212 protein-coding genes, 1 pseudogene and 3 riboswitches (1 of these 216 only partly in view) are annotated in these 229,053 nt (G+C 72.1%); of the genes and pseudogenes, 154 read left to right on the top strand and 59 right to left on the bottom strand.

The annotated features are described in order from the left end of the window. From trmD to whiG, 10 genes are all read left to right on the top strand, one after another. Positions 1–294: the final stretch of a tRNA (guanosine(37)-N1)-methyltransferase TrmD gene (gene trmD, locus ACFQRI_RS05215; RefSeq protein WP_380665011.1), read on the top strand. The gene continues 507 nt to the left of window position 1, outside the view; only the last 294 of its 801 coding nucleotides appear in the window; its start codon lies beyond the left edge, outside the window; its stop codon occupies positions 292–294. A 193-nt stretch (positions 295–487) separates the two neighbouring features. Then, the gene (gene rplS / locus ACFQRI_RS05210; protein ID WP_380665009.1) at positions 488–844 is read left to right on the top strand and encodes a 50S ribosomal protein L19; all 357 of its coding nucleotides are present in this window, start codon (positions 488–490) and stop codon (positions 842–844) included. 246 nt (positions 845–1,090) lie between these two features. Then, positions 1,091–2,005, top strand: coding sequence for a signal peptidase I (gene lepB / locus ACFQRI_RS05205; RefSeq protein ID WP_380665007.1), 915 nt, complete (start codon positions 1,091–1,093; stop codon positions 2,003–2,005). Positions 2,006–2,012: 7 nt separating this feature from the next. After that, on the top strand, positions 2,013–2,765 hold the full coding sequence (locus ACFQRI_RS05200; RefSeq protein ID WP_380665005.1) for a ribonuclease HII: 753 nt from the start codon (positions 2,013–2,015) through the stop codon (positions 2,763–2,765). Between the two features lie 33 nt (positions 2,766–2,798). Next, positions 2,799–3,122 carry a DUF2469 domain-containing protein gene (locus ACFQRI_RS05195; protein WP_380665003.1) on the top strand — a complete coding sequence of 108 codons (324 nt, stop codon included), beginning with the start codon at positions 2,799–2,801 and terminating at the stop codon, positions 3,120–3,122. Between the two features lie 265 nt (positions 3,123–3,387). Next, positions 3,388–3,774, top strand: a complete 387-nt coding sequence (locus tag ACFQRI_RS05190; RefSeq protein ID WP_380665548.1) for a YraN family protein — start codon at positions 3,388–3,390, stop codon at positions 3,772–3,774. A gap of 1 nt (position 3,775) precedes the next feature. Further along, on the top strand, positions 3,776–5,293 hold the full coding sequence (locus tag ACFQRI_RS05185; protein ID WP_380665001.1) for a YifB family Mg chelatase-like AAA ATPase: 1,518 nt from the start codon (positions 3,776–3,778) through the stop codon (positions 5,291–5,293). After that, a complete protein-coding gene (gene dprA, locus ACFQRI_RS05180; RefSeq protein WP_380664999.1) occupies positions 5,290–6,447 on the top strand; it encodes a DNA-processing protein DprA in 1,158 nt (385 codons plus the stop codon). The genes ACFQRI_RS05185 and dprA overlap by 4 nt, the downstream gene beginning before the upstream one ends. 181 nt (positions 6,448–6,628) lie before the next feature. Next, a complete protein-coding gene (locus tag ACFQRI_RS05175; RefSeq protein ID WP_380664997.1) occupies positions 6,629–7,603 on the top strand; it encodes a tyrosine recombinase XerC in 975 nt (324 codons plus the stop codon). Next, positions 7,578–8,519, top strand: a complete 942-nt coding sequence (gene whiG, locus ACFQRI_RS05170) for an RNA polymerase sigma factor WhiG (RefSeq protein WP_380664995.1) — start codon at positions 7,578–7,580, stop codon at positions 8,517–8,519. The genes ACFQRI_RS05175 and whiG overlap by 26 nt, the downstream gene beginning before the upstream one ends. Positions 8,520–8,524: 5 nt before the next feature. Here the strand turns inward: whiG and ACFQRI_RS05165 are convergent, their stop codons facing one another. Continuing rightward, positions 8,525–9,043 carry a M23 family metallopeptidase gene (locus ACFQRI_RS05165; protein WP_380664993.1) on the bottom strand — a complete coding sequence of 173 codons (519 nt, stop codon included), beginning with the start codon at positions 9,041–9,043 and terminating at the stop codon, positions 8,525–8,527. A gap of 404 nt (positions 9,044–9,447) precedes the next feature. On the opposite strand from ACFQRI_RS05165, the gene rpsB reads away from it, so the two are divergent. From rpsB to ACFQRI_RS05130, 7 genes are all read left to right on the top strand, one after another. Beyond that, a complete protein-coding gene (rpsB, locus tag ACFQRI_RS05160; RefSeq protein WP_380664991.1) occupies positions 9,448–10,269 on the top strand; it encodes a 30S ribosomal protein S2 in 822 nt (273 codons plus the stop codon). A 183-nt stretch (positions 10,270–10,452) separates the two neighbouring features. Next, positions 10,453–11,268: a translation elongation factor Ts gene (gene tsf / locus ACFQRI_RS05155; RefSeq protein ID WP_380664989.1), complete on the top strand. Its 816-nt coding sequence runs from the start codon at positions 10,453–10,455 to the stop codon at positions 11,266–11,268. 237 nt (positions 11,269–11,505) lie between these two features. Continuing rightward, positions 11,506–12,255, top strand: a complete 750-nt coding sequence (gene pyrH, locus ACFQRI_RS05150) for a UMP kinase (protein WP_380664987.1) — start codon at positions 11,506–11,508, stop codon at positions 12,253–12,255. A 101-nt stretch (positions 12,256–12,356) separates the two neighbouring features. After that, positions 12,357–12,914: a ribosome recycling factor gene (frr, locus tag ACFQRI_RS05145; RefSeq protein WP_380664985.1), complete on the top strand. Its 558-nt coding sequence runs from the start codon at positions 12,357–12,359 to the stop codon at positions 12,912–12,914. A 36-nt stretch (positions 12,915–12,950) separates the two neighbouring features. After that, entirely contained in the window at positions 12,951–13,796 is an 846-nt protein-coding gene (locus ACFQRI_RS05140) for a phosphatidate cytidylyltransferase (protein ID WP_380665546.1), read from the top strand. Next, positions 13,796–14,527 carry a class I SAM-dependent methyltransferase gene (locus ACFQRI_RS05135; protein ID WP_380664983.1) on the top strand — a complete coding sequence of 244 codons (732 nt, stop codon included), beginning with the start codon at positions 13,796–13,798 and terminating at the stop codon, positions 14,525–14,527. Before ACFQRI_RS05140 ends, ACFQRI_RS05135 begins: the two co-directional genes overlap by 1 nt. 278 nt (positions 14,528–14,805) lie before the next feature. After that, positions 14,806–15,693 (top strand): sigma-70 family RNA polymerase sigma factor, encoded by an 888-nt coding sequence (locus tag ACFQRI_RS05130; protein ID WP_380664981.1) that lies wholly within the window; start codon positions 14,806–14,808, stop codon positions 15,691–15,693. Here ACFQRI_RS05130 and ACFQRI_RS05125 read toward each other — a convergent pair whose 3' ends face one another. After that, the gene (locus ACFQRI_RS05125) at positions 15,694–16,461 is read right to left on the bottom strand and encodes a VOC family protein (protein ID WP_380664979.1); all 768 of its coding nucleotides are present in this window, start codon (positions 16,459–16,461) and stop codon (positions 15,694–15,696) included. Positions 16,462–16,701: 240 nt separating this feature from the next. Between ACFQRI_RS05125 and ACFQRI_RS05120 the strand changes: the two genes are divergently transcribed. Then, positions 16,702–17,166, top strand: coding sequence for a hypothetical protein (locus ACFQRI_RS05120; RefSeq protein WP_380664977.1), 465 nt, complete (start codon positions 16,702–16,704; stop codon positions 17,164–17,166). On the opposite strand, the gene ACFQRI_RS05115 is transcribed toward ACFQRI_RS05120, so the two are convergent. From ACFQRI_RS05115 to ACFQRI_RS05100, 4 genes are read right to left on the bottom strand one after another with little or no spacing between them, the layout of a single operon-like run. Next, positions 17,150–17,836: a metal-dependent transcriptional regulator gene (locus ACFQRI_RS05115; RefSeq protein WP_380664975.1), complete on the bottom strand. Its 687-nt coding sequence runs from the start codon at positions 17,834–17,836 to the stop codon at positions 17,150–17,152. The genes ACFQRI_RS05120 and ACFQRI_RS05115 overlap by 17 nt on opposite strands. 4 nt (positions 17,837–17,840) lie before the next feature. Continuing rightward, a complete protein-coding gene (locus ACFQRI_RS05110) occupies positions 17,841–18,689 on the bottom strand; it encodes a metal ABC transporter permease (RefSeq protein ID WP_380665544.1) in 849 nt (282 codons plus the stop codon). A 38-nt stretch (positions 18,690–18,727) separates the two neighbouring features. Beyond that, a complete protein-coding gene (locus tag ACFQRI_RS05105; RefSeq protein WP_380664973.1) occupies positions 18,728–19,450 on the bottom strand; it encodes a metal ABC transporter ATP-binding protein in 723 nt (240 codons plus the stop codon). Beyond that, positions 19,447–20,334 (bottom strand): metal ABC transporter substrate-binding protein, encoded by an 888-nt coding sequence (locus ACFQRI_RS05100; RefSeq protein WP_380664971.1) that lies wholly within the window; start codon positions 20,332–20,334, stop codon positions 19,447–19,449. Before ACFQRI_RS05100 ends, ACFQRI_RS05105 begins: the two co-directional genes overlap by 4 nt. Before the next feature lie 128 nt (positions 20,335–20,462). Between ACFQRI_RS05100 and rlmN the strand changes: the two genes are divergently transcribed. Next, positions 20,463–21,578 carry a dual-specificity RNA methyltransferase RlmN gene (gene rlmN, locus ACFQRI_RS05095; protein WP_380664969.1) on the top strand — a complete coding sequence of 372 codons (1,116 nt, stop codon included), beginning with the start codon at positions 20,463–20,465 and terminating at the stop codon, positions 21,576–21,578. Between the two features lie 74 nt (positions 21,579–21,652). Here the strand turns inward: rlmN and ACFQRI_RS05090 are convergent, their stop codons facing one another. Next, positions 21,653–22,027 (bottom strand): MmcQ/YjbR family DNA-binding protein, encoded by a 375-nt coding sequence (locus tag ACFQRI_RS05090; protein WP_380664967.1) that lies wholly within the window; start codon positions 22,025–22,027, stop codon positions 21,653–21,655. A 175-nt stretch (positions 22,028–22,202) separates the two neighbouring features. On the opposite strand from ACFQRI_RS05090, the gene ACFQRI_RS05085 reads away from it, so the two are divergent. Both ACFQRI_RS05085 and ACFQRI_RS05080 read left to right on the top strand, forming a co-directional pair. Further along, the gene (locus tag ACFQRI_RS05085; protein ID WP_380664965.1) at positions 22,203–23,630 is read left to right on the top strand and encodes a PucR family transcriptional regulator; all 1,428 of its coding nucleotides are present in this window, start codon (positions 22,203–22,205) and stop codon (positions 23,628–23,630) included. A gap of 102 nt (positions 23,631–23,732) precedes the next feature. Then, positions 23,733–25,160 carry an aldehyde dehydrogenase family protein gene (locus tag ACFQRI_RS05080; RefSeq protein ID WP_380664963.1) on the top strand — a complete coding sequence of 476 codons (1,428 nt, stop codon included), beginning with the start codon at positions 23,733–23,735 and terminating at the stop codon, positions 25,158–25,160. 136 nt (positions 25,161–25,296) lie between these two features. Here the strand turns inward: ACFQRI_RS05080 and ACFQRI_RS05075 are convergent, their stop codons facing one another. Then, entirely contained in the window at positions 25,297–25,575 is a 279-nt protein-coding gene (locus ACFQRI_RS05075) for a DUF2631 domain-containing protein (RefSeq protein WP_380664961.1), read from the bottom strand. Positions 25,576–25,776: 201 nt separating this feature from the next. Further along, positions 25,777–26,049 carry a GlsB/YeaQ/YmgE family stress response membrane protein gene (locus ACFQRI_RS05070; RefSeq protein WP_380664959.1) on the bottom strand — a complete coding sequence of 91 codons (273 nt, stop codon included), beginning with the start codon at positions 26,047–26,049 and terminating at the stop codon, positions 25,777–25,779. Positions 26,050–26,153: 104 nt separating this feature from the next. Here ACFQRI_RS05070 and dxr point away from each other — a divergent pair, with 104 nt between their 5' ends. The 7 genes from dxr to map all read left to right on the top strand — a co-directional run bounded on the left by dxr (position 26,154) and on the right by map (position 34,678). Beyond that, positions 26,154–27,401, top strand: a complete 1,248-nt coding sequence (gene dxr, locus ACFQRI_RS05065) for a 1-deoxy-D-xylulose-5-phosphate reductoisomerase (RefSeq protein ID WP_380664957.1) — start codon at positions 26,154–26,156, stop codon at positions 27,399–27,401. A 4-nt stretch (positions 27,402–27,405) separates the two neighbouring features. Continuing rightward, complete coding sequence (locus ACFQRI_RS05060) at positions 27,406–28,686, top strand: M50 family metallopeptidase (protein ID WP_380664954.1); 1,281 nt, start codon at positions 27,406–27,408, stop codon at positions 28,684–28,686. A gap of 306 nt (positions 28,687–28,992) precedes the next feature. After that, positions 28,993–30,144 (top strand): flavodoxin-dependent (E)-4-hydroxy-3-methylbut-2-enyl-diphosphate synthase, encoded by a 1,152-nt coding sequence (gene ispG / locus ACFQRI_RS05055; RefSeq protein ID WP_380664951.1) that lies wholly within the window; start codon positions 28,993–28,995, stop codon positions 30,142–30,144. Between the two features lie 145 nt (positions 30,145–30,289). Then, positions 30,290–31,126 (top strand): GNAT family N-acetyltransferase, encoded by an 837-nt coding sequence (locus ACFQRI_RS05050; RefSeq protein ID WP_380664949.1) that lies wholly within the window; start codon positions 30,290–30,292, stop codon positions 31,124–31,126. Positions 31,127–31,230: 104 nt separating this feature from the next. Beyond that, positions 31,231–33,012, top strand: coding sequence for a penicillin-binding transpeptidase domain-containing protein (locus ACFQRI_RS05045; RefSeq protein WP_380664947.1), 1,782 nt, complete (start codon positions 31,231–31,233; stop codon positions 33,010–33,012). 318 nt (positions 33,013–33,330) lie between these two features. Next, on the top strand, positions 33,331–33,720 hold the full coding sequence (locus ACFQRI_RS05040; protein WP_380664945.1) for a type II toxin-antitoxin system VapC family toxin: 390 nt from the start codon (positions 33,331–33,333) through the stop codon (positions 33,718–33,720). A 100-nt stretch (positions 33,721–33,820) separates the two neighbouring features. Beyond that, positions 33,821–34,678, top strand: coding sequence for a type I methionyl aminopeptidase (gene map / locus ACFQRI_RS05035; protein ID WP_380664943.1), 858 nt, complete (start codon positions 33,821–33,823; stop codon positions 34,676–34,678). 77 nt (positions 34,679–34,755) lie between these two features. Here the strand turns inward: map and ACFQRI_RS05030 are convergent, their stop codons facing one another. Then, positions 34,756–35,022, bottom strand: a complete 267-nt coding sequence (locus ACFQRI_RS05030; protein ID WP_380664941.1) for a hypothetical protein — start codon at positions 35,020–35,022, stop codon at positions 34,756–34,758. Here ACFQRI_RS05030 and ACFQRI_RS05025 point away from each other — a divergent pair. From ACFQRI_RS05025 to ACFQRI_RS05010, 4 genes are all read left to right on the top strand, one after another. Further along, positions 35,015–35,674: a TetR/AcrR family transcriptional regulator gene (locus tag ACFQRI_RS05025; RefSeq protein ID WP_380664939.1), complete on the top strand. Its 660-nt coding sequence runs from the start codon at positions 35,015–35,017 to the stop codon at positions 35,672–35,674. The genes ACFQRI_RS05030 and ACFQRI_RS05025 overlap by 8 nt on opposite strands. Positions 35,675–35,688: 14 nt before the next feature. Further along, on the top strand, positions 35,689–37,206 hold the full coding sequence (locus ACFQRI_RS05020) for a cobyric acid synthase (protein WP_380664937.1): 1,518 nt from the start codon (positions 35,689–35,691) through the stop codon (positions 37,204–37,206). A 92-nt stretch (positions 37,207–37,298) separates the two neighbouring features. Further along, on the top strand, positions 37,299–37,517 hold the full coding sequence (locus ACFQRI_RS05015) for a type II toxin-antitoxin system Phd/YefM family antitoxin (protein ID WP_380664935.1): 219 nt from the start codon (positions 37,299–37,301) through the stop codon (positions 37,515–37,517). Between the two features lie 74 nt (positions 37,518–37,591). Continuing rightward, complete coding sequence (locus ACFQRI_RS05010; protein WP_380664933.1) at positions 37,592–38,320, top strand: Type 1 glutamine amidotransferase-like domain-containing protein; 729 nt, start codon at positions 37,592–37,594, stop codon at positions 38,318–38,320. Here ACFQRI_RS05010 and ACFQRI_RS05005 read toward each other — a convergent pair. The 3 genes from ACFQRI_RS05005 to ACFQRI_RS04995 form a co-directional block, all read right to left on the bottom strand. Then, positions 38,317–39,714, bottom strand: a complete 1,398-nt coding sequence (locus ACFQRI_RS05005) for a mycothione reductase (protein ID WP_380664931.1) — start codon at positions 39,712–39,714, stop codon at positions 38,317–38,319. The two genes, ACFQRI_RS05010 and ACFQRI_RS05005, sit on opposite strands and share 4 nt — an antisense overlap. Beyond that, entirely contained in the window at positions 39,696–40,652 is a 957-nt protein-coding gene (locus ACFQRI_RS05000) for a VanZ family protein (RefSeq protein ID WP_380664929.1), read from the bottom strand. Before ACFQRI_RS05000 ends, ACFQRI_RS05005 begins: the two co-directional genes overlap by 19 nt. Before the next feature lie 115 nt (positions 40,653–40,767). Beyond that, the gene (locus ACFQRI_RS04995) at positions 40,768–41,313 is read right to left on the bottom strand and encodes a YbhB/YbcL family Raf kinase inhibitor-like protein (protein ID WP_380664927.1); all 546 of its coding nucleotides are present in this window, start codon (positions 41,311–41,313) and stop codon (positions 40,768–40,770) included. Positions 41,314–41,495: 182 nt separating this feature from the next. Between ACFQRI_RS04995 and ACFQRI_RS04990 the strand changes: the two genes are divergently transcribed. From ACFQRI_RS04990 to ACFQRI_RS04975, 4 genes are all read left to right on the top strand, one after another. Next, complete coding sequence (locus tag ACFQRI_RS04990; protein WP_380664925.1) at positions 41,496–42,455, top strand: sugar kinase; 960 nt, start codon at positions 41,496–41,498, stop codon at positions 42,453–42,455. Positions 42,456–42,496: 41 nt separating this feature from the next. Further along, positions 42,497–43,420: a D-isomer specific 2-hydroxyacid dehydrogenase family protein gene (locus ACFQRI_RS04985; protein WP_380664923.1), complete on the top strand. Its 924-nt coding sequence runs from the start codon at positions 42,497–42,499 to the stop codon at positions 43,418–43,420. A 135-nt stretch (positions 43,421–43,555) separates the two neighbouring features. Continuing rightward, positions 43,556–43,759, top strand: a riboswitch (cobalamin riboswitch). Between the two features lie 30 nt (positions 43,760–43,789). Continuing rightward, positions 43,790–47,464 carry a cobaltochelatase subunit CobN gene (gene cobN, locus ACFQRI_RS04980; RefSeq protein ID WP_380664921.1) on the top strand — a complete coding sequence of 1,225 codons (3,675 nt, stop codon included), beginning with the start codon at positions 43,790–43,792 and terminating at the stop codon, positions 47,462–47,464. 221 nt (positions 47,465–47,685) lie between these two features. Continuing rightward, positions 47,686–48,498 carry a S1 family peptidase gene (locus tag ACFQRI_RS04975; RefSeq protein ID WP_380664919.1) on the top strand — a complete coding sequence of 271 codons (813 nt, stop codon included), beginning with the start codon at positions 47,686–47,688 and terminating at the stop codon, positions 48,496–48,498. Here ACFQRI_RS04975 and ACFQRI_RS04970 read toward each other — a convergent pair whose 3' ends face one another. Then, positions 48,499–49,410 (bottom strand): LysR family transcriptional regulator, encoded by a 912-nt coding sequence (locus ACFQRI_RS04970; RefSeq protein ID WP_380664917.1) that lies wholly within the window; start codon positions 49,408–49,410, stop codon positions 48,499–48,501. It abuts the gene before it with no gap. 153 nt (positions 49,411–49,563) lie between these two features. Between ACFQRI_RS04970 and ACFQRI_RS04965 the strand changes: the two genes are divergently transcribed. After that, complete coding sequence (locus ACFQRI_RS04965) at positions 49,564–50,781, top strand: MFS transporter (protein ID WP_380664915.1); 1,218 nt, start codon at positions 49,564–49,566, stop codon at positions 50,779–50,781. Here the strand turns inward: ACFQRI_RS04965 and ACFQRI_RS04960 are convergent. Next, complete coding sequence (locus ACFQRI_RS04960) at positions 50,695–51,321, bottom strand: LysE family translocator (RefSeq protein WP_380664913.1); 627 nt, start codon at positions 51,319–51,321, stop codon at positions 50,695–50,697. The genes ACFQRI_RS04965 and ACFQRI_RS04960 overlap by 87 nt on opposite strands. 333 nt (positions 51,322–51,654) lie before the next feature. Between ACFQRI_RS04960 and ACFQRI_RS04955 the strand changes: the two genes are divergently transcribed. The 3 genes from ACFQRI_RS04955 to ACFQRI_RS04945 all read left to right on the top strand — a co-directional run bounded on the left by ACFQRI_RS04955 (position 51,655) and on the right by ACFQRI_RS04945 (position 55,302). Then, the gene (locus tag ACFQRI_RS04955; RefSeq protein ID WP_380664911.1) at positions 51,655–52,428 is read left to right on the top strand and encodes a S1 family peptidase; all 774 of its coding nucleotides are present in this window, start codon (positions 51,655–51,657) and stop codon (positions 52,426–52,428) included. A gap of 84 nt (positions 52,429–52,512) precedes the next feature. After that, complete coding sequence (locus ACFQRI_RS04950; protein ID WP_380664909.1) at positions 52,513–52,992, top strand: GNAT family N-acetyltransferase; 480 nt, start codon at positions 52,513–52,515, stop codon at positions 52,990–52,992. An 86-nt stretch (positions 52,993–53,078) separates the two neighbouring features. After that, positions 53,079–53,206, top strand: a riboswitch (cobalamin riboswitch). Between the two features lie 50 nt (positions 53,207–53,256). Next, positions 53,257–55,302, top strand: coding sequence for a putative cobaltochelatase (locus tag ACFQRI_RS04945; protein WP_380664907.1), 2,046 nt, complete (start codon positions 53,257–53,259; stop codon positions 55,300–55,302). A 385-nt stretch (positions 55,303–55,687) separates the two neighbouring features. On the opposite strand, the gene ACFQRI_RS04940 is transcribed toward ACFQRI_RS04945, so the two are convergent. After that, positions 55,688–56,842: an MFS transporter gene (locus ACFQRI_RS04940; protein ID WP_380664905.1), complete on the bottom strand. Its 1,155-nt coding sequence runs from the start codon at positions 56,840–56,842 to the stop codon at positions 55,688–55,690. A 187-nt stretch (positions 56,843–57,029) separates the two neighbouring features. On the opposite strand from ACFQRI_RS04940, the gene cobO reads away from it, so the two are divergent. The 9 genes from cobO to ACFQRI_RS04895 all read left to right on the top strand — a co-directional run bounded on the left by cobO (position 57,030) and on the right by ACFQRI_RS04895 (position 66,930). Next, complete coding sequence (cobO, locus tag ACFQRI_RS04935; protein WP_380664903.1) at positions 57,030–57,644, top strand: cob(I)yrinic acid a,c-diamide adenosyltransferase; 615 nt, start codon at positions 57,030–57,032, stop codon at positions 57,642–57,644. Then, the gene (locus tag ACFQRI_RS04930; protein ID WP_380664901.1) at positions 57,638–58,999 is read left to right on the top strand and encodes a cobyrinate a,c-diamide synthase; all 1,362 of its coding nucleotides are present in this window, start codon (positions 57,638–57,640) and stop codon (positions 58,997–58,999) included. The genes cobO and ACFQRI_RS04930 overlap by 7 nt, the downstream gene beginning before the upstream one ends. Further along, positions 58,996–59,733: a precorrin-2 C(20)-methyltransferase gene (gene cobI, locus ACFQRI_RS04925; RefSeq protein ID WP_380664899.1), complete on the top strand. Its 738-nt coding sequence runs from the start codon at positions 58,996–58,998 to the stop codon at positions 59,731–59,733. The genes ACFQRI_RS04930 and cobI overlap by 4 nt, the downstream gene beginning before the upstream one ends. Continuing rightward, positions 59,730–60,995: a precorrin-4 C(11)-methyltransferase gene (gene cobM, locus ACFQRI_RS04920; protein ID WP_380664897.1), complete on the top strand. Its 1,266-nt coding sequence runs from the start codon at positions 59,730–59,732 to the stop codon at positions 60,993–60,995. Before cobI ends, cobM begins: the two co-directional genes overlap by 4 nt. Next, complete coding sequence (locus tag ACFQRI_RS04915; protein WP_380664894.1) at positions 60,979–62,136, top strand: cobalt-precorrin-5B (C(1))-methyltransferase; 1,158 nt, start codon at positions 60,979–60,981, stop codon at positions 62,134–62,136. The genes cobM and ACFQRI_RS04915 overlap by 17 nt, the downstream gene beginning before the upstream one ends. Further along, positions 62,121–63,320, top strand: coding sequence for a precorrin-6y C5,15-methyltransferase (decarboxylating) subunit CbiE (gene cbiE / locus ACFQRI_RS04910; RefSeq protein ID WP_380664892.1), 1,200 nt, complete (start codon positions 62,121–62,123; stop codon positions 63,318–63,320). The genes ACFQRI_RS04915 and cbiE overlap by 16 nt, the downstream gene beginning before the upstream one ends. Before the next feature lie 144 nt (positions 63,321–63,464). After that, positions 63,465–65,222, top strand: a complete 1,758-nt coding sequence (gene cobJ, locus ACFQRI_RS04905) for a precorrin-3B C(17)-methyltransferase (RefSeq protein ID WP_380664890.1) — start codon at positions 63,465–63,467, stop codon at positions 65,220–65,222. Next, on the top strand, positions 65,212–65,394 hold the full coding sequence (locus ACFQRI_RS04900; RefSeq protein ID WP_380664888.1) for a DUF362 domain-containing protein: 183 nt from the start codon (positions 65,212–65,214) through the stop codon (positions 65,392–65,394). The genes cobJ and ACFQRI_RS04900 overlap by 11 nt, the downstream gene beginning before the upstream one ends. Positions 65,395–65,493: 99 nt before the next feature. Beyond that, the gene (locus ACFQRI_RS04895) at positions 65,494–66,930 is read left to right on the top strand and encodes a pyridoxal-dependent decarboxylase (protein ID WP_380665541.1); all 1,437 of its coding nucleotides are present in this window, start codon (positions 65,494–65,496) and stop codon (positions 66,928–66,930) included. Between the two features lie 47 nt (positions 66,931–66,977). Here the strand turns inward: ACFQRI_RS04895 and ACFQRI_RS04890 are convergent, their stop codons facing one another. Continuing rightward, entirely contained in the window at positions 66,978–67,247 is a 270-nt protein-coding gene (locus ACFQRI_RS04890) for a DUF1876 domain-containing protein (RefSeq protein ID WP_380664887.1), read from the bottom strand. Between the two features lie 181 nt (positions 67,248–67,428). Continuing rightward, positions 67,429–67,554: riboswitch (cobalamin riboswitch) on the top strand. An 81-nt stretch (positions 67,555–67,635) separates the two neighbouring features. On the opposite strand from ACFQRI_RS04890, the gene ACFQRI_RS04885 reads away from it, so the two are divergent. The 4 genes from ACFQRI_RS04885 to cobA are packed head-to-tail and all read left to right on the top strand — an operon-like array spanning position 67,636 to position 71,434. Further along, the gene (locus ACFQRI_RS04885) at positions 67,636–68,682 is read left to right on the top strand and encodes a HoxN/HupN/NixA family nickel/cobalt transporter (RefSeq protein ID WP_380664885.1); all 1,047 of its coding nucleotides are present in this window, start codon (positions 67,636–67,638) and stop codon (positions 68,680–68,682) included. 55 nt (positions 68,683–68,737) lie between these two features. Beyond that, on the top strand, positions 68,738–69,340 hold the full coding sequence (locus ACFQRI_RS04880) for a precorrin-8X methylmutase (protein ID WP_380664883.1): 603 nt from the start codon (positions 68,738–68,740) through the stop codon (positions 69,338–69,340). After that, entirely contained in the window at positions 69,337–70,242 is a 906-nt protein-coding gene (locus tag ACFQRI_RS04875; protein WP_380664881.1) for a sirohydrochlorin chelatase, read from the top strand. Before ACFQRI_RS04880 ends, ACFQRI_RS04875 begins: the two co-directional genes overlap by 4 nt. Further along, a complete protein-coding gene (cobA, locus tag ACFQRI_RS04870; RefSeq protein ID WP_380664879.1) occupies positions 70,223–71,434 on the top strand; it encodes a uroporphyrinogen-III C-methyltransferase in 1,212 nt (403 codons plus the stop codon). Before ACFQRI_RS04875 ends, cobA begins: the two co-directional genes overlap by 20 nt. Before the next feature lie 106 nt (positions 71,435–71,540). Here the strand turns inward: cobA and ACFQRI_RS04865 are convergent, their stop codons facing one another. The 4 genes from ACFQRI_RS04865 to ACFQRI_RS04850 form a co-directional block, all read right to left on the bottom strand. Then, positions 71,541–72,998, bottom strand: a complete 1,458-nt coding sequence (locus ACFQRI_RS04865; protein WP_380664877.1) for a DEAD/DEAH box helicase — start codon at positions 72,996–72,998, stop codon at positions 71,541–71,543. A 191-nt stretch (positions 72,999–73,189) separates the two neighbouring features. Then, positions 73,190–73,933: a peroxide stress protein YaaA gene (gene yaaA, locus ACFQRI_RS04860; RefSeq protein ID WP_380664875.1), complete on the bottom strand. Its 744-nt coding sequence runs from the start codon at positions 73,931–73,933 to the stop codon at positions 73,190–73,192. A gap of 14 nt (positions 73,934–73,947) precedes the next feature. After that, complete coding sequence (locus tag ACFQRI_RS04855; RefSeq protein ID WP_380664873.1) at positions 73,948–74,775, bottom strand: endonuclease domain-containing protein; 828 nt, start codon at positions 74,773–74,775, stop codon at positions 73,948–73,950. Between the two features lie 237 nt (positions 74,776–75,012). Continuing rightward, positions 75,013–76,296 carry a cytochrome P450 gene (locus tag ACFQRI_RS04850; RefSeq protein ID WP_380664871.1) on the bottom strand — a complete coding sequence of 428 codons (1,284 nt, stop codon included), beginning with the start codon at positions 76,294–76,296 and terminating at the stop codon, positions 75,013–75,015. 162 nt (positions 76,297–76,458) lie between these two features. Here ACFQRI_RS04850 and ACFQRI_RS04845 point away from each other — a divergent pair, with 162 nt between their 5' ends. Continuing rightward, positions 76,459–78,204, top strand: a complete 1,746-nt coding sequence (locus ACFQRI_RS04845) for a proline--tRNA ligase (RefSeq protein WP_380664869.1) — start codon at positions 76,459–76,461, stop codon at positions 78,202–78,204. 92 nt (positions 78,205–78,296) lie between these two features. Continuing rightward, a complete protein-coding gene (locus ACFQRI_RS04840; protein ID WP_380664867.1) occupies positions 78,297–79,103 on the top strand; it encodes a phosphatidylinositol-specific phospholipase C/glycerophosphodiester phosphodiesterase family protein in 807 nt (268 codons plus the stop codon). A 194-nt stretch (positions 79,104–79,297) separates the two neighbouring features. On the opposite strand, the gene ACFQRI_RS04835 is transcribed toward ACFQRI_RS04840, so the two are convergent. After that, positions 79,298–79,708, bottom strand: a complete 411-nt coding sequence (locus tag ACFQRI_RS04835; protein ID WP_380664865.1) for a YjbQ family protein — start codon at positions 79,706–79,708, stop codon at positions 79,298–79,300. Between the two features lie 56 nt (positions 79,709–79,764). On the opposite strand from ACFQRI_RS04835, the gene ACFQRI_RS04830 reads away from it, so the two are divergent. Further along, a complete protein-coding gene (locus ACFQRI_RS04830; protein WP_380664863.1) occupies positions 79,765–80,784 on the top strand; it encodes an aminotransferase class V-fold PLP-dependent enzyme in 1,020 nt (339 codons plus the stop codon). Positions 80,785–80,875: 91 nt separating this feature from the next. After that, positions 80,876–81,643 carry a hypothetical protein gene (locus ACFQRI_RS04825; RefSeq protein WP_380664861.1) on the top strand — a complete coding sequence of 256 codons (768 nt, stop codon included), beginning with the start codon at positions 80,876–80,878 and terminating at the stop codon, positions 81,641–81,643. Positions 81,644–81,665: 22 nt separating this feature from the next. Here the strand turns inward: ACFQRI_RS04825 and ACFQRI_RS04820 are convergent, their stop codons facing one another. Then, the gene (locus ACFQRI_RS04820; RefSeq protein ID WP_380664859.1) at positions 81,666–82,112 is read right to left on the bottom strand and encodes a DUF4439 domain-containing protein; all 447 of its coding nucleotides are present in this window, start codon (positions 82,110–82,112) and stop codon (positions 81,666–81,668) included. Next, positions 82,109–82,585 (bottom strand): hypothetical protein, encoded by a 477-nt coding sequence (locus ACFQRI_RS04815; protein WP_380664857.1) that lies wholly within the window; start codon positions 82,583–82,585, stop codon positions 82,109–82,111. Before ACFQRI_RS04815 ends, ACFQRI_RS04820 begins: the two co-directional genes overlap by 4 nt. Positions 82,586–82,977: 392 nt before the next feature. Here ACFQRI_RS04815 and rimP point away from each other — a divergent pair, with 392 nt between their 5' ends. From rimP to ACFQRI_RS04720, 19 genes and pseudogenes are all read left to right on the top strand, one after another. Then, positions 82,978–83,535 (top strand): ribosome maturation factor RimP, encoded by a 558-nt coding sequence (gene rimP / locus ACFQRI_RS04810; RefSeq protein WP_380664855.1) that lies wholly within the window; start codon positions 82,978–82,980, stop codon positions 83,533–83,535. Then, positions 83,532–84,602 carry a transcription termination factor NusA gene (gene nusA / locus ACFQRI_RS04805; RefSeq protein ID WP_380664853.1) on the top strand — a complete coding sequence of 357 codons (1,071 nt, stop codon included), beginning with the start codon at positions 83,532–83,534 and terminating at the stop codon, positions 84,600–84,602. Before rimP ends, nusA begins: the two co-directional genes overlap by 4 nt. 104 nt (positions 84,603–84,706) lie before the next feature. After that, positions 84,707–84,889: pseudogene (locus ACFQRI_RS04800) on the top strand (YlxR family protein); the annotation flags it as partial. A gap of 3 nt (positions 84,890–84,892) precedes the next feature. After that, entirely contained in the window at positions 84,893–85,024 is a 132-nt protein-coding gene (locus ACFQRI_RS04795; protein ID WP_380665576.1) for a hypothetical protein, read from the top strand. Positions 85,025–85,116: 92 nt separating this feature from the next. Next, positions 85,117–88,062 carry a translation initiation factor IF-2 gene (infB, locus tag ACFQRI_RS04790; RefSeq protein ID WP_380664851.1) on the top strand — a complete coding sequence of 982 codons (2,946 nt, stop codon included), beginning with the start codon at positions 85,117–85,119 and terminating at the stop codon, positions 88,060–88,062. Positions 88,063–88,123: 61 nt separating this feature from the next. Continuing rightward, a complete protein-coding gene (locus ACFQRI_RS04785; protein ID WP_380664849.1) occupies positions 88,124–88,417 on the top strand; it encodes a DUF503 domain-containing protein in 294 nt (97 codons plus the stop codon). Positions 88,418–88,638: 221 nt separating this feature from the next. Continuing rightward, positions 88,639–89,136: a 30S ribosome-binding factor RbfA gene (gene rbfA / locus ACFQRI_RS04780; RefSeq protein WP_380664847.1), complete on the top strand. Its 498-nt coding sequence runs from the start codon at positions 88,639–88,641 to the stop codon at positions 89,134–89,136. A gap of 67 nt (positions 89,137–89,203) precedes the next feature. Beyond that, a complete protein-coding gene (locus ACFQRI_RS04775; protein WP_380664845.1) occupies positions 89,204–90,226 on the top strand; it encodes a DHH family phosphoesterase in 1,023 nt (340 codons plus the stop codon). 74 nt (positions 90,227–90,300) lie between these two features. Further along, a complete protein-coding gene (locus ACFQRI_RS04770; protein WP_380664843.1) occupies positions 90,301–91,629 on the top strand; it encodes an MATE family efflux transporter in 1,329 nt (442 codons plus the stop codon). Between the two features lie 109 nt (positions 91,630–91,738). Continuing rightward, positions 91,739–92,647, top strand: a complete 909-nt coding sequence (gene truB / locus ACFQRI_RS04765; RefSeq protein ID WP_380664841.1) for a tRNA pseudouridine(55) synthase TruB — start codon at positions 91,739–91,741, stop codon at positions 92,645–92,647. Between the two features lie 66 nt (positions 92,648–92,713). Next, the gene (locus tag ACFQRI_RS04760) at positions 92,714–93,703 is read left to right on the top strand and encodes a bifunctional riboflavin kinase/FAD synthetase (RefSeq protein WP_380664839.1); all 990 of its coding nucleotides are present in this window, start codon (positions 92,714–92,716) and stop codon (positions 93,701–93,703) included. Positions 93,704–93,867: 164 nt separating this feature from the next. Then, a complete protein-coding gene (locus tag ACFQRI_RS04755) occupies positions 93,868–94,347 on the top strand; it encodes a helix-turn-helix domain-containing protein (protein WP_380664837.1) in 480 nt (159 codons plus the stop codon). A gap of 15 nt (positions 94,348–94,362) precedes the next feature. Then, on the top strand, positions 94,363–94,914 hold the full coding sequence (gene thpR / locus ACFQRI_RS04750; RefSeq protein ID WP_380664835.1) for an RNA 2',3'-cyclic phosphodiesterase: 552 nt from the start codon (positions 94,363–94,365) through the stop codon (positions 94,912–94,914). Positions 94,915–95,093: 179 nt separating this feature from the next. Then, the gene (gene rpsO, locus ACFQRI_RS04745; protein ID WP_380664834.1) at positions 95,094–95,363 is read left to right on the top strand and encodes a 30S ribosomal protein S15; all 270 of its coding nucleotides are present in this window, start codon (positions 95,094–95,096) and stop codon (positions 95,361–95,363) included. A 245-nt stretch (positions 95,364–95,608) separates the two neighbouring features. Next, a complete protein-coding gene (locus tag ACFQRI_RS04740) occupies positions 95,609–97,864 on the top strand; it encodes a polyribonucleotide nucleotidyltransferase (RefSeq protein ID WP_380664833.1) in 2,256 nt (751 codons plus the stop codon). 86 nt (positions 97,865–97,950) lie between these two features. Next, positions 97,951–99,303, top strand: a complete 1,353-nt coding sequence (locus ACFQRI_RS04735; RefSeq protein ID WP_380664831.1) for a M16 family metallopeptidase — start codon at positions 97,951–97,953, stop codon at positions 99,301–99,303. Positions 99,304–99,417: 114 nt separating this feature from the next. Then, positions 99,418–100,170, top strand: a complete 753-nt coding sequence (dapB, locus tag ACFQRI_RS04730) for a 4-hydroxy-tetrahydrodipicolinate reductase (RefSeq protein ID WP_380664829.1) — start codon at positions 99,418–99,420, stop codon at positions 100,168–100,170. A 22-nt stretch (positions 100,171–100,192) separates the two neighbouring features. Further along, positions 100,193–100,642, top strand: coding sequence for a hypothetical protein (locus tag ACFQRI_RS04725; RefSeq protein ID WP_380664826.1), 450 nt, complete (start codon positions 100,193–100,195; stop codon positions 100,640–100,642). Between the two features lie 794 nt (positions 100,643–101,436). After that, on the top strand, positions 101,437–102,672 hold the full coding sequence (locus ACFQRI_RS04720) for a YeeE/YedE family protein (protein ID WP_380664824.1): 1,236 nt from the start codon (positions 101,437–101,439) through the stop codon (positions 102,670–102,672). A gap of 61 nt (positions 102,673–102,733) precedes the next feature. Here ACFQRI_RS04720 and ACFQRI_RS04715 read toward each other — a convergent pair whose 3' ends face one another. Together ACFQRI_RS04715 and ACFQRI_RS04710 are read right to left on the bottom strand one after the other, a co-directional pair. Then, complete coding sequence (locus ACFQRI_RS04715) at positions 102,734–103,222, bottom strand: VTT domain-containing protein (RefSeq protein ID WP_380664822.1); 489 nt, start codon at positions 103,220–103,222, stop codon at positions 102,734–102,736. Between the two features lie 31 nt (positions 103,223–103,253). Further along, on the bottom strand, positions 103,254–103,817 hold the full coding sequence (locus ACFQRI_RS04710) for a GNAT family N-acetyltransferase (RefSeq protein WP_380664820.1): 564 nt from the start codon (positions 103,815–103,817) through the stop codon (positions 103,254–103,256). 229 nt (positions 103,818–104,046) lie between these two features. Here ACFQRI_RS04710 and ACFQRI_RS04705 point away from each other — a divergent pair, with 229 nt between their 5' ends. Beyond that, positions 104,047–105,270, top strand: a complete 1,224-nt coding sequence (locus ACFQRI_RS04705) for a winged helix-turn-helix domain-containing protein (RefSeq protein ID WP_380664818.1) — start codon at positions 104,047–104,049, stop codon at positions 105,268–105,270. Between the two features lie 69 nt (positions 105,271–105,339). Here the strand turns inward: ACFQRI_RS04705 and ACFQRI_RS04700 are convergent, their stop codons facing one another. Both ACFQRI_RS04700 and ACFQRI_RS04695 read right to left on the bottom strand, forming a co-directional pair. After that, positions 105,340–106,323, bottom strand: a complete 984-nt coding sequence (locus tag ACFQRI_RS04700; protein ID WP_380664816.1) for a DUF4097 family beta strand repeat-containing protein — start codon at positions 106,321–106,323, stop codon at positions 105,340–105,342. Between the two features lie 12 nt (positions 106,324–106,335). After that, entirely contained in the window at positions 106,336–106,896 is a 561-nt protein-coding gene (locus ACFQRI_RS04695) for a toxin-antitoxin system HicB family antitoxin (RefSeq protein WP_380664814.1), read from the bottom strand. A 172-nt stretch (positions 106,897–107,068) separates the two neighbouring features. On the opposite strand from ACFQRI_RS04695, the gene thyX reads away from it, so the two are divergent. From thyX to ACFQRI_RS04670, 5 genes are all read left to right on the top strand, one after another. Beyond that, positions 107,069–107,821 carry an FAD-dependent thymidylate synthase gene (gene thyX, locus ACFQRI_RS04690; RefSeq protein WP_380664812.1) on the top strand — a complete coding sequence of 251 codons (753 nt, stop codon included), beginning with the start codon at positions 107,069–107,071 and terminating at the stop codon, positions 107,819–107,821. Between the two features lie 105 nt (positions 107,822–107,926). Further along, positions 107,927–108,553, top strand: a complete 627-nt coding sequence (locus ACFQRI_RS04685; RefSeq protein WP_380664810.1) for a TIGR03085 family metal-binding protein — start codon at positions 107,927–107,929, stop codon at positions 108,551–108,553. A gap of 149 nt (positions 108,554–108,702) precedes the next feature. Then, positions 108,703–109,635 (top strand): 4-hydroxy-tetrahydrodipicolinate synthase, encoded by a 933-nt coding sequence (gene dapA, locus ACFQRI_RS04680; protein ID WP_380664808.1) that lies wholly within the window; start codon positions 108,703–108,705, stop codon positions 109,633–109,635. Between the two features lie 7 nt (positions 109,636–109,642). Then, a complete protein-coding gene (locus ACFQRI_RS04675; RefSeq protein ID WP_380664806.1) occupies positions 109,643–111,367 on the top strand; it encodes a ribonuclease J in 1,725 nt (574 codons plus the stop codon). Between the two features lie 309 nt (positions 111,368–111,676). Continuing rightward, positions 111,677–112,003: a hypothetical protein gene (locus tag ACFQRI_RS04670; RefSeq protein WP_380664804.1), complete on the top strand. Its 327-nt coding sequence runs from the start codon at positions 111,677–111,679 to the stop codon at positions 112,001–112,003. Positions 112,004–112,077: 74 nt separating this feature from the next. On the opposite strand, the gene ACFQRI_RS04665 is transcribed toward ACFQRI_RS04670, so the two are convergent. The 5 genes from ACFQRI_RS04665 to ACFQRI_RS04645 form a co-directional block, all read right to left on the bottom strand. Continuing rightward, positions 112,078–112,905, bottom strand: a complete 828-nt coding sequence (locus ACFQRI_RS04665; protein ID WP_380664802.1) for an ESX secretion-associated protein EspG — start codon at positions 112,903–112,905, stop codon at positions 112,078–112,080. Between the two features lie 2 nt (positions 112,906–112,907). Next, complete coding sequence (locus ACFQRI_RS04660) at positions 112,908–114,176, bottom strand: hypothetical protein (protein ID WP_380664800.1); 1,269 nt, start codon at positions 114,174–114,176, stop codon at positions 112,908–112,910. Positions 114,177–114,207: 31 nt separating this feature from the next. Then, positions 114,208–114,777, bottom strand: coding sequence for a DUF3558 family protein (locus ACFQRI_RS04655; protein WP_380664798.1), 570 nt, complete (start codon positions 114,775–114,777; stop codon positions 114,208–114,210). Positions 114,778–114,796: 19 nt separating this feature from the next. Then, positions 114,797–115,117, bottom strand: coding sequence for a hypothetical protein (locus ACFQRI_RS04650; protein WP_380664795.1), 321 nt, complete (start codon positions 115,115–115,117; stop codon positions 114,797–114,799). A gap of 421 nt (positions 115,118–115,538) precedes the next feature. Continuing rightward, the gene (locus ACFQRI_RS04645; protein WP_380664793.1) at positions 115,539–116,372 is read right to left on the bottom strand and encodes a lysophospholipid acyltransferase family protein; all 834 of its coding nucleotides are present in this window, start codon (positions 116,370–116,372) and stop codon (positions 115,539–115,541) included. A gap of 102 nt (positions 116,373–116,474) precedes the next feature. Here ACFQRI_RS04645 and ACFQRI_RS04640 point away from each other — a divergent pair, with 102 nt between their 5' ends. Both ACFQRI_RS04640 and ACFQRI_RS04635 read left to right on the top strand, forming a co-directional pair. Further along, entirely contained in the window at positions 116,475–119,000 is a 2,526-nt protein-coding gene (locus ACFQRI_RS04640; RefSeq protein WP_380664791.1) for an FtsK/SpoIIIE family DNA translocase, read from the top strand. Positions 119,001–119,305: 305 nt separating this feature from the next. Next, a complete protein-coding gene (locus tag ACFQRI_RS04635) occupies positions 119,306–120,496 on the top strand; it encodes a sialidase family protein (RefSeq protein ID WP_380664789.1) in 1,191 nt (396 codons plus the stop codon). Positions 120,497–120,768: 272 nt separating this feature from the next. Here ACFQRI_RS04635 and ACFQRI_RS04630 read toward each other — a convergent pair whose 3' ends face one another. From ACFQRI_RS04630 to ACFQRI_RS04620, 3 genes are all read right to left on the bottom strand, one after another. Next, positions 120,769–121,332, bottom strand: a complete 564-nt coding sequence (locus tag ACFQRI_RS04630; RefSeq protein WP_380664787.1) for a phospholipase — start codon at positions 121,330–121,332, stop codon at positions 120,769–120,771. 168 nt (positions 121,333–121,500) lie between these two features. Then, complete coding sequence (locus ACFQRI_RS04625; protein WP_380664785.1) at positions 121,501–122,019, bottom strand: amino-acid N-acetyltransferase; 519 nt, start codon at positions 122,017–122,019, stop codon at positions 121,501–121,503. Positions 122,020–122,074: 55 nt separating this feature from the next. Continuing rightward, positions 122,075–122,587 (bottom strand): amino-acid N-acetyltransferase, encoded by a 513-nt coding sequence (locus tag ACFQRI_RS04620; RefSeq protein ID WP_380664783.1) that lies wholly within the window; start codon positions 122,585–122,587, stop codon positions 122,075–122,077. A 123-nt stretch (positions 122,588–122,710) separates the two neighbouring features. On the opposite strand from ACFQRI_RS04620, the gene rimO reads away from it, so the two are divergent. The 7 genes from rimO to ACFQRI_RS04585 all read left to right on the top strand — a co-directional run bounded on the left by rimO (position 122,711) and on the right by ACFQRI_RS04585 (position 129,288). Then, positions 122,711–124,147, top strand: a complete 1,437-nt coding sequence (rimO, locus tag ACFQRI_RS04615; RefSeq protein WP_380664781.1) for a 30S ribosomal protein S12 methylthiotransferase RimO — start codon at positions 122,711–122,713, stop codon at positions 124,145–124,147. Continuing rightward, complete coding sequence (gene pgsA, locus ACFQRI_RS04610; RefSeq protein ID WP_380664779.1) at positions 124,144–124,737, top strand: CDP-diacylglycerol--glycerol-3-phosphate 3-phosphatidyltransferase; 594 nt, start codon at positions 124,144–124,146, stop codon at positions 124,735–124,737. The genes rimO and pgsA overlap by 4 nt, the downstream gene beginning before the upstream one ends. Then, positions 124,734–125,225: a CinA family protein gene (locus ACFQRI_RS04605; protein ID WP_380664777.1), complete on the top strand. Its 492-nt coding sequence runs from the start codon at positions 124,734–124,736 to the stop codon at positions 125,223–125,225. The genes pgsA and ACFQRI_RS04605 overlap by 4 nt, the downstream gene beginning before the upstream one ends. Before the next feature lie 204 nt (positions 125,226–125,429). Beyond that, complete coding sequence (locus ACFQRI_RS04600; protein ID WP_380664775.1) at positions 125,430–125,891, top strand: helix-turn-helix domain-containing protein; 462 nt, start codon at positions 125,430–125,432, stop codon at positions 125,889–125,891. Between the two features lie 284 nt (positions 125,892–126,175). Continuing rightward, positions 126,176–127,009, top strand: coding sequence for a PspA/IM30 family protein (locus ACFQRI_RS04595; RefSeq protein WP_380664773.1), 834 nt, complete (start codon positions 126,176–126,178; stop codon positions 127,007–127,009). 17 nt (positions 127,010–127,026) lie between these two features. Continuing rightward, positions 127,027–127,851: a phage shock envelope stress response protein PspM gene (gene pspM, locus ACFQRI_RS04590; RefSeq protein ID WP_380664771.1), complete on the top strand. Its 825-nt coding sequence runs from the start codon at positions 127,027–127,029 to the stop codon at positions 127,849–127,851. A gap of 165 nt (positions 127,852–128,016) precedes the next feature. After that, positions 128,017–129,288, top strand: coding sequence for a uracil-xanthine permease family protein (locus ACFQRI_RS04585; protein WP_380664769.1), 1,272 nt, complete (start codon positions 128,017–128,019; stop codon positions 129,286–129,288). A gap of 36 nt (positions 129,289–129,324) precedes the next feature. Here the strand turns inward: ACFQRI_RS04585 and ACFQRI_RS04580 are convergent, their stop codons facing one another. Continuing rightward, positions 129,325–130,161: a ParA family protein gene (locus ACFQRI_RS04580; protein WP_380664767.1), complete on the bottom strand. Its 837-nt coding sequence runs from the start codon at positions 130,159–130,161 to the stop codon at positions 129,325–129,327. 106 nt (positions 130,162–130,267) lie between these two features. Here ACFQRI_RS04580 and ACFQRI_RS04575 point away from each other — a divergent pair, with 106 nt between their 5' ends. Beyond that, positions 130,268–130,990 (top strand): class I SAM-dependent methyltransferase, encoded by a 723-nt coding sequence (locus ACFQRI_RS04575; protein ID WP_380664765.1) that lies wholly within the window; start codon positions 130,268–130,270, stop codon positions 130,988–130,990. Between the two features lie 367 nt (positions 130,991–131,357). Continuing rightward, positions 131,358–131,780 carry a DUF3040 domain-containing protein gene (locus ACFQRI_RS04570; protein ID WP_380664763.1) on the top strand — a complete coding sequence of 141 codons (423 nt, stop codon included), beginning with the start codon at positions 131,358–131,360 and terminating at the stop codon, positions 131,778–131,780. A 64-nt stretch (positions 131,781–131,844) separates the two neighbouring features. Here the strand turns inward: ACFQRI_RS04570 and ACFQRI_RS04565 are convergent, their stop codons facing one another. The 3 genes from ACFQRI_RS04565 to ACFQRI_RS04555 are packed head-to-tail and all read right to left on the bottom strand — an operon-like array spanning position 131,845 to position 136,291. Beyond that, positions 131,845–134,094 carry a transglutaminase TgpA family protein gene (locus ACFQRI_RS04565; protein ID WP_380664761.1) on the bottom strand — a complete coding sequence of 750 codons (2,250 nt, stop codon included), beginning with the start codon at positions 134,092–134,094 and terminating at the stop codon, positions 131,845–131,847. Continuing rightward, the gene (locus ACFQRI_RS04560; RefSeq protein WP_380664758.1) at positions 134,091–135,320 is read right to left on the bottom strand and encodes a DUF58 domain-containing protein; all 1,230 of its coding nucleotides are present in this window, start codon (positions 135,318–135,320) and stop codon (positions 134,091–134,093) included. Before ACFQRI_RS04560 ends, ACFQRI_RS04565 begins: the two co-directional genes overlap by 4 nt. A 2-nt stretch (positions 135,321–135,322) precedes the next feature. Then, the gene (locus ACFQRI_RS04555; protein ID WP_380665539.1) at positions 135,323–136,291 is read right to left on the bottom strand and encodes an AAA family ATPase; all 969 of its coding nucleotides are present in this window, start codon (positions 136,289–136,291) and stop codon (positions 135,323–135,325) included. A gap of 785 nt (positions 136,292–137,076) precedes the next feature. On the opposite strand from ACFQRI_RS04555, the gene mraZ reads away from it, so the two are divergent. The 5 genes from mraZ to ACFQRI_RS04530 all read left to right on the top strand — a co-directional run bounded on the left by mraZ (position 137,077) and on the right by ACFQRI_RS04530 (position 143,307). Continuing rightward, on the top strand, positions 137,077–137,508 hold the full coding sequence (mraZ, locus tag ACFQRI_RS04550; protein WP_380664756.1) for a division/cell wall cluster transcriptional repressor MraZ: 432 nt from the start codon (positions 137,077–137,079) through the stop codon (positions 137,506–137,508). Positions 137,509–137,708: 200 nt separating this feature from the next. Continuing rightward, positions 137,709–138,698 carry a 16S rRNA (cytosine(1402)-N(4))-methyltransferase RsmH gene (gene rsmH / locus ACFQRI_RS04545; protein ID WP_380664754.1) on the top strand — a complete coding sequence of 330 codons (990 nt, stop codon included), beginning with the start codon at positions 137,709–137,711 and terminating at the stop codon, positions 138,696–138,698. Between the two features lie 8 nt (positions 138,699–138,706). After that, complete coding sequence (ftsL, locus tag ACFQRI_RS04540; RefSeq protein ID WP_380664752.1) at positions 138,707–139,504, top strand: cell division protein FtsL; 798 nt, start codon at positions 138,707–138,709, stop codon at positions 139,502–139,504. Further along, positions 139,504–141,345, top strand: a complete 1,842-nt coding sequence (locus ACFQRI_RS04535) for a peptidoglycan D,D-transpeptidase FtsI family protein (RefSeq protein WP_380664750.1) — start codon at positions 139,504–139,506, stop codon at positions 141,343–141,345. The genes ftsL and ACFQRI_RS04535 overlap by 1 nt, the downstream gene beginning before the upstream one ends. A 240-nt stretch (positions 141,346–141,585) precedes the next feature. Continuing rightward, positions 141,586–143,307 (top strand): IlvD/Edd family dehydratase, encoded by a 1,722-nt coding sequence (locus ACFQRI_RS04530; protein WP_380664748.1) that lies wholly within the window; start codon positions 141,586–141,588, stop codon positions 143,305–143,307. A 72-nt stretch (positions 143,308–143,379) separates the two neighbouring features. On the opposite strand, the gene ACFQRI_RS04525 is transcribed toward ACFQRI_RS04530, so the two are convergent. Next, a complete protein-coding gene (locus ACFQRI_RS04525; protein ID WP_380664746.1) occupies positions 143,380–143,886 on the bottom strand; it encodes a CHAP domain-containing protein in 507 nt (168 codons plus the stop codon). 404 nt (positions 143,887–144,290) lie between these two features. On the opposite strand from ACFQRI_RS04525, the gene ACFQRI_RS04520 reads away from it, so the two are divergent. The 10 genes from ACFQRI_RS04520 to ACFQRI_RS04475 all read left to right on the top strand — a co-directional run bounded on the left by ACFQRI_RS04520 (position 144,291) and on the right by ACFQRI_RS04475 (position 157,395). Continuing rightward, positions 144,291–145,898: a UDP-N-acetylmuramoyl-L-alanyl-D-glutamate--2,6-diaminopimelate ligase gene (locus ACFQRI_RS04520; protein WP_380665537.1), complete on the top strand. Its 1,608-nt coding sequence runs from the start codon at positions 144,291–144,293 to the stop codon at positions 145,896–145,898. Positions 145,899–146,012: 114 nt separating this feature from the next. Beyond that, complete coding sequence (locus ACFQRI_RS04515; RefSeq protein WP_380664744.1) at positions 146,013–147,467, top strand: UDP-N-acetylmuramoyl-tripeptide--D-alanyl-D-alanine ligase; 1,455 nt, start codon at positions 146,013–146,015, stop codon at positions 147,465–147,467. 1 nt (position 147,468) lies between these two features. After that, positions 147,469–148,539 (top strand): phospho-N-acetylmuramoyl-pentapeptide-transferase, encoded by a 1,071-nt coding sequence (gene mraY, locus ACFQRI_RS04510; protein WP_380664742.1) that lies wholly within the window; start codon positions 147,469–147,471, stop codon positions 148,537–148,539. 366 nt (positions 148,540–148,905) lie between these two features. Beyond that, positions 148,906–150,306, top strand: a complete 1,401-nt coding sequence (gene murD, locus ACFQRI_RS04505; RefSeq protein ID WP_380664740.1) for a UDP-N-acetylmuramoyl-L-alanine--D-glutamate ligase — start codon at positions 148,906–148,908, stop codon at positions 150,304–150,306. 7 nt (positions 150,307–150,313) lie between these two features. Then, complete coding sequence (ftsW, locus tag ACFQRI_RS04500; protein ID WP_380664738.1) at positions 150,314–151,744, top strand: putative lipid II flippase FtsW; 1,431 nt, start codon at positions 150,314–150,316, stop codon at positions 151,742–151,744. Between the two features lie 20 nt (positions 151,745–151,764). Next, positions 151,765–152,889: an undecaprenyldiphospho-muramoylpentapeptide beta-N-acetylglucosaminyltransferase gene (gene murG / locus ACFQRI_RS04495; protein WP_380665535.1), complete on the top strand. Its 1,125-nt coding sequence runs from the start codon at positions 151,765–151,767 to the stop codon at positions 152,887–152,889. Beyond that, positions 152,886–154,328 carry a UDP-N-acetylmuramate--L-alanine ligase gene (murC, locus tag ACFQRI_RS04490; protein ID WP_380664736.1) on the top strand — a complete coding sequence of 481 codons (1,443 nt, stop codon included), beginning with the start codon at positions 152,886–152,888 and terminating at the stop codon, positions 154,326–154,328. Before murG ends, murC begins: the two co-directional genes overlap by 4 nt. 2 nt (positions 154,329–154,330) lie before the next feature. Beyond that, entirely contained in the window at positions 154,331–155,059 is a 729-nt protein-coding gene (locus ACFQRI_RS04485) for a cell division protein FtsQ/DivIB (RefSeq protein ID WP_380664734.1), read from the top strand. Between the two features lie 60 nt (positions 155,060–155,119). Beyond that, the gene (locus tag ACFQRI_RS04480) at positions 155,120–156,358 is read left to right on the top strand and encodes a nitric oxide synthase oxygenase (protein WP_380664732.1); all 1,239 of its coding nucleotides are present in this window, start codon (positions 155,120–155,122) and stop codon (positions 156,356–156,358) included. A gap of 74 nt (positions 156,359–156,432) precedes the next feature. Next, the gene (locus ACFQRI_RS04475) at positions 156,433–157,395 is read left to right on the top strand and encodes a helix-turn-helix transcriptional regulator (protein ID WP_380664730.1); all 963 of its coding nucleotides are present in this window, start codon (positions 156,433–156,435) and stop codon (positions 157,393–157,395) included. Here ACFQRI_RS04475 and ACFQRI_RS04470 read toward each other — a convergent pair. Then, on the bottom strand, positions 157,386–158,303 hold the full coding sequence (locus tag ACFQRI_RS04470) for an SDR family oxidoreductase (protein ID WP_380664728.1): 918 nt from the start codon (positions 158,301–158,303) through the stop codon (positions 157,386–157,388). The two genes, ACFQRI_RS04475 and ACFQRI_RS04470, sit on opposite strands and share 10 nt — an antisense overlap. A gap of 453 nt (positions 158,304–158,756) precedes the next feature. Between ACFQRI_RS04470 and ftsZ the strand changes: the two genes are divergently transcribed. The 11 genes from ftsZ (at position 158,757) to ACFQRI_RS04415 (ending at position 169,757) form a co-directional block, all read left to right on the top strand. Further along, positions 158,757–160,259, top strand: a complete 1,503-nt coding sequence (gene ftsZ / locus ACFQRI_RS04465) for a cell division protein FtsZ (RefSeq protein ID WP_380664726.1) — start codon at positions 158,757–158,759, stop codon at positions 160,257–160,259. A 103-nt stretch (positions 160,260–160,362) separates the two neighbouring features. After that, positions 160,363–161,079 (top strand): peptidoglycan editing factor PgeF, encoded by a 717-nt coding sequence (pgeF, locus tag ACFQRI_RS04460; protein ID WP_380664724.1) that lies wholly within the window; start codon positions 160,363–160,365, stop codon positions 161,077–161,079. A 46-nt stretch (positions 161,080–161,125) separates the two neighbouring features. Next, entirely contained in the window at positions 161,126–161,860 is a 735-nt protein-coding gene (locus ACFQRI_RS04455; protein WP_380664722.1) for a YggS family pyridoxal phosphate-dependent enzyme, read from the top strand. Between the two features lie 70 nt (positions 161,861–161,930). Then, positions 161,931–162,542: a cell division protein SepF gene (locus ACFQRI_RS04450; RefSeq protein WP_380664720.1), complete on the top strand. Its 612-nt coding sequence runs from the start codon at positions 161,931–161,933 to the stop codon at positions 162,540–162,542. A 20-nt stretch (positions 162,543–162,562) separates the two neighbouring features. After that, positions 162,563–162,850, top strand: a complete 288-nt coding sequence (locus tag ACFQRI_RS04445; protein WP_093413156.1) for a YggT family protein — start codon at positions 162,563–162,565, stop codon at positions 162,848–162,850. 51 nt (positions 162,851–162,901) lie between these two features. Further along, entirely contained in the window at positions 162,902–163,759 is an 858-nt protein-coding gene (gene wag31 / locus ACFQRI_RS04440; RefSeq protein WP_380664717.1) for a DivIVA-like cell division protein Wag31, read from the top strand. Positions 163,760–163,862: 103 nt separating this feature from the next. Then, positions 163,863–164,276 (top strand): hypothetical protein, encoded by a 414-nt coding sequence (locus ACFQRI_RS04435; RefSeq protein WP_380664715.1) that lies wholly within the window; start codon positions 163,863–163,865, stop codon positions 164,274–164,276. Positions 164,277–164,561: 285 nt separating this feature from the next. After that, the gene (ileS, locus tag ACFQRI_RS04430) at positions 164,562–167,714 is read left to right on the top strand and encodes an isoleucine--tRNA ligase (protein ID WP_380664713.1); all 3,153 of its coding nucleotides are present in this window, start codon (positions 164,562–164,564) and stop codon (positions 167,712–167,714) included. Positions 167,715–167,841: 127 nt separating this feature from the next. Continuing rightward, positions 167,842–168,468 (top strand): signal peptidase II, encoded by a 627-nt coding sequence (lspA, locus tag ACFQRI_RS04425; RefSeq protein ID WP_380664711.1) that lies wholly within the window; start codon positions 167,842–167,844, stop codon positions 168,466–168,468. Positions 168,469–168,509: 41 nt separating this feature from the next. Beyond that, complete coding sequence (locus ACFQRI_RS04420; protein ID WP_380665533.1) at positions 168,510–169,394, top strand: RluA family pseudouridine synthase; 885 nt, start codon at positions 168,510–168,512, stop codon at positions 169,392–169,394. Between the two features lie 87 nt (positions 169,395–169,481). Then, positions 169,482–169,757 carry a hypothetical protein gene (locus tag ACFQRI_RS04415; RefSeq protein ID WP_380664709.1) on the top strand — a complete coding sequence of 92 codons (276 nt, stop codon included), beginning with the start codon at positions 169,482–169,484 and terminating at the stop codon, positions 169,755–169,757. Positions 169,758–169,818: 61 nt separating this feature from the next. Here the strand turns inward: ACFQRI_RS04415 and ACFQRI_RS04410 are convergent, their stop codons facing one another. Both ACFQRI_RS04410 and dnaE read right to left on the bottom strand, forming a co-directional pair. Continuing rightward, positions 169,819–170,673 carry an AsnC family protein gene (locus tag ACFQRI_RS04410; RefSeq protein ID WP_380664707.1) on the bottom strand — a complete coding sequence of 285 codons (855 nt, stop codon included), beginning with the start codon at positions 170,671–170,673 and terminating at the stop codon, positions 169,819–169,821. A gap of 187 nt (positions 170,674–170,860) precedes the next feature. Further along, the gene (gene dnaE, locus ACFQRI_RS04405; protein WP_380664705.1) at positions 170,861–174,445 is read right to left on the bottom strand and encodes a DNA polymerase III subunit alpha; all 3,585 of its coding nucleotides are present in this window, start codon (positions 174,443–174,445) and stop codon (positions 170,861–170,863) included. Positions 174,446–174,738: 293 nt separating this feature from the next. Here dnaE and ACFQRI_RS04400 point away from each other — a divergent pair, with 293 nt between their 5' ends. Next, positions 174,739–175,950 carry a cytochrome P450 family protein gene (locus tag ACFQRI_RS04400; protein WP_380664703.1) on the top strand — a complete coding sequence of 404 codons (1,212 nt, stop codon included), beginning with the start codon at positions 174,739–174,741 and terminating at the stop codon, positions 175,948–175,950. Positions 175,951–176,029: 79 nt separating this feature from the next. Here the strand turns inward: ACFQRI_RS04400 and ACFQRI_RS04395 are convergent, their stop codons facing one another. Next, entirely contained in the window at positions 176,030–178,036 is a 2,007-nt protein-coding gene (locus ACFQRI_RS04395; protein WP_380664702.1) for an arabinofuranosyltransferase, read from the bottom strand. Between the two features lie 152 nt (positions 178,037–178,188). Here ACFQRI_RS04395 and ACFQRI_RS04390 point away from each other — a divergent pair, with 152 nt between their 5' ends. Further along, complete coding sequence (locus ACFQRI_RS04390) at positions 178,189–178,791, top strand: DUF2567 domain-containing protein (RefSeq protein ID WP_380664700.1); 603 nt, start codon at positions 178,189–178,191, stop codon at positions 178,789–178,791. A gap of 28 nt (positions 178,792–178,819) precedes the next feature. Here the strand turns inward: ACFQRI_RS04390 and ACFQRI_RS04385 are convergent, their stop codons facing one another. From ACFQRI_RS04385 to ACFQRI_RS04375, 3 genes are all read right to left on the bottom strand, one after another. After that, positions 178,820–179,650, bottom strand: coding sequence for a DUF8017 domain-containing protein (locus ACFQRI_RS04385; protein ID WP_380664698.1), 831 nt, complete (start codon positions 179,648–179,650; stop codon positions 178,820–178,822). A 36-nt stretch (positions 179,651–179,686) separates the two neighbouring features. After that, positions 179,687–180,364, bottom strand: coding sequence for an LON peptidase substrate-binding domain-containing protein (locus ACFQRI_RS04380; protein WP_380665531.1), 678 nt, complete (start codon positions 180,362–180,364; stop codon positions 179,687–179,689). 183 nt (positions 180,365–180,547) lie between these two features. Beyond that, positions 180,548–181,198 (bottom strand): NUDIX hydrolase, encoded by a 651-nt coding sequence (locus tag ACFQRI_RS04375; RefSeq protein WP_380665529.1) that lies wholly within the window; start codon positions 181,196–181,198, stop codon positions 180,548–180,550. A gap of 120 nt (positions 181,199–181,318) precedes the next feature. Between ACFQRI_RS04375 and nadA the strand changes: the two genes are divergently transcribed. The 4 genes from nadA (at position 181,319) to ACFQRI_RS04355 (ending at position 185,871) form a co-directional block, all read left to right on the top strand. Next, positions 181,319–182,335, top strand: a complete 1,017-nt coding sequence (nadA, locus tag ACFQRI_RS04370) for a quinolinate synthase NadA (protein ID WP_380664696.1) — start codon at positions 181,319–181,321, stop codon at positions 182,333–182,335. After that, a complete protein-coding gene (locus ACFQRI_RS04365) occupies positions 182,332–183,933 on the top strand; it encodes an L-aspartate oxidase (RefSeq protein ID WP_380664694.1) in 1,602 nt (533 codons plus the stop codon). Before nadA ends, ACFQRI_RS04365 begins: the two co-directional genes overlap by 4 nt. Before the next feature lie 2 nt (positions 183,934–183,935). After that, entirely contained in the window at positions 183,936–184,772 is an 837-nt protein-coding gene (gene nadC / locus ACFQRI_RS04360) for a carboxylating nicotinate-nucleotide diphosphorylase (RefSeq protein WP_380665527.1), read from the top strand. A 202-nt stretch (positions 184,773–184,974) separates the two neighbouring features. Further along, positions 184,975–185,871, top strand: a complete 897-nt coding sequence (locus ACFQRI_RS04355) for a CPBP family intramembrane glutamic endopeptidase (protein WP_380664692.1) — start codon at positions 184,975–184,977, stop codon at positions 185,869–185,871. On the opposite strand, the gene ACFQRI_RS04350 is transcribed toward ACFQRI_RS04355, so the two are convergent. After that, the gene (locus ACFQRI_RS04350) at positions 185,865–186,656 is read right to left on the bottom strand and encodes a carbon-nitrogen hydrolase family protein (protein WP_380664690.1); all 792 of its coding nucleotides are present in this window, start codon (positions 186,654–186,656) and stop codon (positions 185,865–185,867) included. The genes ACFQRI_RS04355 and ACFQRI_RS04350 overlap by 7 nt on opposite strands. Before the next feature lie 68 nt (positions 186,657–186,724). Here ACFQRI_RS04350 and ACFQRI_RS04345 point away from each other — a divergent pair, with 68 nt between their 5' ends. After that, positions 186,725–187,348 (top strand): GntR family transcriptional regulator, encoded by a 624-nt coding sequence (locus ACFQRI_RS04345; RefSeq protein WP_380664689.1) that lies wholly within the window; start codon positions 186,725–186,727, stop codon positions 187,346–187,348. On the opposite strand, the gene ACFQRI_RS04340 is transcribed toward ACFQRI_RS04345, so the two are convergent. Beyond that, complete coding sequence (locus tag ACFQRI_RS04340; RefSeq protein ID WP_380664687.1) at positions 187,314–188,612, bottom strand: MFS transporter; 1,299 nt, start codon at positions 188,610–188,612, stop codon at positions 187,314–187,316. The two genes, ACFQRI_RS04345 and ACFQRI_RS04340, sit on opposite strands and share 35 nt — an antisense overlap. Before the next feature lie 83 nt (positions 188,613–188,695). On the opposite strand from ACFQRI_RS04340, the gene ACFQRI_RS04335 reads away from it, so the two are divergent. The 7 genes from ACFQRI_RS04335 to ACFQRI_RS04305 all read left to right on the top strand — a co-directional run bounded on the left by ACFQRI_RS04335 (position 188,696) and on the right by ACFQRI_RS04305 (position 194,673). Continuing rightward, positions 188,696–189,373, top strand: coding sequence for a DUF2848 domain-containing protein (locus tag ACFQRI_RS04335; RefSeq protein WP_380664685.1), 678 nt, complete (start codon positions 188,696–188,698; stop codon positions 189,371–189,373). A 132-nt stretch (positions 189,374–189,505) separates the two neighbouring features. Then, positions 189,506–191,086 (top strand): ABC transporter substrate-binding protein, encoded by a 1,581-nt coding sequence (locus ACFQRI_RS04330; protein WP_380664683.1) that lies wholly within the window; start codon positions 189,506–189,508, stop codon positions 191,084–191,086. After that, positions 191,053–192,048: an ABC transporter permease gene (locus tag ACFQRI_RS04325; RefSeq protein WP_380664681.1), complete on the top strand. Its 996-nt coding sequence runs from the start codon at positions 191,053–191,055 to the stop codon at positions 192,046–192,048. The genes ACFQRI_RS04330 and ACFQRI_RS04325 overlap by 34 nt, the downstream gene beginning before the upstream one ends. Next, positions 192,041–192,895 (top strand): ABC transporter permease, encoded by an 855-nt coding sequence (locus tag ACFQRI_RS04320; protein WP_380664679.1) that lies wholly within the window; start codon positions 192,041–192,043, stop codon positions 192,893–192,895. The genes ACFQRI_RS04325 and ACFQRI_RS04320 overlap by 8 nt, the downstream gene beginning before the upstream one ends. Continuing rightward, complete coding sequence (locus ACFQRI_RS04315) at positions 192,892–193,830, top strand: ABC transporter ATP-binding protein (protein WP_380664677.1); 939 nt, start codon at positions 192,892–192,894, stop codon at positions 193,828–193,830. Before ACFQRI_RS04320 ends, ACFQRI_RS04315 begins: the two co-directional genes overlap by 4 nt. Next, the gene (locus tag ACFQRI_RS04310) at positions 193,824–194,450 is read left to right on the top strand and encodes an ABC transporter ATP-binding protein (RefSeq protein ID WP_380664675.1); all 627 of its coding nucleotides are present in this window, start codon (positions 193,824–193,826) and stop codon (positions 194,448–194,450) included. Before ACFQRI_RS04315 ends, ACFQRI_RS04310 begins: the two co-directional genes overlap by 7 nt. A 64-nt stretch (positions 194,451–194,514) precedes the next feature. Continuing rightward, positions 194,515–194,673, top strand: coding sequence for a hypothetical protein (locus tag ACFQRI_RS04305; RefSeq protein ID WP_380664673.1), 159 nt, complete (start codon positions 194,515–194,517; stop codon positions 194,671–194,673). A gap of 139 nt (positions 194,674–194,812) precedes the next feature. Here ACFQRI_RS04305 and ACFQRI_RS04300 read toward each other — a convergent pair whose 3' ends face one another. The 3 genes from ACFQRI_RS04300 to ACFQRI_RS04290 all read right to left on the bottom strand — a co-directional run bounded on the left by ACFQRI_RS04300 (position 194,813) and on the right by ACFQRI_RS04290 (position 198,292). Beyond that, entirely contained in the window at positions 194,813–196,102 is a 1,290-nt protein-coding gene (locus ACFQRI_RS04300) for a hemolysin family protein (protein WP_380664671.1), read from the bottom strand. Positions 196,103–196,266: 164 nt separating this feature from the next. Then, on the bottom strand, positions 196,267–196,938 hold the full coding sequence (locus ACFQRI_RS04295) for a YqeB family protein (protein WP_380664669.1): 672 nt from the start codon (positions 196,936–196,938) through the stop codon (positions 196,267–196,269). An 85-nt stretch (positions 196,939–197,023) separates the two neighbouring features. Beyond that, positions 197,024–198,292, bottom strand: a complete 1,269-nt coding sequence (locus ACFQRI_RS04290; protein ID WP_380664667.1) for a M14 family metallopeptidase — start codon at positions 198,290–198,292, stop codon at positions 197,024–197,026. 199 nt (positions 198,293–198,491) lie between these two features. On the opposite strand from ACFQRI_RS04290, the gene hisD reads away from it, so the two are divergent. From hisD to ACFQRI_RS04270, 4 genes are all read left to right on the top strand, one after another. Next, positions 198,492–199,808: a histidinol dehydrogenase gene (gene hisD, locus ACFQRI_RS04285; protein WP_380664665.1), complete on the top strand. Its 1,317-nt coding sequence runs from the start codon at positions 198,492–198,494 to the stop codon at positions 199,806–199,808. Between the two features lie 25 nt (positions 199,809–199,833). Next, complete coding sequence (locus ACFQRI_RS04280; protein WP_380664663.1) at positions 199,834–200,952, top strand: histidinol-phosphate transaminase; 1,119 nt, start codon at positions 199,834–199,836, stop codon at positions 200,950–200,952. Continuing rightward, positions 200,949–201,566 (top strand): imidazoleglycerol-phosphate dehydratase HisB, encoded by a 618-nt coding sequence (hisB, locus tag ACFQRI_RS04275; protein ID WP_380664661.1) that lies wholly within the window; start codon positions 200,949–200,951, stop codon positions 201,564–201,566. The genes ACFQRI_RS04280 and hisB overlap by 4 nt, the downstream gene beginning before the upstream one ends. Before the next feature lie 188 nt (positions 201,567–201,754). Continuing rightward, positions 201,755–202,345, top strand: coding sequence for a phospholipase domain-containing protein (locus ACFQRI_RS04270; RefSeq protein WP_380664659.1), 591 nt, complete (start codon positions 201,755–201,757; stop codon positions 202,343–202,345). A 238-nt stretch (positions 202,346–202,583) separates the two neighbouring features. Here the strand turns inward: ACFQRI_RS04270 and ACFQRI_RS04265 are convergent, their stop codons facing one another. After that, positions 202,584–203,951: a cation:dicarboxylate symporter family transporter gene (locus ACFQRI_RS04265; protein ID WP_380664657.1), complete on the bottom strand. Its 1,368-nt coding sequence runs from the start codon at positions 203,949–203,951 to the stop codon at positions 202,584–202,586. A 145-nt stretch (positions 203,952–204,096) separates the two neighbouring features. Here ACFQRI_RS04265 and ACFQRI_RS04260 point away from each other — a divergent pair, with 145 nt between their 5' ends. Both ACFQRI_RS04260 and ACFQRI_RS04255 read left to right on the top strand, forming a co-directional pair. Further along, the gene (locus ACFQRI_RS04260; RefSeq protein WP_380664655.1) at positions 204,097–205,710 is read left to right on the top strand and encodes a sensor histidine kinase; all 1,614 of its coding nucleotides are present in this window, start codon (positions 204,097–204,099) and stop codon (positions 205,708–205,710) included. After that, positions 205,707–206,387, top strand: a complete 681-nt coding sequence (locus tag ACFQRI_RS04255; protein WP_380664652.1) for a response regulator — start codon at positions 205,707–205,709, stop codon at positions 206,385–206,387. The genes ACFQRI_RS04260 and ACFQRI_RS04255 overlap by 4 nt, the downstream gene beginning before the upstream one ends. Positions 206,388–206,473: 86 nt before the next feature. Here the strand turns inward: ACFQRI_RS04255 and soxR are convergent, their stop codons facing one another. Continuing rightward, positions 206,474–206,929 (bottom strand): redox-sensitive transcriptional activator SoxR, encoded by a 456-nt coding sequence (gene soxR, locus ACFQRI_RS04250; protein ID WP_380664649.1) that lies wholly within the window; start codon positions 206,927–206,929, stop codon positions 206,474–206,476. 84 nt (positions 206,930–207,013) lie between these two features. On the opposite strand from soxR, the gene ACFQRI_RS04245 reads away from it, so the two are divergent. From ACFQRI_RS04245 to hisI, 7 genes are all read left to right on the top strand, one after another. Continuing rightward, positions 207,014–207,706: a thiamine pyrophosphate-dependent enzyme gene (locus ACFQRI_RS04245; protein ID WP_380664647.1), complete on the top strand. Its 693-nt coding sequence runs from the start codon at positions 207,014–207,016 to the stop codon at positions 207,704–207,706. A gap of 1 nt (position 207,707) precedes the next feature. Beyond that, positions 207,708–208,619 carry a transketolase family protein gene (locus ACFQRI_RS04240; protein WP_380664645.1) on the top strand — a complete coding sequence of 304 codons (912 nt, stop codon included), beginning with the start codon at positions 207,708–207,710 and terminating at the stop codon, positions 208,617–208,619. A 105-nt stretch (positions 208,620–208,724) separates the two neighbouring features. After that, positions 208,725–209,354 (top strand): imidazole glycerol phosphate synthase subunit HisH, encoded by a 630-nt coding sequence (gene hisH, locus ACFQRI_RS04235; RefSeq protein WP_380664643.1) that lies wholly within the window; start codon positions 208,725–208,727, stop codon positions 209,352–209,354. Further along, positions 209,351–209,548, top strand: a complete 198-nt coding sequence (locus ACFQRI_RS04230) for a hypothetical protein (protein ID WP_380664641.1) — start codon at positions 209,351–209,353, stop codon at positions 209,546–209,548. The genes hisH and ACFQRI_RS04230 overlap by 4 nt, the downstream gene beginning before the upstream one ends. Positions 209,549–209,671: 123 nt before the next feature. After that, a complete protein-coding gene (gene priA, locus ACFQRI_RS04225) occupies positions 209,672–210,403 on the top strand; it encodes a bifunctional 1-(5-phosphoribosyl)-5-((5-phosphoribosylamino)methylideneamino)imidazole-4-carboxamide isomerase/phosphoribosylanthranilate isomerase PriA (RefSeq protein ID WP_380664639.1) in 732 nt (243 codons plus the stop codon). 46 nt (positions 210,404–210,449) lie between these two features. After that, a complete protein-coding gene (hisF, locus tag ACFQRI_RS04220) occupies positions 210,450–211,223 on the top strand; it encodes an imidazole glycerol phosphate synthase subunit HisF (protein WP_380664637.1) in 774 nt (257 codons plus the stop codon). Then, positions 211,220–211,561, top strand: coding sequence for a phosphoribosyl-AMP cyclohydrolase (gene hisI, locus ACFQRI_RS04215; RefSeq protein ID WP_380664635.1), 342 nt, complete (start codon positions 211,220–211,222; stop codon positions 211,559–211,561). Before hisF ends, hisI begins: the two co-directional genes overlap by 4 nt. 30 nt (positions 211,562–211,591) lie before the next feature. On the opposite strand, the gene ACFQRI_RS04210 is transcribed toward hisI, so the two are convergent. Continuing rightward, on the bottom strand, positions 211,592–212,221 hold the full coding sequence (locus tag ACFQRI_RS04210; protein WP_380664633.1) for a TetR/AcrR family transcriptional regulator: 630 nt from the start codon (positions 212,219–212,221) through the stop codon (positions 211,592–211,594). Positions 212,222–212,314: 93 nt separating this feature from the next. Between ACFQRI_RS04210 and ACFQRI_RS04205 the strand changes: the two genes are divergently transcribed. The 6 genes from ACFQRI_RS04205 to lgt all read left to right on the top strand — a co-directional run bounded on the left by ACFQRI_RS04205 (position 212,315) and on the right by lgt (position 218,918). Continuing rightward, positions 212,315–213,889 carry an anthranilate synthase component I gene (locus tag ACFQRI_RS04205; protein ID WP_380664631.1) on the top strand — a complete coding sequence of 525 codons (1,575 nt, stop codon included), beginning with the start codon at positions 212,315–212,317 and terminating at the stop codon, positions 213,887–213,889. Further along, positions 213,867–214,478, top strand: coding sequence for a Trp biosynthesis-associated membrane protein (locus tag ACFQRI_RS04200; RefSeq protein WP_380664629.1), 612 nt, complete (start codon positions 213,867–213,869; stop codon positions 214,476–214,478). Before ACFQRI_RS04205 ends, ACFQRI_RS04200 begins: the two co-directional genes overlap by 23 nt. A 272-nt stretch (positions 214,479–214,750) precedes the next feature. Further along, positions 214,751–215,563 carry an indole-3-glycerol phosphate synthase TrpC gene (trpC, locus tag ACFQRI_RS04195; RefSeq protein WP_380664627.1) on the top strand — a complete coding sequence of 271 codons (813 nt, stop codon included), beginning with the start codon at positions 214,751–214,753 and terminating at the stop codon, positions 215,561–215,563. A gap of 42 nt (positions 215,564–215,605) precedes the next feature. Continuing rightward, a complete protein-coding gene (gene trpB / locus ACFQRI_RS04190) occupies positions 215,606–216,868 on the top strand; it encodes a tryptophan synthase subunit beta (RefSeq protein ID WP_380664625.1) in 1,263 nt (420 codons plus the stop codon). Beyond that, on the top strand, positions 216,865–217,656 hold the full coding sequence (trpA, locus tag ACFQRI_RS04185; protein ID WP_380664623.1) for a tryptophan synthase subunit alpha: 792 nt from the start codon (positions 216,865–216,867) through the stop codon (positions 217,654–217,656). Before trpB ends, trpA begins: the two co-directional genes overlap by 4 nt. Positions 217,657–217,700: 44 nt before the next feature. Then, positions 217,701–218,918 (top strand): prolipoprotein diacylglyceryl transferase, encoded by a 1,218-nt coding sequence (gene lgt / locus ACFQRI_RS04180; RefSeq protein WP_380664621.1) that lies wholly within the window; start codon positions 217,701–217,703, stop codon positions 218,916–218,918. Between the two features lie 202 nt (positions 218,919–219,120). On the opposite strand, the gene ACFQRI_RS04175 is transcribed toward lgt, so the two are convergent. Genes ACFQRI_RS04175 through ACFQRI_RS04165 form a run of 3 tightly spaced genes read right to left on the bottom strand, consistent with a single transcriptional unit; the run spans position 219,121 to position 221,857 of the window. Then, on the bottom strand, positions 219,121–219,891 hold the full coding sequence (locus ACFQRI_RS04175) for an ABC transporter ATP-binding protein (RefSeq protein ID WP_380664619.1): 771 nt from the start codon (positions 219,889–219,891) through the stop codon (positions 219,121–219,123). Then, entirely contained in the window at positions 219,888–220,919 is a 1,032-nt protein-coding gene (locus ACFQRI_RS04170) for a FecCD family ABC transporter permease (RefSeq protein WP_380664617.1), read from the bottom strand. Before ACFQRI_RS04170 ends, ACFQRI_RS04175 begins: the two co-directional genes overlap by 4 nt. Continuing rightward, positions 220,916–221,857, bottom strand: a complete 942-nt coding sequence (locus ACFQRI_RS04165) for an ABC transporter substrate-binding protein (RefSeq protein WP_380664615.1) — start codon at positions 221,855–221,857, stop codon at positions 220,916–220,918. Before ACFQRI_RS04165 ends, ACFQRI_RS04170 begins: the two co-directional genes overlap by 4 nt. 667 nt (positions 221,858–222,524) lie before the next feature. On the opposite strand from ACFQRI_RS04165, the gene gltB reads away from it, so the two are divergent. Further along, a complete protein-coding gene (gltB, locus tag ACFQRI_RS04160; RefSeq protein ID WP_380664613.1) occupies positions 222,525–227,075 on the top strand; it encodes a glutamate synthase large subunit in 4,551 nt (1,516 codons plus the stop codon). Beyond that, positions 227,068–228,570: a glutamate synthase subunit beta gene (locus tag ACFQRI_RS04155; protein ID WP_380664611.1), complete on the top strand. Its 1,503-nt coding sequence runs from the start codon at positions 227,068–227,070 to the stop codon at positions 228,568–228,570. The genes gltB and ACFQRI_RS04155 overlap by 8 nt, the downstream gene beginning before the upstream one ends. The last annotated feature ends 483 nt before the right edge of the window (positions 228,571–229,053 follow it).

Here is a 229,053-nt window from a genome sequence, read left to right as displayed (position 1 = left end):
AATCCGTTGTCGGCCGAGCAGGACTCGTTCTCCGACGGGCTGCTGGAGGGCCCCTGCTACACGAGGCCCGAGGTGTGGCGGGACCGCCCGGTGCCGGACGTGCTGCGCTCGGGCAACCACGCCGCGATCGACCGCTGGCGGCGGGATCGAGCGCTGGAGCGCACCTACCACCGGCGGCCCGACCTGCTGGCCGCGCTTCCGGGGGAGGACCTGGATAAGGCCGACCGCGAGGTGCTGGATAGACTGCGGGAGTCGGATCCCGAGTCCCCGGCTGCCGGAGATTCGCCGCGTTGACCCCGCTGAGCAGGGGCCGGTGCAATCACCGATACGCGGATCTGGCACACTGGAGAGGTTGATGCACTCGGGCTTCCCGGCTTGATGTGCGCAAGAGCAAGTTCACCCCGTGTCAAGCGGTGCCCGGCAGCAGGTCGGGTGATCGATATGCGAGAACACGGGTGCCTTCGACACGGATGAGGACGGACCACCGATGAACACCCTGGACGCGTTGGACGCCCAGTCGCTGCGTTCCGACATCCCGGCCTTCCGGCCCGGTGACACGCTGAAGGTCCACGTCCGCGTTATCGAGGGTTCGCGCGAGCGGACTCAGGTCTTCCAGGGCGCTGTCATCCGCCGCCAGGGCGACGGCATCCGGGAGACCTTCACCGTCCGCAAGGTTTCCTTCGGCGTCGGTGTGGAGCGGACCTTCCCGGTGCACACCCCGAACATCGCGAAGATCGAGGTTGTCACCCGCGGCGATGTTCGGCGGGCGAAGCTTTACTACCTGCGCGACCGGCGCGGCAAGGCCGCGAAGATCAAGGAGAAGCGGGAGACCGCTTCCGCCTGATCTGCGCGACGTGGATTCGAGGAGCCCGGGTGCTTGGCACCCGGGCTCCTCTGCGTTCGCGGGGTGGTCGCGGCTGAATGCCCACCTTCGGGTGATCAAGTGCGGTGCGCGTCGGCGGAGGGGCGGTGCACCGAATCGGGTGTACCGGAAAACGGCACGTCATCAAGGCGTTTCCGGGTTGGAATCGTGATGAGAACGCGCGGGGCGGCGCGACGCGCCTTCGGCGTGTTGAAGTAGCCTGGCCCGGTGGCCGACGTCATGCGCAGCGGATCAGCCGACGACCCCCAAGACCCGGAGCGCTTCAACGGCGCCTCGGAGGAGCAGGCGGTTCCCAAGTCCAAGGGAAAGAAGAACAAGGGCAAGAAGGGCTCCTTCTGGAAGGAACTGCCCATCCTGATCGTGACCGCTCTGGTGCTCACGGTGCTCATCCAGGCCTTCCTGGCACGGGTGTACGTGATCCCGTCGCAGTCGATGGAGCAGACCCTGCACGGTTGCACCGGCTGCAACAACGACCGGGTGCTGGTCGACAAGGTCAGCTACCGGTTCTCGGACCCGCAGCCGGGCGATGTCGTGGTCTTCCGCGGCCCGCAGCCGTGGGTGCAGAACGAGTTCAAGACCGAGGAGCCGAGCAACCCGGTCGCCGGGTTCTTCCAGAGCGCGGCCTCGCTGATCGGCTTCGGCGCACCGGACGAGAAGGACTTCGTCAAGCGCGTGATCGCCGTGGGCGGGCAGACCGTGTCCTGCTGCGACGCGCAGAACCGGGTGATGGTCGACGGCAAGCCGCTCGACGAGCCCTACCTCTTCTGGGAGCCGGGCCGCGGCGTCGGGCAGGACCCGTTCGAGCCGGTCACCGTGCCCGAGGGCAGCCTGTGGGTGATGGGTGACAACCGCAACGACTCGGCCGACTCGCGGGTGCAGGGCGGCGGCGGGCTCAACGGCGTCGTCCCGATCGAGAACGTCATCGGCAAGGCGCAGGTCATCGTGCTGCCGCCGACCCGCTGGCAGTCGATCTACGAGGACAACCCGCAGGTCGCCGCGCTCGGCGCGCCAGGCTGGCAGCAGGGGCTGCCGCTGGGGGCCGGCTTCGCGGCCGCGTTCCCGGTGGTGTGGATGGGTCGTAAGCTCAGGGGTGCAGTGAGCAAGCGACAGCCCTCGGAGTGACCTGAACGTGACGGTGACGGAGTTCCGGCCACCCCGGTCGGTGGTCCGGCGCAGCAGTGGCAACTGGGCGCTTCAAGGCGCTCTGGACCGCCGCGGCCTCGGCCCGGTGGCCGGAGTGGACGAGGCGGGGCGCGGCGCCTGCGCGGGTCCGCTCGTGGTGGGCGCCTGCGTGCTCAAGCCCGGTGACGGGCGCCGGTTCGACGGGCTGACCGACTCCAAGGCGCTGTCCGAGGCCGACCGGGAGCGGTTGCACGAGCGCATCACCGAGCGGGCGCTGAGCTGGTCCACCGTGGTGATCCCGCCCGAGGACGTGGACGCGATGGGCATCCACGTGGCCAACCTGGAGGGCATGCGCCGCGCGGTCGCGCAGCTGTCCGAGCACCCGGGTTACGTGCTCACCGACGGCTTCCGGGTGCAGGGCCTGGGCACGCCGAGCGTGGCGGTGGTCAAGGGCGATCTGGTGGCCGCGTGCGTGGCGGCCGCGTCGGTGCTGGCCAAGGTGACCCGGGACCGGATGATGGCCGGTGAACTGCACGAGCGGTTCCCCGCGTACGCCTTCGACGTGCACAAGGGGTACAGCACCCCGCTGCACTCGAATCGGCTGGACGAGCACGGGCCGACGGTCCAGCACCGCTGGTCCTACGCCAACGTGGCGGCCGCCGCCCGGCGGCACGGGATGCGGTCACCGCGCGTCGTGACCAGTAAGCCCGGATTGTTCGATGCTTCGGACGCCGAAGTGGGGGACAATGCGGAGTTGTAGTCCGAACGGCAACGCAGAAGGGCTCGCACAGCGATGAGCGCCGAGGATCTCGAGAAGTACGAGACCGAGATGGAGCTGCAGCTCTACAAGGAGTACCGCGACATCGTCGGTCAGTTCACCTACGTCGTGGAGACCGAACGGCGCTTCTACCTGGCCAACGCGGTGGACGTCCAGGTCCGCAACTCGGACTCGGAGGTCTACTTCGAGGTGGCGATGTCGGACGCCTGGGTGTGGGACATGTACCGCCCGGCCCGCTTCGTCAAGAACGTTCGCGTCATCACGTTCAAGGACGTCAACGTCGAGGAGCTGGACAAGCCGGATCTCCGGCTGCCGGAGGGCGGTCCCTTCGACTCCTGACCCGAATTGAGCGCTCGGGCGGTCGGTTCTCGGCCGCCCGAGCTTTTTTGTGCGCGAGAGCTGTTCTCAATTCACCCTGATTCACGAATTCTTGCGCACTTCGGTGGATCGGCTTGTCCACAGGGAACCTTCTTGTCCACAGATTTCGGGATGTGCTTGGGTTTTTGGTCGCGCGCCGGGCAACGTGGGGAAATCTCCCGCCCGTCGAGCGCGGCGCGGGCATTCCGGAAATCCGTGCGAGGAGAATCCCGTGTTGCCGAAGAAGATGCCGGGTCCGCTGACCGAACACGACGAGGGCGGCCGGGGCCGCGCGCTGGGCAGGCTCGGCGAGCGGATGGCCGCTGATCTGCTGGAGAGCCAGGGCCTGGTCGTGCTCGACCGCAATTGGCGGTGCGCGCACGGTGAGCTGGACATCGTGGCCACCGACGGCGAGACCGTGGTGTGCTGCGAGGTCAAGGCGCGCTCCGGCACCGACTACGGCGGTCCGCGGCACGCGATGACCGCCGAGAAGATCAAGCGCGTGCGCATGCTGGCGCGCTCCTGGCTGGCCGAGCGGCAGCTGGCCGGCTGCCCGGTGCGCTTCGACGTGGTCTCGGTGCTGTGGCCACCGGGTGAACAGGCACGCGTCGAACACCTCCAGGGGGTGTTCTGAGATGGCGCTGCGACGGACGTGGGCGGTCGCGCTGCTGGGGGTCGATGGCGCGCTGGTGGAGATCGAGGCCGACGTGCGCAAGGGCGGTCTGCCTTCGGTGTCGCTGCTGGGGCTGCCGGACAGCGCGCTGCAGGAGGCCAAGAACCGGGTCCGCTCGGCGATCCAGAACTGCCCCGAGGAGTGGCCCGAGTGCTGCGTGACCCTGGCGCTGTCCCCGGCCGCCATGCCGAAGGCGGGCACCACCTACGACCTGGCGCTGGCGTGCGCGGTGCTCTCGGCCGCCGAGCTCGTGCCGGGGCACCGGCTGGTGGACGCGGTGTTCCTGGGCGAGCTGGCCTTGGACGGCCGGATCCGGCCGGTGCGGGGGCTGCTGCCGGCGCTGCTGGCGGCTCGGCGGGCCGGGATGCGGCGGGCGGTCGTGCCGGCCGCGGGGCTGGCCGAGGCGCGCCTGGTCGACGGCATCGAGATCTTCGGCGCCGAGCACCTCCGCGACGTGGTGGCCTGGTTGCGGGAGTTGGGCGACCTGCTCCGCTACCCGCCCGACCCGGGCGAACCGCCCGCGGAGCAGTCGCCGCCGGATCTGGCCGACGTGCTCGGCCAACCCGAGGCCCGCTGGGCGCTGGAGGTGGCGGCAGCGGGCGGCCACCACCTGGTGATGGTCGGTCCACCGGGCACCGGCAAGACGATGCTGGCCAAGCGGCTGTCCGGCTTGCTGCCCGAGCTGCCGCCCGCGGAGTCGCTGGAGGTCACCGCGATCGGCTCGGTGGCGGGCGAGCTCGGTGACTTCCCCCGGCTGGTGCGCACCGCCCCGTTCGTGGCCCCGCACCCGTCGCTGTCGATCGCAGCGCTCATCGGCGGCGGCTCGGGGCTGGCCCGTCCCGGCGCCGTCACCCGGGCGCACCGGGGCGTGCTGTTCCTCGACGAGGCCTGCGAACTGGGCGTCAAGCGCCTCGAGGCGCTGCGCACAGCTCTGGAGGAGGGCGAGGTGCGGCTGGCGCGGCGGGACGGCACGTTGTGCTACCCGGCCCGCTTCCAGCTCGTGATGGCGACCAACCCGTGCCCGTGCGCGCCGGTGCGCGAGATCGACTGCCAGTGCGCGCCGCAAGCGCGCAGGAGATACCTGGGCAAGCTCTCCGGACCGCTGCTCGACCGGGTCGACCTGCGGGTTCGCATGCGGCCGATCACCGCGATGGTCGAGCGCGGTGATCGGCCGGAGGGCACCGCGGCGGTGCGGGCGCGCGTGGCGCGGGCGCGCGAGCGGGCCCGCCTGCGGTGGGAGGAGCACGGCTGGCAGACCAACAGCGAGGTGCCCGGCACGGCGCTGCGCCGGGAGTTCGCCCTCCCGACGACCGCGACCGCGCTGCTCGACCGCGGTTTGGAGGCCGGTGCCATCACGGCCCGGGGAGCCGACCGCTGCCTGCGGGTGGCCTGGACGTTGGCCGACCTCGACGGTCTGGAACGGCCCGAGGCCGACCACGTGGCCGCGGCGCTGGAGTTCCGCGATCGGAGGGCGGCATGACGGCCTGGGAGCGGCTGGGCGAAACGACCCGGCGAGAGGTCCTGCAGGCCCGCGCCTACCTGTCGGTGGTGGCCGAACCACCCGCGCCGGCGTTGGCGCGCCTGGTGGCCGAACGAGGCCCGTTGCGGGCGGTCGAGGCCGTCCGGGCCCACCGGGTGCCGCGCGAGGTGCGCGCCGAGGTGGAGGCTCGGTCGGCGGACGCCTGCGGCGAAGCGGCCCTGCGCGCCGCGGACACCGCGGGTGCCCGGCTGCTGGTCCCGGAGCAGCCCGAGTGGCCTGCCGAGGCGTTCGCCGAGCTGTCCGGGGCGAGGTCGGTCGGCCTGCCCGGGATGGCCGAGCCGCTGGCGCTGTGGGTGCGCGGGTCGGGCGAGCTCGCCGCCATGGCCGGGAGGGCCGTCTCGGTGGTAGGTGCCCGCGCGGCCTCCGGTTACGGCGAGCACGTCGCAGCCGAGCTCGGCAACGGCCTGGCCGCCGCCGGCCACACCGTGGTCTCCGGGGCTGCCTACGGCATCGACGGCGCCGGTCACCGCGGCGCGCTGGCCGCGGGCGGCTGCACCGCGGCCTTCCTGGCCTGCGGGATCGACCGGGACTACCCGGCCGGGCACTCGCGGTTGCTGCGCGCCATCGCCGACCAGGGAGCGGTGGTCAGCGAGTACCCACCGGGGACCGAACCGCGCAAGCACCGGTTCCTGGTCCGCAACCGGCTGATCGCGGCTATGGGGCGGGCCACCGTGGTGGTCGAGGCGGGGGCGCGCAGCGGTGCGACCAACACCGCCAACACCGCCGATGCGCTGGGGCACCCGGTGCTGGCCGTGCCGGGGCCGGTAACGGCGCAGAACTCGGTGGGTTGCCACGCCATGATCCGCTCCGGGCAGGCTCTGCTGGTCACGCGCGTCGAGCAGGTTCTCGAGGTGGTCAACCCGTTGGGCACCGCGCCCGTCGAGGAGAGCACCGCGCAGCACCGGCCCACCGATCAGCTGTCGTCCGATGCCCAGCGCCTGCACGATTCCCTGCGCGGTCTCGACGGTGCCAGCGACGTCGAACTGGCGGGGGACTGCGGTCTGCCGGTCGGCCGGGTCCGAGCGCTGCTGCCCGAGCTGGAACTCGGCGGTTTCGCTTCGCGCGGCGAAGCGGGGTGGTCGGCGATCCGCTGAGCACGCGTCGAAGCCGCGGTGGCCAGGTGCGACCGGATCGTCAGCTGCGGCCGAGCCGGGACCCGATCGTGGACGGGTGTACTGGAACGGTAATCGGGCGCTCGCGCAAGGTGAGGTCCGAAACATGGAGTTTAGCGTGGCGATACTTGACCGGTGAGAGCTCAACGACCAGCGTCGAGGTATGACCAGTGGACGTCCCGCGCGAGGGCGCCGGCTCGATCTGAAACAGGTGCGGGCCGAGCTTCCCCGCGAATTCGGAACCGCCCTCGACGACTTCGAACGACACTTGTCCGCCGAGCGCGGGTTAGCCGCGCACACCGTCCGCGGCTACCTCGCCGACGTGGTGTCGCTGCTGGCGCACCTGGCAGCTCTGGCCGGGGACGCGGGGCTGGGCGCGCTGGACGTTTCGGTGCTGCGCGAATGGCTCTCGGGCCAGCACGCGGCGGGCGCGAGTCGCTCCACGCTGGCCCGGCGGACCGCATCGGCTCGCGCCTTCACCGGATGGGCGTTTCGCACCGGGTTGTTGCCGGTCGATCCGGGGCCGCGGTTGTCGGTGCCCTCGCAACGCCGATCGCTGCCCGCGGTGCTGCGCGCCGACCAGGCAGAAGGGGCGATGAGCGCCTCGGCGTCCGGTGCCGAGCAAGGCGATCCGGTTGCGCTGCGTGATCACGCGGTCGTGGAAGTGCTGTACGCCACTGGTGTTCGGGTTGCCGAGCTGTGCGGACTCGACATGTGTGACGTGGACCGCGAAACCCGCGTTCTGCGCGTGATCGGTAAAGGCGACAAGGAACGTGTGGTGCCGTTCGGCGCACCGGCCGATGCGGCATTGGGCAGATGGTTGTCCGACGGTCGGCCGAAGCTCGTTCGCGACCCGTCGAACACCGCGTTGTTCCTGGGAGTCCGGGGTGGACGGCTCAATCCCAGGGCAGTGCGACGAACTGTGCACGACGCGGTGGGAGCGGTCGGCGGGGCGCCGGACATGGGTCCGCACGGGTTGCGGCACTCGGCTGCGACCCAGTTGTTGGAAGGTGGTGCGGACCTCCGTAGCGTTCAGGAGTTGCTTGGTCACGCTACGCTCGCAACGACCCAGCTTTATACACACGTGACCGTTGAACGGCTGAAGGCGATCCATGACCGAACCCACCCCCGTTCCTGAACATGCCGGGGGCGGCGCAGACACGGTGACCGCGAACGCGGTACCGGTGAACGCCCGCGACCACGGCTCGGCCAACGGCTACCACCAAGGCGCGCGTGCGGGGCTGAGCCTGGCCGCTGCCCCGGAGTCGGTCGACGACGGCGGGCAGCGCAACGGTGACGAGGTCGAGGCGGGCATCGTCGCGCTCTGGCAGGCCTTCGGGCAGCGGCGCGACCAGGAGTTGCGCGACCGCCTGGTGCTGCACTACGCGCCGCTGGTCAAGTACGTCGCCGGCCGGGTGGGCACCGGTCTTCCGTCGCACGTGGAGATCTCGGACCTGATCCAGTCCGGGGTATTCGGGCTGGTCGACGCCATCGAGAAGTTCGAGCCCGAGCGCGGGCTGAAGTTCGAGACCTACGCGATGCAGCGCATCCGCGGCGCCATCCTCGACGACCTGCGCGCCCAGGACTGGGTGCCGCGCTCGGTGCGCAGCCGGGCCCGCGACGTCGAGCGGGCCATCGAGCGCCTCGAGGCCAAGCTGCAGCGCACGGCCACCGACTCGGAGCTGGCCGACGAGCTCGAACTGTCCATTGAGGAGCTCCGCGAGCTGTTCGCCCAGATGCAGATGACCAGCGTCGTCGCGCTCGACGACCTGTTCGGTGCGGGCAGCGCGCAGGCCTCGCTGGCCGAGACGATCCCCGACGACCGAGCCGAGGACCCGGTGGCCGCGCTGGTGGACCGGGACAGCCGCCGCCAGCTGGCCGAAGCGGTCGAGCGCCTCAGCGAGCGCGACCGGATAGTGGTCACCCTCTACTACTTCGAGAACCTCACGCTCGCCGAGATCGGCAAGGTGCTGGGCGTCACCGAGTCCCGGGTCTGCCAGCTGCACACCCGCGCCGTGCTGCGGCTGCGCACCAAGCTCACCGAGCAGAGCTAGCGCGGTCACCAGGGCAGCAGCCGCACCCGCCCGCCGCCGAGGAGGCCGAGCGGGTCCACGTAGGCGTCGTCGACCCGCGCGCCCCAGTGCAGGCAGGGCTCCGGGCAGTGCCCCGGCTGCAACCGCCCGATCGGTTGGCCTCTGCTGACCCGCTGGCCGGTCTCGACCAGCGGGTGCACCGGCTCGTAGCTGGTTCGCAGGCCGCCGGTGTGTTCGAGCGACACCAGCTCGCGGTCGGCCAACCTGCCCGCGAAGACCACCACGCCGTCGGCGGCGGCCAGCACCGGCTGCCCGCTCGCCCCTGCCAGGTCCACGCCGCGGTGGCCGGGGCCGTAGGCGTGCTCGGGCGGCTCGAAGGGGCGCACCGGGGCCGGTGGCGGGTCCAGGGGCCAGCTGAGCGCGGGCACCCCGGCGGCCGCACCGCCGCGGTCGGCGGCGTCGCCCCCGCGGTGCCCGGCGGCGACGGCCGGGGCGAACGCGCCGATCAGGGCGCAGCACAGCAGGACGGGGATCAACGCGCGCATGGTCATCAAGATGGGGCGATCCCGGGCCGCTGAACAGGGCGAAGCAGGAATCTGTGGACAATTCGGGTTGCTGTGGACGGCTCCGGATGCACGATCCGTCGGCCACTTGCGCGTCCAGTACACTGTTCACGCGGTTTCGTGTCCGCACGGACCGACTTCGCGTGCCCGCACGCACCCCGCGCGGCTGATCGGCTCCCGAGTCGATCGCCAGATGGCACGGCCTCCGAGATCGTTTCCTCGGGAGCTGCTGTCCGGCGGGGTTCGGCGCCCTCGCGGTCCCGCCGGCAACGGCGGGTGGGGGACGACCGAGGCGGTCACCAGGGCGGCGGGTCACCCGGCCCGTCGCGGCAACCGAATCGCGCACCCCTCGGGGTGCGCCCGACTCAAGAGGTGAACGCGAGGCTATGGCCGTCGTCACCATGAAGCAGCTGCTCGACAGCGGCGTGCACTTCGGGCACCAGACCCGGCGCTGGAACCCGAAGATGAAGCGCTACATCTTCACCGAGCGCAACGGCATCTACATCATCGACCTGCAGCAGACGCTGTCCTACATCGACGGGGCGTTCGACTTCGTCAAGCAGACCGTCGCGCACGGCGGGACGATCCTGTTCGTCGGCACCAAGAAGCAGGCGCAGGAAGCGATCGCCGAGCAGGCGCTGCGGGTCGGCATGCCCTACGTCAACCAGCGCTGGCTGGGTGGCATGCTCACCAACTTCCAGACCGTGCACCGTCGTCTGCAGCGCCTCAAGGAGCTCGAGACGATGGAGCAGACCGGGGGCTTCGAGGGTCGCACCAAGAAGGAGATCTTGATGCTGACCCGCGAGAAGGACAAGCTCGAGAAGACCCTCGGCGGTATCCGCGACATGTCCAAGGTGCCCAGCGCCGTGTGGATCGTGGACACCAAGAAGGAGCACATCGCGGTCGGCGAGGCTCGCAAGCTGGGCATCCCGGTGGTGGCCATCCTGGACACCAACTGCGACCCGGACGAGGTCGACTACCCGATCCCGGGCAACGACGACGCGATCCGCTCCGCCGCCCTGCTGACCCGCGTGGTCGCCGACGGTGTCGCCGAGGGCCTGATGGCCCGCAGCGGCCGCACCAACGGTGCCCAGGCCGAGGGCGAGGAGAAGCCGGACGGCGGCGAGCCGCTGGCCGAGTGGGAGAAGGAGCTGCTGGCCGGTTCCGGCCAGGCCGCCGAGGGCGGCGAGCAGCCCGCGCAGTCCTGATCCGCCGCGCCGCGCACCCGCCGCTGCCCGGCGGGTGCGCGGCGCGCCCGGGCTGCTGGCCAGGCACACTGGCCACGTCACCCGCACCTGCGTGCGGGCGACCGCATCACCGCCGCGCGCCGCGGGCGCGCGAGGAACCAAGAGATCTTCCAACTCCGTATCAACAGGGACGGACTACGCACGATGGCTAACTTCAGTGCGGCCGACGTCAAGCGTCTTCGCGAGCTGACCGGCGCCGGCATGATGGACTGCAAGAAGGCTCTGGAGCAGAACGACGGCGACTTCGACAAGGCCGTCGAGAGCCTGCGCATCAAGGGTGCCAAGGACGTGGGCAAGCGCGCCGAGCGCTCCACCGCCGAGGGCCTGGTCGCCGCCGACGGCGGTGTGCTGATCGAGCTCAACAGCGAGACCGACTTCGTCGCCAAGAACGACGAGTTCGTCGGCCTGGCCAACAAGGTCGTCGGCGCGGTCAAGGCCGCCGGCGCCACCGACCTGGACTCGGCGCTGGCCGCCGAGCTGGACGGCAAGACCGTCGCCGACGCCATCCAGGAGCTCTCCGCCAAGATCGGCGAGAAGCTGGAGCTGCGCCGGGTCCAGAACTACGACGGCCAGGTCGCCACCTACCTGCACCGCCGCGCCGCCGGCCTGCCGCCGGCCGTGGGCGTGCTGGTCCAGTACACCGGGGACGACGCCGAGGCCGCTCGCGGCGCCGCGATGCAGATCGCCGCGCTCAAGCCGAAGTACCTCTCCCGGGACGACGTCCCGGAGGACGTGCAGGCCAACGAGCGCCGCATCGCCGAGGAGACCGCGAAGGCGGAGGGCAAGCCGGAGCAGGCGCTGCCCAAGATCGTCGAGGGTCGGCTCAACGGCTTCTTCAAGGAGAACTGCCTCCTGGACCAGCCGTCGGTGACCGACAACAAGAAGACCGTCAAGGCCCTGCTCGACGAGGCCGGCGTGACCATCACCGGTTTCGTCCGCTTCGAGGTCGGCCAGGCCTGATCGGGCCCGGTTCGCACGGCTCGCCGGGCCGCGCCCGGTCCTGAACGACCGGGTCGGCCCGGCTGCCGTGCAGCCGACGCGGCGCCCCGCCTTCGTTGGAAGGGCGGGGCGCTTTTGCAAGGGCGGTGCCCGCACCGGGCACCGCGCGCCGGGAGCGCTCACGAGGCGCGCTCCGGAGGCAACACCCGCACACTCAGCAACGACAACAACCCACCTCGACCTCGCGGGAGGATTCAAGTGACCGACGACGTGCCGGCGAAGCGTGGTTACGGTCGCGTTCTGCTCAAGCTCGGCGGTGAGATGTTCGGTGGGGGCAGCGTCGGAATCGATCCGGACGTGGTCGGTGCGGTGGCCCGGCAGATCGCCGAGATCGTCGCCGACGGGGTCGAGGTCGCCATCGTCATCGGTGGCGGGAACTTTTTCCGCGGCGCCGAGCTGCAGCAGCGCGGCATGGACCGCGCGCGCGGCGACTACATGGCGATGCTGGGCACGGTGATGAACTGCCTGGCCCTGCAGGACTTCCTCGAACGCGAGCACGACATCGACACCCGGGTGATGACCGCCATCACCATGAGCAAGGTCGCCGAGGCCTACATCCCGCGCCGCGCGGCGCGGCACATGGAGAAGGGCCGCGTGGTCATCTTCGGCGCGGGCACCGGGATGCCGTTCTTCTCCACCGACACCACCGCCGCGCAGCGGGCCCTGGAGATCGGCTGCGAGGTCGTGCTGATGGCCAAGGCGGTCGACGGGGTCTACACCGACGACCCGAAGATCAACCCCGATGCGAAGTTCTTCGAGCACATCACGCACCGCGAGGTGCTGGAGCGCGGGCTGAAGGTCGCCGACGCGACCGCGTTCAGCCTGTGCATGGACAACCTGATGCCGATCCTGGTGTTCAACCTGCTCGAGGAAGGCAACATCGCCCGCGCGGTCGGCGGTGAGAAGATCGGCACGCTGGTCAGCACCCCAGTGGACGACTTGCGCTGAGCGTGCTGGATCCTGATTTCGTCGCGGGGCCGCCCTGGGGGCGCGCATCGCGACACGCCACACTTGCAACATCCACCGGTCGGCAGACTTAAGGAGCAGCCGTGATCGACGAAGCTCTTCTCGAAGGCGAGGAGAAGATGCAAAAGGCTGTGGAAGTGGCCAAGGACGATCTGGCCACGGTCCGCACCGGTCGCGCGAACCCCGCGATGTTCTCCGGCATCGTCGTCGACTACTACGGTTCGCCGACACCGCTGAACCAGCTCGCCAGCGTCTCGGTTCCGGAGGCCCGGCTGGTCGTCATCAAGCCCTACGACGCCAGCCAGCTGGGCGCGATGGAGAAGGCCATCCGCGACTCGGACCTGGGGGTGAACCCGTCCAACGACGGCAAGCTGATCCGCGTGTCGATCCCGCAGATGACCGAGGAGCGCCGCAAGGAGATGGTCAAGCTCGCCAAGGCCAAGGGCGAGGAGGGCCGGGTCACCATCCGCGGCATCCGGCGCAAGGTCAAGGAGGAGATCGACCGCGTCGTCAAGGAGGGCGAGGCCGGCGAGGACGAGGGCACCCGCGGGGAGAAGGAGCTGGAGAACCTGACCCACCGCTACGTCGCCCAGGTCGACGAGCTGGTCAAGCACAAGGAAGCCGAACTTCTCGAGGTCTGAGTGGTGACGCCCGGCCAGTGCGAGGACGAGTCCGGAATGCCGTCGGGCACTCCGGACCCGCCTTCGCGTCCATCCCGGGCCGGACGCGATCTCCGTGCCGCCATCGGCGTCGGGGTGGTGCTCGGCGCGGCGATCATTCTCTCGCTGCTGATGGTGCGGCACCTGTTCATCGGCATCGCGGCGGCCGCTGCTGCGGTCTCCACGATCGAGCTGGCCAGCGCGGTCAAGCGCGGCTCGGACACCAGGGTGTCGTTGCTGCCCACCTTGCTCGGCGGGCAGGCGATGATCTGGTTGTCCTGGCCGTTCGGGCTGCGCGGGATATTGATCGCGTTCGCGATCACGGTGCTGGCCTGCCTGGCCTGGCGGTTCCGCTACGGCGTCGAGGGCTACCTGCAGGACGTGACGGCGTCGGTGTTCACCGCGTCCTACGTGCCGCTGTTCACCGCGTTCGCCGCGATGCTCGTGCGCCCGGAGGACGGCGCGTTCCGCGTGCTGGCCTTCCTGATCTGCGTGGTCGCCTCGGACACCGGCGGCTACGCCGCGGGGGTGTTCCTGGGCAAGCACCCGATGGCTCCGGTGATCAGCCCGAAGAAGTCCTGGGAGGGCTTCGCCGGGTCGATGTTCTCCGGGGTTGTCGCCGGTTCGCTGGCCGTCTGGCTGATGCTCGACGGGCAGTGGTGGCACGGTGCCCTGTTCGGCGCTGCGCTGGTGTGCAGCGCGACGGTCGGCGACCTGATGGAGTCGGTGATCAAGCGCGATCTCGGCATCAAGGACATGGGCAACCTGCTGCCGGGGCACGGCGGCCTGATGGACCGGATGGACTCGTTGCTCCCGTCCGCCCCGCTGTCCTGGATGATGCTGTTCTGGCTCGTCCCCGCGTGATGCGCGCCTGGCGGAAGGAACCGGCACCGGAGGTCACGCCGAGCCCGAACATCTGGAACTGGCCGGAGGTCTACGAGGCGGAGAACCGCGCGCAGGACGCCGGCGGAGCCATCTGGCGGGCGCTGCGCGAGCACCGCGACTGGGCCGGTCTCGACGTCGTCGACGTCGGTTGCGGCGACGGCTTCCACCTCCCCGTGTTCGCCTCCCGCGCCGCTTCGGTGATCGGCGTCGAACCGCACGCGCCGCTGGCCGAGCGCGCCCGGCGCCGGGTGGCGGGCGCTGCTGGGGTGGACGTGCGGGTCGCTTCGGCGCAGCGGTTGCCGCTGGCCGACGCGAGCGTCGACCTGGTGCACGCGCGCACCGCCTACTTCTTCGGGCCGGGGTGCGAGCCGGGCCTGGCCGAGGCCGAGCGGGTGCTTCGCCCCGGCGGCACGCTGGCCATCGTCGACCTGGACACCGCCTGCCCGCCCTACGGCGAGTGGATGCGCGCGGACGCGCCGCAGATCGATCCGGCGAGGATCGAGTCCTTCTTCACCCGGCACCACTTCCGCAGCTCCCGCATCTCGGCCCTCTGGCGCTTCGACGACCGCAAGACCCTCCAGGACGTGCTGCGCATCGAGTTCTCCGCCAAGGTCGCCGAACGCGCGTTCCGGGAGACTCCGGGGCGCACGCTCCCGGTCGGCTACGTGCTGCGCACCCGCGAGAAGCCGACCGGTCTGCTGACTTCGTGAGCGGAAGGTTCCCGTGCTTCGGTCGCGAGCACGGGAACCTTCCGCCCAGCCATGCGCTCAGGTCCCGCCCGGCGGACTCGCGCAGCGCGGTGCAGTTCCGGGCGAGCACGTTCACCAGGCCGAGCAACGACCGGATCCCGTCCACCGCACCCGGCAAATCATCGCCGGGTTCTCCATCCTGGTCCGCACGTCCGCCCTGCTGCGCGTCGGCTCGTGTCACACCGGCCGGGTCGCGTTCGTCAGAGGGGAAGACGGTTCCCGACGAGCGGATGTGACCGATGGACGACAGCGATGTGCTGGCCCGGCGCTTCGAGGAGCACCGCGGCAGGCTGCGGGCGGTGGCCTTCCGGATGCTCGGTTCGAGCGGGGAGGCCGAGGACGCGGTTCAGGAGGCCTGGCTGCGGGTGGCGCGCGCCGACGACGAGGTGCTCAACCTGGCGGGCTGGCTGACCACCATCGTCGGCCGGGTGTGCTTGGACATGCTGCGGGCGCGGCGCGCTCGCCCCGAGCAGCCCACCGACGAGCTGCCCGAATCGGGGGAGGGGACGCCCTCGCCGGAGACCGAGGCGGTGATGGCCGACTCGGTCGGCCTGGCGCTGTTCGTCGTGCTGGACGCCCTGGAGCCCGCCGAGCGGCTGGCCTTCGTGCTGCACGACATGTTCGCCGTTCCGTTCGACGAGATCGCCCCGATCGTGCAGCGCAGCCCGGCCGCGTCGCGACAGCTGGCCAGCCGGGCCCGCCGCCGCGTCCGCGCGGCCGACGCCGCTGCCGAGCCGGATCCGAGCAGGCAGCGCGAGGTGGTCGCGGCGTTCCTGGGGGCGGCTCGGGACGGCGACTTCGAGGCGCTGCTGTCCGTGCTCGACCCGGACATCGTGCTGCGCGCCGACGCGGCGGCGGTCTCGCTGTCCGAGCGCACCAGGGGCGAGCACGCCATGCGGCTGAGCCCGGAGGCCCGCGGTGCGGACACCGTCGCCGAGACCTTCGCCGGACGCGCTCGCGGTGCTCAGCCGGCGCTGCTGGCCGGTGCCGTCGGCCTGGCCTGGGCGCCGCGCGGCAAGCCCCGCGCGGTCTTCGCGGTGACGGTCCGGCGCGGCCGCATCTCGGCGATCGAGATCATCGCCGACCCCGAGCACATCGCCGAGCTGGACCCGGTCCTGCTGGACTGATCACTCGCCGGTGCGCGCCGAGGTGTCGATGATCGCGAAATCGGCGCCCACCACGTCCTGGACCATCGCCACCCGGCCGTGCGGCGAGTCGGAGGGCTCCCGGACGAGCTTCCCGCCGAGCTCCTGGACGCGCTCGACCGCCGCGTCGGTGCTCTGGTCCGGGTTGACCTGGAAGTACACCAGCCAGTGGGCGGGGACGTTCTCCGGCATCGACAGGCTGGTCTCGAAGCGGCCGAGGGTGGGTTGCTCGTCGACGTACCAGACGGTGTAGTCGAACTCGGCGCCCGGCGGGCCGATCTGCTCCTGCCGGTAGCCGAAGAGCTCGGCGTAGAACGGGTCGGCCGCCGAGCCGTCGCGGGTGTGCAGCTCGGCCCAGCACAGCATGCCCGCGTGATCGCGGCCGAACTTGCCGTGCGCGGGGGTCTCCCACAGCCCGACGACCGCGCCGGTGGGGTCCTCGGCGACCAGGAACATCTCGTCGGCGGGGGTCTCGGTGGGCGGCACGATCACCTTGCCGCCCAGCGCCCGGACCTTCTCGCAGGATCCGCGCACCGCGCCGCATTCGAGGTAGACGGTCCAGGCGGTCGGGATGAAGTCGCTCTCCGGCGGCAGCAGGCCGGCCACCGGGGTCTTGTCGATCATCGCGATGTTGTAGTCCGGGCGCTGCAGCCAGCGCCAGCCGAACAGTCCGGTGTAGAACTCGCGCACCTCTTCCAGCTCGGAACTCGCCAGGTCCACCCAGCCGGGCGCGCCCACTGCGTTGGCCATCGCAACCGCTCCTTAGCGACGTGGTCGGCTACTGGTGACGGTAGGCCCAGCGGCTCGAACTCGCTCGGCCGATCCGAGGCCGCGAAGGATCACGACCGTGCTCCATTCGTCGCCCGAACGCCCCCGAATGACGCCTTGATCCGGCCCTTGACGCGTGATCAGCTGGTATTCGCCGTGCGGCGTGTGCCTGGCACACCCGGACGGCTGAATGCACGTCCTCTGGTGTTCTCGGGAGCGGACATGGCCAAGCGAGCGGCGCAGCCGGTCACCGCGGGCCTGTCTCGGCTTGCCCAGCTGGACCGCGGTGAGCGCGAGGAGCTCATCGCCCAGCTGTGCCGCCAGTACCCCGCCTTCCGCTCGATGATCAAGCAGGTCAGCATCGCCCGCGGCGTCGCGTTCGGCTCCGGGCTCGTGCTCGCCGCCTCGGTCGTGTGCCTGGCCCAGGGCGCGAGCGCGTGGCTGGTGGCGGCGCTGGTCTTCGGCGGTCTGGCCGGGTTCGGCTGGGTCGCGGTGGCGCTCACCGACAGCCGTTTCGACCTCCTGATGGCGGTGCTGGGCGCGCACCGCACCGACGAGCTGCACGGCAGGCTGCTCACCGAGCAGATCTACGGCGAGGAGCTCGACCAGGTCGACGAGCGCTCCCCCGTGGTGCGCTCCCGGGCGGTCGGCTCCCGGATCACCGGCGAACCTAGCTCTGCACGCTGATCGACAGCGCTGCGGCGATCTCGTCGCCGACGAAGTGCGTCTCGGCCTCGGCCGGCTCGCCGACCCGCACCACCAGCGGCCCGCCGAAGGGCTTGCGCTCCACGATCTCGATCCGCGAGCCCAGTGTCATGCCGTTCTCGGTGAGGTACCGCAGCAGGTCCGAGTCGGTGTCCCAGACCCGCGCGATCGTGCCCACCGTGCCCGGCTCGATCTGGTCGAGCAGCTTGGTCTTGGGCATCGAGACCTGGCCGTCCGCGGTCGGGATCGGATCGCCGTGCGGGTCGACCTCCGGGTTGCCCAGCTTGGCCGCGATGTGCTCGATGAGCTCGTCGGAGACCGCGTGCTCCAGGGAGTCGGCCTCGACGTGCACCTCGTCCCAGCTGTAGTCGAGCACCTCGACCAGGAACAGCTCGATCAGCCGATGCCGGCGCAGCACGTCGTAGGCCAGCCTGCGGCCCTGCGGGGTCAGCTCCACGCTGCGGTAGCGCACGTGGGTGACCAGCCCGAGCTGCGCCAGCTTGTTGATCATTCCGGACACCGAGGAGGGGCTGAGGCCGAGCCGGTGGGTCAGGGTCGCGTTCGTGACGGGCTCGCCCCGTTCGCTGAGCCCGTGGATCGCGCGGAGGTAGTCCTCCACCGAAGGCGACGGGCGCTCGGCATCGGTCGGCATGCCATCAGGTTACGGGCGGTCCGGTGCTCGCGGACGTCCGGTCGCCGACCAGCGAGCGTCTGCGCAGGGCGCGCGGGATGAGCCCTTGCGCGGGAGCGAAGAGGTAGACCAGCGCGAACAGCGCCGCCTGGGAGCACACGATCATGCCGCCGGTGGAGGTGTCGAGGTGGAAGCTCAGGAAGGTTCCCACCACCGCGCACAGCACCGACAGCCCGGCGGCGGTCACCAGCATCGGCCCGAACCGCCTGGTCAGCAGGAACGCGGTGGCGCCCGGCGTGATCAACATGGCGGTGACCAGGATGACGCCCACGGCCTGCAGCGCCACCACGACGGTCAGCGTGAGCATCACCAGCAGCAAGGTCCCCATCTTGCGCGGGGAGATCCCGATCGCGTGCGCGTGGGTGGGATCGAATGCGTAGAGGGTCAGGTCCCGCCGCTTGACCAGCGCGGCGACCAGCACCAGCGCTCCGATCACCAGCACCTGGGCGATGTCGCCGTCGGTGACGCCCAGGACGTTGCCGAACAGGATGTGGTTGAGGTCGACCTGGCTCGGGATGCGCGACACCAGCACCAGGCCCAGCGCGAACAGCCCGGTGAACACCACTCCGATGGCCGTGTCGCCCTTGAGCTTCGTGGTGCTGCGCACGCCGGCGATCAGCGCCACCGCCAGCCCGCCGAACAGGAACGCCCCGAGCGAGAAGGGAAGGTCCAGCACGTAGGCGAGCACGACCCCGGGCAGCACCGCGTGCGAGACCGCGTCGCCGAGCAGCGACCAGCCGATCAGGATCACCCAGCACGACAGCACCGCGCACACCACGCCCGCGACCAGGCTGACCAGCAATGCGCGCTGCATGAAGCCGAACTGCAGGGGCTCGATCAACCACTCGTGGATCACGGCGCCTCCGTCATCCCGAACGCGCGCGCCAGCATCTCGGGCGCGAGGGCGTGCTCGACCGGGCCGTGCGCGACGACGCGTTGCTGCAGCAGCACGGCCTCGTCGCACAGCGCCGGGACACCGGCCAGGTCGTGGGTGGAGATCACCACGGTCCTTCCCTCGTCGCGGAGCTGCCGCAGCAGGTCGGTGATCATGGCCTCGGAGGTGCGGTCCACGCCGGCGAAGGGTTCGTCGAGGAGCAGCAGGCGCGCGTCCTGCGCGATGCCGCGGGCGACGAAGGCCCGCTTCCGCTGACCTCCGGACAGCGCGCCGATGGGCTTTCCCGCCAGCTCGGTCAGCCCGACCCGGTGCAGGGCGGCCTGCACCGCTTCCCGGTCGCGCCTGCGCGGGCGTCGAGCGATCGAGAGGTGCCCGTACCGCCCCATCAGCACCACGTCGGCCACGGTGACGGGGAAGTTCCAATCAACGGCCTCGGACTGCGGCACGTAAACGATCAGACCTTCCCGCCGCGCCCGGCGCTGCGCGCCGTCGAGGATCCGGATCTCGCCGCCGTCCGGGCGGATGAGTCCCATCAGCGATTTGAACAGCGTGGACTTGCCGGAGCCGTTCATGCCCAGCAGCCCGCAGATGCGGCCTTCGGCCACGTCCACCGACACCTCGTCGAGCGCCAAGGTCTCGCCGTAGCGGACGGTGAGCCGGTCCGTGAGCACGGCGCTCATGCGGGCTCCCTGCGCAGGCCCTCGACGATGGCGCGGGCGTCGTGCCGCAGCAGGTCGAGGTAGGTGGGAACCGGTCCGCCGGGCTCGGACAGCGAGTCGACGTAGAGCTTGGCGCCCAGCCGGGTGCCGGTCTCCCTGGCGACCTGCCGCTGGGCCCGGTCGTTGACCGTGGACTCGCAGAACAGCGTCGGCACGTCGTGGTCGCGCACGAAGCGGGTGGTGGCCTTGATCTGCTGCGGGGTGCCCTCGGAGGTGCTGTTGACCGGCCACAGGTAGGCCTCCCGGAGCCGGGCGTCGCGCGCCAGGTAGGAGAACGCTCCTTCGCAGGTCACCAAGGCCCTGCGTGATTCGGGGAGGGCGGCCAGCTGCTCGCGCAGGTAGCGGTCGATGCCGGCGATCTCGGCCAGGTAGGCCTCGGCGTTGGCGCGGAAGACCTCCGCGTGCGCCGGGTCGAGCCGGATGAAGGCGTCGCGGATGTTGGTCACGTAGATCGCGGCGTTGCGCGGCGACATCCAGGCGTGCGGGTTGGCGGCTCCCCGGTAGGCCCCGTTGCGGATCGGGATCGGGTCGATCCCGCGGGTCAGGGTCACGTGCTCGGCCTCGCTGCGCTCCACGAACCGCTCGAACCAGCGCTCCAGCCCCAGCCCGTTGTCCAGCACGAGGTCGGCCTTCGCGGCGGTGAGCATGTCGCTGGGCGTCGGTTCGTACTCGTGGATCTCCACGCCGGGCTTGGTGATCGAGTCGACCACCAGCGCGTCGCCCGCGACGTTGCGGGCCATCTCGGCGATGACGGTGAAGGTGGTGACCACGTGCTTGCGACCGTCGTCCGGCTCGCCCGAAACGGTTCCGCAGCCGGTGGTGAGCACGAGCGCGAGCGCGAGCACCGAGACCGATTTTCGGTGCTGCGCAGACCGTCTTTTCGCCACGCCGAAAACCCTACCTCGGGGTGTGGCGCACGCCAACGGGTCTGCCCGACCCGATCGTTTCCGCTCGTGGGACACTGGTCGGCGCTATGTCTACGAAATCCCTGCCGCTCGTCTTCGACGCCCCGCGCCGTGGTATGCCGCCACGCCACCTCGCCGACCTATCGGTCGAGGAACGTAAGGCTGCCGTCGCCGAGCTCGGGGAGAAGCCGTTCCGCGCCAAGCAGCTCGCGCACCACTACTTCGGCCGGCTCAACGCCGACGTCGAGTCGATGACCGACCTGCCTGCGGCCAGCCGCGACAAGCTCGGCGAGGAGCTGCTGCCGCCGCTGCTGACCACCGTGCGCAACCTCGACACCGACGAGGGCACCACGCGCAAGACGCTGTGGAAGGCCCACGACGGCACGCTGCTGGAGAGCGTGCTGATGCGCTACCCCGACCGCGCCACGGTCTGCATCTCCAGCCAGGCCGGCTGCGGCATGGCCTGCCCGTTCTGCGCGACCGGCCAGGGCGGCCTGCAGCGCAACCTGTCGACAGCCGAGATCGTCGACCAGGTCCGCGCGGCCGCTCGGATGATGCGCGACGGGGAGGTCCCCGGCGGTGCCGGACGCCTGTCCAACGTGGTGTTCATGGGCATGGGCGAACCCCTGGCCAACTACCGCCGCGTGATCAACGCCGTGCACCGCATCACCGACCCGGACCCGGAGGGACTGGGGCTCTCGCAGCGCTCGGTGACCGTCTCCACGGTCGGCCTGGTGCCGGCGATCAAGAAGATGACCGCCGAGAACCTCAACGTCACCCTCGCGGTCTCGCTGCACACCCCGGACGACGAGCTGCGCGACACGCTGGTCCCGGTCAACAACCGCTGGAAGGTCGCCGAGGTGCTCGAAGCCGCGCGCGGCTACGCCGACAACACCGGGCGCCGGGTGTCCATCGAGTACGCGCTCATCCGCGACATCAACGATCACCCGTGGCGCGCCGACCTGCTGGGCAAGCTGCTGCACGAGCACCTCGGCCAGTACGCGCACGTCAACCTCATCCCGCTCAACCCGACCCCGGGCAGCAAGTGGGACGCCTCGCCGAAGCCGGTCGAGCGCGAGTTCGTCCGCCGGGTGCGCGAAGCGGGCGTGCCCTGCACGGTCCGCGACACCCGGGGCCAGGAGATCGCCGCGGCCTGCGGTCAGCTCGCCGCCGAAGAGGACTGAGCTCGCCCTCGCACCGGACGAGCCCCGTCAGCCTCGCGCGACGGGGCTCGTCCCGCGAGGGAGCCTGCGCGCGCTCAACCGCGGTCGACCACGGCCTGCCAGCAGAGCTTCTCGCGCTCGCGGCGGGGCAACCCGGCGACCACGAGGTCGTAGGAGTCCTCGACCATCTGGCGCACCAGGTCGTCGGGGACCGAGCCGTCGACGACAACGGTGTTCCAGTGCTTCTTGTTGAGGTGGTACCCGCCGGTGATCGCGGGATACCGCAGCCGCAGCTCCACCGCGAGGTCCGGATCGCACTTGAGGCTGACCCGCAGGGGAGCGGCCTGCAGCGGAGCGATCGCGAAGATCTTGCCGGAGACCTTGAAGACGCTGCTGCTCTCGTCGAACGGGAACGTCTCGTCGGCCCCGGGCATCTCCAGGCAGAGCTCGCGCAGTTCACCAGGCGTCATGCGGTGAGGTTAAGCCGCATCGCCGACGGCGCGGGTGTTCGGCCGGAAGGTTCCCCTGCTCGCCCGCGCTGGAGGGTGCCGGAGGGGTGCGGGTCGTGACGCGGGGGCGCCGTCGACGGGTTTTCGCACCGGTGTCCGACTAACTTGGGGCCCACGGTTTTCGAGGGAGGTCTTCGTGCGGTTGCGGGAGCTGGTGGACGACGCCGAGCTGGGCCTGGTGGTGCGGGCAGGGGCGGCCGGGCTGGACCGCGCGGTGGCCTGGGTGCACACCAGCGAGCTGGCCGATCCCACGCCGTTCCTGGAGGGCGGCGAGCTCCTGCTGACCACCGGTCTCGCGCTGCGCGAGGACGCCTGCGCGGAGCTGGTCGAACGGCTGGTGGCAGCCGGGGTGACCGGCCTCGGGTTCGGCGTCGGGGTGAGCCGGCGCGAGATCCCGGGCGAGCTGGTCGAGTCCGCCGAGCGGGCCGGGCTGCCCCTGATCGAGGTGCCGCGACCGACCCCGTTCATCGCGATCAGCAAGGCCGTTTCCCGCGCGCTGGCGGCGGCCGAGTACGCCGACCTGCGCCGCACCAGCCGCGCGCAGCACGAGCTCGCCAAGGCCGCGGGCAGCCGCGACGGGATCAACGCGCTGGTCCGCAGGTTGGCAAAGCTCCTGGACGCCTGGACGGTGCTGCTCGACGCGGGCGGCAGGCCGATCCACGCCGCCCCGGCGTCGACCAGCCTGCGCGGGCTGGAGGCCGAGGTCGAGTCGATCCGGACCAGCAAGGGGCCGTCGGCGCGGATCCTCACCCTCGACGACCAGGAGGTCAGCGTCCAGGCGCTCGGCGCGCGGGCGCGCGGCGTGCTGCTGGCCGGTCGCAGCAGCGGGTTCAGCACCGCAGACCACCACCTGATCAACACCGCGGCGTCGCTGCTCAGCCTCGCGCTGGAGCAGGGAAGATCTTTCGAGCTCGCGCGCCGCAGGCTCACCGACGGGCTGTTCTCGCTGCTCCTGCGCGGCGAGGACGTCAACGAAGAGCTGGCCAGGCTGCGCCTGCAACCGCCCGCCGAACCGTTCCGCGTGGTGGCGCTGGGCGGGGCCGCGGACGACGAGGAGCTGTGGTCCCGGTTGTCCGCCGAGCACCCCGAGGCCTTCCTCGCCGAGCACGAGGACGCCGTGGTGGGGCTGGTCGAGGAGGGCGAAGCGGGCTGGCTGGTTCGGTCGGGCCCGCCTGCCGGGGTCTCCGAGCCCTGTCGGCTCGCCGGGCTCGCCGAGGGGGTGCGCCAGGCGCGGCAGGCCGCCGCTGCCGCCGGGCCCGGAGACGTGGTGCGCTTCGCCGAACTCGCGGGCAACGGGCTGCTGGACCTGCTGCCCGCCGGGCGCGCCGCGGCGTTCGCCGAGTCGACGCTCGCGCCGCTGCGCGGGCACGACGAGTTGCTGCGCTCGCTGCACGCCTGGTTGGCGCACCACGGGCAGTGGGATCCGGCGGCCGCCCGGCTCGGCGTGCACCGCCACACGCTGCGCAACCGCATCCGCAAGGCCGAGGAACTGCTGGACCGCAGGCTCGACCAGCCCGGTGTGCGCGCCGAGCTGTGGCTGGCGCTGCAGGCCGACCGGAGCTGACCTGCCGATCCGGACAACCGGTGCGATCGACTTCGCCGGATCGGCAGTCCTCCCGCGACTTCCGGCGACGTAGGTTTCGTGGTGACCACAGGGAGGATGCACATGGTTTCCGGGTACTGGATCGCAGGGGAGCGGGTCACCAGCGACGACACCTTCGAGGTGCGCAACCCGTACGACGGGCGGCTGGTCGCCACCGCCGCCTACGCCACCGACGCCGATGTCGAGCGGTCCGTCGCCGCCGCGGCCGACGTGGCGCGCGAGTTCGCCGCGCTGCCCGCGCACCGGCGCGCGGCCGCGCTGGACCACGTGAGCGCGCGCATCACCGAGCGCGCCGACGAGCTCGCCGAGCTGATCACCGCCGAGAACGGCAAGCCGATCTTCTGGGCCAAGGCCGAGATCGCCCGCGCTGCGGCGACCTTCCGCTGGGGAGCCGAGGAGGCCCGCCGGTTCTCCGGCGAGCTGCAGCGCCTCGACACCGACCCCGGCGGGACCGGTCGGATGGCCGTGATCCGCCGGGTCCCGCGCGGACCGGTGCTGGGCATCGCACCGTTCAACTTCCCGCTGAACCTGGTCGCCCACAAGGTCGCTCCCGCCCTGGCCGCGGGCGTGCCGATCGTGCTCAAGCCGGCCCCGAAGACGCCGCTGTCGGCCTTGGCGCTCGGCGAGATCCTCGCCGAGACGGATCTTCCCACGGGATCCTGGTCGGTGCTGACCACCAGCAACGACAAGGCCGCCGAGCTGGTCGCCGACGAGCGGTTGCCGATCGTGTCGTTCACCGGCTCCGGGCCGGTGGGCTGGAGCATCCGCGACTCGGTGCCGCGCAAGCACGTCACGCTCGAACTCGGCGGCAACGCCGCCGTGGTGGTCAACTCCGACTGGCCGGACCTGCGGCAGGCCGCTGAGCGGATCGCGACCTTCGCGACCTACCAGGCGGGACAGTCCTGCATCTCGGTGCAGCGCGTCTTCGCCCACCGCGACGTCTACGACGAGCTGGTGAGCAACGTGCTCGACGTCGTGAACGAGCTGGGCACCGGCGACCCCGCCGATCCGGGGACCAAGGTCGGTCCGCTGATCGACGAGGCCGCTGCCGAGCGAGTGGAGCAGTGGGTCGACGAGGCGGTCGCCGCGGGCGCGAAGGTGCTCACCGGAGGCACCCGGGAAGGTTCGACCTACGCGCCCACCGTGCTGGCCGACGTGCCCGCCGATGCCAAGGTCTCCTGCGAGGAGGTCTTCGGCCCGGTGCTGGTCGTCGCCCCGGTGGACTCGATCGACGAGGCCTTCGAGCAGGTCAACGACTCCCGCTACGGCCTGCAGGCAGGCGTGTTCACCAAGGACCTGCAGCTGGCGTTCCGGGCCTCGGCGGAGCTGGAGGTCGGCGGCGTGATCATCGGCGACGTCCCGAGCTTCCGCGCCGACCAGATGCCCTACGGCGGGCTCAAGGAGTCCGGAACGGGGCGCGAGGGGCTCCGCTCGGCGATGGAGGACTTCACCGAGCAGCGGGTCACCGTGCTCACCGGCATCGCGGTCTGAGGACGCAGGGAACCTTCCTGTCAGAGGCAGCAGGGGAACCTTCCTGCCGTGCGACGTGGCAGGAAGGTTCCCCTGCTCGTTCCGCGGACGCGAAAAACCGCCCCCGGCGTTGCCGGGGGCGGTTGAAGGCTTCGGGTCAGCGCTTGCGCTTGTTGATGCGCAGGTCGATCAGCAGGCCGACGACCATGACCGCGGCGGTGAGGATGATGTAGAAGTCCTCGATCTTGAACTTGCCGCCGCCGCTGAGGATGCCCTGGTGGTTGCCGATCAGCATGAGCAGGATCGCGACCACCGAGAACCAGCCGGCGATCTGGGTTCCCCTCGGGAAACCGCCGTGCCAACCCCACTCGACCGAAGGCTCCTCGGCCGGGTCGATGGCCTGGCTGGGCTTCTTCTCCAGCTCGGTGCTCGCCACGTTCCCCTCCTGCGCCAAACCGGCCGCGGCCGGACAGCTGAAACTTCTGGTCCGCAGGCTCTGCGGGCCCACGATCGTGCTCATCTTCGCACACCCGCCCGGGGTGCGGGGAGCCGCCTCAGCGCGTGCCAGCAGCGCAAAACCGGGTGCCGCCGCGGCGACACCCGGTTTTGCGCAGTTGGGCGGCTATCCGTAGCCCGGCTACCCGCTGCTGACCGCCTTGCGGCCCACGATCACGCGGTAGACGCCGAGCACGATGAGCGATCCGAGCAGCGCCAGCCCCCAGGTGGTCAGCGACCAGAACTGCTCCAGACCCACGCCGAAGGCGAACTTGCCGATGAGCCCGCCGAGGAAGGCGCCCACCACGCCCAGGATCATGGTCACGATGATCCCGCCCGGGTCCTTGCCGGGCATGATCAGCTTCGCGAGTGCTCCCACGATCAGTCCGAGAACGATCCAACCGATGATGCCCATGGCGGCCTCCACGCGTCGTCGGCCATGTGGTCGATGGGGTGATGGTGACCCCCGATGGTGATTTGCGCACCGCGAGCGGCGGCGGCTCACCTGCTTCAGGGACAATGTCGGCGATGCACGCCGACACCGATACACAGAGCGACGCCGATCCGCGCACCGTGCTGATCCTGGGTTCGACCGGTTCGATCGGTACCCAGGCCCTCGAGGTGATCCGGGACAACCCGGGGCGGTTCCGCGTCGCCGGGCTGGCCGCCGGGGGCAGCGACCCGGCCGCGCTGGCCGCGCAGGCGCTCGAGTTCGAGGTGCCGGTCGTGGCCGTGGCCAAGGGCACCGCGACCGAGGACGTCCAGCTCGCGCTCTACGCCGAGGCGCAGAAGCGCGGCTACGCCAGCGGCGAGTTCCGGATGCCGCGGCTGCTGGCCGGACCGGACGCCGTGCTGGAGCTCATCGAGTCCTCCCCGGCTGACGTGGTGCTGAACGGTGTCGACGGATCTCGAGGGCTGCGTCCCACCCTGGCGGCGCTGGAAACCGGGGCGCAGCTGGCGCTGGCCAACAAGGAGTCGCTGATCGCGGGCGGCTCGCTGGTGCTGCGCAAGGCCGCGCCCGGCCAGCTCGTGCCGGTCGACTCCGAGCACTCCGCGCTGGCCCAGTGCTTGCTGGGCAACGACGAGGACGACGTGGACCGGCTGGTGCTGACCGCCTCCGGCGGCCCGTTCCGGGGACGCGGGCGCGCCGAGCTCGCCGAGGTCACCGTGCAGGAGGCGCTGGCGCACCCGACCTGGTCGATGGGCAACGTGGTCACCATCAACTCGGCGACGCTGGTCAACAAGGGCCTGGAGCTCATCGAGGCGCACCTGCTGTTCGGCATCGACTACTCGCGCATCGACGTCGTCGTGCACCCGCAGTCGATCGTGCACTCCATGGTCACCTACACCGACGGCGGCACGATCGCGCAGGCCAGCCCGCCGAACATGAAGATCCCGATCGCGATGAGCCTGGAGTGGCCGCGCCGGGTTCCCGGGGTGGCGCCGCGGCTGACCTTCGACGCCGCTCAGGAGTGGACCTTCGAGCCGGTCGACGACGAGACCTTCCCGGCCGTGGAGCTCGCCCGCTCGGCGGGGACCGCGGGGGGTTGCCTGCCGGCCATCTACAACGCGGCCAACGAGGAGGCGCTGTCCGCGTTCGTCACCGGTCACCTGCGGTTCCCCGAAATCGTGCAGACTGTTGGTGAGGTGCTCGCCGCCGCCGACCAGTGGCGCGCGGAGCCCTCGGACTTGGACGAGATCTTCGCGGCCGAGGACTGGGCGAGGTCCCGGGCGCGCGAGTTGGCTGCCGGACGGAAGGCGGAATAGCTAGATGCTGGTCGTCGTGGGCATCCTGATCTTCTTCGTCGGGTTGCTCTTCTCCATCGCGTGGCACGAGCTCGGCCACCTCGCCACCGCGAAGATGTTCGGGGTCAAGGTCACCGAGTACATGGTCGGCTTCGGCCGGACCATCTGGTCGCGCAAGAAGGGCGAGACCGAGTACGGGATCAAGGCCATCCCGTTCGGCGGGTACATCCGGATGATCGGCATGTTCCCGCCGAAGAAGGACGAGGAGTACGGCCGCACCGCCTCCTCCGCCCCGTGGCGGGCGATGATCGAGGACGCCCGGCAGATGTCGGCCGAGGACGTCAGGCCGGAGGACTCGCACCGGCAGTTCTACCAGCGCAGCCCGTGGAAGCGGATCATCGTGATGCTGGCCGGGCCGTTCATGAACCTGATCCTGGCGGTCGGCATCTTCACCGCGATCCTGATGGGCTTCGGGGTCAACACCCCGACGCTGACCGTCGCGCACGTCAGCGAGTGCGTGCTGCCCGCGGGCGCGGACACCACGAAGTGCCCGGCGGGCGCCCCGCCCTCGCCCGCGGCGGCGGCCGGGTTCAAGCCGGGTGACCGGATCGTGGAGTTCAACGGCGAGCACTACGAGTCCTGGGACGAGCTGCGGCTGGCCATCCGCGACTCGCGAGGTGCCGTGCCGGTCGTCGTCGAGCGCGACGGGCACCGGGTGTCGCTGACGGCGAACCTGATGCAGACCGAGCGGCCCAAGATCGACACGCCCAGCGAGACCGTGAAGGTCGGCTTCCTCGGGCTCTCGCCGACCTCGGTGATGGTCAAGCAGGACATCGGCGGTGTGGTGGAGACCATCGGCGGCTTCGTCGGGTTGACCGCCGAGAAGGTCGTGCAGCTGCCGCAGCGGGTTCCGGACCTGGTCAGCGCAATCTTCGGCGGTGAGCGGCACCAGGACTCGCCGGTGGGCATCGTCGGTGCCAGCAGGCTCGGCGGAGAGGTGCTGGCCACCGATCAGATCGGCGTGGACACCCGCATCCTGATGATGTTCCAGCTGCTGGCGGGCGTGAACCTGTCGCTGTTCGTGTTCAACATGCTGCCGATCCTGCCGCTGGACGGCGGTCACGTGGCCGGGGCCGCGTGGGAGTCGATCCGGCGTCGCGTGGCCAAGCTGGTCCGGCGACCTGACCCCGGCCCGTTCGACACGGCGCGGTTGATGCCGCTGGCCTACGCGGTCAGCCTCGTCCTGATCGCCTACTCGCTGCTGGTGCTGGTCGCCGACATCGTCAACCCGGTGACGCTGCAGTAGCGGTTCGCGCCGACCACCGGTCGTGTGGTGGTGGATTTCACCGCTGTGGTGGACGGGGGCTCGGGCTGTGGGGCGCGGTTTCGGGACAGCCGAATCCGGTGGTGCGTGACAGTCACCACAAGATCACCGATAGGGTGATGATCATCCCGCGGCGTTGGGCTGAACGAGATGTGAACGGGTGTCGACGATCACTGAACGTGATTCGTCCTACCCGCCGACGTCCAGCTGGATGACGCAGCGTCGGTATCGTGGGATCCGGGCGGGGCGGCCGCCCCGAAGCACGCCAGCAGAGGTGGAGAGGTATCGATGACCGTCGATCTGGGCATGCCGGGCGCTCCGGCCCCGGTGCTCGCGGAACGGCGCAAGACCCGTCAGTTGCAGGTCGGACCGGTCGGAGTGGGTAGCGATCACCCCATCTCCGTGCAGAGCATGACCACGACCGTGACCGCAGACGTCAACAGCACGCTGCAGCAGATCGCCGAGCTGACCGCCTCGGGCTGCGACATCGTTCGGGTGGCCTGCCCGAGCGCCGACGACGCCGAGGCGCTGCCCGCCATCGCGCAGAAGTCGAAGATCCCCGTCATCGCCGACATCCACTTCCAGCCGAAGTACGTCTTCAAGGCCATCGAGGCGGGCTGCGCCGGAGTCCGGGTCAACCCCGGCAACATCCGCAAGTTCGACGACCAGGTCAAGGAGATCTCCCAGGCGGCCAAGGACCACGGGACGCCGATCCGCATCGGCGTCAACGCCGGTTCGCTGGACCCGCGGCTGCTGGAGAAGCACGGCAAGGCCACCCCGGAGGCGCTGGCCGAGTCGGCGCTGTGGGAGGCGAGCCTGTTCGCCGAGCACGACTTCCACGACATCAAGATCTCGGTCAAGCACAACGACCCCGTCGTGATGGTGCGCGCCTACGAGATCCTCGCCGAGCAGTGCGACTACCCGCTGCACCTGGGCGTGACCGAGGCCGGCCCGGCCTTCCAGGGCACCATCAAGTCCGCGGTCGCCTTCGGTTCGCTGCTGCGCCAGGGCATCGGCGACACCATCCGCGTGTCGCTGTCGGCGCCGCCGGTCGAGGAGATCAAGGTCGGCGCCCAGATCCTGGAGTCGCTGAACCTGCGCCCGCGCAAGCTGGAGATCGTCTCCTGCCCGTCCTGCGGCCGCGCCCAGGTCGACGTCTACAAGCTGGCCGACGAGGTCACCGCCGGGCTGGAGGGCATGGAGGTCCCGCTGCGCGTGGCGGTCATGGGCTGCGTCGTCAACGGCCCGGGGGAGGCCCGCGAGGCCGACCTCGGCGTGGCCTCCGGCAACGGCAAGGGCCAGATCTTCGTCAAGGGCGAGGTCATCAAGACCGTGCCCGAGGCGCAGATCGTGGAAACCCTGATCGAGGAGGCCATGCGCATCGCCGAGGAGATGGGCGAGTCCCCGGTCGAGGGAGAGCCGACCGTCACGGTGGGCTGAAGCCGAGCACCTGCGGTGCCCCGGTCGTCGCGTCGACGGCCGGGGCACCGTCGTCTTTCGGCCGAACGGGTGAGCGGACCCGCGTCGGCTGTGGGACACGACCACTGGCAATCCGCTCCCGAACGATTTCTGGCAGGCTTAGCAGGTGCTCAAGCTCGCCGGTGCTCGACTGCTGGAGGAACGGGACGAGCGGCAGGTCCGCTCGGTGCTGGATTCTGCCCCCGTCGCCGCCTGCATGGTCGCCGCGCGCGTCGAGGAGGCCGGGGTGCGCCCGCTGCGCCTCGGCGGGGAGCTGTGGGGGCACGGCAGCAGGTTGAGCGGCCTGTGCTTCTCCGGGGCCAACCTGATCCCGCTGCGCGGGGGCTCGGACGCGATGCGCGCCTTCGCCGACCGCGCGCTGCGCCGCCGCAGGGTGTGCTCCTCGCTGGTCGGGCCCTCCGAGCAGGTGCTGGAGCTGTGGAGCGAGGTGGAGTCGCAGTGGGGCCCGGCGCGCGAGATCCGCGCCGACCAGCCGCTGATGGCGCTGTCCGAACCGGCGAGGATCCCGGTCGATCCGCTGGTGCGGCAGGTCCGCCCGGACGAGCTGGAGCGCTACCTGCCCGCCGCGGTCGCCATGTTCACCGAGGAGGTCGGCGTCGATCCCTCCGCCGACGGCGGTTTCGCGGGTTACCGCGCGCGAGTGGCCGACCTCATCGCCGCCGGGCGCGCTTTCGCCCGCTTCGAGGACGGCGAGGTGGTGTTCAAGGCCGAGATCGGCGCGCTGTCGCGCACGGTCGGCCAGATCCAGGGCGTGTGGGTGCACCCGGACCGCCGCAGCACCGGGCTGGGCACGGCGGGCACCGCCGCGGTGGCCGACCGCCTGGTGCGCGGTCTCGGGCGCACCGCCAGCCTCTACGTCAACGACTTCAACCACGCCGCGCGAAACGCCTATCGGAAGGTCGGTTTCCGCTCGGTGGGCGCCTTCAGCACCGTGCTGCTCTGACCTATGTGCACAGCGGGTTGCGGCGCGGCATCCGTTCGAAATACCCGCGCTCCATTCGGCGGGACCTCGTTTCGGCCGTCGGGGGTCTTCGGCATACTCGCGGCATGGTTTCCAAGCGGATCTTGGTCGGGCTGGCCGCCGCCCTGCTCGTACCGGTGGCCGGGTGCAGCACCGGCCCGTCGGAGCAGGAGGTGGCCGCCGAGGGCTTCCTGAAGGCCTACGCGGCGGGCAACGCCCAGGCAGCCGCCGGCCGGACCGACAGCCCGAAGCAGGCCACGCAGCTGATCGAGTCGGTGCGCGGCGACCTGCGCCCGACGGTCACCCACGCATCGCTGGGCGAGGTGACCGACACCGACAGCGGTGCGCGCGCCACCTACAACATGTCCTGGGACTTCGGCGAGGGCAAGGTGTGGCGCTACCAGGGCTCCTTCCAGATGGTCGAGGACGATCAGGGCTGGAAGGTGCGCTGGGCGCCCTCGGTGATCCACCCGAAGTTGAAGAAGGACCAGTCGCTGGCCTACAGCGAGGTGCTGCCGGACGCGGCGCCGGTGACCGGCAGCGGTGGCAATCAGCTGATGTCCCCGGAGAAGCTGACCACCGTGACGCTGAGCCCGCAGTCCGCGGGGGACGTCGCGGGCGTGGCGGGTCAGCTGGCCGCCGCGCTGGGCCAGATCGAACCGTCGATCACCCAGCAGTCCATCATGGCCGACGCCGAGAAGGGCCAGCCGTTCCCGATCGTGACCCTGCGGCAGAGCGACTTCGACCAGGTGCGCTCGCAGATCTCCGACCTGCCCGGCGTCACCTTCCCCTCGCGGGCCGACCTGGTCTCGGTCGAGCGCGGCTACGCCAGCCAGGTGCTGGCCGGGGTGGGCGAGCAGGTCGACAAGAAGGTCTCGGCCAACGCCGGCTGGAAGGTGGCGGTAGAGGACTCCTCCGGGCAGGAGGTGACCGAGCTGTCCAAGGTGGACGCCAAGCCGGTCCAGCCCACCGAGGTCACGATCAGCGACAGCGTTCAGCGCGCCGCCGAGAAGGCGGTCGATCCGTTTCCGCAGGCGGCGATGGTGGTGGCCATCAAGCCCTCCACCGGGGAGCTCCTCGCGGTGGCCCAGAACGACCCCGCCGACAAGCAGGGGCCGGTGGCGCTGACCGGCCAGTACCCGCCGGGTTCCACGTTCAAGGTGGTGACCGCCTCGGCTGCGCTGGAGAAGGGCAACGTCAAGATCAACACCCCGGTCGAGTGCCCGGGCAAGAAGCAGTTCGCCGGTGATTACGTGCTGCCGAACGACAAGGAGTTCGACCTCGGTAGGGTCCCGCTGATCACCGCGTTCGCGCACTCCTGCAACACCACGTTCGCGCAGCTGGCGGTGGACATGCCGGCCGACGCGCTGCCGGAGGCGGCCAAGAAGCTCGGCGTCGGCGTGGACTTCCAGATGCCGGGCGCGACCACCATCACCGGCAAGGTCGGCACGGGCGACAGCACCAACCGCCGCGCCCAGAACGGCATCGGCCAGGGCACCGTGACCGCCAGCCCGTTCGGCATGGCGCTGGCCGCCGCGTCGGTGGCCAACGGCGGGATGCCGACGCCGAACCTGATCAAGGGCGAGCGCACCGAGGCCGACAGCACCCCGCAGCCGCCGTCGAGGGCCGCTCTGGACCAGCTGCGCACGATGATGCGCGAGGTCGTCAAGTCGGGTACCGCGACCAACATCGGCGGTAGCGGCGAGGTCTACGGCAAGACCGGCACCGCGCAGTTCGGCGACGGCACGCACTCGCACGGCTGGTTCGTGGGCTACCGCGGCGACCTCGCGTTCGCCACGCTCATCACCGACGCGGGCAAGTCGGTCCCGGCGGTCGACCTCAGCAAGCGCTTCCTCGACGGACTGTGATCGCTCCGCGGGGAAAATCGCACCTCGCTTCACGTGAAAGGGTGATCACTCAGAGTCAGATCGGTGCTAGGTTGTAGCCCATCGAGCGCAATGATCGGTCCGGTCGTTGCGCTGCGAGCGGGATCGTCCCCGGCTCCTCCGGCCGGGGACGGCTCCGGTCGCGGACGTGTTGCCGTCACGTCCCCCGACTTCGAGTGCACGATCGGCCCGCCGCCGATGCCGTCGGCACGTCGCGGGCCGCCCCGATGAACCGTGCGGGCGGCGCCACCCCGGAGGTCCCGCGGGACCGGGCGCCGTCCAGCGTGAACAGGAGCGGTTTTGATCTACTTCGATTCCTCCGCGCTGATCAAGATGATCGCCCCCGAACCGGAGAGCGAGGCCTTGAGCCAGTGGATCCGCGACCACTGGGAGCAGTCGCGGGCGACCAGCGCGCTGTCCAAGGTCGACGTGCTGCGCACCTTCCGCGACGTCGGCCCGGCCGCCGAGGACCTGGCCTCGATCGTGGTGTCCAAGCTGGAGGCGCTGCCCGTGCGCCAGGACGTGCTGGACACGGCCAGCGAGCTCGAGGCCGACCTGACCCTGGTGGAGGCCGTGCACCTCGCATCGGCCTGCGGGGTCAAGGACCAGCCGGTCACCTACGTCTCCTACGACCCGACCTTGCTGGCCGCGGCCCGCGACGCGGGTCTGAGCACGGCCTCGCCCGCTTAGCTCGCGGCCCGGGGCCGCACCACCGGCGCGCGGCCCCGGGCACCGGCGCGAGGGACGAGTCTGGCAGGAGCCTCCGGAAGCCGGTGGTTAGAGTGGGGGCATGCCGGTTCGAGCTCCGTTGAAGCCGGGGACGCCCACGCCCCGCCGCCAAGTTCCAGCGCACATCGAGCGCCCCGAGTACGTCGACAAGCCGGCTCCGCAGCGCAACACCGACCCCGACGTGCAGCCGCCCGAGGTCATCGAGGCCATGCGGGTCTCCTGCAAGCTGGCCGCGCAGGCGCTGGTCGAAGCGGGCAAGGCGGTCAAGCCGGGTGCGACGACCGACTCGATCGACGCCGTGGTGCACGAGTTCTTCCTCGACCACGGCGTGTACCCGTCGACGCTGGGGTACCGGGGCTTCTCGAAGTCCTGCTGCACCTCGCTCAACGAGGTGATCTGCCACGGCATCCCGGACTCGACGGTCATCGAGGACGGCGACATCGTCAACGTCGACGTCACCGGCTACATCGGTGGCGTGCACGGCGACACCAACGCCACGTTCCTGGCCGGCGAGGTCTCCGAGGAGGCCCGCCTGCTGGTCGAGCGCACGCACGAGGCCACGATGCGCGGCATCAAGGCCGCCAAGCCGGGGCGGCAGCTCAACGTCATCGGCCGGGTCATCGAGTCCTACGCCAAGCGCTTCGGCTACGGCGTGGTCCGGGACTTCACCGGGCACGGCATCGGCCGCTCGTTCCACAGCGGCCTGGTGATCCTGCACTACGACGAGCCGTCGGTGCAGACCGTGCTGGAGCCGGGGATGACCTTCACCATCGAGCCGATGATCACGCTGGGCACCCACGAGTACGACATGTGGGAAGACGGCTGGACGGTCACCACCAAGGACAAGAGCTGGACCGCTCAGTTCGAGCACACCATCCTGATCACCGAGGACGGCAACGAGATCCTCACCCAGCCCTGAGCGGCTCCCGAACGCGCGGGCCCGGCGTCAGCACGACGCCGGGCCCGCTGTCGTCCGCGCCCGCTGCGGGCGGGCGGTCACCGCCGGCGGGCGAACCACCACTCCAGCAGGATCAGCGGGATCGTCCAGCTCAGCCAGGTGGTCATCGCCGGGACGATCCAGGCCAGCTGCGGATCGTCCCCGCGGAGGGCGGAGAGCCCGACGGCGATGACCGGAGCCCAGATGCGGTTGAGCACGATGGAGAAGGTGCGCGGCAGCGGCACGGTGGTGAGCGCGCGACTGCAGGCGCGGCGGCCCGCGCGAGGGCCGGACTCGGCGATGACCAGGGAGCGGATCGTGCGCACCGCGATCGCGCTCGCCGACCGGGAGGGCATCGGAGCGGTGTCGATGCGCCGGGTGGCCGCCGAGCTCGGCTCCGGGGCCATGACGCTGTACCGCTACGTCCCGGACAAGGAGGAGCTCGTTCGCCTGATGGCCGACGCGGCCTTCGGCGCCCGCGCGCTGCCGGAGCCGGGGCCGCCGGGCTGGCGCGCGCAGCTGGAGCTGGTCGCCCACCTGCAGTGGCGCACCTACCGCAGGCACCCCTGGCTGGCGCCGGTGATGCTCACCTCGCTGGCCGCCCCGCCCGTCGTCTCCAGCGGGCTTGCCCACGTGGACTGGTCGTTGCGCGCCCTCGACGGGCTCGCGCTCGACGAACGCGCGAAGCTGCACCTGGTCGTCTCGCTCAACGGCTACGTCGGCGGGCTGGCGATCACCCGTTCCCTGGAGGCCGAGCAGGAGCACCGCTGCGGCATCACCGGCGAACAGCGCCAGTCGCTGGACCGCGGCCTGTTCCAGTCGCTGATCGGCTCGGGGCGGTTCCCGGCGCTGGCGGAGAACTTCGCCCACGACGTCGGGTTCGACCTCGACGAGCTGTTCGACTTCGGCCTGCAGCGCCACCTCGACGGGCTCGAAGCCTTCCTCGGTGGTGTGTCGCCCCCCACAACCGGGGCATGAGGTAGGAACGTGCTGTGAATGCGTTGTTGGTCGCCGGGACGACGTCGGATGCCGGGAAGAGCGTGGTGACCGCGGGGATCTGCCGCTGGCTGGCCCGCTCCGGGGCGAAGGTGGCGCCGTTCAAGGCGCAGAACATGTCCAACAACTCCGTGGTCACCGCCGACGGCGGGGAGATCGGGCGCGCGCAGGCGCTGCAGGCCGCGGCCTGCGGGGTGCAGCCCTCGGTGCGGTTCAACCCGGTGCTGCTCAAGCCGGGAAGCGATCGGCAGTCGCAGGTGATCGTGATGGGCGAGGTGGCCGGTGCGGTCACCGCCATGTCCTACCGGGAGCGCAAGGCAGCGCTGCTGGAGACCGTCTCGGAGGCGTTGGCGGACCTGCGTCGCGACCACGACTACGTGATCTGCGAGGGTGCCGGCTCGCCCGCCGAGATCAACCTGCGGACCAGCGACATCGCCAACATGGGGCTGGCGCAGGCGGCTCGGCTTCCGGTGCTGGTCGTCGGCGACATCGATCGCGGTGGGGTGTTCGCGCAGCTCTTCGGCACCCTGGCGCTGCTGGACCCCGCCGACCAGGCGCTGGTGTCCGGCTTCCTGATCAACAAGTTCCGCGGTGATCCCGACCTGCTGCGGCCGGGCCTGGAGCAGCTGCGCGGGCTCACCGGCAGGCCGGTGCACGGGGTGCTGCCGTGGGCCGAGGAGCTGTGGATCGACGCCGAGGACTCGCTGTCCTACGTCGCCGACGGCGTGGTGGGGCGTCCCGCCCCGCCGCGGGGCGGGCAGTGGTTGCGGGTCGCGGTGCCGCGGCTGCCGCGGATCTCGAACGCCACCGACGTGGAGGCGCTGGCCGCCGAGCCCGGGGTGGCGGTGCGGTTCGTGACCGAACCCTCCCGGTTGTCGGATGCCGACCTGGTGGTGCTGCCCGGGTCGAAGTCGACCGTGGCCGACCTGAGGTGGTTGCGCGAGACCGGGCTGGCCGAGGCGATCCGCGAGCACGCGCGCGCCGACCTCCCGGTCGCCGGGATCTGCGGTGGTTTCCAGATGCTGAGCAGGCGAATCCACGACGAGGTCGAGTCCGCATCGGGCAGCGTCGACGGGCTCGGCCTGCTCGACCTGGAGATCGACTTCGCCGAGCGCAAGACGCTGGGCAATCCGCGCGGCGAGGCGTTCGGCGAGCCGGTGACCGGTTACGAGATCCACCACGGCCTGCCGGTGCGGCGCGGCGAGCTGGAACCGCTGGTGCGCACGGCCGACGGCGTCGAGGGCGGGATCTGCGGCTCGGTTCTGGGCACGCACTGGCACGGTCTGTTCGAGAACGACGCCTACCGTCGCAGGTTCCTGGCATGGGCGGCGAAAAGGGCCGGGCGGGACGGTTTCTCGGTCGCCGAGGACACGGTCTTCGCCGATGTTCGCGGGGCTCAGCTGGACCTGCTCGGCGACCTGGTCGAGGAGCACCTGGACACCGACGCGCTGCGGCGGTTGCTCGACGACGGCGCGCCCGCCGCATTGCCATCGTTGAGCGCGGCGCTGCGATGACCGGTTCCGGTACGCGTCGGGCCGGTACCGGTTCCGGTGATTCGACGGCGCGAACCGGCCGGTAACCGGCGCGCGGCCGGTAGCTTGCGGGCATGGCTGTTGAGTTTTCGCTGGACGAGGCGCGCGACCGGTTGACCGAGCTGCTGGATCGCGCGGAAGCAGGGGAGGACGTGGTGATCACCCGCTCCGGTGCGCCCGCCTTCGTGCTGGAGCGGGTCCCGGCCGGGCCGGACCTCGCGAGCCCGCTCGGCACCGCGCCGGTGAAGGCCTTCGACATGGGCACCGACTACGGGCTCCACCCGGTCTCCTGAACCGGGGTGCGCTTCTCTCATCAGAAGCCCCGAGCGCTCGGGGACCCTTGATGAGAGAGGGCTAGGCTGCGGGCGTGCCTGCTGATGTTCCGACGATCCTGGCCACCTCCGGCGGGATCCGCCGCTCGGCGCGGCTCGGGTGGGAACCCGGGGCCCTGACCCATCACGCCGTCGAGCTCGCCGGGACCGGCGGCCGGGCGCCCGAGGTGTGCTTCCTGGCCACCGCCTGCGGCGACGACCCGAACCTGATCTCCACCTTCTACGCCAACGCCGCCCAGCTGGGCTGGCGGGGCAGCCACCTGTCGCTGTTCCCGATGCCCAACCTCGCCGAGGTGCGAGAGCACCTGCTGGCGCAGGACGTGGTCTGGGTCTGGGGCGGCAGCGTCGCCGGGATGCTGGCGATGTGGCGGCTGCACGAGCTCGACGCGATCTTCCGGGAGGCCTGGGAGGCGGGCGTGGTGCTCACCGGGGTGTCGGCGGGATCGATCTGCTGGCACGTCGGCGGGACCACCGATTCGTTCGGCCCGCAGCTGCGGCCGATCACCGACGGGCTCGGCCTGCTGCCGCACTCCAACGGCGTGCACTACGACTCCGAGCCCGAGCGGCGTCCGCTGTTCCAGCGGCTCATCGCCGAGGGAACGCTGCCTGCCGGCTACGCCACCGACGACGGTGCGGGCCTGCTCTACCGCGGCACCGAGCTGGTCGAGGCGCTCGCCGAGAACGGCAAGGCGGGTGCCTACCGGGTCGAGCCCGGGCCCGACGGCACCGCCGTCGAAACCGGGCTCGACGTGCGCAGGCTCTAGTTCAGCGGCAGCCCGAGCAGCGCGTTCTCCAGCAGCTCCGGCATGGCCGGGTGGATCCAGTACTGCCCGCGTGCCATGCTGCGCGCGTCCAGGTCGAAGTGCATGGCCTGGATGATCGGCTGCAGCAGGGTCGGGGCCTGCGGGCCGATGATGTGCGCGCCCAGGATCTTGCCGCTGTCCGGGTCGGCGAGCAGCTTGGCGAAGCCGGTGGTGTCCTCCATGGCCCAGCCGTAGGCGATCGCCCCGTAGTCCTGGATCTTGGTCACGTAGTTCACGCCGCGCTCGCGCGCCTGCTGCTCGGTGAGCCCCACCGCCGCGATCTGGGGCGAGGAGAACACCGCGTGCGGCACGAAGCGGTGGTCGGACTCGATCGGGGAGTCCGGGTTGAGTACGTTGTGCTGGACCACCCTGGTCTCGTGGTTGGCGACGTGCTTGAGCTCGTGGGCCGAGCTGATGTCGCCGAGCGCCCACACGCCGTCGACTGAGGTGCGCTGCTGGGCGTCGACGACGATCTTGCCGTCGTCGGCGACCTCCAGCCCACCCGCCTCGGCCTCCAGCAGGTCGCTGTTCGGGGTGCGCCCGATGGCCACCAGCAGCTCGTCGGCCTCGACGGTCTCCGCGCCGTCCGGGCCCTCCAGGTGCAGCCGCACGCCCTCGCCCGCGCGCTCGGCGGAGACGACCTTGCGGTTGAGGCGCAGGTCCCAGCGGGCGGCGGCGAGCTCGGTGAACCGCGCGGAGACGTCGGCGTCCTCGGCGCGCAGCACCTGCCCGGAGCGGCCGATCATGGTGACCTCGACCCCCAGCGCGCTGAAGATGTGCGCGAACTCGGCGCCGATGAACCCGGTGCCCATGATGATCATCCGCTGCGGCAGCTCGGCCAGCCGCATCACGGTGTCGCTGGTGTGCACCCGGACCTGGTCGAGCCCGGGGACCTCCGGCATCACGGGGCGGCCGCCGGCGGCGACCACGAACCGGTCGGCGGTGATCGTCTCGACGCCCTCGGCGGTCTGCACGGACAGCTGCTTGACGCCGGTGAAGTGCGCGTTGCCCTCGAACAGGGTGACGTTGTCCTGCTCCTCGGCGCGGAAGCGGCGCCCGCCCGCGGAGATGGTGTCGATCCGGCCGAAGATCCGATCGCGCGCATCGCTCCAGCGCACCTGGTCGAGGCTGAGGTCGACGCCCAGCTTGGTGCCGATGGCCGGGGCGCTGGCGGTGTCGGCGGTGTGCACGAACATCTTGGTCGGGATGCAACCGACGTTCAGGCAGGTGCCGCCGTAGGCGTCGTTGGGGCCGAGGCCCTTCTCCACGATGGCCACGTTCCAGTCGGCGAAGCGCTCGTCGAGGATCGAGTTGCCGGAGCCGGAACCGATGATGACTAGGTCGAAGTGCCGCACGGGTCCCATCCTGCCTCACGGGGACGCACCGTCGTCGGTGCGCGCATGTCGTGCAGTTCCAACCCGGAGAGAAGCCCGGTGATTCCGCGCCGATCTCGGTCGCAGATCACACCGGCCGCGTGCGCGGCGCACCACAGCCCGGCCGCCAGCGGTGCCGGGGCGCCCAGCAGCGGGCCGCAGGTCAACGCCGCGGCCAGGCCGCCGCAGCCGGAAGCCCAGCGCAGCGAGGCCACCACCGGGGTGGGGCGGTGCGCGCGCAGCAGCACCAGCCGCTGACCGAGCGTGGTGCCGGTGGGCAGGGTCGCGGCCAGCAGCACCAGCGCCGCCGGGAGCCACGCGGGCCGGTCCGGACCGCCGGCGGCCACGGCCAGCCAGCCCAGCAGCAGGCCGTCGCAGCACATCCCCAGCAAGCGACGCCCGGCGGTGACCGGGACCGGGTCGGAGGCGCACCGCGCGCGGTCCAGCGGGCGCAGCGGGACGAACCCGCCGAGCAGCGCGCCGAGGGTGTTGGCGATGACGTCGTTGACGTCGAAGACCCGGTAGGGGCACGGGAAGCTGAACCACAGCCCGGTGAGCTGGGTGACCTCGATCAGCAGCGATGCGGCCAGCCCGGCGGCCGCGGCGAACCGGGAACCGCGGGCGGGCAGCGCGCCGAGCGGGACGAACAGCGCGATGTTGCTCGCGAACTGCAGCAGGCCACCGCCACCGGTCAGCCCGGCCAGCGGCAGCAGCTGGGCGGCGAAGCAGCCCCCGCCGGTGGGCAGCAGCACGTAGCAGCCCAGAGCGGTCGCGTAGAGCAGCGCCGCGTAGCGCCGCAGCGCCACCTCGGCGCGCAGTCCACCGCGTCGCCGGTACTCACCGGCGACGAACGACGGGAACAGCAGCGCGGCCAGCGCGGTGCCCAGCACCGCGGCGATGGCCCCCGGCAGCACGTCCATCTCGCACCTCCCACTAATAAGAGGAGCGAGCGGGCTCCGGTGATTCAGCCCGTTCGGGCGAAACGCGTCGCGCCCGCCCCCGAGCGGGGAGCGGGCGCGATCACCTGTGCCAGGATCAGTGCTGGTAGGTGGGGGTGATGACGGCCCGACCGACGGTGTGGAAGGCCAGGTTGAAGCTGACCACCGCCGGCGAGGCGTTCTCGTCCACGCCGAGCTTGTCGGTGTCGACCGCGTGCACCACGAAGTAGTAGCGGTGCGGGCGGTCGCCGGGCGGCGGGGCCGCGCCGCCGAAGGCCTTCTCGCCCATGTCGTTGGACACGTGGAAGGCGCCCGCGGGCGCGTTCTGGCCGTTGCGGTTGCCCGCGTCGGTGGCCAGCTCGGTGATGTTCGCCGGGACGTCGACCAGGACCCAGTGCCAGAAGCCGCCGGGGATCGGCGCGTCCGGGTCGAAGCAGGTCACCACGAAGCTCTTGGTGGTCTCCGGGAAGCCCGACCAGCTCAGCTGGGGCGAGAGGTTGTCCCCGCCCGCTCCCATGCCGTCGAAGGCCTGGGCCTTGGTCATCGCCTGACCGTCGCTCACGTCGGCGGAGGTGACGGTGAACTCGGGCACCGCCGGCAGGAACGAGTACGGGTCAGGATCGATCGGGCGCTCCAGACTCATGCGAGCCCTCCTTCTTTCCTGTGGCTTGTGGGTGATCGTCGATCACCGGGGCCAGCCTAGGAGAAGCGGTCCGCTCCGGCCGGTTCCGGCCCAGCGTTGCGCGGAGTGCAACGGAGGTGTGTATTTCGCAGTCTCGCTGGCGATAGCCTTTCGCTCGAACCAGCGATCGCGAGGAGGCAGTGGTGGTGCAGCCGACCGAGGTGCTGTGCCTGGGCGAGACGATGTCGCTGGTCGCCCCGGCCAGCCCGGTCCCCCTGGAGCAGGCTCCGAGCTTCACGCTCTCCGCAGGCGGCGCGGAGTCCAACGTGGCCGTTCACCTGGCCGCGCTCGGACACCGGGTGCGCTGGGCGAGCCGCGTGGGCGACGACCCGCTGGGCAGGCGCATGGCCTCGACCATCGGAGCCGCCGGGGTGGACACCGGCCTGGTCGACGTCTACCCGCACGCGCCCACCGCCGTGTACTTCAAGGACCCGAGGCCGGAGGGCACGCGGGTGCACTACTACCGGGCCGGGTCGGCGGCGTCCACGATGGACGAGGACTTCCTGCCCGCGAGCGAGCTCGACGCGACGCGCCTGCTGCACATCAGCGGCATCACCCCCGCGCTGTCGGCGAGCTGCGACCGGTTGATCCGCCACCTGCTGACCCGCGAGCGCGCGGCGCGGATCTCCTTCGACGTCAACCACCGCCCCGCGCTGTGGAGCGCGCGGGAGGCCGCCCCGGTGCTGCGCGAGCTCGCCGGGATGGCCGACGTGGTCTTCGTCGGCCTCGACGAGGCCGCCGCGCTGTGGGGCGTGCGGACCGCCGACGAGGTGCGGGAACTGCTCGACCAGCCGGACGTGGTGGTGGTCAAGGACGGAGCCGATGCCGCCTACGCGCTCGGCGAGCGGCGGGTCGTCGTGCCCGCGCCGGAGGTCGACGTGGTCGAGCCGGTCGGTGCCGGGGACGCCTTCGCCGCCGGGTTCCTCTCCGGCGTGCTGCGCGGGGAGGACGACGTGCGGTGCCTGCGGCTGGGCCACGTGCTTGCCGCGCAGAGCCTGCGCAGCACCGAGGACCACAGCGCCCCGCCGGACGCCGAATCGCTGCAGCGCTGGCTGAGCTGCGACGACGCGCAGTGGAAGGCGCTGCGGTTCGGCGAGCGGTGAGCTGCCGGCCGCGCTGATCAGCTGTCCCGGAGGAAAGCGAGATGGAGAAGTCGTTGAAGGTCCACGTGGGTCCCGTCGCCCCGCCCGAGCTCGAATCCGCCGTGCTGGCCGGGGGCGCTGAGCTCGCCGCGGCCGAGGAGGCCTCCGCGCTGGTGTGGTTCGGCGCCGAGCCCGGCCGGTTCCCCGAGCTCGACCACTCCGGGCTGGACTGGGTGCAGCTGCCCTCGGCGGGCGTCGAGTCCTGGCTGGCGGCCGGGGTGCTGCGCGAGGGCGTGCGGTTCACCTCCGCCGCGGGCACCTACGCGCAGACCGTCGCCGAGCACGCCCTCGGGCTGATGCTGGCCGGTGCGCGGCAGATCCCCGCGATGGCGCGCGCCGATTCCTGGCAGCGGCCGGAGGGGATGCGCAGCTTGTCCGGGTCCACCGTCGGCATCATCGGCGCGGGCGGCATCGGCCGGGCGCTGATCGAGATGCTGCGCCCGTTCGGGGCGACGGTGCTGGCGGTCAACCGCTCCGGCAAGCCGGTCGACGGCGCCGAGCGCACCTGGCCCGCCGAGGACGCCGAGGGAGTGCGGCGCGTGCTGACCGGCTCGGACTTCGTGGTCGTGGCCGCGCCCGCGACCTCGCAGACCGACGAGCTCATCGACGCCGGGGCGCTGGCGGCGATGAAGCCCGACGCCTGGTTGATCAACATCGCGCGCGGGTCGCTGGTCGACACCGACGCGCTGGTCGCGGCCCTGGACGCCGGCGAGATCGGTGGCGCGGCCCTGGACGTCACCGACCCGGAACCGCTGCCGGACGGGCACCGCCTGTTCTCCCACCCGCGCGCGCTGATCTCGCCGCACACGGCCAACCCGCAGTCGCTGCTGATGCCCGCGCTCGCGCGCCGGGTGCAGGAGAACGTCCGCCGCTGGGTCGCGGGCGAGCCCCTGCTGGCCCCGGTCGACCTCGCCGCCGGCTACTGAGCGGGCCGTCCGCGGTCGGGCGGGAACCGCCCGGCGAGACGTCCGCTCCGCCGCCGGGGCGAGCTCCGGTCGAACCGCCGATCCCGCCGACCGGTGTCGTGTGGGGTTCGTCCCCTTATCCGCGTGCGGGTGGTCGGAGATCGCAGGACGGATAGGATCACCCCGAAAGCCAATCGGCGGTGACGTGGAGGAACCCGGTGCGAGTCCGGGGCGGTCGCGCCACTGTGACCGGGGAGCGGACCCCATCCGGCCACCGCCCGGCCCCGAGCGGGCGGGCGGGAAGGCGGGGAAGCCGCGAGGATCCGGGAGCCAGGAGACTCCTCGCCGCCATGACCCCGCCGGGGCGCGCACCCCGAGAGAGGATCCTGCGTGAGCGAGCCTGCCCGCGAAACCCGAGTTCTGCTGCTGTCCACCGCGGACACCGACCTGCTGGCGGCCCGCGCCGCCGAGGCCGACTACCGGGTGGCCAACCCGTCCCGGGTCGCGGCCGAGGACGTGCCCGAGCTGGTGCGCGACGTCGACGTGGTGGTGGTCCGGCTGCTGGGCGGTCGCCGCGCCTGGGAGGAGGGCCTGGACGCGGTGCTGGCCGCGGGCCTGCCCACCATCGCCCTGGGCGGTGAGGCCACCCCGGACGCCGAGCTGATGGCGCTGTCCACGGTGCCCGCGGGCGTGGCCACCGAGACGCTGACCTACCTGGTCGAGGGCGGCCCGGCCAACCTCACCCAGCTGGCCAACTTCCTGTCCGACACGGTGCTGCTCACCGGTGCCGGCTTCGAGCCCCCGGAGTCCACCCCGGAGTTCGGCAGGCACGGCGAGCGCGCGCACGACCGGGCCAAGCCGACCGTGGGCGTGATCTTCTACCGGGCGCACGCGCTGGCGGGCAACACCGCTTTCGTCGACACGCTCGCCGACCAGATCGAGGCGGCCGGGGCCAACGCCGTCCCGGTGTTCTGCGGCTCGCTGCGCAGCCTGTCGGACGCCGACGGCCTGCGCGAGCTGCTGGCGGGCTGCGACTCGCTGGTGGCCACCGTGCTCGCCGCCGGGGGCGCCGTGGCCGCCGACGCCAGCGCCGGTGGTGACGAGGACTCCTGGGACGCCGGTGCGCTCGCCGAGCTGGACGTCCCGGTGCTGCAGGGCCTGTGCCTGACCACCAGCCGCGCGGTCTGGGCCGAGAGCGACACGGTCTCTCCGATGGACGCCGCGATGCAGGTCGCGGTGCCGGAGTTCGACGGCAGGTTGATCAGCGTGCCGTTCTCCTTCAAGGAGGAGGGCGCCGACGGCATCCCGGTCTACGTCGCCGATCCCGAGCGCGCCGCCCGCGTCGCGGGCACCGCGGTCTCGCTGGCCCGGTTGCGCCACGTCGACAACCAGCAGAAGCGCCTCGGCGTGGTGCTCTCGTCGTACCCGACCAAGCACTCCCGGGTGGGCAACGCGGTCGGCCTGGACACCCCGGCCTCGGCGGTGGTGCTGCTGCGCGCGCTGGAGGAGGCCGGCTACGACCTCGGCGGCCTGGACGTCTCCGGGCTGGACGGCGACACCCTGATCCACCGGCTGATCGCCGCCGGCGGGCACGACGTGGAGTGGCTGACCGAGGACCAGATGGCCGAGGCGGCCATCCGCGTGCCCGCCACCCGGTACCGCGAGTGGTTCGACGCGCTGCCCGCCGAGCTGCGCGAGTCGATGACCGAGCACTGGGGCGCGCCGCCCGGGGGCCTGTACGTCGACGACGAGGGCTCGATCTACGTCGCCGCGCTGCGCTTCGGCAACGTCGTGCTGCTCATCCAGCCGCCGCGCGGGTTCGGCGAGAACCCGATCGCGATCTACCACGACCCGGACCTGCCGCCGTCGCACCAGTACATGGCCGCCTACCGGTGGCTGGGCGAGGAGTTCGGCGCGCACGCGGTCATCCACCTGGGCAAGCACGGCACGCTGGAGTGGTTGCCGGGCAAGGGCCTGGGCCTGGCGGCCGACTGCGCCCCGGACGCCGTGCTGGGCGACCTGCCGCTGATCTACCCGTTCATCGTCAACGACCCGGGCGAGGGCACCCAGGCCAAGCGGCGCGGCCACTCGGTCGTGGTGGACCACATGATCCCGCCGATGGCCCGCGCCGACTCCTACGGCGAGATCGCCAAGCTGGAGCAGCTGCTCGACGAGTACGCGCTGGTCTCGGACATGGACCCGGAGAAGAAGCCGGCGCTGCGCAACCAGATCTGGGAGCTGGTCACCTCCGCCGAGCTGCACCACGACCTGCACCAGGAGGACCAACCCGACGAGGAGTCCTTCGACGACTTCGTGATGCACATCGACGGCTACCTCTGCGAGATCAAGGACGTGCAGATCCGCGACGGGCTGCACATCCTCGGCCGCGCGCCGCGCGAGGACGAGCTGGTCAACGACGTGTTGGCGATCCTGCGGGCGCGCCAGGTCTTCGGCGGCACCGTCGGCGCCCTGCCGGGCCTGCGCTCGGCGCTGTCCGAGCACTTCGGGCTCGACGAGCAGGCGCTGCTGGCCGACCCGGGTGCGCGCGCCGAGGTCCCGGCCGCGCTGACCGATCTGGTCGAGGGCCCGTCGGCGTCGGCCTCCGACGCGGTGGACCTGCTGGAGGAGCTGGCCCGCGAGCTCGTCGAGGCGCTGGCCGAGGCCGGTTGGTCGGCCGACCGGGCGGAGGCGGTGGCCGCGGACGTCCTGGGCTCCGGAGTGGACCCGGTGGTGCGGGTGCTGCGCTTCGCCTGCGAGGAGGTCGTGCCGCGGCTGGCGCGCACCACCGACGAGGTCACCCACGTCGTGCACGCGCTCGACGGCGGTTTCATCCCGGCCGGGCCGTCCGGCTCACCGACCCGCGGGCTGATCTCGGTGCTGCCGACCGGCCGCAACTTCTACTCGGTGGACCCCAAGGCGATCCCCTCGCGCAACGCCTTCGAGGTGGGCGCCTCGCTGGCCGACTCGCTGATCAGCAGGCACGTCGCCGACACCGGCGAGTACCCGAGCTCGGTCGGCCTGACGGTGTGGGGCACCTCGGCGATGCGGACCCAGGGCGACGACCTCGGCGAGATCCTCTGGCTGCTGGGCTGCCGCCCGACCTGGGACGAGGCCTCGCGCCGGGTCACCGGTTTCGAGGTCGTGCCGGTCGCCGAGCTGGGCCGTCCGCGCATCGACGTGGTGGTGCGCATCTCGGGGTTCTTCCGGGACGCCTTCCCGCACGTGGTCGCGCTCGTCGACGACGCGGTGCGGGCGGTGGCCAAGCTCGACGAGCCCGACGAGGACAACCACGTCGCCGCGCACTACCGCGCCGACCTGGGCGAGCACGGCGACGGACGGCGAGCCTCCACCCGCATCTTCGGCTCCAAGCCCGGTGCCTACGGCGCGGGTCTGCTGCCGCTGATCGACGCGCGCAACTGGCGCACCGACGACGACCTCGCCGAGGTCTACGCGACCTGGGGCGGGTTCGCCTACGGGCGGGGGCTCGACGGGCGCGAGGCGCGCGGGGACATGGAGACGGCGTTCAAGCGCATCCAGGTGGCGGCCAAGAACGTCGACACCCGCGAGCACGACATCGCCGACTCCGACGACTACTTCCAGTACCACGGCGGGATGGTCGCCATGGTGCGCTCGCTGTCCGGGAACAACCCGGCGGCCTACGTCGGCGACTCGGCGGTGCCGCACGCGGTCAAGACGCGCAGCCTCGGCGAGGAGACCAAGCGGGTGTTCCGCGCCCGGGTGGTCAACCCGAAGTGGATCTCGGCGATGCAGCGGCACGGCTACAAGGGCGCCTTCGAGCTGGCGGCCACTGTGGACTACCTTTTCGGCTTCGACGCCACCGCCGGGGTGGTGGACGACTGGATGTACACCAAGCTCGCCGAGTCCTACGTCTTCGACGACCAGGTCCAGCAGTTCCTGCGCAACTCCAACCCGTGGGCGCTGCGCGGGATGACCGAGCGGCTGCTGGAGGCCGCTGATCGCGGGCTGTGGGCCGAGCCGGACGACCAGGTGCTCGACGACCTCCGCTCGGTCTACCTGGAGCTGGAGGGCGAGCTCGAGGACTGATGCCGCGGCGGGGTCGGTCGGGTGGCCGGCCCCGCCGTCCACAGTGGTCCATGCGGGTCGATCGTTCGGGTGGTAAGCCGCCGAAATCTCCACCCGATCGTGTTGCACTGCGCGAAGTGGTGTATCTGGCGGCGGGTTTCGCTCCTCTTATTCAAGGACACTTTGAACGAGCTAGGGCGGTCGTCGGACGACGAGCGCCGGGTCGGGGGAGGAGTTTGAGCATGGCGCACACGAGGGGTCGGATCCGCGCGGCGGCGGGGGTGCTCGCGGCGGCCGCGTTGACCACGGCGATGTTCGCGACCGGGGCCAACGCCGCCGAGCGGGACGTGGCGGGTTCCGCCGCACCGCCGATCGTCGGAGGCGAGCCGGCGCAGATCGAGCAGAGCCCGTGGGTGGTGTTCCTGACCGATCCGATGGGCAACCAGTTCTGCGGCGGCACGATCGGCGCCGCGAACAAGATCGTCACCGCGGCGCACTGCGTGGAAGGCACGAACCCGATGGAGCTGCGGGTCGTGGCCGGTCGCGAGGACAAGACGACCAGCGAGGGCACCGTGGCCGCGGCGACCGACGTGTGGGTGCACCCGGACTACCAGTCGGCCACCAGCGGTGCCGACGTCGCGGTGGTGACCCTCGACCGCGAGCTGCCACAGCCACCGCTGCCGCTGGCCACCACCGCCGACACCGCGGCCTACCAGCCAGGACGCGAGGCCGAGGTGTTCGGCTGGGGCGCGACCTCGGAGGGCGGCGAGTCCTCGGACGTGCTGCAGCGCGCGGTGGTGCCGGTGACCTCGGACGCGGACTGCTCGTCCGCCTACGGCGAGTACGACCCCGCGGCGATGGTCTGCGCCGGTTACCCCGAGGGCGGCGTGGACAGCTGCCAGGGCGACTCCGGCGGGCCGCTGGTGGCCGACGGCAAGCTGATCGGGATCGTCTCCACCGGAAACGGCTGCGCGCGCCCGGGTTACCCGGGCATCTACACCCGGGTGTCCAGCTACGAGTCGGAGGTGCGGGCTCAGCTGGCCGCGCAGCGCTGATCAGGTGGGGGTCAGCCGCAGGCCGGGGCCGAGTTCGCGGGCGATCCCCGTGGCCACGTCCCGGAAGGCGCGCACCGCGGGTTCGCGGTCACCGGCGCGGCTGACCAGCACGCTGTGCTCCCACGGTGCGTCCACCACCGGGACGCACCGGGTGCCGGGCCACGGGTAGAAGCGCTGGAACGACTCCAGCGCCGAGCCCGCGCCGCGTCCGGCCGCCGCAGCGGTGAGCACTTCGTGCGGGTTGACGGCGTCGTCGGCGGCGCGGCGCGGGGCTTCGCCGCCTCGCGCCGCGGTGAAGTACAGGTAGTCGGTGAACGGGCGCGGGGTGCGCTCGGGCAGCCGGATGAACGGCAGGTCGAGCACGTCGGCCAGGTGCACCTGCGGGGCGTCGGCCAGATCCCAGCGGGCCGGCACCACGACGATCCGCCGCTCGGTGGTGAGCACGTCGACCTCGACCCGCTCGTCGTCCGGCGCTGGGCGCACGAAGGCGATGTCGACGCGGTGCTCGAGCAGGGCTGAGACGTGCTCGGTGAAGTCCAGCGGGACCAGCCGCAGGTCGAATTCGGGGTGCGCCGTGCGGAAAGCCCGCAAGGTGGCCGGGGTCAGCTCGGCCGAACCGTGCCCCATGACCCCGACGCGCAGCCCCGCGCGCTCGCGCGAGGCTGCGTCGGCAACATCGGCGCGGGCGTTCTCGGCCGCTGCCAGCAGGGAGCGGGCGTGGCCGGCGAGCCGCAGACCGGCCGGCGTGAGCCGAACCGGTGCGCGATCCAGCAGCCGGACGCCGAAGTCGCGCTCCAGCTGCTTGACGTGCTCGGTGACGGCCGCCTTGGACAGGAAGAGCCGGTTCGCGGCGCGACCGAAGTTCCCTTCCTCGGCCACCGCGAGCAGCGTCTCCAGTCGCCGCAGGTCCATGACAGGAACGTACGACCGCGCGAAACCTCCTGACTAGGGAAGGAGGTGCGAAATACCGGCAGGGCGCCGGGAGGTGAAGATCACCCCCGGGCTGTTCGGGAAAGCTGAACGAGCACTGCCGCCGATCGCGCGCGAGGCAGTAGAACGTGAGCTGTGCGAAACATCTGGGTGCCCGCCGCGCTGTTGATGGCCGCCGCCGGATGGGGGGCCAACCAGTTCTCCCCGCTGCTCGGGGCCTACGAGCGCGACCTCGGGCTGAGCGCGTCGACGGCCACCGGGCTGCTGGCCGTCTACGTCGTCGGACTGGTGCCGGGGTTGCTGCTCGGCGGGCCGCTGGCGGACCGGCGCGGGCGCAAGCCCGTGGTGTGCTGGGCGATCGTGCTCAACGCGGTGGCCACCGCGGCCCTCATGCTCGGCGCGCATCAGGTGCCGTGGCTGGTGGTCGGGCGCGTGCTGGTGGGCATCAGCACCGGTTCGGTGCTGGCCGCGGGCGCCGCGTGGGTGCGCGAGCTCTCGCACCCGCCGTTCGGCTCCGCGACCGAGGACGGGGCGGGTGCTCGCCGGGCCGGGGCGCTGCTGGCCGCCGGGTTCAGCCTGAGCGGCTTCGGCTCCGCCCTGGTAGCGACCTGGGGGCCCGCGCCGCTGATCAGCGCCTACGCTCCGCACCTGGTGCTGTGCGCGATGACGTTGCCGTGGGCGCTGCGCTGCCCGGAGACTCGGGTGCGCGGCGAGGGATCGGCTCCGCGCGGGCGCGCGCTCCGGGACCCGAGGTTCTGGCGCGCGGTCGCGCCCGTGGCCCCGTGGGTGTTCGTCACCCCACCGGTGGCCTTCGCCGTGCTGCCCGGGTTGGTCACCGCGCACCAGCCGCGGTTGCAGGTGCTCTGCGCCGGGGTGGCCACGCTCCTCGCGCCGGGCCTGGGCGCACTCGTGCAGCCGCTCGCTCGACGGCTCGCCCGGCACGGGCCGCGCCTGACGGCCGTGATCGGCCTAACCGGCGGTTCCGCCGGGCTGGTGCTGGCCGCGGTGGCGGGGTGGTTCGTCTCGCCGTGGCTCGGGTTGCCCGCCGCGCTGCTGCTCGGCGTCTCCTACGGGTTCACCTCGACCTACTGCCTGACCATGGTCGGTCGCATCGCCGGGCCGACCGAGCTGGCCGGGCTGACCGCGGTGATGTGGGTGCTGGCCTACGTCGGGTTCTTCGTCCCGTTCGTGGTCAGCCTGCTCGCGCCGATCGTGCCCGCGCAGGTCGTGCTGCTGGTGCTGGCGGGCCTGGCGCTGCTGGCGCTGCTAGCTCGCGAGCAGCCCGACGGAGATGGTCAGGAACGCCGTCGCGCTCAGCGCGTCCAGCGACTTCGCGACGCGGGGGTGCTGTAGCCGGTCGGCGATCCCGGCGGCCGCCAGCACGATGGTGACCTCCCAGATCGCGGCCAGCACCAGGAACACCACTCCGAGGAGGACCAGCTGCAGCGCCTGGTGGGTGGCGGCACCGACGAACTGCGGCAGGAACGCGAGGCTGAACAGCAGCATCTTCGGGTTGGTCAGGTTGCTCAGCAGCCCGCGCAGGTAGGGGTTGGCCGGGTCCGGCGGCGGGGTGTTGAGCTCACCGGACTCCCTCCTGGTCAGCCACAGCCCGCGCAGGATCATCCCGGCCAGGTAGATCAGGTAGGCCGCGCCGATCCACTTGAGCACCTCCATCACCTGCGGGGTGCTCGACAGCAGCGCGCCGAGCCCGGAGATCACCGCCGCGACCTGCAGCGCGCTTGCGGTGTGGATGCCGGCCAGCGCCAGCAGCCCGGACCTGCGCCCCGCGTTCAGCGAGGTGCGCAGCAGCAGGAACGCGTCCACTCCCGGGGTGAGGATGACGACCGCACTCGCCACCAGGAAGGCGGGCAACGTGGTCGGGTCCAGGAGCACGGCGGTTTCCTCCTTCAACGCGACGCGCTTCGTCGCTAGAGCGGGTGAAGATCGTCATCCGGTAGGGCGAAATCTGCGGATCAGGCGATCCACGCAGATCGGACCCGCTTCGGTGCGGGCCGGATGAGCGGCCGCGGGGCGCGGCGCCATCGATAAGATTTCGTGCCGACGACGAGTTTAGCGAAAAATTTTCCCGCGGAGCTGTGAGTTGCACCTCGTGATGTTTCGGTGTGCGGGTGGTTACCGTGTGCGCTCGACAAGATCGCTGACTACCTGGAGGGCGACGTGGGGCGGCACACCCGAAGCAGCACGGCGGCGCGCGCACTGCGGCGAATGGCCGTCGTCGGAGCGGTCACCGCGCTGGCCGGCACCAACCCGCTGGCCGATGCCGAACCGTCCGAGCAGCCCCAGGCCCGCGTCCTCGGCGGGACCTCCGCCAGCACCGAGGAAGCGCCGTGGGCGGTCGCGCTCACCGACACCTACGGCAACCACTTCTGCGGCGGCACCCTGGTGTCGGCGGGCGAGGTGGTCACCGCCGCGCACTGCGTCGAGAACCAGCTCACCGGAGGTGAGCGCACCCCGGACGAGATCCGGGTGATCGCCGGTCGCACCGACCTGCGCAGCACCGAAGGCACCATCGGCGCGGTCGACGACGTCTGGGTGCACCCCGACTACCGCGACTTCACCAGCGGCGACGACCTGGCCGTGCTCAAGCTCGCCCAGCCGATGCCGCAGCGCCCGCTGCCGATGGTCCAGCCCGGCGACACCGAGGCCTACCGGCCGGGCACGACCGCGCGGGTCTACGGCTGGGGGCGCACCAGCGAGAACGGCCCGTCCTCGGACGCGCTGCGCTCGGTGGACGTGCCGATCAACAGCGACCGGAGCTGCAAGGACGCCTACCCCAACTACGACAACCGCAGCATGTTCTGCGCCGGCTTCCCAGAAGGCGGCAAGGACGCCTGCGCCGGCGACTCGGGCGGGCCCATCGTCTCCGACGGCAAGCTCATCGGCGTGGTGTCCTACGGCACCGGCTGCGGTCGGCCCGGCACGCCCGGCGTCTACACCCGACTGGCCAACTACGTCCCGCTGGCCGACGACCTGCCGTAACGCCCGCCACGCCCGTAGTGGCGCAGGCAACTTCGGCGCCCGCGAATGCGGGCATCGCGCGACTGCTGTGATATCCAGGTAAGGGTGACCCTCCAGCCGCTCGCAGCAGCCGTCCACCGCGCCTACACCGCGGACCTCGATGCCGCGGACTTCTACCGCATGTTGCGCCTGCGCGTGGACGTGTTCGTGGTCGAGCAGAAGTGCGCCTACTCGGAGCTGGACGGCCGCGACCTGGAGGACTCGACCCGGCACTTCTGGATCGACAGCGCCGACGGGTACGTGCTCGGCTACCTGCGCCTGCTCGAAGACCCCGACGGCGCCTACCGGATCGGCCGCGTCTGCACCGCCGAGAGCGCGCGCGGCATGGGCCTGGGCCGCAAGTTGATGCGGGCGGCGGTCGCCGAGGTGCAGAGTTCCCCGGCCGTGCTCTCCGCCCAGACCTACGCCAAGGACTTCTACGCCTCCTTCGGCTTCGTCGCCGAGAGCGGGGAGTACCTCGAAGACGGCATCCCGCACGTCGACATGCGCCGCGAACCGCGCCGCGCCCGCGCGACCGCGCGCTGACGAGTCGGTGATCTCACGCCCGCAGCGCTTGGGCGCGTGATCGGCGTCTGAAACGATGTGCGTTGATCCGAATGCAAGGGGCCTGCCAGGAAGCCGGTGCGAGTCCGGCACGGTCGGCGCCACTGTGACCGGGTAGCGGCACTCCACCACGAGCCACCGGGGACGACCTGGGAAGGCCGGAGCGCACCGCGACGACCCGGGAGTCAGGACACTGCGGCCCCTTGTTCCCGCCGGCGGGGCGTCCGCACCCCGAGGAAGGAACACATGTCCGCTGCCCCTCGCTTCCCCTTCTCCGCCGTGGTCGGCCAGGACGACCTGCAGCTGGCCCTGCTGCTCAACGCGGTGCACCCGCGCATCGGCGGTGTACTCGTGCGCGGCGAGAAGGGCACCGCGAAGTCCACCGCCGTGCGCGCCCTGGCCTCCTTGCTGCCCGCGCTCGACGTCGTCGACGGCTGCCGCTTCGGCTGCGACCCGCGCGAGCCCGACCCGGACTGCCCGGACGCGCCGCACGGGCAGACCGCCGCGCAGCGCCCCGCGCAGCTGATCGAGCTGCCGGTCGGCGCCACCGAGGACCGGCTGATCGGTTCGCTGGACCTGGAACGCGCGCTGACCGAGGGCGTGCGCGCCTTCCAGCCGGGCCTGCTGGCCGGCGCCCATCGCGGCGTGCTCTACGTCGACGAGGTCAACCTGCTGCACGACCACCTGGTCGACCTGCTGCTCGACGCCGCGGCGATGGGCCGCGCGCACATCGAGCGCGACGGCGTGTCGGTCTCGCACGCGGCCTCGTTCGTGCTGGTCGGCACGATGAACCCGGAGGAGGGCGAGCTGCGGCCGCAGCTGCTGGACCGCTTCGGGCTCACCGTGCAGGTCGCCGCCTCCCGCGAGGTCGAGACCCGAACCGAGGTGGTCCGCCGCAGGCTCGCCTTCGAGGCCGATGCCGCCGAGTTCGCCTCCCGGTACGCCGATGCCGACGCCGAGCTCGCCGAGCGCATCGTCGCCGCCCGCGAGCGGGTCGGGTCGGTCGTGCTGCCCGCCGCGGAGGTGCGCCGGATCTCCGCGCTGTGCGCGGCCTTCGACGTCGACGGCATGCGCGCCGACCTCGTGCTGGCGCGCACCGCCATCGCCCACGCGGCCTGGCGCGGTGCCGAGGCGGTCGCCGAGGCCGACGTGGAGGCGGCCGCCCGGCTCGCGCTGCCGCACCGGCGCCGCCGCGACCCCTTCGACGAGCCCGGCATGGCCGAGGACCAGCTGCAGCAGGCCATGCAGGACGCCGCCGAGCAGGCCGAAACCGACGAGGATCCCGACGACGACCCCGACGGCGGCCCGGACGGCGGCCCCGGGGGCGGGCAACCGCCGCAGGACGAGCCGAGCGGACCGTCCGGTGGCGGTGCCGCACCGGAATCCGACGACGAGCAGCCCGGCGAACCCTCCGGGGGTCAGTCCGAGCGCGCCCCCGCCGCGCCCGCGCCGTCCTTCCAGGCCCGCCTGCTCGAAGTGCCGGGAGTCGGCGAGGGCGCGCCCGGCCGCCGGTCCCGCGCGCGCTCGCGCAGCGGCCGGACCACCAGGGCCTCCAAAACCGACGGCCACGGCATGCACCTGACCGCGACGCTGGCCGCCGCCGCGCCGCACCAGGTCGCGCGCGGCCGCAGCGGCCCCGGTCTGGTGCTGCGCTCCGAGGACGTGCGCCAGGCCGTCCGCGAGGGGCGCGAGGGCAACCTGGTGCTGTTCGCGGTCGACGCCTCGGGATCGATGGCCGCCAAGGACCGGATGTCAGCGGTGAGCGGAGCGGTGATGTCGCTGCTGCGCGATGCCTACCAGCGCCGCGACAAGGTCGGCGTGATCACCTTCCGCGGGGACTCGGCCGAGCTCGCGCTGCCGCCCACCTCCTCGGTCGACGTCGCCGCCGCCCGCCTGCGCCGGCTGCGCACCGGTGGACGCACCCCGCTGGCCGACGGCCTGCTGCGCGCCAGCAAGGTCGTGCGGACCGAGCGCACCCGGGACCCGCAGCGCCGACCGCTGGTCGTGCTGCTCACCGACGGCAAGGCCACCGTTCCGGTGCGATCCGACCAGGCCGGGGCGAAGCGCTCCAAGCAGGCCGTCGACGACGCGCTGCGCGCCGCCACCGCGCTCGGCGACTCCGGCACCGCCTCGGTGGTGGTCGACTGCGAGAACGGCCCGGTCAAGCTGGGGCTGGCTCCCCAGGTCGCCGCCGCACTCGGCGGTCCGTGCCTGCGGCTGGAGGAGCTCAGCGCCGAGCACGTGGCCGGCGTGGTCCGCGCCGCCAGCGGTGACACCGGTTTGGCGGCTTGATCTCGTTTCGATTACGAGATTCAACCTTGTGAGTACTCACGCGTCCGCCGGGTTGGTACGGTGACGCACGTCCACCTGACCCCCAGGGGTGGACCTTTAAAGTGCCCCGCGCTCCCAGCGACCCCCAGGCCGGTTGAGCGCGGGGCCCTTTTTCTCGGTTCTCGGGTCGTCTTGCTCGGCGGTTCGGGCGGCGGAACCTGGGACGCCGTGGCTGCGGGATCCGCTCCTTGAGCGGTCGACCTGCGCGGCGCCACAGAACCCGCGGCGGTGCCGGTTGCACGGGTGGGGTTCCGGCTCGCGGCTTCGCCGCTCGCGCCTCCTCCTCTGCGGGGCGCGTGGACGTTCCTCTCATGGGCTCGCTCAGGCCATCAGGCCACGGTCCTGGTCACGCCGGGATGGTCGTCTTCTGGTAGCGGTGGCGGGTGTAGGCGGCCGTGATGACCAGGGGGATGGCGGTGACTCCTGCGATGGCGAACAGCTCGGCGTAGCGGCCGGTGTCGGCCAGCGGGCCCGCGGCCGCCGAGGCGACCGCGCTGCCGAGGAAGAGCGCGCAGGCGAACAGGGCGACCGCCGTGCCGCGGGCCTCGGGGGCGACCGACGTGGCCCAGGCCTGCAGGGACGAGTGCATGAAGGACCAGCCGCCGCCGAGCAGCAGGGCGGTGACGATCACCGTGACGACCCCCGTGTCGACGGCGACCAGCCCGTAGCCGACGGCCATCGCGCTGCCGCCGATCCCGATCAGCTGCCAGACCGGGAGGTTCGAGTTGATCGCCTTGACCAGCCGGGAGAACACCAGCACGCCCACCCCGTAGGCACCGGTGGACAGCCCGGCCACCGCCACGTCCATGCCCTCGTTGACCAGCGCCGATGCCAGGAACGTCAGCACGCCCAGCAGCACCGCGCCCTCCACGAACACCAGGCCGAACACCAGCAGCGCCCAGCGGTTGGTCAGCACCGAGCCGAGGTGCGCGCGGATGCCGCGGACCCCGGCGCGGCCGGGTTCGGGAAGCCTGCCCAGCACCAGCGCGCAGATCGCGGCGAACACGGCGGGCAGGGCGAAGACCACGCGCCAGTCCAGCCAGTGCGCCAGCACCCCGGCCACGGCGGTGGCCGCGGCGGTGCCCACCGCCTGCCCGGCCATCAGGTCCGATAGCGCGCTCTGCCGGTGCTCGGCGGAGACCGTGTCGCCGACGTAGGTCAGCGTCGTCGGCACCACCGCGCCCATGAACGCCCCGGCCAGCACGCGGGCCACCAGCAGCACCGCGATGTGCGGGGCGAAGGTGGAGAGCAGGCCGGTCGCCGCGGCCGCCGCCAGCGCGCCGCGCATCACCGGGATCCGCCCGAACCGGTCGGAGAGCACGCCCCACACCGGTTGGGACAGCCCGTAGGCCAGGAAGTAGCCGCTGGCCACGGTCACCGCGGTGGCCAGCGGCACGTGCATGCTCAGCGCGATCAGCACCAGCATCGGCGTCACCGCGAAGCGGTCGAAACTGCTGATGAACGCCGCTGCGGACAGCACGAACGGTGGCCTGGACGGCATCGGCGACTCCTCGCTCCGGGACGCCAACGATGTTCGCGTATCGAACGACCTCCGCTCCGGTGAACTTGCCCACCCCGCGGTGGCGATCTCAGGAGTCGTCGAAAGTCAACAGTCGTAATAGCGAGCATTGCCACTTGCCGCCGGTGCGGGCCCGGAAGGCGAAGTTGGTCTTGGTTAGGGTCTGGTCATGCCTCAGGGACAGCCTTCCAACGTGCCCGACGACGGTCTGACGACGCGGCAGCGCCGCAACCGCCCGCTGGTCGTGGTGCACACCGGTGAGATGAAGGGCAAGTCCACCGCCGCGTTCGGTCTCGCCCTGCGCGGCTGGAACCAGGGCTGGTCGATCGGGGTGTTCCAGTTCGTCAAGTCCGCCAAGTGGCGCGTGGGCGAGGAGTCCGCGTTCCGCGCGCTGGGCAGGCTGCACGACGAGTCCGGCGAGGGCGGTCCCGTCGAGTGGCACAAGATGGGCGAGGGCTGGTCCTGGACCCGCAAGAAGAGCACCGAGGAGGACCACGCGGCCGCCGCGCTGGAGGGCTGGCAGGAGATCGCCCGCAGGCTGCGCGACGAGCGCCACGGCCTCTACGTGCTCGACGAGTTCACCTACCCGCTGCACTGGGGCTGGGTCGACGTCGACGAGGTGGTCTCGACGCTGCGCGAGCGCACCGGGCACCAGCACGTGCTGATCACCGGCCGCTACGCCCCGCAGGCGCTGATCGACGCCGCCGACCTGGTCACGGAGACCTCCAAGGTCAAGCACCCGATGGACGCCGGGCAGAAGGGCCAGAAGGGCATCGAGTGGTGAGCTCGCCACCTCGGGTCGTCTTCGCGGCCCCCGGCTCGGGGCAGGGCAAGACCACCGTGGTGACCGGGCTGCTCGGTGCGCTGCGCCGCCGGGGCGACCGGGTCGCGCCGTTCAAGGTCGGCCCGGACTACATCGACCCCGGCTACCACCGGCTCGCCGCGGAGCGCGTCGCGCGCAACCTCGACCCGGTGCTGGTCGGGCCCGACCGCGTCGCGCCGCTGCTGCAGCACGGCGCCGCCGGAGCCGACCTGTCGGTCGTGGAGGGCGTGATGGGCCTGTTCGACGGCCGCATCGGCGCCGACGAGGAGATCCCCTTCGGCTCCACCGCCCACGTGGCCCAGCTGCTGGACGCGCCGGTCGTGCTGGTCGTCGACGCCAAGGGGCAGAGCCACAGCCTGGCCGCGCTGCTGCACGGCTTCCGCTCCTACCGCCCGCAGATCCGGTTGGCCGGGGTGGTGCTCAACCGCGTTGGTTCGGTCCGCCACGAGGAGGTGCTGCGCGCCGCCGCCGACGACGCGGGGCTGCCGGTGCTCGGCGCGATCCCGCGCGCGGCCGACCTGGAGGTCCCGTCGCGGCACCTGGGCCTGGTCACCGCCGTCGAGCACGGCGCGGAGGCGGTGCGCGCGGTCGAAGCGATGACCGACGTCGTCGAGGCCTCGGTGGACCTCGCCGCCGTCGCCGGGTTGGCCCGCACCGCGGGCGAGCTGCCCGGCCCGGCCTGGGACCCGGCCGCGGAGGTCGAGCCCCAGGGCTCCCCGGTGGTCGCGGTCGCGGGCGGGAGCGCGTTCAGCTTCGGCTACGCCGAGCACGTCGAACTGCTCGAAGCCGCGGGCGCGCGGGTCGAACTGGTCGATCCGCTGCGCGACGAGCGGCTCCCGGAGGGCATCTCGGGGCTGGTGCTGCCCGGTGGTTTCCCCGAGCAGCACGCCGAACCGCTCTCGGCCAACACCGCTCTGCGCGAGCGGATCGAGGACTTGGCCGCCGCGGGCGCACCGGTGCACGCCGAGTGCGGCGGGCTGCTCTACCTCTGCGAAGCGCTCGACGAGCACCCGATGTGCGGGGTGCTGCCGGCCCGCGCGCGCATGGCGCCCCGGCTCAAGCTCGGGTACCGCGATGCCGTCGCCGCGGACGAATCCCCGCTGTTCGCCGAGGGAAGCCGGGTCAGCGGGCACGAATTCCACCGCACCGAGACCGAACCCGCGCACGGCGAGGTTCCCGCCTGGTTCTGGCGGGACGGGGCCGGCGCGCACCGCGAGGGCTTCCTCCACGGCGGCGTGCACGCCTCCTACCTGCACACCCACCCGGCCGGGAATCCCGGTGCGGTGGCCCGATTCGTCGCGAGGTGCCTGCGATGAGACTGGTCGGAGTCGGGGTCGGCCCCGGCGACCCGGAAATGCTGACGCTGGCCGCGCTGCGCGAGATCCGCGACGCGGACACCGTCTACGTGCCCGTGCTCGCGCCCGACGAGCAGGGGCGGGCCGAGACCATCGTGCGCGAGCACCTCGGCGATGACGAGCGGGTGCGGCGGCTGGTGTTCGCCCTCGCCGATCCGGTCGACGGACCGCAGGAGCGGCGCAGGCGGCACTGGGACCGGGCCGCCGAGGAGATCGCGCAGCGGCTTCGCGAGCGCGGCGGAACGGTGGCCTTCGCCACTCTCGGGGACCCGGCGGTCTACTCCACCTTCAGCTACCTCGCGGCCACCGTCGCCGAGCTGCTGCCCGAGGTCGAGCTGGCCACGGTGCCGGGGATCACGGCGATGCAGGCCACCGCGCAGCAGGCGGGGATCGCGCTCACGGTGGGCGCCGAGCCACTCACGGTGATCCCGATGTTGCGCGACGTGAACGCGCTTCGGGAGGCATTGCGCGCGCCAGGTACGGTCGTTGCCTACAAGGGCGGGCGACGCCTGGGCGAGCTGCGCGACGTGATCGCCGAATCCGGCGCGCTCGACCGCTCGGTCTACGCCGAGCACCTGGGCACCCCGGACGCGCGGGTACTGCCGCTGGCTGAAGTGTCCGATGTGGATGATGCCCCGTATTTGTCGACAGTGGTAGTGCTGCCATCACGCGGCGGAAGAGGAGAGCAATGGTGACTGGCCGGATCTCGTTCATCGGCGCCGGACCCGGCGCGGCCGATCTGATCACGGTCCGCGGCGCCAAGCGAATCGCCGAAGCCGACATCGTCGTCTGGGCCGCGAGCCTGGTCACGCCGGAGTGCGTGACCGAGCACGCGCGTTCGGACGCCGAGCTCGTCGACTCCTCCCGGCTCACCCACGAGCAGGCGCTGGAGATCTACCGCCGCGCGGAGCGGGACAAGCTCAACGTCGCGCGGGTGCACTCCGGCGACCCGTCGCTGTGGGGCGCGGTGCAGGAGCAGTACGACTCCTGCGTCAAGCTCGACGTCGAGGTGGAGATCGTGCCCGGCGTGGCCGCGTTCTCGGCCGCGGCCGCCGCGGTCGGCCGCGAGCTCACCGTTCCCGAGGTCGCCCAATCGCTGGTGCTGACCCGCCTGGAGGGCGGCAAGACGCCGATGCCCGACGGCGAGAAGGTGCGCGAGTTCGCCAAGCACGGCACCACGATGGCGCTGTTCCTGTCCGCCGCGCGGACCGGTCAGCTCGTCGAGGAGCTGCGCGCCGGCGGCTACGAGGAGGACACCCCCGTGCTGGTCGCCTATAAGGTGACCTGGCCCGACGAGCTGCTGGTGCGCACCACGCTGGAGAACCTCGAAGCCGATGTGAAGAAGCACAAGCTGTGGCGGCACACGCTGTTCATCATCGGCAAGGGGCTCACCGCCGGCGGCACCCGCTCGCACCTGTACCACGCGGGTCACTTCCACACCTTCCGCAAGGCGGACAAGACCGCGCGCCGCGCGCTGCGCGCCGAGCGCGCCGAGAAGGCCAAGCAGCAGGAGGATTCGGCTCCCGACGACGGTGAACCGCGTCGTCCCAAGGAATCCGACGCCGCCTGGTGGGCGGTGCGCGACTGGCAGGAGACCGCGCGCGGCGCGGCGCGCTTCGGCGCCGAGCGCACCATCCCGATCCGGCACGACGCGGCGCAGCCGGAGCTGTTCGCCGAGGCCGACGCCGCGACCGGCGCGGAGCCGGCGAGGGCCGAGAACGCCGCCGCCGAGCAGGAATCGCCGAAGCCGGTCGCCGAAACCGGTGCGGCCGAGGAGAGTTCGGCCACGGCGACGAAGTCCGCGCCCAGCCGGTCGAAGAACCAGCGCAAGACCACCGCGTCGACGAAGTCCTCGACCGCCAAGCGCAAGACACCGGCGAAGTCGGCGTCGACGGCCAAGAGCAAGAGCACCGCCCAGCGCAAGTCCGCGGCGAAGCCGGATGAGCAGTCCGACTGATCCGCCGCTGCGCGAACCGGACCTCCCGCGCACCGCGAAGGTCCGGCCCAAGGCGCTGCGCACCGGTTACACCACCGGCGCCTGCTCGGCCGCGGCGGCTCGGGCGGCCGCGGAGCTGCTGGGGACCGGCGAGCTCCCGGCCACCGTGGACGTCACGTTCCCGGACGGCAAGCCGCGGCGGTTCCAGGTCGACTCCGGCAGCGCCGAGCCGCCGACCGCGGTGGTGGTCAAGGACGCGGGCGACGACCCGGACGTCACCCACGGGGCCCGGCTGACCGCCGCGGTGACCGCGCGCTCCGACGGCGAGGTGGTGCTGCACGGCGGCGAGGGCGTCGGCGAGGTGACCAAGCCGGGCCTGGGCCTGGAGGTCGGCGGTCCGGCGATCAACCCGGTGCCCCGGCAGATGATCACCGAGGCGGTGCGCGAGGTGCTCGGCGAGCGCGGCGCGGACGTGACGATCTCCGTGCCCGGCGGCGAGAAGATGGCCCGCAAGACCACCAACCGGCGGCTGGGCATCTTCGGCGGGATCTCGATCCTGGGCACCACCGGCATCGTGCGGCCGTTCTCCACCGCCTCCTGGCGCTCCAGCGTCGAGCAGGCGGTGTCGGTGCTGGCCGCCCAGGGCGGGCGCGTCGGCGTGCTGTCCACCGGCGGGCGCACCGAGCGGGTGGCGATGCGGTTGCTGCCCGACGAGCCCGACGTGGCCTTCATCGAGGTCGGCGACTTCACCGGGGCCGCGGTGCGCCAGGCCGTCGAGCACGGGCTGGACGAGATGGTCTTCGTCGGGATGATCGGCAAGCTCACCAAGCTCGCCTCCGGCGTGGTGATGACGCACTACACCCGCTCCAAGGTGGACACCGCTCTGCTGGGGCGGATCACCGCGGAGTTCGGCGGCAGCGCCGAGGACGTCGCCGAGGTCGAGGAGGCCGCCACCGCGCGCCGCGCGTACGAGGTGTGGCAACGCGGTGAGGTCCTCTCGGCGTGTGCGCACCGGTTGTGCGAGCTGGTGGCAGCAGTATTGGAGCGGTTCAGCGAGGAGTGCGGCCGCAGGCTGCGTGTTCGGGTCGCGATGGTCGACTTCGAGGGCGAACACGTGGTGGCGGCCACTGATGCGAGGTGGGTGACGTGGCGGTCACGGTGATCGGAGTCGACGGCGGGCCACTGGCGCCGGGTGGTGCCGAGGCGCTGGAGCAGGCGCGGCTGGTCGTGGGCGGCAGACGGCACCTCGATGCCTACGCGCCGGAGCACGCTCGCCGGGTCGAGCTCGGTCCGCTGGAACCAGCTCTCAACGCGCTGGGTTCGCTCTCCGGCGACGAGCACGGGGTCGTGCTGGCCTCCGGTGATCCGGGCTTCTTCGGCGCGGTGCGCGCGCTGCGCGAACGCGGCGTGCGCTGCACCGTGCTGCCCGCGACCTCCAGCGTGCAGCGGCTGATGGCCCGCGCCGGCCGCTCCTGGGACGACGTGACGGTGGTCAGCGCGCACGGCCGCGACCTGACCGCGGCGATCAACGTCTGCCGCGCCCGCTCGGCGGTGGCGGTGCTGACCGCGCCGAAGGCGGGCCCGGCGCAGATCGCCTCGGGGCTGTCCGGCTGGCGGCGCACCATGATCGTCGGCGAGGACCTGGGCGGGCCGAACGAGTCGGTGGTGACCGTCGATCCCGCCGAGGCGGCCAAGCGCACCTGGTTCGAGCCGAACGTGGTGCTGTGCCTGGCAGAGGCCGACGAGGTGCCGCCTCGCGGCTGGATGGCCGGTGGCGAGCCGGTGCCCCCGGCGACCGGGTGGGCGCTGTCCGAGGACGAGTTCTCGCACCGCGACGGCATGATCACCAAGGCCGAGGTGCGCGCGGTGGCGCTGTCCAAGCTCGCCCCGCGCCCGGGTGCGCTGGTCTGGGACGTCGGCGCGGGTTCGGGCTCGGTGGCCGTGGAGTGCGCGCGGATGGGCGCGGCGACCATCGCGATCGAGAAGGACGAGGCGCAGGCGGTGCGCATGGTCACCAACGCCGCCGGCCACGGCGTCGACGTCCGCATCGAGGAGGGCGAGGCCCCGCAGGCCCTGCGCGACCTGCCCAAACCGGATTCGATCTTCGTCGGCGGCGGGGGCACCGAGGCGGTCACGGCCTGCGCGCACGCGGGCGCGAGCCGGGTGGTCGTCGCGCTTGCGGCGCTGGACCGGGTCGGCCCGACCCGGGAGACCCTGCGCTCGGCGGGATACGGGGTGGAGGGCGTGCAGATCGGTGCCGCTCGCCTCTCCGAGCTGCCGGACGGGTCCTCCCGGATGGAAGCCGCCAACCCGGTGGTCCTGATCACCGGCACCAAGAAGCCCTGAGCGCAGCTCCGGAGAGCTGCGCCGAGGCAGCGGACCCGACCGCGCGGCGGTTTTTCGGCAGAGCTGCGCGCGGTCGGCATGTCGTAGGGTGACGTTCACCCGATCCGGGCAAGCCCGGGTGCTCGAAACGAGGAGGAGTTAGCAGTGATCGGTCTGTTCGCGGTGACCGCGGCGGGACGGCGGGCGGCCGCCGAACTCGCCGGACGGCTGGGGCCGGAAGCCCTGGTCGCCGACGGTCCGATCGGGCCGGCCGTCAAGCGCCTCTGGGACCACCTGGACTCGGCGGTGTTCTTCCTGGCCAGCGGCGCCACCGTGCGCCTGGTCGCCCCGCTGCTGGCCGACAAGCACACCGACCCCGGCATCGTGTGCGTCGACGAGGCCCAGCGCTTCGCCATCGCCCTGGCCGGCGGCCACGGCGGCGGCGCGAACGCGCTGGCCGAGCAGGTCGCCGAGGTCTTCGGCGCGACCCCGGTGATCACCACCGCCACCGACGCCACCGGAACCACCCCGCTCGACGAGCTGGTCGACCAGCTCGACGCCTCGGTCGACGGCGACCTGGCCGCCTGCGGCGTGGCGATCCTGGACGGGGCCGCCGTCAAGATCGTCAACCCGCTCGGCTTCCCGCTGCCCGCGCTTCCGGACAACGTCTCCGAGGACGTGGCCAACCCGGACTGGACGGTCGTCATCGACGATCGCCGCCCGGCGGAGGACGAGGAGCGCACGCTGCGGCTCATCCCGCGCACCCTGGTCGTCGGCGTCGGTTCGGCGCGCGGCGTCTCGCGCACCGCGGTCACCGAGACGCTCGCCCGCCTGGACAGCGAGCGCGGGCTGGACCCGCGCGCCATCCGCGCCTTCGCCAGCGTCGACCTCAAGGCCGACGAGACCGGGATCCTGGAAGCCGTGCAGGACCTGGGCTTCTGGCACTCCAGCGACGGCGGCGACGAGCTGCGTCTGCTGACCTACCCGGCCGAGACGCTGGCCCAGGTGGCCGTTCCCAACCCCAGCGCCGTGGTGCGCGACGAGATCGGCACGCCCAGCGTCGCCGAGGCCTCCGCGCTGCACGCCGCGGGCGAGCTGGCCTACGGCGCGCCGGTCGAGCTGGTCGCCGACAAGATCAAGGGCGACAACGTCACCGCCGCCGCCGCCCGCATCCGCCCGCGCGGCAGGCTGGCCATCATCGGCATCGGACCGGGCGCGCCCGACCTGCGGACCCCGCGCGCCGACGCCGAGCTCCGCCGCGCCTCGGTGGTGGTCAGCCTCGACCAGTACCTCGACCAGGTCCGCCACCTGCTGCGACCCGGCACCGAGGAGCGGATCACCGGTCTGGGCGCCGAGGAGGCCCGCGCGGCCGAGGCCGTCGAGCTGGCCCAGCAGGGCCGGGCGGTCGCGCTGATCGGCTCCGGGGACGCCGGCATCTACGCGATGGCCAGCCCCGCGCTGGAGAAGGCCGACGTGGACATCGAGGTCGTCGGCGTGCCGGGGGTGACCGCCGCGCTGTCGGCGTCCTCGCTGCTCGGCGCACCGCTGGGCCACGACCACGCGCTGATCAGCCTGTCCGACCTGCACACCCCGTGGGAGATCATCGAGCGCCGGGTGCGCGCCGCCGCCGAGGGCGACCTGGTGGTGTGCTTCTACAACCCGCGCTCCAAGCAGCGCGACTGGCAGCTGCCCCGCGCCCTGGAGATCCTGGCCGAGCACCGGCCGGCGACCACCCCGGTCGGCGCGGTGCGCCAGGCCAGCCGCGCCGAGCAGGGCGTGTGGTGCGCGCCGATCGCCGAGTTCGACCCGGCCGACGTGGACATGTTCACCACGGTGGTCGTCGGCTCCTCGCAGTCGGCGGTGGTCGGGCAGCGGATGGTCACCCCGCGCGGCTACCGCTGGATGGCCGGCGATGCCAGCTGACCCGCTGGTCATCACCGAGGAGTGCACGGCCTGCGGGGCGTGCCTGCTGACCTGCCCGGAGCACGCCCTGCGCCCCGCGCCGGGCCGCCCGGTCGTGCTGGCCGACCGCTGCACGTCCTGCGGCGAGTGCGTGGAGATCTGCCCCCGCGACGCCATCGACCTCCTGCGGTGAGCCCAACGCAGTTCGGCCGGAAACTACCCGCCCAAGGTGGGCGGTTTCCGGCCGAACTGCGCTGATCGGCGTGCGAAGCTTGCGCACGTGACTGGGCACATGTCGCCGGAGGAGTTCCGGGCCGCTGGCAAGCAGGTCGTGGACTGGATCGCGGACTACTACGCGGGCATCGAGCGCCACCCGGTGCGCTCCAGGGCCGAGCCGGGGGAGATCCGGGCGCAGCTGCCGGCGCACCCGCCGGAGCGGGGGGAGCCCTTCGCCGAGGTGCTCGGCGACCTCGAGGAGGTCCTGCTGCCGGGCGTGACCCACTGGCAGCACCCGAGCTTCTTCGCCTACTTCCCGGCCAACGCCAGCGGCCCCGCGATCCTCGGCGACCTGCTCTCCAGCGGGCTCGGCGTGCAGGGAATGCTGTGGGCGACCAGCCCGGCCTGCACCGAGCTGGAGACCGTCGTGGTGGACTGGCTGGCCGAGCTGCTGGGACTGCCCGAGCACTTCCGCACCGACGCCGCGGGCGGCGGCGTCATCCAGGACTCGGCCTCCAGCGCCGCGCTGGTGGCCTGCCTGGCCGCGCTGCAGCGCACCGGGGCCGACGTCGCCCGGCGCGGGATCACCGGGCGGCACGTCCTCTACGTCTCCGCGCACACCCACTCCAGCGTCGCCCGGGCCGCGCGGATGGCCGGGGTGGGGGCGGACAACGTCCGGGTCGTCGACACCGATCCGGCGACGCTGGCCATGGACCCGCGCCACCTCGACGAGCTGATGGCCGCGGACCTCGCCGACGGCGCGGTGCCGACCATGGTGTGCGCGACGGCGGGCACCACCTCCACCACCGCGGTCGACCCGGTGCGGGCCATCGGCGAGGTGGCCCGCGCACGCGGCGTCTGGCTGCACGTCGACGCCGCCTACGCCGGGGTCGCCGCGGTGTGCCCGGAGTTCCGCTGGATCAACGACGGCGTCGCCGAGTTCGCCGACTCCTACTGCACCAACCCGCACAAGTGGCTGCTGACCAACTTCGACTGCAGCGTGCTCTGGCTGGCCGACCGCGCCCCGATGGTCGAGGCGCTGTCGGTGCTGCCGGAGTACCTGCGCAACGAGGCCACCGAGTCCGGCGAGGTCATCGACTACCGCGACTGGCAGATCCCGCTGGGCCGCCGCTTCCGCGCGCTCAAGCTCTGGTCGGTCGTGCGCTGGTACGGCGCCGGGGGACTGCGCGAGCACGTCCGCGGCACCGCGCGGCTGGCCCGCGAGTTCGCCGGTCGGGTCCGCGAGGACCCGCGGTTCGAGCTGCTCGAACCGGTTCCGTTCGCGCTGGTCTGCTTCCGCCCCCGCTTCCCGGAGCTCGGCGTCGAGGAGGCCAACGAGCGCACCTTGCGGCTGATGGGCGAGCTCAACGACTCCGGTGAGCTCTACCTCACGCACACCAAGGTCGACGGCCGCGTGCTGCTGCGCCTGGCCGTCGGATCGCCGCAGACCCGGCGCGAGCACGTCGAGGCCGCCTTCGCGCGCATCCGCGAGCGGGTCGACGCCCCGGCCTAGGTCCCAGGGGGCGCGGTTGCTGGCGACCGCGCCCCCTGGGGATCGCGTCAGGCGGGGATGTGCACCCGCCGGTGCAGCCGGTCGCCGATGTCCTGCGAGGCGTTGTCGAGCAGCTTGTGCGCCAGCTCGAACAGGGCGCGGGCGATGGCGATCTCGTCGCCGATCTGCGGCACCTCCGGGTCCTCGGGGTGCCGCCGCGCCGTGCCGTGCCCGTGCAGCGGCTGCCCGTTCGGGGTCATGAAGCCGACGTCCGCGGTGGTCTTCGCGCCGGCCTCCACGACCTGCAAGTTCAGCGTGATCGAGTGGGTCTCGTTCATGGTCGCCTCCCGGTGCCGGAATGTGCGGGCCCGCCCCGCCGGGGAGCGGGCTCGCCACCCGGTTACCCCGTTCGAGGCGCCGGCAAGCCGGCCGCGCGGAAACCGAATCACGGACCGTGATCGATTTCACCAGGTTTGACCTCGGACGGTAGATCAGGCAAGGATGACCGAGCCGACAGTGCAGGAACCCGGTGCGAATCCGGGACGGTCCCGCCACTGTGACCGGGAAGCGGCCCCCACCCAGCGCCACGGCTGTGACCAGCTGGAAGGCCGGGGGTGCGCGTTCGACCCGGGAGTCAGGACACTGCGTGCCGGCTCCGCGCCGCGAACCCGCGGCGCGCGGACACCGAGCCCCTCGGGCGGGAGAACCCAGGAGGTCGGAGATCCCATGACTCGGGATGCCGAAACGAGCCGGACGACCGGCTGGGGCGCAGCGGAGCGCCGCAAGGCGGCGGTCCTGCTCGCCGCGATCGGAGCGCTGCACCTGATCGGGTGGGGTGCCTACCTGCTCCACGTCAACGCCTTCAGCGCCGCTGGCGGACTGGCCGCCGCGGGCACCACCGCTTACCTGCTGGGCCTGCGGCACGGATTCGACGCCGACCACGTCGCGGTCATCGACGACGCCACCCGGCTGCTGATGCAGCGCGGCAGGCGCCCGGTCTCGACCGGCATGTGGTTCGCGCTCGGCCACGCCAGCGTGGTGATGATGCTGGCCTTCGCGGTCGCCTTCGTCGCCGGGCCCGCCGCCCAGCGCTGGGCCGAGCAGACCGGGATGCGGCTGGCCACCGGCGTGGACGTGCTGGTCGTGGCCGTGCTGACCACGCTGGCCGTGCTCAACGCGCTGGTGCTGCGCGACGCCTGGCGGCTGCTGCGCCGCGCCCGGCGCGGCGAGGTCGACGAGGACGAGGTCGAGGCCGTGCTCGGCCGCCGCGGGCTGCTGGCCCGGCTGCTGCGCGGCCGGATGCGGGGCGTGGCGCGCTCCTGGCACCTGTTCGGCATCGGGCTGCTGTTCGGGCTGGGCATGCAGACCGCCACCGAGATCACCGTGCTGGCCATGGTCTCGCCGACCGGCCAGCTCTCGGCGATCGCGGTGCTGAGCCTGCCGCTGCTGTTCGCCGCCGGGATGTGCACGGTGGACAGCGTCGACGGGATGCTGATGTCGCGGGCCTACACCTGGTCGCTGGCCAAGCCGCTGCGGCGGTTGTGGGTCAACGTGACCACGACCGCGCTGACGGTCGGGCTGGCCGCGCTGGTCGCCTTCGTGGTGCTGTGCGGGCTGCTGGCCGACTCGGGGATCGACTTCCTGAGCGGCATCGCGGCCATCGGCGACCAGTTCGAGCTGCTGGGCTACCTCACCCTGGGGCTGTTCCTGGCGGTGTGGGCCGGAGCGGCGCTGTGGTGGAGGCTCACCAGCCGCAAGCCGAAGACCATCTGAAGAAGCTGAAAACCCGCCGTGCGGCGGGGAAGACGGAAGAGCGATGAGACGCGCAGTGCACCCGATCGAAACCGAGTCCTACCGGATCATGCGGTCCAGGGCCGATTTCGCCCACTTCCCGCCGCTGACCCGGGCGGTCGTCGAGCGCGTCGTGCACACCACCGCCGACCCGAGCTGGACCGGCGAGGTGGTGGCCGACGAAACCGCGCTGCACCGCGGCAGGGACGCACTGCTGGCCGACGCGCCGCTGATCAGCGACGTGCGGATGCTCGCGGCGGGCGTGACCGCGCGACCGGTGCGGGTCGGCCTGGACTTCACCGGCGTGGCCGACACGGCCGAAGCCGACGGGCTGACCCGCTCGGCGGCGGGCATCCGCCTGGCCGCGCGGCAACACCCGGAAGGCGCCGTGTGGGCCATCGGCAACGCGCCGACGGCCCTGATGGAGCTGCTGCGCCTGGCCGAGGCCGGCGAGGTCGACCCCGCGCTGGTCGTCGGCGTCCCGGTGGGCTTCGTCGGCGCCGTGGACAGCAAGGCGGCGCTGCGCCGCAGCGGCCTGCCGGCCGTGAGCACCCTGACCGAGCGCGGTGGCGCGGCGATCGCCGCCGCCGCGATCAACGCACTGCTCTACTGGGCAGAGGAACCTGGAGGTAATCGGTGACCGAACCACTGCTGGTCGTAGGCCACGGCACGGTGGACGAGAAGGGGGTGGCCGAGTTCCACTCCTTCCTCGAACGGCTGGGCGCGCGGATGAGCGCGGCCGGTGTCGACAGCGCCGGCGGCTTCATCGAGCTGTCCGCGCCCGCGGTCACCGAGTCCTGGGCGGAGCTCGCCGGCAAGGGCCACCGGCGGATGGCCGCCGTCCCGCTGGTGCTGGTCGCCGCCGGGCACGGCAAGGGCGACATCCCCGCTGCGCTGGAGCGCGAAGTCCGGCGGCACCCGGGAACTTCGTTCGTCTTCGGTCGCCCGCTGGGCCCGCACCCGATCCTGCTGGACCTGCTCGCCGAGCGCATCGCCGAGCAGGTGCCGCGCGAGGAGTGGGCCGAAACCGCCGTCGTGCTGGTGGGTCGCGGCTCCACCGACCCCGACGCCAACGCCGAGGTGTGCAAGGTCTCACGCCTCTTGCAGGAGACCTGCGGTTTCGAGACGGTTGAAACCGCGTTCATCTCCCTGGCATCGCCGGACGTCCCTGGCGGGCTGGACCGAGCTCGCAGGCTCGGGGCCAAGCGAGTCGTGGTGGCCCCGTACTTCCTGTTCGACGGCGTGCTGCCGCAGCGCGTCGTCACCCAGGCCCTCGAGTTCGGCGAGACCGCCCCGGAGCTCGAACTCCACGTCGCCGGCTACCTGGGGGACTGCGACGCCCTGGTGGACCTCGTCGTCGAGCGCTACCACGAAGCCCTGCAGGGCGACATCCGGATGAACTGCGACACCTGCGCCTACCGGGTGCTGCTGCCCGGTTTCGAGGACAAGCTGGGCGCGCCGCAGACGCCGCACCACCACCCTGATGACCCGACCGGACACGGTCACGCACACGGACACGCACATGGCCACTCAATCGGATAAGCACTACCTCGCCGGACTCGACCTGGCCGGACGCCGGGTGGTCGTGGTCGGCGCCGGACCCGTCGCGCAGCGGCGGCTCCCCCGGCTGATCGGCGCGGGCGCCGCGGTCGAGGTCGTCGCACCGGCGGCCACCCCGGCCGTCGAAGCCCTGGCCGATGCCGGCGAGATCACCTGGCACCGGCGCGAGTACCGCGCGGGCGACCTCGACGGCGCCTGGTACGCGGTCGCGGCGACCTCGGACGACGCGGTCAACGCCGCGGTCGGCGAGGAAGCCGAGCGCGACCGCGTGTTCTGCGTGCGATCGGACGACGCCGCCCAGGGCACGGCGGTGACCCCGGCGGTCGCCGAGCACGACGGGCTGCTGCTCGGCGTGCTGGCCGGCGGCAAGCCGCGCCGCAGCGCGGGCGTGCGCGACGGCCTGCTGGAGGCGCTGCAGTCCGGTGTGGTCGACGAGCACGCCGAGCCCCCGGCCCCCGGCGTCGCGCTGATCGGCGGCGGCCCCGGCGCCCCGGACCTGATCACCGTGCGCGGACGGCGGCTGCTGGCCAAGGCGGACGTGGTGCTCACCGATCACCTCGCACCTCGCGAGCTGCTGGAGGAGCTGGGCTCGCACGTCGAGGTCGTCGACGTCTCCAAGATCCCCTACGGTCGCGCGGCCAACCAGTCGGTGATCAACGAGCACCTGATCGAGGCGGCTCGCGCGGGCAAGTTCGTGGTGCGCCTCAAGGGCGGCGACCCGTACGTGTTCGGGCGGGGCTTCGAGGAGCTGCTGGCCTGCGCCGAGGCGGGTGTGCCCGTCACCGTCGTGCCCGGCGTGACCAGCGCGTTCTCCGCCCCGGCGATGGCCGAGGTGCCGGTGACCCACCGCGGTGTGGCGCACGAGGTCGTCGTGGTCTCCGGCCACGTCGCCCCCGATGACGAGCGCTCCCTGGTGGACTGGCCCGCGCTGGCGCAGCTCAGCGGCACGCTGGTGCTGCTCATGGCGGTGCAGCGGATCGAGGCCTTCGCCGAGGTGCTGATCAAGCACGGCCGCCCGGCCGACACGCCGGTGGCCGTCGTCCAGGAAGCCAGCACCGAGAGCCAGCAGTCGGTGCACACCACGCTGGCCCAGGCGGCCGAGGACGTCCGCAACGCCGACGTGAAACCGCCTGCGGTCGTGGTGATCGGACCCGTGGCGGGCCTGAAGCACTAGGCACCGGACCGAGAGCGAGATCGCCCGCACCGGCCGAACGGCGGTGCGGGCGATCTCGCGAGGTGCGATGCGCGCGGCGGTTCCGGGTGGCGCCCGGCCGCCGCGGTCAGCGCTGCGGGTTGCGGCGGCGCTGGTTGCGGGCGTTGCCGCCCCGGCCGCTGCTGCCCCGGTTGGCGGTCCGGCCGTTGCCCTGCTGGCCGTTCGCCGCGCTCCCGCCGGACGGGCGCCGGTTTCGGGTCTGGGCGGGCTTTCGCTGCTGCTGCGTCCGCTGGGGTTGCGGCTGCGGCGTTCCCGACGGCTCGCGGGCACCGGTGACCTCGACGAGTTCCGGTGCGAGCGGCCGGATCTCGCTGGTGGTCGTCTCGACCCCGGCCTGCTTGGCCATGGTTCGGAAGTCCTGCCGCTGCTCCTCGGTGACCAGCGTGACCACGGTTCCGGTCGCGCCGGCGCGCGCCGTGCGGCCCGCGCGGTGCAGGTAGTCCTTCGGGTCGGCGGGCGGCTCGACGTGCACCACCAGGCTCACGTCGTCGATGTGGATGCCGCGCGCGGCGACGTTGGTGGCCACCAGCGTGGTCGTCTCGCCGCTCTTGAACTCGTCGAGGATGCGGGTGCGCGCGTTCTGCGCCTTGCCGCCGTGCAGGGCACCGGCCGCCACGCCCACCGCGCGGAGCTTCTTGGCCAGCCGGTCGGCGTGGTGCTTGGTGCGCACGAACATGATCGTGCGCCCCTCGCGCGAACCGATCTGGGCGAGCACCGCTTGCTTCTCGGTGGCCTGCACCAGGAACTGGTGGTGGTCCATGCTGTCCACGCTGGCGGCCGGCGGCGCCAGCGAGTGCACCACCGGCTCGGTCATGTAGCGCTCGACCAGCTTGTCCACGTCGCCGTCGAGCGTGGCCGAGAACAGCAGCCGCTGCCCGTCGGCGGGAACCAGGTCCAGCAGCTGGCGGACCTGCGGCAGGAAGCCCATGTCGGCCATCTGGTCGGCCTCGTCGAGCGCGGTCCGCTCCACCTCGGACAGCACGCAGGTGCCCTGCCGCACGTGGTCGGCGAGCCTGCCCGGCGTCGCGACCAGCACGTCCACGCCGCGACGCAGCGTCTCGACCTGCCGGTTGAACGAGGTGCCGCCGACGACCTCGCGCACGTAGCGCCCCAGCGCCTTGGCCATCGGCTTGAGCGAGTCGGTGACCTGGGTGGCCAGCTCGCGGGTGGGCACCAGCACCAGCGCGCGCGGGTGCAGCGGGCGCGCCTGCTCGGTCTGCAGGGCGAGCAGCGGCAGGCCGAAGGCCAGCGTCTTGCCCGAGCCGGTCTGGCCGCGGCCGAGCACGTCGCGACCGGTCAGCGCGTCCGGGATCGTGGCGGCCTGGATCGGGAACGCCTCGGTCAGCCCGTTGTCGTGCAAGGCGCTCACCAGGCGGTTCGGTAGCCCGAGGTCGGCGAAGGGCGCGGGATCGACCGCGGTCACGCCCGCCTGGTCGAACAGGCTCCGCTTGACCTGCTGCGGCTGGGCCTGCGAGCGGCGCTTGCGCGGACGGCGCGAGCGTTCGGGCGTGGTGGACGAAGGCACGAAGAGCACTCCCCGGGACATGGCACGTCACGGGGAGGCGTCGCGGGTTTGCCGCGGGCGATCACGAGGACGAGCCCGGCGCGATGACGCGCCGATGGTGGGCGAACGCGACGGGAACCCGGCGCTCGCGGCCGGTCGACGACCGGCTCAGGACACCGCGGATCCTACCTGAAGTCGTGATGTTGCCCGCGTCACGCGCTGGTGACCACGCACAGCGCGCGCTCGCCCTCGCGCTCCGCGCGCAGCCCGGCGCCCGCGGCGACCTCCAGGACGTCCTCGACGCTCGCGGGCTCCTCGGACGACCGGGCCAGGGCGCGGGCCAGCTTGCCCTTGTGCGACTTGTTGTGGTGGCTGACCACCTTGCGCTCGCCCGAGGCGTCCTCGGAGAGCACCCGCACCTGAACCGCGCCGGGCGTGCGAGCGAGGGCGGCGTAGGCGCCCGACCGCAGGTCCACGATCAGCTCGTCGGCGTCGGCGAGGAGCGGTTCGAGCACCGGGCGCCAGGTGCTGCGCAAGGTGCCCAGCCCGGGCAGCGAGCCTCCGCCGGAGAGGCGGTAGGCGGGGATCGCGTCGGTGCCCCTGGCCAGCCCGAACAGCGCCGAGGCGACCGCCAGCCGCGCATCGGCCTGCTTGCGCTCGATCTCGGACAGCGACCCGATGTCCAGCGCGTCGTAGAGCACCCCGGTGTAGCGCTCCAGCGCGGGCGCGGTCGGCGAGCTCCACAGCTCGCCGTTGCGCCTGACCTCCTCGGCCTGCCGCTCGGAGAGCCCGAGCACCTCCAGGCTGCGCGGCACGTCCTCGGCCAGCGCGGACAGCTCCTCGGCGATCGCGCGGCGGGTCGCGGTCAACTCCGGGTGCGACAGGGACGCCAGGTCCAGCGGCGCTCCGTCGCCACCGGTGGCCTTGGTCTCCGAAGGAGGCAGCAGAACCAACACGCACCCAGGGTAGGTCACGCCGTCGCCGCGCCCGTCGCGCGCACGGCCGCGCAGATCCGCGCGAGCAGGGCGTCGAGCTCGCCGCGCAGCTCGTCGTGGGTGACGACGAGAACCCGCCAGCCGAGCGCGTGCAGCCGGGCGCGCCTGGCCCGGTCCCGCCCGATCTGCTCCGGGGCGGCGTGCCAACCGCCGTCGTACTCGACGGCGACCAGCACCTCGGGGAAGGCCAGATCGAGCCGCGCGACGAAGTCCTCCCCGTCGAAGACCTCCCACTGCGGCACCGGATGCAACCCGCCGAGGACCAGCTCCACCCGCAGCACCGACTCCGGCACCGACTCAGCCCGCCCGTCGAGCAGCGGCAGCCGCGACAGCGCCCGGCGAACGCCGTGATCGCGGCGCCCAGCGAGGAAGCCCGCGATCTCCTCCACGGACAGGACTCCGGCGTGCAACAAGGCGTCGCAGTGGGCCACGGCCCGCGCCGCGCCCCGCTGCTTCAGCAGGTCGAACCCGGCCCGGGCGAACCCGGCCACCCCGATCCGCCCCCACTCCGAGTGCTCCCGCTCGGAAATCCGAGCCGAAGAGCATCGCAGCCCCCTGCGCCGCAGCACCGACTGCTCGCTCGGCACGAGCACCTCGACGGGGGCGCCGAAGTCGGCCAGGGGTACGCCGCGCAGCACGGCTGCGGAGCGCCCGGTGATCACCGAGCCCTCGGGCACGGTCAGCGCGGCGGCCGCGCACTTGAGCTCGTGCGTCAGCGGTGTGTTCCAGGTCGTGTACACGCCCCACAGGACGCGCTTGAACATGCTGCTCTGCAGCTGCTCGTCGGTCAGTCCGGCGGCCAAGGCCTCAGCGCGCCGAAATACCGGGACGTCGATCTCCGCCACCGGAGGCGGCTTGTTCGCAAACCCCACGTCATATACGAGGACGAATCCGTCCGGCCTGATGCGCCACCCATCCGAATCCCACCCGATAAGGCGATTTTCCGAAAACCCTTCCAACCGCAACACGGATTGGGAGGTAATTCCGCACCCCGATTGGGAGGTGATTCCGCATACGGATTGGGAGGTGATTCGGAGGGGTCAGGTGGTGGTGGGGAGGGTTTTGGGGCCGTGGATGACCGTGGTTGGTCGGGGGGTGGGGGAGCGGGCCGGGTGGGGGTTGAGGTCGGGGAGGTGGGTGGCCAGGGAGCGGAAGGCGATCTCGCCCTCGATGCGGGCCAGGGGAGCGCCGAGGCAGTAGTGGATCCCCGAGGAGAAGGCCAGGTGGTCGGAGGTCTCCGGCCGGGTGATGTCGAAGGTGTTCGGGGCCCGGTGGGCCTGGGGGTCGCGGCCCGCCGAGGCGAGCAGGAGGATCACCGGGGTGTCGGTCGGCAAGCGGTGGCCGTCGAGGGTGACGGGTTCGTGCGCCACCCGGACGGTCATCTGCACCGGCGGATCCCAGCGCAGCGTCTCCTCGACGACCGCGGGGGCCAGCGACGGGTCGGCCTTGAGCTGTTCCCACTGCGCGGGATGGTCGAGCAGCGCCCTGGTGCCGTTGGCGATGAGGTTCACCGTCGTCTCGAAGCCCGCGACCAGCAGCAGCGTGCACAGCTGCACCAGTTCCCGCCCGGTGAGCTCGTCCTCGTCGACCGCCGCGACCAGGTCGCTGACGACGTCGTCGCCCGGCGAGCTCCGGCGCTGCGCGACCAGCTCCTCGAACAGCGCGTCCATCGCGGCGTAGGACTCGCGCATCCGGCGCAGCTGACGCCCGGACTGCACGCCGTCGAGCGCGCCGGAGAGGATCCGCCCGTGGTGCGCCAGCCGCTGCGCGTCCAGCGGAGGCAGCCCCATCAGCTCGCAGATCACCCGCACCGGCAAGGGGGTGGCGAAGTCGCGCACCACGTCGAACTCGCGCCGTCCGGCGGTCTCGGCCAGCAGCTCGTCGGCGACCTCGGTGATCCGCGACCGGAACTGGGCCATCCGGCGCGGCCGGAACGCCGGGGCCGCCAGCTTGCGCAACCGCGTGTGGTCCGGCGGGTCCTGCTCCAGCAGCGAGAGCTGGAGGTCCACCGCGGCCGCGGTCGGATCGGCGTAGTCGCCGCGGCTGTCGCGAACCCCGAACCGACGATCGCGCAGCACTTCCTCGCACAGCGCGTGCGTGGTCACCGCGTGCACGCCGAAGCGGGTGCGCACCACCGGCCCCTCGGCGCGCAGCACCGCGTAGTGCGCGTACGGATCATCGCGCCACGGCGAGCACAGCAGCCGCGCGAACGGATCGCCGATCAGGGCGAAGAACCTGGTCACCGCCCGCTGGCCGGTCAACCTGAGCCGCAGGCCGAGCTGGGCGCCCGAGTTCGGGGCCTGCCGAACGGGCTGAGCGCACATGGAATCGCCCCCATCAGTCCGACCACCGAGCCTGCCCCCGTCGTCGGCGCGGGACAATGGTCCGACCGGGCGGTGGCGCGGCGGTAATCCGCTGGTGGAGGCCCCAGGGGGACTCGCTACCCTGCCGGTTAACCAATCCAGGCCGAACGAGGAGCTCTAGCCGTGATCACGAGGATGTCGACGTTGTTCCTGCGTACGCTGCGCGAGGATCCGGCCGACGCCGAGGTGCCGAGCCACAAGCTCCTCGTCCGCGCCGGCTACGTGCGCCGCGTCGCGCCGGGCATCTACTCCTGGCTGCCGCTCGGTCTGCGCGTGCTGCGCAAGGTCGAGGAGGTCGTGCGCCAGGAGATGGACGCCATCGGGGCCCAGGAGATCCACCTCCCCGCGCTGCTGCCGAAGGAGCCCTACGAGGCCTCGAACCGGTGGACCGAGTACGGCCCGAACGTCTTCCGCCTCAAGGACCGCAAGGGTGCCGACTACCTGCTCGGCCCCACCCACGAGGAGCTCTTCACGCTGACGGTCAAGGGCGAGTACAGCTCCTACAAGGACTACCCGGTCATGCTGTACCAGATCCAGACCAAGTACCGGGACGAGGAGCGCCCCCGCGCGGGCATCCTGCGCGGCCGCGAGTTCGTCATGAAGGACTCCTACTCGTTCGACCTCGACGACGAGGGCCTCAACAGCTCCTACCAGCTGCACCGGGACGCCTACATCCGCATCTTCGACCGGGTCGGCCTGCGCTACGTGATCGTGGCCGCGACCTCCGGCGCGATGGGCGGTTCGGCCTCCGAGGAGTTCCTCGCCGAGAGCGAGACCGGTGAGGACACCTTCGTGCGCAGCACCGATTCGAGCTACGCGGCCAACGTCGAGGCCGTGGTCACCCCGGCGCCCGCCGCGGAGCCGATCGAGGGCAAGTCGGCCGCCGAGGTGCACCACACCCCCAACACGCCGACGATCGAGACCCTGGTCGACTTCCTCAACGCCAACACCGACCGCAAGTTCACCGCTGCCGACACGCTGAAGAACGTGCTGGTCAAGATCCGCCAGCCGGGCGCCGAGGAGTGGGAGCTGCTGGGCGTGGGCGTGCCCGGCGACCGCGAGGTCGACATGAAGCGCCTCGAGGCAGCGCTGGAGCCCGCCGAGGTCGCGCTGCTCGAGGAGGGCGACTTCGCCGCCAACCCGTTCCTGGTCAAGGGCTACATCGGTCCGAAGGCGCTGCAGGACAACGGTGTTCGCTACCTGGTCGACCCGCGGATCGTCACCGGCACGGCGTGGGTGACCGGTGCGGACAAGTCCGACCACCACGTGGTGGACCTGGTGTGCGGACGCGACTTCACCCCGGACGGCACCATCGAGGCCGCCGAGGTGCGCGAGGGCGACCCGTCGCCCGACGGCAACGGCACGCTGGTCGCCGCGCGCGGTGTCGAGATCGGCCACATCTTCCAGCTCGGCCGCAAGTACGCCGACGCCTTCGGCCTGGACGCGCTGGGGCAGGACGGCAAGCCGAAGCGGATCACGATGGGCTCCTACGGCGTCGGCGTCTCGCGCCTGGTGGCCGCGATCGCCGAGCAGAGCCACGACGAGATGGGGCTGGTGTGGCCGCGCGAGGTCGCCCCCGCCGACGTGCACGTGGTCATCGCGGGCAAGGACGACACCGTGCGCTCGCGCGCGGAGGAGATGGCCGCCGAGCTGGACGCGGCCGGGGTGCAGGTGTTCCTGGACGACCGCACCGCGTCGCCGGGCGTGAAGTTCGCCGACGCCGAGCTGCTCGGCCTGCCCACGATCCTGGTCGTCGGCAAGGGCCTGGCCAACGGGGTCGTGGAGGTCCGCGACCGCAGGTCCGGCGAGCGCGCCGAGGTCGACCCGGATGCCGCCGTGGCGCAGCTGATCTCCCAGAACGCTGGCTGAATCCCGCCAGCCCGCGCCGTTGTTCACCTGATGGTGGGGCGGTGTCCTTAGCCTCCGGTATCGATCACCCGATCGGTACCGGAGGCTTCTTCATGCGAACCCTGCTCTCGTCCGCGCTCGCCGCGCTGGCGCTGTTGCTCGTCGCGCCCGCGGCCGCGCCCGCCTCGGCGGCGGTCGAGCCGCTGCCGCAGGCCCACGCGCACAACGACTACCTGCACGACCGGCCGCTGTTCGACGCGCTGGACCACGGCTTCACCAGCGTCGAGGCCGACGTCTACCCGGTGGGCGACGCCCTGCTGATCGGGCACGACCCGTTCCAGCTGCGCCCCGACCGCACCATCGAGTCGCTCTACCTCGACCCGCTGCTCGCGCAGCGGGACGGCGGCACCCTGCCGCCGGACTTCCAGCTGCTGATCGGCTTCAAGACCTTCGGCGAGGACGGTGTCCGGCGACTGGACGAGATCCAGCGCCAGCCGAAGTACGCGGGTCTGTTCACGCGCTACGCCGACGGGCAGGTCACGCCCGGCCCGGTGACCGCGGTCGTCTCCGGCGACAAGCCCTACGAGCTCGTCGAGGGCATGACCGACCGCTACGCGTTCCTCGACGGCTCGGTCGGCGGCGACATCGGCCGCGACCCGGCGCTGGTCCCGCTGGTCTCCGAGGACTGGACGAACGCGTTCAGCTGGGACGGCACCGGGGAGATGCCCGCCGAGGAGCGCGCCGAGCTGGAGCGCGTCGTCGCCGAGGCGCACGCGGCGGGGCAGCGGGTGCGGTTCTGGGCGACCCCGGACGAGGAGGGCCCGGAGCGCGAGGCGGTCTGGACGGTGTTCGACGAGGTCGGCGTCGACCACATCAACACCGACGACCTCGGCGGGCTGCAGGAGTTCCTGACCCGGTAGCCGGAGGCGAGCGGGGAACCTTCCTGCCGCTCGGCGGGAGGGGAATCTCGCTGTCACTCCGCCCGGCCTCGCGCGTGGGAACCTTCCTGCCACTCCCGCAGCGGAGCGGTGAAGGGTCCCTTCCTCGCACGCCGCTGCGGGGAGGGGAACTTTCCTGCTGCTCGCGGACGGGGACGAGCGGGGGAACCTTCCAGTCACCCGCTGATGAAGCTGAAGCGCACCCGGCGGACCGGGTTGTCGGCGTTGGTGTCGACCAGGCAGACCGACTGCCAGGTGCCCAGCGCCATCGCGCCGCCGACGACCGGGATCGTGGCGTAGGGCGGTACGAACGCGGGCAGCACGTGGTCGCGTCCGTGACCGGGCGAGCCGTGCCGGTGGCGCCAGCGGTCGTCGGCGGGCAGCAGGTCGCGCAGCGCGGCGAGCAGGTCGTCGTCGCTGCCCGCGCCGGTCTCGATGATGGCCAGGCCCGCGGTGGCGTGCGGGACCCAGACGTTGAGCAGCCCCTCCTCGGCGCCGGCCGAGCGCAGGAAGCGGCGGCACTCGTCGCGCAGGTCGCGGACCACCTCGGCGCTCCCGGTGCGGATCTCGATCTCTTCGCTGTGCATGGTCCAACCGTATGCAGTCGGCCCCGCTCCGGCCTCGTCGGTGGGACGATGCGCTCATGCGATCAGCTTTCGGCGCCAGCTTCGACGTCCCCGACGGTTACCTCAACACCGCGAGCATCGGCGTCCCGCCGACGTTCGCCGCGCAGGCGGTCACCGAGGCCGTGGCGAACTGGGCGAGCGGGCGCGCCAAACCGGGGGACTTCGACGAGCACGTGGTCGCCGCGCGCGCCGCCTTCGGGCGGTTGATCGGCGTGGGTGCCGAGCGGGTCGCGATCGGGGCGAGCGCCTCGCAGCTGGTCGGGCTGGTCGCGGCCGGTGTCGAACCCGGTCTCCGGGTGCTGGTGGCCGAGGAGGATTTCACCAGCCTGCTGTTCCCCTTCGCGGCCCAGGAGGGGGTCGAGATCACCGCGGTGGACCTCGACGACGTCGGCAAGCTGGCCCCCGAGCACGACCTGGTCGCGGTCAGCGTCGTGCAGTCGGCCGACGGCCGCATCGCCGACCTCGACGCCCTGCGGCGCGCCCGCGAGGAGCGCGGAACCCGGGTGCTGCTGGACGCGACGCAATCGGCGGGCTGGCTGCCGCAGCCGCTGGACTGGGCCGACTGGGTGGTCTGCCACGGCTACAAGTGGCTGCTGGCGCCGCGCGGGGCGGCCTGGCTGGCCGTGCACCCCGACGCGCCGGAGATCACCCCGCACAGCGGGAACTGGTACGCCGCCGAGCGGCCGTGGGAGAGCACCTACGGGCTGCCGATGCGGCTGGCCTCCGACGCGCGCCGGCTCGACCTCTCGCCGGTGTGGCTCGCGCAGGTCGGCGCCGCCGCCTCGATGGAGTGGCTGGCCGGGCTCGACCTCCACGAGGTCGCCGCGCACTGCACCGGGCTCGCCGACGAGCTGCGCGCCCGGCTGGGCGTGGAACCGGCCGGGTCGGCCATCGTGTCGATCTCCGGGACGGACGCGGTGGCGAAGCTCACCGCTGCCGGGATCGAGTGCGCCGCGCGCAACGGCCGCGCCCGGATGGCGTTCCACCTGTACAACACCACCGACGACGTGGAGAGAGCCGTGCGTGCGCTGGGATGATCAACGAGTGCGGACGATCGGGTTATCCGAGTCGTGACCCGGTACCGCTACGGTGGGCAATCGTGCCGGAGCGACAGGGGTGCCCGAGGACATGACGGGAGCACAGGACAACACGCAGCGCGAGACCGCGCCGCTGCGGCGGGACAACTCGCGGATCAGGCCGGACCGGGCGATGCCCACGCCCACCCCGGACCAGGCGACCCGCCCGGTGTACACGCACGCGCCGACGCCGCAGCCGGCGGGCGGCGGGCCGGCCGGGCCGCCACCGGGCCCGCGCAAGGTCACGCCGCTGGGGTGGGCGCTGCGCGGACTGGTGCTGCTGCTGGTCGCGGTCGTCTCGGGCGCGATCTGGTTGGCCGTGAAGCCCTCGGACGAGCAGGCCGAGCCGCAGCAACCGCCGCCGCTGCGCTACCACTTCGAGCTCTCGCACCGCGAGGAGGCGTTCCACGGCTGCAAGCAGGTCTCCAGCGGGCAGATCCGGTCCTTCTTCGCCGAGGAGGAGTGCGAGCACCTCACCCGGGCGCTGTACACCACGACGCTGCCGGACGGTTCGCGCGTGCTCACCTCGGTGGTCACCGTGCTGATGCCCGATCCGGACAGCGCCAAGCGGCTCAACACCCTGACCACCAAGGACGGCACCGGCAACGTCCGCGACCTGGTCGAGGACGAGCGCGCGGGCACCGAGGACCTGCCCGACCTGGACGACGCGGCCTACGCCTCGGGCCGCCAGGACCGGCTGGTGGTCATCGGCGACTCCGCCTACATCGGCGAGGAGACCTCGAAGAAGGATCCCGAGCTCACCGACGTCACCAACGAAGCCCTCAAGCTCGGCTGGCCCCAGGACCAGCAGCCCAGCTGACCCCGCGCGGGTGCGCGAGGGGTCAGGGCGCGCCCGGGAAGTTCTCCGCGGCGGGTTCTTCGCCGGTGGTCAGGCGCCAGCGGGTGGCCCGGGTGGCGGCGGTGGTGAGCGCCTCCAGGGCGGTTCGGCGCAGGCCCGCGTCGGCGGCGGCCTCCAGCACCGCGCGCCAGCCGACCTGGCAGTCGGTCTCGGCGCGGATGAGCAGGCCGATCGCACCGCGCTGGTCGGAGACCGGCTCGCCGACGTCGTAGGCGGGCTCGGCCACCGGCGGTTTCGCGCCGGCAGCGCGCATCGCCTCGGCAGCGGAGTCGCGGGTCTCCTCGTGCGCCGCGGTCGCCTCGTCGATCGCCTCGCGCACGCGGGACTCCCCGGCGAAGGCCCGGGCCAGGCCGCACACCCAGATCGCGGCGTTCTCGGCGCCGATCGCCGTGCGCAGCGCCCGCGCGGTGGTTTCGGGGAGTTCGCTCATGCCAGCACCTCGTGCAGGCTCGCGCAGCTGGCCGACACCGAACCGACCAGGCCTGCCCGGTGCGCGGACAGCCCGGGGGCCAGCTCCGCCGCCTGCTCCTGCGCCCGGCGCGCGGCGGTGCGCAGCCGCTCGGCGGCCTCGTCGGCGGAACCGGGAACCTGCGGGCGCGGCGGCTCGGGCACCGACGGCGGGTCATCGGGATCGCGGGGGTTGACCCGGTCGATCTCGCGCTGCAGGGCCTGCGCGTGCGCGCCGCGCGCGGCCGAGACCGCTCGCGCCCGCACGGCCAGCTCCGAGTGGGCCTTGCCGATCGCGTCGGCCAGCCGGGCGTCGCGCTTGGCGGCCCGCGCGGCCGGAAGCAGCTGGTCCGGTTCGGCCGATGACGAACACGCGGTCAGCGCCGCCGCCGCGGGGGCCAGCGCCAGCAGCCGCAGGACGCCGCGCCGTCCCAGGATTGGCGAGGGGGTCTTCACGACTTCCCATCCTGCCAGGCGGCCCGGGGACTCCACCGATCTGGTCGTCGATCGGCCGACCCCGCGGCCACCAGCGAAAAGCGCGGCGCGCACGCGAAATGATCAAGGTCTGCCGGGGGCGTCGCGACACCCCGGCGCGTCCTCCGCGCGGGCGACCTCCGGTGGCTGCGGTGGCTGGTCCGCGCGGCTGGCGAGACAATCCGCCGATCGTAGGGGTCCCGCGTCGCGCTCGGGTGCGGACCGACGCGATACCCTGGGCGACCGCGGCCGGGACGTGCAGCACTGGTCGTGGACGGTTCGCGCCTGCGTGCCGTCCGGCGCCGCGAACTAGCAACCCTGGAAACAACCGTCCAGGCTTGACCCAGACCCGAACCACACCGAGGAGTGCCAACGTGTCCAGCCCGCCGCGCGGTGCGATCACCGCGCAGCTGGAGCCCGTCGTCGCCGAGGCCGTCGCCGAACTGGGCTTCGACCTCGAAGAGCTCGACGTGCAGCAGGCCGGCCGCCGCCGGCTGGTCAAGGTCGTCATCGACTCCGATGACGGCGTCGGCCTCGACGAGATCTCCGACATCAGCCGCGAGGTCTCCAAGGTGCTTGACGCGCACGAGCACGTGCTGGCCGGCTCCTACACGCTGGAGGTCACCTCGCCGGGCGTGGATCGCCCGCTGAGCCGGGCGCGGCACTGGCACCGAGCCCGCAACCGGCTGGTCAACATCCGGCTCACCGACGGCCAGCACTTGGTCGCCCGGGTGGGGCTGGCCGATGATGAGGGTGTGCAGGTGCTGGTCGGCGGGGAGCTCCGCCGGGTCGTCTACCGCGACGTCGAGCGCGCGGTGGTCGAGGTGGAGTTCCAGCAGCCGCCTGCGGAGGAACTGGCCAAGCTGGAGCGAGCTGCGAGCGGCGTTTCCCAGACGGGGGACGACCGGGAAGACACGGAGGAGTCGAGGTGAACGTCGACATCGCGGCGCTGCGGGCGATCGAACGCGACAAGGAGATCCCGTTCGAGACGGTCCTGGAAGCGATCGAATCGGCCCTGCTCACCGCATACCGCCACACGGAGGGCCACCAGCCGCACGCGCGGGTGGAAGTGGACCGCAAGACCGGCATCGTGCGCGTGCTCGCGCACAAGCTGGGTCCGGACGGGACCAAGGAAGAGGAGTGGGACGACACTCCGGAGGGGTTCGGCCGGATCGCGGCCACCACCGCCCGGCAGGTCATCCTCCAGCGGCTGCGCGACGCCGAGCACGAGCGCACCTTCGGCGAGTTCGCCGCCAAGGAGGGCGAGATCATCGGTGGCGTGATCCAGCGCGACGCGCGGGCCAACTCGCGCGGCATGGTGATCGTGCAGATCGGCGACAGCGAGGGCGTCATCCCGCAGGCCGAGCAGGTCCCCGGTGAGCGCTACGAGCACGGCACCCGCGTCAAGTGCTACGTCTACGGCGTCTCGCGCAGCGCGCGCGGCCCGCAGATCTCGCTGTCGCGCACCCACCCGAACCTGGTGCGCAGGCTGTTCGCGCTGGAGGTCCCGGAGATCGCCGACGGCACCGTGGAGATCCCGGCGGTGGCGCGCGAGGCCGGGCACCGCTCCAAGATCGCGGTGCACTCCACGGTCACCGGCGTCAACGCCAAGGGCTCCTGCATCGGCCCGATGGGCGCCCGGGTGCGCAACGTGATGAGCGAGCTGGGCGGCGAGAAGATCGACATCATCGACTACTCGGACGACCCGGCGACCTTCGTCGGCAACTCGCTCTCGCCCGCCAAGGTGGTCTCGGTCGAGGTGGTCGACGAGCGCACCAAGACCGCCAGGGTGATCGTGCCGGACTTCCAGCTGTCCCTGGCCATCGGCAAGGAGGGGCAGAACGCCCGGCTGGCCGCCCGGCTGACCGGCTGGCGGATCGACATCCGCAGCGATGCCGACCCGTCCTCGCCGGCGACCACGAGCGGCAACGTGCCGATTCCCGAAGCCGGTGCTGATCCGGACATCGACGGTCTGCCGACCGTGGGTTCGGCCGAGTGACGGCCTCGGGTTAGAATCGACGCGGAGGCCGACGCGAGGGGAGCGACCCGATCCACACGAGTGAGCCCGGGAATGGCGAGCGCCATCTACCGGTTCGTACGTGTGTGGGATGTCGTACCCGGACGTCGGCCGCTGAGCTACTGCGTGTGGTGGCTGAGGTCGGCCGGTCCGTTCCGGCCGCCGTTCCCGATCCGCGACACCGGCTCCCGGGCCGGGGTGCCTGGCTGCACCCCGATCCGGCGTGCCTGCGTCAGGCGGAACGGCGGCGGGCGTTCCCGCGCGCTCTGCGCGTGCAGAAGGCGCTCGACACCTCGTTGGTGCACCAGCACTTGAGCACCGAGCACTCGGTGGCTCGCGACATGACCGACGCGGGATCCGTCCCGCGCCAGGCAACCGAAGGAAAGCAGGTCGACCCGTCATGAATCAGCCGTGAAGCTGAAGCCATGAACGCGCATCGGCGATAGGACGAGGTCGAGCGGGACTGCCGCCCGGCCTCACCCAGATGAGGAGAGCAGTGGCAGGCAAGGCCCGCGTACATGAGCTCGCGAAAGAGCTCGGTGTCACAAGCAAGGAAGTCCTGAACAAGCTCGCCGAGCAGGGCGAGTACGTGAAGTCCGCGTCGTCCACCGTGGAAGCACCGGTGGCGCGCAGGCTGCGCGACGCGATGGGTGCCAAGTCCGCGAAGAAGGGCGAAGGAAAGCCGGCCGAGGCCAAGCCCGCCGGTTCCGACGCCGCAGCGGCGCCCAAGCCAGGACCCAAGCCCGGCCCGAAGCCGGGACCGGCCGCGTCCGGTTCCGCGCCCAAGCCCGGTCCGAAGCCCGGCCCCAAGCCGGGTCCGAAACCAGAGTCCAAGCCCGAGGAGCAGGCTCCGGCCGCCAAGGCCGACCAGGCTCCCGCGGCCAAGTCCGACAAGCCGGCGGCGCCCAAGCCCGGTCCGAAGCCGGGTCCCAAGTCCGGTGAGGAGTCCGGTTCCGCGCCGAAGCCGGGTCCGAAGCCCCCCAAGCCGGGGCCGAAGCAGCCGCGCGTCGGCAACAACCCGTTCGGCGTCGGTCAGGGTGCTCCGCAGCAGCGCCCGCCGCGTCCGGGCCCGCCGAAGGGCGGAGGCCAGCAGGGCCCCGGCCGCGGTGGTCCGGACAAGCAGCGCCAGGGCGGCGGCCAGGGCGGTCAGGGCGGCGGCCAGGGTGCCGGCAACGCCCCCGCCGGTGGCGGCAACGCCCCGCGCGGTGAGGGCGGCGGCGGTGGCAACCGCCCGAACCCGGGCATGATGCCCCCGCGCCCGAACCCGGGCATGATGCCGCAGCGCCCGCCTCGCGGCGGTCAGAGCGGTGGTCCCGGTGGCGGCGGTGGCCGCGGCCGCGGTGGCCCCGGCGGTGGCGGCGGTGGCCGTCCCGGCGGTGGCGGTCGTCCCGGTGGTGGCGGCGGCGGTTTCCGCGGTGGCCCCGGTGGTGGCGGCGGCGGTGGCGCCCCGGCCGGTGGTGGCTTCCGCGGTCGTCCCGGTGGCGGTGGCCGTCCGGGCGGTCCCGGTGGTCGCGGCGGCACGGCCGGTGCCTTCGGTCGTCCCGGTGGGCCGGCCAAGCGCGGCCGCAAGTCGAAGCGGCAGAAGCGCCAGGAGTACATGGAGAACATGCAGGCGCCGTCGGTCGGCGGCGTCCGCCTCCCGCGCGGTAACGGCGAGACCCTCCGCCTGCGCCGCGGTGCTTCGCTGACCGACTTCGCCGAGAAGATCAACGCCAACCCGGCCTCGCTGGTGCAGGCGATGTTCCACCTCGGCGAGATGGTCACCGCGACGCAGTCGGTCTCCGACGAGATCCTCGAGCTCCTCGGCCAGGAGATGAACTACACCATCGAGATGGTGTCTCCGGAGGACGAGGACCGGGAGCTGCTGGAGTCCTTCGACATCAGCTACGGCGACCCGAACTCCTCCGAGGAGGAGCTCAGCGCTCGGCCGCCGGTGGTCACCGTGATGGGTCACGTCGACCACGGCAAGACGCGCCTGCTGGACACGATCCGGAAGGCGAACGTGCAGGCGGGCGAGGCCGGTGGCATCACCCAGCACATCGGCGCCTACCAGGTCGTCAGCGAGCTCGAGGGCGTCGAGCGGCCGATCACCTTCATCGACACCCCGGGTCACGAGGCGTTCACCGCCATGCGTGCCCGCGGTGCGAAGTCGACCGACATCGCGGTGCTGGTCATCGCCGCCGACGACGGCGTCATGCCGCAGACGGTGGAGGCGATCAACCACGCCCAGGCGGCCGACGTGCCGATCGTGGTCGCGGTGAACAAGATCGACGTCGAGGGCGCCAACCCGGACAAGATCCGCCAGCAGCTCACCGAGTACAACCTGGTGGCCGAGGAGTACGGCGGCGACACCATGTTCGTCGAGATCTCGGCCAAGCAGGGGCAGAACATCGAGGGCCTGCTGGAGGCGATCCTGCTGACCGCCGACGCGGCGCTGGACCTCCGGGCCAACCCGGGCATGCCCGCGCAGGGCGTGGCCATCGAGGCGCACCTGGACCGCGGTCGTGGTCCGGTCGCCACGGTGCTGGTGCAGCGAGGAACGCTGCGCGTCGGCGACTCGGTGGTCGCCGGTGACGCCTACGGGCGCGTCCGCCGGATGATCAACGAGAACGACGAGGACGTCACCGAAGCGCTGCCGTCCCGTCCGGTGCAGGTCATCGGGTTCACCTCGGTGCCGGGTGCCGGCGACACCTTCCTGGTCGTCGACGAGGACCGCGTGGCCCGGCAGATCGCCGACCGCCGCGGGGCCCGCATCCGCGAGGCGCAGAACGCCGCCAAGCGCAAGCGGGTCAGCCTCGAGGACCTGGACAAGGTGCTCAAGGAGACCAACCAGCTGAACCTGATCATCAAGGGCGACAACTCGGGTACCGTCGAGGCGCTCGAGGAGTCCCTGGGCAAGATCGACGTCGGCGAAGAGGTCGAGCTGCGGGTCATCCACCGCGGCGTCGGTGGCATCAACGAGTCGGACATCAACCTCGCCACCGCGGAGAACACCATCGTGCTGGGCTTCAACGTCCGGTCCGAGGGCAAGGCGGCCGAGGTCGCCAACCGCGAGGGCGTGGAGATCCGGTACTACTCGGTGATCTACCGGGCCATCGAGGACATCGAGCAGGCCCTCAAGGGCATGCTCAAGCCCGAGTACGAGGAGGTCGAGCTGGGCCGCGCCGAGGTCCGCGAGGTCTTCAAGTCCTCGAAGGTCGGCACCATCGCCGGCTGCATGGTCACCGACGGCATCGTCAAGCGCAACGCCAAGGCGCGCTTGCTGCGGGACAACGTGGTGGTCGCCGAGAACCTCAGCGTCAACTCGCTGAAGCGGTTCAAGGACGACGCCGTGGAGGTCCGGGACGGCTTCGAGTGCGGTCTGACCCTGGGGTCGTACAACGACATCAAGGTCGGCGACATCATCGAGCCGTACGAGATGCGCGAGAAGCCGCGCACCTGATTCCGCTGACGCGCAGGGGGTCCGCACGGGCCCCCTGCGCGGCGGTCGTAGGGGGCCACTCGTGTACGTCGGTGCGCTGGAGCTGGACGTCCTGCTCGGCGACGTCCGCTCGCTCAAGCAGAAGCGAGGCGTGATCCGCCCGGTGCTGGCGGAGCTGCGCCGCCGCTTCGAGGTGGCCGTCTCGGAAGCCGGTGACCAGGACCTCTACCGCCGCGCGCAGCTCGGCGTCGCGGCCGTCTCCGGCGATGCCGCGCACGTGCGCGAGGTGCTGGAGGCGTGCGAGCGGCTGGTCGCCGCTCGTCCCGAGCTGGAGCTGCTCGCGGCCCGGCGGCGCATGCTGGGCCCGGAGGACTGAGGCGTGCGCCGGGTCGTCCTGCTCGGTGGTGCGGGTAGAGAATCCGAGCGGAACGCGGCCACCTCGGCGGCGTCCGCGCCGCGAAGCCGCTCAGAACCCCCGGCGGTGCGAGCTGACGGGCTGCTCACCGCAGGAGGAAGTGGGTCTGCCACTTCGAAGAGAGGACACGCCCGCCGGGTCACCGCGGGTTCCGAAGAACTTTTCGCAGAAGGAGGTGCGTCGTGGCTGATACGGCGCGCGCCCGCAGACTGGCCAAGCGCATCGCGCAGATCGTCGCGTCCGGGCTGGAGCACGAGGTCAAGGACCCTCGGCTGGCCATGGTGACGATCACCGATGCGCGGGTCACCCCGGACCTGCGGGATGCCACGGTCTACTACACCGTGTTCGGCGATGACGCCGACTACGCCTCGACGGCGGCGGCGCTGCACAGCGCGACCGGGGTGCTGCGGTCCAGGGTCGGCCAGCAGACCGGCGTGCGGTTCACGCCGACGCTGACCTTCGAGGCCGACGCGGTCCCGGAGCACGCCCGTCGCCTCGACGAGCTGCTGGCCCAGGCCAAGGAGGCCGACGAGGAGGTCGCGCGGCTCGCTTCCGGCGCGACCCCGGCGGGCGACCCGGACCCGTACCGCACGACCGGGGATGACCAGGCGGACACCGACGGTGTCGACGAAGAGGACGATCTCGAGCAGGATGTGCGTCGTAACCCACAAGATGGTTGAGTCCCGGCGCGACATGGGGTGCGTTTGACCCTGGCGGTCGCGCGACCGCCGTTTTCGGAGGTGACCTGTGGGTGGGCTAACCGGCGAGGCGAACCGGCTCTCCGATGCCGTGGAGGCGGCAGCGGGCAAGCTCGCCACGGCCTCCGACGTGACCCTGCTGGGGCACGTGAACCCGGATGCCGACGCGTTGGGCAGCGCTCTCGCCCTGGGCCGGGCGCTGCACCGGCGCGGCGCGACCGTCCGGGTCTCCTTCGGGCATCCGGAGGAGACACCGCGCTCCCTGCGCGAGCTCGACGTCGACGGCCTGGTGGTGCCGGCCTCGGAGGTTCCCGCTGTGCCGCCGGTGCTGGTGGCCTGCGACAGCGGCAGCGTGGAGCGGCTGGGGTCGCTGTCGGACCGGGTGGACGCGAGCATCGCGGCAGGCGGCGACGTGATCGTGGTCGACCACCACGAGGGCAACACCTGCTACGGCACGGTCCGGGTGGTCGACGAGACCGCCGAGGCCACGGTGCTGATCGTGCTGCGGCTGCTCGACGAGCTGGGCGCGGAGCTCGACCTGCCGATCGCGCGGTGCCTCTACGCCGGGCTGGTCACCGACACGCGCTCGTTCCGGTACGTCCGGCCGGAGACCCACCGGGTCGCCGAGCGCCTGCTGGCCGCCGGGGTCGACCCGGACGCCACGACCCGCAAGCTGATGGACACCCACCCGTTCGGCTTCCTCGGCATGCTGTCCTCGGTGCTGGGCGGGGCCGAGCTGGAGCCCGACCAGGCCCAGGGCCTGGGGTTCGTGCACGCCACCGTGCGGCGCGAGCAGTACGAGGGCTTGCAGAACGAGGACCTGGACAGCGTCATCGACATCATCCGCACCGCTGACGAGGCCGAGGTGGCCGCGGTGCTCAAGGAGATCGAAACGGACCACTGGTCGGTCTCGCTGCGGGCCGACAGTCGCGTGCACGTGGGCCACGTCGCCACGGCCTGCGGTGGTGGCGGCCACCGGCTGGCGGCCGGGTTCACCGCGCGCGGCGACGAGGAGTCGATCCTGGCCGCGATCCGCAAGGCGCTCGAGGCGGCTCCGCTGCTCGACGGCTGACCACCGTCGCGCTGTCGGGGCTCGCCGCTATGGTGCTTCGAGGTCGTTCGGTGAGCTAAGAGGAGATCGCGGGTTTGTCCGAGGTTGGCGAGCGGGTTTCCGCGCGACGGTTGTTGTCGCTGGCGATCCCCGCGCTGGGGGTGCTGGCCGCTGAACCGCTGTACGTGCTGGTGGACACGGCCGTGGTCGGGCACCTCGGTGCGGTGCCGCTGGCCGGTCTGGCGCTCGGCGGGACGCTGTTCACGCTGATCTCCAGCCAGCTGACCTTCCTGACCTACGGGACCACGGCGCGCACCGCCCGGCTGCACGGCGCGGGCCGGCGCACCGACGCGGTCGCCGAGGGCGTGCAGGCGACCTGGCTGGGAGTGTCGGTCGGGCTGGTCCTGCTGCTGGCCGCGCAGGTGCTCGCGGTTCCGGTTGCCGAGCTGCTGGCCGGCCCGGGCCCGGTGGCCGATGCCGCTGCGCGCTGGTTGCGCATCGCGCTGTGCGGGGCGCCGCTGGTGCTGATCACCATGGCGGGCAACGGCTGGATGCGCGGGGTGCAGGACACCGTCCGCCCGCTGCGCCACGTGCTGGTGGGCAACGGGGTGTCGGCCGCGCTGTGCCCGGTGCTGGTCTACCCGGTGGGCTGGGGCCTGGAGGGCTCGGCGGTGGCCAACCTGATCGGCCAGGCCATCGCGGCGAGCCTGTTCGTGCGGGCGCTGGTGGTCGAGCGGGCGCCGCTGCGCCCCGACCTCGCCAAGATGCGCGCCCAGCTCGGCCTCGGCCGGGACCTGGTGCTGCGCACCCTGGCCTTCCAGGTGTGCTTCCTGTCGGCGACCTCGGTGGCCGCGCGCACCGGTGCCGAGACCGCCGCCGCCCACCAGGTGGTGTGGCAGCTGTGGAGCTTCCTGTCGCTGGTGCTGGACTCGCTGGCGATCGCGGCGCAGTCGCTGGTCGGGGCCGCCCTGGGCGCCGGTTCGGCGTCGCGGGCCAAGGGCATCGCGCGGCAGGTGAGCTGGTACGGGCTGGCCTTCGGGGTGCTGCTGGCCGTGCTGTTCGCCTCGCTGGCCGGGGTGCTGCCCGGGGTGTTCACCTCGGACCAGGCGGTGCTGGCCGTGATCGGGCAGGCCTGGTGGTTCTTCGTGCTCCAGCAGCCGATCTCCGGTGTGGTCTTCGCGCTGGACGGGGTGTTCCTGGGCGCCGGTGACGCCGCGTTCCTGCGCACCGCGACGATCCTGAGCGCCTTCCTCGGCTACCTGCCGATGATCTGGCTGTCGCTGGCCTTCGGCTGGGGACTGGTCGGCATCTGGACCGGGCTGACCCTGCTGCTGGTCTTCCGGCTGATCAGCCTCCTGTGGCGGGTGCGCTCCGGACGCTGGGCGATCACCGGAGCACTGCGGGACGCTCCCGCCACGACCTGACCTCGCGTCTCCCGCCCCGGGCGCCGTCGACTTCTGATGAGAACAGCGAGCACCCGGGGCGCAGCGGCGGTGTCCGACCTGGTCGCCCCGCTCCGTATGATGGCTCGCCGTGTCCGAGGGATCCCGCAAGCAGCGCACCGAAGTTCCGCCCGGCCTGCTGGTCGTCGACAAGCCGGCGGGCATGACCTCGCACGACGTGGTGTCCAAGGTGCGCCGCATCATGGGCACCCGACGCGTCGGGCACGCGGGCACCCTCGACCCGATGGCCACCGGCGTGCTGGTGCTGGGGCTGGAGCGGGCGACCAAGCTGCTGGGGCACCTGGCGCTGGACACCAAGGCCTACCTGGCCACCATCCGGCTGGGCGCGTCGACGACCACCGACGACGCCGAGGGCGAGGTCCTCGCCGAGGCCGACGGGTCCCAGGTGTCCGAGGACGCCGTCCGCGAGGGCATCGCCGAGCTCACCGGCGACCTGCAGCAGGTGCCCAGCGCGGTCAGCGCGATCAAGGTCAACGGCCGCCGCGCCTACGAGATGGCCCGCAACGGCGAGGCGGTCGAGCTGGCCGCGCGGCCGGTGACGGTCTCCCGCTTCGACCTGCTCGACCTGCGGCGCACCGAGGCCACCACCGAGCTGGACGTGCTCGTGGAGTGCTCCTCGGGTACCTACGTGCGCGCGCTGGCCCGCGACCTGGGCGCGGCGCTGGGCGTCGGTGGCCACCTCGGGGAGCTGCGGCGCACCCGCGTCGGCCCGTTCGGCCTGGCCAAGGCGCGCACGCTCGACCAGCTCGCCGAGGACCCGGGTCTGTCGATGAGCCTGGACGAGGCGGTGGAGACCGCCTTCCCGCGCCGCAACGTCGACGCCGCCACCGCTCGCGCGCTCTCGCACGGCCAGCACGTGCCCGCGGCCCAGGTCGAGGGCACCTACGGCATGTTCGACCCGGAGGGCAGGGCGGTCGCCCTGGTCCAGGACCGGGACCGCAAGGCCAAGCCGGTCCTGGTGATCGTTCCGGCCGGCTGAACCCGGCCCCGCCGATCGGCACCGGGGTTCGCTCGGCGGGTTCGGCCGGGAAGTAGGCTGCTGTTCGTGCAGCGCTGGCGTGGTTTGGAGCAGATTCCCGGTGGTTGGGGACGGTGCGTCGTCACCATCGGTGTCTTCGACGGGGTGCACCGCGGCCATCAGCAGCTCATCGCGCACGCGGTGGCGCAGGCGCGACGACGCGAGATGCCGTGCGTGCTGATGACCTTCGATCCGCACCCCTCCGAGGTGGTGCGTCCGGGCAGTCATCCCGCGCAGCTGACCACGCTGCGCCGTCGCGCCGAGCTCGTCGAGCAGCTGGGCGTGGACGTGTTCTGCGTGCTGCCGTTCACCCGCGAGACCTCCCGCATCTCCGCGGAGGGCTTCGTGCACGAGGTGCTGGTCGAGCGGCTGCACGCGGCCGAGGTCGTGGTGGGCGAGAACTTCACCTTCGGGCACAAGGCCGCGGGCAACATCGACCTGCTGACCAAGCTGGGGGAGCGCTTCGGCTTCGAGGTCGCCTCGGACGCGCTGGTCTCCGGGCCGGTGCGGAGCGCCGACGATCCGGCCGACGGCGCCTCGGTGACCTTCTCCTCGACCTACATCCGCGCCTGCATCGACGCCGGTGACGTGGTCGCGGCGTCCTCGGCGCTGGGCCGCGACCACCGGTTGGAGGGCATCGTGGTGCGCGGTGCCGGCCGGGGCGGCAGCGAGCTTGGGTTCCCCACCGCGAACCTGTCCACCCCGGAGTACGCGGCGATCCCGGCCGACGGGGTCTACGCCTGCTGGTTCACCCACCTCAGGCGCGGCTCGGCGACGCCCGCCCCGGCGCTGCCCGCGGCCGTCTCGGTGGGCAGCAACCCGACCTTCTCCGGCACCGAGCGCACCGTCGAGGCCTACGTGCTCGACGTGGACGCCGACTTCTACGGGGAGCACGTCGACCTGGACTTCGTGGCCCGGTTGCGCGGGATGGAGAAGTTCGACTCGGTGGAGGAGCTGGTCGAGCGGATGAACGCCGACGTGGCCGAGACCCGCCGCATCCTCGGGGTTCGCCGGTGAACCGCCGTTCCCCGGGCGCCGCGGCCGGGCCCGCTCGGCCGAGTGGCGCAGTCCACTCGCAGCGGTTTTCGGATTCCGGCCCCCGCGGTGCCGATGAGCTGGCAGGATTCGGTCGCGGATCTGCTCGGCCCGGCCGGGCGCGCGGTCAGGTTGGGGGAACGAAGGTGGCGGAGAGCAGCAGTGTCCAGCGCAACCTGGCGCTGCAGCGGCAGTGGTACGGCGAGCCGCTCGGCGACCGGGTGCGCAGGCTGGTCGTGGCTTTCCGCATCTCGCAGGCGCAGCTGGCCGAGGTGCTCGGCATCAGCGCGCCGATGCTCAGCCAGGTGATGAGCGGCAGGCGCGCCAAGATCGGCAACCCGCAGGTTCTGGCGCGGCTGGTCATGCTGGAGCGCAAGGTGCTCGTGCCCGGGGTGGCCGCGGGCGAGGCGGAGGCGATCCGGCAGGCGCTGGAGGACGTGCAGGCCTCGCAGCCCTCGGTGGGGCGGGACCTGCCGGTCAAGTCGGCCAGCAACGGCGAGGAGGTCGCCTGGCCGGTGCTGCGCGAGCACGCCAAGCCCACCGAGCTGGAGGCGGCCGCGTCCTTGCTGGAGGGGCGCTACCCGCGGTTGGCCGGCCTGCTCCGCCGGGCGGCCGACCACGAGTGAGCCGAGGCTGGGGTCATGCGGTTGTTCACGGCGCTGTGGCCCTCGCCGGAGGCGGTCGAGCACCTCGCCGCCGCGATCGACGGCCTGCCGCCCGGGCGGGTGACCGAGGTCTCGGCCGGGCTGCGCAAGTTCCGGTTCACCCCGGCCGAGCGCTGGCACTTGACCTTGCGGTTCCACGGCGACGACGCCGATGCAGCGCGGGTGACCGAGCGGCTGGATCGGCGGGTGGCCCGGCTGCGCGCCGACCCGCCGCGGCTGCGGCTGGCCGGTGCGGGGTCCTTCCGCGGCGTGCTGTGGGTCGGGGTGCTGCCGGAGGCCGGTCCCGACGAGCGCGCGCTGCGCGAGCTGGTCGGCGCGGCCGGTGGTGATCCGCGCTCGTTCCGGGCCCACCTGACGGTGGCCCGGTGGGCCGGTGGACGCGCCCGCGGCGAGTCGGTGGCGGCTCTGCTGGAGGGCTACCGCGGTCCGCGGTGGACCGCCGAGGAGATCACCGTGGTGGCCAGTGACCTGCGAGAAGGTGCCCCTCGCTACACCGCGGTGCACCGGGCTCCGGTGACGCGCGGGTAGTCGGGCCGACCGGGCCCGCGCGGTCTCGGCTGCTATCCTGGCCGGTGGAACGGCTGCAGTCCGTGGTGGTCGATTCCAGGTGGTCGGCAGGCCGCGCCGAGCGCGCGGCACCCCACCGAGCGCCCGCTCCCGGGTGGAGCCGGGCGAACCGGACACGGGACATATCGAAGGAGCAAGACGTGGCGCTGTCCACTGACGAGAAGAAGCAGATCCTGGCCGAGTACGGCCTCAAGGAAGGCGACACCGGTTCGCCCGAGGCCCAGGTCGCCCTGCTCACCAAGCGGATCACCGGCCTGACCGAGCACCTCAAGCAGCACAAGCACGACCACCACTCGCGTCGTGGCCTGCTGCTGATGGTCGGTCGCCGCCGTCGGCTGCTGAACTACCTGACGAAGGTGGACATCGAGCGCTACCGTTCGCTGATCCAGCGACTCGGTCTGCGTCGTTGATGTGAACCGGGGGGAGCGGCCGCGAGCCGCTCCCCCCGGTGCATAACGGGCGGTGCCGCTGGGCACCGCGAGAGAACTGAAGAGCGCTCACGGTGGTTAGCCCTGGAGAGGTGTCCGCCGGTCCTCGGTAGTGGCTGCCGGGCGATTCGTCAGAGACGGTCCCGGGAGCTTCGATCGATGGCCGGCCTCATCGGACCACGATCCGGATGCTCCTGCCGTGGGCCTCGTGACGAATGGGAGTCACCTTGACTGAAGAGATCGAAGAGGGCGTGTACGAGGCGACCGCCGTGCTGGACAACGGCGCGTTCGGCACTCGCACCGTCCGGTTCGAGACCGGCAGGCTGGCCAAGCAGGCCGCCGGTAGCGTCGTCGCCTACCTGGACGACGACACCATGCTGATGTCGGCCACCACGGCGTCGAAGCAGCCGAAGGAGCACTTCGACTTCTTCCCGCTGACCGTCGACGTCGAGGAGCGGATGTACGCCGCGGGCCGCATCCCCGGCTCGTTCTTCCGCCGCGAGGGCCGGCCCTCCACCGACGCGATCCTGACCTGCCGGCTCATCGACCGGCCGCTGCGCCCGTCGTTCGTCGACGGCCTGCGCAACGAGGTCCAGGTCGTGGTCACGGTGATGAGCCTGACCCCGGGCGACCTCTACGACGTGCTGGCGATCAACGCCGCGTCGGCCTCCACGCAGGCCTCCGGCCTGCCGTTCTCCGGCCCGATCGGCGGCACCCGGATGGCGCTGATCGACGGGCAGTGGGTCGCCTTCCCGACCCACGAGCAGCTCGAGCGCGCGGTGTTCAACATGGTCGTCGCGGGCCGCATCGTCGGTGACGACGTGGCCATCATGATGGTCGAGGCCGAGGGCACCGAGAACACCGCCCAGCTGGTCGCCCAGGGCGCCCAGGCGCCGACCGAGGAGGTCGTCGCCCAGGGGCTGGAGGCCGCCAAGCCGTTCATCCGCAACCTGTGCGTGGCCCAGCAGCAGCTGGCCCAGGCCGTGGGCAAGCCGGAGCACGACTACCCGGTGTTCCCGGCCTACGGCGAGGACGCCTTCACCGCCGTCGAGCAGGCCGGCTCCGCCGACCTGGCCGAGGCGCTGAAGATCGCCGGCAAGCAGGAGCGCGAGGACCGGCTCGACGAGATCAAGGCCGCCGTCCTGGAGAAGGTCGGCATCGGCGAGGGCGAGCAGTTCGAGGGTCGCGAGAAGGAGATCGGCGCCGCCTTCCGCTCGCTGACCAAGAAGCTGGTCCGCCAGCGGATCATCCGCGACCAGGTCCGCATCGACGGCCGCGGCCTGACCGACATCCGCGCGCTGTCGGCCGAGGTCGACGTGATCCCGCGGGCGCACGGTTCGGCGCTGTTCGAGCGCGGCGAGACTCAGATCCTGGGCGTGTCCACGCTGAACATGCTCCGCCTGGAGCAGACCATCGACTCGTTGTCCCCGGAGACGACGAAGCGCTACATGCACCACTACAACTTCCCGCCGTACTCGACCGGTGAGACCGGCCGGGTGGGCAGCCCGAAGCGGCGCGAGATCGGCCACGGAGCGCTGGCCGAGCGCGCGCTGATCCCGGTGCTGCCCTCGCGCGAGGAGTTCCCGTACGCCATCCGGCAGGTCTCCGAGGCGCTGGGCTCCAACGGCTCGACCTCGATGGGTTCGGTCTGCGCCTCGACGCTGGCGCTGTTCAACGCCGGTGTGCCGCTGAAGGCCCCGGTCGCCGGCATCGCGATGGGCCTGGTCTCCGACGAGGTCGACGGCAAGACCCACTACGTGGCGCTGACCGACATCCTGGGTGCCGAGGACGCGTTCGGCGACATGGACTTCAAGGTCGCGGGCACCAAGGAGTTCGTGACCGCCCTGCAGCTGGACACCAAGCTGGACGGCATCCCGTCCGAGGTGCTGGCCCAGGCGCTGGGCCAGGCCCGCGACGCCCGGTTCACCATCCTCGACGTGATGGCCGAGGCGATCGGCCAGCCGGACGAGATGAGCCCGCACGCCCCGCGCGTGACCTCGCTGTCCATCCCGGTCGACAAGATCGGTGAGGTCATCGGCCCGAAGGGCAAGATGATCAACACGATCACCGAGGAGACCGGCGCCGAGATCACCATCGAGGACGACGGCACCATCTACGTCGGCGCCGCCGACGGCCCGTCCGCCGAGGCAGCGATCGACAAGATCAACTCGATCGCGAACCCGCAGCTGCCGAAGGTCGGCGAGCGCTTCCTGGGCACCGTGGTCAAGACCGCGGCCTTCGGCGCGTTCGTCTCGCTGCTGCCGGGCAAGGACGGCCTGGTGCACATCTCCAAGCTGGGCAACGGCAAGCGCATCGGCAAGGTCGAGGACGTGGTCAACGTCGGCGACAAGCTGCGCGTGGAGATCGCCGACATCGACAACCGCGGCAAGATCAGCCTGGTGCTGGTCGACGACGAGGAGTCCTCGGAGGGCGACTCGGCCGACGCCGAGACCGCCGAGGCCGCCGAGACCGCCGCCCAGTGATCTGACGCGACCGCAAAACGGCCCGTCCCGGAATACCGGGGCGGGCCGTATTGTCGTTGCTACAACCACGAGACCGAAACGGGGATATGAGCAACCAGCAGAGTTCCGCTTCCGACCTGCAGCGACCGGGGACCACCCGGGTGCTCGGCCACACCGGTGACGCGCAGGTGCGGCGGACGGTGCTGCCGGGAGGGCTGCGGGTGGTGACCGAACCGGTGCCGGGCGTGCGCTCGGCGTCGGTGGGCATCTGGGTCGACGTCGGTTCGCGCGACGAGACCTCGCAGCAGGCCGGGGCCGCGCACTACCTGGAGCACCTGCTGTTCAAGGGCACGGCCAAGCGCACCGCGGTGGACATCGCGCAGCAGATCGACGCGGTCGGCGGTGAGCTCAACGCGTTCACCTCCAAGGAGCACACCTGCTACTACGCCCACGTGCTCGACGAGGACCTGCCGCTGGCCGTGGACATGCTCTGCGACGTGGTCTTCGACGCGGTCAACGCGGAGGCCGACGTCGACGTGGAGCGCAGCGTGGTGCTGGAGGAGATCGCGATGCGCGACGACGACCCCGAGGACCTGCTGCACGAGCAGTTCTCCGCGTCGGTGCTGGGCGATCACCCGCTGGGGCGTTCGGTGCTGGGCACCGAGGAGTCCATCCGCGCGATGAGCCGCTCCCGGGTGCACGGCTTCTACCAGCGCAGCTACCGGATGCCCAAGATGGTGGTCGCGGTCGCGGGCAACGTCGAGCACGACCGCGTGGTGGAGCTGCTGACCGCGGCGCTGGGGGAGCGGCTGGTCGGCGAGGAGCCGCCGGAGGCGCCGCGCCAGGGCCGCGCTCAGCTGCCCGAGCAGCAGCGGCTGGCGCTGCGCACCGACGACACCGAGCAGGCGCACCTGCTGGTCGGCTGCCGCGGGCTGGACCGCCACGACGATCGCCGGTTCGCGCTGGGGGTGCTCAACGCGGCGCTGGGCGGCGGGATGAGCTCCCGGTTGTTCCAGGAGATCCGGGAGAGCCGCGGCCTGGCCTACGCGGTGTACTCGCAGTCCACCGCCTACTCCGACGCCGGGACGTTCTCGGTGTACGCGGGCAGCGCTCCGGAGCGGCTCGGCGAGGTCGCCTCGGTGGTGCGCGACGTGCTCACCGAGGTGGCCGACAGCGGTCTGGCCGAGGAGGAGGTGGCCCGCGGGCGCGGGCAGCTGCGCGGCGGGCTGGTGCTCGGGCTGGAGGACAGCGCGGCCCGGATGAGCCGGATCGGCAAGACCGAGCTCAACTACGGGCGGCACTACACCGTGGAGGAGACCCTGGCGCGCATCGAGTCGGTCACCGCCTCGGACGTGGCCGTCCTGGCCAAGGACCTGCTCACCCGGCCGATGACCACGACGGTCGTCGGGCCGTACGAGTCGGTCGCCGATCTCCCGGAGGGGACCTGCCCCGCGGTTTGACGACGGGGCGCAGCACCCGCGCCATGGCGTCGGTCACCGGCGCGGGGTGGCTCGGCGGTCCTGGCCGCGCGGGTGCCTAGACTTCGGGGGACCTGGCGTTTCGGTGTTGAAGGGGTGCGTGCGGTGATCAAGGTTGGTGTGCTGGGAGCCCGTGGCCGGATGGGGTCCGAGGCGGTTCGCGCCGTCGGCGAGGCGCCCGACGCCGAGCTCGTCGCCGAGATCAACCGCGAGGACTCGCTGTCCGCGCTGGTCGACGCGGGCGCGCAGGTCGCGGTCGACCTGACCCACCCGGACTCGGTGCTGGGCAACATCGAGTTCTGCGTGGCCAACGGCATCCACGTGGTGGTCGGCACCAGCGGTCTCGGCCCCGACGAACTGGACACCGTCCGCTCCCGGCTGGCCGCCGAGCCCGAGGTCGGCGTGATCGTGGCACCGAACTTCGCCATCGGTGCGGTGCTGTCCATGCGCTTCGCCGAGCTGGCCGCGAAGCACTTCGAGTCCGCCGAGATCGTGGAGCTGCACCACCCGAAGAAGGCCGACGCGCCCTCGGGCACCGCCGCGCGCACCGCGCAGGTCATCGGCAAGGCGCGCGAGCAGGCGCAGCTGGACCCGATGCCCGACGCCACCACCAAGGAGCTCGACGGCGCGCGGGGCGCCGAGGTCGACGGCGTGCGGGTGCACTCGGTGCGCATGGCCGGTCTGGTGGCCCACCAGGAGGTGCTCTTCGGCACCGAGGGCGAGAGCTTCACCATCCGGCACGACTCCTACGACCGCCGCTCGTTCATGCCGGGCGTGCTGCTGTGCGTCCGCGAGATCGGTGGCAGGCCGGGCCTGACCGTGGGGCTCGACGCGCTGCTGGGGATCTGAGTTGGCCGCGGGGCAGCGCAGGATGGCCACGCCGCGGACCACCGCGTTCGTGGTGGCCCTGGTGCTGCTGGTCTACCTGGTGCTGATGGGCGGCCGCGCGGTGACCATGATCGTCACCGGGCAGCCGGTGTTCGTGGTGCTGGGCCTGGCGATCCTGGTCTTCCCGGTGCTCGGCGCGGTGCTGGTGGTCGACCAGCTGCGCTTCGGCGCCGCCACCGAGCGCCTCGCGCGGCGGCTCGACGACGAGGGCGCGCTGCCGGACGTCTCGCACCTGCCCCGACGCCCTTCCGGGCGCGTGCAGCGCGAGGCCGCCGACGAGTGGTTCGACGCCAAGCAGGCCGAGGTCGAGGCCGAACCGGGCGACTGGCGCCGCTGGTTCGCCCTCGCCCAGGCCTACGACCTCGCCGGCGACCGCAACCGCGGGCGCAAGGCGATGCGCAAGGCCATCGACATGGAGCGCGCCGAGGGCTGAGCCGCGTTCACCGGACCGCTGCGGCCGCTGGCGTCGTGCTCGTGGATCCGCTGCAGGGTGCTGGAGATGCCGGGGAGCGCCCGGTCGCGCGCTTCGGCGTCGGGTCCGTCGGGCAGGTGCGGGATCTCGGTGGCAACCCACGAGCTGCGCTGGACCGCGCGGCAGGGCCGCGTAGCGGGGGAGCGCTCGCTCGGGGGCGCAGCGGTCGAGCAGCGTCGCCGGGGTGATCGCGTCCTCGATGGTCTGATTCGCGCCCTGACCGTGGTGCGGCAGCATCGCGTGCGCGGCATCGCAGAGCAGCACGATCCGGTCGCGGTGCCAGCGTTGAGGGGTTCCCGGCCGACCAGCGCCCACCGGCGGTGCGGGGTGCTGCCCGCTACCGGCTCGCGCACGCCCGCGTGCCAGTCCTCGAACGGCGCGCGGAGCCGTTCCGGGGAGGTGGCGCAGCGCTGCGGCGAGGGTGAGCCCGTCGATGCCGGCGCCGTTGATCGCTACCGATGTCGACCTCGTCATCTTCTCTCCCGGACGCCGCCACCGCCCCAGCGCCGGAGGTCGAGCGAGCTCCGGCTCGTGGTGAACGCCACTGCCCGACCCGCGCGAGCGGCAGTTCCGGAATACGGCAGGGGCGCCGGGATGTTCCTCCGGAGATCCTTCTTCGCCCGCAGGCCACCGGCAACGGGCGCGGACCCGGGCCGGTGATCTCGACGACGAGGTCGCCACCCGCATCCCGTGGTCGACGTCGCGGGAATCGCCGCGGCCGTCTCCGGCCTTCCTGTTCACAAGTAGGAGTAGTCATGTCTGTCGTGGACACCTCTCGGCCGGCGCCGCCGGTGCGCACGGCGCCACCGGCGCAGCGCGGCACGGTCGCGCTGGGCGTCGTCGTCGCAGCGGTGCTCGCCCTGGCCGTGGTCGACGCCGCGGGGTGGAAGCTCGCCCTGCTGTTCGGGGTCGGAATCGCGCTGGGACTGGCCCTGTTCCACTCGCGGTTCGGGTTCACCTCGGCGTGGCGCCAGCTGGTCACCGTCGGCCAGGGGCGGGCGCTGCGCGCGCACATGCTGATGCTCGCCGTCGCGGTCGTGCTGTTCGCCGTGGTCCTGGGCGCCGGGACGTCGTTGTCCGGCGCGCCGGAAGGGCTGGTCGAGCCCGCCGGTCTCGGCGTGGTGCTGGGCGCGTTCCTGTTCGGGGTGGGCATGCAGGTCGGCGGCTCGTGCGCCTCCGGCACGCTGTTCGCGGTCGGCAGCGGGCAGACCGCGATCCTGCTCACCCTCGGCGGGTTCATCGCCGGATCGGTGATCAGCGCGTTCATCTCCCCGTGGATCGCACTGCTGCAGAACACCGGCCCGGCGGTCTCGTTCGCCGACACCCCGCTGGGCTACCCGGGCGCGGTGGTGATCTCGCTGGTCATCATCGGGGCGGTCGTGGCGATCTCGCGGTTCGTCGAGCGTCGCCGCACGCCTCCGCCGGTGGACCAGCCGCCGACGGCGAGCGGGCTGAGCCGGGTCCTGCGCGGGTCCTGGCCGCTCTGGGCCGGTGCGCTGGTGCTGGCCGGTCTCAACGCGCTGACGCTGTTCATCTCGGGCGGCCCGTGGGGCATCACCTCCGCGTTCGGCCTGTGGGGCGCGAAGCTGCTCGACCTCGTCGGCGTCGACATCTCCGGCGCGCCGTTCTGGCAGGACCCTGAGAACGCCGCGAAGCTGTCGGCTTCGGTGTTCGCGGACAAGACCTCGGTGATGAACTTCGGGATCATGATCGGCGCGCTCATCGCGGCCGCGCTGGCGGGCGGGTTCCGCCTGCACCGCAGGGTTCCCTGGCGGCTCGCCGCCGGCGCCGTGATCGGCGGTGTGCTGATGGGCATCGGTGCCCGGTTCGCGGGCGGCTGCAACATCGGCGCGTACTTCTCGGGGATCGCCTCGTTCAGCCTGCACGGCTGGTTGTGGGGCCTGGTGGCCATCGCCGGCACCTACGCGGGTGTCGCGCTGCGGCCGCTGTTCGGGCTGGGCAACCCGAAGCCCTCGGACTCCGTCTGCTGAGCCTCCGGACCGACTTCGGCCCCCTCGCGAATGCCCGCGAGGGGGCCGAACTGCCTGCGCGTCAGATCCAGGTGGCCACGACGCCGGGCGCGATGGCCAGGGCGCCGAAGCGGACGAAGCGGCCGATGAAGCCGGTCAGCAGGAACGTGGTCACCGGCACCTTCGCCCAGCCCGCGATGATCGCCACCGCGGCGAACGGGGGCAGGCTGGCCAGCGCGCTGATCAGCATGACCGCGCCGGTCCACACCGGACGCCGCCGGCAGTTCGCGCGGAAGGCCTCCAGCCACTCGCGCACTCGGCCCTTGCGCTCGGTCTTGTTCTTGCGCTGCATGAACTTGGGCAGCCTGATCGCGCCGCGCGCGGCGTAGTAGTGCAGCAGCTTGCCGCCGATCTGCCCGGTGGCGATGACGACGGCCAGCACCCACCAGGGGATGTGCGGGGCTTTGAGCACCAGGCCGACGGCGAACAGCTCGACGCTGATCAACGGCATCAGCGCGGAGGCGACCGAGACGCCGAAGGTGGTCGACAGCAATCCGATAACGGTCAGCACCGGCTTCTCCCAAGGCCCCGGGGCGGTGTGGTCAGTCGTGCTCGAACTCGAATTCCAGCGAACCCGTCAGGCGCACCTCCCGCAGCGGGCGCCCGCCCGCGTCCAGCGTGCGCACCGTGCCGTCCGGGTTCCAGCCGGCGGCGCGGTAGAACGACAACGTTGCCGAGTCTGCCTCGGGCACCCAGCTGATGCCACGGGTGGCGCCCGTTTCGGCGAGTCGTCGTCCCACCGTGGCCAGCAGTCTGCCGCCGTGCCCGCGCCGACCCCAGCGGGGCTCCACCAGCAGCGCGCTGACCAGCACGGTCGTCGACGCGTCGGCGGGCAGCGAGCCGTCGGCCGCGGCGACCTCGCCGTCCGGCGCGGGGCCCGCGGCGCAGAAGCCCACCGTCCAGCGCCCCTCCTCGGCGACCAGCACGGTCGCCGGGCCGTCGCTGATGGTCTCCCGCCACTCCCGCTCGGCCACCGAGCTGTCCAGCCCGGCGAGCACCGCGGGAGGGAGCACCTCCTCGTACGCGGACTGCCAGGTCGTGACCTGGATCCGAGCGATTTCCGCAGCGTCCCCAAGCCCCGCCGTGCGGACACCGGCTTCAGCCATGCCCGACAACCTAACGTGCCGGTTCGATCACGGGGGTGGCGCCCCATGCGGAAAAATTCGGCCATTCCAGGCGAATCGGTTCTGCTGCGGGGTGAGATGGGAGGTTCGCGCGAAATCCGGGGCAGGAGAACGGTCGGCCAATTCTCGCCGACCTCCAGGTGCGGGGCCCTCCGGCGCGCGATGGCGGGCCGGACCGTTCGTGTCGGTGCCGCTTGGCAGGATGTGCCGCATGCAGAGCATGGGGCTGGGGACCGCTCGTCGTCACGCGCTCGCGGCGCAGGGGTTCGCCGATCCGGCGCCGCGCGGTGACGTCACGCGACGGCACGTGCAGCGGGCGCTCGGACGCACGAAGCTGCTGCAGCTCGACTCGGTCAACGTGGCGGTGCGGGCGCACTACATGCCGGTGTTCAGCAGGCTCGGCGCCTACTCGGCGGAGCTGCTGGACGCGGCGGCCTGGCAGCACTCGTCCCGGCGGCCCCGGTTGCTCGTGGAGTACTGGGCGCACGAGGCCTCCTTGATCCCGGTGGAGGACTGGCCGCTGCTGCGCTGGCGCATGCAGCAGCGAGATCTGGGCTGGCGGACCCGGTCGGCCGAGCTGTTCGACCGCTGCCCGCAGCTGGTCGACGACGTGCTGGCCGCGGTCAAGGAGCTCGGCCCGATCGGGGCGGGGCCGCTGGAGCGCGAGCTCGGCGGCGGGCAGCGGAAGGGGCGCGGCACCTGGTGGAACCGCTCGGACACCAAGCGCGTCTGCGAGTACCTGTTCGCGGCCGGTGAGCTCACCACCGGAACCCGCCGCGGTTTCGAACGGCTCTACGACCTGCCGGAACGCGTGCTGCCCGCGCACCTCCTGGACAACGAGCCCACCGAGGACGAGGCGGTGCGCACCCTGGTTCGGCGTTCGGCCGAGGCGCACGGCGTGGCCACCGAGCCCGACCTGCGCGACTACTACCGGCTCTCGCCCGCTCAGTCCCGGCAGGCGGTGGCCGAGCTGGTCGACGAGGGCGTGCTCGAACCGGTGGCCGTGGAGGGCTGGCAGCACACCGCCTATCGGCACACCACGTCCCGCGCGCCCCGCAAGATCACCGGGCGGGCTCTGCTGTGCCCGTTCGACCCGCTGATCTGGGAGCGCAGCCGCACCGAGAGGCTCTTCGACTTCCGCTACCGCATCGAGATCTACGTCCCGGAGTCCAAGCGGCAGTACGGCTACTACGTCTTCCCCTTCCTGCTCGACGGTGAGCTGGTGGCCCGGGTCGATCTCAAGGCCGACCGCTCGGCCGGTGTGCTGCGCGTTCCGGGTGCCTTCCTCGAACCCGGCCGCGTCGCGGGTCGCGTCGCGGCCGAGCTGGCCGCCTCGTTGCGCGAGATGGCCGACTGGCTCGGCCTCGACGACGTCGTGGCGGGTTCCCGCGGTGATCTCGCGCCGCAGCTGGGCGCTGAGCTCCGCGCGCTCTGAGGAGCGCCTCCTCGGCGGAAAATCGCGCGCGCGTGCGGTGCGCGGACAACCCCGCCGGGGCGGCGGCCCTCAGGTCGCCGTGGTGAGGACCGCGCTGCCGGTTCCCGTTCGGCCGAAGACGCGCAGGCCCGGTTCCTGCTCCGGGGGTTGCGCGGTGACGTCCAGGTCGCTGCGGGCGTTGCCGGTGCTGGAGGTCAGATCGACCTCCGCCGTAGTCCCCCGGTGGATCGACACCTGGAGCTCACCGGAGCCGGTGATCAGCTCCAGCTGGCCTTCGGTGGCGTCGGCGACGGTCAGATCACCGCTGCCGGAACGGACCATGACGTCGCCGGAGACCACGCCGAGCCAGACGTTGCCGGACCCGGTCGCCACCGAGGACGCCGCCTCGATCGCGCTGACCTCGATGTCGCCGTTGCCGGTGCGCGCGTGCAGGCCCCCGCGCATGGACCCCAGCCGCAACTGCCCGGCGCCCGAGCGCACGCTGGCCCGATCGGTGGCCTCGGCGATGGTCACGGTCCCCGAACCGGACTGCGCGCTGACCCGGCCGGCGGTGCCGGTGATCTCGGCTTCGCCGGAACCGGAGTGGACGGTGACCTCGGAGCCCTTCGGGGCCTGCACCTTGACCGCGAGCGGAACGCTGCGCAGCGGGGCCTGCGAGGGGGTGCGCACCACCAGCCGTCCGCCGGACAGGTCGACCCGGGTCCGCCGGACCGCCGCCGTGCCGGGGTCCGCGGACTCGGGAGCGAGGTCCGGGCCGGAGCTCCCGGCGCGCCCGGGCTCGCCGAACTGCTCGGTCACCCAGCTCAGCAGGTTGGTCAGCCCGTCCCGCCAGTCCGGTCCCGCCGCGTTCGGATCGTGCCTGACCTCGACGTGGGTCACCGCGGTATCGGTCAGCTCGATCGAGATCGGGCCGACGGTGTTGGACACGTCGATCCGCAGCGGGGCGTCGGTGTCGAAGTCCTGGCTGCGAACCAGCTCGGAGAGCTGCTCCTCGGCGCTCGATCGCTCCTCACCGGGCTCCCGGTCGTAGCGGGCGCGTTCGTCGTCGCTCATCGTCGGCCCCTCTCAGCCCTGCACCCAGCCGTGAATGCGCGAGCCGTGCTCGCCGCCCCAGTTGCCGCCCGGAGGTGGCCCCCACGGCCCGCCGCGGCCACGTCCGCCGCGGCGGTCCCACGGCCGCGGGCGTCCGCCCCCGTGCAGCGCGCCCTGCACCGCCTGCGCCACGAAGGTGTTCAGCGATACGCCCTGGCTGGCGGCGGCCTGCTCGGCCTGGCCCTTGATCTCGTCGAGCAGCCGCAAGGTGATCCGGCTGATGTCGCCGGTGTCGCCGCTGGGCGGGGGTGGCGGCGGTGGTTCCGCCTCCTCCTCGGCGCTCGGCGCGCGGTGGCCGCCGCTGACCACCACGCGGACGTCGCGCCCGTCCAGCCTGATGTCGACGACCTGCCCGTCGAGCTGCGTGGTGACCTCGGCGGCCAGGTCCGACAGCGCGTTCATCACCGCCAGCCGCACGGCCGGCTCGATCGCGCCGGAGAGCACGGTCGCGGCCTGGCGCGTCTGCTCGTCGCCCGCGGAGGCGGCGGAGTGCAGGTCCTGGCGGAGTTGGTCGATGTAGGGGTTCAGATCCATGACATCAATGTGCCACCACCGATGATGTCGCGCAACGACCCGATGGTGTCAACTGGCGTCAGGGGATCTTGTCGGAGGCGGCGGTTAGGCTTTTGGCAGCAATACGGGGAGTCATCTGAGGCGGCCGCGCGCGTCGGTCGTCCTCTCACCAGCAGGAAGGGGTTCGCCCGACGTGACCGAGATCGTGCGGCCGAAAGTGCAGCTGATCGGCAAGACCGAGTTCTTCCCGCCGGAGGACGTGGACTGGTCGACCGACGCCGACGGCGGACAGGCGCTGGCCGAGTTCGCCGGTCGCGCCTGCTACCAGTCCTGGCACAAGCCCAACCCGAAGACCGCCACCAACGCCGGCTACCTGCAGCACATCCTGGAGGTCGGCCACCTGTCGGTGCTGGAGCACGGCACGGTGTCGTTCTACCTGACCGGCATGTCCCGGTCGCTGACCCACGAGCTGATCCGCCACCGGCACTTCTCCTACTCGCAGCTGTCCCAGCGCTACGTCCCGGAGCGGGACGCCGCGATGGTCGAGCCCGACGTCATCGCCGAGGACCCGGAGCTGCACGAGAAGTTCGTCAAGGCGGCCGAGGCCAGCGCGGAGGCCTACTCCGAGCTGCTGGCCGCGCTCGAGGACAAGTTCGCCGACGAGCCGAAGGCGACGCTGCGCCGCAAGCAGGCCCGGCAGGCGGCCCGCTCGGTGCTGCCCAACGCCACCGAGACCCGCATCGTGGTGTCCGGCAACTACCGCGCGTGGCGGCACTTCATCGCGATGCGCGCCTCCGAGCACGCCGACGTGGAGATCCGCAACCTGGCCGTGGAGTGCCTGAAGCAGCTGCAGAAGGCGGTCCCGAACGTCTTCAGCGACTTCGAGATCACCACGCTCAAGGACGGCACCGAGGTCGCCTCCAGCCCCTACGTCACCGAGGGCTGAGCCGCGAAGGCGCGAGGGGCGGCCCGCTGCCGCCCCTCGCCGCGCCCGGTAACGAACCGGGCAACCGGCGCACGGCCGGGGACGCGGGTGGCTACAGTGGGGCGCATGGGTGTCGCCAGCGATGAGCGCCAGTTGTTGTGCCAGCTGCTCGACCAGGTCGGCCCGGACGCGCCGACGCTGTGCGAGGGCTGGCGGACGCGCGACCTCGCGGTGCACCTGGTGGTGCGCGAGCGCCGCCCGGACGCGCTGGCCGGCCGGCTGATCAAGGCGCTGGCCGAGCGCGGCGAGCAGGCCGAGCAGGAGCTGCGCGAGCTGCCCTGGAACGAGCTCGTCGACCGGGTCCGGCAGGGCCCGCCCAAGTGGAACCCGATGAGCATCGGCGGGGTGGACGAGGCGGTCAACGCCGCGGAGTTCTTCGTCCACCACGAGGACGTCCGCCGCGCCGCCCCCGGCTGGTCGCAGCGTCCCGCCGACGAGGAGCGCGACGAGGCGCTGTGGAAGTCCCTCGCGCGCGTCGCCAAGATGTTCTACGGGCGCAGCCCGGTGGGCGTGGTCTTCCGCCGCACCGACGGCACCGAGATCGCCGCCAAGCGCGGACCGCGCACCGTGCGGGTGCTGGGCGAGCCGAGCGAGCTGGTCCTCTACGCCTACGGCCGCAAGGAGGCGAATGTGACCTTCGACGGCAACGAGGCCGACATCCTCGCGATGCAGGACCTGCGCCGCTCGTTCTGAATCGCGTTCGTCGAAAACCCGCCTGTCGCAGCTCCGCCGGGCCGGAAGAAACACGGCCTCGAGGACCCCGCCGACACGGGTTTTGCGGTGGTGCGCGGACCCCTCGGCCGGTGCCCCGGACCGGGGAGCGCACAGGTAGCGTCACGGGCATGACCGACTGCCCTTCCGCGATTCCGGGCCGCCCGTTCGGCCGCGTCCTGACCGCCATGGTCACGCCGTTCGACGAAGACGGAAACGTCGACCTCAAGCTGGCGCAGGAGCTCGCCACCTACCTGGTCGACAGCGTCGGCAACGACGGTCTGGTCGTCAACGGCACCACCGGCGAGAGCCCCACCACGACCGACCACGAGAAGGAGCAGCTGCTGCGCGCCGTGGTCGAGGCCGTGGGCGACCGCGCCACCGTGGTGGCCGGTGCGGGCACCAACAACACCCGCCACTCCGTCGAGCTGGCGCGCAGTGCGGAGAAGGCCGGTGCGCACGGCCTGCTCGCGGTCACTCCGTACTACTCGCGTCCCCCGCAGGAAGGCATCTACCAGCACTTCTGGGAGATTGCCGATGCCACCGAGCTGCCGGTGATGCTCTACGACATCCCGCCGCGCTCGGTCGTGCCGATCCAGGTGGACACCCTCAAGAAGCTCGCCGAGCACCCGCAGATCGTGGCGGTCAAGGACTCCAAGCACGACCTGTGGGCCGGCAGCGAGACCATGAACGACACCGGGCTGGCCTACTACTCCGGTGAGGACCCGCTGAACCTGCCGTGGCTGTCGGTCGGCGCGGTCGGCTTCGTCAGCGTCATCGGCCACGTGGTCGGCGACCGGCTGCGCAGCATGCTCGACGCCTACGAGTCCGGCGACGTCCTCGGCGCGCGCGAGGTGCACAACGGCCTGCTGCCGATCTACCGGTCGATGAACTTCGTCGGCGGGGTCATCTTCGCCAAGACCGCGCTGCGGCTGTGCGGCTACGAGACGGGTCAGCCGCGCCTGCCGCTGCCCGCGGCCACCGAGGAGCAGGTTCGCTTGATCACCAGCGACCTGTGGGATGCTGGGCTGGTACTGGTCAACCCGGACGCAGCCCAGAGGTGAAGCAGATTTGAGCGCAAACGCGACAGCCCCCGAATACCACCCGGTGACGCCGATCTCCTCGGCACCACCGCCGCCACTGGCCGAGGGTGGGCTTCGCGTCGTTGCGCTCGGCGGCATCGGCGAGGTCGGTCGGAACATGACCGTCTTCGAGCACGGCGGCCGGCTGCTCGTCGTCGACTGCGGCGTGCTGTTCCCGGAGGACGAGCAGCCCGGCGTGGATCTGATCCTGCCGGACTTCGGGGCCATCGAGGACCGGCTGGACGACATCGACGCCCTGGTGCTCACGCACGGCCACGAGGACCACATCGGGGCCGTGCCCTTCCTGCTGCGGCTCCGGCCGGACCTGCCGGTGGTGGGTTCGAAGTTCACGCTGGCGCTGCTGTCGGCCAAGTGCCGCGAGCACCGGCTGAACCCGACGCTGATCGAGGTCGCGGAGGGCGAGCGGACCACCCGCGGCGCGTTCGACCTGGAGTTCTTCGCGGTCAACCACTCGATCCCGGACGCGCTGGCGCTGGCCATCCGCACCCCGGCCGGGGTCGTGCTGCACACCGGTGACATCAAGCTGGACCAGCTGCCGCTGGACGGCCGGCTGACCGACCTGGCCGGTTTCTCGCGCCTGGGCGACGAGGGCGTGGACCTGTTCCTGGTCGACTCCACCAACGCCGAGGTCCCCGGCTACGTGACCCCGGAGCGCGAGATCGGCCCGGTGCTGGACCGGGTGATCGGCGGGGCGACCCAGCGGGTGATCGTGGCCTGCTTCGCCAGCCACGTGCACCGCGTGCAGCAGGTCCTCGACGTCGCGCACCGCTACGGCCGCAAGGTGTGCTTCGTGGGCCGGTCGATGGTGCGCAACATGGGCATCGCGGCCGAGCTGGGCATGCTGGAGGTCCCCGAGGGCTTGCTGGTCGAGCTCGACGACGCGCTGGAGATGCCCGAGGAGGAGGTCGCCTTCGTCTCCACCGGGTCGCAGGGCGAGCCGCTGTCGGCGCTGTCCCGGATGGCGCGCGGCGAGCACAAGCAGATCAAGATCAAGGCCGGCGACACCGTGGTGCTGGCCAGCTCGCTGATCCCGGGCAACGAGACCGCGGTCTTCGGCGTGGTCAACGGCCTGGTCCGGCTGGGCGCGCAGGTGGTGCACCAGGGCCACGCCAAGGTGCACGTCTCCGGCCACGCCTCGGCCGGCGAGCTGCTCTACCTCTACAACGCGGTGCGCCCGAGCAACGTGATGCCGGTGCACGGCGAGTGGCGCCACCTGCGGGCCAACGCCGAGCTGGCCACGCTGACCGGCGTGCCGGGCGAGCGCGTGGTCATCGCCGAGGACGGCGTGGTGGTCGACCTGGTCGACGGCATCGCCAGCGCGGTCGGCCGGGTCGAGGTCGGCCACGTCTACGTCGACGGCCTGTCGGTGGGCGACGTGGGGGAGTCGACCCTGTCGGATCGCCTGGTGCTCGGCGAGGGCGGGTTCATCGCGATCACGGTGGCGGTGGAGGCCGCGACCGGCCGGGCCGTCTCCCCGCCCACGATCTCCGGTCGCGGGTTCTCCGACGACCCGAAGGCGCTGGACGACGTCGTGCCGCTGGTCGAGATGGAGCTGGCCCGCACCGAGGCCGAGGGCATCGCCGACACCCACCGGATCGCGCAGGCGGTGCGCCGGGTGGTCGGCCGCTGGGTCGCCGAGACCTACCGCAGGCGTCCGATGATCGTGCCGAACGTGCTCCCGGTGAGCTCCTGACCGCTGCTCTTCCGAGCGAGGAGCCCCGCGCGGGGAGCGCTTCGGGGTTCCTCGCCGACTGCTGGCCCGAGTGGTGTTCCCCGGCCGGGTTAGCGCGTTCACCCCGGGTGTTCGCGCGGGCTGCCCGGGGATGTTGATCGGTCTTCGTCGGGCGTCCTCCTGCGGATCTCAGGTCACCCGAGCGAGCGGAGATCTGAGCAGGTTCGTCGGGACTTTCCGTGCACGCAGGGTTTTGAATGACCACTTCGGAGTGGTCTACCGTCCACGTTGGAGGTACTGAGCAGGCTGGCCCCGGAAGTCGCTGCAAGGGTGAAGTTCGCCGGAACGGAGGGCTCGGGTGAGTTTTCTTCCGGTCGAACGACCACTGGAGAAGATTGGGGTCTGAACGTGCGTACTTCCGCTCGACTTATCGGCGCTGCTGCCGCCGCGACGGCTCTGCTGGCGATCGGCTCCCCGGCCTTCGCCGACAGCGCGGACAACGATGGCATCAACGTGCTGAACGACAACAACGTGAGCGCTGTGCCGATCCAGCTGTGCGGCAACAACGTGGCGGCCCTCGGCATCACCGCGCCGATCGCCTCGCCGAACACCAGCAACTGCGTGAACGCTCCCATCGTCGACCACCCCCAGGGCTGACGCGCAGCTGCAGAGCTCAGATCGAGCGGAGGGCCGGCTCCACCGCGGAGCCGGCCCTCTTGCTGCGCTCGGGGTCAGATGCGGGCGGTGGGGCTGGTCAGGAGCTTGATCATCTCGCTGGTGACGCCGGTGAGCTTGCGGGCGTCGGCGGGGGCGAGGATGTACCACTCCTGGCCGTCTCGGCCCGGTTTGCGCTGCGCGAAGAACCAGCCGGCCTCGGTGTTGAAGAACTGCGTGCCGAACGGCAGCGACCGGGTGCGGCGGACCTTCTCGTCGAAGGCGCGCACGGTGAGCAGTCCTTCGAGGTCGCGCTTGGCGGTGAGGGCGGTGGTCAGCGTGCGCGCGGCCGCGCCGCGCACGCCCAGGTGGCCCAGCGCGGCGGAGAGGTTCTTGTCCTCGCCTCGGCTCATCCACTCGGCGATCTGCTTGACCTTGTCGTAGGGCACCGACACCGATGCGCCCTCGGCCGCGTCGATCTTGCCGAGCAGGTTGGCCACGTTGCCCGCCGGACCGCCGAACTCCTGCCGCTTGACCACGATGTCGCGCAGGTCGTCGGGCGTCTCCCCGTCGGCCTGGTAGGCCTGCACGGTGCTGCGGCCGTACTCGGCCAGCACCGCGTTGAAGTTCTCCCCGTCGCGCAGGTTGACCGCCAGCCCGACCGCGAGCGGCGGCCGGGCCAGCAGGCGGATCGCGTCGTCGACGAACGGGTGCAGCCCGTCGGCGTCGAGCAGTCCTTGCTGGCCCAGCTGCCGCCTGCCGAGCTCAGCGGCCTCGGCGCGGTCCTGCTCGGTGGCGTCGACCGGCAACCAGCCGACCCGCAGCAGCGGGTGCAGCTGCAGGTCGTACCGGGTGCACAGGTAGTTCGCCGCGGCGGCGGGAAGCCTCAGCTCGCGTCCGGACACGCTCACCGGTCCGCGGGGACGTCACCGAACACCGGCGGTGCGGTGCGCTGCATGTCGTTGGTCCAGACGTCCTCTTCCTCGATGAGCCAGCTGGGACGCTCGTGCTCCTGCTCGTCCTCGCCCTGCGCCCCGTTGCCGCGTGCGGGCGCCCCGGCGCCCATGCCGGTCGCGCCGCGCGAACCGGCGGAACCGGCGGCACCGGGCACGTTGCCCGCGGACTGGCCGGCACCGAGCAGGCCGGAACCGGCGCGCCCGCCCATGCCGGGCTCGGCGGCCAGGCCGCGAGCGCCTAGCGCACCGCCACCGCCGCGACCACCGGCGAGCGGCGCGGCAGTGCCACCGTTGTTGGAGTTGTTGCGCGAGCCCGGGCCGCGGGACGCCGACATCCAGCGGCCGTTGACCTGCTTCTCCCAGGCACCGGTCTGCGGGTTCCTGCGGTACAGCGCGCCGTCCGGACCGCGCACCACGCCGGGCGGCAGCGCGCCGCCGGGCGTCTGCGCCCACGCCGCGGAGGTTCCCGCCGGGGCAGCGGCCCCGCCCTGGCCCGCGGCGCCGGCTGCGCCCGCGGTCGGCGCGGAAGCCCAGGCGGAGGAGGTGCCCGCGGGCGCGCCGCCGTAGGCCGATCCCGCGTAGTCCGAACCGCTGCCGCTCGCCGTGTAGGAGCCCGAGGTCGGCGTGACCCCGACCGGCTGCTGCGCGCCCGGGGGCGGCGGCTGGTCGACGGGCTGGAACTCCGGCAGCCGCGCCACGTTCGCGTCGGTCTGCTGGCTGTAGCGCTCCATGGCCTGGTTGGCCTGCTGGTTCGTGTCGACGTAGGCCTGCTGGCGCTCCTCGTAGTCCGACATCCAGCCGGTGACCGGGTTCGAGTCCAGGCCCCAGTCCTCGACCCAGCCCTTCTGCGGCGGGTCCATGATCGCCTGCTGCCCGCTCGGCAGCGTGTCGCCCTCGGCGGGAAGCGCCCGGAAGGTCTCGTGCTGGTAGGTGTTCTGGTCCTCCAGCGCGCCCTTCACCTGCCGCGAGGTCTGCGCCGCCTGGTCGACGATCGGCTTGATCTCACCGATCGAGGCGTTCGCCGCATCCGCCGCAGCACCTGTGTGCGCAGCCTCCGCAGCCCGCAGGGCATCGGCGATGTCGGTGTTCATCTGGTCGAACGCCTTCGCGACCCGATCCCACTTCTGCACGCCCTCGTCGGAGGCGGGCGGAATGCTGGTCGCGTCGGGCGCGCCGCCCATCTGGTTGCGGTACTCCTTGGCGCTACTCGCGTAGCACATCTCAAGCATGGTCTTTGTCCCCCGGAGACTCTTATTTCGCGGCAGGCAAGGTCGGAACAGCGGACTCGAGAGCCTTCTGCGTAACCGCGCAGGGATCGGTGATGTCCACTTGAGCGGTGTCCGCGTAGATCACCTGGCGGTCCGCTGCTGCGAGGAAGATTGAGCAGGAACCCGACTGCGCAGGGTCGGCGTCGTTCGCACGCACCGCGGGATATCCGGCGATCGTCAGTTCCTGGTAGTCGGAGTACGTGGACTTGTTCGCGTAGTACTCGTCGATCGACCGTTCAGGGATTACGCCGAGGGCGACGGACGTGTGGCCGTCCGGTGACTTCCAAACACAGGTGTCAGGGATGTCATCGGAGATCTTCGGCGTGTCGTCGATCGCGCCAGTCGGGTCGACTCCGATGGCGGAGGCGCCTTCCTGCGGCAGCATTCTGCACAGATCAACGCCAGAAGCGTTCTTGGGGTTGCTGATCGCGGTGCCAGAGTCTTGGGGCTTCGGGGGAGGGGCCGGGGACTCAGCCCCGCCCGAGCATGCGACCAGGGAACCGAGCATGAGGGCACCAGCGGTGATCGCGCCACCGCGCTTGAGCAGGCTCATCGTTGCTGTCCTTCTCCGATCACGCCTTGGCTCGGCGGTTTTCCGCGGCAGCGGCCTCGTCATTGCGCCGGTATTCGTCGAGGGCGGCCTGGTAAGCGTCGATCTTCTCGGTCAGCTTCGCGCGAAGCTGACCGACGATCATCGTCAGCGAACCGGTCTCGCCCGTTGCCCGCTCTTGGATTGCCTCGCGTGCCTTGCTGGTGTACGCATCCTGAGCGGTGAGTTCGCCGGGCTTCACCATCCCAGCCTGACGGCGAAGGCTGTCCGCGTCGTCCCGGACCGCTTCGAGCTTCTTGATCGCGCTTTCCAGCCCTGCTGGGTCGACTACGTACCCGGCCACCTCTGTGTCCCCCATCCTTCTGTGACACGTCTGATCGACGAGCATTCTCGCCAACCGTCGCTCGTGCGCGCAGCGTTTCCGCGAAGTCGGCACTATGAGTGCGGTCACCCTACCGTGAGCGCCTGACGTGCTCGGAAGTCACCTGAACGTCGCAATCCGTGCACAGCGGACGGAGCTCGGGTGGAGGCGCGAACCGTGCTGCACGCGAGATGTGCCCACACCTTCCCGCATGCCGAGACGGCTTCCGTGTCGTCCAGGTATCGCGCGTCGTCGAGGCTTCCGACGCATCCTCGCGCGTCAGCGGGTCGGCGTCGGAGGTTGGACTGCAGGAGTGCGGGGCGCCCGGCCGAGAGCGCGTTGGGCTGCTCCGGGCTCGGCGGGTGGTGTCCGGGCCCTCGCCGGAAGCGGTGTCGCGCTCGGCTCAGGGCAGGTAGGGGCAGCGCTTCGTGCCCGCCGGGCGGGTGGGGTCATGGTGGCGCGGCGCGTCGGGTTCGTCGGCGCGCAGCTCGACCAGGCCCTCGGTGACCGCGCGCATGATGCGGTCGCGGGCGCGGGTGGCATCGCCGACGCGGTCGGGGGAGAGGTCCGAGAGGTCGACCGGGTTTCCGAAGTGCACCCGCAGCACCGGGCGGCGGCGGATCGAGCGCAACCACGACAACAGCAGGATCCACAGGTCGCGGGGGCCCTCCACGCGGACCATGCCGTAGCACATGGCCTCGTGCGCGCCCCACTGGCTGATCGGCACCACCGCGGCGCCCGCGGCCAGCGCCATCCGGGCCGCTCCGGTCTTGCCGCGCTCGGGCCACATCCCCGGCTCCAGGGTGATCCGGCCCTCCGGGTAGACCACGATCGGGCGCGGGTCCTCGGCCAGCGAGTCGACGACCTCGCCGAACGCCTCCGCCGCGGTGGCCTTGCCCCGGTCGGCGCGCACGTGGCCGGACCGGCGCAGCACCGCGCCCAGCGCCGGGGTGTCGAACAGGCCTCCGGTGGCCACGAAGCGCGGCGCGACGCGGCGGCGGTGGCACGCGGCGAGCACCACCAGCGGATCGATGTTGCCGATGTGGTTGGCGGCCATCAGCATCGGGCGCCCGTGCTCGGGGGCCGGGACGTCGCCGGTGACCTCGAGGCGACCGGTCAGCCCGACCACCGCGCGATCGACCCGCATCAGCGCGCGCCACAGCCGCGGCGATCGGCGGAAGAGCTTCTCGCGGTCGCTCCGGTGTGTCGGCCCGGGGTCGGCAGGTGCGGCAACCATGATGAGGACAAGGCTCTCACGGGCGGAGTCCCGTGCGGGACCGGCCGCAGTACCCCTGTGGTTGTTGTGACGGGAGAGGCGGGTGCCGATACCGTGTGGGGCATGGCGAGCCGGACGACGAACGGAGGACGCGGGTCCTCGCGCGGCAAGTCGAGCGCGCAGAGCAACGGGCCCGCTGCCAAGCGTGCCAAGTCCAGCTCGACGAACACCAAGCGCAGCACCTCCACCAGCAAGTCCTCGGGCGGCAAGAGCGGGGGCGGCAGCAAGCCGCGCTCGAACTCCACGCACGCCCCGCGCAAGCAGCCGCCCAAGCGCGCGCCCGCCAAGAAGAGCACCAGGAGCTCCGGCGGAGGGCTGGCGCGCGGTATCGGCAACGTGGTGCGCGCCGTCGGACGTCCCGAGCTCGACCCGGCGCACCGCCGCGACGGACTCGCGCTGATCTTCCTGGCCACCGCGGTGATCGCGGCGGCCGGCGTGTGGTGGAAGGCCGGCGGCCCGATCGGCCACTGGTTCGACTGGGCGCTGCGGTCGGTGATCGGCATCGGGGCGGTCGTGCTGCCGATCGTGCTGGCGGTCACCGCGGTGATACTGATGCGCACCGAGACCACGCCGGACGCGCGTCCGCGCGTGGTGCTCGGCACCGCGCTGCTGGTGCTGTCCGCGCTGGGCGTGATCCACATCCTCGCCGGCGCACCGCTGGAGTCCGAGCAGTGGCCGGTCGCCGGTGGCGCGCTCGGCTTCGTGGCCGGCGGGCCGCTGGCGCACGGGCTCACCGGTTGGGTGGCCGCACCGGTGCTGGTGCTGATCGGACTCTTCGGCGCGCTGGTGCTCACCGGCACGCCGATGCGCGAGCTGCTGGACCGCTTCCGCGGCGACGCGGAGGTCGTCGACGAGCCGCCCGCGGACCTGGAGGCCGAGACCGAGGTCAAGCTGCGCAGGCCCTCGCGGCGCAGGCAGGCGGCGATGTCCGAGCAGGACGAGCAGCTCTCCCTCGAAGACGTGCCCGCCGAACCGGCCAAGCAGGCCAAGCAGGCGGCGCCGGAGAAGCCCAAGGCCGAGGAGGTCCCGGCCGCCGAGCCGGAGAAGCCCGCCAAGGCCGCCAAGAAGAACGAGCTGCCGCAGATCAGCCGCAACGTCGAGGGCGACTACCAGCTGCCGCCGCTGGACGTGCTCACCGACGGCGACCCGCCGAAGAGCCGCAGCAAGGTCAACGACTCGATGATCGAGGCGATCACCGGGGTGCTGGAGCAGTTCAAGATCGACGCGATGGTCACCGGCTTCACCCGCGGTCCGACCGTCACCCGCTACGAGGTCGAGCTCGGGCCCGGCGTGAAGGTCGAGAAGATCACCGCGCTGACCAAGAACATCGCCTACGCCGCGGCCACCGAGAACGTGCGGCTGCTGGCGCCGATCCCCGGCAAGTCGGCGGTGGGCATCGAGGTGGCCAACACCGACCGCGAGATGGTGCGGCTCGGCGACGTGCTGCGCTCCTCCGAAGCGGCCAAGGACACGCATCCGCTGGTGATGGGTCTGGGCAAGGACATCGAGGGCCACATGGTCACCGCGAACCTGTCCAAGATGCCGCACCTGCTGGTCGCGGGTTCCACCGGTTCCGGTAAGTCCAGCTTCGTCAACTCGATGCTGGTCTCGCTGCTGGCCAGGGCCACCCCGCAAGAGGTCCGGATGATCCTCATCGACCCGAAGATGGTCGAGCTGACCCCCTACGAGGGCATCCCGCACCTGATCACGCCCATCATCACCGTGCCGAAGAAGGCCGCGGCCGCGCTCGCCTGGCTGGTCGAGGAGATGGAGCAGCGCTACCAGGACATGCAGGCCAACCGGGTGCGGCACATCGACGACTTCAACGCCAAGGTGAAGTCCGGTGAGATCACCGCGCCGCCCGGCAGCGAGCGCGAGTACCGGCCGTACCCGTACATCCTGGCGATCGTCGACGAGCTCGCCGACCTGATGATGACCGCGCCGCGCGACGTCGAGGACGCCATCGTGCGCATCACCCAGAAGGCGCGCGCCGCCGGGATCCACCTGGTGCTGGCCACGCAGCGCCCCTCGGTGGACGTGGTGACCGGTCTGATCAAGACCAACGTGCCCTCGCGGCTGGCCTTCGCCACCTCCTCGCTGACCGACTCGCGGGTCATCCTGGACCAGCCCGGCGCCGAGAAGCTGATCGGCATGGGCGATGCGCTGTACCTGCCGATGGGCGGTTCCAAGCCGGTGCGCGTGCAGGGCGCGTTCGTCGCCGACGACGAGATCCACCGGATCGTGTCCTACACCAAGGACCAGGCCGAGCCGGAGTACACCGACGGCGTCACCGCGGCCAAGGCGGGCGAGAAGAAGGAGATCGACTCCGACATCGGCGACGACCTCGACGTGCTGCTGCAGGCCGCCGAGCTCGTGGTCACCAGCCAGTTCGGCTCGACCTCGATGCTGCAGCGCAAGCTGCGCGTCGGCTTCGCCAAGGCCGGCCGGTTGATGGACCTGCTGGAGTCGCGCGGAGTGGTCGGCCCCTCGGAGGGCTCCAAGGCCCGCGACGTGCTGGTCAAGCCGGACGACCTGCAGAGCGCGCTGAGCGCCATCCGGGGCGGCCCGTCTCCGGAGGACGAGGAGTGAGCACCGGGCCCGCATCCGCGTTCGGATGCGGGCCCGATCACTTTTTTCCGCAGTTTTTCAACGGACGTTCACGCGGTTTCCCGCACGGTTTTACCGCTGCTCCGTTTGCGTATCTGGAATTGCTCTGAACGGAATTGTTCGGAGGGGTTCAACCAGGACTTGTCTGCGATAGCGTGCCCGCTTGCCGACGGTGAATCCGCCAGTGCTTCGAGGGGTAACCACAGATGGTCGTGGCCAAGATTCGCGGTGTCCTTTTCGTTTTGTTGTCGGTGGTGATGCTGGCCACCGCAATTCAGCAGCCCGCGATGTCGGGACCCGCTGACGCGGGCCCGAGCGACGTCGATCGCGGCGAGCTGCTGCGCAACGGCGGCAGCAGCTACCCGCGGATGGTGCGGTTGCAGCACAGCGGGGCGGCCAACGGTCGCGTGCTGGCCAGCATGACCACCTACGCCGACGACGCGGGCTTCGCGGTGATCTACGAGAGCACCGACGACGGCGAGTCCTTCCAGCAGGTCGGGGAGATCCGCGACCCGGCTGGCGAGCGCACCAAGGGCATGTGCTGCTCGACGTTCTACGAGCTGCCCAGCCCGGTCGGGGACATGCCCGCGGGAACCCTGCTGTGGGCCGGAACCGCGGGCATCGGTGACGACGAGGACGTCCGGCGCTCCAGCATCCGGCTGTGGCGCAGCGACGACCAGGGGCGCAGCTGGCAGCTGGTGTCCACCCCGGTGCAGGCGCCGGTCGGCCCCGGCGTGTGGGAACCGGAGCTCAGCGTCACCGCTCAGGGCGACCTGGCGATGTTCTACTCCGACGACGGCGATCCCGACCACGACCAGAAGCTGGTGCAGATCCGCAGCTCCGACGGCGTGAACTGGTCCGCTCCCACCGACACGCTGCGCGACGACGAGAAGTTCACCGTGCGGCCGGGGATGTCCGGCGTGCGCCGGCTGCCCGACGGCACCTACGCGATGGTCTACGAGGTCTGCAACTACGACCCGGTGCACACCTGCACGGTGTTCGTGCGCGAGTCGCGGGACGGCTGGGACTACGGCGATCCCACCGACGTGGGCACCGAGGTCCTGTCGACCGGCGGCGGGCAGCCGCTGGGCACGCCCACCATCGCGTGGGCTCCGGGGCCCGGTCCGAACGGGCGCTTGCTGCTGGCCTACCAGATGCTGGCCAACGACGGTGGCGGTTGGGCGCCCGGCAACGGCAAGACGATCATGGTCAACGACGATCCGAAGAACCTCGCCGGACCGTGGCGGGAGGTCCCGTCCCCGGTGCAGATCAGCTACAACCAGGGCAGCACCTGCCGGAACTTCAGCCCGACGCTGCTGCCGACCTCCGACGGCCGGGGCGTCATCCACATCACCACCGACTTCGAGAAGTGGGTCGGCGGTCCCTGCGAAGCCTTCCACGCCACCGGCCCGATCGACGGCTCCGCAGCTGCCGGAGTCGACGAGGTCAAGCCGATGAACCCCCTCCCAGGCCGATGAACCCCCTCCCAGGCCGATGACGCCCCTCCCGGGCCGCTTCCCCTGCCGGGGACGCTGACGCCGAGACCAGCGCGATCCCAGGACTTTTGATGAAAAAGGGCCCATCCGCCGACCGTCGGGAGCGGGAGCGCCGGGACTCTTGGTGAAAAGGCCCGGTGCCCCGCTCCCGCGCTGGTTCGACCAACTTCCCTCGGAAACGGGACCCCGATTGGGAGGTGATTCCGCACCCCGATTGGGAGGTGATTCCGCACCCCGATTGGGAGGTGATTCGGTCAGCGGTGGGTGGGGAGGGTGATGGTCCTGCCCGTCGGGTCCTGGGCGGTGATGGCCAGGAGGTCGCCGGACTCGGAGCGGACCTCGCGGAGATCGGCCGCGTCGATGGCCGCCGGGGTGGACACGGTCGACGCGCCGAACTGGCGCACGGCCCAGTAGTAGGCGTCGGCGGTGGTCTCGCAGTTCGAGTCGCCGGCGCAGACGTCGTACATGTCGTCGCGGAAGTTGTCGTCGATGCGCAGCCGGTTGTCCTCGGTGAACCGGGACTGGAGCTCGTAGTTGCGGTAGCCGAAGTCGTGCCGTTGGCAGGCTGGCTTGAACTCGTAGCCCAGAGGTTCGTCGGGGGAGTAGGAGCAGGCGTCGTCGGACCAGTCGAGCTGGTCGGCGTGCCGCTGCTCGGCCTTGACGTCCAGGAAGGAATCCAGCGAGATCTCGAACAGGTAGTGGTCGGTGGTGGCCCGCAGTTCGTCGGGGGGAAGGTCGGCGTGGGCGGTGCCGGTGGTCAGCAGCAGGGCTGCTGCTGCGGCGGTGGTCGCGATCCCGCGGCGATGGGCGCGTTCCAAGGCTGTCTCCCTTTTGTCGGAACTGACACGCGCCAACGGTTATAACGCCTCGCGGGGTCGCGAACGAATTGCTTCGGGAATCCGACACCCGCGCGTCGGCGGAAGGACACCTGGTCGCGTCGCGCGAGCGATCGGCCCGTTCTTCGGGGCCGCGGAAAATCGCGCAGGTCAGGAAGGCAGTTCGAGCAGCATTCGGGTGTTTCCCAGGGTGTTCGGCTTGATGTTCGCGAGGTCCAGGAACTCCGCCACGCCGGCGTCAGCCGAATGGCGCATTTCCTCGTAGATCTCCGGGGTGACCGGTGCGCCGTCGATCGTGTGGAAACCGTGCTTGCCGAAGAACTCCGTTTCGAAGGTGAGCACGAAGATGCGCGACAGCCCGAGTTCCACGGCGAGCTCGATGAGCTGCCGGACCAGCCGGTGCCCGACGCCGCGTCCCTTGACGACCGGGTCCACCGCGACGGTGCGGATCTCGGCGAGGTCCTCCCAGAGCACGTGCAGCGCGCCGCAACCCACCACGCGGCCGCCGGTTTCGGCGACCCAGAACTCCTGGACGTCCTCGTAGAGCGTGACCAGTTCCTTCTCCAGGAGGACCTCGCCCGCGTAGGTGTCGACCAGCGCCTTGATCGTCGGGACGTCGGCGATCCGCGCACGCCGGATTGCTATCGCCGACGGCGCATAATCATTCATGCGGTCATCGTAGCGCCGATCGTCTGAGCGCTCGCGGGAATTCTCCCCCGAGCGCTCAGGCGGCGCGATCCAGCTCCAGCAGCATCCGCGTGTTGCCCAGCGTGTTCGGCTTGACGTGCGCCAGGTCGAGGAACTGCGCGACGCCATCGTCCGGGGAGCGGCGGATCTGCTCGTGGACCTCCTCGCTGACCGGCGCGCCGTCGATCGGCCGGAAGCCGAAGCGGCCGAAGAACTCGGTCTCGAAGGTGAGCACGAAGATCCTCGGCAGCCCGAGCCGGGCGGCGGTGGCGATCAGCTGGCCCACCACCGCGCCGCCGACGCCCGAGCCCTTGTGCATCGGGTCGACGGCGACGGTGCGGATCTCGGCGAGGTCCTCCCAGAGCACGTGCAGGGCCCCGCAGCCGACCAGGCGCCCCGCGGCCTCGGCCACGCAGAACTCCTGGATGTCCTCGTAGAGGGTGACCAGCTCCTTGCCCAGCACCACCTTCCCGGCGTAGTGGTCGATCAGGGACTTGATCGCACGGGCGTCGCGGACCCGGGCCGGGCGCACCTCGATGGGGACGTTCACGTTAGGTAAGCCTAACCAATATGCGGATCTTCCGCTTCCGTCCCGGCGGTAATCTCGGCCACGGCCGGCGGCCAGGAGGCTCTCCCCGTGGGGCCCGAGCCCTCGGGCGTTAGGCTCGGACGCATGTCAGCCGAGCAGCAACACCGCCGAGTCGCCATGGTCACGCTCGGTTGCGCGCGCAACGAAGTGGACTCCGAGGAGCTCGCCGGGGAGCTGGACAGCAACGGCTGGCGGCTCGCCGAGCCGGAGCAGGCCGACGTCGTGGTGGTCAACACCTGCGGCTTCGTCGAGTCGGCCAAGAAGGACTCGGTGGACACCCTGCTGGCCGCCTCGGACACCGGCGCCAAGGTCGTCGCGGTCGGCTGCATGGCCGAGCGCTACGGCGACGAGCTCGCCGAGCAGCTCCCGGAAGCCGACGCGGTGCTGGGCTTCGACCACTACGGCAGCCTCGCCGAACGCCTCGACGACGTGATCGAGGGCCGCGCCGTCGAAGCGCACCGGCCGCGGGATCGGCGCACCATGCTGCCGATCACCCCGGTGGAGCGGCCCGCCGCGGCCGCCGAGGTCGCCGTTCCCGGCCACGGCTGGGTGCCCTCGGCCCGCGCGGTGGCGCGGCGCAGGCTGGACGACTCGCCGGTGGCCGCGCTCAAGCTGGCCTCCGGCTGCGACCGCCGCTGCTCGTTCTGCGCGATCCCGTCGTTCCGCGGTTCGTTCCTGTCCCGCAAGCCCGAGGAGGTCCTCGGCGAGGCGACCTGGCTGGCCGAGCACGGCGCCCGCGAGCTGTTCCTGGTCAGCGAGAACTCCACCTCCTACGGCAAGGACCTCGCGGACCCGCGCGCGCTGGAGACGCTGCTGCCGCGACTGGCCGAGATCGAGGGCGTGGCGCGGGTGCGGGCCAGCTACCTGCAGCCCGCCGAGACCCGTCCGGGCCTGCTGCGCGCCATCGCCCGCACGCCGGGCGTGGCGTCCTACTACGACCTGTCCTTCCAGCACTGCAACGAGCAGGTGCTGCGGCGCATGCGGCGGTTCGGCTCCACCGAGTCGTTCCTGCAGCTCATCGAGCAGATCAGGGAGCTGTCGCCGGAGGCGGGCATCCGCAGCAACTTCATCGTCGGCTTCCCCGGCGAGACCGAGGAGCAGTTCGACGAGCTCTGCGCGTTCCTCACCAGCGCCCGGCTGGACGCGGTGGGCGTTTTCGGCTACTCCGACGAGGAGGGCACCGAGGCCGAGGGCTTCGAGGGCAAGCTCGACCCGGAGGTGGTCGACGAGCGCGTCGAGCGGCTCACCGAGCTGGTCGACGAGCTGATCGCCCAGCGCGCCGAGGACCGGGTGGGCACCGAGGTGGAGGTGCTCGTCGAGCGCCGCGACGACGAGGGCTGCGCGGGCCGGGCCGAGCACCAGGGGCCCGAGGTGGACGGCGAGTGCCTCGTGGTCGACCCTGGAGCCGTCCAGCTGGGCGAGGTGGTGCGCTGCGAGGTCGTCGACACCGACGGTGTCGACCTCGTGGTGCGGCCGGTCGCCGGCGAGCCCGCACCGAGCCGCTCCGGGGAGCAACCATGACGGCCGAGGGCGGCAACCCGCAGGCGCAGCCGGTCCCGCTGCTCAACATCGCCAACGCGCTCACCGTCTCCCGCCTGGTCGCGATCCCGGTGTTCCTGGTCGTGCTGTTCTGGGACGGCGGGCACGACGACGTGTGGCGGTGGGTCGCCACGGCGGTGTTCGCGCTGGCCTCGCTGACCGATCGGGTCGACGGGGAGCTGGCCCGCAAGCGCGGTCTGGTCACCGACTTCGGCAAGATCGCCGATCCGATCGCGGACAAGGCGCTCACCGGCGCCGCCCTGATCGGGCTGAGCCTGCTGGGCGATCTCGCCTGGTGGGCCACGCTGCTGATCATCTTCCGCGAGCTGGCGATCACGCTGCTGCGGTTCTGGGTGATCCGGCACGGCGTGATCGCGGCGAGCTACGGCGGCAAGATCAAGACCTTGCTGCAGGGCATCACCATCGGCTTCTTCCTGATGCCGTTGGGGGCTTGGGCGGACATCCCGCGCTGGATCGTGCTCGCGGTGACCCTGCTGGTCACCGTCGGCACCGGGCTGGACTACGTGGTCCGCGCGCTGCGGCTGCGCGCCGGAGGGCAGGCCGCGGCATGATCCTCGAACCGCTGGGTCCGACGTTCGCGCAGGTGGCCGGGGTCGTGGCCGCGCTGAAGCGGCGCGCGGAGACGGTCGCGACCGCCGAGTCGCTGACCGCCGGGCTGGTGTGCTCGGCGCTGACCGAGGTGCCGGGTTCCAGCGGCGTGGTGCGCGGCGGGCTGGTCGTCTACGCCACCGAGCTCAAGGCCGAGCTGGCCGGGGTGGACCGCGAGCTGCTGGTCGAGCGCGGCGCGGTGGACCCGGAGGTCGCCGCGCAGCTGTCCCGGGGAGCTCGGGAGCGCTGCGGGGCGGACTGGGGCATCGGCCTGACCGGGGTGGCCGGGCCGGACCCGCAGGACGGGGTGCCGCCCGGCACCGTTCACCTGGGCTTCACCGGCGCGAACGGCACCGAGGTGCGCACCGCCGAGCTCACCGGCGACCGCCGCGCGGTGCGATCGGCGGCCGTCCGGGTGGCGCTGGAACACTTCGGCGAGTTGCTTGGTTGAGTTCGGGTGTGTGGCGAACCGCGCCCGAGGCTGTACCGTGCGCTGCGGGAACGCGCACGGCGACGGACTAGTCCGATCGATCAGGAGACGTTCGCCCTGGGCGGACTTGGGCTCGATCGTTCTCGTTCGGGCCCATCGATGAGTAACGTAGGGGGCGTTCACGCGTAGTGCACGCGGAAGGCGACGAAGGAAGGGAGGCGCGCGATGACCGTTATGTTGCGGGAGGCGGTCGGTGAACGACTGCGTCGCGCCCGGACCGCACAGTCTCGGACCTTGCGGGACGTTTCGCGCGCTGCCCGGGTGAGCCTCGGATACCTCTCCGAGGTCGAGCGGGGCCGCAAGGAGGCGTCCAGCGAGCTGCTCGCCTCGATCTGCGACGCCCTGGATCTGCCACTGCCGGAACTGCTGGTGACGGTGGCCGGTGACCTCGACGATTCGATGGTCGTGCCATCGGTGGTCGAGCCGACGGCCGCGGACATCGGCGACGACCAGCTGGTGCCCAGCCTGATCGGCACCGAGCTCTCCGACGCCGAGCTGGCCTCGGAGCAGCTCGCGGGGGCCGAGGCCGGGGCCGATGCCGAGCCGCGCGTCTCCGAGCGGCTGCAGCCGGTGCTCAGCCAGCGGATCAGCGCACCGGTGCGCAAGGGTGTAGTGGTGGCTGCCTGACGAACGACGAGACCCGATCCGACCGCCCCGCGCTCCCCGGCTCGACCGGGGGCGCGGGGCGGTCGCGCATCGTGGGCGGATCGCGTTTCGCGTCCGATTTGCCCCCCGGTGCGGCGGGCCGGCGGGAGAGCTGGTTCGATCTTGGGTGGGGTCCTGGGGAAATCCCGGAGATCTGCCGTGTTTGGTGGAAGCGGGCACAGCTACCTGACACGATGGAACCGGGTGATGCGCCCGGTGCGTTGTGCGGGGCAGCCGGTTAAGCGGAGAGAAGGCAGGCGGAGGAGATGGCCAACCCGTTCGTTAAGGCCTGGAAGTACCTGATGGCGGCGTTCTCGTCGAAGGTCGACGAGCACGCCGATCCCAAGGTGCAGATCCAGCAGGCCATCGAAGAGGCCCAGCGGCAGCACCAGGCCCTTTCCCAGCAGGCCGCCTCGGTGATCGGCAACCAGCGCCAGCTGGAGATGAAGCTCAACCGCCAGCTCGGCGAGGTCGAGAAGCTGCAGTCCTCGGCCAAGCAGGCGCTGGTGATGGCCGACCAGGCGCGCGCCGAGGGCGACGAGGCCAAGGCCCAGAAGTACGAGGAGACCGCGACGACCCTGGCCAACCAGCTGGTCAGCGCCGAGCAGGGCGTCGAGGACCTCAAGACCCTGCACGACCAGTCCCTGCAGGCCGCCGACCAGGCCAAGCAGGCCGTGGAGCGCAACGCGCAGATCCTGCAGCAGAAGATCGCCGAGCGCACCAAGCTGCTCAGCCAGCTGGAGCAGGCCAAGATGCAGGAGCAGGTCTCGGACTCGATGAAGCAGATGAGCGAGCTGTCCGCGCCGGGCAGCACGCCCTCGCTGGAAGAGGTCCGGGACAAGATCGAGAAGCGCTACACCACCGCGCTGGGCGAGGCCGAGCTGGCCGAGAACAGCGTGCAGGGCCGGATGATGGAGGTCGAGCGGGCCTCCCAGGACGCCGCGGGCGCCAACCGGTTGGCCCAGCTGCGCGCCTCGATGGGCGGCGGTGACCAGCAGCAGGTCTCCGGCGGCTCGCAGCAGCAGATCTCCAGCGGGGAGCAAACCCCGGCCGAGCCGGCCACCAAGCAGCAGCAGAACCCGCAGGCCGGCCAAGCCTGACCAGAGCGGAGGCCGTGATGTCCCGCAAGCGCGAGATCGCCCAGCTGGGCGAGGAGGCGCTGGAGACCCTGCGCGGACCGGTGCTCACCGAGGTGCGGCGGCGGTTCGCGAGCTGGCGGGACCCGCGCGCCAAGCTGCTCCGGCAGCGCAAGCGGGCCAAGCGGACCGCGACCGGCGGTGCCGCCACCGCGGGCGTGTTCGGCGCCGGCGCGGTGGGCACCGGCGTGGGGCAGGCGACCCTGGCGGCCGGTTCGGGCCTCGAGGAGGTCGTCTGGGGCTTGTCCAGCTTCGGCATGGGCGGCGTCGCCGCGGCCGGCGCCGCGGTGGCGGTGGGGTTCGGCGTGAAGTACCGGCGGTTGAAGCGCACGCCGCTGCCGCCGGAGCGACCCGATCCGGTGGCGCTGCCCGCGGCGGGGTCGGCGGCTCGCCCGTCGATGCAGCGGCTGCGCGACGCCGAGGAGTCGCTGCACGCCGCGCTGTCCGAGCTGGGGGCGATCGGCGCGGGTGCCGCTGCGGCCGATGCCCGCGCGACCGCCGATCACACCGCCGCCGAGCTGCGCCGAGGTGCGCAGCGGCTGGTCGCGGTGGAATCGGCGATCCGGCACGCGCCGGAGTCGCAGAAGGGCGCCCTGCGCGAGGACGTCGAGCGGCTGCGCGGCGAGCTGGACGAGGGCGTGGACGGCTACGGCGGCCTGGTGGCCGCGGCGGGGCAGGCGCTCGCCGCCAGCGGATCGGTCGAGCAGACCCACCTGCTGCAGGACGCCACCGACAAGCTGGCGGGCCTCGCCGACGGGATGCGCGAGGTCTTCGGCGACCCCGACTCGCCCGAGCTCCGTGGCTGAACCGCGACACACCACGATTTGGTTTCACGGTTCGTAATCAGGGTTTTCGCGCCTCACCGGACCGGGTGGCTTGATTATGTGAAACCGAATAGTAATCTTCCCGCTGTCACTACATGAAGTGACAGTTTCCGCCTGAACGGGTGGTACGTCGGGGAGGTCGTCGCTGTGGCGCTGTGGACCGTGCACGGCAACGGTCGGCGACTCCTGCGCGATTCCGTGGTCTCCTCCGAGGAGCGGCTGAGCTGGCCGCTGACCGTCGGCTTCGGCCTGCAGCACCTGCTGGCGATGTTCGGCACCACCACGCTGGTGCCGCTGCTGACCGGCTTCCCGGTCGCCACCACGCTCCTGCTCTCCGGGCTGGGCACCCTGCTGTTCCTGCTGGTCACCCGCAACCGGGTGCCCAGCTACCTCGGCGCCTCGGTGGCCTTCGTGGTGCCCATGGGCGCCGCGGCCGACCAGGTCGGGGCGGCGCCGGCGGCGCTGCTCGGCGGGATCGTGGTCGTGGGCCTGGTGGTGCTGGCCGTCGGCGTGGCGGTCAAGGCGCTGGGCGTGCGATTGCTGGAGTCGGCGATGCCGCCAGTGGTCACCGGCGCGATGGTGCTGATGATCGGGTTGAGCCTGGCCCCGCAGTCGGTGAGCTCGTTCGACCAGAACCGCGTGCCCGCGGCGCTGACCCTGGGCACCGTGGTGCTGCTGATCGTGCTCAGCCGCGGCATGGCCGGGCGGGCCGCGGTGCTCGTCGGCGTGCTGGTCGGCTGGATCTACGCGGCGCTGAGCGGGCAGCTGGTGCCGGGCAGGCTCGCCGAGCTCCGGGACGCGCCGTGGCTGGGCTTCCCGGACCTGATCGCGCCCCAGGTGCACATCTCGGTGGTGCCCTTCCTGCTGCCGCTGGCCCTCGTGCTGGTCGCCGAGCACGTCGCGCACGTGAAGGCGATCGCCGCGATCAGCGGGCGCGACCTCGACCCCCACGTCGGCGACGCGCTCATCGGCGGGGGACTGGCCACCATGCTGTCGGGTTCGGCGGGCGGTTCGCCGGTGAGCAGCTACGCGGCCAACATCGGCGTGATGGCCGCGACCCGGGTCTACTCCACGGCCGCCTGCGTGATCGCGGCGGGGGCGGCGGTGGCGCTGTCGTTCTCGCCGAAGTTCGCCGCGCTGATCAACACCGTCCCGCTGGGCGTGCTCGGCGGTGCGACGCTGGTGCTGTTCGGGATGCTCGCGCTGGTCGGCGTGCGGATCTGGCTGGACGCGCGGGTGGACCTCACCGACCCGATCAACCTGGTGGTCCTGGGGACGGCGGTGATCGCCGGGGTGGGTGATCTGACCCTCCAGGTCGGCGACCTGCGGATCACCGGGATGGTGTGGGGATCGGTGGGCATCGTCATCGTCCACCCGATCCTGCGCGCCCTCGCCGACGCGCGGGACGGCGCCGCTTAGCCGCTGTTCGGGAGCCGGCTCGCGCGCCGGCGAACCTCAGTCGTCCACCTCTTCGAGGTCCTCGTCGTCCCCCGCGGCGGGGCGGCGGGTCCGGGTGGCGCGGAGGGTCCTGGCGAGGACGAGGTTGAAGGCCAGGGCGACCTCGCGGGCGCCCGGGGTTCCCCACTGGTGGATGGGCAGGCAGGCGCCCTGCGCCTGCTGCACCGCCAGCCGATCGGGCAGGGCCACGGGCATCACCAGCGGGCCGAAGATCTCGCGCAGCTCGTCGATGCGGAACTGGTGCTCCTGCGAGCGCGGGCGCACCCGGTTGGCCACCACGCCCAGCGGCTGCAGCCGCGGGTTGTTCTCCCGCTCGGCCTGCACCGCCTCGAAGGCCCGCTGCACGCCGGAGACCGCGAAGATCGTCGGCTCGGTGACCAGCAGCGCGCGGTCGGCGGCCACCAGCGCCGAGCGGGTCAGCCGTCCCAGCGACGGCGGGCAGTCCAGCAGCACCAGCTGGTAGGGCAGCTCGCCCTCGGCGATCAGGTGGTCCAATTCGGACAGCGCCTCGCCGAGCCGGGCCAGGTGCGAGCCGTCCGAGCGGTGCCCGTTGAGCTCCTCGGCGTCCTCGGAGCCGACCAGCACGTCGACCTCCTCGCCCCACGCGCTGGGCGTCACCGCCGCGCGCAGCACCTCGGGGCGCGGATCGGCCAGCACGTCGGACAGGCCCTTGGAGGTCTCGCCGGGCTCCAGGCAGGCCGTCGCGTTGCACTGCGGGTCCAGGTCGACCACGAGCGTGCGAACACCGCGGCGCATCGCCGCGGAGGCGAGCCCCAGCACCACGGTCGTCTTGCCCACGCCACCCTTGAGACTCAGTACCGCAACCGTCTGCACGCCAGCAGCCTAGTGAACGCGAGCCGCGCGCAGCAGCCGCGGCGGGGATTCGCCCTGCGGCACTCCGGTGGTTCGCCGCCGCGACCGGGCATTTACGCTGCTGGGCATGAGATCGGACGCCGTCCACCAGGTGCTGGAAACCGAAATCGCCGACGCCGGGCGGCGGCACGGCGACCGCCCCGTGCGCGTGCTCGACGTCGGCGGCGGCAGCGGCGTGTGGGCGGTGCCGCTGGCTTCCGCGGGCTGCCACGTCACCGTCGTGGACCCCAGCCCGGACGCGCTGGCCACGCTGCGCCGCCGCGCCGCCGACGCCGGGGTCGCCGACCGGGTGACCGCGCTGCAGGGCGACACCGAGGCGCTGGCCGTGCTGAGCCCGGAGGGCGGTGCGGACCTGGTGCTGGGCCACGGGGTGCTGGAGTACGTCGACGACGTGCCGGCCGCGGCGAGCGCGCTGGCCGCGGCGACCGCCCCGGGCGGTGCGGTCTCGGTGCTGGTCGCCAACCGGTACGCGGCGGTGCTGGCCTGGGCCGTGGCCGGCCGGCTCGGCGAGGCGCTGGACGTGCTGCGCGACCCGCAGGGCGACCTGGGCAGCGCGGATCCGCTCCAGCGCCGCTTCGACACCGCGGAGCTCGACCGGGTGCTGGCCGCGGCCGGCCTGACCGTCGAGCGGGTGCAGGGCCAGGGCGTACTCACCGATCTGGTGCCCGGCTCGGTTCTGGACAACAACCCTCGCGCGGCCGAGGTGATGGCCGAGATCGAGCAGGAGGCCGCGGGGCGCGCGCCGCTGCGCGACATCGCCACCCGGTTGCACGCGCTGGCGCGCAAGTAGCGGTTCGGCCGGGAGCCGCGTCCTCGAACGGGTGCGGTTCCCCTCCGAAACGCCTCGGGCATCGTCCTCCCGGATGATTCCCGTCGCACCGCGGAGTGATCTTCCGGCGCGGCTACCGTGGGTTGGCGGACTGATTACCGCTGGTCGTTGCTGTCCCGGGCGCCCGGTGGGCGATGTTGATCACTCCTGCGCGGCGATGATGTCGGCAACCTCGCAGGGCTCCGGTGGCAAGACCGGGTAGTCGTCGGCTCGCGGGAACCGTATCCTCATTGGTGACGCCCCCAAGCGTTCGCCGGTCCCCAGGCCGGGTGAGCCCGCTCATCCCGGACTCCGGCGCCACCGAGACACCAGTGCCGGAGGAGGAGTCATGCCACTCTCCGAGCACGAGCAGCGACAGCTCGAGCAGATCGAGCGCGCGCTCTACGCCGAGGACCCCAAGTTCGCCTCAACCGTGCGCGGCGGAGGGCGGAAACGCCCATCCCGGCGTCGCCGGTTGCAGGGCATCGCCGTGTTCGTGCTGGGCCTTGCCCTGCTGGTGGTCGGTGCGGTGCTGCCGGCCCTGCGGCCCGCGGACATCCCCGTGCTGAGCGTTGTCGGCTTCCTCGTGATGTTCGGCGGAGCGATGATGGTCCTGTTCGCGCTGCGCGGTGGCGAGGACTCCGACGAGTCGTCCGCCAAGGACGACGGCGGCGGCAAGTCCAAGAAGAAGGGCCACAACCGCGGTTCCGCGAGCGGTGGCTCGTTCGCCCAGCGCATGGAAGATCGGTTCCGGAAGCGCTTCGAGCAGTAGTCGATTCGAACGATGATCGCCGTCGGCCACCGGTCGGCGGCGATCATCGCGCGTGATCGGCAGGTCAGCGGCGCCAGGGCGGTAGCGCCGAGGCCGGGAAGAGCCGAGCCCGCAGGTCCAGCGGCGCCGCCTGCTCCAACGCGGTGCGGGTCCGGCGCAGCGGCTCGGCCGCGTTCCCGGTGGCCGCGCCGACCGGCGCGTACCACTCCCGCTCGACCTCGGCGACCAGGCTGCGCAGGCCCTCGGCGCCCTCGGTGTCCAGCGCGTGCTCGCCGATGAGGTGCTCGGCGAGCTGCCGGGCGGTCTCGGTGTCGCCCGGCCGCGCGCCGCGGTCGCGGAACTCGTCGAGGATCTCGGCCCAGGCGGCCCCGGCGGCCCCGCGCCCGCCCGCGGCGACCAGCTCCATCCGCCGCCTGCGGCGCATCTCGCGCACCGCCAGCGGGGTGGCCAGCGCCGCGCAGCCGAGCACCAGCACCAGGACCAGCACCGGCGCGGTCCAGTCGGTGCGGGTGGAGACCTCGCGGCGCTGCTCCGGCTGCGCCGGGGCGGCCTGCTCCGGACCGCCGGGCTCGGGGGCGGGGGCGGGCGGCGTGCCCGGCCGGGTGGGCTGCGGTTCGCCCGGGGCGCTCGGCGCGGGCTGCTGCGGCGGGTGCAGGGCGTTGCCCAGGAACTGGGGCAGCGCGGTGCGGCCGTCGCTCAGCGGGGTGGGGTCGAAGCGCTGCCAGCCCCAGCCGGGGAAGAAGGCCTCCACCCACGCGTGCGCGTCGTCGGTGGTGATCACCCGCTCGCCGCCGTCCTGGTAGCCCCCGGTGAACCCGACCGCGACCCGCGAGGGGATGCCCGCCGAGCGCAGCAGGACCGCCATCGCCGAGGCGTACTGCTCGCAGAACCCGCGCTTGCCGTGGAACAGGAAGTCCACCAGCGCGTCCCGGCCGGTGTTCGGGGCGGTCTGCAGGGTGTACTGGAAGCCGTTGGACGGGTCGGTGAAGTGGCGGTTGATCGCCACGGCCTTGTCGAACGGGTTCGACTCGCCCGCGGTCAGCTGCCGCGCCAGGTCCGCCACTTCCGGGGGCACGCCGGCGATGTCCAGGTAGGCCCGGTCGATCGGCATCGGTCCGCGCGCGTTGCGCAGCTCCTCCGGCGACGGGTCGGGCAGGACCACCCGCTGGGTGTAGGCGCGGCTCTCCTGGTTGTGCTGGGTGAACACGATCCCGGAGGCCGGGTCGTAGCGCCACTGCCTGCCCATCCCGGAGACCTGCAGCGGGGTGCCGAACACCGGGAGCCACGGGTCGCGGTAGCCGATCGGCTGGATGTGGATCGTCTCCCGCTCGCCGCGCGCGATCGTGGTGCCCTGCGGCAGCGGCAGCGGGCGGTCGGCGTCCACGCCCTGGGTCAGGCCGTCGATCCGCCAGCCCCGGTTCGGGTCGAACTCGCGCAGCGTCAGCGCGCGCAAGTAGGTGTCCTGCTCCAGCCCCCGCACCCGGAACAGCTCCACCACCCGGTCGCGGTTGAGCTGCCCGCGCAGCGAGGTGAACGGCTGCAGGCCGATGCCGTCGGTGCCGCCGAACTGCTCCGGGACCGAGCCGGGCAGCCTGCCTTCGGTGCCGACCCCGGTGAACGCCGAACCGGCCAGGATCGCGATCACCCCCGCGGTGCCCGCGACGGCCGCGGTCGTGTGGCCGAACATGGTGTGCGCGACCCGGTCGGCGGTCTCCCGGCGCCGCCACCGGCGGTGCCCGCCGGTCGAGGCCAGCAGCAGCGCGTAGCCGGCCGCGCCGAGGGCGAAGGTCCACCAGGGCAGCATCCGCTCGGCCAGCGAGGCAGGGATGGCGAACACGCACAGCAGCACCAGACCGGTCACCGCCGGGCTGCCCACCCCGACGGCGATCACGTCGACCAGCAGCGCGACCACGCCGAGGCCCAGGCACAGCATCGCCTGCAGCGGCGGGTCGGCGGGCACCGGCGGGACGCCCGTGCGCACCACGCCGCCCGCTTCGCCCAGCAGCTTCACCAGCTGCCCGGAGGAGGTCGGGGTGGGGATCAGGCCGAGCGCGGCGCCGGTGGTGAACAACCAGGTCAGGGCGAGCAGCAGGGCGAGCAGCTGGGCCAGCGGGGTCAGCGCCGGGTGCCACCGGAAGTGCCTGCCGATCGCGCCGGTGCCCGCGACCGCCGCGACGGTCAGCGCGCCGGGGATCAGCCAGCGCGCGTCGCCGAGCACGCCGGCGAACGACGTCGCCGCGCACAGCACCGCCAGCGCTCCGGCCGCGGTGGTCACCAGCGAGGTGTCGACCTGCGAGTCGCGTCCGCCGATCACCGGGTCACCTCCGGGACCTGCCCGCACAGCCGCTGCCACACCTCGGGGACCCGCGCCTGCGGGCCCTCGGCGACGGTCACCGCCCAGCCCGCCGCGCGCAGCTGCGCGGCGGACCTGACCACGTCGCGACCGCTGCCCTCGCCGTTCCAGGCGCGCACGTCGAGCAGCACCGCCAGGCTCCGCGACTCCGGCGGGCGCAGCCGGGTCAGCTCGGCGACCGCGGCCGTGGTGGTCTCGCCGAGCACCGCGATCAGCTCGTGACCCTCGCCGGGATCGCGGCTGCAGGACAGGTCGCGCTGGGGCGAGGGCCGCACCGCGGCCAGCGAGTCCAGCAGGGCGTCCTCCTGCCCGTCGCCGAGCACCTCGACGTCCCGGGTCAGCGGCCAGCCGTCCTCGGTGAGCAGCCGGATCTGGGTGCCCTGCTTGCTCAGGTGCAGGCAGATGCTGGCCACCGCCGAGATCGCCCACTCCACGCTGCTGCCCGCGCCGGTGCCGCGGTGCGCGGCCGAGCGCCGGTCCAGCAGCACGGTCACGCCGCCCTGCCAGGGCTTCTCCTCCACCCGCACCATCAGGTCGTCGCGCCGCGCGGTGGACTTCCAGTGCACCCGGCGGATGTCGTCGCCGTGCCGGTACTCGCGGACCATCGCGTCGTCGTTGCCGTGCCCCGCGCGCATCTTGGCGGTGCCGTTCTCCCCGTTGCCCATGCCCGATCCGGGCGGCAGCCCGGAGAGCTCGTGGACGTTGGGGGTGGCGACCAGCCGCGAGCGGCCGGCCAGCTCGCGCTCGTAGGTGGCCAGGCCGAAGGGATCGCCGATCCAGGTCCGCAGCGGGCCGATGTGGTGGACGCCGCGCAGCGCCGGGGTGACCGAGTAGTCCAGCCGGATGCCGTTGCCGCGCAGCGCGTTGAGCCGGAACCGCGCGCGGTCGCCCAGCGCGTGCGGCACCTCGTCCTCGACCACCAGCCCCTCGACCGGCAGCCCGCCGCCGGTGAGGTGCAGGGCGGCGTCGGCGGTCGAGCCGACCGGGATGCGGGGCGGGTCGAGGTGCCGCCGGGCCGCGATGCCGAAGCGCACCCGCCCGGCCAGGAGCAGCGCCAGCAGCGGCAGCGCGATCACGAACGCCGACACGCGCAGCAGGTCGCGCTCGTCGAGCACCAGCGCGCAGATCCCGGCGGCCGCGCCGGCCGCCAGCAGGCAGCGCCCGCGGATGGTCAGGCCGGAGAGCACGGTCAGCCTCGTTCGCCGTCGGCGTCCCCGTGCGGCACCGGGATCCGGGAGAGCAGGTGGCGCACCAGGTCGCCGGTCGAGCGGCGGGCCGCGCGCGCCTCGCTGGTGAGCACCAGCCGGTGCGCCAGCACCGGGACCGCGACGGCCTGCAGGTCGTCCGGGATGACGAAGTCGCGGCCGACCAGCGCCGCTTGCGCGCGGGCTGCGCGGATCAGCTGCAGCGTCGAGCGCGGGGAGGCGCCCAGCCGCAGCTCGGGCTGGGTGCGGGTGGCGGTGACCAGCTCGATGGCGTAGCGGCGCAGCTCGGTGGACACGTGCACGTTGCGCACCGCGCGCAGCAGGCCCTGCACCTCGGCGCTGTCGGTGACCGGGCGCAGCTCGCCCAGCGGATCGTGCCCGGAGTGCTCGTCGACCATGGCCAGCTCGGCCTCGGCGTCCGGGTAGCCGATGGACACCCGCGCGGTGAACCGGTCCCGCTGGGCCTCGGGCAGCGCGTAGGTGCCCTCCATCTCGGCCGGGTTCTGGGTGGCGATGACCATGAACGGCGCGCCCAGCGCGTAGGTGTCGCCGTCGACCGTGACCTGCTGCTCCTCCATGCACTCCAGCAGCGCGGACTGGGTCTTGGGCGAGGCGCGGTTGATCTCGTCGCCGACCACGATGTTGGCGAACACCGGTCCCGGCCGGAACTCGAAGCTCTCGGCCTGCCGGTTGTAGATGGACACGCCGGTGATGTCGCTGGGCAGCAGGTCCGGGGTGAACTGCACCCGGCTCACCGAGCAGTCGATGGACCGGGCCAGCGCCTTGGCCAGCGAGGTCTTGCCGACCCCCGGCACGTCCTCGACCAGCAGGTGCCCCTCGGAGAGCAGGGTGACCAGGGCGATGCGCACCACGTCGGGCTTGCCGACCAGGACCTGCTCGACGTTGGCCGCGATGCGGGTGATCGCGTCGTGGACCCGTTCGATCCCGGGCAGGGCCGTGGAGGACGCGCCGCCGGGTTCGGTGCTCGTCGCACCGGTCAGCTGGGGATTCACGCCACCTCCAGGGGGTCGCCGGGTCGGATGTTCCGGTCGGGCGGGGTCGGCTCGCCGCTGTCCTCGCGCATGCTGACCTCCGTCGCGAAACCACTGTCCACCCGGGCGGTCATCCACCGGAGACGACAGCGGTGATCCGAGTCGGCATCCACCTCGGCGCCCGCGACCGGGCCGAGCGCGTCCGCGGACGTCCGGTGGATCCGGTCGGCGTGCACCGAGCAGTGTGCCAAACCGGGGTCACCGGGTGGCCGGGCCTCCTCGCCCCACATCACCCCACCACGGCTGCCCGGAGGGCACCGGACGGGGCCGAGCACCGAGCATAACCGCTCGCCGGCGCAGTTGATCTAGATGTGCGCCCACCAGCGGATTCGCTCCCGGGGCCGATTTCGGGCTCCGGGGTGGGCGCGTGTCGGGCCCCGAAATGCCCCACTTCGCCCCCACCTGGTTCCACCTGCGAAAACGAGTGCCATCCGGCCGGGCGACCCGGGGTGTTTCGTGTTGACGGTGGGGGGAAGTGGGGTAGTGTGGTGCCCGGTGGGGCAAAAGGGGGTCTCACCACTCGTGCCGGCAGTTGTTGATCAGTTGATCGTCGGCTTCCGGCGGGGTGCCGGCTCGATCGGTGAGCCGGCTACGGAGCCGCGGTCGCGGAGCGGGAGTCGATCGCGATCGGGGTGTGGACCGGGTCCGCCGAGCAGGTGGCCCCGGGCCGAGGGAGGTGGTCCGGGATGTTTCTCGGCACCCACCACCCGAAGCTGGACGACAAGGGGCGCTTGACGCTGCCTGCGAAGTTCCGGGACGCACTGGCGGGGGGTCTGATGGTCACCAAGGGACAGGACCACTGCCTGTTCGTCTTCCCCCGGGACGAGTTCGAGCAGATGGCGCGCAAGGTCGCCGAGGCGCCCTTCACCAACGAGGCGGTGCGGGCCTACCAGCGGTACCTGTTCGCGGGCACCGACGAGCAGCGGCCCGACGGCCAGGGGCGGATCGCGATCGCGCCGGAGCTGCGCCGCTACGCGGGCCTGACCAAGGACTGCGTGGTGGTCGGGGCGATGACCCGGCTGGAGATCTGGGAAGCCGACCGCTGGCAGCGCTACCTCGAGGACAACGAGGAGGGCTACGCCCAAGCGCAGGAGGAGGTGCTTCCCGGCGTCTTCTAGGAGTGCGGCCCGGGTTTCGTGAGGCCTCGGTCCGCTCGGCTTTCGCCTCCTGGTGCATCTTCCCCGGTACCAGGAAGCGACGGGCGGGCGGGGACCTGACGGGATCCGGACGCGATGAGGGGAACCACGGTCGGCGCGCTGAGCGCCGACCGCCGGTGTATTTCGAGACGACTCAAGGCACGCGGGAGGGAGGGGCCGCCGTGGCCGAAACACCGCAGGAGCGTGGCGGTTCCGCCCGCGACAAGCACGTCCCGGTGCTGCTCGGGCGCACGCTGGAGCTGCTCGGGCCCGCGCTGTCCGCAGACGGCGCCGTGGTGGTGGACGCGACCCTGGGCATGGGCGGGCACTCCGAGGCGATGCTGGCCGCGCACCCGGGGCTGACGCTGGTCGGCCTGGACCGCGACCCCAACGCGCTGGAGCTGGCGGGCGAGCGGCTGCGGCCCTACGCCGACCGGATTCACCTGGTGCACGCGGTCTACGACGAGTGGGAGCGGGTGCTCGACGAGCTCGGCGTGTCCGAGGTGGACGGTGCGCTGTTCGACCTCGGGGTGTCCTCGCTGCAGCTCGACGAGGGCGAGCGCGGCTTCGCCTACGCGCAGGACGCGCCGCTGGACATGCGGATGGACACCACCGCCGAGCGCACCGCCGCGGACGTGCTCAACACCTACTCGGCCGGTGAGCTCACCCGGATCCTGCGGGTCTACGGCGAGGAGAAGTTCGCGAGCAAGATCGCCTCGGCGATCGTCCGGGAGCGCGCGAAGGAACCGTTCACCGACAGCGCTCGGCTGGTGCAGCTGCTCTACGACGCGGTGCCCGCCGCGAGCAGGCGCACCGGGGGACACCCGGCCAAGCGCACCTTCCAGGCGTTGCGCATCGAGGTCAACGCGGAGCTGGAGGTCCTGGAGCGGGCGCTGCCGGCGGCGCTGGACTCGCTGCGCACCGGGGGCCGGATCGTGGTCGAGTCCTACCACTCGCTGGAGGACCGGATGGTCAAGCGCGCTCTCGCCGAGAGGTCGAAGTCGCGCACCCCGGTCGACCTGCCGGTGGAGCTGCCCGGGCACGGGCCCGAGTTCCGCCTGCTCACCCGAGGCGCGGAACAGGCCGGGGACGCCGAGATCGAGACCAACCCCAGGGCGGCATCGGTGCGGCTGCGCGCAGCCGAGCGGATCGGCCCCGGTGGCCAGGGATAGGAGGCGAGATGACAGCACCGGCACGGAGCAAGGCCGCCGCGCGCGTCGAGACCGAGGAGCGCGACGAGACCGCTCGCACCACGACCAAGCAGCCCACCAAGTCCGCGAAGCCGTCCAGCAAGCAGGCCACCAAGCAGGCGGGCGGGACCAAGACCGCGCCGAAGAAGTCGGACAAGAGGCGGGGCCGGTCGGCCGCGGCCGACCGCGCGTACGCGCGGCGCGACGAGCGGCGCGAGCAGTCGTCCCGGCGCCCCAGCCAGGTCCGGCAGGGCGTCGAGGAGCGCCGCCCGGTCGCGGCCCGGTCGCGCGCCCGCAAGCAGCTGCAGGAGAAGGTCTCCACGATCGCGCGGCTGCCGCTGGTCGTGGTGGTGATGGTGGTGCTGGCCACCGGGCTGGCCGCCACGCTGTGGCTGTCCATCGCCGCGGTCAGCGGCAGCTACCAGCTCAAGGCGGGCGAGGCGGAGATCAACTCGCTGACCAACCGCAAGGAGCAGCTGCAGCGCGAGGTCAGCTCGATGAGCTCGACACCGGCCCTGCAGCGCCGCGCCGAGCAGGAGCTGGGCATGGTCGAGGCGCCGACCCCGGCGCACCTGGTGGAGCACCCGGACGGCTCGGTCGCGGTCGTCGGTGACCCGCAGCGGGCCACCGCTCCGCCGCCGCCCGCTCCGCCGGCCCCGCCCGCGCGCCCCGAGCAGCAGAGCGGCCCGCAGCAGGACGGCAGGCCCGGCGCCGAGCAGCCGCCGCAGCAGAACCAGGAGCAGAACCCGCAGCAGCCCGCCCGACCGGATCCGGCGGCTGGTCGCTGATGCCTCGTCGGCCGGTCGCTCGTGGACGCACCGCCCGAACCAACGTCGCCGGCAGCAACCGGCGGTTGCTGATCGGGCGGTTGCTGATGGTGATCGCCCTGCTGGTGGCGGGCACCAAGCTCGTGCAGGTGCAGGGGGTGCAGGCGAACGCGCTCTCGGCCAAGGCCGAGCAGCAGCGCATCACCAAGGACGTCATCCCGGCCGATCGCGGGTCCATCATGGACCGCAACGAGAACGTGCTGGCCTTCTCCAGCGAGGCCCGCCAGCTCTACGCCACGCCGCGGCGCATGACCAGGACGCTCGAGGAGGCCCACGCCAAGGACCCCACCGAACCCACGGCCGTCCAGTACAAGCAGGAGATCGCGCGCTTCATCGCCCGGACCGTCCCCGGCGAGTTCACCGAGAAGGCGGTGATGGACGTGCTGATGAGCGACGACAAGTTCACCTACTTCGGTCCGGAGATCGAGCCCGCGCAGGCCAAGAAGATCACCGGCAAGTTCCCGCAGATCGGCGCCGAGTACCGGGCGACCCGGGAGTACCCGGCCGGGAACCTGGCGGCCAACGTCATCGGCGCGGCGAACTGGCGGATGGACGACCGCAAGGTCGAGGGCCAGATCGGGCTGGAAGCGGCCATGGACAAGGCGCTGGGCGGCACCAACGGCGTCAAGCTCTCCGACACCGCGATGGGGTCGAGCCTGGTCATCCCCGGAACCGAGCGCGAGCTCAAACCGGCCGTGCCGGGCTCGGACGTGCAGCTGACCATCGACTCCGACGTGCAGTTCATGGTGCAGCGCGGGCTGGCCGACTACGCCAGGCGCGCCAACGCGCGCAGCGCGAGCGCGGTGGTGCTCGACGCCAAGACCGGCGAGGTCTACGCGCTGGCCAACGACAAGACCTTCGACCCGGGCGGGCCGTGGAACGACAACATCGGCAACCCCGCGGTGACCACGCCCTACGAGCCGGGCTCGGTGAACAAGGTGATCACCGCGGCGGGGGCGATCGAGAACGGCATCGTCAAGCCGGAGACCGTGATGCAGGTGCCGGGCAAGATCGAGGTCGCCGACCGCACCGTCGGGGACGCCTGGCCGCACGGCACGATCCCGCTGACCTTCACCGGCGTGCTGGGCAAGTCCTCCAACGTCGGCACCCTCGACGTCGCGCAGCGGCTCGGCCCGGACGAGTGGTACGAGCTGGCCACCAAGTTCGGGCTGGGCAAGCGGACCGGCATCGGCCTGCCCGGCGAGAGCGCGGGCGCCCTGCCCGCGCGGGAGGACTGGTCGGGCTCGACCTTCGCCAACCTGCCCATCGGGCAGGGCCTGTCGATGACCGTGCTGCAGATGGCCGGGATGTACCAGGCGATCGCCAACGACGGGGTGCGGGTGCCCCCGCGGATCATCGACGCCAAGATCCGGCCGGACGGGACCCGGGTGCCCACGCGGCAGCCCGAGGGGGTGCGGGTGGTCAAGCCGCAGACCGCGGAGACGGTGAAGAACATGCTCCGCGCGGTGGTCCAGGACGGCCCGGGCAGCCGCGACGACGGCACCGGCAAGGACGCGGCGCTGGAGGGCTACCAGATCTCGGGCAAGACGGGCACGGCGCAGCAGATCGACCCGGCCTGCAAGTGCTACAGCCAGTCGAAGTACTGGATCACCTTCGCGGGCATGGTGCCGGCCGACGACCCGCGCTTCGTGGTGGGGCTGATGCTCGACCAGCCGCACGGCTCGCCGGAGGCCGAGTCGGCCGCGCCGCTGTTCCACGAGATCGCCGCCTACCTGACCCAGCGCTTCCAGATCCCGCTGTCGAAGAAGGAAGCGCCCTTCCAGGTCCTCCAGGCGGACTGACGCCGAGCTCCGCAGAAGTCCCCGCGCGCCGCGCGCGGGGACTTCTCGTGCGCGAGGCCCCCGCGACGGCCCCGAGGCGATCTTCCCTGGGCAGCGGGCGTCGAGGGGCATCCAGCCGGGTGTTCGACATGACAGCGGTCGTTCGAAATTCCGTATGACCTATTGCCAACCGCCTGCGGAGCTGGTTACGTCGCGTTCATCCGGCGACGCCACCGGAGTTCGCGAGGTACGGGAGGACGCATGAGTACGCCGTCGCGACGCAGCGCCAACTGGTTCGGTGCCGAAGGTCGGGCCGGGATGACGGCCCGCTCCTGGGTGAGGAACCAGGGCTACAGCGACGAGGTGTTCGACGGGCGACCGGTCATCGGCATCGGGACGACCTGGTCCGAGCTGGCGCCGTGCAACGCCCACCAGCAGCAGATCGCCGAGTCGGTCAAGCGCGGGGTGTGGCAGGCGGGCGGTTTCCCGCTGGAGTTCCCGAACATGGCGCTCGGCGAGACCTTGATGCGCCCGACGACCATGCTCTACCGCAACCTGCTGGCGATGCAGGCCGAGGAGACCATCCGCGCCAACCCGCTGGACGGCCTGGTGCTGCTGTCCGGCTGCGACAAGACCACCCCCGGGCTGCTGATGGCCGCCTCCAGCGTCGACCTGCCCACCGTGATGGTCACCGGCGGGCCGATGCTCAACGGCAAGTACCGCGGTTCCGAGGTCGGTTCGGGCACCGCGGTGTGGCAGGCCGAGGCCGACCTGGTCGCGGGGCGGATCGACCAGGAGGAGTGCTACTTCATCGAGAAGTGCATGTCCCGCTCCAACGGCCACTGCATGACGATGGGCACCGCCTCGACGATGGCCTGCGTGGTCGAGGCGCTGGGCATGCAGCTGCCCTACGCCGCCTCCTGGCCCGCTGTGGACTCGCGCCGCTTCGCCACCGCGCAGGACACCGGCAAGCGGATCGTGGACATGGTCGCCGAGGACCAGAAGCCCTCGGACGTCCTCACCCGCGAGGCGTTCCGCAACGCCATCCGGGCCAACGCCGCGATCGGCGGCTCCACCAACGCGGTGGTGCACCTGATCGCCATCGCCAAGCGCGTCGGGGTGGAGCTGACCGTCGACGACTTCGACCTGGACGGCCGGGACGTGCCGACGCTGGTGAACCTGCAGCCCAGCGGCAAGTTCCTGATGGAGGACTTCTGCTACGCGGGCGGGCTGCCCGCGGTGCTCAAGGAGCTCGGCGACCTCGTCCACCGCGACGCGATCACGGTCACCGGTCGGACGATGGGCGAGAACATCGCCGACGCCGAGATCCACAACACCGAGGTGATCACCCCGATCGACCGGCCCTTCCAGGGCGTGGGCACCGGCACGGCAGTGCTGCGCGGCTCGCTGGCCCCGGGCGGCGCGGTGATCAAGCAGTCGGCGGCCTCCGAGCGGCTGCTCAAGCACCGCGGCCCGGCGATGGTCTTCGAGGACGTCGACGAGTACTACGCGGTGTGCAAGGACGACGACCTCGACGTCGACGAGAACACCGTGCTGATCGTGCGCAACGCGGGCCCGAAGGGCTACCCGGGCATGCCCGAGGTGGCCAACGTGCCGGTGCCCAAGAAGGTGCAGGACGCCGGGTACGACGACATCGTGCGCATCTCCGACGGGCGGATGAGCGGCACCGCCTACGGCACCGTCGTCCTGCACGTCACCCCGGAGGCCGCCGCCGGCGGTCCGCTGGCCTTCGTGCGCACCGGTGACGTGGTCAGCCTGGACGTGGCCGAGCGGCGGCTGGACCTGGAGATCTCCGAGGAGGAGGTGGAGCGCCGTCGAGCCGAGTGGGAGGCGCCGGCCAACCCCTACGAGCGGGGTTGGCCCCGCCTGTACGTCGACCACGTCATGCAGGCCTCCGACGGCGCGGACCTGGACTTCCTGGTCGGCAAGTCGGGTCGCTACGTGCCGCGCGACGGGCACTGACCCCGGGAGCTCGGTGCGGAGTCCCCGCGGCGATCCGGGCCGCGGGGACTCCTCGTGCGCGGGGCGGGAACCTCAGCCGCCCGCGGGGACCTGCGGGTCGCTCCAGCCGAGGTAGTTGGCGAAGTGCGAGGTGCTGGCCGCGTGGCCGATGGCGCCGTTGACGCTGGTCGAGTAGAAGCCGCCGTTGCCGTCGGCGATGCCGACGTGGCCGTACTGGCTGATGTTCCAGTAGACGAACGCGCCCTCGGGCGGGGTGGACCCGTCGGTGTGCGCCTTGCCCGCGGCCACCGCCCCGTTCCAGTGGTCGATCGCCGAGGGCCACACGCCGGTGACGCCCCAAGCGTTCTCCGCGGCCTTCTCGCACAGGCCTTCGTAGGAGGTGTCGCCCGCGCGCGCCCGGTACCACTCCACGGCTCCCCGCGCGGTGCCGTCGCCGGGCGCGGCGATGCGCAGGTGCTGCTCGGCGGCCGGGGGAGCGGCGGGCTGGGCGAGCGCCGCCGGGGCGCTGAGCGGGGCCAGGGCGAGGGCGCCGACGACTCCGGCGGCGCCGGCTAATCGAGCAAGCTGACGCTTGTTCACGAATACCTCCCGGATCAGGAAAATTTCCAACGTCCAAGACGTTAGAGAGCTGATATCCGGATCGACCACGCTTCGGCGAACTTCCGCCACAACCGCGCGAACGGTGTGAACGAGACGCGCCCGGCCGGTCCCCGCGCCCGCCCGGGCGCCTGGCCTCGGCGCCGCAGGTTCGCGCGATGGCCTTGCTCAGCTGCGAAAACGCTCGCGCGCCCGGGCCGGCGGCGAGGTCCGCGCGGCGCGCGGGCGCGGTGCTCGGCGTTCGCGCCGGATTCACCGCGGGAACGACCGATGAACCCGGTGCCGCGGAAATCCTCCGCACGCGGGCGCGCGCGGGGAAACGGACCAGGCCGCGATGCGCGCACCGGAGCAGCCCGACGCGGCCGAACGGGTGGGCGACCGTGAAGATGCGTCCGCAAGCGGTGCAGGTAGCCTTTCGCGACGTGCCTTCCGCGGTCGCAACTGCCCCGCCTCGTCCTTCGCACGTCGAGCCGGTGGAAATCGAGAAGCTCGCCGACGAGATCGGCGCGCGCGTGGTCCGCGTGCCCGGCCGCCCCGCCGCCGAGGTGGTGGTCGCCGGCGCGACGCTGCGCGCTCAGCACGTGCGTTCCGGCGATCTGTTCGCCGCGCTGCCCGGCACCCGGGTGCACGGAGCCGACTTCGCCGAGCAGGCGCTGGACGCGGGCGCGAGCGCGGTGCTGACCAACGCCGAGGGCATCGAGCGCGCGTCCCTGGCCGAGCACCCCGCGGTGCGCGAGGGCCGGGTCGCGCTGCTGAAGCACCCCGACCCGCGCGCCGTGCTGGGCTCGGCCGCCGCGCTGATCTACGGCGATCCGTCGAGCAGGCTCAAGGTCCTGGGCGTGACCGGCACCTCCGGCAAGACCACCACGACCTACCTGCTGGAATCCGCGCTGCGGGTGGCCGGCTACGGCACCGGGCTGATCGGCACCGTCGAGACCCGCGTCTGCGGGGAGCGGCTGGACAGCGCCTTCACCACCCCGGAAGCCCCGGACCTGCAGGCCCTGCTGGCCGTGATGGCCGAGCAGCGGGTGGCCTACGTGCCGATGGAGGTCTCCAGCCACGCGCTGGCCATGGGCCGCGTCTCGGGCACCAAGTTCGCCGTGGGCGGCTTCACCAACCTCTCCCAGGACCACCTGGACTTCCACCGCGACCTGGAGGACTACTTCCAGGCCAAGGCGCTGCTGTTCGACGGCCGCGCCGAGCGCGAGGTGGTCTGCGTGGACACCGAGTGGGGAGAGCGCCTGGCCGCCAAGTCGGGTGTGATCACCGTCTCCACCGAGCGCGGCGAGGCGAGCTGGTCGGCCACCGACGTGCGGGCCTACGCCACCGGTGAGCAGACCTTCACCGCCCACGGGCCCGACGGCGTCGAGATGCCGGTGCGGCTGCGGCTGCCCGGCCCGTTCAACGTGGCCAACGCGCTGCTGGCGATCGGCGTCCTGCACGCCGCCGAGGTGCCGCTGTGGGCGATCGAGCGCGGGCTGGCCGAGGTGGACGTCCCCGGGCGCATGGAGCGTGTCGCCCTCGGGCAGGACTTCACCGCCGTGGTGGACTACTCGCACAAGCCAGGTGCCGTTTCGGCGGTGCTCGACGCCGCCCGCGCGCAGGTCGACGGCAAGGTCGTCGTCGTGCTCGGGTGCGGGGGCGACCGGGACACCGCCAAGCGCCCGCTGATGGGCGAGGCGGCCGCGCGCCGCAGCGATCTGCTCGTCGTCACCGACGACAACCCCCGCAGCGAGGACCCGGCCGACATCCGGGCCGCGATGCTGGCGGGCGCCCACGAGGTGCCCGGGGAGGAGCGCGGTGAGGTGCGCGAGATCGGCGACCGGCGAGCGGCGATCGCCGCCGCCGTCGAGGCCGCCGAGCCCGGCGACATCGTGGTCGTCGCGGGCAAGGGCCACGAGACGGGCCAGGAGGTGGCCGGCGTGGTGCACCCCTTCTCGGACCGGGAGGAGTTGGCCGCCGCGCTGCGCCATAGGCTTGGCCGCAGTGAGTGAACCGATGATCGTCGGGGGTGGGACGGCGCTGCTTCGGCCGTGAGCGATGATTTCGGTGATCGCTCGAACGAGCCGACCGGCAGCGGGTGTCCCGCGGAGAACCGAGGAGGCAGGTTGATCCGGCTCAGCCTCGCTGACATCGCACAGGCGGTGGACGGCAGGCTTCACCGTGCGGAAGGCTCGGAAATCGTCAGCGCGGGAGTGGAGTTCGACTCCCGCGAGGTCGAACCCGGCGGGCTGTTCGTGGCCGTGCCGGGCGAACGGGTCGACGGGCACGACTTCGCCGCGGGCGCGGTGGCCGACGGGGCCGCCGGCGTGCTCGCGGCGCGCGAGGTGGACGCACCGGCGGTGCTGGTGCCACCGGTGGCGGCCGAGCGCTCCAACGCCATGGCGCTCGCGGGCGACACCGACGGCTCGGGAGCCGCGGTGCTGGCCGGGATGGCCAGGCTGGCCCGCCACGTCGTGGACCGGCTGCCGCGGCTGCGGACCGTCGGCGTGACCGGCTCGTCGGGCAAGACGTCCACCAAGGACCTGGTCGCGCAGCTGCTGGAACCGATGGGCCCGACGGTGGCGCCACCGGGCTCGTTCAACAACGAGCTCGGCCACCCGTGGACCGTGCTGCGCGCCGACGAGGACACCCGGCACCTGGTGCTGGAGCTGTCCGCGCGCGGCACCGGGCACATCGCCGCGCTGTGCGAGGTCGCGCCGCCCGACATCGGCGTGGTGCTCAACGTCGGCCACGCGCACCTCGGCGAGTTCGGCTCGCAGGAGGCGGTCGCGATCGCCAAGGGCGAGCTGGTCGAGGCGCTGCCCGCCGACGGGGTCGCCGTGCTCAACGCCGACGACCCGCTGGTCGCCGCGATGGCCGAGCGCACCCGGGCGCGCGTGGTGCTGGTCGGCGAGTCGCCGAAGGCGCACGTGCGCGCCGAGGACCTCCAGGTCGACGACCTCGCCCGGCCGACCTTCACGCTGGTCACCGAGCAGGACCGGCAGCGGGTCACGCTGCCGCTGTTCGGCGAGCACCACGTCGGCAACGCGCTGTCGGCCGCCGCGGTGGCCCTGGAGCTGGGCGCGAGCCTGCCCGAGGTCGCCGAGCGGCTCGGCTCGGTGCGGCGGGTCTCCGGCAAGCGCATGGAGGTCGCCGAGACCCCGGAGGGCGTCACCGTGATCAACGACGCCTACAACGCCAACCCCGAGTCGGTGCGCGCCGCGCTCAAGACGCTGGCGTCCATGACCCGGGGCAAGCCCGCTCGCGCCTTCGCGGTGCTCGGCCCGATGGCCGAGCTCGGCGAGGCCGAGACCGAGGCGCACGACGAGATCGGACGGCTGGCCGTCCGGCTGAACATCGACCACCTCGTGGTGGTCGGCGACGGGGCCCGGGTGATGCACCAGGCGGCATCGCTGGAGGGGTCGTGGGGAGAGGAGTCGGTTCTGGTGCCGGACATCGATGCGGCCGTCGCGCTGTTGCGCGAGCAGCTGCGTCCCGGTGACGTGGTGTTGACCAAGGCGTCCAACTCCGCCGGGCTGTGGCGGATCGCGGAAGCCCTGCTGACCGAGGGCGAGGGCTGACGTGAAACCGATCCTGATCGCCGCCGCGGTGGCGCTCGTCGTGTCGATCCTGTTCACGCCCTACCTGATCCGCTTGTTCTCCAAGCAGGGCTTCGGCCAGGAGATCCGCGAGGAGGTGCAGGGCCAGCACTCGGCCAAGCGCGGCACCCCGACGATGGGCGGCATGGCCATCCTGGTGGCCATGTGGGCCGGCTACCTGGTCACCCACCTGGTGCTCGGCGACACGCCGACGGCCAGCGGGCTGCTGGTGCTGGGGCTGACCACGGCGCTGGGCATCGTCGGCTTCCTGGACGACTTCATCAAGATCCGCAAGCAGCGCAACCTGGGCCTGAACAAGACCGCCAAGCTGGTCGGCCAGCTGGTCGCCTCGGTGCTGTTCGCGATCCTGGCCATCCAGTTCCCGAACCGCAACGGCGTCACGCCCGCCTCGGTGGACCTGTCGTTCCTGCGCGACATCACGGTGATCTCCTTCGGCGCGATCGGCTTCGTGATCTTCGCCTACGTGGCGATCTCCGGCTGGTCCAACGCGGTCAACTTCACCGACGGCATGGACGGCCTCGCCGGCGGCACCGCCGCCATGGTGCTGGCGACCTACGTGCTGGTGTCGTTCTGGCAGCTGCGCAACGACTGCTTCGCCGAGTCCGGCCCGGCGCCCGGCTGCTACACGGTGCGCGACCCGCTGGACATCGCGGTGGTCGCGGCGGCGGCGATGGCCGCCTGCGTCGGGTTCCTGTGGTGGAACGCCGCTCCCGCGAAGATCTTCATGGGCGACACCGGTTCGCTGGCCATCGGCGGCCTGCTGGCCGGTCTGTCCATGGTCACCCGCACCGAGCTGCTGATGGTCATCATCGGCGGCGTGTTCGTGGTCGAGGCGCTGTCGGTGGTCATGCAGATCGTGGTCTTCCGGACCACGCGCCGCAGGCTCTTCCGGATGGCTCCGTTCCACCACCACTTCGAGCTCGCCGGGTGGGCCGAGACCACGGTCATCATCCGGTTCTGGGTGCTGGCCGGGATCAGCTGCATGTTCGGCGTCGGACTCTTCTACGCCGACTGGCTGGCGCTGGCTCGGTGATCGATGTTCGTGGTCGGCGTGCCTGGCGGTGCGGGTAGCGGAACCTGAGCGGTTCCGTGGACTGCGGGTGCCTCGGCGCATGTACGTCCAATGCACGGCGCCGAGGCCGTCCTCGCCACGAAGCCGCTCAGAACCCGCGGCGGTGCCGGTTGCTCGGGTGGGCTAACGGCTTCGCCGTTGCGACGACTCGGGTTCGGCGCGGGTCGGGCTTCGCGGCTGCGGGTGTCCGGGCCGGGCGAGCGGTTCCGCCGCCACGCGGGGCGTCGTCCCGACAAACCGGTGCGGGTCCGGCTTCGCGCTCTTGGATGCATAGGCTGGGGGAGCGGCTTCGCCGCGTTGACGACGACGATGGAATCGGGAGGCGCAGTGGCTGGGAGCCGGTACCGGGGGTTGCGGGTGCTGGTTGCCGGGGCCGGGGTGTCCGGGCGGTCGGCCGCGGAGGCGCTGCTGGCGGTCGGGGCCGCGGTCACGGTGACCGACGCCTCGGCGGACCGGTTGGCGGCGCTGGCGTCCCTGCAGGCCCAGGGCGCGGAGCTGGTGCCCGGGCTCGACGAGCCGCCGGAGGGCACCGACCTGGTGGTGACCAGTCCCGGTTGGCGCACCGACGCCCCGCTGCTGGCGGCCTCGGCCGCCGCCGGGGTCGAGGTGATCGGCGAGGTCGAGCTGGCCTGGTGGCTGGACCAGGAGAAGTCCGAGGGCCCGTCGACCTGGCTGGCGGTGACCGGGACCAACGGCAAGACCACCACCGTCACCATGCTGGAGTCCGTCCTGCGCGCCGCGGGCGTCGACGTGGTGGCCTGCGGGAACGTCGGGCTGCCGGTGGTGGACGCGGTCCGCGCGGGCAACCGGGTGCTCGCGGTGGAGCTCTCCAGCTTCCAGCTGCACTGGCAGCGGGCCCTGCGCCCGGAGGCCGCCGTGGTGCTCAACCTGGCCGACGACCACCTCGACTGGCACGGCTCGCTGGAGTCCTACGGCGCGGCCAAGGGCAAGATCTTCGCGGGCAACGAGGTCGCGGTGGCCAACGCCGACGACGAGTGGTCGTCCCGGCTGGCCGCGGGCAGCGGCCGGTCGCGGGTCTCGTTCACCCTCGGCGAGCCCGGCCGGGGTCAGCTCGGGGTGTCCGGATCGGACCTGCTGGACCGCGCGTTCGGCGAGGACGTCGTGCTGGCCGCGGTGTCCGACGTGCACCCGGGTGGTCCGCACAACCTGGCCAACGCGCTGGCCGCGGCGGCGCTGGCCCGCGCCCACGGCGTGCCGCCGGAAGCGGTCGCCGAGGGCCTGCGGGCCTTCCAGCCCGGCGCGCACCGCTCGGTGGTCGTCGCCGAGTCCGCCGGGGTGTCCTACGTGGACGATTCCAAGGCGACCAACCCGCACGCGGCCGACGCCGCGCTGCGCGCGCACGAGCGCGTCGTGTGGATCGCCGGCGGGCTGCTCAAGGGCGCGGACGTGGACCAGCTCGTCGCCGACAACGCCGACCGGATCGCGGCGGCGGTGCTCATCGGCCGGGACCGGGCGGAGTTCTCTACCGCACTCGGCCGACACGCGCCAGATGTGCCGGTGCGCGAGGTCGGATCGGGGGACGATGCGGGCATGCTGGAAGCGGTCCGCCTGGCGCACGACTTCGCGCGGCCCGGCACGGTGGTGCTGCTCGCCCCGGCCGCCGCGTCGATGGACATGTTCACCGACTACGCCCACCGCGGGCGGGCGTTCGCCGCAGCGGTGACGTCGGTGCTGGCCGAGAACTCGGCGATCGCCCACGGCGGGTGATCTCGAGTTGACCTCCGCGACGAAGCAAGCCGCCGCGCGCGGCCCGCGCAAGCGCACCGGAGTGGGGCTGCTGTCCCCGCTCACCGCGTGGCTGACCCGCCCGCTGGCCTCGTTCCACCTGCTGCTGGCCGTGTGCGGCCTGCTCACCGTGTTCGGGCTGGTGATGGTGCTGTCCGCGTCCAGCGTGGACTCGTTCAACCAGGCCGGCACGTCCTACAGCGTGTTCGGCAAGCAGGTCATGTACGTGCTGGGCGGTCTGGTGCTGTTCTACGCCGGGCTTCGGATGCCGGTGCGGGTGCTGCGCTGGCTGAGCTTCCCGCTGCTGGTGGCCTGCCTGCTGATGCTGGTGCTGGTGCTCACCCCGCTGGGCACCGAGCTCAACGGCGCGCGCAGCTGGTTCTACGTGGGCGGCGTGTCCTTCCAGCCGGTGGAGTTCGCCAAGATCGCCTTCGCGCTGTGGGGCGCGCACGTGCTGGTCACCAAGCGGGGCCTGCTCAGCCAGTACCGCCACCTGCTGGTGCCGGTGGTGCCCGCCGCGCTGCTGATGTGCGCGCTGGTGATGCTGCAGCCCGACCTGGGGTCGACGATCACGCTGTTCGTGGTGCTGCTGGCGCTGCTGTGGTTCGCCGGAGCTCCGCTGCGGCTGTTCCTGGTGATCGTGCTCGGTGCGGTCACCGGCGGTGTGGTGCTCGCGGTGATCGAGCCCTACCGGATGGCGCGGCTCACCAGCTTCCTCAACCCGACCAACGACCCGACCGGCAACGGCTACCAGGCGATGCAGGCGCTGTACGCGCTCGCCGACGGCGGGTTGTTCGGCCGCGGGCTCGGGCAGGGCTGGTCGAAGTGGCAGTACCTGCCCAACGTGCACAACGACTTCATCTTCGCGGTGATCGGCGAGGAGCTCGGCTTCATCGGGTGCGCCGTGGTGCTGATGCTCTACGGCACGACCGCCTACGTCGGGATGCGCATCGCCTTCCGCAACACCGACCCCTACATCCGGCTGGTCGCGGCGACCCTGACGACCTGGCTGGTCGGCCAGGCGGTGATCAACATCGGCTACGTGGTCGGCCTGCTGCCCACCACCGGGCTGCCCCTGCCGCTGATCTCCTCCGGTGGCTCGTCGGTGGTCACCAGCATGATCGTGTTCGGTCTGCTGGCGAACTTCGCCCGGCACGAGCCCGAAGCCATCGCCGCGCTACGGTCTCTGGGGCCGGGGCGGGTCGGCAAGCTGCTGCGCCTGCCCACCCCGGAGCCGTACCGGCCACCGGCGCGACGGCGGCCCTCCCGGCCGGCCCCGAGCACGAGGCCCGGTGCGAAGAGCTCCGGCGCGCCTGGACGGCAACGGTCCACGACAGCCCGGAGCGGTGCACAGACCCGCGCGCGAGGCGCGCGCAGCGGGCCCGGGCCCCGGGCGCAAACACGAGGAGGACACCGTTGAGCGGGGACGAGACGGTCCGCATGAACGCGGTCGGCCAGCCCTACGGCGCTCCCATGGGACGCAAGCCGTTGTCGGTGGTCGTGGCCGGTGGTGGCACCGCCGGGCACGTCGAGCCGGCGCTGGCGCTGGCCGACGCGGTCCGCAGGTTGCGGCCGGACGCCCGGGTGACCGCCCTGGGCACCGAGCGCGGGCTGGAGAACCGGCTGGTGCCGCAGCGCGGCTACCCGCTGGAGCTGATCCCGCCGGTGCCGATGCCCCGCAAGCCCAACGCCGACATGCTCAAGCTGCCGCTGAAGGTGCGCGAGTCGGTCAAGCAGACCCGCGAGGTGCTGGACAAGGTCGGCGCGGACGTCGTCGTCGGCTTCGGCGGCTACGTGTCGCTGCCCGCCTACCTCGCCGCCCGCGGACGGACGCCGATCGTGGTGCACGAGGCCAACGCCCGCGCCGGGCTGGCCAACAAGGTCGGTGCGAAGTTCGCCGCCCGGGTGCTCTCGGCGACCCCGGACAGCGGCCTGTCCGGGGCGCAGACCATCGGCATCCCGCTGCGCGAGTCGATCACCACGCTGGACCGCTGGCAGCTGCGCATGCAGGCCCGCCAGTTCTTCGGGCTGCACCCGCACGCGCCGACCGTGCTGGTCTTCGGCGGTTCGCAGGGCGCCCAGACGCTCAACACCGCCTTCTCCGGCGCCGCCGAGGCGCTGGGCCGCGCGGGCATCGGCGTGCTGCACGCGCACGGGCCGAAGAACAGCGTGGCCATCCAGCAGGTCCCGGCCGCGCCGGTCTACCGCACGGTGCCCTACCTGGAGCGGATGGACCTGGCCTACGCCGCCGCCGACCTGGTGGTGTGCCGCTCCGGCGCGATGACCGTCGCCGAGGTCTCGGCGGTCGGCCTGCCCGCGGTGTTCGTCCCGCTGCCGCACGGCAACGGCGAGCAGGCGCTCAACGCGCAGCCGGTGGTCTCCGCGGGAGGAGCCCGGCTGATCTCCGACGAGGAGACCACCCCGCAGCGGGTCATCGACGAGATCATCCCGCTCGCGCTGGACGCCCCCCGGCTGCAGGCGATGAGCCGGGCCACCATGGGCAGCGGGCACCGGGAAGCCGACCAGGTGCTGGCCCGGATCGTGCTGGAGGTAGCCGGACGATGACCACGACTCACGGGGATGATCTGCTCGCCAGGGTGCACCTGGTGGGCATCGGGGGTGCCGGGATGAGCGGCATCGCCCGCATCCTGCTGGCCCGCGGCGGCCAGGTCTCCGGCTCCGACGCGCGCGACTCGCGCACCGTGCTGGCGCTGCGCGCGCAGGGCGCGCGCATCGGCATCGGCCACGGGGGCGAGAACCTCGACCTGCTGCCCGAAACCCCCACCGCGGTGGTGGTTTCCACCGCCATCCGGCAGGACAACCCGGAGCTGGTCGCGGCCGAGGAGCGCGGGATCACGGTGCTGCGCCGCGCCGAGGCGCTGGCCGCGCTGATGGACGACCACCGGGTCGCCTGCGTGGCGGGCACCCACGGCAAGACCTCCACGACCTCGATGCTCACGGTGGCGCTGCAGCACTGCCGGATGGACCCGTCGTTCGCCATCGGCGGCGACCTCAACGACTCCGGCGCCAACGCCCACCACGGCGACGGCGGCGTCTTCGTGGCCGAGGCCGACGAGAGCGACGGCTCCTTCCTGGTCTTCGCCCCGTCGGTGGCGGTGGTGACCAACGTCGAGCCGGACCACCTCGACCACCACGGCACCGCCGAGGCCTACACCGAGGTCTTCGAGGACTTCGTCGGCCGCATCGCGCCCGGCGGCGTGCTCATCGCCAACTCCGACGACCCGGGCGCGGCCGAGCTCGCCGAGCTCGCCGAGAACCGGGGCGTGCGGGTGCGCCGCTACGGCGCGAACGCCCCGGCCGAGGGCGATGCGCGGCTGCGCGGCTACCGGGCCGAGCACGGGGTCGGCGTGGTCGCCGTCGAGCTGGTCGGACGCGGACCGGATCCGATCGACGTGCACGTCGCGGTGCCCGGCGAGCACATGGCGGGCAACGCCGTCGCCGCGCTGCTGGCCGGGCTGGAGCTCGGCGCCCCGCTGGAGGGCCTGATGGAGGGCCTGGCCGCCTTCGGCGGCGTGCGGCGCCGCTTCGAGTTCAAGGGCCGGGCAGGCGGGGTCACCGTCTACGACGACTACGCCCACCACCCGACCGAGGTGGAGGCGCAGCTGCGCGCCGCGCGACCGGTCGCCGGGTCGGGCAGGCTGGTCGTGGTCTTCCAGCCGCACCTGTTCTCCCGCACCGCGGCCTTCGCCGGCGAGTTCGCCGAGGCGCTGGGCCTGGCCGACGAGGTCGTGGTGCTCGACGTCTACGGCGCGCGGGAGGACCCGCAGCCCGGCGTGACCGGCAAGCTGATCTCCGAGCAGGTCGAGCTGCCCGCCGACAAGGTGCACTTCGAGCCCTCGTTCACCGACGCGGGACCGGCGGTGGCCGCGCTGGCCAGGCCCGGTGACCTGGTGCTGACCATGGGCGCGGGCGATGTGACCATGCTCGGTCCGGAGATCCTCTCCGAGATCGAGCGCACGACCGGCACCTCGGAGGAGGTCTGAGGGTGACCTCGACGCGCACCGGAGCGGCCGAGCGTCCCGGGCGGCGCAGCACCCGCCGCCGCCCGGAGCGCGCCTCGCCGCCGTCCCGCCGCTGGGTGCTGCCCGCGCTGATGGCGGTGGTGACCGTCGTGGTGCTGGTGCTGTACTTCTCGCCGCTGCTCGGGGTGCGCGACGTCCGGGTCGAGGGCAACCCGACGCTGTCCGACGACGAGGTCCTGCGCGCCGCGCAGATCCCGCCGGGCACCGCGATGCTGCAGGTCGACGCCGGGGACGTGCAGGAACGGCTGGGCAAGCTTCCCAAGGTCGCCGACTCCGAGGTGATGCTGGACTGGCCTTCCACGGTGCGCGTCGAGATCACCGAGCGCACCCCGGCGGTCTACTTCCGCGCGCCCGGCGGGGTGCGCCTGGTCGATTCGCAGGGCGTGGCCTTCGAGACCGCTCCGAAGCCGCCCGCCGGCGTCCCGGAGCTGCGAGTGCCCGAAGTGGACGGAGCGGCGACCGCCGCCGCGCTGAAGGTGCTCAACGGGCTGACCGAGCAGGTTCGCCGCGAGGTGACCGCGGTCCTGGCGCCCGAGCCGGGCTCGGTGCGGCTGCGGCTCACCGGCGATCGGGTGGTCGAGTGGGGCTCGCTCAAGGAGGGCGAGCGCAAGGCCGCGATCCTCCGGCCGCTGCTGACGCGTCCCGGCAAGGTCTACGACGTCACGACGCCCGAACTCCCGACCGTCCGCTGACCGGCCCCGGTTTCCGGACTACCCGCCGCGGCGGCACCCGGTCGCGCTAACGTGTGCAGCGTGTTCAGGGTCAGTGGTCAGGCACCGGAGGCTTTCTTCTCCGGCGCGTCCGCGGCGACGCAGCAGACGCGCCGGCTGCGGCCGGTCCGCCCTCCCGCAGCGCCCGCCCGCTCGGCCGATCCGGTCGACGTGGCCGAGGCCGAGGAGTTCCTGCGCCTGTTCCACGCCGAGAACCCGGGGGCCGGTCCGGTCGAGCCGCGCCTGGCGCGGATGCGCTACGAGGTCGAAACCGTCGGCACTTACCGGCACACCGCCGAGGAGCTGGCCTTCGGCGCCCGGGTCGCCTGGCGCAACAGCGCGCGCTGCATCGGCCGGTTGTACTGGCGCAGCCTCAAGGTCCGCGACCTGCGCGACGTGCACACCGCCGGAGGCGTGGCCGCGCACTGCGCGCAGCACCTGCGGATGGCCACCAACGGCGGCAAGATCCGCCCGGTGATCAGCGTGTTCCCGCCGGAGACGCCGCAGCGCCCCGCCCCGCGCATCTGGAACGAGCAGCTGATCCGCTACGCCGGGCACCGGCGCGCCGACGGCTCGGTGCTCGGCGACCCGCGCTACGCCCGGTTCACCGAGGCGGTGGCCGGTTTCGGCTGGCGCCCGCCGGGCGAGCCGACGGCCTTCGACGTGCTCCCGCTGGTGGTGGAGACCGCCGAGGAGGGGCCGCACATGTTCGCGCTGCCCCCGGAGGTGGTCCAGGAGGTGCCGATCACCCACCCCGAGCTGCCGTGGTTCGCCGAGCTGGGCCTGCGCTGGCACGCGGTCCCGGTGATCAGCCACATGCGGCTGACCCTGGGCGGGGTCTCCTACCCGGCGGCGCCGTTCAACGGCTGGTACATGGGCACCGAGATCGGCGCCCGCAACTTCGGCGACACCGCCCGCTACGACCTGATCCCGGTCGTGGCCGAGCGCCTGGGCCTGGACACCTCCACGGAGAAGAGCCTGTGGAAGGACCGCGCGCTGGTGGAGCTCAACCGCGCGGTGCTGCACTCCTACGCCGCGGCCGGGGTGACCATCACCGACCACCACACCGAGTCCGAGCGCTTCCTCACCCACCTGCGCAGGGAGGAGTCCGCGGGTCGCAAGTGCCCGGTCGACTGGACCTGGATCGTCCCGCCGATGTCCGGCTCGCTCACCCCGGTCTTCCACCGCGACTACGACGACGAACCCCAGCGCCCGGACTTCCTGCTCGACCAGGACGCCGCCCGGCGAGCCGCGCAGGGCGGCCCGCCGCACTTCGCGTGAGCGCGGGAGCGGGGCAGGCGGCTCCGCGCGCTCGCCGGCGCGGGCATGTCGGCCCGGTGCCTTAGGGTCGCGACGTGCGGGCTGCTCGGCTGGTTTCGCTGCTGTCGCTGCTGCAGGTCCGGGGTGCCATGACCGGGCCCGAGCTGGCGCGCGAGCTGGAGGTCTCCGAGCGGACCGTGGCCCGCGACGTGCTCGCGCTGGCCGAGGCCGGGGTGCCGGTGTACGCCGAGCGCGGGAGGATCGGCGGGTACCGGCTGCTGGGCGGCTACCGCTCCGAGCTCACCGGCCTGCACCGCGACGAGGCCGTGGCGCTCTTCCTGGCCGGAGTGCCCGGGGTCGCCGCCGAGCTCGGGCTCGGCGAGGCCGCGGAAACCGCCCGGCGCAAGACCGCCGCGGCGCTCGCCCCGCCGTTCCGGGACGCGCCGGACCGCGTCGGCGGGCGCTTCCACCTCGACGCGCCCCGCTGGTTCCGGGAGGTCGCCACCCCCGAGGTGCTGCCGGAGCTCAGCCGCGCGGTGTGGCGCGAGCTGCGCGTCATCGCCGAGTACCGGCGCGGGGACCGGCTCGTCCGGCGCGAGCTGGAGCCCCACGGGCTCGTGCTCAAAGCGGGCGTCTGGTACCTCGCCGCGCGGCGAGGCGGGAGGTTCCTGACCTACCGGGTGGACCGGTTCGCCGACCTCGAAGTGGGGGAGGGGTTCGCCCGCGACGAGTCCTTCGAGCTGGCCGAGTTCTGGGAGCGCACCTGCGCCGAGTTCGCCGACTCGCTGCTCACCGAGGTCGTGGAGCTGCGGATCAGCCCCGCCGGGCTGCGCAAGCTGGCCGCCACCTCCGACGCCACCGCCGCCCGGCAGGCCGAGCGGGCCGCCGGTCCTCCCGACGCCGACGGTCGGGTGCGGACCGCCCTGCGGGTCGAATCCCTCGAGATCGCCTTCGACCAGTTCCTCGGGATCGGTCCGGAAGTCGAGGTCCTGGCCCCGGACACGCTGCGCCAGGACCTCGCGGCCGCCGCCGAGCGGTTCGCCGCGCTCTACCGGTAGTCGGCCGGATCACCTCGACCGCCGGACCACTCCACCTCGGCGATGTAGCTCCAGGCGTCCGGCTGCGAGCCGTCGAGGTCGGTGAAGCCGTAGACCTTGGCCAGCTGCCCGCTGGACAGCGACCGGGTGTTCCAGCGCGACACCTCCGGGTCGGTGGCGAGCGCGACGACCGCGCGGCCCACGTAGGCGGGTGATTCGGAGATGCCGAAGCCCTCCGGAGCGGTCTCGGAGGTCCACCAGTCCTCCTCGGTCGCCCCGAACTCGTCGAGCATCATCTCCGAGCGCAACCAGCCGGGGGACAACGACACCGCGGTCCCGCCGAAGGGAGCCAGCTCCTCGCCCTGGGCGCGGGCGATCCGGTGCGCGGCGTGCTTGGTGACGTCGAAGAAGGCGCCGCAGTCGGCGCGGTACCAGCGCTCGTTGACCTCCTGGGTGCCGTCGGTGAGCTCCACGACGAGCCCACCGGGGCGCTCGCGGAGCAGGTCGAGCGCGAAGTGGCTGGTGATCATGTGCGCCTCGATCCCGGTGCGCAGGCGTCGCAGCCCCTTGTCCAGGTCGTGCTCCCAGATCGGCTTGCGCCAGTCCATCAGGTGCTCGCCGCCGAGGTCGTTGACCAGCACGTCGAGTCGCCCCCGCTCGGCTCGGACGCGCGCCACCAGGTCGCGCACCTGCGCCGGATCGGTGTGGTCCACCCGCACCGCGATCCCGTTCCCGCCCGCGGCGTCGACGAGCTCCGCGGTGTCCTCAATGGTCTCCGGCCGGTCGTAGTCCGAGCGCCGCTGCCGCGTCGTGCGTCCCGTGCAGTACACCGTCGCGCCCGCCTCGCCGAGTGCGACCGCGATCCCGCGGCCCGCGCCGCGCGTCGCACCCGCCACCAAGGCGACCTTCTCCCGCAATTCCGCTGGCATGGCTGAAAACCTCCGCTCGATCGGTCCCGAGAACGAGGATGACGGCCAATCACGACATCCGCGGTCCGGTTTCCCAGCGCTTTCCCACCGCGAGTACCTCGACCGGGGAAGGAGGTGGCCAGGTACGGTGTTGGCCGTGGAGATCACGTTCGCGACGTGTTCACCGCAAGGGGAGGAAAGACTGGGCTCGTCCGCGATGTGCCGGACGGACCCGCTGAGCGAGGTCTGAGGCGGAAACTTCGAGGTGGACGCAACACACCCGCTGCCGAAACCGGCGTGGCTGCTGGACTCCGGGGCGCAATCGCGCCTACGGTCCGGATCGGGCGTGGGTTCGGCGGCAAATCGGATTCCGCGTCGGCGACCAGGGGGAGCCGCGCTCGCGGCACCGGCTCAGCGGCCGTCCCGGCGGTCGATGGGAAGAGCACACCAGCCACGATCAGGAAGGCGGATCCGATGACGCCCCCGCACAACTATCTCGCGGTGATCAAAGTCGTCGGCATCGGTGGCGGCGGCGTCAACGCCGTGAACCGCATGATCGAGGTCGGGCTCAAGGGCGTCGAGTTCATCGCGGTGAACACCGACGCGCAGGCCCTGCTGATGTCCGATGCCGACGTCAAGCTCGACATCGGGCGGGAGCTCACCCGCGGTCTCGGGGCCGGTGCCGCACCGGAGGTCGGCCACAAGGCCGCCGAGGACCACGCGGAGGAGATCGAGGAGGTCCTCAAGGGCGCCGACATGGTGTTCGTGACCGCCGGCGAGGGCGGCGGCACCGGCACCGGCGGTGCCCCGGTGGTGGCCAACATCGCCCGCAAGCTCGGTGCGCTGACCATCGGCGTGGTGACCCGGCCGTTCTCCTTCGAGGGCAAGCGCCGCGCGTCCCAGGCCGAGCAGGGCATCAAGGAGCTGCGCGACTGCTGCGACACCCTGATCGTCATCCCGAACGACCGGCTGCTGCAGCTCGGCGACATCGGGGTGAGCCTGATGGACGCCTTCCGGTCCGCCGACGAGGTGCTGCTGTCGGGTGTTCAGGGCATCACCGACCTGATCACCACGCCGGGTCTGATCAACCTGGACTTCGCCGACGTCAAGAGCGTCATGTCCGGGGCGGGCAGCGCCTTGATGGGCATCGGCTCGGCGAGAGGTGATGGCAGAGCGGTGGAAGCCGCCCAGAAGGCGATCAACTCGCCGCTGCTGGAGGCGTCCATGGAGGGCGCGCACGGGGTGCTGCTGGCCATCGCGGGCGGTTCGGACCTCGGGCTGTTCGAGATCAACGAGTCCGCCTCGCTGGTCCAGGAGTCCGCGCACCCCGAGGCCAACATCATCTTCGGTACGGTCATCGACGACTCGCTCGGCGACGAGGTGCGGGTGACGGTGATCGCCGCGGGATTCGACTCGGGCACGCCGACGCACAAGAAGCTGGAGCCGACCCGGGTCGGCGGCCGCGACGAGGTCGAGGGCGCGCCGAAGCCGGACAAGTCGGCCGAATCGGAGGACGGCGGCGCGACCGCGCGCACCGAGCCCGCGCAGACCCAGCAGGCCCCGGCCGCGCCCAGCGCCCCCGCGGCGCCGAGCGCACCGGCGGCCCCGCAGCAGGCGCCCGCGCAGCCCGAGCAGCAGGCCGCGCCGAGCCCGCAGCCAGCGGCTCCGGCCCCGCAGCCGTCGGCCCCGAGCCAGCCGGTCGGCCAGACCCGGCCGCCCGAGCCCGAGCAGCAGGAGCAGGCGCAGCAGCCGCAGCAGGCGGAGAACCGGCCCGGTTCCGCGCAGCGTCCCGGCCTGTTCGGCGGCGACGGTTCGTCCACCGGTCAGCAGAACGTCTCGGTGCCGTCCCGCCCGGCGGGCGGGTACCAGGCGAACAGCACGCCGAACCGCCACGGCAGCGGACTGCCCTCGCGGCCGGTCCCGGTGTCCGACGACTCCGACGACGACGTGGACATCCCGCCGTTCATGCGGCGCTGATCACCCCCGGCGCGCCGTGGGGCGCGGCGGGAGCATGAGCGAGAATCGACACCGGAAACGCGACGTTTCCGGTGTCGATTCTTTTGTGCGGGAGGATGAGCAAGTGCGGATTCGGCGCGTGATCACCACGCGGGAGGGCGGTAGCTCCAAGGCGCCGTTCGACTCGTTCAACCTGGGCGGCAAGGTCGGCGACGACCCGGAGGCGCTGCGGGCCAACACCGAGAAGCTCGCCGAGGGCATCGGCGTGCCCACCGCGAACCTGGTGTGGATGGAGCAGATCCACGGGCGCACCGCGACGCTGGTGGAGGGCCCGCAACCGGAGCCGGTGGAGGCCACCGACGCGCTGCTGACCGATCGGCCGGGGCTCGCGCTGATCTCGCTGACCGCCGACTGCGTGCCGATCCTGCTCGGCGAGCCGGAGGCCGGGGTCATCGCCGCGGTGCACGCGGGTCGCGTGGGCGCGCGGGTGGGCGTGCTGGTGGCCGCGCTGAAGTCGATGCGCGACGCGGGAGCCGACCTCGGCAAGGTCGAGGCGCTGCTGGGCCCGGCCGCCTGCGGGCTGTGCTACGAGGTCCCGGCCGAGATGCAGGCCGATGTGGAGAAGCACCTGCCGGGCAGCGCCTGCAAGACGCGCAAGGGCACCCCGGGGCTGGACCTGCGGGCCGGGTTGTGGGAGCAGCTCGCCGCCGTGGGCATCGCCAAGATCGGCGCCGATCCCCGCTGCACGGTGGAGACCCCCGAGCTGTTCAGCCACCGCAGGGACGACGGGAAGACCGGGCGGTTCGCCTCGGTGATCTGGATGGAGCAGGAGGACGCGTGATCGGTGCGATGAAGAACACGCGTGGTGGATCTCTCGGGGAGCGCCGGTGAGCGAGCAGGAGCGCCGCGCGGAGCTCGCGGAATCCCTCGCGCAGGTGCGGGATCGGCTCGAGCGGGCCTGCCGGGCCGCCGGGCGCGGCCCGGACGAGGTGGAGCTGCTCGCGGTCACCAAGAACTTCCCGGCCGCCGACGTCGCGCTGCTGAGCGATCTGGGCCTGCGCTCGTTCGCGGAGAACCGGGAGCAGGAGGCGCGCGGCAAGGTCGCCGAGCACGCCGAGCTGCGCCCGGAGGCCGCGCCGCGCTGGCACATGGTGGGTCAGCTGCAGCGGAACAAGGCGCGTTCGGTGGCGCGGTGGGCCGACGTCGTCGAGTCGGTGGACAGCGAGCGGCTCGCGCAGGCGCTCGCCCGCGCGACCGCGAACGCGCTCGAAGCCGGTGACCGGAGCGGCCCGCTGGACGTGCTGGTGCAGGTCAACCTGGACGAGGCGGCCGGTCGTGGGGGTGTCGCCGCCGGCGACGTCCCGCGACTCGCGGAGAAGATCACTACAACGAGCGAACTTCGGTTGCGGGGCGTGATGGCCGTCGCTCCCCTGGATGGCGACCCCGACGTGGCGTTTGCCACACTTTCGGAGATCGCCGCGCGGTTGCGCGTCGATCACCCGGAGGCTGTCGAAGTATCCGCGGGGATGTCGGGTGACCTGGAGAGTGCCGTTGCCCACGGCTCGACCAGGGTGCGTGTCGGAACCGCGCTGCTCGGGCGACGGCGGTTAATCTCGCCGTAAGCCGTTACAGGGGGTCGAAGGTCGGCCGCCTCGTGCTCGGTGTAGGGAGCCGCAGAGGAAGGGCATGCCGATGAGCGCTTTGCACAAGTTGAAGGCCTACTTCGGCATGGTTCCGGCCGACGAGGTCGACGACTACGGCGACGAGCTGGCCTACCGGGACCACTACGAGGACGAGGTCTACGACGACGAGCGCTCCGGCGCACGTCGCGTGGGCACCCGTGGCGGCTACCGCGCGGACGCCGAGACGGAGAGCTTCGCCGAGGAGTTCAGGGAGCCGTCGCGGCAGCGGCGGCAGTGGGCCTCCGAGGTCGTTTCGCGGGGCGCCTCGCACAACGAGGGATCCCGTTCGAGCGACAACGTCTCGCGGTTGCGGGCGGTGACCGACACGGGCACCCAGTTCAACTTGAGCAAGATCACAACGTTGCACCCGCGCAGCTACAGCGAGGCCCGCACGATCGGCGAGCAGTACCGCGACGGTACTCCGGTGATCATGAACCTGACCGAGATGGAGGAGGCCGACGCCAAGCGCCTGGTCGACTTCGCCGCAGGTCTGGCCTTCGCGATGCGCGGTTCGATCGAGAAGGTCACCAACCGCGTGTTCTTGCTCTCACCGCCCAACGTGGACGTCGCGGCCGAGGACAAGCGGCGGCTCGCGGAGGGGGCCTTTTTCAACTACGGGTGAGTGGTGGCACAGTTGTGGGCGTGAACCCGGTACAGATCGTCCTCTTCTACGTTCTGTTCTTCTTCTGGCTGCTGCTCACGGCCCGTATCGTGGTGGAACTCGTTCGGGTGTTCGCCCGCGATTGGCGGCCTGTCGGGGGGGTTGCAATCGCGTTGGAGAGCATCTACACAGTGACCGACCCACCCGTAAAGTTGGTGCGTCGGGTGATTCCGACGGTCCGGATCGGCGGCGTCGGACTGGACCTATCGATTATGGTGCTGCTGCTGGTCGTGTTCATACTGATGCGACTGGTGCAACCGGCCGGGTGACGGGGAACCCGACCGACCCGCAGCTGCCGAAGGAGTGCGTGAGGTGATCTTGTGGGCCTGACCCCCGCAGACGTGCATAACGTCGCGTTCAGCAAACCTCCGATCGGCAAGCGGGGCTACAACGAGGACGAGGTGGACGCATTCCTCGACCTGGTTGAAGCCGAGCTTGCCCGGCTGGTTGAGGAGAACAACGACCTGCGTAGCCAGGTGGAGCAGCTGGAGGGCCAGCTGCAGTCCGCCCAGGTCGACCTGGACGACGCCCGTTCGCAGGCGGCCCAGGCAGCCTCGGCCCCTGCCGCCCCAGCGGAGGAACCGCGCCGGCTGACCCCGGTTCCGGCGCCGACCGCCGCCGAGCAGACCAACCCCGGTGGCGATCACCACGTGCAGGCCGCCAAGGTGCTGGGCCTCGCGCAGGAGATGGCCGACCGGCTCACCGGTGAGGCCAAGGCGGAGGCCGACGGAATGCTCTCGGAGGCCCGGACCAAGTCCGAGCAGCTGCTCTCCGAGGCGCGTTCGAAGTCCGACAGCATGGTCAACGAGTCCCGCACGCGGGCCGAGACCATGCTCAACGACGCCAGGACCAGGGCCGAGACCCTGGAACGACAGGCTCGCGACAAGGCGGCCAGCCTTGAGCGCGATGCGCAGCGCAAGCACGCCGAGGTGATGGGCAACATCACCAACGAGAAGAACGCGCTCGAGAAGAAGATCGAGACGCTTCGGACCTTCGAGCGCGAGTACCGCACTCGACTGCAGACCTACCTGGAATCCCAGCTCCGCGAGCTTCAGGACCGCGGCTCCGCCGCACCCGCCGAGGAGAGCAGCAGCGGGAGCGGCAACGGCAGCGGTGGCCGGTCCTCCGGCCAGTCCGCGAGCTACAACTTCGGGGCTCGGGCAGCCGAAGCGGGCTGACGACCTCACGGTCAGGAGTTCCCCGGCACGCCAGGCGGCAGCGGGTGCGACGCACTCGTTGCCGCCTGCGCGCGTCAGGGCCGCGTGAGGTGGAAGATCGGGGATGAGTCGGTTGCTGTTGGTCGTGCTGGCGTTGGCCGTGGTCGCCGCGGTCACGTTGGTCGGAGCCGTCTTCGGCGGCGGCGCCGGGCTGGCGTGGGTGTCCCTGCTGGCCAGCGCTCTCGGAGCGGCGCTGCTGGTCTACGAGCGGTCCAGGCGCAAGCCGGCCCGCAAGACCCCGCAGGGCGCCGAGCCGGGCCAGGAGCGCAGCAACGCCGCGGAGTCGGCCGATCCGGACGCCTCGGTCGTGGTGATCGACGAGCGGCCGCGCTATCACGTGGCCACCTGCGAGTGGGTCGGTGACAGCGACACCATCGGCCTGACCCTCCGGGAGGCCAGGGACCTCGGGTTCACCCCGTGCGCGCGCTGCGCCCCGAACGCGACCATCGCGGCCGAGAAGCCCCGCAGCGGGCGGTGAACCGGTGAGCTCGGACACCCGTGAAAACGGGTGGCGGCTTCCCGGTACGCTTGAGCGGACAAGGCGTAGATCCGGCCATCACCGGGGAGCCTCCGGAAGAACGGGCAGCAGCTGCCTCAGTAGAACCGGACGGGTCCGGCCCGTCACAGCCGGCAGATGAGTGGTCCTCGGCGATCGCGCGAGGGCAAGCGGGGTGGTACCGCGGATCCACGGGCGAGCTCGTGGATGTCGTCCCCGCCATGACGGCGGCGGCAAGACGACAGATCTGCGAGGAGCAGCTCCGCGATGGCATACCCCAAGGTTTCCTTCGGCGACCCCGACGAGCGCGGCGTGGCGGCCCAGCCCGCGTTCCCGGTCGTCGAGCGCCAGGTGCTGGACTTCTGGGCCGAGGACAGGACCTTCCGGGCCTCGGTGGAGGCCCGCGAGGCGGGCGCGAACGGGGCCAACGAGTTCGTCTTCTACGACGGCCCGCCGTTCGCCAACGGGCTGCCGCACTACGGTCACCTGCTCACCGGCTACGTCAAGGACGCGGTCCCGCGCTACGAGACGATGCGCGGCAAGCGCGTCGAGCGCCGCTTCGGCTGGGACACCCACGGGCTGCCCGCCGAGGTCGAGGCAGAGAAGCAGCTCGGCATCACCTCCAAGGCCGAGATCGACCAGATGGGCGTGGCCGCGTTCAACGAGGCCTGCCGGACCTCGGTTCTGCGCTACACCCAGGAGTGGCGGGACTACGTGACCCGCCAGGCCCGCTGGGTGGACTTCGAGAACGACTACAAGACGCTCGACCTGTCCTACATGGAGAGCGTCATGTGGGCCTTCAAGACCCTCTGGGACAAGGGCCTGGTCTACGAGGGGCACCGCGTGCTCTGGTACTGCTGGCGCTGCGAGACGCCGCTGTCCAACACCGAGACCCGCATGGACGACGGCTACCGGCCGCGGCAGGACCCGGCGGTGACCGTGGGCCTGCGGCTGACCGCCCCGGGCGAGGCCTTCGACGGCGCGCTGGCCCTGGTGTGGACGACCACCCCGTGGACGCTGCCGTCCAACCTCGCCGCCGCGGTGCACCCCGACATCGACTACGTGCTGGTCAACTCGCCGGTCAACGGCGAGCGCTACGTGCTGGCCGAGGCGCGGCTGAGCGCCTACGCGCGCGAGCTGGGCGAGGACGTCGCCGACCACGTGCTGGCCCGCTTCAAGGGGACAGCGCTGCTGGGCGCCCGCTACCAGCCGCCGTTCGACTTCTTCCTCGGCCGGGAGAACGCGCACCAGGTGCTCCAGGCCGACTACGTCACCACCGACGACGGCACCGGGATCGTGCACATCGCGCCCGCCTTCGGCGAGGACGACAAGGTGGTCACCGACGCCGCGAACATCGTCCCGGTGGTGCCGGTCGACGCGCGCGGCGAGTTCACCGCCGAGGTGCCGCCGTACCAGGGCATGCAGGTCTTCGAGGCGAACAAGCACATCGCCAAGGACCTCAAGGAGCGGGGGCTGCTGCTCCGGCACGAGACCTACGACCACTCCTACCCGCACTGCTGGCGCTGCGACAACGCGCTGATCCAGCGCGCGGTGACCTCCTGGTTCGTCTCGGTCAGCCAGTTCAAGGACCGGATGGTCGAGCTCAACCGGCAGATCAACTGGGTGCCCTCGCACATCCGCGACGGGCAGTTCGGCAAGTGGCTGGAGAACGCCCGCGACTGGAACATCTCGCGGAACCGCTACTGGGGCTCGCCGATCCCGGTGTGGGTCTCCGACGACCCGAACTACCCGCGCACCGACGTCTACGGCTCGCTCGACGAGCTGGAGCGCGACTTCGGGGTGCGGCCGACCGACCTGCACCGCCCGGAGATCGACGAGCTGACCCGGCCCAACCCGGACGACCCGACCGGCCGCTCCACGATGCGGCGGGTGCCGGAGGTGCTGGACTGCTGGTTCGAGTCCGGGTCGATGCCGTTCGCCCAGGTGCACTACCCGTTCGAGAACGCCGAGTGGTTCGAGCACCACTACCCGGGCGACTTCATCGTCGAGTACAACGGCCAGACCCGCGGCTGGTTCTACACGCTGCACGTGCTGGCCACCGCGCTGTTCGACCGGCCGGCGTTCAGCAACGTCGTCGCGCACGGCATCGTGCTGGGCCACGACGGCCAGAAGATGTCGAAGTCCAAGAAGAACTACCCGGACGTCAACGAGGTCTTCGACCGCGACGGCTCGGACGCGATGCGCTGGTTCCTGATGGCCAGCCCGATCCTGCGCGGCGGCGACCTGGTGGTCACCGAGCGCGGCATCCGCGACGCGGTGCGCCAGGCGGTGCTGCCGCTGTGGAACTCCTGGTACTTCCTGGCGCTGTACGCCAACGCCGAGGGCGTCGAGGGCAGGTTCCGCACGGACAGCCAGCACGTGCTGGACCGCTACATCCTGGCCAAGACCCACGAGCTGGTCGGCGACGTGCAGTCCTCGATGGACGCGCTGGACCTGGCCACCACCTGCGCCTCGGTCCGGGACTTCCTGGAGGTGCTGACCAACTGGTACGTGCGCCGCTCCCGCGACCGGTTCTGGGCCGGTGACCAGGACGCGGTGGACACCCTGCACACGGTGCTGGAGGTGACCTGCCGGGTGGTCGCCCCGCTGCTGCCGCTGACCGCCGAGGCGGTCTGGCGCGGGCTGACCGGGGGCCGCTCGGTGCACCTGACCGACTGGCCGCTGGTCGACGAGCTGCCCGCGGACGCGGCGCTGGTCTCCGCGATGGACCAGGTCCGGCAGATCTGCTCCTCGGCGCTGGCGCTGCGCAAGGCCAACAAGCTGCGGGTGCGGCTGCCGCTGGCCGAGCTGGTGGTGGCCACGCCGGAGGCCGAGGCGCTGCGCCCGTTCGCCGACCTGATCACCGACGAGGTCAACGTCAAGGGCCTGGAGCTGAGCACCGACGTGGCCGCGCACGGCCACTTCGAGATCGCGGTCAACGCGCGCGCCGCGGGCCCGCGCCTGGGCGGCGACGTGCAGAAGGTGATCAAGGCGGTCAAGGCGGGCGAGTGGCACCGCAGCGGCGGCGCGGTGATCGCCGCGGGCATCGAGCTGCTCGACGGCGAGTACACCGAGAAGCTGGTCTCCACCGACCCGGGCGCGGCCGCCGCGCTGCCGGACGGCAACGGCCTGGTCGTGCTGGACACCGAGGTGAGCCCGGAACTGGCCGCCGAGGGGCTGGCCCGCGACGTGGTGCGCGTGGTCCAGCAGGCCCGCAAGGACGCCGACCTGCAGGTCTCCGATCGGATCGCGGTGCGCGTCGAGGCCCCGGCCGAGGCGGCTTCGGCGATCGAGGCGCACCGGGAGTTCATCGCGGGCGAGACGCTGGCCGACGAGCTCGCGCTGGGCGAGGTCGCCGAGGGCGCCACCGGCTCGGTCGGCGAGGGCACCGAGATCAAGGTCGCCATCTCGCGCCGCTGACCCGAGCGGCTCCGCCGGGAGCCGCGCGGCGGTCCGCGCCCGGATCGTCCGCGCGGTTCCGGGCGGAACCGCGGGTCCGCACCGGTCCCGGGGCGGGCGTTCCGGGCGGGTCGGGGACAATGGTGACGTGAGCACCGACCAGTCCTCTGATCAGTGGTCGTCGGCGGAGGGCGATTCGCCCGAGGAGCCGGCGGCCAAGGAGCCCGCGACCAGCGATGACGCACCCCGGCGCGGGGTGGGCAAGCCGCTGGTCCTGCTGTTCGGCATCGCCGTGGTGGCCCTGGTGATCGACGTCCTCACCAAGGTGGCCGTGGTGGCCAACCTGGAGGGGCACCCGCCGGTGAAGGTGCTCGGCGGGTTGTTCTACCTCGACGTGCTGCGCAACCCGGGCGCGGCGTTCTCGCTGGCCACCGGGTTGACCTGGGTGCTGGCGCTGCTGGCGATCGTGGTCGTCGGCGTGATCGTGTGGCTGGCGCCCAAGCTGCGCTCGGCGGGCTGGGCGGTCGGGCTCGGCCTGGTGCTCGGCGGTGCCTGCGGCAACCTGGTGGACCGGATCTTCCGCGCGCCGGGGCCGCTGCAGGGCCACGTGGTGGACTTCCTGTCCTTCCTCGCGCCCGGCGGGCAGGTGTGGCCGGTGTTCAACGTCGCCGACAGCTGCATCGTGGTCGGCGGCGTGCTGGTCGTGCTGCTGTCCCTGCTGGGGCGCGACTACGACGGAACCGTGGTCCGCAAGAAGAAGGCCCGAGAGTCGTGAGCGAGCTGCGAACCCTGCCGGTCCCGGACGGCCTGGAGGGCATGCGCGTGGACGCCGGGCTGTCCAAGCTGCTCGGCCTGTCGCGCAGCGCCGTGGCCGGTCTGGTCGAGTCCGGTGACGTGCTGGTCGACGGCAGCCCGGTGGGCAAGTCCGACCGCCTGCTCTCGGGCGCCTGGCTGGAGGTCACGCTGCCCGAGCCCGACCAGGGGCCCCAGGTCGTGGCGGTTCCGGTGGACGGCCTGAAGATCCTGCACCAGGACGACGACATCGTCGTGGTGGACAAGCCGATCGGCGTGGCCGCGCACCCCAGCCCCGGTTGGGAGGGCCCGACCGTGGTCGGCGGGCTGGCCGCCGCGGGCGTGCGCATCGCGACCTCCGGCGCGGGCGAGCGCCAGGGCGTGGTGCACCGGCTCGACGCGGGCACCACCGGCGTGATGGTGGTGGCCAAGAGCGAGCACGCCTACACGGTGCTCAAGCGCGCCTTCAAGGAGCGCACCGTGGAGAAGCGCTACCACGCGATCGTGCAGGGCCACCCGGATCCCAGCCGCGGCACCATCGACGCGCCGATCGACCGGCACCCGCGGCACGACTACAAGTTCGCGGTGGTCACCGGCGGCAAGCCCAGCGTCACGCACTACGAGACCGTGGAGGCCTTCCGCGCCGCCTCGCTGGTGGACGTCAAGCTGGAGACCGGCCGCACGCACCAGATCCGGGTGCACTTCTCGGCGGTCAAGCACCCCTGCGTGGGCGATCTGACCTACGGCGCCGACCCGGTGCTGGCCCGCAAGCTCGCCATCAGCAGGCAGTGGCTGCACGCCCGCGCCCTGGCCTTCGAGCACCCCGCGGGCGGCTGGGTCGAGTTCGAGAGCGACTACCCCGACGACCTGCAGCACGCCCTAGACGAACTCCGCGCCCAGGACGCCTGAGTTCGGCGCGCGGTCGCGGTTCCGGGCCACACCGCCAGCGCTGCCGGGTACCGTGGTCCTAGATCGTCGGACAGCGAGGGGGTCGCCATGGCTGAGCGGGACGAGTTCGCGGGCTCGGACGCGCCGACGCCGCCGCGGGGGATGCCCGCGGTGGATCCGAACGCCGAGCTGGACACGCCCCCGGAGGGCATCGGCCTGGGCGATCTGATCAAGGCCGAGGACGTGGGCACCGCGGCGCCTTCGGTGCTGGGCGCGCCCGAGCCCCGCGAGAACCGCGAGGGCGAGGCGGGCGAGTGGCCCTCGCTGCAGCGCCGGGAGCGCGGCGAGCGCCCGCGCCGGATGGGCTTCTTCCGCCGGGGCTAGCGGCCCGCTCGGGCTCGCGCCGGTCTGGAGCCACCGCCGGTGCCCGCGCCGCCCGTGGCCCCTAGAGCTCGGTGATGTCCCAGGTCAGCGTGAACTGCGGGTTGCCGGGGTGCAGCGCCCAGCGCACCGCGGTGAGCTCGGTGGCCTCCGGCAGCACGTAGATCGTGTGCCCGCCCGCGGTCTGGCCCGGTTGCACGCCGGCGCGGTGCGGCGGCCGGGAGGACAGCGACACCGGCGCCTTGCCGATCGTCGAGCCGTCCTCGGCCACCAGCTCCAGGTTCTGGTCGGGCGGCGCCGCCAGCGGCTGCTGCCCCCGGTTGGTCAGCTCGGTGTGCACCACGACCGCGCGCTCGCCGGGCCGCAGCTCGTGGCCGGCCGCGGTGAACAGGAAGTCGGCCGGGTCGACGACCTCGACCAGCCCGATGGTCAGCCGCTCGCCGTCCGGACCGGACACCTGGAGCTTGCTGCCGATCCGCCCGGTCTGCGGCACCGGGGCGAGCGGCTGCTCGGCCCGCACCCACCCGGCCGAGGCGGGCGGGCCCCAGGAGTTCATCGGCTGCGCGGGCGGCATCGGCTGCGGGCCGCTGTGCTGCGGCGTCGAAGGCCCGCCCGAGGTCATCGGGGGTTGCGGCGGGACCTGCTGCGGCCCCGAGTGCGGGGGCATCCCGTGCGGACCGCTGGCCGCGCCGTGCTGCGCGGCCCACTGCTGGGCGGCTGCCACGGCGTTGCGGATGCCCTGCGGATCGCACTCGACGCCGACGATCAGCGGGAGCCCGGTGGTGGAGAGCGCGGCCAGCCGCGCGGCGACGTCGCGCACGTCCATGCCGAGCCGGGTCGCGAGGTCGGGGATCGCCGCGCGGCCCATCTCGGCGACGGCGCTGAGCAGTCGTACGTCCACAGGATCCGGGCCAGTCACGTCTGATCACGCTACCCGGTGCCTGGACAGCTCGTTGCTGGGGTCGTCGTGCTCGGCGGCGCCGGTGGCAGAGCACGAGCGCTTCCCCGGCTGCGCCGAGCAGCCGGTCGGTGGAGTCGGGTGCGGTACGCGCACGGCCTCCCAGCGGCGCGGTCGCCGGGAGGCCGTGCGGCTCGCGCTCCGGTCGTCAGGCCCCGGCGCGCTCCACGGCGATCCCGCGGACCGACTTGAGCTCGGAGACGAGCTCGGTGCACACGTTGACCGGCCAGCGCGGGAGCTCCAGCCGCGTCGTGCCGAGGTGGACGTGCACCGGGGTGGTCCCCTTGTGCGCGGTCAGCGTCTGCCGCAGCTCGCTGATCACCTCGGCGTTGAGCTTCTTGGCGTCGGCGCGCAGCACCAGCGGCGGTTCGCTGCCCGGGTCGGTCTCGGCCGCGGTGATGTCGATCGGGACCGCGTCGGAGGCGAACACGCTGATCTCGCCCTCGCGCTCGTTGACCCGGCCCTTGACCGCGAGCGCGTTGTCCTCGACCAGGCAGTCGGCGAACATCTCGTAGGACTTGGGGAAGAACAGCACCTCGATGCTGGCCTCGAAGTCCTCCAGCGTCACGATCGCCCAGGGCTGGCCGTTCTTGTTCAGCCGCCGCTGGATGCCGGAGATCATCCCGGCGATCTTGGGCTGCTGCTCCTTGCCGCCGTAGCCGCTGGGCTCGCGCTCTCCGCCGACCAGCTCGGCGATGCTGGTGTCCTGGTAGGGCGCGAGCAGCCGCTCGGCGCCGTCCAGCGGGTGCGCCGAGACGTACAGGCCCAGCATCTCGCGCTCGTAGGCCAGCAGCTGCTTGCGCGGCCACTCCTCGTCGGTGAACTGCAGGTGGGCCAGGGGGGAGGTGTCGTCGCTGGGCGCCTCGTCGCCGCCGCCGAAGAGGTCGAACTGCCCCATCGCCTGCTGGCGCTTGAGCCCGATGACCGCGTCGACGGCGGCCTCGTGGTGGGCGTTGAGCGACATCCGGGTGTGCCCGAGCGAGTCGAACGAACCGGCCTTGATCAGCGACTCGATGACCCGCTTGTTGCACGCGGTGATCTCGATCTTGTCCAGGAAGTCGGTGAACGAGCTGAACCCGCCCCGCTCCTCGCGCGAGGAGATGATCGACTCGACCACGTTGGAGCCGACGTTGCGGATCGCGCCCATGCCGAAGCGGATCCGCCCGCCCACCGCGGTGTGCTCGACCATGGACTCGTTGACGTCCGGCGGCAGCACCTGGATGCCCATCCGGCGGCACTCGGAGAGGTAGACCGCGGTCTTGTCCTTGTTGTTGCTGTTCGCGGTCAGCAGCGCGGCCATGTACTCGGCCGGGTAGTGCGCCTTGAGGTAGGCCGTCCAGTAGGTCACCAGGCCGTAGGCGGCGGCGTGCGACTTGTTGAACGCGTAGCCGGCGAAGGGGAGGACGGTGGCCCAGAGCTGGTCGATCGCCTCCTTCGAGTAGCCGTTCTCGCTCATGCCGGCCTCGAACTTGGCGAACTGCTCGTCCATCACCTCCTTCTTCTTCTTGCCCATCGCGCGCCGGAGCAGGTCGGCTTGTCCGAGGGTGTAGCCGGCGACCTTCTGCGCGATCGCCATGATCTGCTCCTGGTAGACGATCAGACCGTAGGTCTCGCCCAGGATCTCCTGCAGCGGCTCGTCGAGCTCGGGGTGGATCGGCTCGACCGGCTTCTTGCCGTTCTTGCGGTCGGCGTAGTCCAGGTGCGCGTTGACGTCCATCGGGCCCGGCCGGTACAGCGCCACGCAGGCCACGATGTCGCCGAAGCGGGTCGGCTGCATGCGCTTGAGCAGCGACTGCATGCCGCCACCTTCGAGCTGGAACACGCCCAGGCTCTCGCCGCGCCCCAGCATCTCGTAGGTCTTCTCGTCGTCGAGCGGGATCTCGAGCGGTTCGACGACCTGGTCGTGGTTGGCCTTCACCATCCGCACGGTGTCGTCGATGGTGGTCATGTTGACCAGCCCGAGGATATCGATCTTGAGCAGGCCGACCGCCTCGCACTGCGGGCCGTCCCAGCCGGTGATGATCTCGCCGTCGTCGCGCTTCCACAGCGGCAGCACGTCCAGCAGCGGTTCCCGCGAGATGATGTGCGCGCAGGCGTGCACGCCCGCGTTGCGGATCAGGCCCTCCAGTCCGCGCGCGGTGTCGAAGATCTTGCCGATCTGCGGGTCGTTCTCGATCAGCGAGCGGACCTCGGCGGCCTCCGGGTAGCGCTCGTGCTCGGGGTCGACGATGCCCGACAGCGGGATGTCCTTGGCCGCCACCGGAGCGGGCAGCGCCTTGGAGAACTGGTCGGCCACCTGGAAGCCCGGCTGCCCGAGGTGCACCCGCGCGGCGTCCTTGAAGGCAGCCTTGGTCTTAATCGTGCCGTAGGTGATGACCTTGGCGAAGTACTCCTCGCCGTACTTCTCCTTGGCGTACTGGATGACCCGCTCGCGCTGGCGCTCGTCGAAGTCGATGTCGATGTCCGGCGGGGAGTCGCGCTCCGGGTTGAGGAACCGCTCGAAGAGCAGGCCGTGCTTGAGCGGGTCGATGTCGATGATGTGCAGGATGTAGGACAGCAGCGCACCGGCCGCCGAGCCGCGACCCGGACCCACCCGGATGCCGTTGTTCTTGGCCCACCGGATCATGTCGCCGACGACCAGGAAGTACGAGCTGTAGCCCTTTTCGGTGATGACCTTGAGCTCCCACTCCAGCTGGTCGCGGTACTCCTGGGTGAAGCCGCCGTCCGGGAAGCGGGTCGGGATGAACTCCTCGACCTCGTCGCGCAGCACCTCCACGTCGGTGCGGCCGGCCTGGATCTTGGCCTGGGGCATGCGGTTGGTGGCCGCGAAGGCCTCGTCGTAGCCCTCGACCATCTCGGTGATCAGCAGGGTCGAGTCGCACGCGTCGGCGACTTCGGCGTCCCAGTACTCGCGCATCTCCGCCGAGGACTTGATGTGGTAGCCGTCGCCCTGGAACTTGAACCGGTCGGTGTCGGCCAGCATCGAGCGGGTCTGCAGGCACAGCAGCGCGTCGTGGTGGCCCGCCTGGTCGGCCGTGACGTAGTGGCTGTCGTTGGTGGCCACGGTGCGCAGGCCGAGCTGCCTGGCGAGATCGACCAGCTCGCCGCGGATGTTCCGCTCCATCTGGATGCCGTGGTCCATGACCTCGATGAAGAACCGGTCGGGACCGAAGATGTCCTTGTAGTCCGAGGCGGCCTGCATGGCCTCCTGCTTCTGGCCGAGGCGCAGCCGGGTGAGCACCTCGCCGGCCAGGCAGCCGGAGGTCGCGATGATGCCCTCGGAGTACTCCGCGATCAGCTCGCGGTCCATCCGCGGCTTGCGGAAGAAGCCCTCCACGGAGGCCAGCGAGCTCAGCTTGAACAGGTTGCGCAGCCCGGTGCTGTTCTGCGCGAGCATCGTCATGTGGGTGTAGGCGCCGCCGCCGGAGACGTCGCCGCCCTCCTCGCCCTCGGCCTTCTTGCCGGTGGTCGCGCGCGAGCCCCAGAACACCGGCTTCTTGTGGTACCGGCTCTCCGGCGCCACGTAGGCCTCGATGCCGATGATCGGCTTGATCCCGGCCTTCTTGGCGTGGTCGTGGAAGGACCAGGCGCCGAACATGTTCCCGTGGTCGGTCATCGCCACCGCGGGCTGCTCCAGCCGAGCCACCTCGGAGAACAGCGCATCGTGCTTGGCAGCACCGTCGAGCATGCTGAACTCGGTGTGCACGTGCAGGTGGACGAACTGATCAGACACGTGGGCATCTCCGGAAGGGATCTCGAAGGCGGTTCGCACCCGACTCTAGCCGCCTCACTCGGCGTGTCCGGGGAGCCTCCCGGTCGTGTTGCGAGTCGGTCGGCGGGGCCGCGGTCGGGGTTCTCGGTACCTGCTTACACCTCCCCGCCGACGGTCCCGCGGAGCGGGTTCCGGGGCTCCTGCTCGCTTCGGGGGAACCGCGCCCGATTCCCCCGGGAGCGGTGTGACAAGCGGCGGTTAACGGTCTTCACTGGAACTGAAGGATCGCATTCCGCCTAGCCGTGAGGGAGCCGATGTCCACCACCGCCGAGCTGCCGGTCTTCGACGAGGAGTTCGTCGCCGACCTGCACGCGAAGTACCGCGAGATCCGCGCCGAGACCCCGGTGCAGCGGATGGTCACGCCGCAGGGCCTGCCGCTGTGGGCGATCACCCGCTACGAGGACGCCCGCAACGCGCTCACCGATCCGCGGCTGGCCAAGGACTTCCGCCGGACCGGCGAGATCATCGACCGGATCGACCCGGAGGGGTCGGTGCGCCGCCCGTTCAACAGCGCGCTCAGCGAGCAGATGCTCAACCTCGACCCGCCGGACCACACCCGGCTGCGCAAGCTGGTGGTCAAGGCCTTCACCGCCCGCCGGGTGGAGAACCTGCGGCCCCGCGTCGAGCAGATCGCCGCGGACCTGCTCGACCGGATGTCCGAGCACGACGAGGTGGACCTGCTGGACGCCTTCGCCTTCCCGCTGCCGATCCAGGTGATCTGCGAGCTGCTGGGCGTCGAGGAGGGCCGGCGGGACGACTTCCGGCGGTGGACCAACGCGCTGCTCGACGCCAGCGAGCCGGAGGTGACCCGGCGGGCCGGCCTGGCGATGGCCGACTACCTCGTCGAGCTCATCGCCGCCAAGCGCGCCCGACCGGCCGACGACCTGCTGACCGCGCTGATCGAGACCACCGAGGACTCCGACCGGCTCAGCGAGGCCGAGCTGGTCTCGATGGTGTTCCTGCTGCTGGTGGCCGGGCACGAGACCACGGTCAACCTGATCGGCAACGGGGTGCTCGCGCTGCTGCGCAACCCCGAGCAGTGGGCGGCGCTGAAGGCCGACCCGGACCTGGTCGCGGGCGCGGTGGAGGAGACGCTGCGGTTCGACGGCCCGGTCATGCACGGCACCCTGCGGCACACCACCGAGCCGGTGACCGTCGGCGAGGTGATCATCCCCGAGGGCGAGATCGTGTGGGTGGGGCTGGCCTCGGCCAACCACGACCCGGACCGGTACGCCGATCCCGAGCGCTTCGACATCAACCGGGACGCCCAGGGGCACTTGGCCTTCGGACACGGCATCCACTTCTGCCTGGGCGCTCCGCTGGCCCGCGTTGAGGGTCAGATCGCGCTGCGCGGGCTCGTCGAGCGCTTCCCGGACCTCGCCCCGGCCGGCGAGCTCGACGACGTGCGCTGGCGCTTCTCCACCCTCATCCACGGCCTCAAGACGCTCCCGGTCCGCCTGCGCTGAACCTCGCCCTTCTTCATCAGAAGTCCCGGCGCGCAGCGCGCCGGGACTTCTGATGAAAAAGAGGGCGAGGAGCCCGTCCTCACCTCCGGAGGGCGATGATCGTGTACGGGCCGACCTCGCGCTTGGCGAACTCGGGGGAGTCGAAGACCTTCGGGTCGAAGTACACCTGGTAGTTGCGGACGTTCGGGTTCTGCGGGAACGCGTCGCCCTTGAGCTCCAGCGACAGCTTGCCCTCGGCCTCCGGGGGAACGCTGCCGTCCTCGCCCCGCAGCTCCGAGTACCGGCTCTCCGGGTTGCCCAGCACGAACACGTTCGGCGTGCGGAAGTCGCTCTCGCGCAGCAGCTTCAGCAGCTCCTCGCTGGACTCGGCCTTCGACCAGCGCTCGATCTCGGCGGCGCGCGCGTCGTAGTCGGCCAGCGGGTTGGCGTAGTGCGGGGTCTCCTGCTGGAAGCCCCAGTAGGGCTTGAACGACATCAGCTTGTAGTCGGTGGACAGCAGCAGGTTGCGATCCGGTGCGCGACCGGTGAGCTGCGCGATGGCCCGGATCTCGGCGTCGAACCAGTTGCCCGGCTCGTTCGGGTCGCGCTCCCCCTTGGCGTTGTCGCCGGTGGGGTAGTAGTCCGCGTAGGCGGCCTCGGTGGAGTCCTCCAGGTCCGAGCCCATCGCGCCCTGGCTGACGCTGATCGCGCCGACCAGCCCCAGCGCGCAGGCGACCATGCCGACCTGCAGGGCGTAGCGCGCGTCGAGCTTCTCCCGCAGGAAGCCGACCAGCTCCAGCAGCGCCAGCACCCCGGCGACCGCGAGCGTGAGGTCGAGGATCACGTTGAGCCGGAAGGCCAGCAGGGTCGTCTTGCCGAGCAGCGCGAGGATGGACAGCGCGAACCAGCCGTAGACGGCCAGCACCGTGGTCAGCATCGCCGCCGCCACCTCGCTGCGGCGGCAGCGCAGCAGGATCCACACGAACCCGGCCAGGCACAGCGCCCCGAAGGCGGTCCCCTTGGTCATCGGCAGCGGGAAGAACGCGCCGTCCTCGGGCAGGTAGTGCTGCGCGGCGCTGCGCGGGTTGTCCAGCAGGAAGCCGGTGGAGATCAGGTACGGCAGCCACACCACCAGCGCCAGCACCAGGCTGACCAGCCCGATCGGCACCAGCCGGAGGAACAGCCGCTTGACCACCGGGCCGAGCGCGTTGCCCTGGTGCACCCGGAACACCCCGATGAGCACCGCCATCAGCACGATCATCAGCACCGCGAAGGCGAAGTGCAGCGTGTAGGTCGCCGCGGCGAAGCCGACGTAGGCGCCGATGCCGATCAGCAGCCAGATCGGTGCGCGCTCGGTCATCCGCAGCGCGTGCCAGGCCAGCACCGCGACCGGCAGCAGCCACGCCGCCGACGGCCAGGCGTAGGGCTCCTCGATGCCGTGCAGCATCCCGGCGAGCGTGGTGGCGATCGCGGCCAGCAGCGCCAGCCTGCGGCGCAGCACCACGCTCCACAGCGTGAAGGCGACCACCGCGGTGACCGCGACCCAGGCCAGGGCGTAGGGCTTGTAGGCGGCCCAGCCCTCCCAGCCGATCAGGTTCGCGAACCGGCCGCCCAGCCAGAACCAGCCGCCCGGGTAGTAGGGCGCGACGCCCTGGTAGTTCATGTCGGCCAGGCCCAGCTCGGAGGCCATCCGGGTCATGTACTGCAGCCGGAAGCCGTTGTCCACCGACGAGCCGCCGTAGTAGTAGCGGGTGGCCTGCAGCGGGATCGCCAGCGCGAAGGTGGCGAAGCCGCTCAGCGACAGCCAGGTGCCCAGCAGCTTGGTCCAGCGCGGCAGCCGCTGATAGCCGAAGGCCAGCAGCAGGAACAGCACCACGAGCACTCCGCCGCTGGTCAGCGAGGCCAGGGCCTCGGGGGCGAAGCTGGGTTCGCTGATGCCCAACCGGGCGATGGCGAACTGGAGCAGCACGCTGAACACGCCGGCGACCAGCGCGCCCAGCACCAGCTCGATCAGGGTGTTGCGCAGCGGGAGCCGAACCGCCGAGGGCTGCCGCGGGGCGTCGACCGGGCTCGGTCCCGTCAACTGGGGGCTGGGCAGGATTCCCACCACTTCACTCGTCCTTCGGCGTGGCCGGCACGGGCTCGCGCAGAATAGTGGATGTGCGCGGCCCGCCTTCTCGTCGGGTGATGACACGGTCGCGCGCTGAAACGCTATGGTGACTCCGCACCAGGCAAGACGCGCGAGCAGGAGGTCGGCGGGTGGCTGACAGCCAGACGGAACGGGCCCTGCCCGAGCGCGTGGGGGCGCCCGAGGGCGCCGATGCGCTCCTGCCGCTGCTCGCGCCGCCGACGCCGAAGGTCGTGGTCAAGGCCGACCTGCTGCCCGCCATCAGCGCGGTGTCGCTGGTCGCGCTGCTCGGGATGCCGCTGGGGTGGGTGTGGTCCCGCCTGGCGCCCCCGCAGGAGAAGGTGCTCGGCCCGGGCGGCTCGGTCGAGGCGCCGATGGTGGAGAGCTACCACGCCTTCGACGCCATCGCGATCTTCGCGCTGCTGGCCTTCGCGGCCGGCCTGCTGACCTCGGCGGTGCTGTGGCGGATGCGCCGCCGCCGCGGCCCGGTGCTGCTGCTCGGCGGCGTGCTGGGCTCGCTGGTGGCCTCGTGGCTCGGGGTGTCGATGGGCGCCTCGTTCGCCGCCGGTCTCCACCCGATGCCCTCGAACCCGGCGGTCGGCGACCTGATCACCATCGCCCCGGAGATCACCACCCAGTGGGTGCTGCTGGTCCAGCCCTTCGCGGTGGCCCTGGGCTACGGGGTGGCCGTGTCCTGGAACGGCTTGGACGACCTGGGCCGCAGGCTGGGCTGACGCGCTCCGCGCTCGGGCGGCGGGTCCTTCACCCGGCCCGCAGCGACGTCCCGATGCGGTCGAGCGCCGCCGGGGTGACCGCGTCCGGGATGTCCTGGTCCGCCGAGGCGATGAGCACCACCGAGCCGCTGCCGTCGTTGTTGGTGGCCACCACCGACACCGCGATGCGCGGTGAGTCGCAGGGATCCGGGCGGGGCAGGACGACCTCCGCGTTGATCCGCACCGCGGGCGCGCCGCCGGGCAGGCGGATGTGCTCCGGCGGTCCCGGCGTCGCGATCGGCGCCACGCCGTCCCGGGTGTAGGCCTTGGCGATGAACTGCCGCGAGGTCTCGGCGGCCACGGCGGTGTCGTCCGGACCGCTGCGCGCGGTGACCCCCGCGGTCGCCCGGTAGCTGTTCGGCTGGTCCGGGCAGAACCCGCGCTGGAAGGTGGCCACGCCGGTCACGGTCACCGCGTCGTGCGGCTCGCCGAAGCCGTGGACGGCCTTGGGGCTGGGGTCGACCCGCCAGTTCGGCGGGACGTCGTAGAGCGCTCGCCGCTTCGGCACCCGCGCGACCTGCCAGCCCGGCTCCAGCGGCGCGTCGGCCGAGGTGCTGACCGCGGTCGGCGGTGCGGGTTCCGGCGGTGGCGGTGCGGGCTCCGCCTGCTCCTCCCCGGTGGCCAGGAACGCGACCCCGGTGACCACCGCGAGCAGCACCGCGGCGGCAGCGGCCAGCCCGACCAGCCAGGGCCAGCGCTTCCGCTTCGGCGGTTCCGGGGGCGCAGGTGGTGGCTCGAACGCGCCGAATCCCCGGTACTGCATCCCGTGCGGTTGCCGCGGGTGGTGCTGCGGTCCCCAGGGGCCGCCGGGTGAAGACATGCGGCGATCCTAGCGGCAGGGGACCGCCCGACGGCCTCAGTTCGGGCTGGGCTGCTGGGCGAACTCGGCCAGCGGGGCAGGCACGGCGCGCAGCTCGCGGAGGAACTGGGCTTCCCGCAGCAGCAGCCTGCGCAGGTTGCGCAGCCGCACCATCGGATCGGTCTCGGCGAGCAGGTCCTGGCGGTCCTCGACGCTGAGCACGCAGTCGTCGGCCAGCCCGTAGGACAGGTCGGCCGGGTCGGTGCCCGGGTCCGGCGTCCGGCGAGTGCTGCCGCGCAGCCCGGAGGAGTGGTAGCGCTCGTGCGCGTCCCAGGCCGCGGCGGTCAGCCGCTCCCGGCGGGCCGGGTTGTCCGGCTCCGGCGTCGCGTCGGGCAGCCACTGCACGTGCGCGAGCAGGTAGGGAGCGGACTCGTTGTCGATCTGCAGCAGCCGGAAGCGGCGCTCGCCGCGCGCGGTGACGTCGTAGCGGTCGCCGGCCAGCTGGCGGACGTTGTCCATGATCGCGGTGCAGCCCACGTCGTACATCGAGTCGACGTTGTCCTCGCCGACCTCCCAGCCCTGCCGGATGGCCACCACGCCGAACCTGCGGTCCGGCAGCTCCTCGTTGAGCAGGTCCTGCACCAGCTTTCGGTAGCGCGCCTCGAAGACGTGCAACGGCAGGTCGCCACCCGGCAGCAGCACGGACCCCAGCGGGAACAGCGGCAAAGTGTCCATCACGACACCAACCTACTTGCCGACTCCACCACGAGCCCCCCGAGCCGCACCCCACCCCCGCACCACCCCGATTCCCCTCCCAATCCGCACACCGATTCACCTCCCAATCGGGGCCCCGAATTGCCTTCCAACCGGGGTGGCGCTTCTGGCGGAAGTTGGTCGGGTGGTGTGGGAGAGAGGAGGTCAGGTCGGGGGCTTGAAGACCGCGAAGGGGTCGGTGACCTGCAAGTCCCGCGAGGTGAAGCGGAACAGGGCCGGTGGCCTGCCGCCCGAGGGACCCGCGGGCATGGTGCGCCCGGTCGGCTCCAGCACGCCGCGGCGGGAGAGCACGCGCTGCAGGTTGGTCGCCGAGACCTGGTAGCCCAGCGCCGCCGAGTAGATGCCGCGCAGCTCCGAGACGGTGAACTCCTCGGGCGCCAGCGCGAAGCCGAGGTTGGTGTAGGAGAGCTTGGCGCTCAACCGGTCCCGGGCGGCCAGCACGATCTCCTGGTGGTCGAAGGCGGTCTCGGGCAGGTCGTCCACCGCGCACCAGCGGGTGTCGGTCGGCACCACCGGATCCACGTCGGCCGGTACCAGCCCGAGGAAGGCCGTGGCCACCATCCGCGTGCCGGGCACGCGCGCGGGGGCGCTGAACACCGACAGCTGCTCGACGTGGGAGAGCTGCCGCACGTCGACCTTCTCCGCGAGCTGCCGCCGGATCGAGGTCTCGACGTCCTCGTCGGGGGCCAGCCTGCCGCCGGGCAGGGACCACCGGTGCAGATCGGGCGCCTGCGCGCGTTGCCAGAGCAGGACCTGGAGCCGTCCTTCGCGGACCTGCAGCACCCCGGCGAGCACCTCGTGACCTGCGTCTCTGCCATTCGGGCGAACCGCGGTGTTAGGATGTGGCACGTTTTCGATTCTAAGGCGAAAACCCCGGGGCCGCTGATCCGGGGTGCAAGACGGGGTGAGGACGAGATGGCCGCTACTGCGACGTGGCAGCGCACCGACGCCGGGTACGGCGGAGTGCAGGCCGACGCCGAATGGGTGCGCGAGGTGCGCAGGCTGGCCGAGGAGCGCGACGCGGTGATCCTGGCGCACAACTACCAGCTGCCGGAGATCCAGGACGTCGCCGACCACACCGGCGACTCGCTGGCGCTGAGCCGCATCGCGGCCGACAGCGACGCGAGCACCATCGTCTTCTGCGGCGTGCACTTCATGGCCGAGACCGCCAAGATCCTCGGCTCGGACAAGACGGTGCTCATCCCGGACGAGCGGGCCGGCTGCTCGCTGGCCGACTCGATCACCGCCGAGCAGCTGCGCGCCTGGAAGGCCGAGCACCCGGGCGCGGTCGTGGTCTCCTACGTCAACACCACCGCCGAGGTGAAGGCCGAGACCGACATCTGCTGCACCTCCTCCAACGCCGTGGACGTGGTCCGCTCGGTGCCCGCCGATCAGGAGGTGCTGTTCTGCCCGGACCAGTTCCTCGGCGCGCACGTCAAGCGGGAGACCGGTCGGGAGAACCTGCACGTCTGGGCCGGTGAGTGCCACGTGCACGCGGGCATCAACGGTCCCGAGCTGGCCGAGCGCGCGGCGGCGGACCCGGAGGCGGACCTGTTCATCCACCCCGAGTGCGGCTGCGCGACCTCCGCGCTCTACCTCGCCGGCGAGGGCACGGTGGCCGAGGAGCGGGTGAAGATCCTGTCCACCGGCGACATGCTCACCGCCGCCCGCGACACCGGTGCGAAGTCGGTGCTGGTGGCCACCGAGGTCGGCATGCTGCACCAGCTGCGCCAGGCCGCCCCGGAGATCGACTTCCGCGCGGTCAACGACCGGGCTTCCTGCAAGTACATGAAGATGATCACCCCGGCGGCGCTGCTGCGCTGCCTCAGCGAGGGCGCCGACGAGGTGCACGTGCCCGCCGACGTGGCCGACCGCGCCCGCGCCTCGGTGCAGCGGATGATCTCCATCGGCAAGCCCGGGGGCGGCGAGTGACCTGGGAGGCCGGCGCCGACCTGATCGTGGTCGGCACCGGCGTGGCCGGGCTGACCGCCGCGCTGCAGGCCCGCGAGCTGGGCCTGCGCGTGCTGGTGGTCAGCAAGGACGCCGTGGAGGCCGGCAACACGGGCTGGGCGCAGGGCGGCATCGCTGTGGTGCGCCCCGAGGAGCGCGACGAGGACGACGACCTGGGCAAGCACGTCGAGGACACGCTCACCGCCGGTGCGGGGCTGTGCGACCGGGACGCGGTGCGCGACGTCCTGGCCGACGGCGCCGAGGCGATCGACCGGCTGCGCGCCGCCGGCGCGCGCTTCGACGCCGACGCCGACGGCCTGCTGGCCCGCACCCGCGAAGGCGGGCACCGGGCGTTCCGCGTCATCCACGCCGGGGGCGACGCCACCGGCGCCGAGGTGCAGCGGGCGCTGGTCGGGGCCGTTCGCGGCGGCGGGATTCCGGTGCTGGAGCGGCACACGGTCGTCGAGCTGCTGCGCGGTGATCGCGGCGCGATCACCGGCGCGCTGGTCCTGGACGGCGAGGACCGGCCGGGCGTGCTGCACGCGCCCGCGGTGCTGCTGGCCACCGGCGGTCTCGGTCAGCTCTACGCCGCGACCACGAACCCCGAGGTGGCCACCGCCGACGGCGTGGCGCTGGCGCTGCGCGCCGGGGCCACCGCGTCGGACCTGGAGTTCGTGCAGTTCCACCCCACCGTGCTCTACGCCGAGGGCGGCCCGCGGGGTCGTCGGCCGCTGGTCACCGAGGCGGTGCGCGGCGAGGGCGCGGTGCTGCTGGACGTGCGCGGACGGCGGGTGATGGAGGGCGTGCACCCGATGGCGGATCTGGCCCCGCGCGACGTGGTCTCGGCGGCGATCACCCGGCGCGCGGCCGAGACCGGTGCCGAGCACGTCTTCCTGGACGCCACCGGGATCCCCGGGTTCGCCGGGCGGTTCCCGACCGTGCACGCCTCCTGCGCGCGGGCGGGCATCGACCCGAGCACCGAGCCGATCCCGGTGGCCAGCGCCGCGCACTACTCCTGCGGCGGCGTGGTCTCCGACGTCCGGGGGCGCACCGGGGTCGCCGGGCTGTACGCGGCGGGCGAGGTCGCCCGCACCGGGCTGCACGGCGCGAACCGGTTGGCCTCCAACAGCTTGCTGGAGGGCCTGGTGCTCGGCGCCCGCGCGGCGCGCGCGGCGGCCGAGGACCTCTCCCGCGGGCTGCTCACCCGCAAGCGCGTCGGCGACGTGCGCGCCCCGGCGCTGGCCGTGGTGGAGCGGGACTCGTTGCAGCGCACCATGAGCCGGTACGCCGGCATCGGGCGCAGCGCCGACGGGCTCGCGGCGGCCGCCGAGGCGCTGGACCGCTCGGCGATCGTGCGGCCGATGCGCAGCAGGCGAGCGGTGGAGGACGCCTCGCTGACGCTGACCGCGCAGGCGCTGCTGGCCGCGGCCGCGCAGCGCGAGGAGTCCCGCGGCTGCCACCGCCGCACCGACTTCCCGGACACCGACGACCTGCGCCTGCGGCGCAGCACCGGATTGAGGCTGGACGCCGCGGGCTGGCTGATCAGCACCGAGGCGGGAATCGCGAGGACGGCAGCGTGACGATGGATCTGGACCGCGCCCGCGAGGTGGTGCGCACCGCCCTGGACGAGGACCTGCGCTACGGGCCGGACGCCACCACGGCTGCCACGGTGCCCGCCGACGCGGTCGCCGAGGCGGCCTTCAACACCCGCGGCGAGGGCGTGCTCGCCGGGTTGCCGCTGGTGAAGCTGGTCCTCGACGAGGTGGTCGCCGGCTACGAGGTGCTGGCCGAGCGCGCCGACGGCGACCGGCTGGCCGCGGGCGACTGCGCGCTGCGGGTCGAGGCCCCGGTGCGCGACCTGCTCACCGCCGAGCGCACGGCGCTGAACCTGCTGTGCCACCTGTCCGGCATCGCGACCGCGACCGCGCGGTGGGTCGACGCCGTGGACGGCACGGGCTGCCGGATCCGGGACAGCCGCAAGACCCTGCCGGGCCTGCGCGAGGCGCAGAAGTACGCGGTGCGCTGCGGGGGCGGGGTCAACCACCGGATGGGCCTCGGCGACGCGGTGCTGATCAAGGACAACCACGTGGTGGCCGCCGGCGGGGTGGTCGACGCGGTGCGCGCCTGCCGGGAGCGCGCTCCGGAGCTGCCGATGGAGGTCGAGGTGGGCAGCCTCGACGAGCTCGACGAGGTGCTGGCGGAGGACGTCTCGCTGGTCCTGCTGGACAACTTCACCCCGGAGCAGTGCGCCGAAGCGGTGCGGCGAGTCCGCAGCAGCTCGCCGGGCACGGAGCTCGAGGCCTCCGGCGGCCTGACCCTCGACCGCGCCCGCGCGTACGCGGCCACGGGGGTGCAGTACCTGGCGGTCGGCGCCCTCACCCACTCCTCCCCGTCCCTGGACCTCGGCCTGGACATGTAGCGGCGACCCGCCTTCGAGATCGAGGGGTTCCCGCGAGCTCGTTCGCCCGCGGGGCCCCTCGCCCGCGACGACAACCCGCCCCGGCGAGTCGGCCGAAAACCCCCGGGAACGCGGGGACGAATTCGAGGCGATTCGCCGCGGGTTCGCCCGGTCGTGGGATTGGTGGGGTGGTTAGGGTCGGTGCGGCGAGATCGGGGGTTTCGTGGATCTGCGGGTTTCCCCGTCCCTGGTGGACGGGATCGAGCGCGCCCGGCGGCCCACCGGGCCGGTGCTGGGGCTGGTCGTGGCGGTGGTGTGCCTGCTGGTGGGGCCGTTGCCGGTGACGTTGCTGCTGATGCCGGTGTTCGGGGTGTCCTTCGCGGAGCTGGCCGACGCCGACTTCGGGATCGGCGAGCAGATGGTGGTGATGCTCGGCTTCGCCGGGGCGTCCGGGCTGCTGGCCCTGTGGGTGCTGGTCAAGGAGCGGCGAGGGGTGGGCAGCCTCGGCTTCTTCCCCGCCGTCCGCATCGGACGACATCTGGCGCTGGGCGCGCTGGTCGCCGTGCTGCTGCTGGCGGTGCCGATCGGGGCGAACCTGCTCGGCGGCTGGTACGAGATCGCTCCGACGCCGGGGTTCCCGCTGCTCGCGGTGGTGATCGCGCTGGCCGGTTTCGCGGTGCAGGCCGGCACCGAGGAGGTCATCACCCGCGGCTACCTGATGCAGGTCGCGCACCGCAGGTGGGGCCTGCTCGCCGCGATCGCCTTCCAGGCGGTGGTCTTCGCGCTGCTGCACGGCGTCAACTTCGACGTGGGCGCGCTGCCGCTGGTCAACGTGCTGCTGGTCGGCCTGCTGCTGGGGTGCTGGGCGCTGGCGGAGGGATCGTTGTGGGGCGTGTGCGCCTTCCACGTCGTGTGGAACTGGTGCCAGGGCAACATCGCGGGCATCCAGGTCTCCGGCATGGACCTGCAAGCCGCGCTGCTGAGCACCGAACCCGCGCCCGGCGCGGCGAACCTCCTCACCGGGGGCGGGTTCGGCGTCGAGGGCAGCGCGCTGACCACGGCGGTCCTGCTGATCGCCACCGCGGTCGCCGCGCTGGTGCTGCGCGCCCGGGCTCAGTAGCGCCGGTTGGTCAGCACCGGAACCGCCTGCCGCGCCCGCTCGACGGCGTCCGGGTCGATCTCGACCACGCGGACCTCGGGCGAGTCGGACAGCTGCTCGTGCACCCGGCCCAGGGGAGTGGCCACCAGGCTGTGGCCGATGCCGGTGGGCGCCTTGCCGGAGGGCTCGACGCCGACGGTGCGCGGGTCGGCCTGCCCGCAGGCCACCACCCACGAGGTCGAGTCCAGCGCGCGGGCGCGCACCAGCAGCTCCCACTGCTCGCGCTTGCCCTCTCCGGCGCCCCAGGACGCGGGCGTCACGATCACCGAAGCGCCCCGGTCGGCCAGCTCCTGGTACAGCCCGGCGAAGCGGACGTCGTAGCAGGTGGTGAAGCCGATCTTCACGCCGTCGAGCTCGACCACCAGCGGTTCGGAACCCGGTGCGACGGTGCGCGACTCGGCGAAGCCGAAGGCGTCGTACAGGTGGATCTTGTCGTAGGCGGCGTCCAGGCCGCGCCCCGTCACCAGCAGCGTGTTGGTCACCCGCCCGTCCGGCGCGGGCGTGAACATGCCGGCCACGACGGCGATGCCCGCCTCCGCGGCCAGCCCGCGGACCTCGGTGGCCCACGGGCCGTCGAGCGGTTCCGCCAGCGGCCCGAGCTTCACCCCGAAGCAGGCCATCGTGGCCTCGGGGAAGACGGCGAGGTCCGCCCCGTCCTCGGCGGCCTTCCGGATCCCGTCGGAGACCAGCTCCAGGTTCGCCTTCGGATCAGCGCTGGAGACGACCTGGCACAACGCGATGCGCATTCCCAACCACCCTTCGCTAGCCCGCTATGATGCTTGTATACCGACGATATGCAAGCAAGGGGTCAATCTTGCCGTCCGGACGTGAACTCGCTTACGCCCACCTCAAGGACACCGTCCTGAGCGATCCCGCCAACCAGGGTCAGTTCGTCAACGAGCAGGCCGTGGCCGACGAGATCGGCGTCTCGCGCACCCCGATCCGGGAGGCCCTCCTGCTGCTGGCCGCCGAGGAGCTCGTCCAGCTGCTGCCCAAGCGCGGTGCCTACATCGCGCCCGTGGCGGGCCGGGAGATCCGGGAGCTCTTCGAGATCCGCGGCATGATCGAATGCTACGCCGCGCGGCGGGCCGTCGAGCTCGGCGCGGTGCCGCTGGAGCGGATGCGCGCCGAACTCGCCGACCAGCGCGAGCTCGGCGCGGACCAGGCGCGCGAGTTCATCGAGCACGACCACCGCTTCCACTCCGCGCTGGTCGAGGCCGTCGGCAACGAGATGCTGGGCAAGACCTACGACGGCCTGCGCGCCCGCCAGGTGCGGGCGGGCATCGAGGCGCTGTTCCGCGCCGAGGGGCGGCGCAAGGCCGTCCTCGACGAGCACGAGCGGATCCTGGAAGCTCTGGCCGCGGACGACGCGGAGGCCGCGGCCAGAGCGATCACCGAGCATCTCAGCGCGACCCAGCACGTGCTGCAAGCGGGCTGAGCGCCAGCCCGATCAGCGTCACCGCGCAGGTCGCCGCCAGGTAGCAGGCCGGTGCCACCCAGGTGCCGAAGTGCGCGTAGAGCGCGGTGAACAGCAGCGGGGCCAGCGCGCCGCCGATCACCCCGGCCAGCGTGTAGGCCAGCGAGGCGCCGGTGGAGCGCAGCGCCGGGCTGAACTGCTCGGCGACGAACGCCGCCTGCGGGCCGTACATCAGCGCGTGCAGCACCAGCCCGACGATCACGCCCGCGATCAGCGTGCCGGCCGAGCCGTCGCCGATCATCGGGAAGAAGGCGAACGGCCACGCCAGCGCGCCCACCGCGCCGATCGCGTACACCCGCCGCCTGCCCAGGCGGTCGGACAGCGCGCCGGCCAGCGGCATCAGGAACAGCTGCAGCGCGGAGCCGGTCATCACCCCGGTGACCGCCCAGCTCTTGGGCATGCCCAGGGTCTGGGTGACGTAGGTGAGCACGAAGACGGTGAACAGCGCGTAGGTCACGTCCGGTCCGATCCGGCAGAGGATTCCGGAGACCAGCGCCCGCGGTTCGCGGGTGAACACCTCGGTGATCGGGGCGCTCGCCCGCTCGCCCCTGCGCTGCAGCTCCTGGAAGACCGGGGTCTCCTCCAGCTTGACCCGGATCCACAGGCCGAAGACCACCAGCGCCGCCGAGAGCAGGAAGGCCACCCGCCAGCCCCAGGACATGAACTGCTCCGAGGTCAGCGTCGCGGCCAGCGCGGCGAGCACGCCGTTGGCCAGCAGGTTGCCCGCGGGAGGGCCGATCTGCGCGGCCGAGGCCCAGAACCCGCGGTGCTCCTGGCTGCCGAACTCGCTGGAGAGCAGCACCGCGCCGCCCCACTCGCCGCCGATGCCCACGCCCTGGGCGAAGCGCAGCGCCACCAGCAGCACCGCGCCCAGCGCGCCCACCTGGCCGTGCGTGGGCAGCAGTCCGATGAGGACGGTGGAGATGCCGGTGATCAGGAGGGTGATCACCAGCACCCGCTTGCGGCCGAGCGTGTCTCCGAGCCGGCCGAACGCGAAACCGCCCAGCGGGCGGGAGATGTAGCCCACGGCGTAGGTGGAGAAGGCCAGCAGCGTGCCGGACAGCGGGTCGTGCTCGGGGAAGAACAGCTGGCCGAACACCAGCGCGGAGGCCACCGAGTAGGCGGCGAAGTCGTACCACTCCAGGGAAGTTCCGCTCAGGCTCGCGGCGAAGGCCTTGAACAGGTCCTTGCGCGCGGGCCGCGCGGTGGCGGGCGCAACGGTCATGAGCTCCTCGTCTCGTTCCTGCCCTGCGGGCCCAATCTGTGATACGAACTGTATACAAGAAGTATGCTCATGGGGAGGGTGTCGTGTTTCCACTGCGTTTCGACGTCGGCGGCGAGGTCGTCGAGGTCTCGGTTTCGGCGCTGCTCAACGGCGGCTACGCCGGTCGCAGCCAGCAGGACGTGGCCGCGCACGTGGCCGAGCTCGCCGAGCTCGGCGTTCCCGCGCCCAGCCGCACGCCCTGCCTGTACCCGGTCGCGCCCTACCTGGCGATGCAGACCCGCGAGGTGCCGGTGCAGCACGCCCGGACCTCCGGCGAGGCCGAGTGGGCGCTGGTCGTCGCCGGGCCGGACGAGCGCGACGTGCTGCTCACGGTCGCCTGCGACCACACCGACCGGGACCTGGAGGTGCACGGGGTGGCGTGGAGCAAGCAGGCGGGTCCGGACGTGCTGGGCGATGCGGCCTGGCGCCTGGTCGACGTGGCCGACCGCGTCGACGAGCTGACGCTCACCGCGTGGGCGGGCGGGGAGCGGATCCAGCGCGGGACGCTGGCCGAGCTGCTGCCCCCGCAGCACTGGCTCGACGAGCTGCGCGAGCGGGATCTACTGCGGCCCGGCGCGGTCCTGCTGTCCGGCACGATCCCGATGGCGCCGGAGGTCGACCAGTTCGCCGATTCCTGGCGCGTCGAGCTCGGCGATCCGACCAGCGGCGAGGTCCTCTCCTGCGACTACCGGGTCGCGCGCATGCTCGACCCGGTTGCGTGACCCGACCTCGCGAGAGCTCCCGGCCGGGCTGGTCCGCGGCGGGCCGCCCGGCCGGGGTGCCGCTGGGACGTTCGGGCGAGCAAGATCTCAGCTTATTGATAAGAACTGGCAACTGCATCTAACGTGCAGCGCGTGCTGAAACGTGGGTTGTTCGTCGGGTTGGGGCTCGTCGGGGCGCTCGTCGCCGGATGCGCCGTTCCGTCCGAAACCGGTGGCGCGCCGGACGAGATGCTGCTGGCCGACGGCTACGAGCCGGAGAGCCTGAACCCGCTGCTGGGCTACGGCGCCGAGGGCGCCTCGAAGTTCTACGACGGGCTGCTCGCCTTCGACGGGCGCTCGGCGCTCCAACCCGCGCTGGCCGCCGAGCAGCCGCAGGCCTCGCCGGACGCGCGGACCTGGACGGTCCGCCTGCGCGAGGGCGTGCGCTTCCACGACGGAACCCCGTTCGACGCCGAGGACGTCGCGGCCACCTACCGCGCCGCGATCGACCCGGCCTACGCCTCGACGGTGAGCTCGGACTTCGACATGCTCGACCGGGTCGAGGTGCTCGACCCGAGCACCGTGCGCTTCCAGCTGAAGTTCCCCTACGCCGCGTGGCCGTCCAAGATGGTGCTGGGCATCGTTCCCGCCGAGCACCTGGCCGAGCGCGAGCCGCTGGAGCGCTCGTCGCTGAACACCCGCCCGGTCGGCACCGGCCCGTTCGAGCTCGTCGAGTGGCGCCGGGGCGACCAGATGACCTGGGAGTCCAATCCGGACTACTGGGGCGGGGCGCCGGCGATCCGAAAGCTCACCATCGTGTTCGCCAAGGACGACAACACCCGCGCGCAACGACTCGCCGCAGGAGAGTTCGACGGAACCGTGCTGCCGCCGGTGCTCGCCGACAACGCCGCCCGCGAGGGCTACCGCACGGTGCACCACGGCACCGCCGACTGGCGGGCCGTCGAACTGCCCAACGACCACCCGGTCACCGGGGACCGCGCCGTGCGCCTGGCCCTCAACCTCGCCGCGGACCGCCGGGGCATGATCGGGGCCCTGCTCGGTGGGCACGGCGAACCCGCCGCGACGCCGATCCCGCCGTCGATGGGCGCCAACCACGAGCCCCGGGCGCGGTTCGACTTCGACCCCGAGGCCGCGCGCCGGCTGCTCGACGAGGCGGGCTGGCGACCCGGTCCGGACGGCATCCGCCAGCGCGACGGCGTGCCGGCGCGGTTCACCGTCATGTACTTCGCCGACGACACCCTGCGCCGCGACCTGGCCACCGGATTCGCCTCCGACGCCCGCAAGATCGGCATCGACGTGCAGCTGGCCGGGGTGGACCGCTCGGCGGTCGCCGAACGGCTGGACACCGACGGCATCGTGCTCGGCGGCGGCACCCCGATCGACCCGGACCCGCAGATGTACGGCGCGCTGCACTCCTCGGTGATCGGGACCGGCACCTACAACAACCCCGGCGAGTACCGGAACCGCGAGGTCGACACCGCGCTGGACGCCGCCCGCCGGGAGCTGGACCCCGCCAAGCGCGCCGAGCTCTACCGGCAGGCGCAGCGCGCCTACGTCGCCGACCCGGGCCTGGTCTACCTCGCGTTCATCGACCACAGCTACGTGCTGCGCGACGGCGCCCACAGCGGCTACCGCGCACCGGTCGAGCCGCACACCCACGGCACCACGTGGGGCCCGTGGTGGAACGTCGAGGACTGGAAGCCGAAGCCGTGATCGCCCGGTTGGTGCTGCGCAGGCTGGCCTTCGCGGTCCCGGTCCTCGGCATCGTCGCCTTCGGCGTGTTCCTGCTGGCCGCGGCCTCCCCGTTCGACCCGATCCACCAGTACTACGGCGTGCGGCTGTTCGACGCCTCGGCCGCCGACGTCGCCCGGGTGCGCGCCGAGCTCGGCCTGGACCGCCCGGTGCTGCTGCGGTTCTGGGACTGGTTCACCGGACTGCTCGGCGGAGATCTGGGCACCTCGCGCTCGTTGCGCCAACCGGTCGCGCAGGTGGTGGCCGAGCGGTTGCCGTGGACCGCGCTGCTGGCCGCCACCGGGCTGGTGATCGCGGTGCTGCTGGCGCTGGTGCTGGGCGCGGTGGCCGCGTGGCGGCAGGGCGGTCCGCTCGACCGCCTGGTCACCGCCACCGGTCACGCCCTGGAAGGCGTGCCGCCGTTCGTGCTGGCCCTGCTGTCCATCGCGGTGTTCTCCCTGGGGCTGGGCTGGCTGCCGGTGGCCGGGCTGACCGACGCGGGTCGGGCCGCGTCGGTCAGCCAGATCGTCGAGCACCTCGCGCTGCCCGCGCTGGTGCTGGGCGTCTCGCAGACGCCGTGGTTGGTGCTGCACGTGCGGCAGTCGATGCTGAGCTCGCTGGCCGAGGACCACGTCACCGGCGCCCGCGCCCGCGGGCTCGCCGAGCGCGTCGTGGTGCTGCGCCACGCGCTGCCCACCGCGCTGCTGCCGTTCGTGACGCTGCTCGGCGCGCGGATCCCCGAGCTGGTCACCGGCGCGGTGCTGGTGGAGGAGGTCTTCTCCTGGCCGGGGCTGGCCGGCGCGCTGGTCACCGCGGCCACCGCGGTGGACTACCCGCTGCTGGCGGTGATCACCCTGATCGCCACCGCGGCGGTGCTGCTCGGCTCGCTGCTGGCCGACGTCGCGGCGGTGCTGCTGGACCCGAGGGTGGCCGCGGATGGCTGAGCTGACCTGGCGCTCCACCGCGCTGCGCACCCGCCCGCGCGCCCGCCTGGGGGTCTCGCTGGCGGTGCTGGCCGCGCTCGCGCTCGGCGCGCTGCTGCTGCCCGCGCTGCTCGGCGGGCAGCCGGTGGACTACGGATCCATCCGGCTCGCACCGGGTTTCGCGCACCCCTTCGGCACCGACTCCAGCGGTCGCGACGTGCTCGCCCGGTCCATGGCCGGTCTGCGCGTCTCGTTGCTGGTGGCCGCGTCGAGCGCCGCGGTGTCCACGGCGCTCGGCTCGCTGGTCGGGGTGCTGGCCGGCGGGCTCGGCGGCTGGCCGGACCGGCTGCTCATGCGCCTGGTCGACATCGTCAACTCGGTGCCGCACCTGCTGCTGGGAGTGGTGGTCGTGGCGCTATACCGGGGCAGCCTGCTGGCGGTGATCTGCTCGATCGCCTGCACGCACTGGACCACGGTCGCCCGGGTCGTGCGCTCCGAGGTGCTCTCGCTTCGGCAGCGCCCGCACATCGACGCGGCCATCGCGGGAGGCTCCTCGCGCCTCCGGATCCTGCGCAGGCACCTGCTGCCCGCGGTGGTGCCGCAGGCCGCGCTGTCGGCGGTGCTGCTGGTGCCGCACGCGGTGTGGCACGAAACCGCGCTGAGCTTCCTCGGTCTCGGCCTTCCGCCGCACCTGGCCAGCATCGGCAACATCCTCGGCGACGGTCGCGACGCCGTGCTGCTGGGCGCCTGGTGGATCGTGCTGTTCCCGTCCCTGCTGCTGGTGGTGACCACGCTGGCCGTCTCCGGACTGGCCGCGACTTGGCGCGACCGGATCGTCCCCCGCCGCCGATCGGAGCTGGTGCTGTGAACCTGCTTTCCCTGCAACGACTCTCGGTGCGCTTCCGGCTGCCGCGCGGCGTGCTGGTGCGCGCGGTCAGCGAGGCGAGCCTGGAGCTGCGGCCCGGTCGAGTGCTGGCGCTCGTCGGCGAATCCGGTTGCGGCAAGTCGGTTCTCGCCTCCGCGCTGCTCGGCCTGCTGCCCGCCAACGCCGAAACCCGCGGGCGCGCGGTGCTCGCCGACGGCGCCGAGCTGCTCGGGGCGCCGGAGGCCGAGCTGGCCGGGCGGATCCGCGGTCGCCAGCTGGGCCTGGTGCCGCAGTCGGCGCACACCCACCTGACCCCGGTGCGCACCGCGCGCAGCCAGCTGGTCGAGGCGATCGCCGCGCTGCGCGGTCCGCTCGGCGCCGCCGAGCTGGCCGAGCGGGTCGGCCTGGACCCCGCCGACCTGGACCGCTATCCGCACGAGCTCTCCGGCGGGATGGCCCAGCGCGTCGCGCTGGCCCTGGCGCTGGCGGGCGATCCGCGGATCGTGCTGGCCGACGAGCCGACCACCGGCCTGGACCGGCCGCTGGTGCACCGCACCGTCGACCTGCTGGCCGAGACCGCCGCCGACGACCGGGTGGTGCTGCTGATCACCCACGACCTCGCGGCCGCCCGCCGGGTGGCCACCGACGTCGCCGTGATGTACGCCAGCAGGATCGTCGAGTCGGGCCCCGCCGAGCAGGTGCTCGCCGAGCCCTGGCACCCCTACACCGCGGCGCTGCTGGCCGCGCTGCCGGACGGGGGCTTCGAACCGATCCCCGGGCACCCGCCCGCGCTCACCGAGCTGGACCGCGTCGAGGGGGAGTGGGGTTGCGCGTTCTGCTCGCGCTGCCCGGACCGTCCTGGGTTCGCGCCGTGCACCGGCGACCCGGAACTCGTCGAGCTCGGCGACCGCGCGGTCGCCGCCCACGCGCCGTGCTGACCGGCAAGAACCTCGTCGCGGGCTACCGGCGCGGCGAGCCGGTGCTCGACGGAGTGGACGTCGAGGTCCCCGGAGGCGCGGTGGTGGGGCTGGCCGGGCCCAGCGGCTGCGGCAAGTCCACGCTCGCCAAGGTGCTGGGCCTGCTGCACCGGCCCTGGTCCGGGCGCATCGAGGTGGACGGGACCGAGGTCACCGGGTTCCGGCACCGCACGCCGCGGCACCAGCGGCTGGCGGTGGGCATCGTCTTCCAGCACCCGCGTCCCGCCGTGGACCCGCGGCTGACGCTGCGCGAGATCGTCGCCGAGGCCGCCGGCGCCGACGTGCCGGCCCTGGCCGAGGAGGTCGGGCTGACCGCGGAGCTGCTGTCCCGGCGGCCGCACGAGGTCAGCGACGGGCAGCTGCAGCGCGCCTGCCTCGCCCGCGCGCTCGCGCCCCGGCCGGACTACCTCGTCTGCGACGAGATGACCGCGATGCTGGACGCCTCCACGACGGCCGCGCTGGTCCGGGTGGTCGATCGACGAGTGCGCGAAAGGGGGACCGGTGTGCTGGCGATCAGTCATGACGAAGAGCTGCTGCGACACTGCGCCGACCATGTGGTTCACCTGAATGCATCTATATGAGAGTGTTACCCACTGCGGTCGCGGGGGGCCGCTCGAAGAAAACGACGGACCCTTAGGAGCAACGGTGAGCGAGCAAGAAGGCACCACCTTCGTGCAGTGGCGGGAGCGAGTGCACAGCGACATCACCGAAGAGCGTCCGCAGATGCGCGTTCTGCTGATCGTCGCCGCCGCGGTCGTCATCCTCGGAATCCTGGTGGGAACCATTACCCTGATGCTGAGCTGACCCCGCTCGACCTGCGGTTATTCCGCAGCGATCTGGTGAGCGGTCGTGGACCCCTCCGATGCCGCGGCCGTGCACCACCACCCAATTCCGAGAACGGGTGGTTTCCATTTCTGGGAAATCGCGGTCACGAGCAGAACCGCTATTCCTCCGGAAGTCTCGTCACCAGGATGCGGGCCACTCGGTGGCCGTCCATCTCGCGAATCGTGAAACGGTGGCCGAGCGCATCCAGGTATTCGCCGACCTCGGGCAGGCGGCCCAGCTGGGCCAGCACGAATCCGGCGACCGTGTCGTAGGGGCCCTCCGGCAGTTCGATGCCGGTCTGCTGTTCGAAGTCGCTGCGGTGCAGCAGCCCGTCGGCTTCGTAGCTGCCGTCCGGGCGGGAGCGCACCGGTGAGGCGCTGGGGTCGTACTCGTCCCAGATGTCGCCGACGACCTCCTCCACCAGGTCCTCGATGGTGACGATGCCGGCCGTGCCGCCGTACTCGTCGACGACCACCGCCAGGTGCCCGCCGCCGCGCCCGCGCAGCTGCGTGAGCGCCGCCAGCACCGGTTTGCTCGCCGGCATCGCGGGAACCGGGCGCATCAGCTGGCCCACGGTGCGCGCCGGCGCGTCGTGGTAGGTCGAGCCCAGGAGATCCCGGACGTGCACGAAGCCGACCACGTCGTCGGCGGTCTCGCGGATCACCGGGTACCGCGAGTGCGGCTCGCCGACCACCTGGTGGGCCGCGTCGGTCACCGGCTGGTCCACGTCGAGGAAGTCCACCTCGGTGCGCGGCACCATGACCTCGCCGAGCACCCGGTCGGTCGCGCGGAAGGCGTCGCTGAGCAGCCTGCGCTCCTCGATGCTGAGCTGCTCGTTGGTGCGCACCATGTCGCGCAGCTCCTCCTCGCTGACCTCCTCGGACTCGGCGCGCGGGTCGATGCCGAACAGCCGGACCACCGCGTTGGTCGACTTCGACAGCAGCCAGATCAGCGGCCGGAACAGGGTCGCCATGGCGTCGAGCACCCCGGCGGTCAGCAGGGCGACCGGCTCGGTGCGCTGCAACGCGAGCCGCTTCGGCGCCAGCTCGCCGAGCACCAGCGATAGGTAGGAGACCAGGCCGGTGACCAGCAGCAGCGCCAGCGTCGCGGCGAGCGCGGTGGGCACGCCCCAGCCGGCCAGCACCGGTTGGATGCGCACCGCGATGGTCGCCCCGCCGTAGCTGGAGGCGAAGAAGCCCGCGAAGGTCACGCCGATCTGCACCGCGGACAGGAAGCGGTTGGAGTCGTCGCGCAGCCGCGCCACCTTCGCGCCCCGCTTGTCCCGCTCGCCGAGCCTGCGGACCTGGCTGTCCCGCAGCGACACCAGGGCGATCTCCGCCGCCGCGAAGTACCCGCCGATCAGCACGAACACCAGCACCAGTGCGATGTTGACCGCGACCCCGTCCATGCGCGGATTGTTCCACGCCGACCGATCCCCCGACCCCGCACGACGCCACGCCCAGCCGCGAAAACGCCTCGAATTGCGCCGGCGAAGAACCCTCGAATTGCGCGGGTGGAATTCGAGGGTTCTTCGAGGTTTACCCGATCGGGGGTGGGGTTGGTCTGCGTCGGTCAGATGCGGTCGGTGGCGCGCCAGTACTGCTTCTTGTGGCCGTCGCGCAGCACGATGCCGAGCTCGGCGAGCTCGTCGCGCAGCAGCTCGGCCCGCTTGGTGTTGCGGTTGCGCAGCGCCTGGTCGCGCTCGGCCAGCAGGCGGTTGGCCCGCAGCGACAGCTCCGGGACGTCCTCGGTCCACAGCCGGTAGCGCCCGGCGTAGGGGTCGGAGTCGCGCCAGGGGTGGCCGTGCTCCTTGAACGCGTCGCGCAGCGCGAACCGGTCCAGCCCGGACTTGCGGCGAGCCAGCTCACCACCGGTGGTGTCCAGCAGCACCAGGTGGCCGCGCTCGACGAAGACCGACCCGATCTCGGCGCGCGGGAACTCCTTGGAGGCTCGCCCCGAGGCCAGCACCGCGCGGTCCGGCTCCACGCGCACCGTCAGCCGCTCCTGGGCGAGCAGACCGGCGAAGCCGAGCCCGATCAGCGCGCCCACCAGCACCGCGATCAGCGTTCCCCACGGATCGGCGCCGGCGGCGGCCAGCTCGAAGACGCCCTGGAACGGCGCCCACTGCAGACCCGCCACCCACGCCGCGGCCGACCGCAGCACGAACAGCGCCGCCGCGCCCAGCAGCGGGCAGTAGATCCAGGAACCGCGCCGGACCAGCGCGGGCGGATGAACCGTGGTCATGGCCGCCATTATTCAAGCGCCCCGACTGAGACCGGGCCCGGGGCGCGCGATCGCGCACGCCCCGGGCCCGCGGCTGGGCGACCTGTCAGGCCCCGGCTTCCCGGAGCAGGATGTCCACCGCGCCGTCGTTGCGCGCGGTCTCCCGGTCGATGACGTCGCCGGGCGGGTAGAAGCCGTCCAGGCCGCCACCGCTGGCCGGGTACATCTCCAGCGTGAAGGCCAGGATCTTGTGCTGGCCCCACATCCAGTCGAGGCTGTCGCCGTCGGTGACGTAGAGGTCGCTGGACTGCTGCGGGGTGTAGCCGTTGCTGTCGGCCATCGCGGTGCCGACCCGCTCGAACCGGTCGTACTCCTGCTGCGTCATGCCCTCGGTGACGTCGTCGGTGGTGTGCCCGAAGGGCCAGAGCACCAGCTCGGAGTAGGTGTGGAAGTCGATCGCGGCCTTGATCTGCTGGGCGCCGCCGACCACGCGGGAGTTGACGAAGTCGCGCATCGCGGCGGTCTCCGGCGCCGACCACGGCTCGGTGCCGCGGTAGGTCTCGCTGTTCGGGTCGCCGCTGGAGCCGCCGCAGCAGCCCCACTTGTGGCCCCAGTTGCGGTTGAGGTCGGTGCCGGTGCCCTGCCGGTTCTTGCGCCAGCCCTGGTACTGGCCGGAGGCGATGTCGTAGGTCGAGCCGTCCGGGTTGACCATCGGGATCACCCAGATCTCCCGGTTGTCGACCATGTCGGTCACCCCGGCGTCGGAGCCGTAGCCGCTGGTGAACCGCTCGACCACGCGCAGGCACATCTCGTTGGTGAGGTGCTCGCGGGCGTGCTGGTTGCAGTTGAACAGCACCTCGGGCTCGTCCTCGTCGGCGCCCGCGTTGTCGCTGATCTTGACCACCGGGATGTCCCGGCCCTCGAAGGACTTGCCGATGCTGGACTTGCTCGCGATGTCCGGGTGCTCGGCGACGGCGCCGTCCAGCGCGGCGTTCATCTCGTCGTAGTTGTGGTAGGCCTCGTCACCGGGCGGGAAGTCGCCGGGCGCGGCCTTGCCGCGGCTTCCGTTGATCTTGCCCAGCTCCTCGTCGAGGCTGCTCTTCTCGGTCAGCCGGTAGCCGCGGGAGCGCAGTTCCTCGGCCTGCGCGCGGGTTGCCTGCACCTGCGCGGTGCCGCCCCGCACGCCCAGGATCTCGGCGCCGAGGCGGTGCATCTCGGTGCGGGAGGCCGTGTCGGTGCCGTCAATCGTGTAGATCGCCGCGTCCTGCGCGGCCACCTCGGCCGGCTGCGCGGCCAGGGCGCCGGGGACCGGTGCGGACAGGAGCAGGCCGGCGAACGCCGCCGCCAGCAGCGCCTTGCGCCGTGAGCTGAACATCGGGTCTCCGATCGATCACTTGGGGTGATGTTGGAAGGCTCCAGCAGCCCCGCAGCGCCTGCAACCGGCTGGCGAGGTTTGGCCGCTCGTCACCATTTGCCGTTCCGGCCCGGTGTGACGGCCGACCGGGTTCGCGGACAGCCCCGGCGCCCGGCGACTACCCTGGACGGGGCAACCCCGGGCATTGGAAGGATGCTGCATGCTCACCCGTACCGACCTGCGCGGTCGAGTCCCGTCCACCACCGAGCTGCGCGCCACGCTGCCGCGCGCCGAGATGGACGTGGAGCACGTGCTGCATCGGGTCCGGCCGGTGATCGAGGCGGTCCGCGACCGCGGCGCCGAGGCGGTCCGGGAGTACACCGAGCAGTTCGACGGGGTGCGCCCGGAGCAGGTGCGGGTGCCCGCCGAGCAGCTGCGCGAGGCCCTCGACGAGCTCGACCCGCAGGTGCGCTCGGCGCTCGAGGAGTCGATCGCCCGCGCCCGCAAGGTGCACGCCGACCAGCGGCGCACCGACAGCACCACCCAGGTGGTGCCCGGCGGGACCGTCACCGAGCGCTGGGTGCCGGTGGCCCGCGTGGGCCTCTACGCGCCGGGCGGGCTGGCGGTCTACCCGTCCAGCGTGGTGATGAACGTCGTCCCGGCGCAGGCCGCGGGCGTGGAGTCGCTGGTGGTGTGCAGCCCCCCGCAGGCCGAGTTCGGCGGCCTGCCGCACCCGACGATCCTGGCCGCCGCGCAGCTGCTCGGCGTCGAGGAGGTCTGGGCGGTGGGCGGTGCCCAGGCGGTCGCGCTGCTGGCCTACGGCGGCACCGACACCGACGGCGCCGAGCTGGCCCCGGCCGACATGGTCACCGGCCCCGGCAACGTCTACGTCACCGCGGCCAAGCGGCACCTGCGCAGCCTGATCGGCATCGACTCCGAGGCGGGTCCCACCGAGATCGCGATCCTGGCCGACGACACCGCCGACGCGGCGCACGTGGCCGCCGACCTGATCAGCCAGGCCGAGCACGACACGCTGGCGGCCAGCGTGCTGGTGACCACCTCGCCGGAGCTGGCCGACGCCGTCGACGCCGAGCTGGAGCGCCAGGTCGCGCGGACCAAGCACACCGAGCGGATCAGCACCGCGCTCACCGGCGTGCAGTCCGGCTGCATCCTGGTCGCCGACCTCGACGACGGCGTGCGGGTGGTCGACGCCTACGCGGCCGAGCACCTGGAGATCCAGACCGCCGAGGCGGACGCGGTGGCCGCGCGGGTGCGCAACGCCGGCGCGATCTTCGTCGGCCCGTACGCACCGGTGTCGCTGGGCGACTACTGCGCGGGCTCCAACCACGTGCTGCCCACCGGCGGCTGCGCCCGGCACTCCTCGGGGCTGAGCGTGCAGAGCTTCCTGCGCGGCATCCACGTGATCTCCTACACCGAGCAGGCGCTGCGCGATGTCGCCGACCAGGTGGTCGCGCTCGCCGACGCCGAGGACCTGCCCGCGCACGGCCAGGCGGTCACCGCCCGCTTCGACCGCTGACGACTTCTGGCGAAGGTAGACACCCATGAGTGACGCGCTCGGCGCCGACACGACGCTGGCCGACCTGCCGCTGCGCGAGGACCTGCGCGGACGCAGCCCCTACGGCGCGCCGCAGCTGGACACCTCGGTGCGGCTGAACACCAACGAGAACCCCTTCCCGCCCCCGCCGGAGCTGGTCGCCGACGTGACCGAGGCGGTGCGCGAGGTGGCCGCGGACCTGCACCGCTACCCGGACCGGGACGCGGTCGCGCTGCGCGCCGACCTGGCCGCCTACCTCACCGAGGCCACCGGCGTGCGCCTGGCCACCGACAACGTGTGGGCGGCCAACGGCTCCAACGAGGTGCTGCAGCAGATCCTGCAGGCCTTCGGCGGCCCCGGCCGCACCGCGCTGGGCTTCGAGCCCTCGTACTCGATGCACCCGATCCTGTCCGCGGGCACCCGCACCGACTGGGTGCCGGCGCCGCGGCGGGAGGACTTCAGCCTCGACGGCGCCGCGGCCGCGCGGGTGGTCGCCGAGAAGCGGCCGGACGTGGTGTTCGTGACCAGCCCGAACAACCCGACCGGGCAGTCGGTGGGGATCGAGGACCTGCGCGCGGTCCTGGACGCCGCGCCCGGCGTGGTCGTCGTCGACGAGGCCTACGCCGAGTTCTCCGCGCAGCCCAGCGCTGTGGAGCTCATCGAGCAGTACCCGGCGAAGGTGATCGTCAGCCGGACCATGAGCAAGGCGTTCGCCTTCGCCGGCGGGCGGCTCGGCTACCTGGCGGCGGCCCCGGCGATCATCGAGGCGCTGCTGCTGGTCCGCCTGCCCTACCACCTCTCGGCGCCCACCCAGGCCGCCGCGCGGGCCGCGCTGCGGCACGCGGAGGCCACGCTCGGCTCGGTGCACCAGCTCGCCGAGGAGCGCGACCGGGTCTCGGCCGCGCTTCGCGAGCTGGGCTTCGACCCGGTGCCCAGCGACGCGAACTTCGTGCTGTTCGGGCGCTTCGCCGACGCGCACCGGGCCTGGCAGCGCTACCTCGACGCCGACGTGCTGATCCGCGACGTCGGCATCCCCGGGCACCTGCGGGTCACCATCGGCACACCCGTCGAGAACGACGCGTTCCTGGCGGCGAGCAAGGCAGTCAGCGAGGAGATCCAGCGATGACCTTCCAACCAGGTACCCGCGTCGGCAAGGTCGAGCGCACCACCAAGGAGTCCTCGGTGCTGGTCGAGCTCGACCTCGACGGCACCGGGCAGGTGGACGTCGACACCACCGTGCCGTTCTACGACCACATGCTCACCGCGCTGGGCACGCACGCCGCGTTCGACCTCAAGGTCAAGTCCACCGGGGACGTCCACATCGACGCGCACCACACCGTCGAGGACACCGCGATCGTGCTCGGTCAGGCGCTGCGGCAGGCGCTGGGGGACAAGAAGGGCATCCGGCGATTCGGCGACGCGTGGATCCCGATGGACGAGACGCTGGCGCACGCCGCCGTCGACGTCTCGGGTCGCTCGTACTGCGTGATGACCGGGGAACCGGAGCAGTACAACAGCTTCACGATCGGCGGGAACTACCCGTTCGTGCTCAACCGGCACGTGTTCGAGTCGCTGGCCTTCCACTCGCAGATCAACCTGCACACCCGGGTGATCCACGGCCGGGACCCGCACCACATCGCCGAGGCCCAGTACAAGGCCATCGCGCGTGCGCTGCGCGCGGCGGTGGAGGCCGACCCGCGGTTCGCCGACGTGGTCCCCTCCACCAAGGGCGCCCTGTGAGGGGCTAGCGGCGACCTCTTCGAAGTCCCGACGCGCGAGGTGCGCGTCGGGACTTCTCTCTCCCGGCCGTCGCTCCGAGTATCCGGTGGAGCACCGGTGGTTACGCCGAATGGACTACATGGCGGGTTCGCCTTCGGTTAACCTCCCGGTCTTCGTCGGTTTGTCCGGGTTCACCAACATGTCGAGTCGTGGGTGGCTTATCTGCGAATCGCGGCGGTCCGGGCGCTGAGTCGCCGCGCCGCGCGAGCACCCGATCGGCGGCCGAGCGCCGCGGCGCGAAGCGCCCGACCTCCCGGCCGCAGGTGTCCGGTGGGCTGGTCGAGGACGCGGTCGTGCTCCGCCTGGGTTGCGTCGGGGAGCGCGCGGCGCGCTTCGAGATCGAGACCGAGGCGCCGTCGCCGGTCGAGGTCGTGGGGGAGAAGGTGGTCACCGTCCCGGTCGGCGGGAGCTATTCCGTGGTCGTGCTGGGCCCGGAGGGCTTCCGCGTGGAGCTGTCCGGCTCCCGCGACGGCTGGGCCGCGGGCGTCGACGTCATGGCCCGCCACACCGAGGACGGCGCCGACCTGGAACTCCGCAACGACGGCGCCCACGAGATCAACCTGCACCTCCGCTCCCGCACGCCCGCGGGGGAGGAGCAGCACGTCCGGGTGGCCGCGGGCGGGGCTCAACCCCTCCGCTGGCCCACCACCCGGGGCGGCTACGACCTGGAGATCACCACCCCCGACGACGAGACCTTCCACCGCAGAATCACCACCCACCCCCAACCCACTCCCGACTGACCTCCCAACCCACCCAGGACTCACCTCCCGATCGGGCCCCGGAATCACCTCCCAATCGGGGGTGCTTTTGGGAGGGTTTTCCGAGCAGCGCCTGATCGGGTGTGCGTCGTGCGGGTCGAGCGCGTGAAGGGGCCCTTCCCGTCGGGGTGCGGGAAGGGCCCCTTCGTCGTGCCAGCCGACCGGCTCGTCCTGGCCGAGGGGGTCGTGCCGGCAGCCTGCCGTGGTCGACCGGTCCGGGTCAGCTCGTGGTGGCCGGGACCTTCTGGTCGTCGGCGGGGCGCTCTTCGGGCGTGGTGTGCTCGTCGCCGTCGACGAAGCTCTTCTCGTCGAACGGGGAGTCGCCCGCGAAGACCTGCTTGAGCTGGGAGCGGTCCAGCTCGCCGGTCCAGGAGCCGATCAGCACCGTGGCCACCGCGTTGCCCGCGAAGTTGGTCAGGGCTCGGGCCTCGGACATGAACCGGTCGATGCCCACGATCAGCCCCACGCCGTCGAGCAGCTCCGGGCGGTGCGACTGCAGGCCGCCGGCCAGCGTGGCCAGGCCCGCGCCGCTGACGCCCGCGGCGCCCTTGGAGGCGATCATCATGAACAGCAGCAGGCCGATCTGCTCGGTCAGCGACAGCGGGTCGCCCATCGCGCTGGCGATGAACAGCGAGGCCATCGTCAGGTAGATCATCGTGCCGTCGAGGTTGAACGAGTACCCGGTCGGCACGGTGATGCCCACGACCGGCCTGCTCACGCCCAGGTGCTCCATCTTCGCGATCAGCCGCGGCAGCGCGGCCTCCGAGGAGGAGGTGGACAGGATCAGCAGGAACTCGCGGCCCAGGTAGCGCAGCAGCGAGAAGATGTTCACCCGGGCGAACAGCCACAGCATGGTGCCCAGCACGCAGAAGACGAACAGCACGCAGGTCGTGTAGAAGCCGATCATGATCACCGCGAGGCTCTTCAGCGCGTCCACGCCGGTGGCGCCGACCACCGCGGCGATCGCGCCGAAGGCGCCGATCGGGGCGGCCCACATGACCATCGACAGGATCTTGAACACCAGCCGCTGGATGTGCTCGATGCCGCGCAGGATCGGCTGGCCCTTCTCGCCCATCGCCTGCAGCGCGAAACCGGCCAGCAGCGCCACCAGCAGGGTCTGCAGCACCTCGCCCTCGGTCAGGGCGGAGACCAGGGTGTTCGGGATGATCCCGAGCAGGAACTCGGTGGTGGACTGGGAGCCCTCGCTGGCCTGCTCGGCACCTGCGCCGCGCAGCGCTTCGGTGATGTGCATGCCGCTGCCCGGGTGCAGCACGTTGCCGACCACCAGGCCGATGACCAGCGCGACCACCGACATGGCCATGAAGTACATCAGCGCCAGACCGCCGACCTTGCCGACCTTGGCGGCCTGCCGCACGCTGCCCACGCCGAGCACGATGGTGCAGAAGATGATCGGCGAGATCATCATCTTGATCAGCTCGACGAAGCCCTTGCCCAGCGGCTTGAGCGCCGTGCCGACCTCGGGCGCGAGGAAGCCGACCGCGATGCCCGCGAGGACGGCGACGATCACCGCGATGTAGAGGTAATGCGTTCTGTCCCGGCGAGATGTCGCCGCGTCGTTGCCAGCCAACTCAACTCCTACCGAAAACGGGTCAAACGCCTTCTGCGCTCGTGTCCTGGGTCACGAGGAGAATCTGTCGGGTGACTATCGGAGCGGAGTATCGTCGGCGTCTCGCTTTTGTACATTGTGTTCACGCACCGGTAACGGGCAGTTGATGTCGCTTACACGCTCCGCAAACCCGCTCGCGCGCGTCCGTCCCCAGTGGAGTCTGGCGCGGCAGCTGTTCGTCCTGCAGGTGATCGTCGTGACCCTGGTCGTCCTGGCCGGGGCGGGGCTGGCCTACTACGACGCCCAGCAGCGCAGCTCCGAGGCGGCCCGCGACGAGGTGGTCGCCCTGGCCAAGGCCCTGGCGGCCACGCCGACCGTGCGCGAGGGGCTGGTGGCGCCCGATCCGACCGCGACTCTGCAACCGCTGGCCGAGCAGGTGCGCGCGAACACCCGGGCCGACTTCGTGACGATCATGTCCCCGGAGGGCATCCGCTACACCCACCCCGATCCGGCGCGCATCGGCAAGCGCTTCCTCGGCCACATCGACCGCGCGGTGGCGGGACAGGTGCTCACCGAGACCTACACCGGCACGCTGGGGCCCTCGGTGCGCGCGGTCGTCCCGGTGCACCGGGACGGCGAGCTCGTCGGGCTGGTCTCCGACGGCATCACGGTTCGGGTGCTCACCCGCGAGCTGCAGCAGCGGGTGGCCGCGCTGCTGGTGGTGGCGGCCGGCGCCCTGCTGCTCGGCGGGCTGCTGACCTACCTGGTCAGCGAGCGGATCCGGCGGCACACGCACGGGATGCGCCCGGCCGAGCTCTCCCGGATGTACGAGTACCACGACGCGATCCTGCACGCGGTGCGCGAGGGGTTGCTGCTGGTCGGTCCGGACCGGCGGGTCTCGCTGTGCAACGATGGGGCCGCTGTGCTGCTGGAACTCGATGCCGCCGAGGTCGAGGGCGAGCGGCTCGACGACCTCGGGCTGCCGCCGTCGCTGCTGGAGACCCTCGGCGCGGGCAGCGCCGTGCGCGACGAGGTGCACCTGACCGACCAGCGCGTGCTGCTGGTCAACCTCTCGCCGGTGCGCAGCGGTGGTCGCGATCTGGGCAGCGTGGTGACGTTGCGGGATCACACCGAGCTGCAGGCGCTCAGCGGCGAGCTCGACTCGATCCGCGGCTTCGCCGAGTCCCTGCGCTCGCAGGCCCACGAATCGGCAAACCGCCTGCACACCGTGGTCTCGCTGATCGAGCTCGGCCGCGCCGAGGAAGCGGTGCGGTTCGCCACCTCCGAGCTGGACCTCGCGCAGCGGCTCACCGACCGCGTCGTCGGCGCGGTCGACGAACCCGTGGTGGCCGCGCTGCTGCTGGGCAAGAGCGCCGAGGCGGGGGAGCGCGGCGTGGAGGTCGTGCTCGGCGAGGACACCGAGATCGACGACGCGGCGCTGGCCCACCTCGAATCCCGGGACCTGGTCACCGTTCTCGGCAACCTGATCGACAACGCGGTGGACGCGGTCGCCGAGAACCCGCACCCCCGGGTGGACGTGACCATCCGGTCCACTTCGGATGGCGTGCTGATCCGCGTCGCCGACAACGGTCCCGGGGTGGATCCGGAGGACGCGCAGCGGTTGTTCCGGCGCGGCTGGTCGACCAAGTCCGACGACCGCGGGCTCGGGCTGGCGCTGGTGGGGCAGAGCGTGCGGCGCAACGGCGGCGAAGTCGACGTGCGCACCGACGGCGGGGCGGTGTTCACCGTGCACCTGCCCGGATCGGGCGGGCAGCGGTGATCGCGGTCCTGGTGGTGGAGGACGACCCGGTGGTCGGCGAGGCGCACGAGGCCTACGTCAACCGGATCGAGGGCTTCCGCGTCGCGGGGCGCGTGCGCACCGGGCAGGCCGCCCTGCAGTTCGTCGAGCACACCCCGGTCGACCTGGTGCTGCTGGACCTGCGGCTGCCGGACATGGACGGGCTGGCGGTGGCCCGCGCGCTGCGCACCGCTGGCGCGCCCACCGACGTCATCGCGGTGACCTCGGCGCGGGACCTGAAGGTGGTGCGCGCGGCGGTCTCCAGCGGCGTGGTGCAGTACCTGCTCAAGCCGTTCACCTTCGCCGCGATGCGCGAGAAGCTGGAGCACTACGCGAAGTTCCGCAGCAGCCTCGGCCAGGACCGCGAGGTGTGCGGGCAGGCCGAGATCGACCGCGCCTTCTCGGCGCTGCGCGGGGTGGAGAAGCAGCAGCTGCCCAAGGGCATGGGCGAGGAGACGCTGGCCTCGGTGGTCGCCGCGCTGCGCGAGCTCCCCTCGGGCGGGACCGCGAGCGCCATCGCCGAGGCCTCCGGGGTCTCCCGGGTGACCGCGCGGCGGTACCTGGAGTACCTGGTCACCACCGGGATGGTCGACCGCCAGCCGCAGTACGGGGCGGTCGGTCGCCCGGAGATGGCCTACCGCTGGATCGGCGAGGACTGATACGGAGCGGGAGCCCTTTTCATCAAAAGTCCCTGCGCGGGAAGCGCTCAGGGACCTCTGATGAAAAAGGCACGCGCGCGCCGTGCCTAGCCATCGGCGGCGGGTCGGAGCTTCGGCGCTCCCGGGCCCAGCTCGGCCATGTGGTCGTCGGCGTTGTGCAGGGCGCAGGTGCGCAGCGACAGGCAGCCGCAGCCGATGCAGCCGGTGAGCCGGTCGCGCAGCCGCTGCAGGCCGTCGATGCGCGCGTCGAGCTCGTCGCGCCAGCGGCGGGACAGCCGCGCCCAGTCGGCCTTGGTGGGGGCGTGGTCGTCGGGCAGCGTGGCCAGCGCGTCGGAGATCTGCTCGAGGCTGAGCCCGACCCGCTGCGCGGAGCGGATGAACGCGAGCCTGCGCAGCACCGCGCGCTCGTAGCGGCGCTGGTTGCCGGTGGTGCGGGTCGACGAGATCAGGCCGCGCTCCTCGTAGAACCGCAGCGCCGTCTGCGCCACGCCGCTGCGGTGCGCGACCTCGCCGATGGTCAGGAGCTTGGGGAGCTTCGTCACACCGCCAGGCTAGCGAACACCTCGACCTAGCTGCAGGGCTTCTCCCTTGACTTCGAGTTAACTCCAGGTCGGATCCTCGAGGGCATGACGATCACGACAGAGCGCGGGTACGCGGAGCTGGCTCCGCTGCTGACCCGGATGACCGGCGACGAGAAGCACGACGCCGCCGCGACCTCCACCCTGGACGTGCTGTGGGTGCTCTACGACCGGATCCTGTCGGTCGACCCGCAGCGCGTCGACGACCCCGACCGGGACCGCTTCCTGCTGTCCAAGGGTCACGGCCCGATGGCCTACTACGCGGTGCTGGCCGCCAAGGGCTTCCTGGACCCCGATCAGCTCACCGGTTTCGGCGGGTTCGACTCCCCGCTGGGCTTCCACCCGGACCGCACGCTGGTGCCCGGCGTGGAGATCGGCAGCGGCTCGCTCGGCCACGGGCTGCCGCTCGCGCTGGGCACCGCGCTCGGCCTGCGCGCCCAGGGCCGGGACAGCCGGGTGGTGGTGCTCGTCGGCGACGCCGAGCTCGACGAGGGCAGCAACCACGAGGCCATCCAGGTCGCCGGGCGGTGGGGCCTGCACCGGCTGACCGCCGTGGTGGTCGACAACCGCTCGTCGAGCACCGGCTGGCCCGGCGGCATCGCCGAGCGCTTCGCCCGCGAGGGCTGGGCCACCCGCGTCGTCGACGGCCGGGACCACACCGCGTTGCAGCGGGCCTTGACCGCCACCTCCGCGGACCGGCCGCTGGCCGTGGTCGCCGAGGTCGAACCCCGAGGAGCTTGAGATGGCCACCCCCACGATCACCACGACCATGCGCGAGCAGTTCGCCGACACCGTCTCCGACGCGCTCGACACCGACCCGCGGCTGGCGGTGGTGCTCGCCGAGATCTCCGCCGACCGCTTCGCCGAGGCGGCCCGGCGCCACCCCGAGCGGGTGCTCAACGTCGGCATCCGCGAGCAGGCGATGGTCGGCGTCGCGGGCGGGCTCGCGCTCACCGGGATGCGCCCGGTGCTGCACACCATCACCCCGTTCCTGGTGGAACGCCCCTTCGAGCAGCTCAAGCTCGACCTCGGCCACCAGGGGACCGGTGCGATCGCGGTCAGCACCGGCGCGTCCTACGACTACCCGGGTGCCGGGCGCACCCACATGGCTCCCGGCGACGTGGCGCTGATCGACACGCTGCCCGGCTGGACCGCGCACGTGCCCGGGCACCCGGGCGAGGTGGACGCGCTGCTGCGCCGCGAGTTCGCCACCGACGATCCGGTCTACCTGCGGCTCTCCGAGCGCGAGAACCCCGAGCCGCTGGTCACCGGACCGGGCTGGCGGGTGCTGCGGCGGGGGCGCGCGGGCGTGGTGCTGGCGGTCGGGCCGACCCTCGGTCCGGTGCTGGCGGCCACCGAGGGACTGGACGTCACCGTGCTCTACACCGCCACGGTCCGGCCGTTCGACGCCGCGGGCGTGCGCGAGGCGGTGCTGGGTTCCACGCCCGACGTGGTGCTCGTCGAGCCCTACCTGCGGGGCACCTCCGCGCACCGGGTCGACGACGCGCTGGTCGACCTGCCGCACCGCGTCCTGCCGCTGGGCGTGCGGCGCGACGTCGAGCTGCGCGCCTACGGCAGCGCCGCCGAGCACGAGGCCGCGCACGGGCTCGACGCCCCGGGCATCGCCGCGGCCGCACGCGGGTTCCTGACCTAGGAACCGCCGTGGAGCGGGCTCGCTCGGCGGCGGCGGGGGCGAGGTCGGTGAGGGGAGAACGCGGCGCCGCCGCACTCGCGAACGACCAGCCGGTAGCCTGGGCTCGTGGCACGAGTCGTCATCTTGGACTACGGATCAGGCAACCTCCGCTCCGCCGAGCGCGCCGTCGAGCGCGCGGGCGCCGAGGTCGAGGTGACCTCCGACCATCGTGCCGCCGTGGAGGCCGACGGTCTGGTCGTCCCCGGCGTCGGCGCCTTCGCCGCGTGCATGGAGGGGCTGCTGCAGGCGGGCGGTGACAAGATCATCGACCGGCGGCTCTCCGGGGACCGCCCGGTGCTGGGGATCTGCGTGGGCATGCAGGTGCTGTTCGACCAGGGCGTCGAGCACGGCGTGCGGGCCGACGGCTGCGGGCAGTGGCCCGGGACCGTCGAGCGGCTGCACGCCGACGTGCTGCCGCACATGGGGTGGAACACCGTGCGGGCGCCCGAGGGCAGCGTGCTGTTCGACGGGTTGGACGCCGAGACCCGGTTCTACTTCGTGCACTCCTTCGCGGTGCGCGAGTGGAAGCTCGACCCGAGCGACTCGATCGCCCCGCCGAAGGTCACCTACGCCGAGCACGGCGAGCCGTTCGTCGCCGCGGTGGAGAACGGTGCGCTGATGGCCACCCAGTTCCACCCGGAGAAGTCCGGCGAGGCCGGCGCCCGGCTGCTGCGCAACTGGCTGGGCGCGCTGTGACCCGCCGGCACGGCCTGATGGGGCCCAACACGGTCCGCGTCATCGGGCTCGTGCTCGCCGTCGGCATGGCCGCCGGCGTCGGCGGCCCGTACCTGGTGCAGGCCGGCGTGCCGATCTGGGCTGTCATGCTGCTCGTGCTGCTGGCCCTGGGCGTCCCGATCTTCGCGATGAGCCGCGACAAGAACCAGGACTGACCTCCGCCCGGCGGCGCGGGGCCGCGGGCAGTTTCGGCGGAGACCACACGCCCCGCGGCGTGTGGTCTCCGCCGAAACTGCCCGCTCATCGTTCCCGGTTGGTCCTGCCTTAAGGTTGGGCTCGTGAGCTTCACCTTGCTTCCCGCTGTTGACGTTGCCGATGGGCAGGCCGTTCGCCTCGTGCAGGGCGCGGCAGGCACCGAGACCTCCTACGGCGATCCGCTGGAGGCCGCGCTGACCTGGCAGCGCGCGGGGGCCGAGTGGGTCCACCTGGTCGACCTCGACGCCGCCTTCGGCCGCGGTGACAACCGCGAACTGCTGGCCGAGGTCACCGGCAAGCTGGACGTGAAGGTCGAGCTCTCCGGCGGCATCCGCGACGACGCCTCGCTGGAGGCCGCGCTGTCCACCGGCTGCGCGCGGGTCAACCTGGGCACCGCCGCGCTGGAGAACCCGGAGTGGGCCGACCGCGTCGTCGCCGAGTACGGCGACCGGGTGGCCGTCGGCCTGGACGTGCGCATCACCGAGCAGGGCCACCGGCTGGCCGCGCGCGGCTGGACCAAGGACGGCGGTGACCTGTGGGAGGTCCTCGACCGCCTCGACGCCGCCGGCTGCCGTCGCTACGTGGTCACCGACGTCAGCAAGGACGGCACGCTGCAGGGCCCGAACACCGAGCTGCTGCGCGCGGTCTGCGAGCGCACCGAGGCCGCCGTGATCGCCTCCGGCGGTGTGTCCAGCGTGGACGACCTGGTGTCGCTGTCCCGGCTGGCTCCGGTCGGCCTGGAGGGCTCGATCGTCGGCAAGGCCCTGTACAACCAGAACTTCACCCTCGAAGAGGCCCTGGCCGCCGTCCGCTGACAACCCGCCGCAGCGCCCGGCCGCGCGCGGTCTCTAAGCTGGCGGCATGGGTGTTGCGGTGCGTGTCATCCCCTGCTTGGACGTCGATCAGGGGCGAGTGGTCAAGGGCGTGAACTTCACCGATCTCCGGGACGCCGGTGATCCGGTCGAGCTGGCCGAGGCCTACAACGCCGAGGGGGCCGACGAGCTGACGTTCCTGGACGTCACCGCCTCGTCCTCGGACCGCGCCACCACCTTCGACGTGGTGCGCCGCACCGCCGAGCAGGTCTTCATCCCGCTGACCGTGGGCGGCGGCGTGCGCAGCACCGACGACATCGACCGGCTGCTGCGCACCGGGTCGGACAAGGTCAGCCTGAACACCGCCGCGATCGCCCGCCCCGAGCTGCTCAACGAGGCCTCCAAGCGCTTCGGCGCGCAGTGCGTGGTGCTGTCTGTCGATGCCCGCCGGGTGCCGGAGGGCGGGCAGCCGACGCCCTCGGGCTACGAGGTCACCACGCACGGCGGTCGCCGCGGCACCGGCATCTGCGCGCTGGAGTGGGCCGCGCGCGGCCAGGAGCTCGGCGTCGGCGAGATCCTGCTGAACTCGATGGACGCCGACGGCACCAAGGCCGGCTTCGACCTGGAGATGATCCGCGCGGTGCGCGAGGTCGTCGACGTCCCGCTGATCGCCAGCGGCGGCGCCGGTGCGGTGGAGCACTTCGCGCCCGCGGTGCGCGCCGGCGCGGACGCGGTGCTGGCCGCCAGCGTCTTCCACTTCGGACAGCTGCGCATCGGCGAGGTCAAGGACGCCATGCGCGCGGAAGGGATCACGGTCCGATGAGCGAGCTCGACCCCGGCATCGCAGGACGGCTCAAGCGCACCGCGGACGGCCTGGTGCCCGCCATCGCGCAGCAGCGCGGCACCGGCGAGGTGCTGATGATGGCGTGGATGGACGACGAGGCCCTGCACCGCACGCTGACCACCCGGAAGGCGACCTACTACTCGCGCAGCCGCGGCAGCTACTGGGTCAAGGGCGAGACCTCCGGGCACACCCAGCACGTGCACGAGGTCCGCCTGGACTGCGACGGCGACACCCTGCTGCTGGTCGTCGACCAGCAGGGCGCGGCCTGCCACACCGGCGACCACACCTGCTTCGACGCCGACGTCCTGCTCGGCTAGCGGTCCGGCCCGAAACCGCGCGCCTCGGTTTCAGGCCGAACCGCCGCTGATGTCGCCGGTGAGGTAGCGCTGGAGGTTCGGGGCGATGGCGCTGACGATCGTGTCCTCGTCGGCCGAGGCCAGCGGCTCCAGGTGCAGCACGTAGCGGGCCATGCCCAGCCCGGCGACCTGGGTGGCGCACAGCGCCACGCGCAGGTCCGGGCGGTCCGAGCCCAGCTCGGCCAGCAGCCGGTCGAACAGCACGTCCTTGATGAAGTCGCGCAGCATCGACACCGCGATCTCGTTGCCCGCCACGCTGCGCATCAGCGCGGCGAACTGGCCGCCGCCCACGTCGTCCCAGACGGCAACGAACCTGCGCAGGATCCGCTCGGCGAGCTCCTCGGGCGGCCCGTCGAGCAGCTGCGGCACCAGCTCGGCCGGGTTGATCGGGATGCGCATCGCCGCGGTGAACAACCCCTCCTTGCCGCCGAACCAGTGGTTGACCATCGCCGGGTCCACCCCGGCGCGGCCAGCGATGGTGCGCACCGTGGCGGACTCGTAGCCCTGCTCGGTGAACACCTCCCGCGCCGCGTCGAGCAGGGCGGCCTTGGTGTCGGCGCCGTTGCGCCTGCGCCCGCGCCGCTTGGGTTCGCTGCTGTCCCGGTCGACTCCGCTGCTCACGGGTCCATCGTCGCCGCACCGCTGCGCGGGAGGCAAAGCAGGTAGCGGTAGGCGCCGCGTGGCGCGCACCCGATGCGCGGCACAATGGCACCCATGGTCGGTGATGGTGAGATCGGCAGCATCAGCCCGGGACGAGAGGAATTCCGAGCCCTGGCGGCTGACCGCAGGGTGATTCCCGTGGTGCGACGGCTGCTCGCGGACGACGAGACCCCCCTGGGGGTCTACCGCAAGCTGGCGGGCAACCGCCCGGGAACCTTCCTGCTGGAGTCGGCCGAGAACGGTCGCTCCTGGTCCCGGTGGTCCTTCGTCGGCGCCCGCAGCGCGGCCGCGCTCACCGTTCGGGACGGCGAGGCGCACTGGACCGGCACGCCGCCGGTCGGCCTGCCCACCGGCGGCGACCCGCTGCAGGCGCTCCGCGAGACGCAGCGCCTGCTGCACACCGATCCGCTGCCCGGCCTGCCCCCGCTGACCGGCGGCATGGTCGGCTACCTGGGCTACGACGCGGTGCGCCGCCTGGAGCGGCTGCCGAACCTGGCCGAGGACGACCTGCAGATCCCCGAGATGGTGATGCTGCTGGCCACGGACCTGGCCGCGCTGGATCACCACGAGGGCACGATCACGCTCATCGCCAACGCGGTGAACTGGGACGACACCCCCGAGCGGGTGGACGCCGCCTACGACGACGCGGTGCGCAGGCTCGACGAGATGACCGAGCAGCTGTGCACCCCGGCGGCCCCCACGGTGGCGACCTTCTCCCGGCCGTCCCCGGACTTCACCCGCAAGCGCAGCCGGTCCGAGCACTTCGAGGCGGTGGAGAAGGCCAAGGAGGCCATCCGCTCCGGCGAGGCGTTCCAGGTCGTGGTCTCGCAGCGCTTCGAGCGGGAGACGAAGGCCGACGCGCTGGACGTCTACCGGGTGCTGCGCACCACGAACCCGAGCCCGTACATGTACCTGCTGCGGCTGGAGGACTCCGATGGCGGCAGCCCCTTCGACATCGTCGGCTCCAGCCCGGAGTCGCTGGTCACCGTGCACGACGGCCAGGCGACCACGCACCCGATCGCGGGCACGCGCTGGCGCGGTGCCGACGAGGACGAGGACGCGGTGCTGGAGAAGGACCTGCTGGCCGACGACAAGGAGCGCGCCGAGCACCTGATGCTGGTCGACCTGGGCCGAAACGACCTCGGCCGGGTCTGCAAGCCCGGTTCGGTGCGGGTGGTGGACTTCTTCCGCATCGAGCGCTACAGCCACGTCATGCACCTCGTCTCCACGGTCACCGGCCAGCTCGCCGAGGACAAGACTGCCTTCGACGCGATCACCGCCTGCTTCCCCGCGGGCACGCTGTCCGGTGCGCCGAAGCCGCGAGCGCTGGAGATCATCGAGGAGCTCGAACCCACCCGCCGGGCGCAGTACGGCGGCGTGGTCGGCTACCTGGACTTCGCCGGCAACGCCGACACCGCGATCGCCATCCGCACCGCGCTGGTGCGGAACGGGACCGCCTACGTGCAGGCGGGCGGGGGCATCGTGGCCGACTCGGACCCGGCCGCCGAGGACCAGGAGTGCCTGAACAAGGCGCGCGCGGTGCTCAACGCGGTGGCCACCGCCGAAACCCTCGCCGCGCCCGGCGACGACCTCGCGGAGGAGCGCGTTGACCAGCGCGCAGGCATCTGAGCCCCAGCCCCGGTCGAAGGGGCTGCTGTGGATCGTCGTGCTGCTGGTGCTGGCCGGCGCCGGGGCGCTGTGGGGCGCTTCCGCGCTGACCTGGGCCGGTCAGCAGTTCCACACCCCGCTGGGCACCACGGTGACCAGCGGGGGCACCGGCGCGCAGCTGCGCCCCGAGCTGGGGCCCATGGCGCTGGCGGCGCTGGCCGCGGTCGCCGCGGTGCTGGCCACGGGCGGGCTGCTGCGGCGGCTGATGGGACTGCTGATCGCGCTGGCCGGGGCGCTGCTCGCCTACCGGGGCTATCGGACGCTGGCGGGCGGCTGGTTCGACTACGTGCGCGACCACGCCCCGGCGGGCGGCGACCCGGTCGGGGAGGTCAGCACCCAGCCCGCGGGTCCGCTGCTGATGCTGCTCGGCGCGTTGCTGCTGGTGATCGCCGGAGTGCTCACGATCCTGCGGGCCGGGCGGATGCCCGCGATGGGCGCCAAGTACTCCGCGCCCGGCGCGGCCAAGGAGCGCCCGTCCCACGATGCGGATCGGCAGCTGTGGAACGAGCTGGACGCCGGGCGCGATCCCACCGCGGAAGACGATCGCTGAGTCGCGCCGAGAACGGGCAAAACCCCTGTTCGGCGTCGCGCGGAGCAGCGGTGCGGGGCTGTCACCAGGGTCGAAGGTCCTAGTTGCGCTGGGCCTCCGGGCCCACCCCTTGGTAAGGGGCGCCCTCGGCGAGGTTTAGCATCGGCCATGCGACGGCACGGCGGGAAGGGGAGTGTCGTGATCGAGCGCAATGAGTTCATCTGCGCATTCAACGACGGGTGCTCCAGCGGCTTGCGGGTGCGCGTTCGGGGCACAGTCGGCGAGGTGTTCGCGTGACCGTTCTGGAATCCATCATCGAAGGCGTCCGCGAGGACCTCGCGGCGCGCGAAGCCGCCACGTCCTTCGACGAGATCAAGCAGCTGTCCGCGGCCGCACCACCGCCGCACGACGTGCTGGCCAAGCTCAGCGAGGGCGGCGTCGGCGTCATCGCCGAGGTCAAGCGCCGCAGCCCGTCCAAGGGCGAGCTGGCCGAGATCGGCGAGCCGGCCGATCTGGCCGCCGACTACGCCGAGGCCGGTGCGCGCGTGATCAGCGTGCTCACCGAGCAGCGCCGCTTCGGCGGGTCGCTGGCCGACCTGGACGCGGTGCGCAAGCGCGTGCCCGGCACGCCGATCCTGCGCAAGGACTTCATCGTCAGCCCGTACCAGGTGCACGAGGCCCGCGCGCACGGCGCGGACATGGTGCTGCTGATCGTGGCCGCGCTGGAGCAGAACGTCCTGGAGGCGCTGCTGGACCGGGTCGAGTCGCTGGGCATGGCCGCGCTGGTCGAGGTGCACACCGCCGAGGAGGCCGACCGCGCCCTGGAGGCCGGCGCGAAAATCATTGGCATCAACGCGCGGAACCTGCACACACTCGACGTCGATCGGGACGTGTTCGGCCGGATCGCCCCGGGGCTGCCCCCGGAGGTCATCAAGATCGCCGAGTCCGGGGTCCGCGGTCCCAGCGACCTGATGGCCTACGCGGGGTCGGGCGCGGACGCGGTCCTGGTCGGCGAGGGTCTGGTCACCAGCGACAACCCGAAGTCGGCAGTCAACCAGCTGGTGACGGCCGGGTCGCACCCGGCGTGCCCGCGGCCGAGCCGGTAGAGCTCGGGCGGGCGGCGTCGCGCTAGGCACAGGAGGAACGAAATGACCGTCGAGGCTGATGCCACGCGCGCTCACCGGCCGGGCGGGCCGGTGCCCGAGGGGCACGATCCGGACGAGCGCGGTCACTTCGGTGACTACGGCGGCCGGTTCATGCCCGAGGCGCTGATCGCCGCTCAGGACGAGCTGGCCGCCGAGTACGCCAAGGCGCAGCAGGACCCGGAGTTCCTCGCCGAGCTCGACGACCTGCTGCGCAACTACGCGGGCCGCCCGTCGCTGCTGACCGAGGCCAAGCGCTTCGCCGAGCACGCGGGCGGTGCCCGGATCCTGCTCAAGCGGGAAGACCTCAACCACACCGGCTCCCACAAGATCAACAACGTGCTGGGTCAGGCGTTGCTGGTCAAGCGGATGGGCAAGCGCCGGGTGATCGCCGAGACCGGAGCCGGGCAGCACGGGGTGGCCACCGCGACCGCCTGCGCGCTGCTCGGTCTCGAGTGCGTGATCTACATGGGCAAGGTCGACACCGAGCGGCAGGCGCTCAACGTGGCGCGGATGCGGCTGCTCGGCGCCGAGGTCATCCCGGTGGCCAACGGCTCGGCCACGCTCAAGGACGCGATCAACGAGGCGCTGCGCGACTGGGTCGCCAACGTCGAGCACACCCACTACCTGCTGGGCACCGCGGCCGGTGCGCACCCGTTCCCGGTGATGGTGCGCAACTTCCACCGCATCATCGGGGACGAGGCGCGCGAGCAGACCCTGCAGCAGGCCGGTCGGCTGCCCGACGCGGTGGTGGCCTGCGTGGGCGGCGGTTCCAACGCGATCGGCATCTTCCACGGCTTCATCGACGACCCGGACGTGCGGTTGGTCGGCTACGAACCGGCCGGCCACGGCGTGGAGTCCGGCGAGCACGGCGTGACCCTCGGCGAGGGCACCCCCGGCACGCTGCACGGCGCGCGCTCCTACCTGCTGCAGGACGAGGACGGTCAGGTCATCGAGGCCTACTCGATCTCGGCCGGGCTGGACTACCCGGGCGTGGGGCCGGAGCACTCCTACCTCAAGGACAGCGGCCGCGCCGAGTACCGCTCGGTGACCGACGACGAGGCGATGCAGGCCTTCCAGCTGCTCTCCCGCACCGAGGGCATCATCCCGGCGATCGAGTCCGCGCACGCGCTGGCCGGGGCCATCCGGGTCGGGCAGGAGCTCGGGCCGGACGGCCTGATCGTGGTCAGCCTCTCCGGCCGCGGCGACAAGGACATGGACACCGCGGCGAAGTACTTCGGCCTGGTGGATGCGGAGGACGACCAGTGAGTCTCGACGAGGTCTTCCAGGCCTGCAAGCAGGAGGGGCGCGCCGCGCTGATCGGCTACCTGCCCGCCGGGTTCCCGACCGCGGTCGGGAACGAAGAGCTCTTCGCCGCGATGCTGCCCGGCTCCGACCGGCCGGGTTGCGACATCGTCGAGGTCGGCCTGCCCTTCTCCGATCCGGTGATGGACGGCCCGACCATCCAGGCCGCCAGCGAGACCGCGCTGCGCTCGGGCTTCCGGGTGCGCGATGTGTTCGACGTGGTCTCCTCGATCGCGGAGGCGGGCGGAAGCCCCGTGGTGATGACCTACTGGAACCCGGTGCACCGCTACGGTCCGGCAGCCTTCGCCCGCGATCTCGCGGCCGCCGGTGGGCTCGGCGTGATCACCCCGGACCTCATCCCGGACGAGGCCGACGAGTGGATCGCCGCCACCGACGAGCACGGGCTGGACCGGATCTTCCTGGTGGCCCCGTCGTCCACCGACGAGCGCCTGGGCAAGACCACCAAGGCTTCCAGCGGTTTCGTCTACGCCACCTCGGTGATGGGGGTGACCGGTGCCCGCGACACGGTGGGCTCGGCGGCCGCGGGACTGGTCGAGCGCACCCGCGCGCACACCGACCTGCCGATCGGCGTCGGCTTGGGCGTGCGGTCCCGCGAGCAGGCGGCCGAGGTGGCCGGTTTCGCCGACGGCGTCATCGTCGGCTCGGCCTTCGTCACCAAGGCCCGGGAATCCGGCGCTGCGGGGGTCCGGGACCTGACCGCCGAGCTCGCGGCGGGTGTGCGCGAGGGCTGAGCCCCGGGCTCACGCCCCGTCGGGGGACAGATACTGTTGGCCGCGTGAACGCCTCGGTTGCCGCTGCTGCGAGTCCCCTGCTGGCCAACATACCCAGCCCCCCGCAAGGGGTTTGGACCATCGGTCCGATTCCGATCCGCGCCTACGCGCTGTGCATCATCGCGGGCATCTTCGCCGCGGTGTGGATCGGCAGCAGGCGCTGGCAGGCGCGCGGTGGCCGGGAGGGCACCGTGGTCGACATCGCCGTGTGGGCGGTGCCGTTCGGCCTGATCGGCGGGCGGCTGTACCACGTGGCGACCGACTGGTACAAGTACTTCGGCCCGGACCGCAACCCGCTGGACATCTTCAAGGTCTGGAACGGCGGGCTGGGCATCTGGGGCGCGGTCGCGCTCGGCGCGGTCGGCGCCTGGATCGGCTGCCGCCAGCGCGGCATCCCGCTGTCGGCCTTCGCCGACGCGGTGGCGCCCGGCGTGGTCCTGGCGCAGGCGATCGGTCGCCTCGGCAACTACTTCAACCAGGAGCTCTACGGCAGTCCGACCGATGTGCCGTGGGGCCTGGAGATCTACCGGCGCATCGACGAGAGCACCGGCCTGGCCGACCCGATCGGCGGCGTGGCCGTCGACCAGACGCCGATCACCGTGGTGCACCCGACCTTCCTGTACGAGCTGCTCTGGAACGTCGGCGTCTTCGTGCTGCTGATCTGGGCGGACCGCCGGTTCAACATGGGTCGCGGCCGGGTGTTCGCGCTCTACGTCGCTGGCTACACCGCCGGCCGGGTGTGGATCGAGATGATGCGCACCGATCAGGCGACCCACGTCCTGGGCATCCGGATCAACGTGTTCACCTCGATCGTCGTGTTCGCCTGCGCGGTGGTCTACCTGCTGATCGTGCGCGGCAAGCGCGAGGACCCGGCTCGGCTGGTCGGCAAGCCCCGCCCGGAGGACCTGCCGTCCACGACGACGTCGAAGGACGAGCCGTCCGACACCCCCGCCGCAGCCGACGACCACGACGAAGCGGACCGGAAACCCGAGCAGGACCCGGAACGGGACTCGGACGCGGAACGGGACTCGGACGCGGAACGGGACTCGGACTCCGAGTCGCAGTCGGACGCGGAGCGGGACTCGGACTCGAAGTCGGAGCCGGCCCCGGACTCCGAGCCGGACTCGGAGTCGAAGCCGGCCTCGGAATCGGACGAGGAGCCGGGCACCGGCAGCTCGGACGAGTCGAAATCGGAGAACTCGGCGAACAGCTCCAAGACCTGACCCCGGACTCCCCGCTCCGCACCGAGATGTCCCCGCGCACACCGCGCGGGGACTTCTTTCGCGCTCAGCCACCCACCCCAGCTCCGCCACCACCCGCACCCCAGCCCGAATGACCTCCCAATCGGGGTGCGGAATCGCCTCCCAATCCGTGCCCGGAATCGCCTCCCAATCGGGGTGGTGTTTCCGAGGGTTTTGGGGTGCTTCAGCGGATCGGGGCGATGACCGGGGTCCCGTCGGGGGAGCGCAGCACCGAGGTCCGGGCCGCGTAGTGGGTGGCCAGCCGTGCCGGGGTCAGGGCCTCGGCGGGGGCGCCTTCGGTGACGACCTCGCCGCGGTCGAGCAGCAGCAGGCGCTCGGCGTACTGACCCGCGAGGGTCAGGTCGTGCAGCGTGCTGATGACCGTGGTGCCCAGCTCGACGCGCAGCTCGTCGACCAGGTCCAGCAGCGCCTGCGCGTGCCCGATGTCCAAGCCCGTGGTCGGCTCGTCGAGCAGCAGCACGCCCGCGCGCTGCGCGAGCGCCCGCGCCAGCACCGCCCGCTGCCGCTCGCCGCCGGAGAGCGTGGACAGCGAGCGATCCGCCAGTCCGGTCAGGTCCATCCGGGCCAGCACCGAGGACACCACGTCGAGGTCCGCCGCGCTCTCCCGCGCCAGCGGGCCGAGGTGCGGGGTGCGGCCGAGCAGCACGTAGTCGGTCACCGTCAGCCCGATCGGCAGCTGCGGGATCTGCGGGGCGTAGCCGATGGTCCGGGCGCGCTCGCGCCGCCGCAGCGACCCCAGCGGGCGCCCGTCCACCAGCACCGAACCGGTGTGGCCCACCAGCCCGGCGATCGCCTTCAGCAGGGTCGACTTGCCGGCCCCGTTGGGCCCGATGATCCCCAGCCACCCGCCGCTGTCCACAGTGGTGGAAACCGCGGAAACCACCGTGCGGCCGCGATACCCGGCGGACAGCTCGCGCACCTCCAGCCCGCTCACGCGCGCCTCCGCTGCAGCAGCAGGGCGAAGAACGGCGCCCCGGTGAACGCGGTGATCACGCCGATCGGGATCTCCGCGGGTGCCAGCAGCGTTCGGGCGAGCACGTCGGCCAGCATCAGGAACACCCCGCCGAACATCAGCGACAGCGGCACGACGATCCGGTAGCTGCCGCCCGCGGCCAGCCGCACCAGGTGCGGAACCACCAGCCCGATGAACCCGATCAGCCCGGCGACCGACACGGCCGCGGCGGTGGCCAGCGAGGCCGCCACCAGCACCAGCGCCCGCACCCGCCCCGGTCGCACGCCCAGCGAGGCGGCCTCCTCGTCGCCGGTGCCCAGCAGGTCCAGCAGCCGCGCGCAGCTGCACAGCACGACCGCCGAGACGACCAGGTAGGGCAGCACGACGAGCACCTCGCGCCAGCCCGTGGTGCTCAACCGGCCCAGGATCCACATGTAGACCTGCTGCAGCGACTCGACCCGCAGCTGCTGCACGAAGGTCTGCCCGGCGGTCAGGAAGGCCCCGACCGCGACCCCGGCCAGCACCAGCGTCGCGGTGTCCGACCCCGCCGAGCGCCCGACCAGCCAGGTCAACCCGACCCCGCCGAGCGCGCCGGCGAACGCGGCCACCTGCACCGGCACCCCGAGGGCCAGCTGCGGGGCCAGGGCGATCACCACGGTCACCGCCAGCCCCGCGCCCGCGGCCGAACCCAGCAGGTACGGGTCGGCCAGCGGATTGCGGAACACGCCCTGGAAGGCCGCCCCGGACACCGCCAGCGCGGCGCCCACCAGCAGGCCCAGCGCGGTGCGGGGCACGCGCAGCTCCCACAGGATCGCCGCTTCCCGCTCGGAGAGCGGCGAGACCCCGCCGGTCAGCTGAGCGACGATCTCGCCGAGAACCCGCTGCCAGCCCAGTTCCGCGGCTCCCACCAGCACCGACAGCAGCACGCTGCCCACCAGCACCAGCGCGCCGAGCGCGAGGTGGCGCGCCCGCAGCCGGGAGCGCGTCACCGCTGCGGTGCGCGCGCTCAACCCCGCTGGGCCTTGGTGACCGCCTTGCTGACGGCCCGGACCAGGTCCACCACCCGCGGGCCCCAGCGGCTGGCGACGTCGTCGTCGAGCTCGACGACGTGGTCCTGCTGCACCGCGTCGAGGGTGCCCCAGCCGGGCCGCTCGCCGACCTTGGCCTTGGTGACCCCGCAGCACTTGGTGTCCGCGAGGAAGATCAGGTTCGGGTTGGCCTGCACCACGTGCTCGGCGGAGAGCTGCGGGAACTCGCCCTCGGCCGAGTCGGCGATGTTCTGCATCCCGAACAGGTCGTAGACGCTGCCCACGAAGCTCCGCGAGGTCGCGGTGTAGAGGTCCGGGTTGACCTCGTGGAAGTAGGTCAGCGGCTGCGGCGGCTTGGGCGTGTTGCGCACGATCTCGTCGATCTGCCTGCGCATCTTCCCGGTGAGCGCCTCGGCCTGCGTGCCGTGCCCGCTGGCCTGCCCCAGCGCCTCGATCTGCTGGTAGGCCTCGTCGAGGTTCTTCGCCGCCGGGGTCAGCAGCACCGGCACGTCGATGGCCCGCAGCCCCTCGGCGAGCTGCTGGGCGTTGTCCGGTGCGATGACCAGGTCCGGCTTCTGCTGCGCGACGGCCCCCGCGTCCGCGGTGAAGCCGCTGAGCTCGGTCTTGGGCGCGTCGGCCGGGTGGTTCGAGTACTTGTCGACCGCGACGACCTGGTCGCCCGCGCCGATGGCGTAGAGCGTCTCGGTGGCCGTCGGCGACAGCGACACGATCTGCTTGGGCTGGTTGACCAGCGTGACCGGCTGCTGCCCCGGCACCTCGACCTTCACCGGGAACGCGGCGGCCGGGTCGTCGGCTGGTGCCTTGGCGGAGGTGTGCTGGCGGGTCGCGCACGCGGTCACCCCGCTGAGCAGGGCGAGCGCAGCGAGCAGCAGGGCGGCTAGGCGGCGGAACCCGGTCATGTCTTCCCTACGGTTTCGGCCGGTGCTCGCGAGCACCGCTCACCGGGGTGGAAAGCGGAGCCCGGCACCGGGGTGGCGGACAACGACGCCTCGCGCGAGCGGCAGCGCGCCGGATCCCGGCCGGTTTCCCCTCGTCACTGGCGTCCCGCGAGCACCTCGGGCCTCCCGAGTGCTCTGAGCTGGAAAGATATCAGCAATGATCGACCCCCGGCGCGGCCGCGTGGTGCGTAGGACCACGACGGCTACCCGGATGGCCGCGCAGCGGTTAGATTTGGTGACGAACCGTGTTCGAGAATGCGGCCGCATCTCGGCCGCCGCGCCGGGGAACGTGTCGCGTTCGCGCCAGGTGCTCAGGTTCTCGTGCCGCTGCGCGAGGAGCGCGGGCGGTGCGCTGAGCGGCGCGGATGCACCGCGCGTAACTAATCGTCAAGCGTTACACAACATGGTCAGCATCACTTTCGAACTGCTGCTTCTGGGTGTCCTGGCTGTTAAAGTCTGCTAAACGCTCTGGTTACCGCGAACGGGCCGTCATGCCCGGAAAATCTCTCGCGAACCGGGAGCCGCCAGCATGCGGGCCAGCGTCGTCCCGTGCCCAGAAGTCATCGGAGTCAGGTCAACGTTCGACCGCCGACTTCCAGCACGAGATTCGACGAGGGAGGTCTGCGCAGTGGTCTTCTCTGCCGTCCCCGCAGCCCAGGGCCTGTACGACCCGGCTGCGGAACAGGATTCCTGCGGCGTCGCCATGGTCGCCGACGTCCGCGGGCGGCGGTCCCACGGCATCGTCGCCGATGCCCTGACCGCCCTGGCGAACCTGGAGCACCGCGGTGCCGCCGGCGCCGAGCCCACCAGCGGTGATGGCGCCGGGATCCTGCTGCAGCTGCCCGACGAGCTGCTGCGCGCGGAGTCGGGCGTCGCCCTGCCGGAACCCACCGAGCGCGGCGAGCACCGCTACGCCGCCGGCATGGCCTTCCTGCCCGCCGACGTCGAGCAGCGCGCCGCGGTGCAGCGGCTGGTCGAGACGATCGCCGCGGAGGAGGACCTGACGGTGCTGGGCTGGCGGGACGTGCCCACCGCCCCGGACGCCGCCGAGGTCGGCACCACCGCCCGCCGCACGATGCCGCACTTCGCCACCCTGCTGGTGGCGGGCAACGGCGGCGAGGCCGGGCTGGACCTGGAACGGCTGGCGTTCTGCCTGCGCAAGCGCTCCGAGCGCGCCGCGGCCGAGCAGGGGCTGGAGCTGTACTACCCGTCGCTGTCCAGCCGCACGTTCGTCTACAAGGGCATGCTCACCACCGAGCAGCTGCCCGCGTTCTTCCCGGACCTGCGCGACGAGCGCACCGCGACCGCGATCGCGCTGGTGCACAGCCGGTTCTCCACCAACACCTTCCCGTCCTGGCCGCTGGCGCACCCGTTCCGCTACGTGGCGCACAACGGCGAGATCAACACCATCCGGGGCAACCGCAACCGGATGCGCTCCCGCGAGGCGCTGGTGGACTCCGACCTGATCCCGGGCGACCTCTCGCGGCTCTACCCGATCGTGGCCGAGGACGGTTCGGACTCGGCCTCCTTCGACGAGGTCCTCGAACTGCTGCACCTGGGCGGGCGCAGCCTGCCGCACGCGGTGCTGATGATGGTCCCGGAGGCGTGGGAGAACCACGCCGAGATGGACCCGAAGCGCAAGGCCTTCTACGAGTTCCACGCCAGCCTGATGGAGCCGTGGGACGGCCCGGCTTGCGTGACCTTCACCGACGGCGCGCTCGTCGGCGCCGTGCTGGACCGCAACGGTCTGCGCCCGGCCCGCTGGTGGCGCACCGCCGACGACCGCGTCGTGCTGGCCAGCGAGACCGGCGTGCTCGACGTCAAGCCCGACGAGGTGGTGGCCAAGGGCCGCCTGCAGCCCGGCCGGATGTTCCTCATCGACACCGACCGCGGCGAGATCGTCGACGACGAGCGGATCAAGACCGAGCTCGCCGAGGAGCACGCCTACGATGAGTGGCTGCACGCCGGCCAGCTGCACCTCGACGAGCTGCCCGATCGCGAGCACGTGGTCAGCACCCACGAGTCGGTGGTGCGCAGGCAGCAGTCCTTCGGCTACACCGAGGAGGAGCTCGGCCTGCTGCTCGCGCCGATGGCCACCGGCGGCGCCGAGCCGCTGGGCTCGATGGGCGCGGACACCCCGCCGGCGGTGCTGTCCCAGCGCCCCCGGATGCTCTACGACTACTTCGTGCAGGGCTTCGCCCAGGTCACCAACCCGCCGCTGGACGCGATCCGGGAGCAGATCGTCACCTCGGTCGCCCGCGTGATGGGCCCGGAGCAGAACCTCCTGGCGCCCTCGCCCGCGTCGTGCAGGCACATCATGCTGCCCAACCCGGTGATCGACAACGACGAGCTGGCCAAGCTCATCCACATCAACGACGACGGCGACCTGCCCGGCTTCGCCTCCGCGGTGATCTCGGGGCTCTACCGGGTCGACGGCGGCGGCGCGGCGCTGCGCGAGGCCATCGAGCGGGTGCAGCGCGAGGCCTCCGAGGCCATCGCCGCCGGCGCGCGCGTGCTGGTGCTCTCCGACCGGGACTCCGACCACGAGATGGCGCCGATCCCGTCGCTGCTGCTGACCTCCGCGGTGCACCAGTACCTGATCGGCACCAAGGAGCGGCTGCGCGTGGCGCTGGTCGTCGAGTCCGGCGACGCCCGCGAGGTGCACCACGTGGCCGCGCTGCTGGGCTACGGCGCCGCGGCCGTGAACCCCTACCTGGCCTTCGAGGCGATCGAGGACATGATCGCCACCGGCCAGATCACCGGCGTGCGTCCCAAGGACGCCATCCGGAACTACGTGCAGGCCCTGGTCAAGGGCGTGCTGAAGGTGATGTCCAAGATGGGCATCTCCACCGTCGGCGCCTACACCGCCGCGCAGGTCTTCGAGGCCGTCGGGCTGTCCCGGGAGCTCGTGGACGCCTACTTCCAGGGCACCACCTCCAAGCTCGGCGGGGTCGGTCTCGACGAGCTGGCCGAGGAGGTCGCGCAGCGGCACCGCAGCGCCTACCCGGAGAACCCGACCGAGCGGGTGCACCGCAAGCTCGAGATCGGCGGCGACTACTCCTACCGCCGCGAGGGCGAGCTGCACCTGTTCACGCCGGAGACGGTGTTCCTGCTGCAGCACTCCACCAAGACCGGCAAGTACGAGAAGTTCCGCGAGTACACCGCCGAGTGCGACCGGCTCGCCCGCGAGGGCGGCACGCTGCGCGGGCTGTTCGACTTCGACAGCGGCCGCGAGCCGATCGACGTCGACGAGGTCGAGCCGGCCTCGGAGATCATGAAGCGGTTCTCCACCGGCGCGATGAGCTACGGCGCGATCTCCGCCGAGGCCCACGAGGTGCTGGCGATCGCGATGAACCGCATCGGCGGCAAGTCCAACTCCGGCGAGGGCGGCGAGGACGTCGACCGCCTCTACGACCCGGAGCGCCGCTCGGCGGTCAAGCAGGTCGCCTCCGGGCGCTTCGGCGTGACCAGCGAGTACCTGGTCAACTCCGACGACATCCAGATCAAGATGGCCCAGGGCGCCAAGCCCGGCGAGGGCGGCCAGCTGCCCGGCCACAAGGTCTACCCGTGGATCGCCAAGACCCGGCACTCCACCCCGGGCGTCGGGCTGATCTCGCCGCCGCCGCACCACGACATCTACTCGATCGAGGACCTGGCGCAGCTGATCCACGACCTCAAGAACGCCAACGAGCGGGCTCGCGTGCACGTCAAGCTGGTCAGCGAGGTCGGCGTCGGCACGGTGGCCGCGGGCGTGTCCAAGGCGCACGCCGACGTGGTGCTCATCTCCGGGCACGACGGCGGCACCGGTGCGGCCCCGCTGACCTCGCTCAAGCACGCGGGCACCCCGTGGGAGGTCGGCCTGGCCGAGACGCAGCAGACGCTGCTGCTCAACGGCCTGCGCGACCGGATCACGGTGCAGTGCGACGGCGGGTTCAAGACCGGTCGCGACGTGCTCGTCGCGGCGCTGCTGGGCGCCGAGGAGTACGGCTTCGCCACCGCGCCGCTGGTGGTCGAGGGCTGCGTGATGATGCGCGTGTGCCACCTCGACACCTGCCCGGTCGGCGTGGCCACCCAGAGCCCGGAGCTGCGCAAGCGCTTCACCGGCGAGGTCGAGCACGTGGTGAACTTCTTCGAGTTCATCGCCCAGGAGGTCCGGGAGTACCTGGCCCAGCTGGGCTTCCGGACCCTCGACGAGGCGATCGGCCAGGTCTCGGCGCTGCGCAAGGACGAGGCCGTGCAGCTGTGGAAGGCCAAGGGCCTGGACCTCGAGCCGGTGTTCGCCGAGCCCGAGACCCCGTACTCGTCGGTGCGCAGGCGGGTGCGCGAGCAGGACCACGGCCTGGACCAGGCGCTGGACCGCACGCTGATCCAGCTCGCCGAGGCGGCCCTCGAGGACGCGCGCCCGGTGAAGCTGCAGCTGCCGGTGCGCAACGTCAACCGCACGGTCGGAACCCTGCTGGGCGCCGAGGTCTCCCGCCGCTTCGGCGGCGACGGCCTGCCCGACGACACCATCCACGTGCAGCTGGAGGGCTCGGCCGGGCAATCGCTCGGCGCGTTCCTGCCCAGCGGCGTCACGCTGGACATGGTGGGCGACGCCAACGACTACGTCGGCAAGGGCCTCTCCGGCGGCCGGATCGTGGTGCGCCCGCACCCGGACTCGGCCTTCGCAGCCGAGGACCAGGTGATCGCGGGCAACGTGATCGGCTACGGCGCCACGACCGGTGAGATCCACCTGCGCGGCAAGGTCGGCGAGCGCTTCGCGGTCCGCAACTCCGGCGCGCTGCTGGTCTGCGAGGGCGCCGGCGACCACGCCTTCGAGTACATGACCGGTGGCCGCGCGGTGGTGCTCGGCGGGACCGGCCGCAACGTCGGCGCGGGCATGTCCGGCGGCATCGGCTACGTGCTGGACCTGGACCCGGTGCGGGTCAACCCGGCGATGGTGGACCTGCAGAAGCCCAGCGCCAAGGAACTCAAGTGGCTCCACGAGGTCGTGGAGCGCCACCACGAGCTGACCGGCTCGGCGGTGGCCGCGTCGCTGCTGGGCGACTGGCCGCGGCGTTCGGCGGCGTTCACCAAGGTGATGCCGCGCGACTTCGAGCGCGTCCTGGAGGCCATGCGGATGGCCAGGATCGAGGGCCGCGACGTGGACGAGGCGATCATGGAGGCTTCCCGTGGCTGACCCCAGGGGTTTTCTGAAGTACTCGCGGGCCGACGCCCCCAAGCGCCCCACCGACGAGCGGCTGGGCGACTGGCAGGAGGTCTACGCCGCGCTGTCCCGGCAGGAGCGCGACCAGGAGGTCTCCACGCAGGCCGCGCGCTGCATGGACTGCGGCATCCCGTTCTGCCACTCCGGCAGCGCGGGCTGCCCGCTGGGCAACCTGATCCCGGAGTGGAACAACATGGTCCGCCGCGGTCAGTGGGAGGCGGCCAGCGACCGGTTGCACGCGACCAACAACTTCCCGGAGTTCACCGGCAAGCTCTGCCCGGCTCCCTGCGAGGCCGGGTGCGTGCTGGCGATCTCGCCGGAAGCCGGCGGTGCGGTGGCCATCAAGCGGGTCGAGGAGACCATCGCCGAGGTCAGCTGGGAGAACGACTACGTCCACCCGCGCGCGGCCGAGGAGCACACCGGCAAGCGGGTCGCGGTGGTGGGATCGGGCCCGGCGGGGCTGGCCGCCGCGCAGCAGCTGACCCGCGCGGGGCACGAGGTCACCGTCTACGAGCGCGACGACCGCATCGGCGGGCTGCTTCGCTACGGCATCCCCGAGTTCAAGATGGAGAAGTCCGCCCTGGACCGGCGCCTGGCGCAGATGCGCGACGAGGGGACCAGGTTCATCACCGGCTGCGAGGTCGGCGTGGACCTCACCGTCGAGGACCTGCGCGCCGGGTACGACGCGGTGGTGCTCGCGGTGGGCGCGCTGCGCGGTCGCGACGACACCAGCATCCCGGGGCGCGAGCTCGACGGCGTGCACCTGGCGATGGAGCACCTGGTGCCGGCCAACAAGGAGTGCGAGGGCGACGGCCCGGCGCAGCTGTCGGCCGAGGGCAAGCACGTGATCATCCTCGGCGGCGGGGACACCGGTGCGGACTGCTACGGCACCGCGACCCGGCAGGGCGCGCTGTCGGTGACCCAGCTGGACAACTACCCGCAACCGCCGACCGAGCGCGACGACGACATCTCGCCCTGGCCCACCTGGCCGTACATCCTGCGCACCTACCCGGCGCACCAGGAAGCGGGCGAGCGGAAGTTCGCGGTGTCCATCGAATCGTTCGTCGGCGACGAGCGGGGCCACGTGCGGTCCGTGCGGCTGCGCCACGTCGAGGTGCGCCGCGACGAGAACGGCCGCAGGCAGGTCGTCCCGGTCGACGACGAGGTCGAGGAGCTGCCCTGCGACCTGGCGCTGCTGGCGATCGGGTTCGAGGGCGTGGAGCACATGCCGCTGCTCGGCGGCCTGGGCATCGACCTGACCAAGCGCGGAACCATCGGTTGCGGTTCGAACTGGGAGACGACCTCGCCCGGCGTGTTCGTCTGCGGCGACGCGCACCGGGGTGCGTCTCTGGTCGTGTGGGCCATCGCCGAGGGGCGCTCGGTCGCGAGCGCGGTCGACTCCTACCTGACGGGCGAGTCGGCGCTGCCTTCTCCGGTGCACCCCACTGCGCTGCCGCTGGCGGTCTGATCCACCGCTGAGCAGCGACGATCGAGGGCTCGGGAGTTCGCATCCCGGGCCCTCGAAACGTTGGAGGGGGGTGGGTGAAAGGCCGGTCGGGCGGGTGTGTAGAGTAGTTCAGGTCAGCGCGACGCGGACCGGGAAAACCGGGCCGGGCCTGGCGCGGGCCCCGAAATCCAGCCTTCACCTTCGAGGTGCTAGCCTGGTCGGGCCTGATGGCAAAAGCCTTTTGAAAATGCGTGAATATCGCGAACGCGGGTTTTGTGCCTCCTGCGGGCCGGAACGAAGAGGACCCCCGGTTTGAAGGGGAATTCGGGATGGTTTAAAGTAGATGAGGCGTACCGCGGAGAGCGGGAAAGCGCAACTGAGAAAACGGCTCCCCGGAGTTTCCAGCTGTTTGTTGGGGCGATGGTGTGGGTGTGTTCTTTGAGAACTCAACAGCGGACTGATTTGGTTAGTGTTCTTTGTATGCCCCTGACCAGATGACATTGT

This window comes from Saccharopolyspora griseoalba, from assembly GCF_042665275.1.
In the GTDB taxonomy this organism is placed as follows: Bacteria; Actinomycetota; Actinomycetes; order Mycobacteriales; family Pseudonocardiaceae; genus Saccharopolyspora; species Saccharopolyspora griseoalba.
This window is presented reverse-complemented; position numbering and strand designations above follow the sequence as displayed.

Coding starts and splice junctions, on each gene's coding strand:
- ACFQRI_RS04830 (WP_380664863.1), top strand. CDS start 79,765: ATGCGATCAGCTTTCGGCGCCAGCTTCGACGTCCCCGACGGTTACCTC.
- nadC (WP_380665527.1), top strand. CDS start 183,936: ATGGATCTGGACCGCGCCCGCGAGGTGGTGCGCACCGCCCTGGACGAG.
- ACFQRI_RS04695 (WP_380664814.1), bottom strand. CDS start 106,896: ATGGATCTGAACCCCTACATCGACCAACTCCGCCAGGACCTGCACTCC.
- trpB (WP_380664625.1), top strand. CDS start 215,606: ATGACCGTCGAGGCTGATGCCACGCGCGCTCACCGGCCGGGCGGGCCG.
- ACFQRI_RS04975 (WP_380664919.1), top strand. CDS start 47,686: ATGGCGCACACGAGGGGTCGGATCCGCGCGGCGGCGGGGGTGCTCGCG.
- ACFQRI_RS05175 (WP_380664997.1), top strand. CDS start 6,629: ATGACCAGTGGACGTCCCGCGCGAGGGCGCCGGCTCGATCTGAAACAG.
- ACFQRI_RS05080 (WP_380664963.1), top strand. CDS start 23,733: ATGGTTTCCGGGTACTGGATCGCAGGGGAGCGGGTCACCAGCGACGAC.
- ACFQRI_RS04290 (WP_380664667.1), bottom strand. CDS start 198,292: ATGTTCAGCTCACGGCGCAAGGCGCTGCTGGCGGCGGCGTTCGCCGGC.
- ACFQRI_RS05130 (WP_380664981.1), top strand. CDS start 14,806: ATGGACGACAGCGATGTGCTGGCCCGGCGCTTCGAGGAGCACCGCGGC.
- ACFQRI_RS05090 (WP_380664967.1), bottom strand. CDS start 22,027: ATGACGCCTGGTGAACTGCGCGAGCTCTGCCTGGAGATGCCCGGGGCC.
- ACFQRI_RS04890 (WP_380664887.1), bottom strand. CDS start 67,247: ATGAACGAGACCCACTCGATCACGCTGAACTTGCAGGTCGTGGAGGCC.
- ACFQRI_RS04995 (WP_380664927.1), bottom strand. CDS start 41,313: ATGAGTCTGGAGCGCCCGATCGATCCTGACCCGTACTCGTTCCTGCCG.
- ACFQRI_RS05185 (WP_380665001.1), top strand. CDS start 3,776: ATGGCGCTGCGACGGACGTGGGCGGTCGCGCTGCTGGGGGTCGATGGC.
- mraZ (WP_380664756.1), top strand. CDS start 137,077: ATGTTTCTCGGCACCCACCACCCGAAGCTGGACGACAAGGGGCGCTTG.
- ACFQRI_RS05115 (WP_380664975.1), bottom strand. CDS start 17,836: ATGCCGACCGATGCCGAGCGCCCGTCGCCTTCGGTGGAGGACTACCTC.
- ACFQRI_RS05015 (WP_380664935.1), top strand. CDS start 37,299: ATGGCTGTTGAGTTTTCGCTGGACGAGGCGCGCGACCGGTTGACCGAG.
- ACFQRI_RS04655 (WP_380664798.1), bottom strand. CDS start 114,777: ATGAGCCTGCTCAAGCGCGGTGGCGCGATCACCGCTGGTGCCCTCATG.
- ACFQRI_RS04850 (WP_380664871.1), bottom strand. CDS start 76,296: ATGTGCGCTCAGCCCGTTCGGCAGGCCCCGAACTCGGGCGCCCAGCTC.
- hisD (WP_380664665.1), top strand. CDS start 198,492: ATGCTCACCCGTACCGACCTGCGCGGTCGAGTCCCGTCCACCACCGAG.
- ACFQRI_RS04520 (WP_380665537.1), top strand. CDS start 144,291: ATGCGTCCGCAAGCGGTGCAGGTAGCCTTTCGCGACGTGCCTTCCGCG.
- ACFQRI_RS04710 (WP_380664820.1), bottom strand. CDS start 103,817: ATGGCTGAAGCCGGTGTCCGCACGGCGGGGCTTGGGGACGCTGCGGAA.
- ACFQRI_RS04470 (WP_380664728.1), bottom strand. CDS start 158,303: ATGCCAGCGGAATTGCGGGAGAAGGTCGCCTTGGTGGCGGGTGCGACG.
- ACFQRI_RS05190 (WP_380665548.1), top strand. CDS start 3,388: ATGCCGGGTCCGCTGACCGAACACGACGAGGGCGGCCGGGGCCGCGCG.
- ACFQRI_RS04700 (WP_380664816.1), bottom strand. CDS start 106,323: ATGAGCGACGACGAACGCGCCCGCTACGACCGGGAGCCCGGTGAGGAG.
- ACFQRI_RS04400 (WP_380664703.1), top strand. CDS start 174,739: ATGTCCACCACCGCCGAGCTGCCGGTCTTCGACGAGGAGTTCGTCGCC.
- ACFQRI_RS04530 (WP_380664748.1), top strand. CDS start 141,586: ATGAGTACGCCGTCGCGACGCAGCGCCAACTGGTTCGGTGCCGAAGGT.
- ACFQRI_RS05140 (WP_380665546.1), top strand. CDS start 12,951: ATGCCGTCGGGCACTCCGGACCCGCCTTCGCGTCCATCCCGGGCCGGA.
- dapA (WP_380664808.1), top strand. CDS start 108,703: ATGACCGACTGCCCTTCCGCGATTCCGGGCCGCCCGTTCGGCCGCGTC.
- ACFQRI_RS04420 (WP_380665533.1), top strand. CDS start 168,510: ATGCGCGTGGACGCCGGGCTGTCCAAGCTGCTCGGCCTGTCGCGCAGC.
- ACFQRI_RS04940 (WP_380664905.1), bottom strand. CDS start 56,842: ATGCCGTCCAGGCCACCGTTCGTGCTGTCCGCAGCGGCGTTCATCAGC.
- ACFQRI_RS05070 (WP_380664959.1), bottom strand. CDS start 26,049: ATGGGCATCATCGGTTGGATCGTTCTCGGACTGATCGTGGGAGCACTC.
- murG (WP_380665535.1), top strand. CDS start 151,765: ATGAACGCGGTCGGCCAGCCCTACGGCGCTCCCATGGGACGCAAGCCG.
- ACFQRI_RS04725 (WP_380664826.1), top strand. CDS start 100,193: ATGGCCACGCCGCGGACCACCGCGTTCGTGGTGGCCCTGGTGCTGCTG.
- dxr (WP_380664957.1), top strand. CDS start 26,154: ATGTCGGCGATGCACGCCGACACCGATACACAGAGCGACGCCGATCCG.
- ACFQRI_RS04245 (WP_380664647.1), top strand. CDS start 207,014: ATGACGATCACGACAGAGCGCGGGTACGCGGAGCTGGCTCCGCTGCTG.
- ACFQRI_RS04205 (WP_380664631.1), top strand. CDS start 212,315: ATGGTCGGTGATGGTGAGATCGGCAGCATCAGCCCGGGACGAGAGGAA.
- ACFQRI_RS04660 (WP_380664800.1), bottom strand. CDS start 114,176: ATGTGCTACGCGAGTAGCGCCAAGGAGTACCGCAACCAGATGGGCGGC.
- ACFQRI_RS04320 (WP_380664679.1), top strand. CDS start 192,041: ATGGCTGAGCTGACCTGGCGCTCCACCGCGCTGCGCACCCGCCCGCGC.
- ACFQRI_RS05120 (WP_380664977.1), top strand. CDS start 16,702: ATGGCCAAGCGAGCGGCGCAGCCGGTCACCGCGGGCCTGTCTCGGCTT.
- ACFQRI_RS04450 (WP_380664720.1), top strand. CDS start 161,931: ATGAGCGCTTTGCACAAGTTGAAGGCCTACTTCGGCATGGTTCCGGCC.
- pspM (WP_380664771.1), top strand. CDS start 127,027: ATGTCCCGCAAGCGCGAGATCGCCCAGCTGGGCGAGGAGGCGCTGGAG.
- ACFQRI_RS04820 (WP_380664859.1), bottom strand. CDS start 82,112: ATGAGCGAACTCCCCGAAACCACCGCGCGGGCGCTGCGCACGGCGATC.
- ACFQRI_RS04605 (WP_380664777.1), top strand. CDS start 124,734: ATGATCCTCGAACCGCTGGGTCCGACGTTCGCGCAGGTGGCCGGGGTC.
- ACFQRI_RS04900 (WP_380664888.1), top strand. CDS start 65,212: ATGCCAGCTGACCCGCTGGTCATCACCGAGGAGTGCACGGCCTGCGGG.
- ACFQRI_RS04955 (WP_380664911.1), top strand. CDS start 51,655: ATGGCCGTCGTCGGAGCGGTCACCGCGCTGGCCGGCACCAACCCGCTG.
- ACFQRI_RS04575 (WP_380664765.1), top strand. CDS start 130,268: ATGAGATCGGACGCCGTCCACCAGGTGCTGGAAACCGAAATCGCCGAC.
- ftsZ (WP_380664726.1), top strand. CDS start 158,757: ATGACGCCCCCGCACAACTATCTCGCGGTGATCAAAGTCGTCGGCATC.
- ACFQRI_RS04985 (WP_380664923.1), top strand. CDS start 42,497: ATGGAGAAGTCGTTGAAGGTCCACGTGGGTCCCGTCGCCCCGCCCGAG.
- ACFQRI_RS04260 (WP_380664655.1), top strand. CDS start 204,097: ATGTCGCTTACACGCTCCGCAAACCCGCTCGCGCGCGTCCGTCCCCAG.
- ACFQRI_RS04295 (WP_380664669.1), bottom strand. CDS start 196,938: ATGACCACGGTTCATCCGCCCGCGCTGGTCCGGCGCGGTTCCTGGATC.
- ACFQRI_RS04570 (WP_380664763.1), top strand. CDS start 131,358: ATGCCACTCTCCGAGCACGAGCAGCGACAGCTCGAGCAGATCGAGCGC.
- ACFQRI_RS04915 (WP_380664894.1), top strand. CDS start 60,979: ATGAGCAGTCCGACTGATCCGCCGCTGCGCGAACCGGACCTCCCGCGC.
- dprA (WP_380664999.1), top strand. CDS start 5,290: ATGACGGCCTGGGAGCGGCTGGGCGAAACGACCCGGCGAGAGGTCCTG.
- ACFQRI_RS04640 (WP_380664791.1), top strand. CDS start 116,475: ATGGCGAGCCGGACGACGAACGGAGGACGCGGGTCCTCGCGCGGCAAG.
- ACFQRI_RS04705 (WP_380664818.1), top strand. CDS start 104,047: ATGCAGAGCATGGGGCTGGGGACCGCTCGTCGTCACGCGCTCGCGGCG.
- hisB (WP_380664661.1), top strand. CDS start 200,949: ATGACCTTCCAACCAGGTACCCGCGTCGGCAAGGTCGAGCGCACCACC.
- ACFQRI_RS04280 (WP_380664663.1), top strand. CDS start 199,834: ATGAGTGACGCGCTCGGCGCCGACACGACGCTGGCCGACCTGCCGCTG.
- ACFQRI_RS05135 (WP_380664983.1), top strand. CDS start 13,796: ATGCGCGCCTGGCGGAAGGAACCGGCACCGGAGGTCACGCCGAGCCCG.
- ACFQRI_RS04340 (WP_380664687.1), bottom strand. CDS start 188,612: ATGACCGTTGCGCCCGCCACCGCGCGGCCCGCGCGCAAGGACCTGTTC.
- ACFQRI_RS05000 (WP_380664929.1), bottom strand. CDS start 40,652: ATGGACGTGCTGCCGGGGGCCATCGCCGCGGTGCTGGGCACCGCGCTG.
- ACFQRI_RS04840 (WP_380664867.1), top strand. CDS start 78,297: ATGCGAACCCTGCTCTCGTCCGCGCTCGCCGCGCTGGCGCTGTTGCTC.
- ACFQRI_RS05125 (WP_380664979.1), bottom strand. CDS start 16,461: ATGGCCAACGCAGTGGGCGCGCCCGGCTGGGTGGACCTGGCGAGTTCC.
- rlmN (WP_380664969.1), top strand. CDS start 20,463: ATGTCTACGAAATCCCTGCCGCTCGTCTTCGACGCCCCGCGCCGTGGT.
- hisI (WP_380664635.1), top strand. CDS start 211,220: ATGAGCGAGCTCGACCCCGGCATCGCAGGACGGCTCAAGCGCACCGCG.
- ACFQRI_RS04835 (WP_380664865.1), bottom strand. CDS start 79,708: ATGCACAGCGAAGAGATCGAGATCCGCACCGGGAGCGCCGAGGTGGTC.
- hisF (WP_380664637.1), top strand. CDS start 210,450: ATGGGTGTTGCGGTGCGTGTCATCCCCTGCTTGGACGTCGATCAGGGG.
- ACFQRI_RS05110 (WP_380665544.1), bottom strand. CDS start 18,689: ATGCAGCGCGCATTGCTGGTCAGCCTGGTCGCGGGCGTGGTGTGCGCG.
- whiG (WP_380664995.1), top strand. CDS start 7,578: ATGACCGAACCCACCCCCGTTCCTGAACATGCCGGGGGCGGCGCAGAC.
- ACFQRI_RS04350 (WP_380664690.1), bottom strand. CDS start 186,656: ATGCGCATCGCGTTGTGCCAGGTCGTCTCCAGCGCTGATCCGAAGGCG.
- ACFQRI_RS04600 (WP_380664775.1), top strand. CDS start 125,430: ATGACCGTTATGTTGCGGGAGGCGGTCGGTGAACGACTGCGTCGCGCC.
- map (WP_380664943.1), top strand. CDS start 33,821: ATGCCGGTTCGAGCTCCGTTGAAGCCGGGGACGCCCACGCCCCGCCGC.
- ACFQRI_RS04735 (WP_380664831.1), top strand. CDS start 97,951: ATGAGCAACCAGCAGAGTTCCGCTTCCGACCTGCAGCGACCGGGGACC.
- pgsA (WP_380664779.1), top strand. CDS start 124,144: ATGACGGCCGAGGGCGGCAACCCGCAGGCGCAGCCGGTCCCGCTGCTC.
- murC (WP_380664736.1), top strand. CDS start 152,886: ATGACCACGACTCACGGGGATGATCTGCTCGCCAGGGTGCACCTGGTG.
- ACFQRI_RS04165 (WP_380664615.1), bottom strand. CDS start 221,857: ATGACCGGGTTCCGCCGCCTAGCCGCCCTGCTGCTCGCTGCGCTCGCC.
- ACFQRI_RS04825 (WP_380664861.1), top strand. CDS start 80,876: ATGACGGGAGCACAGGACAACACGCAGCGCGAGACCGCGCCGCTGCGG.
- rplS (WP_380665009.1), top strand. CDS start 488: ATGAACACCCTGGACGCGTTGGACGCCCAGTCGCTGCGTTCCGACATC.
- ACFQRI_RS04945 (WP_380664907.1), top strand. CDS start 53,257: ATGTCCGCTGCCCCTCGCTTCCCCTTCTCCGCCGTGGTCGGCCAGGAC.
- ACFQRI_RS04435 (WP_380664715.1), top strand. CDS start 163,863: ATGAGTCGGTTGCTGTTGGTCGTGCTGGCGTTGGCCGTGGTCGCCGCG.
- ACFQRI_RS04385 (WP_380664698.1), bottom strand. CDS start 179,650: ATGTCTTCACCCGGCGGCCCCTGGGGACCGCAGCACCACCCGCGGCAA.
- cobA (WP_380664879.1), top strand. CDS start 70,223: ATGGCCACTCAATCGGATAAGCACTACCTCGCCGGACTCGACCTGGCC.
- ispG (WP_380664951.1), top strand. CDS start 28,993: ATGACCGTCGATCTGGGCATGCCGGGCGCTCCGGCCCCGGTGCTCGCG.
- ACFQRI_RS05165 (WP_380664993.1), bottom strand. CDS start 9,043: ATGCGCGCGTTGATCCCCGTCCTGCTGTGCTGCGCCCTGATCGGCGCG.
- ACFQRI_RS04720 (WP_380664824.1), top strand. CDS start 101,437: ATGTCTGTCGTGGACACCTCTCGGCCGGCGCCGCCGGTGCGCACGGCG.
- cobI (WP_380664899.1), top strand. CDS start 58,996: ATGAGACTGGTCGGAGTCGGGGTCGGCCCCGGCGACCCGGAAATGCTG.
- ACFQRI_RS04415 (WP_380664709.1), top strand. CDS start 169,482: ATGGCTGAGCGGGACGAGTTCGCGGGCTCGGACGCGCCGACGCCGCCG.
- ACFQRI_RS04635 (WP_380664789.1), top strand. CDS start 119,306: ATGTCGGGACCCGCTGACGCGGGCCCGAGCGACGTCGATCGCGGCGAG.
- tsf (WP_380664989.1), top strand. CDS start 10,453: ATGGCTAACTTCAGTGCGGCCGACGTCAAGCGTCTTCGCGAGCTGACC.
- ACFQRI_RS04535 (WP_380664750.1), top strand. CDS start 139,504: ATGCCTCGTCGGCCGGTCGCTCGTGGACGCACCGCCCGAACCAACGTC.
- rimO (WP_380664781.1), top strand. CDS start 122,711: ATGTCAGCCGAGCAGCAACACCGCCGAGTCGCCATGGTCACGCTCGGT.
- ACFQRI_RS04645 (WP_380664793.1), bottom strand. CDS start 116,372: ATGGTTGCCGCACCTGCCGACCCCGGGCCGACACACCGGAGCGACCGC.
- ACFQRI_RS05060 (WP_380664954.1), top strand. CDS start 27,406: ATGCTGGTCGTCGTGGGCATCCTGATCTTCTTCGTCGGGTTGCTCTTC.
- ACFQRI_RS05105 (WP_380664973.1), bottom strand. CDS start 19,450: ATGAGCGCCGTGCTCACGGACCGGCTCACCGTCCGCTACGGCGAGACC.
- ACFQRI_RS04240 (WP_380664645.1), top strand. CDS start 207,708: ATGGCCACCCCCACGATCACCACGACCATGCGCGAGCAGTTCGCCGAC.
- ACFQRI_RS05045 (WP_380664947.1), top strand. CDS start 31,231: ATGGTTTCCAAGCGGATCTTGGTCGGGCTGGCCGCCGCCCTGCTCGTA.
- ACFQRI_RS04595 (WP_380664773.1), top strand. CDS start 126,176: ATGGCCAACCCGTTCGTTAAGGCCTGGAAGTACCTGATGGCGGCGTTC.
- ileS (WP_380664713.1), top strand. CDS start 164,562: ATGGCATACCCCAAGGTTTCCTTCGGCGACCCCGACGAGCGCGGCGTG.
- ACFQRI_RS04885 (WP_380664885.1), top strand. CDS start 67,636: ATGACTCGGGATGCCGAAACGAGCCGGACGACCGGCTGGGGCGCAGCG.
- ACFQRI_RS04380 (WP_380665531.1), bottom strand. CDS start 180,364: ATGGACACTTTGCCGCTGTTCCCGCTGGGGTCCGTGCTGCTGCCGGGT.
- ACFQRI_RS04970 (WP_380664917.1), bottom strand. CDS start 49,410: ATGGACCTGCGGCGACTGGAGACGCTGCTCGCGGTGGCCGAGGAAGGG.
- nadA (WP_380664696.1), top strand. CDS start 181,319: ATGGCCGCTACTGCGACGTGGCAGCGCACCGACGCCGGGTACGGCGGA.
- rpsB (WP_380664991.1), top strand. CDS start 9,448: ATGGCCGTCGTCACCATGAAGCAGCTGCTCGACAGCGGCGTGCACTTC.
- ACFQRI_RS04685 (WP_380664810.1), top strand. CDS start 107,927: ATGGGTGTCGCCAGCGATGAGCGCCAGTTGTTGTGCCAGCTGCTCGAC.
- ACFQRI_RS04300 (WP_380664671.1), bottom strand. CDS start 196,102: ATGGACGGGGTCGCGGTCAACATCGCACTGGTGCTGGTGTTCGTGCTG.
- thpR (WP_380664835.1), top strand. CDS start 94,363: ATGCGGTTGTTCACGGCGCTGTGGCCCTCGCCGGAGGCGGTCGAGCAC.
- ACFQRI_RS04895 (WP_380665541.1), top strand. CDS start 65,494: ATGTCGCCGGAGGAGTTCCGGGCCGCTGGCAAGCAGGTCGTGGACTGG.
- cobO (WP_380664903.1), top strand. CDS start 57,030: ATGCCTCAGGGACAGCCTTCCAACGTGCCCGACGACGGTCTGACGACG.
- ACFQRI_RS04625 (WP_380664785.1), bottom strand. CDS start 122,019: ATGAATGATTATGCGCCGTCGGCGATAGCAATCCGGCGTGCGCGGATC.
- ftsL (WP_380664752.1), top strand. CDS start 138,707: ATGACAGCACCGGCACGGAGCAAGGCCGCCGCGCGCGTCGAGACCGAG.
- ACFQRI_RS05195 (WP_380665003.1), top strand. CDS start 2,799: ATGAGCGCCGAGGATCTCGAGAAGTACGAGACCGAGATGGAGCTGCAG.